Genomic DNA, 228,225 nt, shown 5'->3' on the forward strand with positions numbered 1-228,225 from the left:
GAGTACGAATCCGGACAGCAGGCGGACCGTTTCTCCGAGCCGGTCGACGAGGTCGGTGATCTGGCGCGGATCGCGGACCCGGATGAAGAGCAGGGGGATGTCGGTGGCGGTGTCCGTGGCGGTGTCGGCGTCCGTCACGGCCCCGGCGGCGAGGTCGGCGAACTGGCGGACGAGGTTGTCCTCACCCGCCTCGACGTCGGCGTCACTGATGGAGTCCTCCAGGCAGAGCACCATGGAGACCACTCCACGGGCCGCCTGCTTGCGCACGTCGTCGGCGAGCCGCGGCCGGGTGGCCGGGCTGTAGAGCGTGGCACCCAGGGCCACCGCGAGCGTGCGCGCGGGCGAATCTGCCGTGAACGCGGCCGGTTCCCGGTGGAAGAGACCGGCTCGTGTCGCGGACGGGATGTGCCCGAAATGACGCATATAAGTCCCCCGTCTACCTCTCTGGACCCTGACGACATGTGGCCGGTAATAGTACGTAGGTGCGGGTGTCCGCAGTTCCCTTCGCGTATGAAATCCAGGTAACTCGTCAGCATCTGTCGTCTCGGCCCGGTATCGGTAATGCCCCCGCGTTGTCCGCGGGTCGACCGGGAGGGCAGGATTGCGGTCATGACGCACGCGATGCTGAAGGGCTCCAACGTCCCTCTCGACACCGCGGCCGTACGGGCCGTGCTCCGCTGGACCCCGGGCTCCGGGGTCCCTGACGTGGATGCCTCGGCCCTGTTGCTCGGGCCCTCCGGCCGGGTGCGGTCCGACGAGGACTTCGTCTTCTACAACCAGCCGCGCCACCCTTCGGGCCTGGTGCGACGGCTGCCGAAGAAGCGTGACTCCAAGGGTCTCACGGACACCGTGGAAGCCGACCTCGGCAGCCTCGACCCCTCCGTCGACCGGGTGGTGATCGCGGCCTCCTCCGACGGCGGCACCTTCCGCTCCGTCTCCGACCTGCGGATCCTGCTGTACGACGCGACGGCCGGGCCCGAGGCCGAGGCGCTGGCCCTGTTCTCCGTGACGGCGGAGACGGGCGAGGAGACGGCGGTCATCTGCGGCGAGCTGTACCGCCGCGGGGACGCCTGGAAGTTCCGCGCGGTGGGCCAGGGCTATCCCACCGGCCTGATCGGCCTCGCCACCGACTTCGGCATCTCCGTCGACGAGGACGCGCAGGACGCGGGACAGGACGCCGCGGGACAGGGCACGGCGGCGGGTGCGGCCCAGGGTGCACAGGAGGCCCAGGACGGCCTCCAGGAGGCGCAGGGCGGCTTCCGCGAGGCCCCGGGCGGCCCGGGTGCCGGAGGGGCGGCCCAGGGGGCCACGGCGGCCGTCGTACGCGCCCCCGTCACCCCTGGCCCCGACCTCGACCTGACCGTCGCCCACAGCCCCGTACCGCCGCAGCCGACCATGCCCCCGCCCATGCCCGAGCGGGCGCCCGCGTACGGCTATCCGCAGCCGGTGACCGCCCCCGAGCAGAACCCGGCACCGGAGTTCCGGATGCCGCCCATGGGCCCCCAGTTCGTCCGGTCCTGAGGGTCCTGAGGGTCCTGAGGGTCCCGAGGGTCCCGAGGGTCCCGAGGGTCCTGAGGGTCCTAAGGGTCTTGGCGGCCCTAAGGGCCCAATCGGCCCCGAGGGCCCTGACAGTCCCGAGTGGCCTGCCGGTCCTGCCAGTCCCGAGTGTCCCGAGGGCCTGGGCAACGGCTACGCCTTGGTCTTGTAGCCGCGTCCCCACTGGAGACCCCAGCCGTACAGCCGGTCCAGTTCGGCCTGGAAGCCGTATACGAAGCGCACCTCGCGGCGGACCGTCAGCTCGCCCTTGGCGTTCTCCACGGAGAAGACCGCGCAGGAGCGGGCCTGCGGGGCGCGCTCGTCCAGCTCGATCTCGATCCGCGGGCCGTTGCTCGGGTAGAGCGTGATCTTGGCGTGCGTGCGGTCGAAGGCCGGCGTCTGGTCGTAGATGTACACGAAGAACAGCAGGCGCTTGATCTCGTCCTTGTGGTCCAGGTTGACGAAGATCGTCTCCCCGGACGAGCCGCCGAAGCGGTCGTCGCCGCTGAGCTTTACGTACGGGGCGCCGTTCAGGTCGCCGAAGAAGCCGCCGAGCGGCTGCACGACGCCCTTGCTGCCGTCGGTGAGCTCGTAGAGGCAGCCCAGGTCCAGGTCGACGTTGACCATGCCCTGGGTGTGCGCCTGCACGACCTCGGGCTTGAAGAGCTGGGAGGGGTTGCGGAGCAGTCGGCCGCTCTGGCGGGAGCGTCCTTCGAGGTCGGAGGTCCGCATCCGCCAGGAGAGGTTCACCCGGAGGTTGCCGGTGGCGGCGCCCTGCTTGGTGAGCGAGACGGACGGGCGCCGTTTCGTCAGGTCGATCGTGTTCGACGCGGCGCTGCCCGAGTCGAACTGCGTCGCCGCCCTTCCCGGAAACAGGTTGTCCCAGAAGGCCATGTCGCCTTCACCCCCCACTGATCGCAACCCCACTGATCGCCGGCACCTGGTCGCCGGCCCCGCGCACATGCCTGCGGGGCGGCCGGGTGCACCGGCCGCCCCGCAGAGAAGCGTTCCTCATTGCCGGGGGTGTCACACCCCGGACGACACCTCGGTCTTGTCCCCCGAGGAACCGGACCCGCCCTCGGCCTCCGCGATCGCCTTGTTCCGGCGGACGGAGGACCAGAAGGACCAGGCGATGAGGGTGACACCGATGAGACCGGTGACGACCTCGGGGATCTCGTACCGGATGGTGACCATGAGGAGCACGGCCAGCGCGCCGATCGCGTAGTGCGCGCCGTGCTCCAGGTAGACGTAGTCGTCGAGGGTGCCCTGACGGACCAGGTAGACCGTGAGCGAACGGACGTACATGGCGCCGACGCCGAGGCCGAGCGCCATCAGGACGATGTCGTTGGTGATGGCGAAGGCGCCGATGACACCGTCGAAGGAGAAGGAGGCGTCGAGGACCTCCAGGTAGAGGAACATGAAGAAGGCGGCCTTGCCGGCCAGCTCCACGACACCGACCTTCTTGCCGCTGCGCTTGGCCTCTTCCTCGGCCTCCTGCTCGCGCTCCTCCTCCTCTTCGAGCTTGTTCTCGAAGTAGCCCGAGAGGCCGCCGACGATGAGGTACGTGATGAGGCCGAAGACGCCCGAGAGCAGGACGGTCGCCGACTTGTCGACGTGCATGCCGCCGTGCTGGTGGGCCTGGGTCGCGAAGGTCATGGCGCTGGCCGCCAGGACGATCAGGGCGATGCAGACCGACAGCATGTCGACCTTGCCGAGCTTGGCCAGCGGGCGCTCCAGCCAGCCGAGCCACTTGATGTCACGGTCCTCGAAGATGAAGTCGAGGAAGATCATCAGGAGGAACATGCCACCGAAGGCCGCGATCGACGGGTGGGCGTCGGTCACGAGCTGCTCGTAGCGCTCGGCGTCGTTGAGGGCGAGATCGACGGCCTCGATCGGGCCGATCTTGGCACTGATCGCCACGATCACGACGGGGAAGACCAGACGCATGCCGAAGACGGCGATGAGCACACCGACGGTGAGGAAGATCTTCTGCCAGAAGGCATTCATCTTCTTCAGGATTCCGGCGTTGACCACTGCGTTGTCGAAGGACAGCGAGATCTCGAGGATGCACAGGATCGCGACGATCCCGAACGCTTCCCACCCCCCGTAGAGCACCGCTGCGACCAGACCGAGCGCCGTGATGGCGAACGACCAGCCGAAGGTTTTCAGAACCACTGTCTACCCCATCGTGAAATTACATGGCTTTACGAAACGTTGACCCCGAAGTCTAGAGCGATGCCCCGCAGCCCCGACGCGTACCCCTGGCCGACGGCGCGGAACTTCCATTCGCCGTTGTATCGGTAGAGCTCGCCGAAGATCATCGCCGTCTCGCTGGAGGCGTCCTCGGAGAGGTCGTAGCGCGCGAGTTCCTGGCCGTCCATCTGGTTCACCACGCGGATGAACGCATTGCTGACCTGGCCGAAGCTCTGACCCCGGTTGTCGGCGTCATGGATCGATACCGGGAAGACGATCTTGTCGCAGTGGGCGGGCACCTTGGAGAGGTCCACGATCAGGGACTCGTCGTCCCCGTCACCCTCGCCGGTGAGGTTGTCGCCGGTGTGCTCGACGGAGCCCTCGGGGCTGCGCAGCTGGTTGTAGAAGACGAAGTACTCGTCCCCGAGGACCCGTCCGGCCTGGCACAGCAGCGCGCTGGCGTCGAGGTCGAAGGGGGCTCCGGTGGTGGAGCGCGCGTCCCAGCCGAGCCCGACGAGGACCTGGGTGAGGTTGGGTGCGGCCTTGGAGAGGGAGACATTGCCTCCCTTGGCGAGCGTGACGCCCATGATTCGTTTCCTCCCCGGTGGTGATGAGGCACGTCCGGCGCCGCACGGGATGTGTGCGGCGCCGGACGGTTGGAACGGTTCGGCTCAGACTTGGACGCCGAAGTCCTGCGCGATACCGCGCAGGCCCGAGGCGTAGCCCTGGCCGACGGCGCGGAACTTCCACTCGGCGCCGTTGCGGTACAGCTCGCCGAAGACCATGGCGGTCTCGGTCGAGGCGTCCTCCGAGAGGTCGTACCGCGCGATCTCGGCGCCGCCGGCCTGGTTCACGACGCGGATGAACGCGTTGCGCACCTGGCCGAAGGACTGCTGGCGGTTCTCGGCGTCGTAGATCGACACCGGGAAGACGATCTTGGTGACATCGGCCGGCACGGTGGCCAGGCTGACCTTGACCTGCTCGTCGTCGCCCTCGCCCTCGCCGGTGAGGTTGTCACCGGTGTGCTCGACGGAGCCGTCGGCGCTCTTCAGGTTGTTGAAGAAGACGAAGTCCTGGTCGTTGCGGACCTTGCCCTCCGCGTTCACCAGGATGGCGCTGGCGTCGAGGTCGAAGTCCGTACCGGTGGTGGTGCGGACGTCCCAGCCCAGACCGACGGTCACGGCGGTGAGGCCAGGGGCCTCCTTGGTCAGCGAGACGTTGCCGCCCTTGCTGAGGCTGACTCCCACGAGTCCCTCCATGTGGTTTCCAGGGGCAGCGCCCCCAGTCGTGCGTTGGCATCGGATCAACGAGTGGATCCTAGTGACGGGTTCCCGCTCGAAACAGTCGATTCGCCCGGTGAATCCGGGTGTCGGGTCAGATCGAGGCCTGGACCGCGGGTCGGACCGGGGATCGGATCGCGTCGAGGGCCTTGAGGTACTCGCCGAGGTCACGGGCGTCCGGCAGGGCGTTCACGACGGTCCAGCGGACGACACCCTCCTTGTCGATGATGAAGGTGCCGCGCACCGCGCAGCCCTTCTCCTCGTCGAAGACACCGTAGGCACGGGAGGCCTCGCCGTGCTTCCAGAAGTCGGAGAGCAGCGGGAACTCCAGGGATTCCTGTTCGGCGAAGACGCGCAGGGTGTGGATGGAGTCGTTGGAGACGGCGAGGAGCTGGGTGTCGTCGTCGACGAATTCCGGAAGGTTGTCGCGCAGCTCGCGGAGCTCACCCGTGCAGACGCCGGTGAAGGCGAAGGGGTAGAAGAGCAGCACCACGTTCTTCTCGCCGCGGAAGTCGGAGAGCCGCACGGTGCGCCCGTGGTTGTCCTTGAGCTCGAATTCCGGGGCCTCGGCGCCGACCTCGATCGCCATCGCGTACGCATCCCTTCGGCGGGGCCCTGACCTTGGGCCGAATCGGTGAACCCCACCCTACGGCCTGTGCGCACAGGCCCCCGCGAGGCCCGGCGGGCCGGCGCGCACGAAAGCCCCCGTCGGCGGACCGGCGGGGGCTACTCGCAGCGTGGTGATCAGCGCTTGGGGGCGGTCAGGCGGGTGCCCGTCCAGTCCTTGGCGACGCTGATGCTCTTGGTCTGGGAGAGACCAGCTGTCTGCGCGGCATCGTTGATGTCGCTCGGCTCGATGTAGCCGTCGCGGCCGGTCTTCGGCGTCAGCAGCCAGATGGTGCCGCCGTCTTCCAGAAGACCGATGGCGTCCACCAGGGCGTCGGTGAGATCGCCGTCCTCGTCGCGGAACCACAGCACCACGGCGTCTGCGACGTCGTCGTACTCCTCGTCCACGAGCTCGGCCCCGATGATGGACTCGATACCTTCACGGAGATCGTGGTCGACGTCGTCGTCGTAGCCGATCTCCTGGACCACCTGTCCGGGCTCGAACCCCAGCCTGACGGCCGGGTTGGTCCGCTCCTCCGCGTGGTCCGCGGTCGCGCTCACGGCTTGCCTCCTGCTCATTCGGTAAATGCTTGGGCCGCACGTGGGCGCGCGGCGCTGGCCGTAGTCCACACGTGCCGGGGTGGATCGCGCAAGTACCCGGCCGTGGAGACCGCCGAAACGGTGACGTTTGGGGCCGTCTCGCCGCAACTTCCGGCACCGTAGGGACCCCGCTCCGTGATCAGGCACACATGATTCATCCCGGTTTACGGACTTCTGAGGTTTCAGTCTGCCGAACGCCCGGACGAAACGCATGCGCGGGTTGAGCGTAAGGTTGCGATTTGACCCACCCAGACACGTGGAGGACACCGCTGGGGGTTACCCCTCGGTAAATGTGACGTCTGGCGCAGACGGGGTACACGATGGACATCCCGACCACTTCGTGTGGCCCCGTGGGCACCACCGAACAGCGAAGGAAGAGCGTGGCTCCCGGATCCGATCGCAACCCGATCATCATTGGCGGCCTTCCCAGCCAGGTCCCGGATTTCGACCCGGAAGAGACCCAGGAATGGCTCGACTCCCTCGACGCGGCCGTCGACGAGCGGGGCCGTGAGCGCGCCCGCTACCTCATGCTCCGGCTGATCGAGCGGGCCCGCGAGAAGCGCGTGGCCGTGCCCGAGATGCGCAGCTCGGACTACGTCAACACGATCGCCACCAGGGACGAGCCCTTCTTCCCCGGCAACGAGGAGATCGAGCGCAAGGTCCTGAACGCCACCCGGTGGAACGCGGCCGTGATGGTCTCGCGCGCCCAGCGTCCCGGGATCGGCGTCGGCGGTCACATCGCGACCTTCGCCTCCTCCGCCTCGCTGTACGACGTCGGCTTCAACCACTTCTTCCGCGGCAAGGACGAGGGCGACGGCGGCGACCAGATCTTCTTCCAGGGGCACGCCTCCCCCGGCATCTACGCCCGCGCGTACCTCCTGGACCGGCTGGACGACACGCAGCTCGACGGCTTCCGCCAGGAGAAGTCGAAGTTCCCGAACGGGCTCTCGTCGTACCCGCACCCGCGCCTGATGCCGGACTTCTGGGAGTTCCCGACGGTGTCGATGGGCCTCGGCCCGCTCGGCGCGATCTACCAGGCCCGGATGAACCGGTACATGGAGGCGCGCGGGATCGCCGACACCTCCAAGTCGCACGTCTGGGCGTTCCTCGGCGACGGCGAGATGGACGAGGTCGAGTCGCTCGGCCAGCTCTCCATCGCCGCCCGGGAGGGCCTCGACAACCTCACCTTCGTCGTCAACTGCAACCTCCAGCGGCTCGACGGCCCGGTGCGCGGCAACGGCAAGATCATCCAGGAGCTGGAGTCGATCTTCCGGGGCAACGGCTGGAACGTCATCAAGCTGATCTGGGACCGCTCCTGGGACCCGCTGCTGGCGCAGGACCGTGACGGCATCCTGGTCAACAAGCTGAACACCACCCCGGACGGCCAGTTCCAGACGTACGCCACGGAGACCGGCGGCTACATCCGCGACCACTTCTTCGGCGACGACCACCGACTGCGGGCGATGGTCGAGGGCATGACGGACCAGCAGGTCCTGCACCTGGGCCGCGGCGGTCACGACCACAAGAAGATCTACGCGGCCTACGCGGCGGCGAAGGCGCACGCCGGCCAGCCGACGGTGATCCTCGCCCAGACCGTCAAGGGCTGGACGCTGGGCCCGAACTTCGAGGGCCGCAACGCGACGCACCAGATGAAGAAGCTGACGGTCGACGACCTGAAGCGCTTCCGCGACCGGCTGCACATCCCGGTGACCGACCGGCAGTTGGAGGACGGCCTGCCGCCGTACTACCACCCGGGCAGGAACTCCGAGGAGATCCAGTACATGCACGACCGCCGCAAGGCGCTGGGCGGGTACGTCCCCACCCGGGTCGTGCGGGCGAAGCCGCTGATCCTCCCCGACGACAAGACCTACGCGGCCGCCAAGAAGGGCTCCGGGCAGCAGTCGATCGCCACCACCATGGCCTTCGTCCGCATCCTGAAGGACCTCATGCGGGACAAGGAGATCGGCAAGCGCTTCGTGCTGATCGCCCCCGACGAGTACCGCACCTTCGGCATGGACGCGTTCTTCCCGAGCGCCAAGATCTACAACCCGCTGGGCCAGCAGTACGAGGCGGTGGACCGTGAACTCCTCCTCGCCTACAAGGAGTCGCCGACCGGCCAGATGCTGCACGACGGCATCTCCGAGGCCGGCTGCACGGCCTCGCTGATCGCCGCGGGTTCGGCGTACGCCACGCACGGCGAGCCGCTGATCCCGGTGTACGTCTTCTACTCGATGTTCGGTTTCCAGCGGACCGGCGACCAGTTCTGGCAGATGGCCGACCAGCTGGCCCGCGGCTTCGTGCTCGGCGCCACCGCCGGCCGTACGACCCTGACGGGCGAGGGCCTCCAGCACGCGGACGGCCACTCGCACCTGCTCGCCTCGACCAACCCGGCCTGTATCGCCTACGACCCGGCGTACGGCTTCGAGATCGCGCACATCGTCAAGGACGGTCTGCGCCGGATGTACGGCTCCGAGGCCGAGGACGTCTTCTACTACCTGACCGTCTACAACGAGCCGATCCAGCACCCGGCCGAGCCGGCGGACGTGGACGTGGAGGGCATCCTCCAGGGCATCCACCGCTTCAAGCCGGCCGAGGCGGGCACCATCCCGGCGCAGATCATGGCCTCCGGCGTCGCCGTGCCGTGGGCGATCGAGGCGCAGCGGATCCTCGCCGAGGAGTGGAACGTACGGGCCGACGTCTGGTCAGCGACCTCCTGGACCGAGCTGCGCCGCGAGGCCGTGGCCGTCGAGGAGCACAATCTGCTCCACCCGGACGAGGAGCAGCGCGTCCCGTACGTGACGCGCAAGCTCCAGGGCTCCGAGGGCCCGTTCGTGGCGGTCTCGGACTGGATGCGGGCGGTGCCGGACCAGATCTCCCGCTGGGTGCCGGGCACGTACGGCTCGCTGGGCGCGGACGGCTTCGGCTTCGCGGACACGCGGGGCGCGGCCCGTCGCTACTTCCACATCGACGCCCCGTCGATCGTGCTGGCCGTGCTGACCGAGCTGGCTCGCGAGGGCAAGATCGAGCGCTCGGCCCTGAAGCAGGCGGTGGACCGCTACCAGCTGCTCGACGTGGCGGCCGCCGACCCGGGCCCCGCGGGCGGCGACGCCTGATCCGGTAGCCCTCGGGCGGTTGCCCGGTAGCACGGCGCACCTGGTGAGGGGCGGTGGGACCTCGGTCTCGCCGCCCTTCGTCGTTCTCTACGATTCCCCGCATGAAGGATCGCTGGGAAGAACGCACGCAGGCACCGCTGCTCGTGCTGGCCGTGGCGTTCGGTGTCGCCTACGCCGTGCCGATCGTGGCTCCCGGCGCCGCACCCTGGGTGCACCGGCTGTGCACCCATGTCGAGTGGGCGGTCTGGGCGGCCTTCGCCCTCGACTACGTGGTCCGGCTGGCGATCGCCCCGGCCCGCTGGGCCTTCGTCCGCTCCCATCCCCTCGATCTGCTCGCGGTCCTGCTGCCGATGGTGCAGCCGCTGCGGCTGCTGCGGGTCGTCTCCACACTCCTCCTCGTCGGCCGGCGGGCTCGGATGGCCCCGCAGATAACACTCACCACCTATGTGGCGGGGGCGGTCGTCGGACTGATGATGTTCGGCTCGCTGGCCGTGCTGCACGTCGAGCGGGATGCCCCGAACGGCAACATCAAGACGCTGGGAGACGCCGTCTGGTGGTCGTTCACCACGATGACCACGGTCGGCTACGGCGACCACGCCCCCACCACGGGTCTGGGCCGGGTCCTCGCGGTGGGCCTGATGCTCTCGGGCATCGCCCTGCTCGGTGTCGTCACCGCCAACATCGCGGCCTGGTTCATCTCCCGCTTCGACCGCGACGACGCGGTGGAGCGCCGGCAGACCGAGCTTCTGGAGGCGCTGACCCACGAGGTCCGCGAACTGCGCGCCGAGGTCGCCCGGCTGTCGGGCCCGGCGGAGGCAGCCCCTTCCCCGGACGTGCCCGCTCCGACCGCCGCCCCGGCCGCCCCTCCGGCCGGCGCACCGACCGCGCATCCGGCCATCGCCCCTACCGCTCCCACAGCTTGAACGCTCTGACCTCGTAGGGCGCCTGCGGCACCCAGGTCCCGCGCCCCGGGTAGGTCTCGAACTCCCCCGTCTCCGCGCACTCGGCGGACTGGTACGTGGTGACCGGCCGCCCGGTGCGGTTGGCGAGGGACTGGGCCGAGGTGCCCGGCGGCAGTGCGACACAGCTCTCGATGTCGGTCGTGGCCAGCTCGTGGCTCTGCGCCCTGCCCTTGAAGTCGGGCTTGGACCACAGGCAGAGCCGCCCCGGACCGCAGGCCCCGAGAGCGGTCCCGGACGGCACGGCTGCCGCCGGGGCCGCCGGGAGCGCGGTCAGGAGTGCGGTCAGGACGGCCGCGACGGCGAGCGTGGTCTTCGTACACATGCTGACGTACATGCTGATCAACCCCCGTTTGATTACTCTCTGTAATCAAAGCATGGCGGGGGCCACCCGACGACGGAAGAGGGGCCGCCCCCGTTCACGCGAACGGGTGACGGCCCCTTACGGGAACCCCGACGGACGTCAGATGTGACCGCCCATGCCGCCCGCCTCCGCGTTCTCGCCGCGCTTGGTGAGCGTGGCGACGAGGGCGGCCACGACGGCGACGGCACCGGCGACGGTGAAGGCCAGGCCCATGCCGTCGAGGAAGGTGTCGTGGATGACGCCGGTGATCCGCTGGAGGAGATCGGGGGTCATCCCCGGCGCCGCGGCCAGCTCCGGCGGGGCCATGCCGAACTCGGCGGCCTGCTCCAGCTGCGGGTTGACCGGGGCCGGGATCCCGGCCTCCTTCCAGTTGCCCTCGAAGGCACCGGCGACCTTGGAGGACATGACGGCGCCGAGCACCGCCGTACCGAGCGCGCCGCCGACCTGCATCGCGGCCTGCTGCAGACCGCCGGCCACGCCGGACAGTTCGAGCGGCGCGTTGCCGACGATGACCTCGGTGGCGCCGACCATGACCGGGGCGAGCCCGAGGCCGAGCAGCGCGAACCAGAGCGACATCACGAAGGTGCCGGTGCCGGCGGAGAGCGTGATCATGCCGAACATGGCGACGGCCGTGCAGACCATGCCGCCGACCAGCGGCACCCGCGGGCCGAACTTGGTGATCAGCGCGCCGGCCAGCGGGGAGGAGACGATCATCATCGCGGTCAGCGGCAGCAGGTGCAGACCGCTGTCGACGGGGCTGAGCCCCTTTACGCCCTGGAGGTAGAAGGTCACGAAGAACAGGCCGCCCATGAAGGCGAAGGCCATCAGGACCATGAGGACCACACCGGCCGAGAGCGGCACGGAGCGGAACATGGCCAGCGGGATCAGCGGCTCCTTGACCTTGGTCTCCCAGAGGGCGAAGACCGCGAAGAGCAGCACGGCGCCGAGCAGGCCGCCCCAGGTCTTGCCGCTCGACCAGCCCCAGGACTCGCCGGCCTTGATGAGGCTCCAGACGAGGGAGGCCATGGCGCCGGAGAGCAGCAGGATGCCGAGGATGTCGAAGGAGCGCGGCGCGTTCTCCGCGCGGTGGTCCTTGAGGATGACCAGGCCGAGGACGAGCGCGACGACGCCCACCGGCACGTTGATGAAGAAGACGGACTGCCAGCTGACGTGCTCGACGAGCAGGCCGCCCACGATCGGGCCGCCCGCGGTGGACGCGCCGATGACCATGCCCCAGATGCCGATGGCCATGTTGAGCTTCTCGGCGGGGAAGGTGGCGCGCAGCAGGCCGAGCGCGGCCGGCATGAGCAGGGCGCCGAAGAGGCCCTGCAGGATGCGGAAGACGATCACGGCCCCGATGGAGTCGGAGAGGCCGATGGCGCCGGAGGCGAGGGCGAAGCCGGCGATGCCGATGAGGAAGGTCTGCCGGTGGCCGAAGCGGTCACCGAGCTTGCCGGCGGTGATCAGGGCGACGGCGAGCGCGAGCAGATAGCCGTTGGTGATCCACTGGACCTGGGCGAGGGAGGCGCCGAGGTCGGTCTTGATGGCCGGGTTGGCGATGGCGACGATCGTGCCGTCGAGCGCGACCATCATCACGCCCACGGCCACGCCGAACAGGGTCAGCCAGGGGTGGCCGCGCAGTCCCTTCGCCGGGACCGGTACGGGTTCCCGGGCGTCCCCCTGACCCTGCGGGGCCTTTTCCACGGTGGTCTGACTAGTCATACGAAAGAGGCTAGTGACAGTCACTGACAATTGACAAAGCGATTCACACGTCGGTAACTGTCACGTAGCTCACAGGTACGCTGAGCTGGACGAAATGCGCGAAAAGAGGACCCCGACGTGACCCTGCCCGGCCTGCGTGAGCGGAAGAAGCAACGCACGCGCGACGCGCTGACCCGGGTGGCCCTGGAGCTCTTCACCGCCCAGGGGTACGAGGGGACGACCGTCGACGAGATCGTCGACGCGGTCGAGGTCTCCCAGCGCACCTTCTTCCGGTACTTCTCCTCCAAGGAGGAGGTCGCCTTCGCCGTCCAGCAGATGGTGGAGGAGCGCTTCGTCGAGGCCCTCGGGCAGCGGCCGCCCGGAGAGGGCCCTCTCGACGCGATGCGCAACGCCGTGCTCTGCGCCTGGGACACCATCGGCGACGCCATCACCGAGGTCGTACCGGTCGAGCTGTACCTGCGCAGCTACCAGATGATCGAGTCGACGCCCGCGCTGCTCGCCGTCCATCTGCGCCGCTCCACCGAGATGGAGGAGACCATCGCCCGGATCATCGCCGAACGCGAGGGCCTCGACGTCGACCGGGACCCGCGCCCCCGGATCGCGGTGGCGGCGTTCAGCGGTGTGATGCGGGTCACCGGCCAGCTGTGGGGCCGGGGTACGGATCAGAGCCTGGAGGCCATCCGCGACCTCACCGAGGAGTACCTCGACCACCTCGGCCCGGCCCTCACCCCGCACTGGCGGAACCGCCCGGACGAGCGGGAAAACGGGGCCCGGTAGAGCCGGATCCGCGAGGTCGCGGCGCTGCCCGCGGGAGTGGATCCGCGAGGTCACGGGACCGCCCCGCGAAAGCCGATCCGCTGGGGGCACCGGGCCGGGCCGGCCAAACCTGATCCACGAAAGTTCACCCCCGCACCGTAGGGTGGCCGCCCGTGACCCCAGTCGAAGCCGCCTCCCCCACGCTGGTCGTCGTGCGCACCCTGCTCGCGCTCGCCGTCGTGTTCGTGCTGCTCGCGACCACCGGGTGGACGACGATCAAGCACCGTCCCGTGCCCGGCCCGTCCCGTGAGGCCGCGCTCGCGGCCTGGGCGCGCGACCGACTCGACCAGCGTCCGCTGCCGGGCCCGGACACCCCCGCCCGGGGCATCGCCGCGTTCTTCGCCGGGCTCGGCCAGGCGCGCGCGGCCGGGCTCGCCGAGCGGCATCCGCTCGTCGTCGGCAATCTCGACGGCGCCCCCGTCGCCCTGCGCTACCGCGCCAACCGGATCACCCTCGGCCGCGCGCTCTCCTCCGAACGGGGCAGGGTCCACGACACGAGGCTCTCCGCCGAGGGCCGGCACGAGGCGCAGCGCCGGCTCGACCGATTCCGCTCGCTGCTGCGGCCCGGCCGGCAGATCCTCGCCTTCGACCCGACGGGTACGGGGCGGACGGCCGAGGTCCTCGGGGACCTGGAGCGGGCCCGGCGCGTCTCGGTGATCGTGCCCGGCGTCGACACCAATCTCCTCACCTTCCAGAAGACCCACGGCCGGTACGGAGCTCCCGCGGGCATGGCCGAGGCGCTCTACGGCGCCGAGCGGCGGGCCTCCCCCGGCGCCCGGGTCGCCGTGATCGCCTGGGCCGACTACACGACGCCCGTCGGGGTCGGTGTCGACGCGATGACCGGCCGGCTCGCCGAGGGTGGCGCCGAACGCCTGGTGAGACTGACCGAGGCACTGCCCGGGGACGCACGCGTGGCGCTGTTCTGCCACAGCTACGGCTCCGTGCTCTGCGGGGTCGCGGCGCCCCGGCTGCCCGCCCGGGTGACGGATCTGGCCGTGGCCGGAAGCCCGGGGATGCGGGTGGAACGGGCGGCGGAACTCGACACCCGCGCGCGCGTGTGGGCGATGCGGGACGCCGACGACTGGATCGCGGACGTGCCGCACCTGGAGGTGGGCGGTGTCGGGCACGGCGCCGACCCGGTGGCCCCGGAGTTCGGCGCCCGGCTGCTCTCGGCGCGGGGGGCAATCGGCCACAGCGGCTATTTCGAGCCGGGCACCGAGAGCCTCGGCAACTTCGCCGCGATAGGCGCCGGCTCCTACGGGAACCTGGTGTGCGCACGTGCCGACAGCGCTTGCCACGACGGAATATCCGGCACGGAAGGGCGCTGACGCGCGTAGATCACGTAATTTCGGGACCTATCACGGGGGCGACGCGCGGGCACACGCCGCTTACGATGAGGCGTATGGGTGATGTGCTGGCCGGAATTCATGCCACCTGGGAGTTCGAGAGTGACGCCCTCGTCATCCGCTTCGACCGGGGGAACCGTGCGCCAAGGCTGTTCAACGCGCTGCGCGAACGACGAGTACCGCACGAGGCGCTGGCGTCGGTGACGCTCTCGCCCGGCAAGCGGGGCACCGTCGTGCTGCACGCCGTGCCGAGACCGGGCGCCGATCCGCTGATGGAGGCGGCCGCAGGGCAGCTCGCGGAGAACTGCGATCCGTACCGCCTGGTGCTCCCGGCGGACCACGAGACGCTCGCCGAGTACTACCGGGACGAGCTGCGTGCGGGCGTCGCACGGCGGAGCCCGTACGCCGAGGAGCCGTCGGGCGACCCCGACCTCCCGGGCGCCGCCGAGGTGACGCCCGCCGACCGTTTCCTCGTGGCGCCGCCGCAGGGTCCGCAGTCCTTCAAGGCGTACGACGGGAAGGCGAGCTTCGACGGGCAGTCGGAGGTCACGTTCCGCTGGTCCTGGACGGGGGCGTCCTCGGAGAAGTGGAAGGCGGGTGACCAGTTCTTCCACGTACGGGATCTGTGCGGGGTCGAGTGGCGCTCGCCGGACGTCCTCGACGGGCATCTGCGTCTGGTGCCGCGGGGCGGCGAACCCCGGGCGTCCCAGGCCGACCGGGACCCCGCCTCCGTCGTCTTCGGCCTCGGCTACGGGCCGGTGCACCTGTCGCTCCCCTTCGCGGCGGCGGTCCTCGCGGCGATCAGGACCTCGGACCGCGTGCCCGCGCGTGTCGCCGCTCCCGGGGCCGTCGCCGAAAGGATTCGGCACCTGGGTGAACTGCACCAGGCGGGACTGGTGACGGACGAGGAGTTCTCGGCGAAGAAAGCGGAACTCCTCGCGGAGCTGTAGCCGGACGGTGCGCGACCGCGCCCCGGCGTCATACCCGGGTATCAGGTCGGAGCCCGGTCCCCGGTATGACGTCGGGGGCCCGGCCCGCTGCCTACCCTGAGCTGGTCATGCCTACCGAACCGCGGCACGAGCTGCCGCCCACCCTCCGACAGCTCAGCACCCGGACACGCGAGACGTTCCAGGGGCTCGGGATTTCGCTCACCACCCCCACCACACCGGGGGCGCCCCTCTTCGCCGACGCCTCCTCACGGTGGGTGCGGCTGCTCCCGTACGTCGTCGCCCTCGCCTTCGTCGCCTCGCTCCTCCCCAGCACGGTCCTGCTGCTCGCCGGGGACTACGGCGTCAACGGCGGCCTCGCGGGGGCCATCGCCACCGCGCAGACCGCGCCGCTGCTGCTCGCCGTCGCCCGTCCCCTGCAGGCCTGGTGGGTCATCTTCGCCGCCGATGTCCTCGGCGCCGTCGTGCTGCTCGCCGCGGACGGCCCGCGCGCCGAGTTCTGGCCCTGGACCCCGCCGATCGTCATCGGCTACTGCGCGCTGATGATCGCGCTCGGGCTGCGCGAGTCCCGCCGGGCGCTGTTCGGCGTCTGGCTGGCGACCGGCGCCGCCGGGTACGTCCTGGAGGTCTTCAAGCCGTCCGGGTACACCAGCCTCCACACCCTGCTGCTGGTCCTCAGCGGGGTGCTGCTCCTCTTCACCTCGGCGGTACGCGCGCGTGGCGACGCCCAGCGGCGGCTCGTCGAGCAGGAGACCATCAGCGAGGCGGAACGCTCCCGCCGCACCCTCCTGGAGGAGCGGGCCAGGATCGCGCGCGAGCTGCACGACGTCGTGGCCCACCACATGTCCGTGATCACCGTGCAGGCCGATTCGGCCCCGTACCGCATCCCCGACCTCCCCGACGCGGCCCGCGAGGAGTTCACCTCGATCGCGGCGAGCGCGCGCGAGTCGCTGGCCGAGATGCGACGGCTGCTCTCGGTGCTGCGCAGTGACGGCAGCGAGGGCGAGCGGGCCCCGCAGCCGGGCCTGGACCGGGTCCAGCAGCTGGTCGAGGCGACCGTACGGGCCGGGGTGCCGGCCGAGCTGCGGCTGGCCGCCGACCTCGGTGACGTACCGCAGGCGGTGGACCTGTCGGCGTACCGGATCGTGCAGGAGGCCCTCGCGAACATCGTCCGGCACGCGCCGGGGGCGTCGACCCGGGTGTCGATCCGGGCGGACGAGGGATGGCTGACGGTCCTCGTCGTCAACGGGCCCTCCACGGAGGCGGATTCCGCGGTCGAGCGCGGCGCGTCCGGCACCGGGCACGGGCTCGTCGGCATGCGGGAGCGCGTACGGTTGACGGGCGGCTCGCTCGACACCGGGCCGCTGCCCGACGGCGGCTTCCGGGTCGCCGCGCGGCTGCCGCTGACCCCGGACCCGATGCCCTCGGCAGCGGCGAACCCCTCAGCGGCGACGAACCCGACCCCGACCGCCAAGGACTCCGAGTGACCATCCGCGTGATCATCGTCGACGACCAGGCCATGGTGCGGGCCGGTTTCGCCGCGCTGCTCGCCGCGCAGCCCGACATCGACGTCGTGGGCGAGGCCCCGGACGGGCGGCAGGGCGTCGACGTGGCACGCTCGACGCACCCGGACGTGGTCCTCATGGACGTGCGGATGCCGGAGCTGGACGGGCTCGCCGCCGCCCGGGAGATCCTCCACCCGCCGGTCGGGGTCACCCACCGGCCGAAGGTGCTGATGCTGACCACGTTCGACGTGGACGACTACGTGTACGAGGCGCTGCGCGCCGGCGCGTCCGGCTTCCTCCTGAAGGACGCGCCGCCGGCGGACCTGATCGCGGCGGTGCGGGTGGTGGCGGCGGGCGAGGCGCTGCTCGCCCCGTCCGTGACCCGGCGGCTGATCGCCGACTTCGCCGCCTCCCGGCCCGCCCCGCGCAAGGACACCACGGCGCTGCGCCTGAACGGTCTCACCCCGCGCGAGACCGAGGTCCTGGAGCTCATCGCCCGCGGCCTGTCGAACCAGGAGATCGCGGACCATCTCGTCCTCGCCGAGCAGACGGTGAAGACCCACATCGGCCGCGTCCTCGCCAAGCTGGACCTGCGCGACCGGGCGCAGGCGGTGGTCTTCGCGTACGAGTCGGGCCTCGTGACCCCGGGCACGTCCTGACGGCCGGCACCTGGCCGTGCCCGCCCACGCGCGCGCGTAGGCCGCGCCCCCACCTGCGGGAACGGTCCCCCGCACCCGCTACCCCCCGGGGGGAAACCCCACCCCCCGCCTGATGTTGTCCGCTCCTCCACCCCCTACCCCGGTATCGGACCGGAGTTGGCTCCCCGGTGTGACGTGCCGTCACCCGTCGTCTTCCTACCTTCCTCTCGCCAGCGAACGAGCGAGTACCGGAGAGGGAGGGCGACCCCATGCGCCGCATTTCGAGGACCCTGATCACCGCGGCCCTGGTGACCGCCGTGATCGGCGGGACGGCCGGCTGGGCGTCCGGTGACAGCCAGGAGGCCGTGACCGGGGCGCCGGCCGGGACGGCGGAGTGGCGGGCGGCGGGGCTGCCGGACCCCGAGCGGATGGACCCGGCCGGGGTGGCGCGGTTCTTCGCCGGGCTGAGCCCGGCACGGCAGCGGGAGCTGGCCTGGACCCACCCGACGGTCGTCGGGAACCTCGACGGGGCGCCCCTGGAGCTGCGGTACGAGGCCAACGCCCGGGCCACGCACGGGGCGTTCGGCGAGGCGCGGGTCCTCGCCCACGACGCCCGCGGCCGGGGTCAGGTGGCCCTGGTGTACGGGGACCTGGCGCGGGCCGAGCACGTGGCGGTGGTCGTGCCCGGATCCGACATCGACGCGGATCACCTGCGGCCGCTCACGGACATGGCGGCCTCCCTGCGCCGGGCGACCGACGGCCGTACGGCGGTCGTCGCCTGGGCCGGGTACACGACCCCGGTCGGCGTCGGTCTGGACGCGGCCACCGGCCGGCTCGCCGAGGTGGGCGCGGACCGGCTCACCCGGTTCACGGACGGTCTCGCGGCCGTCGGGGCGGCCGAGCCGGCCGTGTTCTGCCACAGCTACGGCTCCGTGGTCTGCGGCCTCGCCGCCCGCGATCTGAAGGCCAAGGACCTGGTGGTCTTCGGCTCCCCCGGAATGCGCGCCGAGAACGTCGACGAGCTCGGCACCTCCGCCCGCGTCTGGGCGGCGAAGGATCCCACCGACTGGATCGACCGGGTCCCGAACGTCGAGGTCGGGGACCTCGGACACGGCGCCGACCCCGCCGACCCGGCCTTCGGGGCCCTCCGGATCGCGGCCGACGACGCGGCCGGCCACGGCGGCTACTTCGCGCCCGGCACCGCCTCCCTGCGCGCCTTCGCCGCGATCGCCGAGGGAGATGTCCGATGAGCACCCTCACGACCATGGCTCGCCGCACGGCCCGGAAGATCGAGTCGGGCACCCCCGCCCACCGTGACCGGGCGATCGACGGGCTGCGCGCCCTGGCCCTGCTCGCCGTGCCCACCGGGCACTGGCTGCTCGGCGGCTTCACGCTCTCCTCGGACGGCGCGATCCACAACGCCAGTCCCCTGGGTACGTTCGCGGGTCTCGCGCCGGTCAGCTGGGTCCTGCAGATGCTGGGGATCTTCTTCCTCGTCGGCGGCTACGCCTCGGTGCTCTCCTACCGGCGCAGGAAGGGCTCCACGGGTGAGTGGCTCAAGGGCCGCGTCGCCCGGCTCGGCCGCCCCGTGCTCGGTGTCACCGCGGTCTGGGCGGCGCTCCTCCCCGTGCTGCACTTCGGGGTCGGGGTGCCCGTCGACAGCCTGCGGACGGCGTCCACGCTCGTGATCCAGCCGCTCTGGTTCGTCGGGGTGTACACGGTGGTCACCGCGCTGACCCCGCTGTGTGTACGGGCGGCCCGCCGCCTCGGGGTGTGGGCCGCGGCCCCGCTGCTCGGCTCGGTCGCCGTCGTCGACTTCCTGCGGTACGGGCCGTACGCCGACGCCGTACCGTCCTGGCTGAGCCTCCTGAACATCCTGCCCGGCTGGCTCTTCGCGTATCAGCTCGGTGTCTCGTGGGGTGAGGGCCGGGTCACCAGGCGGCACGCCTGGGCGCTGCTGGTCGGCGGGGCCGCGCTCTTCGCCGCCCTCCTGCTCGCCTTCGGCTACCCGGCGTCGATGGTCGGCGTCCCCGGCGAGGCCCGCACCAACTCGCACCCGCCGTCGCTGCTCGTGCTCGCCCTCGCCGCCGCGCAGAGCGGCGCGGCGATCCTGCTCAGGGACCGCCTCGGCAGGCTCCTGAAGCGGCCCGCGCTGTGGGCGCCCGTCGTGGTCGTCAACCTCTCGGCGATGACGATCCTGTGCTGGCACCAGACGGCGATGCTCACCGCGGCGATCCCCGCCTCGTACCTCGGGGAGATCCCGGGCCTGGTCGGGGCGCCCGATTCGGTCGGCTGGATCCTCGCCCGGCTGGCGTGGATGCTGGTGTTCGCGGGACTGCTCGTCCTGATCGGGCGGTACGCGCGCGGGTTCGAGTCCCCGTGGGCGAAGACCGGCCCGGGCCGCCGCACCCTGGCGGGGCTGCTGGCGGCGGGGTTCGCGGTCTTCGCCCTGGGCCTCGCGTGACCCGTGGGACCGGTGGCTCAGGCCTCGCGCGACGCCGACGTGAAGCGCATGTCCGGGTAGCGGTCGCCCGCCACCAGGCCGGCGATCGGCTCCAGCTCCGCCAGTTCGGCGGCGGTGAGGGTGATGCGGGTGGCGGCCGCGTTCTCCTCCAGGCGGGAGCGCTTGCGGGTGCCGGGGATCGGGACGACGGTCAGGCCGTGCACGGAGGCCCGCTGCTGCACCCAGGCGAGGGCGATCTGCGCCGGGGTCGCGCCGTGCGCGGCGGCGATCTTCCGGACCGGGTCGAGCAGGGCGGCGTTCCGCTCCGCGTTCTCGCCGGTGAACCGGGGCTGGTACTGGCGGAAGTCGCCTCCCGACAGGTCCTTCGCGGCGTCCGCGAACGCCCCCGTGAGGAAGCCGCGGCCGAGCGGCGAGTACGGCACGAAGGTCACGCCGAGTTCGGCGGCGGCGCCGACGGCGCTGCGCTCCACGTCCCGGGAGAAGAGCGACCACTCCGACTGGAGGGCGGCGATCGGGTGGACGGCGTGGGCCTCGCGGAGTTCGGGCCCGGTGACCTCGCTCAGGCCCAGGTACCGGACCTTGCCCTCCCGGACGAGTTCGGCCATGGCGCCGACGGACTCGGCGAAGGGGATCTCCGGGTCGCGGCGGTGCATGTAGTAGAGGTCGATGGTCTCGATGCCGAGCCGGCGCAGACTGTCCTCGGCGGACTTCCTGATGTAGGCCGGGTCGTTGCGGACGGCCCGGTAGGTGGGGTCGTCGGCGCGCCGCTCTATGGCGAACTTGGTGGCGAGGGTGACCTCGTCGCGGTGGGCGGCGAGGAACGGGGCGAGGAACTCCTCGTTGGCGCCGCTGCCGTAGACGTCGGCGGTGTCGATCAGGGTGACGCCGGCCTCCAGGGCCGCGTCGAGGGTGTCGCGGGCGGCGGCCTCGTCGGTGTCGCCGTAGAACTCGCTGATGCCCATGGCGCCGAAGCCCTGGACGCCGATCTCGGGTCCGTCCTGGCCGCCGAGGCGTACGGTGTCGATCCTGCTCACGCTGGTCATGAAGGCGTTCCTCCGCTTGCGGTCCCGTAGTGGCTGATCTTGATGTCGAGCACGGCGAGCGTGTCCTGGAGTTCGGTGATCCGGGAGAGCACGTCCCGCCTGGTGGTCTCCAGGAGTTCCCGTCGTTCGTCGCGGGTGTGGTCACCCTCGCGGACGAGTTTGGCGTACCGGACCATGTCGGCGACCGGCATTCCGGTCAGCCGCAGCTTGCCGACGAAGGCGAGCCAGCCCAGGTCCCGCTCGGTGAAGCGGCGCTGGCCGGTGTGCGAACGGTCGACGTGCGACATGAGGCCGATCCGCTCGTACCAGCGCAGGGTATGGGCCGAAAGGCCGGTCAGGGCGGCGACCTCGCTGATCGTGTAGTGCGTCCGGGGGATCCGGGTGCCGCTCGTGCCTGTGCTCGTACTCGTGCTCGCCATCACGCTCATGCCCCCACGCTAAAACGTTTGAGTGCACTCGAAGCAAGTAGGCTCGGCCCCATGCAGAGCAGCGTGCCGAGCCTGGCGTCGATCGAGAACTGGCCCGTCCCCACCGCGGCTGCCGCCGTGGTCCTCGCGGACGGCACCCTGGCCGGGTCCCACGGCCCCACGGGGCGGCGTTTCCCGCTCGCCTCGGTCACCAAGCCGCTCGCGGCGTACGCCGTCCTCGTCGCGTACGAGGAGGGGGCGATCGACCTCGACGAGCCGGCCGGGCCCGAGGGCTCGACCGTGCGCCATCTCCTCGCGCACACCTCGGGGCTCGCCTTCGACGAGAACCGGGTCATGGCCGCGCCGGGCACCCGCAGGATCTACTCCAACACCGGCTTCGAGGCGCTCGGCGACCACCTCGCCAAGGCGACGGACATCCCCTTCGCCGAGTATCTGCACCAGGCGGTCCTGGAGCCGCTCGGCATGACGTCGACGACCCTGGAGGGTTCACCCGCGAAGGACGGCGTGTCGACCGTGGACGATCTGGTGCGGTTCGCCGCCGAGGTGCAGGCGCCGCGGCTGCTCGACCCGCGCACCGTCCTGGAGGTGATGAGCGTGGCGTACCCCGGTCTGACCGGAATTCTGCCCGGTTACGGGCACCAGCGGCCCAACGACTGGGGTCTGGGCTTCGAGATCCGCGACGGCAAGTCCCCGCACTGGACGGGCGCCACGTCCTCGCCGCGCGCCTTCGGGCACTTCGGGCAGTCCGGCACGTTCCTGTGGGTCGACCCGGACGCGCGGGCCGCCTGCGTGACGCTCACCGACCGGCCCTTCGGGCCGTGGGCGGTCGAGGCCTGGCCGCCGTTCACCGACGCGGTCCTCGCCGATCTGCGTACCGCCTGAGACGCGGCTACCCGTCGCAGCGGGCGGTGGGCAGGATGCCGTCCGGGCCGCTGAGCGACACCTCGACCAGGCCCGCCGGGTCCTCCGCGTAGGCGGTCGTACAGACCAGCTGGTGGACGCCCGCCTCCGACAGCTTCTTGACGGGGAAGGGCGTCCGCACCCAGATCAGCCGACGCGCCGGGTTCCCCGCCGAGGCGCTCCCCTTCGAGGTCTGCAGCACGGTCGGGGCATCCCCCTCCACCCCGGGCAGGGCGGTGGTGATGCCCGCCGCGGTCTCGTTCGCCCTGGGGCCGGCGAGGAGCATGGCGAGGATCTTGTCCGTGACGATCTTGCCGTGGCGCAGCTCGTCGCGGGACACCTCGTAGTCCGGACCGAACACGTCCGACGGGACGGGGCCTTCCGAGCCCTCCGGCGGGGAGGTGATCACCGGGGCGGATTGCTCGACATCGCGGGCCACCGGCATCGACCGGCCGTCGGGGCCGACGAAGTAGAGCACGATCCGGTTGTCGAGTATCGGCTGGACGTGGAGGGTCGCCGCCCCGCCCGCCTCCACGACGTCGCTCTTCTGTATGCCGCAGCCGGCCAGCGCGGGCGGCGTCAGCAGGGCGAGCAGGGCGGCGGCGACCTTGGTGCGGCGCTTCGCGGCTCCCCCCGCCCGGCGGCGGGGTACGGCAGTGGCCCTCCCGCCGTTCACAGCGGCATCCGAACGGTGAAGACCGCTCCGCCCTCGGGGTCGTTGGCGGCCGTGACGGTGCCTCCGTGGAGCCGTACGTTCTCCTGGGTGATCGCGAGCCCGAGGCCGCTGCCCGCCGAGCGCGTACGGGCCTTGTCCGCCTTGTAGAAGCGGTCGAAGACGTGCGGCAGGACGTCCGGGTGGATGCCGGGCCCCCGGTCGGCGACCTCCGTCACCAGCTGCTCCCCCTCCGCCCACAGCCGGACCGTCACCGGCGCCCCGCCGTGCCGCAGGGCGTTCCCGACGAGGTTGGCGACGACGACGTCGAAGCGGCGCGGGTCGAGCCTGGCCCTGATCCCCTCGGCGAGGTACGGGACGACCTGGGTCGAGTCCGTCCAGTGCCGGTGCTGGAGGGTCTTGCGGACGCAGTCGGCGGCGTCGACCTCGTCCGTGTGGAGCTCGGCGGCGCGCGCGTCGAATCGGGATATCTCCATGAGGTCTTCGACGAGCACGGCGAGCTTGCCGGTTTCGGCACTGATCAGCCGGACGGCGCGGGCGGTGTCGCTGTCGAGGCCTTCGGCGTCCTCGTCGAGGACCTCGGTGACGGCGAGCATCCCGGCGAGCGGGGTGCGGAGTTCGTGCGAGACGTCGGAGGCGAAGCGGCGGGCACGTGCCTCGGCGTTGCGGAGTTCCGCGACGGAACGTTCCAGCTCGGCGGCGGACTCGTTGAACGTGCGGGCGAGATCGGCGAGTTCGTCGCTGCCCTTGGCGTGGATACGGGTGTCGAGCCGGCCGCGCCCCATGCTGTGGGCCGCGTGGCGGAGCTCCCGTACGGGCCGGAGCACTCCGCGCGCGGCGATCAGCGCGGGGATCAGGGCGATCGCGAGCGCCGGCAGGGCGCCGTCGCGGGCGGCCGTGACCATCGCCTCCACGTTCGCCTCCTCCTCGGAGAGTTCCATGACGGCATAGAACACGAGACCGGTGCGCTGGGGCGGTCCCTCGGCCGAACGGGCCAGGAAGACGGCGGGAACGGCGATCGTGAGGTACGGGGTGCCGTTCTTGACCACCCGCTGGAAACTGCCGTGCGGGACGGCCTCGTCGTCCGCGGCGCGGGCCCGCAGCTCCGGGGTGATGACGGAGGAGGTGGGCCGGTCCGTGGAGGAGACGCGGAGGGTGCCGTACTCGGCGTAGACGCGCCAGGCACGGGGCTTGCCCTGGCGGGCGATCCGCATGAGCGAGTCCCGCAGCATCGCCGGTTCGACGGGCAGAGCGGTACCGAGGGCGTCGACCTGCTCGCGGAAGGCGGAGACGGCGGTGTCCTGGGTCTGCTCCAGGATGGCGTTGCGGGCGGCCCGGTAGGTGAGGGCGGCGGTGGTGCCGCAGCCGACGGCGGCGACGAGCAGGAAGGCGAGGACGAGACGGGTGCGCAGGCCGAAGGGGTGCGGACGCAGCCGCGGGCTCCGGGCCCTGCGCCGGGCCGCGCGGCCGCGCACCCCCGTGCCGTGGGACTCGTGCCCCTCGTGCCCGGTGTCCTCGTCCGCCTCCGGGGTGACGCAGGCCTTCACATCGGGCCCAGCGGGCCGAAGCGGTAGCCGAAGCCGCGCAGGGTCTGGATGTAGCGGGGGTCGCCCGGAGTGTCCTCGATCTTGTTCCGCAGCCGGCGGACACAGGCGTCGACCAGCCGGGCGTCCCCGTGGTAGCTGTGCTCCCAGACGTGTTCGAGGAGCTGCTGGCGGCTGAAGACCTGCTCGGGCGCGGCCGTGAGATGGAGCAGCAGCTTCAGCTCGGAGGGGGCGAGGCCGATCCGCTCGCCCGACTTGGCGACCGTGAGCCCGGCCCGGTCGATGGCCAGCTCCCCGTGGAACTCGACGGCGGCCTTGGCTCCCCCCGGCTCCTCGATGCGCCGGAGCACGGCTCGTATCCGGGCCTCGATGACCTCGGTTCGGGCGGGCTTGACGATGTAGTCGTCGGCTCCGGCCTCCAGGCCTATGACGACGTCGAAGTCGTCGCCGCGGGCGGTCAGCATGATGATCGGCAGCTGGCTGGTCTCGCGCACCCGGCGGCAGACCTGGACGCCGTTCATGCCGGGCAGCATGAGGTCGAGCAGCAGCAGGTCCGGCCGGAACTCCCCGAGCGCGTCGAGCCCGGCCTCCCCGGTGGCGGCGGTGCGCACCTCGTGCCCGCGGCGCCGGAGCCCGAGCTCGACGCCTTCGCGGACGGAGGGGTCGTCTTCAATCAGGAGCACGCGGGGCATCTGTGGAGTATCCCAAGGTCGACGGGCCCCTCTCGCGGAGGGGCGGTGGTTCAGGTACGGCGGGCCAGGCCGCGCAGTCGGCCGCTCCCGGCCGCGAGGAGGGTCTGGACCCCGGTGAGGCGGAGGGGCTGGGCGAGGACGGCGAAGACGGTGAGGACGGTCAGCGCGCCGGCGAGCCCGGAGGGTACGGCTCCGGCGGGACCGGTGAGGTCGGTGACGAGGAGCCCGTAACCGGCGGCGGGCACGGCGGCGGACATCAGCCGCACGAGCGCGGAGACGGAGCCGCCGGAGCCGGCGCCCTCGTCCTTCGCGCCGTCTCCCTTGAGCCGCCTCCCGAGCACGTACGCCGTGAGTCCCCAGCCCGCCCAGAGCGCGAGCGAGTATCCGGCGGCCATGCCGGCGACGGCCCAGCGCGTGGGCAGGTAGTGGTAGGCGGCGAACGACAGCGCGGCGTTGAGCCCGGCGATCACCAGGTTGAGCAGGAACGGGGTGCGGGTGTCCCGCAGCGCGTAGAACGCGCGCGTGCACACGTACTGCCCGGAGAGGGCGACGAGGCCGGGCGCGAAGGCCATCAGGATCCAGGACATGGCGCGGATGTCGTCGCCGCTGGTCGCCCCGTACCGGAAGACGACCGTCATCAGCGGGACGGCGAGCGCGAGGAGGGCGCAGGCCGCCGGGACGACGGCGGCCTGGCTGGTCCGCAGGGCGTACGAGACGTCCCGCCGGACCCCCGCGAGATCGCCGTCGGCGGCCGCGCCGCTCATCCGGGGCAGCAGCGCGGTGACGAGGGAGACCGTGATGATGCCGTGCGGGACGCTCCACAGCAGATAGGCGTTGTTGTACGCGGCGAGACCGCCGCCGCTGACCGTGTCGCCCGCCGAGGTGGCGAGCAGGGTGGTCACCCAGTACGCGCCCTGGTTGGTGAGGACGAGGAGCACCAGCCAGCCGGCCGAGCGGAGCGGTTGGGCGAGGCCGCTGCCGCGCCAGTCGAAGCGGGGCCGCCAGCGGAAGCGGGCGGCGCGCAGCGAGGGGACGAGGGCGAGGGCCTGGAGCACGATGCCGGCGGTGGTGCCCCAGCCGAGGAGGGCGGTCTCCCCGGGGGTGAGGGCGCCGCCGTCACCGACCACGAGGAAGAGGGCGAAGACGGAGACGACGACCACGTTGTTGAGGACGGGGGTCCACATCATGGCGCCGAAGCGGCCTCGGGCGTTGAGGACCTGTCCGAGCAGGGTGAAGAGGCCGAGGAAGAAGATCTGCGGCAGGCACGCGCGCGCGAAGGCGATCGTCATCTCCCGCTGATCGCCGACGTAGTCGGTGTAGGTGTCGACGATCAGCGGCGCTGCGAACACCGCGCCGGCCGTGAGGGCGACGAGGGCGAGCGCGCACAGGGTGAGCAGTCGGTCGGTGTAGGCGACTCCGCCGTCCTCGTGCTCCTTGGCGGCCTTGACCAGCTCGGGGACGAAGACGGCGTTGAGGGCGCCGCCGAGGAGGAGGGTGTAGATGATCGTGGGGACGGTGTTGCCGACCGCGTAGCCGTCGGCGACGGATGCGGCGCCGAGCGCCGCGGCGACGACGGAGGCGCGGACGAAACCGGTGGCGCGCGAGACGAGCGACCCGGCGGCCATGAGCGCACCGCTGCGCAGCGCGGACGGCTTGGCCTTCGCCCGGCCCCTGCCGGGCCTTTCGGCGGTGAGCGTGGCCGTCATCGGCGGGCCAGATACGCCTGGAAGGCGCGGAACAGCGCGTGGTTGGTCGTGCCTTGCATCGGTGTCTCCCACTCCCCCAGCGTCTCGACGACCTGTCCGCCCGTGCCGAGCTTCCAGCGGAGCAGCCCGTGGGCGCGGTCGCCCGGATCGAGGGTGGAGGGTACCCCGCGCAGGTCGTAGACGGCGGCGCCGAGGGCGTGGGCGTCGAGCAGCATGCGCCACTGGAGGGCGTTGGAGGGGCGGACCTCGCGGCGGTGATCGGCGGAGGCGCCGGTCTGGTACCAGACGCGTCCGCCGACGGTGACCATGGTGTGGGCGGCGAGGATCTCGCCCTCGTGGCGGGCGAGGTAGAGCTTCATGCGGCCGGGGTGTTCGGCGTTGAGGACGGCGTACTGCCGCTCGTAGTACGCGAGGGAGCGGCCGAGGCGGAACCCGTCGCGCTCCTCGGTGATGCGGAGCAGCCGGTAGAACTCGGGCAGGTCGGCGGCGGATCCGACGGTGATCTCCACGCCGGACTTGCGGGCCTTGCGGACGTTGCGCCGCCACTCCTGGTTGAGGCCGTTCCACAGGTCGTCGGGGGTGCGCCCGGTGAGCGGCACCTGGAAGACGTGCCGGGGCTGGGCGTCGGCGCCGTCCTCCGACTCCCCGCCGCAGCGCCGCCAGCCCCGCGCCCGGAGGCGTTCGGCGACGGCGGTACCCAGCGGGTCGACCTCGTCGGCGAGGACGTCGGAGAGCCGACGACCGGGCCCGGTGGCGGCCTTGACGGTGGCGGCGTTCCACCGACGGTAGGCGGGCCCGGGGCCTATGCGTACGGCGAAGGCGCCGCAGGAGCGCAGATGCCCGAGCAGCGGGGCGAGCCAGCTGTCGACGTCGGGATCGGACCAGTCGGCGACGGGCCCTTCGGGGAGGTAGGCGAAGTACTTGCGGGTGCCGGGAAAGGGCCGCATGAGGACGAGGGCGACTCCGGTCAGCTCGCCGGACTCGGGCCCCCAGCCGACCAGTTGGTGCTGCCAGCCGTCCTTCACCTGGGCCCAGGCGGGGACTTGGAGGAAGCTGGGCCCGTCCGCACCGGAGCGGGACGCGAGGAAGGCACGGTAGACCTCGGGGGTCACTTGGCCGAGCCGCAGGGAGCGGCGCTCAGTGGGTGCGGCCGTCACGAGCAGGGCTGACACAACGGGAGCCTCCTTGTTCCGCCCCTCGGTGGTGGGGCGCACAGCAGGCTCACAGCCGAATTCGACCGAGTCGCGCGGCGAATGTGACCGGACGATGACCGTTTTGCCGCAGCCCTTGTCACATGGGCCTCCGGCCGACTCGGGGCGCCGGGAGCGACCTACAGTCCGAAACATCCCACTCGCCACTCCCTCACTCTGCGGAGGTCTTCCGTGCTGCGCATACGCACATCCCGTCCCGTTCTCGCGGCCGTAGCGCTGAGCGTCTCCCTCACGGCCTGCACGGCACAGGCCGCGAGTGGTCCCGGAGGGACCGAGGCCCCGGCGTCGAACGCGTCGAAGGGTCAGCCGGCGAAGGTGACGGTCGTGGACCCGGCGGCCGGTCTCCCGGTGACGGTGACCGCGACGGGCGGCACGATCGCCGAGGTGAAGGTCGTGGACGCGGACGGCGGTTCGCTCGCCGGGCGCGCGGGCGCGGGCGGCACCCGCTGGGTCTCCGACCGCAAGGCCGCGCCGGGGACCGCGTACACCGTGGAGGTCACCTCCCGGGGCGCCGACGGCAAGGAGTCGACGACCAAGTCCTCCTTCGAGACGGCCGAGGCGGACAAGGTCAACAAGCTCACCCTCGCCCCCGGCAAGAACACCACCGTCGGCATCGCCCACCCCCTCTCGATCGTCTTCGACCTCCCGGTCACGAAGAAGGCGGACGTGGAGAAGCAGCTCAAGGTGACCACCTCGAACGCGACCGAGGGTTCCTGGGGCTGGGTCAAGGACTACTCGGGCCGGGACAGGGCGGACTGGCGCCCCCGTACGTACTGGAAGCCCGGCACGAAGGTCACCCTGCAAGCCGACCTGAACGGCACGGACTCGGGCGGCGGCTGGTTCGTACGGGATTACCGGACCGGCTTCACCATCGGCGCGGCGCAGATCGTCAAGGTCGACCTCGACCGGCACAAGCTCACCGTGAACAAGGACGGCCGCACGGTCCGCACGATCCCGGTCTCCGGCGGCACACCGGGCGGCGACAAGCGGTCCTGGCGGGGCACGGCCGTGCTGATGGCGAAGGAGGGCACCATCAACATGAACTCGGAGACCGTCGGGCTCGGGGACGCGTACGACAAGGACGTCGACTACTCGATGCGGCTGACCTGGTCGGGCATGTACGCGCACGCGGCCCCGTGGAACGCGGCGTACTTCGGCAACGCCAACAAGAGCTCGGGCTGCATCGGCATGAGCGACGAGAACGCCGCGTCCTTCTACGCCGCCGTGAACGTCGGCGACCCCTTCGAGATCACCGGCAAGGACACCAAGGGCACCGTCGCCGAGGGCAACGGCTACGGGGCGTGGAACCTGAGCTGGGAGCAGTGGAAGACGAAGAGCGCGCTCGCCTGAAGCGCCGGCCCGGGGCTGCTCAGGCGAGCGCCGGCCCTTCGGCCGGGTCCTCTCGGCCCAGGGCCTTGCGCCAGTCCCGCATCTCCCAGATCAGGACCTCCGCATCGGTCGTGGCGACGAGCGTGTGTCCCCCGGCGTCCGTGATCCGGGCCGCGTCGCCGGAGGACAGCGGCTCCCCGTCGAGCCCGACCGTGCCGCGGACGACATGGACGTACGCGAAATCGGCGTCCGGTACGGCGACCCTCTCGCCCTCCGCCGGCCGGCGGACGTGCAGCCGCGCGTCCGCCGCCGGGAGGTCGTACGGCTCCGCGAGCCCGCGCACCACCTCGTACGAGGGCTCCCCGCCCGGCGACAGCGGTGCGAGCCACATCTGCACGAAGACCAGCGGCACCTCGGCGTCGTTGCGCTCCACATGTCGGACTCCCCCCGCGGAGCCGAGCCGCTGGAGGTCGCCGGGGCGGACGACCGTGGTGTGGCCGGCGGTGTCGTGGTGGGTGAGTTCCCCCTCGACGACCCAGGTGACGATCTCGGTGTGACTGTGCGGATGCTCGTCGAAGCCCGCGCCGGGCGCGAGCCGCTCCTCGTTGCAGGCGAGGAGCGCGCCGAAGCGGAGGTTGTCGGGGTCGTAGTGCGGCCCGAAGGACAGGGCGTGCCGGGTCTCGATCCCGGCGCCCGGGTCACCCCCGGGGTACCGCTCCGCCGCGCGCTGGATGCGTATCACGGCCCCTACGGTAGTGCGGCCTCCCCGCGTGCGCCGGGCGCCGACGCGAGGCGCGGCCGGCAACGGCCCGAGGGTGCGGCCGGACCACGGCGCGAGGGCGGACCGGGACCCCGCCGGAGGCGAACCCGCCCCGACCCCGCACACTGCCGTCCCGATAAGGCAGTCTTGTCCACGTGCCAGAACCCACGAACGCCCCTCACCCGCACGCCGCGACCCTGAAGCGCCTCGAACAGTCCTCCGGGCGGCTCGCCGCCAACGCCATTGCCCGCATGGACGAGACGCTGCCCTGGTACCGGGCGATGCCGCCCGAGAACCGGTCGTGGATCGGTCTGGTCGCCCAGGCCGGTATCGCCGCGTTCACCGAGTGGTTCCGGCACCCGGAGACCCCGCAGGCCATCTCGACGGACGTCTTCGGCACCGCGCCCCGCGAGCTGACCCGCGCGATCACCCTGCGCCAGACCGTGGAGATGGTGCGCACCACCATCGAGGTCATGGAGACGGCGATCGAGGAGGTCGCCGCCCCCGGCGACGAGTCCATCCTCCGCGAGGCGCTCCTCGTCTACGCCCGGGAGATCGCCTTCGCGACGGCCCAGGTGTACGCGCAGGCCGCCGAGGCGCGGGGCGCCTGGGACGCCCGCCTGGAATCGCTCGTGGTGAACGCGGTCCTCTCCGGCGAGGCCGACGAGGGCGCGGTCTCGCGCGCGGCGGCGCTCGGCTGGAACTCCCCGGACCATGTGTGCGTGATCCTCGGTACGGCCCCCGACGGCGACAGCGAGCTCACCGTGGAGGCGATCCGCCGCGCGGCCCGCCACGCCAAGCTCCAGGTCCTCACCGGTGTCCTCGGCAACCGTCTGGTCGTCATCGCCGGCGGCAACGACAATCCGCTGGCCGTGGCCAAGGCCCTGATCGGCCCGTATGCCGCGGGCCCGGTCGTCGCGGGCCCCGTCGTCCCCGACCTGCTGGCCGCGACCCGCTCCGCGCAGGCCGCCGCGGCGGGCCTGAAGGCCTGCTCGGCCTGGCAGGACGCTCCCCGCCCGGTCCTCGCGGACGATCTCCTGCCGGAGCGCGCCATCGCCTCCGACCCTTCGGCGCGCGAGCAGCTGGTGGAGGAGATCTACAGACCGCTGGAGGAAGCGGGCTCGGCGCTCCTTGAAACTCTCAGTGTCTATCTGGAGCAGGCCAGCAGCCTGGAAGGCGCGGCCCGGATGTTGTTCGTGCACCCCAACACCGTGCGCTACCGGCTTCGACGTGTGACCGACGTCACCGGCTGGTCACCCTCCGATGTACGTTCCGCGTTCACGCTGCGGATCGCGCTCATTCTGGGGCGCTTGGCCGACGGAGATCAGCAGTCCTAGACTTTTGTCGAACACCAACAATTCCCCCGACGGTTCTTCGTCCCTGTCCCCACGGGCGCTCGGAGCCGTCCCCAAGAGAGAGTGTGAGGGTGCTCGTACTCGTCGCTCCCGGCCAAGGCGCTCAGACGCCCGGCTTCCTGACTCCCTGGCTCGAACTCCCCGGCGCCGCCGACCGCATCGCGGCCTGGTCGGACGCCATCGGGCTCGACCTCGCCCACTACGGCACGAAGGCGGACGCGGACGAGATCCGTGACACCGCCGTGGCCCAGCCGCTCCTCGTCGCCGCCGGCCTGCTGTCCGCCGCCGCGCTCGGCGACGGGTCCTCCGCCGCGAAGGCGGCGGGCGTCGCCGGCGTCGTCGCCGGTCACAGCGTCGGTGAGTTCACCGCCGCCGTGTTCGCGGGCGTCCTCGACGACACCGCCGCGCTGCGTCTCGTCCGGACCCGCGGTCTCGCGATGGCCGAGGCCGCCGCGATCACCGAGACCGGCATGTCGGCGCTGCTCGGCGGCGACCCCGAGGTGTCCGTCGCGCATCTCAAGAAGCTCGGCCTGACCCCGGCCAACGTGAACGGCGCGGGCCAGATCGTGGCCGCCGGCACCATGGAGCAGCTGGCCGCCCTGGAGGCGGACAAGCCCGAGGGTGTCCGCCGGGTCGTCGCGCTCAAGGTCGCCGGTGCCTTCCACACCCACCACATGGCCCCGGCCGTGGCGAAGCTGGAAGCGGCGGCGAAGGAGCTGTCCCCGGCCGCCCCGACCGTCCGCTACGTGTCCAACAAGGACGGGCAGGTCGTCACCGACGGCGCCGAGGTCGTGGCCCGTCTCGTCGGCCAGGTCGCGAACCCGGTCCGCTGGGACCTGTGCATGGAGACCTTCCAGGCGCTCGGCGCGACCGCGCTGATCGAGGTGTGCCCCGGCGGCACCCTGACCGGCATCGCCAAGCGCGCCCTGCCGGGCGTGGCCACGGTCGCTCTCAAGACTCCCGACGACCTCGACGCGGCCCGTACGCTCATCTCTGAGCACGCGGCCGTCTGACAAGGAGTGTCGAGAAGCATGTCGAAGATCAAGCCCAGCAAGGGCGCCCCGTACGCACGGATCCTCGGTGTCGGCGGCTACCGCCCCACCCGGGTCGTGCCGAACGAGGTGATCCTCGAGACGATCGACTCGTCCGACGAGTGGATCCGCTCGCGCTCCGGCATCTCCACCCGCCACTGGGCCTCCCCGGAGGAGACCGTCACCGCCATGTCGGTGGAGGCCTCCGGCAAGGCCATCGCCGACGCCGGGATCACCCCGGAGCAGATCGGCGCCGTGGTCGTCTCCACGGTCTCGCACTTCAAGCAGACCCCGGCCGTCGCCACCGAGATCGCCGACAAGATCGGCGCCGGGAAGCCGGCCGCGTTCGACATCTCCGCCGGTTGCGCGGGCTTCGGCTACGGCCTGACGCTCGCCAAGGGCATGATCGTCGAGGGGTCCGCGGAGTACGTCCTCGTCATCGGTGTCGAGCGGCTCAGCGACCTGACGGATCTGGAGGACCGCGCGACGGCCTTCCTGTTCGGCGACGGCGCCGGCGCCGTGGTCGTCGGTCCCTCGGACGAGCCGCACATCGGCCCCACCGTCTGGGGTTCCGAGGGCGACAAGTCCGAGACGATCAAGCAGACCGTGCCGTGGAACGAGTTCCACGGCGGCGACGTCTCGAAGCTGCCGCTCAACGAAGCGGGCGAGATCAAGTTCCCCGCGATCACGCAGGAGGGTCAGGCGGTCTTCCGCTGGGCCGTCTTCGAGATGGCGAAGATCGCCCAGCAGGCCCTGGACGCCGCCGGCATCTCGGCGGACGACCTGGACGTCTTCATCCCGCACCAGGCGAACATGCGGATCATCGATTCGATGGTGAAGACGCTGAAGCTGCCGGAGCACGTCACGGTCGCCCGTGACGTCGAGACCACCGGCAACACGTCGGCCGCCTCGATTCCGCTCGCCATGGAGCGACTCCTCGCCACCGGCAAGGCGAAGAGCGGCGACACGGCGCTCATCATCGGCTTCGGGGCGGGTCTCGTCTTCGCCGCGACGGTCGTTACCCTCCCCTAGGCACTCCGGTTCTTCCGGAAGCCTTTTCCCAAGTAATCACAAGAAGGAGCGCCACCATGGCCGCCACCCAGGACCAGATCGTCGAAGGCCTCGCCGAGATCGTCAACGAGATCGCCGGCATCCCGGTCGAGGACGTCCAGCTGGACAAGTCCTTCACCGACGACCTGGACGTCGACTCGCTCTCCATGGTCGAGGTCGTCGTCGCCGCCGAAGAGCGCTTCGACGTCAAGATCCCGGACGAGGACGTCAAGAACCTCAAGACGGTTGGCGACGCTGCCGACTACATCCTGAAGCACCAGGCCTGATTCGGCCCTCGCTGACTCGGTCCGCCACCCGGCGGTGGCGCCGTATTCCGACCATCACACACATGGAGAACGAATTCCTGTGAGCTCGACCAATCGCACCGTGGTCGTCACCGGTATCGGCGCAACCACACCGCTGGGTGGCGACTCCGCGTCGACCTGGGAAGGTCTTCTCGCGGGGCGCTCCGGCGTCAAGCCCCTGGAGGGCGAGCGCTTCGCCGAACTGCCCGTGCAGATCGCCGCGACCGCCGCCGTCGACCCCGGTGACGTCCTGCCCCGCCCGCTCGCCCGCAAGCTGGACCGCTCGGCGCAGTTCGCGCTGATCGCGGCCCGTGAGGCCTGGGCCGACGCGGGCTACACCGCCCCCGCCGGCGAGGACGAGAAGATCGTGCCCGAGCGGCTCGGTTCCGTCATCGCCTCCGGCATCGGCGGCGTCACGACTCTGCTCGACCAGTACGACGTGCTGAAGGAGAAGGGCGTTCGCCGCGTCTCCCCGCACACCGTGCCCATGCTCATGCCGAACAGCCCCTCCGCCAACGTGGGCCTTGAGGTGAACGCCCGGGCGGGCGTCCACACCCCGGTCTCCGCGTGTGCGTCGGGCGCCGAGGCGATCGGCTACGCCGTCGAGATGATCCGCACCGGCCGTGCCGACGTGGTCGTCGCCGGCGGTACCGAGGCCGCGATCCACCCGCTGCCGATCGCCGCCTTCGCCAACATGATGGCGATGTCCAAGAACAACGACGAGCCGACGAAGGCCTCGCGTCCCTACGACACCGGCCGCGACGGCTTCGTGCTCGGCGAGGGCGCGGGCGTCGTGATCCTGGAGTCCGAGGAGCACGCGAAGGCGCGCGGCGCGCGCATCTACTGCGAGGTCCTCGGCCAGGGCCTGTCGGCCGACAGCCACCACATCGCGCAGCCCGAGCCGACCGGCCGGGGCATCGCCGCCGCGATGCAGAACCTGCTCGACGCGACGGACCTCAAGCCGTCCGAGGTCGTCCACCTGAACGCCCACGCCACGTCGACGCCGCAGGGTGACGTCGCCGAGATCAAGGCACTGCGGAAGGTGCTGGGCGACGACCTGGACCACGTCGCGATCTCCGCGACGAAGTCGATGACCGGCCACCTCCTGGGCGGCGCGGGCGGCATCGAGACCGTCGCGACGGTCCTGGCCCTCCACCACCGCCTGGCCCCGCCGACGATCAACATCGACGAGCTGGACCCGGACGTCGTCGCGGACATCGTCCGCGACGAGCCCCGCGAACTCCCGCAGGGCACGATCGCCGCGATCAACAACAGCTTCGGCTTCGGCGGCCACAACGTGGTGCTGGCGTTCCGCACGATCTGACCTCGCGCCTGACGCACGACGGAGGCCCACCCCCTTCCCGGGGGTGGGCCTCCGTCGTGTTCCGAGGTGTCAGCGCATGGCGAAGGCCGAGGGTTCCGCCTGCATCAGGAGGTGGTTGACGACGATGTGCCGGCCGCCGGGGGCGACGAGGAGTTCCGGCTCGATGGAGACACGCATGGTCGGGTCGTCCGGGGCGATCACCCTGCCCGCCTTGCCCGTGGCGGGGTCGAGGAGCACGACCCTCGCCGACGTGGAGTCCTCCAGGACGGCGATCCGGCCGTCCTGCTCGGTCGTCAGGGCCGCCGCCCAGCCCTCCGAGGCGTACTGCCATGCCTTCCGGCCGTCCGTGAGGGAGTACGCGACGATCCGGTCGGGCACGAGGGAGGTCCGCTCGGCCAGGGTGATCAGGCGGCCGTCGCGGACGACGATCCGGGCGGTGCGTCCGTCGCCGATGTCCCCGGGGGCCGAGAGCTGTCCTTCGGGTCCGGAGAGCGGGATCGTCACCGTCGGCGTGCCCTTGTCGTCGAAGCCCAGGAAGGCACGGGTGCCGCGCTTGTCGTCCTCGTGGACGGCGAGGACGACCGGGGTGACGGAGACCACCGCCGCCACGGCGCGCGACTCGACGGGCAGTTCCCTGAGCCACTGCTGTGCGCCGGTACGGGTGTCCAGGGCGACGAGCCGTGCGCCCTCGCCGCACTGTTCGACGACGAGGGTACGGGTGGCGTCGGCGTCCACCGCGAGGACCGAGCAACCCTTCGCGAGCGTCCGCTGCCAGCGCTGGTCGCCGGTCTCGGAGGACCGGCCCCGTACGACCCCGTCCTCGGCGGTGACGGCGGTGCCGCCGCCCAGGGCGAGGCCCCGTTCGAGGAGGCCCTTCCCTGTGAGGGTCTTGCGCCACATGACCTTGCCGTCGGAGACCCGGACGGCGAGGAGGTTCGCGCAGGACTTCTCGTGCCGGCCGTGGGCGATCAGGCCGATGCCCTGTTCGGTGTCGCCGGACATTCCGCAGAGGGCTTCGCGGGCCGGGGCGGAAACGTTCCAGCGGACGGCGCCGGTCGCGGAGTCGTACGCGAAGAGTCCGTCGAGCCGCCCCTGCGCGACGGACTCGTCGAGAGCCCAGGCGCCGACTCCTTCGTCGTGCTTCGCGCCGACGGCCGGCACCGACCAGGCGATCGCGGCCTTCGGCGGGGCCGTCGAGGCGGAGGCGGTCGCGGCGGGTTTCCCGGCGGCCCGGCCCTCCTCGTCGTCATCGTCGTCGCCCGCCGCCATCAGGCCCCAGGATCCGGCGGCCGCGAGCGCCAGCAGCCAGACGACTCCGGCCACCAGCGCCGGAGACCGGCCGGGGGCCGTCCTCCCATCGGCCTTGGCGAGGTCCGGGCCCGGCACCGCGTCCCGGGGTTCCGCGGACGCACGGCTCCGTCGGCTCACCACCAGCCCCGTCACCCCCGCCGCGACCAGGGCCAGCGCGCACCCCAGCGCCGCCCAGCCGCTCGGCCAGGAACCCGCGACGACGCCCGCCCCCAGGAAGGCCGCCGCGGCGCCGAACGCGGCGCCCGACAGCAGAACCGCGGCCGTGAGTGGCGCCGTACCTTCTCGCGTCACTTCTCTCCCACCCGGCGTGCCCCCTGCACGCCCGGGCGGAATCTACCGCGCGTCGGTGACGGCCCTTCAGACGACCTGGTGCAGCCAGCGCACCGGGGCTCCCTCGCCCGCGTACCGGAAGGGCTCCAGTTCGTCGTCCCAGGGCTTTCCGAGGAGCTTGGCGATCTCGGCCTCCAGCTGCGTCTCGCCCTGCGCGGAGCGCGCGAGGGCGGCCCGCAGCCGGTCCTCGGGGACCAGGATGTCCCCGTGCATGCCGGTGACGGCGTGAAAGATGCCCAGGTCGGGGGTGGCGCTGTAGCGCTCGCCCTCGGCTGTGGGGCAGGGCTCCGCGGTGACCTCGAAGCGGAGCATCTGCCAGCCGCGCAGCGCGGAGGCGAGTTCGGAGGCGGTGCCGGTACGGCCCTGCCAGGAGAACTCGGCTCTCCAGGTGCCGGGGGACGCCGGCTGGCGGATCCAGTCGAGCTGGACCCTCGCACCGAGGACACCCGCGACCGCCCATTCGACGTGCGGGCACAGCGCGCGCGGTGCGGAGTGAACGTACAGGACTCCACGTGTCGTCACCGGGACCTCCAGTGTGGGACGAGGTTCGCCTTTCCCAGCGGCCTCAGTAAACAGCATCAGGAGCAAAACGTCACAAACCATCAAAAAGGGGACAGGATGTGACGTGATGTAATTTACCGGAGCCGGTCGGCAAAGGTGCCTCTGGTTCGACGGGGGAAAAGCTACCGTGCCGCACCGTCATCGGTGTGACGTACGGTCGGTCCGGGGGCGGGTGAACACGAAGCTTTCACCCGCCAGGACGCCGAAGGAGGGGCCGGGGATGCGCGGCCGAAGCAGATTTCGTACCGCTGCCGCCGCCGCGACGGCGGCGCTGCTGTGCGCGGGGGCCCTGTCCGGCTGCACCGCCGGGGAGCCCGCGGCGAACGGCAGGGCGGCGAGCTCGACGTCGAAGCCGACTCCGAAACCGACGTCGAAGCCGACCCCGCCGTGGGACGTCTCCCCCGCTTCCGTCGCGGCCGTCGGCGACTCCGTCACCCGCGCCTTCGACGCCTGTTCGGTCCTGACGGACTGCCCCGAGGTGTCGTGGGCGACCGGCACGGACACCACTGTGAACAGCCTCGCGCTGCGCCTCCTCGGCCCGGAGAAGGTGGCCACCCGCAGCTGGAACCTGGCGCGGACGGGCGCGCGGATGGCGGAGCTTCCGGAGCAGATGGCCGGGGCGGCGGCCGAACGGCCCGAGCTGGTCACGGTGATGATGGGCGCCAACGACGCCTGCCGTCCCACCCCGGACCTGATGACGCCGGTCGCCGACTTCCGGACCTCCTTCGAGACGGCCCTCGCCCGGCTGCGGAAGGGCGCTCCGAAGGCGCAGGTGTACGTGGCGAGCGTCCCGTCACTGATGCACCTGTGGTCGACGGGGCGGGTCAGCCCGATGGGGCTTGAGGTGTGGAAGCTGGGGATCTGCGGCGCGATGCTGACGGACGCCGAGGACCTGAGTGCCGCGGCGGACCGGCGGCGCGCCGAGGTGCAGGACCGGGTGGTGGCGTACAACCGGGTGCTCTCGGAGGTGTGCGCGAAGGACGAGCTCTGCCGTTACGACGGCGGGGCGGTCTTCGGTTTCCGTTTCGACGACGGCCAGTTGAGCCCCTGGGACTTCTTCCATCCCAGCAGGGACGGGCAGGCGCGGCTCGCGGAGCTCGCGTACCGGCGGATCACGAAGGAGTGAGGGACCCCGGGGCGGTTGTCAGGTGCCGCCCCGGGGCCGTTCATGGGGCCCTCGCGGGTCAGATCTCCACGGTGGCGGTCAGCCGGGCGTCCGTGAGGGAGTGCGCGGCCAGGACCTCGTAGCCGCCGGTGACGAGGGTCCAGTCGCTCTGCTGCTCGTCCCAGATCTCGAAGGCGCGGCGGGGCAGCGCGATCTCGGTCTCGACGGTCTCGCCGGGGCCCGCCGCGACGCTCGCGAAGCCGGCCAGCCAGCGGGCCGGGCGCTCGGCGGAGTCGTTCACGGGCGCCAGGTAGATCTGGACGACCTCGCGGCCCGGGCGGGTGCCGGTGTTGGTGAGCCGGACCTTCGCCGTCGCCGGGTCGGCCTCCAGGGAGTCGTACGACCAGGTCGTGTAGCCGAGGCCGTGGCCGAAGGCGTACGCGGGGACGGCGCCGGCCTTGTCCCAGGCGCGGTAGCCGATGAACACGCCCTCGGCGTAGTCGAGTTCACCGTCGGTGGGAGTGACCTCGGTGACGGGGACGTCGGCGAGGGCGGCGGGCCAGGTGGTGGGGAGGCGGCCGCCGGGCTCCTCGGCGCCGGTGAGGACGTCGGCGAGCGCGTCGCCGCCCTCCTGACCGGGGAACCAGCTGAGCAGGATCGCCGCCACGTCCTCGCGCCAGGGCAGCTCGACCGGGGAGCCGGCGTTGACCACGACGACGGTGTTCGGGTTGACGGCGGCGACGGCCCGTACGAGGTCGTCCTGGTGGCCGGGGAGGGCGAGGTCCTTGCGGTCGAAGCCCTCGGACTCGACGCGTTCGGTGGTGGCGACGACCACGACGGCGGTGTCGGCGGCGCGGGCCGCCTCGACGGCCTCGGCGATCAGTTCGTCGGGGTCACGGCGCGGACCGAGGTGGACGAAGGAGAACATGACGGCCGGCAGCGGGGCCGCGAACTCCTTGTCGAGGGTGTGGAGCAGGGACACCTCGACGGTCTCGCCGGCGGTGAGCGCGACCTTGGCGCGCTCGACCGGGGAGCCGAAGAAGGCCTCGAAGGGGTCGCTCTCGGGGCCCATCTCCTGGACGCCCTCGAAGAGGGTCTCGCCGGCGACGGTGAGGGTGTAGGCGCCGAGGCCGCGGGTGCCGAAGGAGTGCTCGCCGGACTCGCGCGGGGTGAAGGCGCCGACGACCTCGATGGAGGCGAGGGTCTCGTGGGTGACGCCGGCCGGGAGGTCGTCGCCGATCCACTGGACCTGCCCGTTGGGCAGGGAGCCCTCGCCGAGGAGGCGGCCCTCGGCGTCGCGGCAGCGGGCGCGGAGGGTGAATCCCTGGTCGGCGGGGACGAGTTCGTCGCTGGGGTCGGCTCCGACGGTGAAGGTGAGCGCACCCCCTTCGGGACCGGCCGCGAGGGCGGCGGTGAGACCGTCGAGCGGCGAGACGACGTGGTCGGGGAAGACCTGGGCGGAGCCGCCGCCGAGGACGCGGGCGTCGCGGGCGGCCGCGCCGGAGAGGGCGACGGTCCCGGGCCGCAGCGGGAGGACCTCGTTCTCGTTGCGTACGAGGACGAAGCCGCGGCGGGCGATCTCGCGGGCGAGGGCGTCGCCGTCGAGGGCGGCCGGGGGCTCGGCGACGACCGGCGGGGCGCCTTCGAGGGCGCCGACGCGGGCGGCGAGCCGCAGGACGTTGCGTACGGCGGCGTCGACGGTGGACTCCTCGACCTCGCCGGCACGGACGGCGGCGGCGAGGGACTCGCCGTAGACGGTGGCCGGGCCGGGCATGGCGACGTCGAGGCCGCCCTCGATGTCGCCGGTGGTGGAGCGGGCGGCCATCCAGTCGGAGACGTTGTAGCCGTCGAAGCCCCACTCGCCGCGCAGGACCTCGTTGACCAGGTGGCGGTGCTCGGTCATGGTCACGCCGTTGACCTGGTTGTAGGCGGTCATGATGCCCCAGGGGTGGGCGTTCTTGACGATGGCTTCGAAGGGGGCGAGGTAGAGCTCGCGGAGGGGGCGCGGGGCGATCCTGTTGTCGACGGTGAAGCGGTCGGTCTCGGCGTCGTTGGCGACGAAGTGCTTGACGGTGGTGCCGACGCCGCCGTCCTGGACGCCCTGGACGTAGCCGGTACCGATGGCGCCGGTGAGGTACGGGTCCTCGCTGTAGGCCTCGAAGTGGCGGCCGCCGAGCGGGGTGCGGTGCAGGTTGACGGTCGGTGCGAGCAACACGTGGACGCCCTTGCGGCGGGCCTCCTGGGCGAGGAGGCGGCCGGCGCGGCGGGCGAGGTCGGGGTCCCAGGCGGCGGCGAGCGCGGTCGGAGACGGCAGGGCGACGGACGGGTCGTCGGCGGTCCAGCGGACACCGCGGACGCCGATGGGGCCGTCGGACATGACCAGGGACCGCAGGCCGATCTCCGGCAGCGCGGGCAGGGACCACATGTCCTGGCCGCCGAGCAGCCGGGTCTTGGCGTCCAGGTCGAGCTTGGCGAGCGCCGCCTCGACGGCCTCCTCCCGTGCCGTGTCCGCCTCTGCCCGTGCCGTGTCCGCGCCGGTCTCCGTCATGGCCGTACCTCCTTGTTGACGTACTGATGACCCCGATGCCCCCATCGTGCACCCACCTACCTGTAGATCGGTAGGTGAAGTTATCTGTTTGTTATTTCATGGAGGGGGTACGGTCCTGTCGGAAGCGACGACCTGAGAGGGGGCCACGGCGATGGTGCGGGCCAGGAGCGAGGAACGGCGGGCGGACATCCTCCGCGCCGCCCTCGAAGTGATCGCCGAGCGCGGCTACCGGGGCGCGACCCTCGGCTCCGTCGCCGAACGGGTCGGCCTCACGCAGCAGGGACTGCTGCACTACTTCCCGACCAAGGAGGCGCTGCTCGTCGCCGTCCTGGAGGAGCGCGACCGCTGGGACACGAGCGGCGGCCGGGACCGTGAGGGCTGGCGGCTCGACCTGCTCGAATCGCTCGTCGAGTACAACGCGATGCGGCCCGGGATCGTGCAGACCTTCTCCGCGCTGCTCGGCGAGAGCGTCACGGACGAGCACCCGGCGCGCGCCTTCTTCACCGAGCGCTACACGCAGGTGCGGGCGAACATGGCACAGGTGCTGCGCCTGGAGTTCGGCGACCGGCTGCCGAGCGGACTGAGCCCGGAGCGGGCGGCGCCGCTCCTGACGGCGGTGATGGACGGGCTGCAGTACCAGTGGCTCCTGGACCCCTCGGCGGTGGACATGCCGGCCGCCTTCCGGGACTTCCTGCGCCTGCTGCACGGGGGCGAGGAGCGGCCCTAGGGGGTGTCTTGCCGCCGACTCGGGCGCCACGGGACGGAGTTCGGGTGTGGGGCCGACGGGATTCGAACCCGCGGGGTCCGGCCGCCAGGTCCGGCGACCGGCCGCTCGCCCCGGGCACGGGGAACCTCCGCCGCCCGGATTCGCAATCGACCGTGCTCTGCCACGGCCCCACACCCTGCGGCACCGCGCGCGACGCCGCTGGGCGGAGTCTAGGGGGTGTCCGCCGGTGGGCCGCTAGCGAATAACGGCCGCCAGGTCCTCGCCGAGCAGGGACGGGTCCTCGGTGAGGGCGCGGTGGACGGACTCCAGGACGGGGAGCTTCGCCGCCGCCGTCGCCAGGGCCACGTCCTTGGCCGCGAGGGCGACCGGGAAGTACGAGCCGGTGGCGGTGGCGCGGGCCACGGCGCCGGAGAGGGGCCCCTGGGCGAGGGTCCGCAGGGCGAGTTCGCGGGGCAGGCCGAGCGCTCCGGCGAGCGCGAGGGCCTCGCCGATCAGCGCGACCCCACCGATGGCGGCGTTGATGAGGACGAGCTTGAGGGCGGCCCCGCCACCGGGTCCGCCGCACGGCGTGACCGCGCCCAGACGGTCGAGGACGGCGGCGACGGGTGCGGTGTCACCGCCCGCGAGGATCAGCAGCTCGCCCGTGGCGGCCCGGTCCACGCTGCCCATGACGGGCGCGTCGATCAGGGTGACCCCGTCGGGAAGTCGGGCGGCCAGGACGCCGACGGTGTCGGGGCCGACGGTCGAGGTGTCGATCCAGTGGGTGCCGGGACGCAGTGCCGGAACGATGGCGTCGGCGACGGCGAGGGCGGCGGCCGGGTCCGCCAGCATGGTGATGACGACATCGGCCTCCCGGACCGCGTCGGCGGGGCTCGCGGCGCGGACGGCGCCGTCCGCGACCAGCGCGTCGGCCTTGGCGGCCGTGCGGTTCCAGACGGTCAACGGGTGTCCGGCGTCCAGGAGTCGGCGGGCCATCGGGAGACCCATGGAACCGAGGCCGAGGAAGGCGATCCTCTGTCGCGTGCCGTCCGCGCTGTCTGCGGCGGCCAGGCTGTCCGTGCTGTCCGTGGTGTCCGTGGTGTTCATGAGGACGACGTTAGGCATGGCCACCCCATGCGACAAGCGAATGTCTAGCATGGCACCCATGCCGAACGGTCATGTCCTGTACGAGGTCTTCCTCGCCGTCGCCCGCGAGGGGTCCTTCACCGCCGCCGCCCGCACCCTCGGGTACACCCAGTCCGCCGTCTCGCGCCAGGTCCAGGCCCTGGAGGACGAGACGGGCGCGGTGCTGTTCGAGCGGCTGCCGCGCGGGGTGCGGCCCACCGAGGCGGGCCGGGTGCTGCTGCCGCACGCCGAGGCCGTACGGGACCGGCTGCTCGCGGCCCGGGCCGACCTTGAGGCGCTGCGCACCCTGGAGGGCGGGCTGCTCCGGCTCGGCTCGTTCTCCAGCGCCAACGCGGCGCTCGTCCCCCGTACGCAGGCCGTGTTCCGCACCCGGCATCCGGGGGTGACCGTCACCCGCACCGAGGGCCCGTCCGTGAAGCATCTGGCGCAGCTCGCCGCCGGGGAGCAGGACCTCGCGGTGGTCGCCCCGGCCCCGGCCGCTCCCCCGCCGGAGGGCGTGACGCTCCACCACCTCCTGGACGAGCCGATGCTGGTGGCCCTGGAGCGGGGCCATCCGCAGGCGGGCCGGCGGGCGGTTCGGCTGGCCGAGCTGGTCGACGAGGAGTGGATCGTGGGCGCCGAGCGGCTGGAGGACACCCTGTTCCGCCCGGCCGTCGCCGCCGGGTTCCGGCCTCGTACCGGGCTGCTCGCGCACGACTGGATCGCCAAGCTCGGGGCGGTCGCCGCCGGTCTCGGCATCACTCTCGTACCGGCGCTCGCGGCGGCGTCCGTCCCCCGGGAGGTCGCGCTCGTCACGATCCACCCGGACGACGTCCCGTACCGCCGGGTCTGCGCGGCGACCCCGCCGACGCCGAGCGTGGCGGCGACCGCCTTCCTGGGGCTGCTGCGGGAGACGGCGGGGGCGGCGGTCTCGCGGCCGGACGGGATGATGGGCGCATGATCGTCGCAGCCACCCAGTTCGCCCCGGTCGCCGGGGACATCGCCGCCAACGTCCGAACCGTCGCCGGTCTGGTCAGGGCCGCCGGGGCGGAGGGCGCCCGTGTGGTCGTCTTCGCCGAGCTCTGCCTCAGCGGGTACGAGCCGTCCCTGATCCGGGACACCCCCGGTCTGGTCCTCACCGAGGACGACCCTCGCCTGGAACCCGTGCGGGAGGCCTGCCGCGAGGTCTCGGCGGCCGCCGTCGTCAACGGGCCGGTACGGACGCCGGACGGCCGGACGGCCGTCACCTCGCTGGTGATCGGCCCGGACGGAGAACTCCTCGCCCGCTACGACAAGCAGCACCTGTACGGGATCGAGAAGGAGGTCTTCGCGCCGGGCACGACCGACGGCCGGTTCGCGCTCGACGGGGTCCGGTTCGCGACGGCCACCTGCTACGACAACCGTTTCCCCGAGCTGGCCGAGCGCGCCGCCGCCGACAACTGCACGGCGTATCTGGCGAGTTCGGTGCTCACCGCCGACAACGACTCGTTCGAGACGGTGTATCCGGTACGGGCCCGGGACTTCGGTCTGTACGTGGTGCTCGGCAATGTCCTCGGGGTCAACGAGGACGGCGTGGGCGGCGGCGCCGCCGGGGTCTGGGGCCCGGACGGCGGGCGGATCGCCGACGCGGGCCCGGAGAAGCAGGGGTTCGTGCTCGCCGAGATCGGCTGAGCCGGGGTACGGAGAAGAGCCGGGCGGCCGAGGGACATTCGGCCGCCCGACTCCGGGACCGCCCCCACGGAACCCCCGGTCCGTGACGGCGTGCCCCGCCCCTCGTTACGGGGCGCTCAGGCCCAGCGTGTACGCGCCGGAGCCGTCGTACGCGTGGACCAGGTACCGGTAGTAGCCCGCGGTGCCGTAGTAGCTGGTGTCCTCATCGGCCGTCTCGGTGCCGCCGACGGCCACGTCCACCCAGCCCGAACCGTTCCACTTCTGCAGGTACAGGTCGAAGTCGGTGCCGGCCGGGCCGCGCAGGCAGCCCACGTGGGTGCCGGAGGTCGCCGAGTAGTAGTACGAGCCGTCCGGCTGGACCCCGGCCTGGCCGGAGGTCAGGCTGCCCTGGTAGCTGTACTCGGTGTTGTCACAGCCGGTGGGCGGGGTCGTGGTGCCGACCGACAGCTGGTAGGTGACGGTGTGGGTGGCCGAGCCCGTACCGGTGACGGTGATCGGGTAGGTGCCGTTGGCCGTGCCCGCCGCGACCTGCACGGTCATCGTGGACGAGTTGCCGGAGGTCACCGACGCCGGGCTGAAGGAGACCGTGACACCGCTCGGGGCGCCGCTCGCGGAGAGCTGGACGGTCTGCGCGCTGCCGCCGGTGGTGCTGGTGTTCACCGTGGAGGTGACGGAGGCACCGGCCTGGACCGAGCCCGAGGACGGGTTCAGGGCGAGCGAGAAGTCCGGGGTGGTGGTGCCGCCGCAGTCGGTCTCACCGGACTGGGCGGGGACGCCGATCGCGTTCCAGGCCGCCTTCACCGCGTTGCACTCGACGCTGCCGTAGGTGTTCTTGGCGCTGGTCAGGGTCGCCTTGCGGGCGGCGAGGTGGTTCCAGGAGGAGGTCTTCATCAGCAGGGCGCCCATGAAGACCTTGCCGGCCTTCTGGATGCCGATGCCGGTCACGGAGGACGGACCACCGGAACATATGGGGCTGTTGGGCTTGCCACCGCCCGGGTTGGAGCCCTCGGCGAGCAGGTAGAACCAGTGGTTCTGCGGTCCGGCCGCCGCGTGCACCTCGGTGCCCGAGCTCAACTGGGGGTAGCAGTTGGGGTCGTTGCCGACGAGTGAGGGGTTGTACATGTTCCGGATCGGCTTGCCGTCGCCGAAGAAGTTGACCTTCTCGCCGACCGTGTAGTCCGGGGTGTCGTTCGGGTTGTTGGCGTAGTGCTCGGTGAGCGCCCCGAAGATGTCGCCGGTGGACTCGTTGAGCCCGCCGTTCTCGTTGGAGGAGCCCGAGCTGCCCGGGGTCCGGTCGAAGATCTCGTGGCCGTACTCGTGCGCCACGACGTCGATGCCGGTGAGCTGGTTCGAGCCGGTCTGGGCCCGCCCGTAGGTCGTCTTCGTGCCGTCGTAGTACGCGTTGACCTCGGAGAGTCCGGCGCGGGCCGGGACCATGCCGCCCTGACCGTTCTGGCCGTTGTAGCCGAACCACTCCTTGAGCATGGAGTGTTCCTTCTGCGCCGCGTACATGATGTCGACGCAGGCGGTCACCAGGTCGTTGGCGCCGTTGTTGCCCCAGGGCGAGGAGCCCGTGTACGCGCTGCCGTTCTGGCCGCCGCACTTGAAGCCGCCGCGGCTGGTGTCGGTCATGGAGCTCGCGGCGGTGTCGATGGTGACGTTGCCGTTGTGGTAGCCACGGCCGTCGGCGTGCAGGATCTTGTCGGTGGCCCGGGCCACCGATCCGGTGCGTGCGTCGACGTAGGTGTCGAGGGAGCTCGGAGCGTCCTGCGCGGTCCGGCCGATGACCAGGGTGTGCCAGGTCAGGACGGCCTTGCCGCCCTTGAGGAGCACGGTCAGCTCGGGGGCGCTCGCGCTCTCGACCGAGGCCAGCTGCTTGCGGGCGGTGGCGAGCGCCGAGGCGGCGGCCACCTTGGCCTTGGTGGAGATCCTGATGGCGGGCGCCGGGGCGCCGGTGACCTCACGGACCTTGCCGGAGCTGTCGGAGACCACGACGGCGTCGCCGCCGACGACCGGCAGGCCGCGGTAGGTGCGCTCGTAGGAGGCGTAGTACAGGCCGTTCGTCCAGGGGGTGACGGACGTCCGGACGAGGTCCTCGTCGGCGCCGTGCCGCAGCTCGTCGAGGCCGCTGGCCGCGGCGCCGTCGGCGGCGGCGAGCGCGAGGGACTTGCCGTGGCCCGGGGGTACGGGCTGTGCCTGCGGGGCCGCGGTGGCGGTACCGGCGAGGGCGGTCGCGAGGCTCGCCGAGAGCGCCAGGGCGGCCACGGCCGCCGTGATTCTGCTGGGGTGCAACGTCTGCTCCGATCGGGGTGGGATCGTCGTGGGGGAGACGGATCGTCGCGCCGAGTATGGGCGTGGACATGGCCAGTTCGGGACATCTCATCCGGCATAAGACGCGGGTTATGGTGCGGCCGCGCGGTGCTGCGTACGCTGCTGAAATGCAGCTGGAGTTGAGGCATCTCGAAGCCGTCTGCCGGATAGCGGAAGCGGGCAGTCTGGGGCGCGCGGCCGGGCGGCTCGGGGTCTCGCAACCGGCGCTCTCCGCGCAGCTCCGGCGCATCGAACGGGTCGCCGGCGGGGAGCTGTTCACCCGTGGCCGACGCGGTGTGGAGCCCACTCCGCTGGGCGAGTTCGTGCTCTCCAAGGCCCGGCTCGTGCTCGGCGAGATGGACGCCCTCTCCGCCGGGGCGCGGGCCGTCGCCCCCGGCTCCCCGCTGCGCCTCGGCTGCATCCTGCTCGTCCTGGTCGACGGGCTGCTCGGGCAGCTGGAGCGGGTGATGGCGGGTCAGGACATCTCGGTGACCGTGGAGCACTCGGCGACCACGCTGACCCGGCAACTCGGCGCGGGACGGTACGACGCCGTGCTGTACGGGGAGGTCAACGAGCACGAGGTGGCCCTGCCGGAGGGCACCACCGCCAGGACCCTGGTCCCCAAGGAGCCCTTCTGCGTGCGCCTTTCCGCCGCGCACCCGCTCGCCGGGAAGGAGCGGATCGCCCTGGCCGAGCTGGCCGGCGAGTCCTGGATGACGCTGGTGGAGGACGACGACGGCGGGCCCGAGGCGCTGGTCGCCGCCTGCGCGAAGGCCGGGTTCACGCCCTCGCTGCGGCATCGGGTGGCCGACCGGAAGATGCACTACGACCTGATCGCCTCGGGCCGGGCGATCTCCATGAGCCAGCCGACGGCCCCGTACGCGGAAGGCACGGTGCTCCGTCCCCTGGAGGGCGACCCGGTCCTGGGGCGGATCCGGCTCGCCTGGAACAGGGCGGCGGTCCCCGCCCGGCAGGCGGAGCTGCTGTACCGGGCGGCGGTCCACGCCTATCTGGCGAACATCGACAACAACGCCTTCTACCGGGCGTGGTGGGACGCGCGGCCGGAGCTGCACCCGGTCCTCGACGTCTGAACCGACGGCGACGACCGGGTGCCCCGCCGGGTCAGTCGTAGGAGAGGTCCCCGGCGGAGTAGCGGCAGGTGGTGCCGTCCGCTCCGGTGCCGATCTCCTTGGGCTCCTTGCCGGTGTTGTTGCCGGTGAAGCGGGTGCACGGCTTGATCTTCTTCTTGGTGTCGCCGTGGACCCGGACGTTCCGCAGGGTGGCGGTGTCGCCGTAGTTGGCGTTGACGCCGACGATCGACTTGCCCGGGGTGGTGACGTCGACGTCGTTGATCAGGATCGTGCGCGCGTACTGCTTCTTGCAGTTGCCGCAGGAGCGGACGAGCTTGCCGAAGTCGGAGACCTGGAACTTGGTCACGACCAGCTTGCCCGCGCCGTTGAACTGGAAGACCTTGTCGGACGCACTCTTCGCGCCGCCGCCGTAGACCGCGTACACGGAGGACGTCGAGGTGCCCTTGAAGGTGGCGGCGTCCTCGCCGACGTTCTCCCACCAGACGTTCTGCAGGGTGCAGCTGCCGAGACAGTGGACCCCGTCGGCGGCCGGGGAGCCGATGATCACGTTCTTGAGCGTCGCGCCGTCCTTGAGGACGAAGACCGGCTTCTGACTCTCGTCCTGGCCGTCCGAGCCGAGCTCACCGGTGCCGTAGAAACGCTGGAGCTTGCCGTCGTAGGTGCCGGAGACCTCGATCGACGCGGGGACCGGCTTACTGCCCTTCGCCTGGGGCCAGGCGGGCAGGGCGCTCGCGGCGCCCGCCGGGGCGAGCAGGGTCGTGGTCACGATCGCCGCCCCGGTGACTCCGAGGGCGCTCAGGCCGCCGATGATCGCCCGTCGACGGCCTGTCTTCCGCTTGTGTGACGCTGACGTCATGATGCTTCTTCCTTCAGTGGGGGAGGTGGTGCACCCCCTGGTCGCCACCGGAGGAAGGAAGGTTGCCGCGCGAGTGATCGTTTTCCCGGGAGTCCTCGTCCCGGTCGTCACCGCCGGTCTCGCCGCCCAGTTCGCGGGCCATCAGGGTCGCCCCGGCGACGGCTCCCGGCATCAGGAAGACGGCGACGAAGGGCACGATGAAGGCGAGGGTGAGCGGAACGCCGAAGCCGAGGACGGCCAAGCGGCGCCCGCGAAGCAGCTGGAGCCGCTCCTTGAGCTCGACGCCCCGGCGCTGGAACGCGACGGCCGTCAGCTCCTCGGCGAGGAAGAAGCCGGAGACGCAGAAGCCGATGACGGGGACGACGGTCTGGCCGATCACCGGGATGAAACCGCAGGCGAAGAGCAGGATGCCGTAGAACGCGACCCGCAGCAGGATCCGCAGGCTGTCACGGGCCGAGATCCACAGCTCGCGCCAGAGCGGAAGCCCGGATTCGGGCACCTCGCCGCCCTCGCTGCGGTCGACCTCCTCGGAGAGCGACTCGTAGAAGGGCTGGCCGACGAGCAGGGTCACGGCGGTGAAGGTGATGACCGCGAGGAACAGTCCGAGGGCGACGACCAGCGCGGTCAGGGTGCCGCGGAATATCTCGATCCAGGGAGACGTCCAGTCGTCGGCGAAGGGCGTCACCCAGGCGACCAGGTCGTCGGCGCCGTAGCCGAGACCGACGAGCGCGCCCGCGTAGAGCACGAGGGTCACGAGGCCGGGCAGCAGCCCGAAGCCGAACCACCGCCCGTGCTGTCCGACCCACTTCTGGCCCTGTACCAGGTACTTGAAACCCACCCCGAGATCGCGCATGGGGGTCACTTTATCGGTGGGGTCCCGGTCAGCCGCGGGGCGTCCCACCGGGCATACCGCCGGACGTACGGAAGGAGTCGAGCGCCGCGTCGAGATGGGCGCGGGCCTCGGCCGCCCGGCCCACCGGGGCCGACGCCCACACGTCGTACAGCGTCCCCGCCTGCTCCCAGCAGAGGTCGACGGTGCGCCGGGGGCCCTCGGCGGCGGTGAAGCCGTTCCAGGTGAACTCCCAGCGGGCGGCGGGCAGCCCCTTGTGCCGGGTCTCCCCCACCTCGCTGTCCCGGTATCCCGGGTTGTTGCGCGGGCCGCTCGCGTCGGCGGTGCGCATCGCCCCGATGGCCCCGTCGGCGGGGATCGCCCGGATCCTGATCCCGACCCAGACGGCCCCGTCGGCCGTCGTGTAGAAGACCCGCTCGCCGTCGGTCGAGCGGGTCGCCCCGGTCGGCACGGCCAGGGTGAAGCCGCGCTCGTCGGCGACCGCCGTGTACCCGGCGGGCAGGGGCCCGGCGGCGGGGGCGGTCGTACCCGTGGGGCCTGCGGGTCCGGCCTCCGGCGTCCGGCCGTCGCGGACGGCGAGCAGCACGGCGACCGTCACGGCGGCGACACAGGCGGCGACGACCGCCGCGACGACGGGCAGCGCGAGGGCACCCCGGCGGCCCGCGGCGGCCTCGCCCGGGGGCCGACCGGGGGCACCGGCCAGGTCCCCTACCGCCGGGGTGTCGAGGCGGGGGGTGTCGACCCGGGGAACGTCGGGCCGAGGGGTGTCGCCCTGGACAGCGTCAAGCCAGGGGGTGCCGACCCGGGGAGCGTCAAGCCGGGGGGTGTCGGCCCGGGGAGTGTCGGGCTCGGAGGCATCGGCGGTTTCGCCGTCCAGGCAGGCGGTGAGCAGCCGGCGGGCCTCCGCGGCGTCCAGGCGCCGGTCCGGGTCGCGCTCCAGGAGGCCGTGGACGACCGGCAGGAGGGGGCCGAGGCGCTCGGACGGCCTGATCTCCCCGTACACGACCGCGTGCAGCACGGCCCCGATCGAGTCCCGGCGGAACGGCGAGGTGCCCGTCGCCGCCGCGCACAGCAGTGCGCCGAGCGACCACAGGTCGGCGGCCGGTCCCGCCTCCTCGCCCCGCATGCGCTCCGGCGCGGTGTACTCGGGGGTGCCGACGAAGACTCCGGTGCCGCTGAGGGTGGTGGCCCCGGGGAGGCTGGCGATGCCGAAGTCGGTGAGGACCGCCCGGCCGGTGCCCTTCTCCAGGAGGACGTTGGCGGGCTTCACGTCCCGGTGCAGTACGTCATGTGCGTGGGCCGCGGACAGCGCGTCGAGCAGGGCGAGGCCGAGACGGGCGGTCTCCCGTACGGACAGGGCCCCGTCCGGCGCCGCGAGGCGGTCGGCGAGCGAGCCTCCGTCGACCAGTTCCATGACCAGGGCGGGGCGGCCGTGGTGCTCGACGACGTCGTGGACGACGATCACATGGGGGTGGCGGATGCGGGCGACGACCCGGGCCTCCCGGAGGGCGCCCGCCGGGTCCGCGTCCGTGTCGAAGGTGAGGGTCTTGACCGCGACCGGGCGGCCGAGGAGCTCGTCGGTGGCCCGCCGGACGACTCCGGTCCCGCCCTGGCCGAGCCGCTCGCCCAGACGGTAGCGACCGCCGATCAGCTCCTGGCCGGCCTGCCCCGACCCGTCGTACGCCACCATCGGCTCCCCCTGTCCCCCGGACACCGCCATGATGCCGCAAGCGGTGCCGTACACAGCGAGGACCGCACCCCCGGGAGGGGTGCGGTCCTCGTTCGGTGCTGTCGGTGCAGCGCGCCAGGACTCAGACGGCGAGCTCGACCGTGATGTTGCCACGGGTCGCCTTCGAGTACGGGCAGACCTGGTGGGCCTTCTCGATCAGGCTCTTGGCCGTCTCGACGTCCACGTTCGGGATGGTCGCCGAGATCTTGACGATGATGCCGAAGCCGTCGTCGTTCTTGCCGATGCCGACCTCGGCGGTGACCGTCGAGCCGGAGATGTCGGCGTTCTCGTTACGGGCGACGACGCCGAGCGCGCCCTGGAAGCAGGCGCTGTAGCCCGCCGCGAAGAGCTGCTCGGGGTTGGTGCCCGCGCCGGAGCCGCCCATGGCCTTGGGCGGGTTCACGACGACGTCGAGCTGGCCGTCGTCGGTGGCGACACGGCCGTCACGCCCGTTCTCGGCGGTGGCGACGGCGGTGTAGAGGACGTCGGAGTGCTGGATCGACATGCGAGGTACTTCCTTCATGGGTTCGCCGCGACTCGCGCCCACGATCGCGACGGCTGAGGGAAGACTAACGGGTCACCGAGACGATCATCTTTCCGGTGTTGTCGCCGCGGAGCAGTCCGAGGAAGGCGTCCACGCCGCTCTCGATGCCCTCGACGAAGGTCTCCCGGTGCTTGAGCTCGCCGGACGCGAGCCAGCCGCCGACCTCCTGGACGAACTGCTGCTGCAGCCCGTAGTGGTCGCCGACGAGGACTCCCTGGAGGCGCAGCCGCTTGCCGATGATCATCGCCATGTTGCGCGGGCCGGGCACCGGCTCGGTGTCGTTGTACTGGGCGATCATGCCGCAGATGGTGGCGCGGCCGTGCACGTTGAGCGAGGAGATCGCGGCTTCGAGGTGCTCGCCGCCGACGTTGTCGAAGTAGACGTCGATGCCGTCCGGGGCGGCCTCGCGGAGCTGGTCCTTGACCGGGCCGTTCTTGTAGTTGAAGGCGGCGTCGAAGCCGAGCTCCTCGACGAGGAACTTGACCTTCTCGTCGGAGCCGGCCGAGCCGATCACTCGGGAGGCGCCCTTGAGGCGCGCCATCTGGCCGACCTGGCTGCCGACGGCCCCGGCGGCGCCGGAGACGAAGACCGCGTCGCCCTCCTTGAAGGAGGCGACGTCGAAGAGGCCGGCGTAGGCGGTGAGGCCGGTCATGCCGAGGACGCCGAGGTAGGCGGAGAGGGGGGCGAGCGCCGGGTCGACCTTGGTGGCGTGCTGGGCCGGGACCTCGGCGTACTCTCGCCAGCCGAGGCCGTGCAGGACGTGGTCGCCGACGGCGAAGCCCTCGGCGTTGGAGGCGATGACCTCGCCGACCGCGCCGCCGTCCATGGGGTGGTCGAGCTTGAACGGCGGGATGTAGGACTTCACGTCATTCATGCGGCCACGCATGTAGGGGTCTACGGAGAAGTGCTGGTTGCGCACCAGGATGCGGCCCTCGGCCGGCTCGGTGACCGGGGTCTCGCGCAGGGCGAAGTCCGCGGCGGTGGGCCAGCCGTGCGGCCGGGCGACGAGGTGCCACTCACGGCTGGACGCGGGAAGAACGGACATGAGCACGGCCTCCAGGCAAAATCGGAAAACTCAGGAGAAGCTTCAGATCGCAAAAGTTTCACTGACTGAAACAACCATGCGCCTAGATATTTTATGTTGTCAAGTATCTGGGTAGGATGGAGGGCATGGCCACCTCACGCACGGACCCCCTGACCCTCGAAGTCGTCGAGCTGATCGGCACGGTCGTGGCGCGCTACTACGAGGAGTACGAGCAGGCGGCCGCGCAGCACGCGCTGACCGGCGCCCAGGCCCGCGTCCTCGGCCTGCTCTCCCTCGACCCGCTGCCGATGCGGCGCATCGCCCAGAAGCTGAAGTGCGAGCCGTCCAACATCACCGGGATCGTGGACCGCCTGGAGGCCCGCGGCCTGGTGGAACGCCACCCGGACCCGGCGGACCGCCGCGTCAAGCTGGCCGTCCCCACGGAAGCTGGCCGCACCACGGCCCGCGACCTCCGCGAGTCCCTGGACTTCGCGAGGGAGCCGCTGGGAGAGCTGACGGAGGCCGAGCGCACGCTGCTGCGGGACCTGCTGAAGAGGATGCTGGGCGTCTAGGGCCGGTCCGGCGGATCAAGGCCGAACCGGCCCTGAGGGCATACCGGCGGATCACGGTCGGCCAGGCCCTGGGGGCAGGTGGGTGGATCAGGCGGCCGGGACGGACTCCCGGTCGTCGGAGCCGTCGAAGGGTGGATAGGTCTCCGCGCCCGTGCGCGCCGCCGCGTCGATGTAGACGGCGAGAGCGTCGCGGGAGCGGGCGAGCCGCTCCATCTGGTCGTCGAGGCGCCGCATCCGCGACCGCATCGCGGCCAGCAGCTCCGGGCACCCCGCCAGCTCCGGGACCTCGCCTTTCGCACAGGGCAGCAGGTACGCGATGTCCTCGGAGGACAGGCCGGCACCGAGCAGGTGCCGGATCTGCCTCACCCGCAGCACAGCGCTCTCGTCGTACTCGCGGTACCCGTTGGTACCGCGCTCCGCCTCAAGGAGGCCCTGGGCCTCGTAGTACCGCAACTGATGCGTGTGGACGCCGGTCCGGCGGCTCAACTCCCCGATCCGCATGGCAACCTCGCTTGACCTTCACACCGGTATGAACGTTCACGATGCTGCCATGACCGACAGAACAGCCGCACCCGTGACAGTCATCGGACTCGGCCTGATGGGCCGGGCCCTCGCCGCCGCCTTCCTCAAGGCCGGACATCCCACCACCGTGTGGAACCGCACGAGTTCCAAGGCCACCGAACTGGTGGCCGGCGGCGCGCACCTGGCGCCGACCATCGGCGACGCGCTCGCCGCGAGCCCCCTGACGATCGTCTGCCTCACCGACTACCGGGCCGTGCGCGAGCTGCTCGACGCGAGCGACGTCGAACTCGACGGCACGACCCTGATCAACCTGACCTCGGGCGACTCGGCCCAGGCCAGGGAAGCCGCCCGCTGGGCCGAGCAGCGCGGCGCCCGCTACCTGGACGGCGCGATCATGGCCGTCCCCCCGGTGATCGGCACCGCCGAGGCGATGATCCTGCACAGCGGGGCGCAGACGGACTTCGAGGCGCACCGGCCCACCCTCGAAGCGCTCGGCACGGTCACCCACCTCGGCGAGGACCACGGTCTCGCGTCCCTGTACGACGTGGCGGGCCTGGCCATGATGTGGAGCGTCCTGAACGCCTGGCTCCAGGGCACGGCCATGCTGAGGACGGCCGGTGTCGACGCGGCGACCTACGCGCCGTTCGCACGGCAGATGGCCGCCGGAGTGGCCGAATGGCTGCCGGGGTACGCCGAGCAGATCGACAGCGGCTCGTTCCCGGCCGAGGTGGCGGCCCTGGAGACCGACGCGAGGGCGATGGCCCACCTCGTCGAGGAGAGCGAGGCACTCGGCGTCAACGCCGAACTCCCCAAGCTGTTCAAGGCGATGGCCGACCGCGCGATCGCCGCCGGCCACGGCGGGGAGCAGTACCCGGTACTGATCGAGGAGTTCACCAGGCCGGCCGCCGACTGAGGGCCGGCCCCCAGGCCCGCACCGGACACCACCCCCTAGGGGGTGTCTTGTCGATCAGGCCGGGCTCGCCAAGACACCCCCTAGACGCACCACCAGAGGAAGGGGGTGCACGGGCTCTCGGTCGGTGTCGGGGTCGGGGTGGCGCTGGGTGTGGGAGCGGTGGAGGAGGAAGGGGTGGGGCCGGTGGGGCTCGTCGTGGCGGACGGGGACGTGTCGGCCCTCGTGGCGGACGGGGACGCCGTGGGGGTGGAGGGCCGGGTCACCGGGTCGGTGGGCGTCGGGGGGTCCTGAGGGGTGCCGCCGTCGCCGTTGCCCGTACCGGGGCCCGTGCCCGGCCCCGTGCCGGAACCCGAACCGGACCCTGAACCCGACCCCGAGCCACTGTCCGAGCCGGAACCCGAGCCCGTGCCCTTGCTCGTGTCCGCGCTCACCTGGCGGGCGCGCGTCGGGGTCGCCGAGACCGGGGACGGGGCCCCGCCGTCCGGAAGGGCGGTGGTCTCGACGGGCTCCGGGGGCAGGGGGGACTCCGTGACCTCCTGCTCCTCCACCACCGTGGCGGCGCCCAGGGTCTCCGGATCCTCCATGGCGAGCCGCGCCAGGCTCAGCGAACCGGCCGCGATCACCAGGCCGAGGGTGCCGACCAGGACCGTACGGCCCCGGCGGCTCCGCCCTCGTCTGCCCTTGCGGGCGGCGACGCGGCCCCGGTCGGCGGACCGGCCCTGCGCGGCGACGCGGGCGGCACGGCGACCACCGGGAGCCGGACGGGACGGTTCGAGGACGTCAAGTTCGTAGACGTGCTCGGGCGCGGGCCCGGGCTCCGCCTCCTGCTCCGGCTCCGGCTCCGGCTCCGGCTCCGGCCCGTACTCGGACACTCGGCCGTACGCGGGCGCCTGGCCGTATCCGGTCGCCTGGCCGAACCCGGCCGTCTGCCCGTACTCGGCCGTCTGCCCGTACTCGGGCCCCAGTGCGGCGGGCGCGCCCGAGTGGACCGGCCGGGTCGGCTCGGCCGGCCGGGGTATGTGGGGGGTCTCGTACCGCAGTTCCTCGACGGGAGTCCCGCACCCGGCACAGGCGAGGGCCCCGTTGAGATGCCTCCGGCACGCGTGGCAGTAGTCCATGGGGCCCGCAGGCTATGCGGCCCGGTACGGCCACAGGTAGACACGGAAGTGAGGATCCTGTGTGGAAACCGCAGGTGGGCGGCGGTGCGTCGTGATTCTCCCGCTTCGGTACGTCCTGCCGGGCCCGCGCGGCCGGGCCCCGGGCGGCTCATCCCAGCGCGCGCCGGGCCCCATTCGGCCGGACGATGCCATCAGGACCGCGAAACGCGAACCGCCTCGCCCGTGCCAGCACCGCACTCCGGAGGATCCGCCGTGACCGTCAGCCTTGAGCAGCTGCGTCGTTGCCATGTCGCCGTCGACCTGGGTGCCGCCCGCACCCGGGTCTTCGTCAAGGGCGCCGGACTCGTCGTCGACGAGCCGAGCGTCGCCGCCGTCAACACCCGGACCGGAGCGCTGATCGCCGTCGGCGCGCTGGCCGAGAAGATGACCGGCCGTACCCCCGACTACATCCGGGTCGTCCGCCCCGTCTCGGGCGGCACGGTCGTCGACATCGAGATGGCGCAGCGCATGCTCCGTCATCTCCTCGGCGAGAAGCTGCGCCGTCAGCTCCGCCGCAAGCCCCGGCTGCGCGCCGCCGCCTGCACCCCGCACGACAGCGACCCGCTCGCCCAGCGCGCCGCCGTGGAGACCCTCGTCGGTCTCGGGGCCCGCCGCGTCGAGCTCGTCGACACGCTGATCGCGGCCGCCGTCGGCTGCGGCCTTCCGGTCGAACAGCCCACCGCCACCATGATCCTGGTGTGCGGGGCGGCGACCACGCAGGTCGCGGTGCTCTCGCTCGGCTCGATCGTCACGGCGGAGCGGATGCCGGTCGGCGGCGACGCCATCGACCACGCCGTCATCCAGCACCTGCGCCACCACCACGAGCTGATGCTGCCGAGCCAGTCGGTACGCCCGCTGCAACTGGCGCTCAGCGGCAACGGCCTGACGCCCCACGGCCCGGCCTGGACCGAGATCCACGGGCGTGACGTCGCCACGGGCCTGGCCCGTTCGGTGACCGTCGACACCGCCGCCGTACGGGAGGCGATCCACACCCCGCTGACGGCCGTCCTCGACGGCATCGGGAAGGTGCTGCGGGACTGCCCGCCGGACCTGGTGGCCGACCTCGCGGACCGCGGGATCATGATGGTCGGCGGCAGCGCCCTGCTGCCGGGGCTCGACCAGATGCTGCGCGAGGCGACCGGCATGCCGGTCCACATCGCCGAACGGCCGGACGTCTGCGCGGTCCTGGGCCTCGGCGCGATGTTGGAGGGCAAGGTCCAGCCGATGGTCCTCGACCCGCTGGCGGTGCGCGACCCGCTCGCCGACGAGGACTGAGTCACCGTCGGACACAATCCCGCGAAAACGAACGATTCGTACGACAATGAGACCATGACGATCATGGACGAGGACAGGGGCGAGGGCACGGACGAGGACGTACCCCGCCTGCCCATGCTGCTCGAAGCGGTCCTCAGCGTCGGGACGGACCTCGAACTCCGCTCCACCCTCCAGCACATCGTGGACTCCGCGACCGAACTGACCGGCGCCCGCTACGGCGCGCTCGGGGTCGTCGACCCCGAGCGCGGCCGCATCACCGAGCTCTTCACCTCCGGCCTGACGGACGAGGAGCGGCTGCGCGTCGGCCGTCTCCCCGACGGCCACACCGGCTTGCTCGGCGTCCTCGTCCAGGACCCGCAGCGGCTGCGGCTCGACGACCTGGCGGCCGATCCGCGCTCCTCCGGCGTGCCGGCGGGACACCCGGAGATGCACACCTTCCTCGGCGTCCCCATCCGGGTCCACACCGAGGTCTTCGGCAATCTGTACCTCGCCGAGAAGCGCCACGGCACCTTCACCGAGGAGGACCTCTCCCTGCTCCGGGTGCTCGCCTCGCAGGCCGGCATCGCCATCGGCAACGCCCGGCTGTACGAGACCGCCCGGCAGCGGGAACGCTGGATCGAGGGCGCGGCGGCCGTGACCACGGCACTGCTGACCGGCGCGTCCGCCGAGAACGCCCTGACGACCGTCGCCGAGCGGGCCCGCATCCTCGCGGGCGCCTCGGCGGGCGTGGTCCTCCAGCCCACCACGGAGGGCGGGATGGAGATCGTCGCCGCCTCGACCACGCACGACCCGGGCGATCTGGTCGGTACGACGATCGCGCCCGGCTCCCCCGTGCTCGTCCAGCTGCTCGGCGGGGAACCGGTGTTCATCGAGGACTCGGCGACGGACCCCCGGATGACCACCCCTGTCCGGTCCCGTTTCGGCCCGTCGATGATGCTGCCGCTGCAGAGCGGCGGGAAGCTCATCGGCACCCTCGCCCTCCCCCGGCGGCGCGGCGACGCCCCGTACACGGCGGTCGACCGGCTCCTCGCCTCGCAGTTCGCCTCGCAGGCGGCGCTCGCGCTGGTCCTCGCGGACGCGCGGCACGACCGGGAGCGGCTCGCGGTGTACGAGGACCGGGACCGGATCGCCCGCGATCTGCACGACCTGGTCGTGCAGCGCCTGTTCGCCACGGAGATGATGCTGGAGTCGACCCGGCGGCGGGCGGCCGGTTCCTCCGACGAGAACGCGCTGCTCGGGCGGGCGGTGGACGAACTGGACTCGACGATCCAGGAGGTGCGTACCACCATCTTCGCGCTCCAGCAGCCGCCGGCGGACGCGCCGACCTCCTTCCGGGGGAAGGTGCTGCGGGAGACGGGCGGGGCGGCGGTCCTGCTCGGTTTCCAGCCGTCCGTCCACTTCACCGGCGCCGTCGACACCCTGATCGACGAGGAGACGGCGGGGAAGGTCCTGGCCGCCCTGCGCGGGGCGCTCGCGGCGGCGCACCGGCGGTCGGGGGTCGGCGCGATCACGGTCGAGGTGTCGGTCGGAGACGAGGGGGCCCGGCTCCGGGTCACGGACGACAACACTCCGCCGACGACGGTGACCTGGCCGTAGGCGCCTTTACGGGGACACCCGTACGGGACGCTCGTGCGGACTTCGTACGGGACGCTCGACCGGACTTCGTACGGGACACTCGTCCGGAGCAGCCCGGCGCGCCGCCCACCCCGCCCCGATCTTGACTGGAGGCGTGGACACCGAGACCAAGCCCCCGACAGCGGCGGCCTACCGCAACCTGGTGACGGCCACCATCGGCTTCACGCTCACCTTCTGGGCGTGGGACCTGATCGCGCCCCTCGCCAGCTGGTACGGCGACCGGCTCGAACTCAGCTCCTTCGAGCAGTCGCTGCTCGTCGCGGTCCCCGTCCTCGTGGGGTCGCTCGGCCGCATCCCGGCCGGGGCACTGACCGACCGGTACGGCGCGAAACTGATGTTCCCGCTGGTCTCGGCGCTGACGATCATCCCCGTGCTGCTGCTCATCGTCGCCAAGGACAGCTACGGCCTGATGCTGGTCGTCGGCTTCCTCCTCGGCCTCGGCGGTACGACGTTCGCGATCGGCATCCCGCTGGTCAACTCCTGGTTCCCGCCCGAGAAACGCGGTCTCGCGCTCGGCGTGTTCGGCATGGGCATGGGCGGTGTGGCGCTGTCCGGCTACTTCACCCCGCGCATCGCCAAGCACGGCGAGAACCTGCCGTTCATCGTGGTGGCGATCGCGCTCGCCGCGTACGCGGTGCTCGCCACGTTCCTCATCACCGACCGGCCCGACCGCCCCGTGCCCACCGCCTCCCTGGCGACCCGGCTCGCCGCGGCGGGGCGGCTGCGGGTGACGTGGGAGCTGTCGGCGCTGTACGCGATCGGGTTCGGCGGCATCGTCGCGTTCGGCGTCTACCTGCCGACGTATCTGAAGACCTGGTACGAGCTCGACCCGACGGACGCGGGCACCAAGGCGGCCGGATTCGCCCTGGTGACCGTCGTCTTCCGGCCGATCGGCGGCTGGCTCTCGGACCGGATCCACCCGGCGCTCGTCACGGCCGCCGCGCTCGCCGTGGTCGCCCTGCTCGCGATCGTCCAGGCCTTCGACCCGCCGCTGAACCCCGGCGGCACGATCGCCCTGCTGATCATGGCGGCGGGTCTGGGCACGGCGAGCGGTTCGGTGTTCGCGCTGGTCTCGCAGGTGACCCCGCAGGCGAAGGTCGGCAGTGTGACGGGCATCGTCGGTGCGATGGGCGGGTTGGGCGGGTTCCTGCCGCCGCTGGTGATGGGCGCGATCTACAGCGCGAAGGGGTCGTACTCGATCGGCTTCATGCTGCTGTCGGATCTGGCGCTGGCGGGCTGTGTGTACGCGTGGGGCCGGATGCGCGGAATCCGCCCGGAGGGCGAGAACCCGACCCCCCAAAGGTCCCCACTCACAGCGACCCGCCCCTGACACTCCTCAGCCGGCCGCCGGCCACCACCGGTGTGGGCCACGCCCGCGCGGGCCGGCCCGCAGTGGGGGCGGCCGGGCGGGGCGGCAGAATGTGTGTCGGTAGCCATCGCCCTCGACGACACGAGGAGTACGACCGGTGAGTGCGCTCTTTCCGGCCCTTGCGGCCCCTTCCCCCCGGCCCGCCCTGCGCTGCGGCGCGTACGCCCTGACCTACGAGGAGCTGGCGCGGGCCGCCGGGGCCCTGGCGGCGCGGATCGGGGGCGGCGAGCGGGTCGCCGTCTGGGCCACGCCGACCGCGCAGACGGCCGTCGCCGTCGTCGGGGCCCTGCTCGCAGGCGTGCCGGCCGTACCGCTCAATCCGCGGACCGGGGAGCGCGAGCTGGCGCACATCCTGGACGACAGCAAGCCCACCGCGGTGCTCGCGGGTCCCGAGGACGTGCTGCCCGCCGGGCTCGCCGGGCTTCCCCGGATCGACGTGGACCTCACGGCGGCCGGCGCGCCGGTCACGGAGTCCGCCGACGCCGAGTCCCCCGCCCTGATCGTCTACACCTCCGGCACCACCGGACCCCCGAAGGGCGTCCTGCTCTCCCGGCGGGCGATCGCCGCCTCGCTCGACGCGCTCGCCGAGGCCTGGTCCTGGACGGCGGACGACGTCCTCGTGCACGCGCTGCCGCTGTTCCACGTGCACGGGCTGATCCTCGGCGTCCTGGGGCCGCTGCGCCGGGGCGGCGAGGTCCGGCACCTGGGCGCGTTCTCGGCGGCGGGCGTCGCGCGGGAGCTGGGCGGCGCGGGCGGCGGCACGATGCTGTTCGGCGTACCGACCATGTACCACCGGCTCGCGGACGCGCTCGCCGAGGACGCCGAGCTGGTCCGGGCGATGGCCGGGGCGCGGCTACTCGTCTCGGGTTCGGCGGCGCTGCCGGTCCACGACCACGAGCGGATCGCGGCGGCCACGGGCCGGACGGTCGTGGAGCGGTACGGGATGACCGAGACGCTCATGAACACCAGCGTCCTGCCGGGCGCCGGGCCGCGCCCCGGGACCGTCGGGGTGCCGCTCGCGGGCGTGGAGCTGCGGCTCGTCGACGAGGACGGCTCCGTGCTGAAGGAGCTCGACGGGGAGACGGTCGGCGAGGTGCAGGTGCGCGGCCCGAACCTCTTCTCCGGCTACCTCAACCGGCCCGACGCGACGGCCGCCGCCTTCGACGGCGACTGGTTCCGCACCGGCGACATGGCGGTCCGGGAGGCGGACGGCGCGGTGCGGCTCGTGGGCCGCAAGGCGACCGACCTGATCAAGAGCGGCGGCTACAAGATCGGGGCGGGCGAGATCGAGAACGCTCTCCTCGACCACCCCGGGGTCCGGGAGGCCGCCGTCACCGGCGAGCCCGACCCCGACCTGGGCGAGCGGATCGTGGCCTGGGTGGTGCCGGCGGACGCTTCGACGCCCCCGGCGGAGGCGGAGCTCGCCGACCATGTGGCGCGGCTGCTCGCCCCGCACAAGCGGCCCCGGGTGGTGCGCTACCTCGACGCGCTCCCCCGTAACGACATGGGCAAGATCCTCAAGAAGGCCTTGGGAGACGGCGATTGAGCAGACCGAGCCGGGCCCCCTCCCGCTACGAGCAGGAGGGGGCCCGGCCGTCCGCAGCGGACCGGTGGCTACTTCACGCCCACCGCACGGATCAGTTCCTGCGTGACCGAGCCGCCCCGGTCGTCGCTCGCCCCGGCCCGCAGCGAGACGGAGCCCGCGCCGGTCGGGACGCGCAGCTCGCCGTCCCAGGCGGCGCCGTGGCGCGCCTTCTTGAGGGTGACCTTCGTCCAGGTCTTGCCCTCGTCGTAGGAGACCTCCAGGGTGCCGGCGCCGATGGTGCCAGTGCCGGTGGCGCCCTTCACGTACTCGGCGGAGATCCCGACGGGCAGCTTGCTCCCGGCGCGGACGTCACCGTTGAGGTCGGTGTCCACGTCGAAGCCGAGGTTGAGCATCGGCAGGTAGGTGATCCGGTCGCCGGGGGTCTCGGCGGAGCGGAAGGTCCACTCGCTGTGGCCCTTTCCGGCGAGCCGCCAGCGCGCCGGGTCGAGCGCGGTGTCGGTGACGACCTTGTAGGTGGCCTCCTCCGCCGGGGCGTCCCAGGCGTAGGCGCCGGAGCTCATCTTGCGGTCGACGCGGGTCCCGTTGACGTACACCTCGGTGTACTGCGTCATCGAGTCGTCGTTCCACACGTTGCCGAAGCCGGTGTGGTCGGTGCCGGAGTCGCCCCAGCCGGGAGTGTTGAACCGAAGGTCGTTGCCGGTGCGCTGCTGGCCCCAGCCGAGGCCGGTGCCCAGCCAGGGGTGCCAGACGGGGCCGAACCAGTCGAGCTTCACGGTGCTGCCGCCGCGGTAGACGGACCGGCCACCGCGCTCTTCGAGGGAGTCGCCGAGGTCGACGGACTCGTGCCAGCGCTGGCCGGTGCCGGTGGAGACGTACTCGGTGCGCTCGGTCGGGAAGCCGATCCACTCCTTGAAGCCGAAGCCGATCGGGAAGGTGTCGGTGATCGAGTAGCGGAACTCGCCGCCCAGCTCCTTGCGCTTGGTCGGCGCGTAGAAGGTGGAGTGGATGGTGGCCAGTTCGTCCTCGTCGGGACGGAAGACCAGGTCCTTGCCGATGGCACCGGGGTGGCCCTCGGAGAGGTCGTACGTGAACGGGGTGAAGCGGGTGCCGGTCAGCTCGACGCGCTTGCCGCGGGCCGCGCCGGCGGCGAGGCGCTGTGCGTCGGCGGTGTTGACGGTGGCGACGGAGAGCGGCCGGTCCTGGTAGTCGGCGGTGCCGAACCACTTCATGAGGCGGCCGGGCTGGTCGTCGGTGACGAACAGGGCCTTGGCGCCCGCGTCCTGGGCGGTCTGGGCGAGCTGCGTCGGGTCGGCGCCCTCGGTGAGCCGCACGAGGACGGCCTTGCCGGCGGCGTTCTTGCCCGTGTACTCGGCGGGGGTGCCGGTGCCCGCGTCGACGAGCCCGAGACGGTGGCCGCCCTCCAGGAGGGTGGCGCCGGCCTGCGGGGTGGCGCCGGCGAGGCGGGTGCCGTCGACGGTCGCCTCCAGCGTCGGCTTGCCGAGGCGCCAGACGGTCCGGTACTCGAAGGTGCCGGTGGCGGGCTTGCGGGTGGGCGCCGCGAAGACCGAGTCGTACCGCGGCGGGACCTGGACGGCTCCGCCGTAGGAGGCGCCGTTGGCGTCGCGGTCGAACTCCATCAGGAGCTGCCGGGTCTCGGTGCGCTTCTCGACCTCGGCGCGGATCTCGCGGAGCTGCCGCCCGTCGAGGGTGATCTCGCGGTCACGGTCGAGGGTGATCTCCGGCTCGGTGAGGAAGCCGAGGCCGAGGGAGTCCTCGCCGTGGGAGCCGCGCACGTCGAGGAAGGTGTCGACGGTGTACGTGCCGGGCTTGAGGCGCAGTTCGAGGGTGCCGGACTCGCCGACCGTGGCCGGGAAGGGGTCCACGCCCTGGGTCAGCTGCTGCACGCCGAGGTAGGCGGGGGTCGCGGCGCCGTCACGGTCCTTGACGTGGACGGTGAGGGTGTAGCGCTCCTCCTCCTTCACCAGGCCGAGCGCGGTGTGCGCGACGGCGGTGCCGGCGGCGCTGGCGGTGACCCGGCCGGAGGACTGGCCGACGGGGGCCTTGGCGCCGTCACCGGTGATCGTGGTGCTCGCGGTCCCGTGGGCGGGGACGGTGAGGGTGGTGTCGGCGAGGGTGGCGACACCGGCCGGCATCCCCTCGACGGCCAGGTTCAACTCGACCGCGCTGTCGGAGGAGTTGGCGTACGTGACGGTCTTCGTGACCGGCTTGTTCGTCTCGTACGGCCAGGCGACGAAGCCGAGGTCGGCGGAGCCGGTCGCGGTGATGTTCGCGGCGATCGCGGCGGCCACGTCGACCCGGCCGGAGCCGAGCGCGTACGAGGAGGCGTCGAGGGTCTTCGACGAGGACATCAGCGCGTCCTTGAGCTGGGCGCCGGTCCAGTCGGGGTGCCGCTCGGCGAGCAGGGCGGCGACACCGGCGACGTGCGGGGTCGCCATCGACGTACCGCTCATCGAGGTGTAGAGGCCGCTGCCGGAGACGAGCTGGGAGCGGGCGGCGAGGATGTTCACACCGGGTGCCGACAGGTCGGGCTTGAGGGCCTGGTCGCCGTAGCGGGGGCCCTGGCTCGTGAAGTAGGCGGCCTCGTCGGCGGAGTCGACGGCGCCGATGGTGAGCGCGGAGTCGGCGGCGCCGGGCGAGCCGATGGAACCGGGGTAGCCGGAGTTTCCGGCGGCGATGACGAAGAGGGCGCCGGTCTCGGCGGAGAGCGTGTTGACGGCCTGGGCCATCGGGTCGGTGCCGTCGCTGGGTTCGCTGGAGCCGAGGCTCATCGAGACGATCTTCGCGTCGATGTCCTTGGCGGCCCACTCCATGCCGGCGATGATCTCCGACTCGGAGCCGGAGCCCGCGTCGCTGAGGACCTTGCCGACGGCGAGGGTGGCGCCGGGGGCGACGCCCTTCTCCTTGCCGTCGGAGCCGGCGCCGCTGCCGCCGACGGTGGAGGAGACGTGCGTGCCGTGGCCGTTGCGGTCGGCGACCTCCTGGCCCGCGATGAAGGACTTGGACTCGGTGATCCGGCCCGCGAGGTCGGGGTGGGCGAGGTCGGCGCCGGTGTCGAGGACGGCAACCTTCACGCCCTTGCCGGTGAGCCCGGCCTCCCAGGCCTTCGGGGTGCCGATCTGGGCGTTGGAGTCGGCCATGGCGGCCTTGACGCGGCCGTCGAGCCAGACCTTGGCGGGGGCGGCGGACCGCGCGTTCGGAGCGGCGGTGAAGCCCTGCCAGAAGGCGGCGGGGTCGGTGGCGGTGACGGCGGCGCCGCCGACACTGGGCAGCGGGCGGACGGTCTCGGCACCGCGCGGGGTCGCCGCGGCGGTACGGGCGCCCTTGCCGCCGTACGTGACGATCAGCGGCAGGTCGCCGGTGATGCCCTGCTCGACGAGGCCGGTGACGTCGAAGAGGCGCGGGTCGAGCGCGCCGGAGGCCAGGTAGGGGCGGGCCTCGTCGGGAATGACCGTGATCCGGCCGTTGGAGGTCTGGCTGCGTATCGCGCCGGTGGCGCCCTTGGCCCGGTCGACGGTGACGGTCTGCTGACCGCCGCCGAGGTCGGTGAGGGTGACGCGGTCGCCGGTGACGAGGGTGACGGTGGTGCTCGCCGCCGCCCCCTTGAAGGTGTCCGGTACGGCGGAGGCGGTGGTCCCGGCGGCGGCGGTCTGCCCGGCCGAGAGCATCACGAGGGAGATGCCCGCGGCGATCAGCGCGGCCCTCCCTCTGTCGAAGGGTGCGTTCCTCGACGTCATCGTTCGAACTCCTCGCGGACCCGGGGTCGGGGGTGTTTCCGGGTGCCGCGAGGAGTCTTGGCCCTGGGAGGGGGAGTTGACTCCGCTTGATCCTGGCGGTTATGTGCCGTGGCGGCCAACCGCCAGAACAGGACGTACCGTTCGGGGAGAATTGCTCACGGAGTCGGGTCGAGCGCGTCGTACCGGCGGAAACCGCGCCCGTACAGGGCGAGGACACCGATCGCGAGGACGCAGGCGATTCCGCCGCCGGTGACGGCGACGGCGGGCGAGGTCAGATCGGCCACCGAGCCGGCGAGGAAGTCCCCGAGTCGGGGCCCGCCCGCGACCACCACGATGAACACGCCCTGGAGCCGACCGCGCATCTCGTCCGGCGCCGCGACCTGCATCATCGTGTTCCGGAAGATCATCGAGACGGTGTCGGAGTAGCCGGCGAGAGCGAGCAGGAACAGCCCCAGCCAGAGGTTCCGGGTGAGCCCGAAGACGGCGACGGCGGTGCCCCAGCAGGCGACGGCGACGAAGATCGCCTGCCCGTGATGCCGGATGCGGCCCTGCCAGCCGGAGAGCACCCCGCCGAGGAGCGCCCCGAACGCGGGCGCGGCGACGAGGAGTCCGGCGGTCTTGGCGTCGCCGCCGTACCAGAGGACGGCGATGGCGGGGAACAGCGCGCGCGGATGGGCGAGGATCATGGCGCAGAAGTCCGAGAAGAACGTCATGCGCAGATTGGGCCGGGTGGCGAGGAATCGCAGCCCGTCGAGGACGGAGGCCCTCTTGCTGCCGGCCCGCTCCGGAAGCATGGCGGGCAGCCGCCACATGGCGTAGAGGCTCGCGGAGAAGGCGACGGCATCGACGAGGTACGCGGTCTGGTAACCGGCGAACCCGACGATCAGGCCGCCTAGGCTCGGCCCGACGAGCATGCCGAAGGTGGTGACCATCGAGTTCAGCGCGTTGGCGGCGCGCAGCTGCTCGGGCGGCAGCAGCCGGGGGATCATCGAGGACCGCGCGGGCGAGTTGAGCGCGGCGCACACGGCCTGCAGGGCGACGATCCCGTACAGGAACCAGACCCGGTGGAAACCGGCGAACGCGGCGGTGGCGAGCGCGATCGACAGCACGGCGGAACCACAGGCGCTGTAGAGCCCGAGCTTGCGGCGGTCGACGGTGTCGGCGATGGCCCCGCCGTACAGCCCGAAGACGACGAGCGGTACGAGCGAGAACAGTCCGACGAGCCCGACGGAGAAGGGCGAGCGGGTGATGTCGTAGACCTGAAGAGAGACGGCGAGGGACGTCATGCCCTGCCCGACCCAGGAGACGGTGCTGCCGAACCAGAGACGGCGGTAGTGGGCGGAGGTCCGCAGCGGGGTGAGGTCGGCGAAGAGCCGGCGGCGCTCGGGGGCCGGGGGCTGTGCGTCGGGCTCGGGCTGGGGTCGCGACTGCGGCGACGGCTGGGTGGCGGTCACGCGAGGTCGTACCGGAGCTCGGGGCGGTCCCAGTGGATGTGTCCGGAGGGCGGGACGGTGCCGGTCCGGACGGCGCCGGTCCGCAGATAGAACTCCTCGGCGGGCGGATGCGCGACGACCCGCACGGTCGTGAGCCCGGCGGCCCTGGCCTGCCCGGCCATGTGCTCCATGAGCAGCCGCCCGATGCCGAGCCCCTGCGCGCTGTCGGCGACGAAGGCGAGGTCGAGTTCGGCGTCTTCGACGAGCAGCGCGTAGAAGCCGAGCACACGGTCGCTCGCGTCGACGGCGACGAACACGGGATGGTGCTCGATGTACGCGCCTCCCACCTGGTACCCCGCGACCATGCCGGCGTAGTCCCCCCGATAGGCACGAGAGGTCCGGACGAGCCGGGTGAGCCGCTTGGAATCGTCGGCGGTGGCACGCCGGATGGTGAACTCGGACATGGGGCGAGTATAGGGGCGTTGCTGGATATTGATCCTTACGTTTTGGCAAACGGCGAGGTCGGAGCCGGGCGGTAGGTATGAGTGACGGAGGCGGACACGACCTAGCGGCCCGCCTCCGTCACCGCCGACGCGTGGGGCAGGGTCGTCCCCTGGGTGAAGGCCGTCGTGAAGGCGGCCGGACCCAGGGTGGTGCGGGTCGTCTCCTCGACCCGGTCGACGTCCAGCCGTTCCGCCGGGGGCAGGGGTGCGCCCGTCGAGGCGCGCAGGGCCGACGCCGCGCCCAGGAGGAGTGCGGCCCCCCGGGCCCGGCCCGCGCCCGCGTGTGCCGAGGCCAGGCCCTCCAGGGCGAGCGCCACCGCGCGCGGGTCGCCGGAGGTCAGGGCGGTGCCGTAGCCCTCCTCCTGGAGTCTCAGCGCCCCCACCGCATCGCCGCGCGCCAGCGCCGAGAAGCCCAGCTCGGCCAGGATCAGCGCGTTGGCGGAGTCGAGACCGACCGACCGGTGCCAGTCGAGGACCTCCCGCATGTGCCCCTCGGCCTCCTCGACCAGGCCCTCGCGCCGGGCCCCCAGGCCGAGCCCGAGGACCGCGTTGATCTCACCCGCGCGGAACCCGACCTCGACCGCCCGCTCCCGCGCCGCCCCGTGGTACGCCCGCGCCTCGGCGAGGTCGCCCCTCAGCAGGGCCGTACGCCCGATCCCGGCCAGCAGGTCCGGCACCTCGGTCGTCAGGCCGAGGCCCTCCGCCGTCGCGAGCCCGGCCCGCTTGAGCCGGTCGGCCCGCTCGTACTCCCCGTGGATCTCGGCGACCGTCGCCAGCGGATACACCGACCACAGCCGTGAGCACGCGTCGCCGACCTCCGCGAACAACGCGTCCGACCGCGCCGCGTCCGTCTCCGCGCCCGTCACGTCGCCGCCCAGCAGCCGCTGCACCGAGCGGTCCGCGAGCGCCGCCGCCTCGACCCAGCGGTCCCCGTGCGCCCGGGCGCCGTCGAGCGCCTCCCCCGTCAGGTCACCGCCCTCGCTCCGGCTGCCCGTCCCGCAGAGCGCGTGGGAAAGGAACCAGCGCGCCCAGGACCGGTCCGAGGGGTGCGGCGGCTCGGACTCGTCGTACCCGGCGAGCGCCCGCGCGATCCGCCGCTGCCGGTCCGTGCCGTCGCCGCCCATGACGGCGAGGCCGGTGCGCCAGACCTCCACGCGGGCGCGGAGCGCGGCCGGTTCGGTCCGCGCCGCGTTCTCCCCCACCGGGCCCAGCGCCGCCGTCGCCGAGCGGAGCGCCTCACCGAGACGCCCCCGCATGACCCAGTACCAGGCGAGCGCGTCGACGAGCCGGAGTGCCGTCTCGGCGTTCCGGCCGGTTCCGGGTTCGGCGACCGCCCGGTCCAGGGCCGCCCGCAGGTTCGGCGTCTCGGCGTCGAGGTGGGCGAGGCGGCGGCGCTGGTCCGGCCCGCGCAGCGCGGGCCCGGCGTCCTCGGCGAGCCGCAGGTAGTGGGTCAGATGCCGTTCCCGTACGACCTCCGTCTCGCCCGCGTCCCGCAGCCGTTCCAGGCAGTACGCGGCGACGGACTCCAGGAGCCGGTACCGGGGCCCGTCCGGCCCGTCGACGGCGACGACGAGCGAACGGTCGACGAGACGCGCGAGCAGACCGAAGACGTCCCCGGCGGCCACCGCCCCGGAGGGCACTCCCCCGGCGGCCATCTCTTCCGCTCCTCCGGGCACCACTCCGCCCGCGCACACCTCCTCCGCCGCCGTCAGCGAGCAGCCCTCCGCGTGAACCGCGAGGCGTCGCAGCACCGTTCGTTCCTGCTCGCCCAGCAGTTCCCAGCTCCAGTCGATGACCGCCCGCAGGGTCTGCTGCCGGGCCGGCGCCCCGCGCAGCCCCGCGTCGAGGAGCCGGAAGCGGTCGTCGAGCCGCGCCAGGAGCCCGTGCACACCGAGGGCCCGGACGCGGGTCGCGGCCAGTTCCAGAGCGAGCGGGATGCCGTCGAGGCGGCGGCAGATGGCCCGTACCGTCTCCTGGGTGGCGGGGTCGAGGGCGGCGCCCGTACCGAACCCGGGGGCGGAGGCCGCCGCCCGCGCCGAGAACAGTTCGACCGCGCCGTCCCCGTCCAGCGGCTCCACCGCCCACAGCGTCTCGCCCGCCAGGGCGAGGGGTTCCTGGCTGGTCGTCAGGACGACGAGACCGGGCGCGGTGCGCAGCAGCAGCTCGGTGAGCGAGGCCGCCTCGTCGACGACGTGTTCGCAGTTGTCGAGGACGAGCAGCGTGCGTTTGCCGCGCAGGACCTCCGCGAGCCGCTCCGCCGCGGTGAGCGCCCGCTCGCCCTCGGGCCGCAGCCCCCACACCCCGTCGTCACGGAGTTCGAGCGCGGCGGCGACGACCTCGGCGAGTTCCCCGCGCGCGCCGGCGAACTCGACGAGCCACACCCCGTCGGCGAACTCCTCGCGCAGCTGCCCGGCCGCCTCGACGGCGAGCCGGGTCTTCCCGACCCCGCCGGGCCCGGTGAGCGTGACGAGCCGCCGTTCGGTGAGCAGCCCCCGCACCTCGGCGACGGCAGCGTCCCGTCCGACGATCCCGGCGAGCGGCGCGAAGAGATTGCCCCGGACCGGGCTGCTGCCGGTCACCACCGGGACGGAGGGAGGAGCGGTCGCGGGCACGGGCGCCGAGAGCGACGCGTCCTGCCGGAGCATCGCCGTGTGGAGCGCGGCCAGTTCGGGGCTCGGATCGATCCCCAGCTCGTCGGCGAGGAGGGCGCGCAGCTCCTCGTACCCGGCGAGCGCCTCGCTCTGCCGACCCGCCCGGTAGAGGGCCCGCAGCTGCACCGCCCGCAGGCGTTCGCGCAGCGGATGAAGGGCTACGAGCTCCGCCAACTCACCCGTCAGTACGTCCTGTTCGCCCGCTTCGAGCCGGGCCTCGGCCAGTGTCTCGCGGACGACGAGCCGCTCCTCCTCCAGGCGGTCCGCCGCGGCCCGCGCGAAGGGCTCCTCCGCGAAGCCGGCGAACGCCGGTCCCCGCCACAGGTCGAGCGCCTCGCCGAGCAGCACGGCTCGGGCGCGCGGATCGGCCGTCTCCCGGGCCCGGGCGGCGAGCCGGGTGAACTCGTGCGCGTCCAGGGCCCCTTCGGGTACGGCGAGGAGGTATCCGGGTGCCTGCGTGACGACGAGGTCGCGCCCGCCGGGCTCGGCCTCGTCCAGGGCGCGGCGCAGCTGGGAGACCTTGGCCTGGAGCGCCCGCAGCGGGTTGCCGGGCGGTTCGTCGCCCCAGAGGTCGTCGACGAGCCGGAACGCCGCGACCGGCCGGCCCGCGTCGACAAGGAGCGCGGCGAGCAGGGCCCGCACCTTGAGCTCAGGGACCCGGACGGGCGTGCCGTCCTCGGTCCGTACGGCCGTCTCCCCCAGCACCGCGAATCGCATGCGGCCACCGTAACCCGGCCCGAACAAGCCCTGGTCCGGGCCCGAACCAGGCCCGAACAGAACCCGAGCCGTACCCGAACAGCCCCCCGGCAGAGTCGTCCCCGTCAGCAGGAAGCGACACGGAAACCACCAAGGAGCAGGACATGAGCAGCAACAAGCCCCTCGCCGGCAAGACCGCCCTCGTCACCGGCGCCAGCCGCGGCATCGGCCGGGCGATCGCCCTCCGCCTCGCCGCCGACGGCGCCCGGGTCGGCGTCCACTACGCCGGCAACGAGACGGCCGCGAAGGAGACGGTCACCGCGATCGAGGCCGCCGGCGGCTCCGCCTTCGCGCTCCGCACCGAGCTGGGCGTCCCCGGCGACGCCGACGCCCTGTGGGCCGCCTTCGACGAGCGGACGGAGGGCGACCACGGTCTCGACATCCTGGTGAACAACGCCGGGATCGCCGGCCCCGGCCTGATCCACGAGGTCGAGGAGGCGGACTACGACCGGGTGTTCGCGGTCAACGCCAAGGCGCCGTTCTTCATCATCCAGAAGGGCCTCGACCGGCTCCGCGACGGCGGCAGGATCGTCAACATCTCCTCCGGGGTCACCAAGGTCGCCTTCCCGGGCATGACCTCGTACGCCGCCTCCAAGGGCGCCGTCGAGGTGCTGACCCTCACCCTCGCCCAGACCCTCGGCTCCCGGGGCATCACCGTCAACGCGGTCTCGCCGGGAACGATCGAGACCGACATCCACCCGTGGATGGCCGACCCGGCCGCCAAGGCGCACGCCGCCGGGTTCTCGGTCTTCGACCGGGTGGGGCAGCCGGGCGACGTGGCCGATGTCGTCGGCTTCCTCGCCTCCGACGACGCCCGCTGGATCACCGGCCAGAACATCGACGCGAGCGGCGGCTCCGGCCTCGGCCTCTGACCGCCCGGATGCCGGCCACCCATGGGCGGGCCCGCGACCACCCCGGGCCCGCCCCCGCCCCCTCCTCCGTATCTCCCGAACCCACGCGAAGGGCCCCCGACCATGACCCGCCGTACGCTCCTCGTCCACGCCCACCCCCGTACCGACTCCCTCACCGCCCAGGTCGCCGACCGGCTGCACGCCCGCCTCAAGGACGAGGGCGGCACCGTGGACGTACTCGACCTGTACGCCGAGGGGTTCGACCCGGCGCTCCGCCCGGAGGACGAGCCGGACTGGGAGAACCGCGAGAAGGTCTACTCCCCCGAGGTCCGCGCCCATATGGACCGCGTCCTGGCCGCCGACGACATCGTGGTCGTCTTCCCGGTCTGGTGGTTCACCCCGCCGGCCATCCTCAAGGGCTGGATCGACCGGGTCTGGAACTACGGCTTCGCGTACGGCCGGAGCCGCCCCCGGCTCGCGGGGAAGCGGCTGCTCTGGCTGGCCCTGATGGGCGGCACGCCCGAGGAGATCGAGCGGCTCGGCATGACGGACGCCCTCGGCCTGATGCTCGTCACCGGCATCTCCGCCTTCTGCGGACTCCCGGACGCCTCCCTCCGCGTCCTGCACGGCACCGAACTCTCGGGTGTCCCGAAGGAGTTGCGCCCGGGCCGGGTCGCCGACCTGCTCACGGAGGCCGAACGGACCCTGACCGAGGAACTGCTCACCACGGCCACAGCCACGGCCACGGCCACGACGACCACCGCCACCGCCACCGCCACCGAGAAGACCGTCGAGAACACCGTGAACGAGGAGCCGGCACGATGACCACCACCCTCGCGGAGAACACCGCGACACCGCCCCGGGCCGGAGCCCGCCAGTGGCTCGGCCTCGCCGTCCTCCTCCTCCCCGTCACCCTGATGACCGCCGACCTCGGTGTGCTGTGGCTCGCCACCCCGTACCTCTCGGCCGATCTGCGGCCCAGCGGCGCCCAGTTGCTCTGGATCACCGACATCTACGGCTTCCTCACCGCCGCCACGCTCGTGATCATGGGCACGCTCGGTGACCGGCTCGGCCGCCGCAAGCTCCTGATGGCCGGTTCGGCGGGCTTCCTGCTCGCCTCCGTCCTCGCCGCTTACGCCCCGAACTCCGGGACGCTGATCGCGGCCCGCGCCCTCCTCGGCATCGCGGGGGCGGCGGTCCTGCCCTCCACGCTCGCCCTGATCAGCCACATGTTCACGGACGCCCGCCAGCGGGCCACCGCCATCGCGATGTGGGTGACCGCGCTGTCGGTGGGGCTCGCGATCGGACCGGTGATCGGCGGCGTACTGCTCGCCTCCTGGTGGTGGGGCTCGGTCTTCCTGATGGGCCTGCCGGTCATGCTGATCGCCCTGGTCACCGCGCCGCTGCTGCTCCCCGAGTACCGCGACCCGAACCCCGGCCGGCTCGACCCCGCGAGCGTGCTGCTCTTCCTCCTCGCGGTCCTGCCGCTGGTGTACGGCGTGAAGTCGCTGGCCGCGCACGGTCCGACGGCCGAGGCGGCCGTCGCCTTCGCCCTGGGCCTGACCTTCACCACCCTCTTCGTCCGCCGCCAGAACCGCCTGGAGTCCCCGCTCCTGGACCTGCGGCTCTTCAAGAACCGGGCGTTCACCGGCGCCCTGCTCACCCTGCTCCTGGGGATGACCGCGCTCAACGGCGTCGAGTACCTGGTCCCGCAGTACCTCCAGGCGGTCGCCGGGCTGCCGCCGCTCGAAGCGGGGCTGTGGCTGCTGCCCGGAGCGGCCGGTCTGATCGCCGGTTCTCAGCTGACGCCCTTCGCGGCACGGAAGGTCCGCCCGGCGTACGTGCTGGCCGGCGGGCTCCTCGTCTCCCTCGCCGGGTACGCGGTGATCGCCCTGGGCGAAGGGGTGACCGTGGCCGCCCTGGCCCTCGCGGTCATCATGTTCGGCGCGGCTCCGATCAGCGTCCTCGGAACGGCCCTCGCGGTCGGCTCCGCCCCGGCCGAGAAGGCGGGCGCGGCGGCCGCGACCGGTCAGACGGCCTACGACCTGGGGCTCGCCCTGGGCATCGCGGTCACCGGCAGTGTGGCGGTCGCCGTCTACCGGGGCGGTATCCCGGCCGACGCCCCGGCCGCGGCCCACGAGAGCGTGGGCGCGGCGCTCGCCCTGAAGGACGAGGGGCTGCGGGAGCAGGCCCGGGAGGCGTTCACGACGGCCCTGCACTCGGCCTCGGCACTGAGCGCGGTGTTCGCCCTGGTGACGGCGGCCGTGGTCCTGACCCTGCTCCGCAAGGTCCCCCGCACCTGACCCCCGGGAACCCAGCTGCTCGCCGTGCCTACCGCGCGGCGAGCAGCATGCGGGATGGCTCACGACATGGACGGTGCGGGGACCATCCGTACGCGGACGACGTCGCCGTACGCGGGGAGGGCGTCGAGGAAGTCCAGCGGACGCGCGACGAGATACGGCAGGTGCCCGAGGAGCGGCCAGGCCCCGGGCGCGATGCCGTGCCCCGGAGCCGGTCCCGGTCCCGCTTGCCGCTCCGGTTCCGCCGCCGGTGCCGCTTCCCGCTCCGGTTCCGCCGCCGGTGCCGCTTCCCGCTCCGGTTCCACCCCTGGTGCCGCTTGCTGCTCCGGTTCCGCCCCCGGTGCCGCATCCCCCGTCACGGCGCCGCCACCGCGCCCGCGAACGCGCCTTCCCCGGCGGACCGTTCGTGCTCCGTCAGGGCCGCGAGCCACGCCCCCGGCAGCCGGTCCGCGCCCGCGAGCGCGCGGTCGGCGAGGAAGGTGACATGGAGGCGCCGCCGGTGGACGACCCAGGCGACGAACAGCGGCTGGCCCGGGACCATGACCGGCAGCGCGTACACCCCGGAGGCGGGGACGCCGCCGAAGCCCAGCGGCCGCCGCACCCGCAGGTCGGCGACGCTCAGCGGGGTACAGCGGGCGTCGACGCTCCGCGCGAGCGCCAGCTTGCCGATCCTGTACGGGAGTCTCCGCAGGACGACCCGGTGCGCGTCGGCGAGGCGGGCGAGCCGGTTCGGGTCGAGGTCGCGGCCGAGGCGGTCGAGCCGCCGGGCCGGGTCGGGTTCGCCGCAGGGGAGGTCGATCCCGGCGACGGCCACCCGGTTGCCGAGGAGGGGGCGGGGGTCCTCGGGGTCGCGGACACTGATCCCGAGGTTGGTACGGAGGCCCCGGCCGTGCCCCGGGCCGCCGGGGTCCCAGTCGTGGGGGTGCCAGGCGCGCAGGGCCTCGGTCGTCAGGGCCAGGCACAGCTGCGGGACGGTCGCCCCGGTCAGGCGCCCGAGCGCGTGGAGCCGGGCCGTGTCGACATCGGCGAACGTGGCGGCGTACGTCAGGGAGGGCCGGGTGCCGAGGGCCGACCACCAGCCGACCGGCCGGGGCGGCCGGAACTCGGGCAGCACGTGGGCCCAGGCCACGGGCCGGGGCGGCCGGAAGGTGAGGACCCGGGGGCGCGGCAACTCCTCCGGCCCGAGCAGGTGTTCCAGGGTGGCGACGGCGGCGGCCCCGTCCTGGAAGGCGTGATGGGCCCGGTAGCAGAGCCCGTATCCACCGCCCGCCCGGTGGACGAGCCAGAGGCCCCACAAGGGGCGGTGCCGCGGCAGGGGTTGCCGTGACAGCTCGGCGGTGACCGCCGACAGGTCCGTGGCGCCGGGTAGCTCGTACAGGTGACGGTCGGGGTCGAAGCGGGGGTCCGGCTCCCAGTGCGGGCGCCCGGTGCTCCCCGCCAGTCGGTGGCCGAGCTCCGGGAGCAGGTCGAGCCGGCGCCTCAGATGGTCCAACACCCGGGCGCGGGAGGGTGGTTCTCCGTCGATGACGACCAGGCCGCCGAGGTGGAGCGCGGAGTCCGTCGCGTGCAGTGCCGCCACGTCGAGGGAGAGCCGGTCGAGGACCGAGAGGGGTACGGCACCGGAAGATCGAACTGGACCTGAAGATCGCACAGGGCACTACGATACGTCATCATGCAATCGCAATGCGTGACGGATGGCATGCTCCCCGACTTCCTCGACGACGACGCCGTGACGGCCTGGACCGCCTCCGGAGCACCCCTCGTCGACCTGCTGCGCCAGGCCCACACGCCGGGTCGGCTCACCGGTTTCCGCCGGGGCGGCCGCGCGGCGGTCCTGATCACGGAACCGAAGCACGTGCACCAGGTGCTCGGCGTCGGCGGCGACCGGTTCGTCAAACGCTCGCACCGGGCGAAGCCCCTGCTCGGCGACGGGATGCTGTCCGCCACGGGTGAGGCCTGGCGGTCCCAACGGCGGTTGCTCCAGGCGATGTTCACCGGACGCGGCATCCAGCGCTGGGAGCACCACATCGCCGGCGCGACGGCGTCCGTGGTCGACCGCTGGGCCGATCGGGCCCGTCGCGGCGAGCCGACGGACATCGCCGAGGACGTGCAGTTCTTCACCGTCGACACGATCTGGCGCTCGCTGACCGACCATCCCCTCGACGGCGAGACGTACGTCGACCTGGCGGCCGTCCAGGACATCGTGGCCGCGCTCCCCGCCGACGTGGGCGGCGCGGCCACGCTCCCGCCGGAGGTGGAGGCCGCGCTGGCCGCCCTGGACGACCGGGTGCTGCGGGCCCTGGCCGAGGCCCGGACCCGGCACCGCGCGGGCGTCGAGGGGCCGAGCGTGCTGCACCGGCTGCTCGACGCGGCCGAGACGGACCCGGCGTACACGGACCGGCTGATCCGGGACGAGCTGGTGACCCTGCTCGTCGCCGGGTACGAGAGCAGTGCCCGCACACTGACCTGGGCGTTCGTGCTGCTCGACCGGCATCCGGCGATCATGGACCGGGCGGGCGGTGCCGCGGCGGACGGCGATGCCACCGCCGTCGAGGCGGTGCTCTCCGAGACGCTGCGGCTCTATCCGACGGGCTGGCTGCTGCCCCGCCACAGCCCGGCCGACGAGTTCGTCGACGGCTGGCGGATCCCCGCCGGTACGGACCTCCTCGTCTGCCCGTACCTCACCCATCGCGACCCGCACGTGTGGCCCGAGCCCGAGACGTTCGCCCCGGACCGCTTCCCCGCCCCTTCGCCGCTGCCGCCGGGCGCGTACCTCCCGTTCGGCATCGGTCCGCGCGCGTGCCTCGGCACCCGCTTCGCGATGCGGGAGATGGAGTCGCTGCTCGGCGCGCTCCTCGCCCGGTTCACCGTCGAGACGACCGCCCCGGCCGGGGAACCCGTCTTCGGCATCAACCTGCGCCCGGCGGGCCCGCTGCCCGCGCGCGTCCGCGAGCGGACGTGAACGCCCACCCCTCCGAGCGCGTCGACTACGTCGACCCCGGCGACCGGGTGGTCACCCAGGGCGGCCGGGCGGCCGGACCGCCCGCCGGCCTGCTCCGCCGGTACGCCGCCACCGTCTGCACCGACCACGCCGGCCGGGTCCTCCTGTACCGGCGGACCGCCACGGCCCCGGCCTATCCGGACCACTACGACGTCCTGGTGGGCGGGGCGGTGCGGACCGGTGAGGAGTACCGCACCGCCGCGGTACGGGAGCTCGGCGAGGAGCTGGGCTGGACGACGGTGACCGGCCTCACCGAGGCGTACCGGATCCGCGTCGACGATCCCCATGGCGACTGCTTCCTCACGGTCCACCGCTGGGTGGCGGACCGCCCGCCCCGGCCCGATCCCCGGGAGATCGCCTGGTGCGGCTTCATCGCACCGCTCGCGGTCATGACGGGCGGCTACACCCCGCTGGTCCCGGCGGGCGCGGAGGCCGTACGGCGCCTCTTCCCCCTCTGACCGGCGCCCCTTTCCCGCCCCCACGGCTTCCCTCCCCCACGTTCACTCCCCACGGCTTCTCTGCCCCGCGTCTCCTCTCCCCGCATCGACGAAGGACCCCCCACCATGACGTACTGCGCGCTGCCCTTAACCGGTGCCTCGCTCGCCGTCCCGGGCCCCGCGTTGGGCCCCGCACCAGGCCTTCCCTCCGCCACCGACCGGCTCGACCGTGCACGGGCCCGGCTCGCCACCCGCCTGGTGGCGGCCGCCGGACCGGACGGGCTGCTCCGCGCCCCCTGCGACAGCCGGATCCTGGAGTCCGCCCTCGCGCTGCGGCTGCTCACGGTGACCGGCGTCGACCCGGACGCCCAGGAACGGCTGATGCGGCGCCTGAAGACCGCCCTGGACGAGGGCGCCCCCGACCCCGTGCAGGAGGCCGCGGCCCGCGCGGCGCTCGGCGAGTACGTGGACGGGCCGGCCGCGCTGACCCGGCTGCTCGGCGGCTTCGACCACTTCACCGCCGGGCGCAAACGGCTGATGTTCCAGACGGTGCTCGCCGAGCTGGGCGCCCACACCTTCCCCGAACTCCCCTCTCCGGAGAGCGTCTTCGAGGCCAGGGGCCAGCAGCGATGGCTGGTCACGGAGATGGCCGCCCTGAAGGTCCTGCACTCCTTCGGTACCGGCTCGCCGCGGCTCGTCACCGAGGACGACTGGCGCACGCTCGCACCCTGCGCGCTGCCCGGCCCGCCCCCGTACGGCAACCATCTCGCCCGGATCCTCGCCCTGCTCGCGCTCCGGCACCGGGCCCGGTACGCGGCGGCCGTGGACGCGCGGGCGCGGGAGCTGCGCGGGCAGCTCCGTGCGGACGGCGGGCTGCCGTTCATCACCGGCATGGACGTGTTCGCGACGGCGACCGGCGGTCTCGCCCTGGCCGGCGCGGGAGCCCCCACGCACACCCTGCGGGCCCTCGCCACCGCGCTGACGGAGCGACAGAATCCCGACGGGGGCTGGGGCTTCGATCGTGCGGTCGCCCAGAGCGACGTCGACGACACCTCGTACTGCATGGAGTTCCTGCGTGCGACGGCCCCGGAGCGGTTCGGCGCCGAGGTGGCGGCCGGCGAGCGGTATCTGCTGGCCCGGCGGGGCGAGGACGGCGGCTTCCCGACCTTCGAGCCCGGCACGGCCTCCGAGGTGGCGATAACGGCGGCGGCGGTGAACGCGCTCGCCCCGAGCCCGGCCCACCGGCCCGTCGTGGAGGCCGCGGTCCGGTTCATGGCGGCCCGGCAGGAGACCGCGGGGCCCTTCGAGCGCAGCTGGAGCCTCAACGAGAGCAACGCCCTGTTCCGTACGGTCCTGGCGTACGACTCATTCCACGCCGTGGCGCCCGGCCGGCCGGAGGAGAGCGGGCGAGCGGCGGCGATCGAGGTCGCGCGGGCCCGGGCGCGGGCCGTGGCCCGGCTGGTCGACACCCAGAACCCGGACGGCGGCTGGGGGCACGTGCCGTCCGATCCGAGCGACCCGATCAGCACCGCGTACGCGCTGATCGCCGTGGCTCGTACGCCGGCCGTGCCGTCCGCCGTCGGCGCGACGGAGCGCGCGGTGCGCCACCTGCTCGAACGGCAGCGCCCGGACGGGGGCTTCGTCTCCCGCCCCGACCAGGCGGGGCCGAGGCCGCTCGCCTACCACGTACCGCTCCTGACGGACGTGTGCGTGCTGCTCGGCCTGAACCACGCGCGCGCGGCGGCCGCGCGCGACCCCCGCCTCACGCCCACTCCAACCCCTCCGACCGCCCCGACCGGCAAGGAAGCCGTATGACCTTCGACGAACTGAAGAACCTGCTCGTCTCGCTCGGGCTCGACCCGGAGGACGTCACACCGGAGGCGACCCGCGAGGAGGCCGGGCTCGACTCGCTCCTGCTGACCGAGCTCGCGCTGGTCCTGCGCAAGGAGCGGGGCGTCCCGGTGCCCGAGGAGGAGCTGTACGCGGCGACGACCGTCTCCGCGATCGAGCGACTTGTCTCCGCCCACGCGGGGGTGGCCTGATGCGCGGCGGCAGGCCGGGACCCGGCTGCGGGGCGGCCGTCACGGGTGTCGGCCTGTTCACCCCGGCGGGTGCGGACCGGGCCACGACCTGGGAGACCGTGCGCGTCGGGAAGCCCACCGCCGCGCTGGAGGAGCGCGACGGGCTCACCTACCTCGCCTGCCGGGCGCCCGGGCTCCCCGAGGACTTCGGCCGGGCGGCGGCGGCGCGGCGGCCCGACCGCAGCGCCGCCCTCGCCCTGTGCGCGGCCCGGGAGGCGCTCGCCGACGCCGGTCTGGACCCGGGCGGCTGGGACGGGGCGCGGGTCGCGGTGGTCGCCGGAATCGGGGCGGGCGGTGTCCTCACGTACGAGGCGCAGCGCGGGGTGCTGGGGACGGACGGCCCCGGGGACATGTCGCCGTTCGCGGTACCGGGCGCCCTGCCGAACGCGGTCGCGGCGCAGCTGGCGGTGGAGTTCGGCGTCCGGGGCCCGTCGATGGCGGTGACCACGGCCTGCGCGGCGGGGGCGACGGCGATCGGTGTGGGGCTGGACCTGCTGGCCCTCGGACGCTGCGACCTGGTCCTCGTGGGCGGGGCCGAGGCCTCGCTCAGCCCCTTCTACATCGCGGGATTCGACCGGCTCCGCGCGCTGTCCCGCCGCTTCCACGACCCGGCGGGCGGCCTCCGGCCGTTCGACGTGGATCGGTCGGGCTTCGTGATGGCGGAGGGCGCGGGGTTCCTGGTTCTGGAGCGGCCGGCGGACGCGGCGGCTCGCGGGGTCCGCCCCAGGGCGCTGATCAGCGGTTACGGGGCGACGTCCGACGCGCACCACGTGGTGGCGCCCCGGCCGGACGGCTCGGGTCTCACGGCGGCGGTCCGGGGCGCGCTCGCCGAGGCGGGTGCGGCGCCGGGCGATGTGGACCTGGTCAACGCGCACGGGACGGGCACGCCGCGCGGTGACGCCGTGGAGGCGGCGGCCCTGGCGGCCCTGCTTCCGCACCGGCCGCCGGTGACGTCGACGAAGGGCGTGACCGGGCATCTGCTGGGTGCGGCGGGCGCGGTGGAGGCGGCGCTCACGGTGCTGTCGATCGCGGAGGGCACGGTGCCTCCGACGGCCAATTTCACGGAGCCGGGCGAGGGCATCGACCTCGACGTCCCCACGACGGCCCGCAGTGCCCTGCTGCGCCTGGCCGTGTCCACCTCGGTGGGCTTCGGCGGCCACAACGCGGCCCTGGTGATCACCGCGCCGTGACGGCCCTCCGACCGTAGACGTCAGCGGGAGACGTCAGCGGCAGACGTTCAGGTCGTCCGGGTCGACGCCGTCGAGCCGGACGGCCAGCGCGTCGAGGCGTTCCCGCAGGTCGCGGATGTCGGCGAGGTCGAGGCCCGTCGCGGCGGCGATCCGGCGCGGTACCCCGCGGGCCTTCTCCTTCAGCGCGGTTCCCTCGGCGGTGGTCCGTACGGTGACGGACCTCTCGTCCTCGGGGCTGCGGCGCCGCTCGACGTACCCGGCCGCCTCCAGCCGCTTGAGCAGCGGTGACAGGGTGCCGGAGTCGAGCCGGAGGCGCTCGCCGATGCCCTTCACGGGCAGCTCGCCGTGCTCCCAGAGCACCAGCATCACGAGGTACTGGGGGTAGGTGAGCCCCAGCTCCTTGAGCGCCTCGCGGTAGACGCCGTTGAAGGCGCGGGTCGCCGCGTGCAGCGAGAAGCAGATCTGGTGGTCGAGCCGGAGGAAGTCCTCGTCCGGGACGGTGTCGAGCGTCTCCATGGCTCCAGGATACGCGAGGACAACTCACACGCGATTGAGTTGTGCACAACTAAATAGTGCGCTATCAATAGAGAGCCACCGCAGCACACCGCCTCCCGAGGACAGGAACGGAAACCATGGACGCGATCTACACCGCCGTCGCCACCGCCAACGGCCGCGAGGGCCGCGCCGTCAGCTCCGACGGCCACATCGACCTCCCCCTCGCCCACCCCCAGGCCCTCGGCGGCAACGGTCAGGGCACCAACCCCGAGCAGCTCTTCGCCGCCGGGTACGCGGCCTGCTTCGCCAGCGCGATGAACCTGGTCGCCCGCCAGGAGAAGATCGACATCTCCGACGCCTCGATCACCGCCGAGGTCTCCATCGGCAAGGACCCCGCGGACGGCGGCTTCGGCCTCGCGGTGATCATGCGCGCCGAGTTCCCGGACCACCTGCAGGGCGAGGCGGGCAAGTCCCTCCTGGAGAAGACCCACGCGTTCTGCCCGTACTCCAAGGCGACCCGCGGCAACATCAAGGTCGACCTCGTCGTCGAGTAGTTTTCTGTCGGTTCGCGTACGCCCCCGGTGGTCATCGACCCACCGGGGGCGTTCGCTTGTGGGTTTTTCCGTTCGGGCACGGGGGATTCGCCTGCCGTACGACGGGCAGTCATGGAACGGCCGCCGGGCGGTGGTTCACGGGCGCTCTCCTTGGGGCGCCCGTCGGCCGTCCACCCGGCCGCCGCACGCGCACCCCCACCCGTGCCCGTATCGACCCGGAGGAGAACTCCCCCATGGCCGACCTCGACCGTCGCCGGTTCCTTCAACTCGCCGGCGGCACCGCCGCGTTCACCATGCTGTCGGAGAGCATCGCGCGCGCCGCCGCCATTCCGGCGCAAGGCTCAAGCGGCACGATCCAGGACATCGAGCACATCGTCGTCCTGATGCAGGAGAATCGTTCCTTCGACCACTATTTCGGGTCGATGAAGGGTGTACGAGGCTTCGGCGACCCCCGCCCCGTCACCCTGCCCAGCGGAAAGTCGGTCTGGAACCAGGCGAGCGGCGGCAAGGTCACGCTGCCCTTCCGGCCGGAGAGCGCGAAGCTCGGCATGGAGTTCCTCCAAGGCCTCAACCACGACTGGGCGGGCGGCCAGAGCGCCTTCAACAAGGGCAAGTACGACAACTGGATCCCGGCCAAGACCCCGGCCACGATGGCGTACCTCACCCGTGAGGACATCCCCTTCCACTACGCGCTCGCCGACGCGTTCACGGTGTGCGACGCCTACCACTGTTCGTTCATCGGCTCGACCGACCCGAACCGCTACTACCTGTGGACCGGCCACACCGGCAACGACGGCACGGGCGGCGGCCCGGTCCTCAACAACGCCGAGGCGGGCTACGGCTGGAAGACGTACCCCGAGCGGCTCGAAGCGGCGGGGGTCTCCTGGAAGGTCTACCAGGACGTCGGCGACGGGCTGAACGCCGCCGGTTCCTGGGGCTGGATCAACGACGCCTACCGCGGCAACTACGGCGACAACTCCCTCCTCTACTTCAACACGTACCGCAACGCCCAGCCGGGCAACCCGCTGTACGACAAGGCCCGCACGGGCACGGACGCCAAGGCCGGCGAGGGCTTCTTCGACCGGCTGCGCGCCGACGTCCAGGGCGGGCGGCTGCCGCAGATCTCCTGGATAGCCGCCCCGGAGGCCTTCTCCGAGCACGCCAACTGGCCGGCGAACTACGGCGCCTGGTACATCTCGCAGGTCCTGGACGCGCTGACCTCGAACCCGGACGTGTGGGCCCGTACGGCCCTGTTCATCACCTACGACGAGAACGACGGCTTCTTCGACCACGTCGTCCCGCCGTACGTCCCCGGCTCCGCCGCGCAGGGTCTGTCCACCGTCGCGACCGGACTCGACCACTTCCCGGGGAAGACCGGCTACGTGGCCGGCCCGTACGGCCTCGGCCCGCGCGTCCCCATGATCGTCGTCTCGCCCTGGTCCACCGGCGGCTACACCTGCTCCGAGACCTTCGACCACACCTCGGTCATCCGCTTCATGGAGCAGCGTTTCGGCGTGCAGGAGCCCCAGATCTCGCCCTGGCGGCGGGCCGTCTGCGGCGACCTGACCTCCGCCTTCGACTTCACGCGGACGGACACCTCGGCGGCCGCCCTGCCGCCGACCGGCGGCTACTTCCCGCCGGACAGGAACCGTCACCCCGACTTCCCCGCCACCGCCCCGGCCACCGGCACGATGCCCCGCCAGGAGCGCGGCGCCAAGCCCACCCGCCCGCTGAAGTACGTCCCGTTCGTGGACGGCGCCGCCGACACCGCGGCGGGCAAGTTCCGCCTCACGTTCGGCGGCGGGCCTTCGGCGGGCGCGCAGTTCTACGTGACCTCGGCGAACCGCACGGACGCCCCGTGGACGTACACGACGGAGTCCGGCAAGTCGATCGCGGACACCTGGAACACCCAGTACTCCAAGGGCGTCACCGACCTCACGGTCCACGGCCCCAACGGCTTCGTCCGCCGCTTCCGCTCCCCCGGCAAGACGGCCGTCCCCGAGGTCGCGGCCCGCCACAACGCCACCACGGGCCGGCTGGACCTCACCTTCACCAACGCGGGCACGACCGCGACGGTGACCCTGACCAACGCCTACGGCGGCACCCCGACGACGCTCTCGGTCCCGAAGGGCGCCACGGTCACCCACACCGTCGACGTCGCCGCCGCCCACCACTGGTACGACGTCACCGTCACGTCCTCCGCGAGCACGGACTACGTCCGCCGTCTCGCGGGCCACGTGGAAACGGGCACGGCGAGCGTCACGGACCCGGCCATCCTGACGTACTGACCCTTCGCCGCCCCGCCCACCCGTCGAACGGGAGGGCGGGGCGGGCACGGGCATGGGTGGGACGGAGGCGGGGGCGGCCCCGCCCGTGCCCGCCTCCGCCGAGCACGCCGCCCCGGTGACCGTGATACTCGAAGGTGGGCACCTTGGCCCGGCATCCCGAGGAGGCACCAGCAGACCGACGGCCCCAAGGGACGCCCGACGAGGGATCGCACACTGCGAGGTGACTGTCATGAGCCAGCACACACCCACCGGAGGACAGGGGACCGCCGGCGCCGCGCCAGGGAAGGCGCACCGGTCCGGAGGCGGCGGCATCGCCGGCGGAGGCACCGTCTTCGCCGCGGTACTGATGTCGATTTCGGGCGTCCTGGCCATCCTCCAGGGCATCGCCGCCATCGCCGAGGACGACGTGTACGCCCGCGTCGGCAGTTACGTCTTCGAGTTCGACCTGACGAGCTGGGGCTGGATCCATCTCGTCCTCGGGATCGTCGTCACGCTGACCGGCGTGGGCCTCTTCATGCACGCCAACTGGGCGAGGGCGGTGGGCATCGGCGTGGCCGGACTCAGCATGATCGCCAACTTCCTCTGGCTGCCCTACCAGCCGTGGTGGGCGCTCACCCTCCTGGCGATCAACGTGTTCATCATCTGGGCGCTGTGCACCAGCTGGTCGCACACCACCGACTGACCCGGCGATCGACCCGGCGGTCGACCTGACCCTCAGATCGACCCGCCGATCGACCCGGACCTCACGCAGGCGTTCCGACGGCCGCTGCAAGGGCCAGACAGGAGGGCTCTCGATGCCCCGGAAGGCGACCACGGCGATGCGCGCGGCACGCCACGCCACCCCACAGGAACGCGCGGCGCTCGGCAAGAAGGCCCGGCGCCGCTCGCCGCGGTCGGGCCACGCCGTGTACCGTCCGTCCGGCGACCGGCCGGACCCGCTGACTATCCTGGAGGCGCAGTCGTCGACACGGGTCCCCGAGCTCGTCCCGATCCGCTACGGCCGCATGACGGAATCCCCGTTCCGCTTCTACCGCGGCGCTGCCGCGATCATGGCGTCCGACCTGGCCGGCACCCCCCGCTCGGGACTCACGGCCCAGCTGTGCGGGGACGCCCACATGCTGAACTTCCGCCTGCTCGCCTCACCGGAGCGACAGTTGATGTTCGACATCAACGACTTCGACGAGACGCTCCCGGGCCCGTGGGAGTGGGACGTCAAACGGCTGTCGGCGAGTTTCGTCATCGCCGCCCGGGCGAACGGTTTCGACGACGCGGAGCGCGCCCGCATCGTCAGGCGAACGGTCCGTGCCTACCGCGAGGCGATGATCCGCTTCGCGGGCATGCGGACCATCGACGTCTGGTACGCGAAGATCGACTCGGACCGCCTTGAGTCCCTGGTCACGGACGGGCTCCACAAGCGCGGGCGGAAGAGGCTGAGCCGCGCCTTGGCCAAGGCCCGCACCCGCGACAGCCTGCAGGCGTTCGACAGGCTCACCGAGACGGTCGACGGGCGGCCCGTGATCGCGGCGGATCCCCCGCTGCTCGTTCGGGCGGCCGACCTGATGCCCGACGTCGAGCGCAACGGCCTCGAAAAGCAGTTCCGCCGCCTGATCGAGCGGTACGGCGCCACCCTGCCGTCCGACCGGCGCACCCTCCTGGAGGACTACCGTCTGACGGACGTCGCCCGCAAGGTGGTCGGCGTCGGCAGCGTCGGAACCCGCTGCTGGATCTTCCTGCTCCTCGGCCGGGACGACCAGGACCCGCTCTTCCTCCAGGCCAAGGAGGCGGACACCTCGGTGCTCGCCCCGTACGTCGGCGCCAGCGCGTACCGCAATCAGGGCGAGCGCGTCGTCTCCGGCCAACGGCTGATGCAGGCGACCAGCGACATCCTCCTCGGCTGGGAACGCGTGGACGGGATCGACGGCAGGCGGCGCGACTTCTACGTGCGCCAGTTGCGCGACTGGAAGGGCATCGCCATGCCGGAGCAGATGCGCCCCCAGGACATGGAGGCCTTCGGCGACCTGTGCGGGCTCACACTGGCACGCGCGCACGCCCGGTCCGGCGACCGGATCGCGATCGCCGCGTACCTGGGCGGCGGCGACTCCTTCGACCGCGCGCTCGCGACCTTCGCGGAGCTCTACGCCGACCAGAACGAGCGCGACCACCAGGCCCTGGTCGACGCCGTGTCCGCGGGCCGGCTGCCCGCGGAGGAGCTGCCGTCGGCCTGACGGGAGCCGCCGGCCGGGTCAGGGCGTGAAGGGTGGACCGCCCTGCTCATCGCCCTCGGTCTCCAGGCTCCGCAGGCGCCTGCCCTCCTGGACGGCCCCCAGCAGGAACCGGGCCGCCACGCCGATCAGCAGGAAGTTGGCCGTCATCTGCCCCGTCGTCAGCAGCCGGGCGAGTTCGGTGCGCGGGCTGATGTCGCCGAAGCCGACCGTGCTGAACACGGTCATCGTGAAGTAGAGGGCATCGGTCCGGGACAGCGTCTCGGTGAAACTCTCGGGTGCGCTGCGCCCCAGCAGGTAGTAGGTCGCGGCGAAGAGCAGCACGAAGAACGGCAGCGCCGTCGCCACCGCCGCGATGGCCCGGAGTCCCGGGCGTGCGGAGCGCATGACCGTGCGCACCTGCCAGGCGATGAGCAGGGCCACCAGCAGGACGCCGCCGACGAGCACCGCCACGGTGCCCGCGCTGAAGGACGAGTCCAACGGCAACAGGTAGTAGGCGGCCAGAACGGCCGTCAGCGACAGGATCGCACGCACCGCGGTGAGCAGGGCCGACCGGCGGACCCCCGGATTCCCGTCCACGTTTCCCCTCTCGCTCGCACGCAGGGGCGTGACCGTGCCACGTCCCTGCCGGCGGGCGGTCACGGTCCCAGTCGGCCCCGGCACCGTGCGGCAGGCGCACCGGGAGGACACCGGTCCGGCGCAACCCGTAGTCCGCCGAGCGGGTGACCTGCCCGGTCCGGTTCCCGCCCGGAGTGCGGTGAGCGCTGCCGCGGCGCACGCTGGAGGCAATTCGTCTCGCCGGACCGCGGCTTTCCGAACGGCGGCCGCGGCCCGTCACGACCGGCAGGAGATCGGCGATGAAGGACTCGATGGTGAACCTGGCGGTGGACTACCCGCTGCTGAACATGTTCTGGACCATGCTGATGATCTTCCTGTGGATCCTCTGGTTCATGCTGCTGTTCCGCATCATCGGCGACATCTTCCGCGACGACGAGCTCGGCGGCTGGGGCAAGGCGGGGTGGACCGCCTTCGTCATCCTGCTGCCGTTCCTGGGCGTGTTCGTCTACCTGATCGCCCGCGGACGCTCCATGGGCGAGCGCGAGCTGAACCGAGTCCGCCAGAACGAGGAGCAGTTCCGCACCTACGTGCGCGACACCGCCGGGAGCGGCGGCAGCCAGGCGGACGAACTGGCCCGGCTCGCCGAGCTCAAGAACAGCGGTGCGATCACGGAGGCGGAGTTCGCGCAGGCCAAGGCCAAGGTCCTCGCGAGCTGACCGGGTCCGGCCGGAGCACCGAAGCACGACACAGGCGCGGGGTGCGCGCCCGTGATCCTCGACCTGCTCCTCACCGGCCTGGCGATCACGCTCTACCCCTTGCCGGTCATGGCGTTCGTGCTGGTCGTGTCCGCGCCCCGCGGGGTGTACAAGGGGCTGGCCTTCATCGTCGCCTGGCTCGCCTGCCTGGTGGCCGTGATCGCCATGGTCCTGGTCTTCACGGGCGGGAATCCGCCCGCGCCCCGCTCCGCGCCCTCGCTCGCGGCGCTCGTGGCCACGCTGGTCATCGGCGTGAGCCTGATCCTCTACAGCGAGCACAGGCGTCGCCGAAGCCGCGGTGACATGGCCCTCTCCCCCCTCTCCCTCCCGCTCCACCTCCTCTCCCTCGTCCTCGTCGGCCGAGGGTGAGGAGCGGTCCACCGGTTCCGGGCGCCAGGGGCAGTTCACCTCCGCCATGGGATGTCGGATCCACCATCCGGGATCAGAATGGGCGATACGTGACATTCATCCCGAATCGGAGACACCCCATGAAGGATCTCAAGTTCGAGCAGAAGCGCTCGATGTCGCGCCTCGAAGCGGCCGACCAGCTCACGGCGCTCGCGGCGGCACTGAGGGAAGGCGGGGAGGTCGACCTGGAATTCGGCCTCGGGACGCTGACCCTGAACATTCCCGAGGACCTCCGCACCGAGTTCGAGGTCGAGGTCGGCAGCGGGGAGATCGAGCTGGAGATCGAGTTCAAGTGGCCGACCGCACGGAGCCGGAAGGCCCGGGAGGCGGAACCGGAGAGGAAGTCCGCACCGGCCGAGAAGGCTCCGGCCGCGGAACCGGCGAAGGCCGCGCCGAGGAGGAAGAGCGCGCCCACGAGGGCCGGTCGTACCGGCGCCGGTACGAAGAAGAGCAGCGCCGGTACGAAGAAGAGCACGAGCGCCAGGCCGCCCGCCGCGAAGAAGGCCTGAGCGAAGCCGAGGGAGGGCCGTCCATGGCGGAGACCGACGCCCGACCCGTGGAGTCCGACAGCGGGGAGCAGCCCCTGGAGGCGGACCGGCTGCGCGATCTGCTCCTCGCTCCCGGCTATCTCAAGATCCTCGCCTTCTCCGCCGTCGTCGGCGTCCCGGTCTCGCTCGTCGCGTTCTGGTTCCTCGCCGGACTGCACAAGCTCGAACACCTCGTGTGGGCGGACCTGCCGCACGGGCTGGGCTGGGACGCCCCGCCGTGGTGGTGGCCGCTCCCCCTGCTCCTGGTCGCGGGAGTGGTCGTCGGACTGGTCGCCGCCCGACTGCCCGGTGGCGGCGGGCAGGTCCCCGCGTCCGGCCTCCACGCCGGCGGGGCCGCGCCGGTCACGCTGCCGGGTGTCCTGATCGCCGCCACCGCGAGCCTGCCGCTGGGCGCCGTGCTGGGGCCGGAGGCACCGCTGATCGCCCTGGGCGGCGGCCTGGCCCTGCTCTTCCGCGACCTCACACGGGGTCCGGCGACCCCGCGGACCACGGCGCTGCTGGGCGCGGCCGGAGCCGCGGCCGCCATCGCGGCGATCTTCGGCAACCCGCTGATCGCCGCGGTGCTCCTGATGGAGGTGGCCGGGGCCGGCGGGCCACAGCTGTTCGCGGTCATGCTTCCCGCCCTGCTGTCCAGCGGCGTCGGGGCCCTCGTCTTCACCGGCTTCGGGAACTGGACGGGTCTGGAGACGGGCAGCCTCAGCCTCCACCTGCCCATGCCCTTCCCCCGTTTGGACGCGGGGGACGTGCTCTGGACGATTCCGCTCGCCGTCGCCGTCGCCGTCCTCCTGCACCCGGTCCTGGCGGTCGCCCGGCGGATCGCCGCCCTCGTCTCCAAGGGAGTGATCGGCCGCACCACGCTGTGCGCCGTCGCGGCGGCGGCCTGCGCGGCCCTCTACGCCCTGATCACCGGCCGCACCCCGACGGACGTCGCCCTGTCGGGCCAGGCCACCCTGGGCGAGCTGGCCGCCGACCCACACGCCTGGGGGGTGGGGGCGCTGGTCGCCGTCCTGCTCTTCAAGGGGACCGCGTACGCCCTCTGCCTGGGCAGCCTGCGCGGCGGCCTGGTCTTCCCCGCCCTCTTCCTGGGAGCCGCCGCCGGGGTCCTCCTGGCCCCGCTGCCCGGCCTGGGCCTGGTCCCGGCCCTGGCGGGCGGGATGGCGGCCGCCACGGCAGCCACCCTGCGACTGCCGGTCAGCAGCGTGGTCCTGGTCGCCCTCCTGCTGGGCGGCACGGCGATGATGCCCGTCGTGATCCTCGCGGCGGTGATCGCCTTCGTCATCACGGAACTGCTGCCGAGGGATGCTGCATCCGCATGACGTGAGCCTTCGGACCGGAACCGCTACGTGCCGGGCACCCGGTACTGGACTCGTTCGACTTGACGCATGCCAACTCGACCTAGCACATGGGATGTCCGAGGCTCACGGGGACGCTCGTCCACAGCTACGGAACCACGGTCGGAAACGTTGCTCGGTCGCCTTGCGGGGCCGTGACGCGCACACCCAGGTCACCGACCTGCGCAATCGGCTCAAGGCCATCCGCGACGACGCCGTCAAGGAATTCGGCATGGTGTGCGGCGTGTCACATACAGGGCCCCTGGGATCCCCGTGGGATCATCGTCGTGGTTTCACCCCCCGTCCCCTCTGAAACCCCAGGTCAAGCAGGTTCAGGCCCGGTGAGGCAGACCAAGGGCACCCGCCTCGCTGCGGGGAGGCGAGCGCCACACGCGGAACCACCCCTTCAGGGGCGTTTCCGCAGGTCAGAACGTTTTTCTTCGGTGGGGCGGGTGGGACTCGAACCCACGGCCGACGGATTATGAGTCCGCTGCTCTAACCGGCTGAGCTACCGCCCCGTACGGTGAGGCGCGTACATGTGTGCGCGCCGTCTGCCGCAGCATAGCCGCTCATACGATCTCCTGCTCCGGAAGATCGGCTCTGCTCGACCATGAAGACCGCGCCGCGCGCCGCATGGTTCCCCGAGACGCGAAAAAGGACCCCGAAGGGTCCTCTTTCGTTCCGCTCCCCCGACTGGACTCGAACCAGTAACCCTCCGGTTAACAGCCGAATGCTCTGCCAATTGAGCTACAGGGGATCGCGCTCCCCCGACTGGACTCGAACCAGTAACCTGCCGGTTAACAGCCGGCTGCTCTGCCAATTGAGCTACAGGGGATTGCTGCGTTGCACCGAACGTACCCAGTCCGGCTGAACCGGGAGGGCGCTCGCTCGCTGCGAGACATACATTAGCGCAAGCAGGGGGGTGCTCCGCCAATCGGTATCGCCGCGGGCACCGCCTGGGCATCGCGGTGCATCAGGGAAGCTCTCCAGGGAAGGTGGTGGCCATGCGATACAAGCTGACGTTCGTCGTAGGACTCGCCCTCGGTTACGTGGTCGGCACGCGAGCCGGACGCGAGCGCTACGAGCAGATGAAGAAGTCCGCGAGGGAGTTCGCGCAGAACCCGGCCGTGCGCAACGCCGCCGAGTCCGCCGCCCAGACCGGGCGGCAGGTCGCGGGCAAGGCCGCGCACGCCGTGGGCGACAAGGTGGGCGACCGGCTGCCGTCCTCCGTGACCGACCGGTTCCAGGCGCTGCGCGGGCGCGGCGCGGCCAACGGGAAGGTCGAGGAAGACGAGTGGGGCACCAGCAACACCTGAACCGCCCCGCGTGCGGCAGAATCATGTGTCATGGGGATAGTCGCAGGACTCGACAGCTCAGCGGAGTTCACACGCATCGTCGTCTGTGACACGGACACGGGTGCCGTACTGCGGCAGGGATACGCCCCTCACCCGGGCGAACCCAAGGCCGTGGACGTCGACCCGCAGACCTGGCTGCTCTCGCTCGGGGAGGCCGCCACCGGCGGGCTCCTGGAGGGCGTGCAGGCCATCGGCGTGTCCGCGCAGCAGCACGGACTCGTACCGCTCGACGCGCAGGGCGGCCTGGTGCGGCCCGCGCTCGTCCGCAACGACAAGCGGGCCCAGGTCGCCGCCGCCGACCTCGTCGAATCCCTCGGCGGACGTCAGGCCTGGGCCGAGGCCGTCGGCTCCGTGCCCGGAGCCGGGCAGCCGGTCGCCAAGCTGCGCTGGCTGGCCCGTACCGAACCCGAGCACGCCCGGCGGATCGCGATGGTCCTCCAGCCGCACGACTGGCTGGTGTGGCAGCTCCTCGGCCGTCCCGCCCGGCGCACCACCGACCGCGGCGCCGCCTCCGGCACCGGCTACTGGTCGGCCCGCACCGGCACGTACCGCCCCGACCTCGTCGAGCTGGCCCTCGGCCACCAGGCCGTGCTGCCCGAGGTCCTCGGCCCGGCCGACGCGGCCGGCACCACGCCCGAGGGGCTCCTCATCTCCGCCGGTACGGGCGAGACGATGGCCGCCGCGCTGGGCCTCGGGCTCGGCCCCGGCGACGCGGTGGTCTCGCTCGGCGCCTCCGGCTCCGTGATGGCCGTCCACCACGAGGCCCTCGCCGATCCCGGCGGCATGATCACCTCCTTCGCCGACGCCACCGGCATGCACCTGCCCGTCGTCCACACCTCCAACGCGGTACGGGCGCTGCGCGGCACCGCCGAGATGTTGGGCGTCGACTCCCTCGAAGAGCTGTCCGCGCTGGCCCTGAAGTCGACGCCGGGAGCCTCCGGGCTCGTCCTGCTGCCCTATCTGGAGGGCGAGCGGACCCCGAACCTGCCGCACACCGCGGGCACGCTCAGCGGGCTGCGGCGCGAGTCGATGAAGCCCGAGCACCTGGCGCGGGCGGCGTTCGAGGGCATGCTCTGCGCGCTCACCGACGCCATGGACGTGCTGCGCGGGCGGGGCGTCGAGGTGCGCCGGGTCTTCCTGCTCGGCGCCGCGGCGGCCCTTCCGGCGGTGCAGGCGCTCGCGCCCGCGCTGTTCGGCGCGCAGGTCGTCGTCCCCCAGCCGGCCGATTACGCGGCGCTCGGTGCGGCGCGGCAGGCCGCCTGGGCGCTCGGGGTGGCGCGGGGCACGCTGTCGCCTTCGACTCCCCCGGCCTGGCAGGGCGCGGCCGCGCAGATCCTGGAGCCGGGCGAGGACCTGTCCGCGGGCCAAGCGGTCCGGCAGCAGTACGCGGCGACCCGGGACCAGCTCCACCCGGGTGCGTTCGGTTCGTGACCCCGCCCCGGCCCCGGCCCCGTACGTCGGGCGTCCGTTCGTAAAGTCTTCCCCAGGCCTCGTCCCGCACCCCAAAACCGAGTCGTAACGTCCTGGGCGTGCGGGCGATAGTGGAGCCGTGCTCATAAGACTTCTCCGAACCCACCTCGGGCCCTATCGAAAACCCATCGCACTGCTCGTGCTGCTGCAGTTCCTGCAGACCTGCGCGAGCCTCTACCTGCCGACCCTGAACGCGGACATCATCGACAACGGTGTCGTCGACGGGGACACCGGATACATCCTGCGCTTCGGCGCCCTGATGGTCGGCGTCTCCGTCGTCCAGGTCGTCTGCAACATCGGGGCCGTGTTCTACGGCGCCCGCACCGCGTCCGCGCTCGGCCGGGACGTGCGTGCCGCGGTCTTCGACCGGGTGCAGTCGTTCTCCGCGCGGGAGCTGGGGCACTTCGGCGCGCCCTCGCTGATCACCCGCACGACCAATGACGTGCAGCAGGTCCAGATGCTGGTCCTGATGGCGTTCACCCTGATGGTCTCCGCGCCCATCATGTGTGTCGGCGGCATCGTGATGGCCCTCGGCCAGGACGTGCCGCTCTCGGGCGTGCTGCTCGCCGTGGTGCCGGTCCTCGCGATCTCGGTCTCCCTGATCGTCCGGAAGATGCGGCCGCTCTTCCGGACGATGCAGGAGCGGCTGGACACGGTGAACCGGGTGCTGCGCGAGCAGATCACCGGCAACCGGGTGATCCGGGCGTTCGTGAAGGACGAGTACGAGGAGGAGCGGTTCCGCGGCGCCAACGCGGAGCTGACCGATGTGTCGATGGCGACCGGCCGGCTGATGGCGCTGATGTTCCCGGTCGTGATGACCGTCGTGAACATCTCCAGCGTGGCGGTCGTCTGGTTCGGCGCGCACCGCATCGACAGCGGTGGGATGCAGATCGGCGCGCTGACCGCGTTCCTCGCCTATCTGATGCAGATCGTGATGGCGGTCATGATGGCCACCTTCATGTTCATGATGGTGCCGCGGGCCGAGGTCTGCGCCGAGCGCATCGAGGAGGTCCTCGCGACCGAGTCCAGCGTGGTGCCGCCGGTGAAGCCGGTGACCGAGCTCGACCGGCGGGGGCATCTGGAGGTCCGGAGCGCGGACTTCCGGTACCCGGGCGCGGAGGAGTCCGTCCTCAAGGAGGTCGGGCTGGTCGCCCGGCCCGGTGAGACGACCGCGATCATCGGCTCGACCGGCAGCGGCAAGTCGACCCTGCTCGGCCTCGTGCCCCGGCTCTTCGACGCGACCGGTGGTGAGGTGCTCGTCGACGGCGTCGACGTGCGTGAGCTCGACCCGACGCTGATGGCGAAGACCGTGGGACTCGTGCCCCAGAAGCCGTACCTCTTCTCGGGGACGGTGGCGACGAACCTCCGGTACGGAAAGCCCGACGCGACCGACGAAGAGCTCTGGCACGCCCTTGAGGTCGCCCAGGCCACCGACTTCGTCCGCGGGCTCGAAGCCGGCCTGAACGCGCCCATCGCACAGGGCGGCACCAACGTCTCCGGCGGGCAGCGGCAGCGGCTCGCCATCGCGCGGACCCTGGTGCAGCGCCCGGAGATCTATCTCTTCGACGACTCGTTCTCCGCGCTCGACTACGAGACGGACGCCCTGCTCCGGGCGGCACTCGCCCGGGAGACGGCGGACTCGACGGTCGTGATCGTCGCCCAGCGGGTCTCCACCATCCGGGAGGCCGACCGGATCGTCGTCCTCGACGAGGGCCGTGTCGTCGGCACCGGACGGCACCAGGAGCTGATGGCGGACAACGAGACGTACCGGGAGATCGTCCTCTCCCAGCTCACCGAGGCGGAGGCAGCCTGATGGCCGGTCCTGGCGGACGCATGATGGCCGGTGGCGGCCCCGACCAGCGGTCGATGGACTTCAAGGGCTCGGGCAAGCGGCTGCTGAAGCAGCTGGCGCCCGAGCGCGGTGCGCTCTGGGTGATGCTGATCGCCGGTGTGCTGTCGGTGGCGGCCTCCGTGGTCGGCCCGAAGATCCTCGGCAAGGCGACCGACCTCGTCTTCGCGGGCGTCATCGGGCACCAGTTCGAGAGCGGCACGAAGGCGGAGGCGATCGAGCAGGTGCGGGCCGGGGGTGACTCCGGCATGGCGGACATGCTGACCGGGGTCGACTTCACGCCGGGGCAGGGGATCGACTTCTCCGCCGTCGGCGACGTGCTGCTCGTTGTCCTCGGCGTGTACGTGGCGGCGGGCCTGCTGATGCTGGTCTCCACCCGGATGTCGATCAAGGTGATCAACCGGACGGTCTACCGGATGCGGGAGGACGTCCAGACGAAGCTGGCGCGGCTCCCCCTGTCCTACTTCGACAAGGCCAAGCGCGGCGAGGTGCTGTCGCGGGCGACCAACGACATCGACAACATCTCGCAGACCCTCCAGCAGTCGATGGGCCAGCTGATCAACTCGCTGCTCACCATCGTCGGCGTGCTCGCGATGATGTTCTGGATCTCCCCGCTGCTCGCGCTCGTGGCGCTGGTGACGGTGCCGGTCTCGGTCTTCGTCGCGGCGAAGATCGGCAAGCGCTCGCAGCCGCACTTCGTGCAGCAGTGGAAGTCCACGGGCACGCTCAACGCGCACGTGGAGGAGATGTACAGCGGGCACAACCTGGTGAAGGTCTTCGGCCGGCAGGAGGAGTCCGCGAAGGACTTCCGCGAGCAGAACGAGGCGCTGTACGAGGCCGGGTTCAAGGCCCAGTTCAACAGCGGCGTGATGCAGCCGGTGATGTTCTTCCTCTCGAACATAAATTACGTCCTGGTGGCCGTGGTCGGCGGTCTGCGGGTGGCGAGCGGCACGCTCTCCATCGGTGACGTCCAGGCTTTCATCCAGTACTCGCGCCAGTTCTCGATGCCGCTGACGCAGGTCGCGTCGATGGCCAACCTGGTGCAGTCGGGCGTCGCCTCGGCCGAGCGGATCTTCGAGCTGCTCGACGCCGAGGAGCAGGAGCCGGACGCACCGGCCGACGAGCTGGGGGCATCCCCGGCCGACGGCTGGCGGACGGCCGACCTCAAGGGGAAGGTCGCCCTGGAGGGCGTCTCCTTCCGCTACGAGGCCGACAAGCCGCTCATCGAGGACCTGTCGCTCACGGTGGAGCCGGGCCAGACGGTCGCGATCGTCGGCCCGACGGGCGCCGGCAAGACGACCCTGGTGAACCTGCTCATGCGGTTCTACGAGGTGACGGGCGGCCGGATCACCCTCGACGGGGCGGACATCGCCAAGATGTCCCGGGAGCAGCTGCGGACCGGGATCGGCATGGTCCTCCAGGACACCTGGCTGTTCGGCGGCACCATCGCGGACAACATCGCGTACGGCGCCACGCGCGCGGTGACCCGGGCGGAGATCGAGGAGGCGGCGCGGGCCGCCCACGCCGACCGGTTCGTCCGCACCCTGCCCGACGGCTACGACACGGTCATCGACGACGACGGGGCGGGGGTCAGCGCGGGCGAGAAGCAGCTGATCACCATCGCGCGGGCGTTCCTGTCCGACCCGGTGATCCTCGTCCTCGACGAGGCCACCAGCTCGGTCGACACCCGTACCGAGGTCCTCATCCAGAAGGCGATGGCCCGACTGGCCCACGGGCGTACGTCGTTCGTGATCGCGCACCGGCTCTCCACGATCCGGGACGCGGACGTGATCCTGGTGATGGAGAACGGCTCGATCGTCGAACAGGGCACGCACGAGGAGCTGTTGTCGTCCGGCGGGGCCTACGCCCGTTTGTACGCGGCACAGTTCGCGCAGGCGGTCGCGGAGGTCGACTGAACGGGCATGTGACCCATGCCGCATGATGTGCGGCATGGGTCACACAACCGAGAGTTCCTGGGTGCCGTCGGTACCCCTGCGGGTGGACGTCGAGGGTACGGAGCTGGCGGCTCTGCTGCTGGGTGCGGACGGCCGGGTCCGGGGCGACGCGGACATGGTCTTCGAGGGTCAGCCGGTCCATCCCTCCGGCGCGGTCCGGCACGAACCGGCTTCGCTGGTCATCGAGTTGGGCGCGGTGGAGGCGACCGTCGAACGGATCGTCGTCGCCGGGTCGGCGGGCGCCGGTGTCCTGTCGGCGATCGCGCCGAACGGGGATGCGGTGGCCTCGTGCACGGTGACGGGCGCGCCGGACGCGGCGGCCGTCGCCTTCGCCGAGTTCTTCCGGGAGTCGGGCGGCTGGAAGTTCACACGGATCGGCCAGGGGTACGCCTCCGGGCTCGCCGGGCTCGTCACGGAGTACGGCGTCGAGGTGGAGGGCTACGAGCCGGAGACGGCCGTCGCCGGTCCCGTACCGCTGACCGGGGTGGCGAAGGTGCCGGGCCAGGCGCCGCCCAGGGAGGGCGCGCCCGCCGTCGGGGAACCGGTCGGGGCGCCCGCCGCCGCGGGCCCGGTCGGGGCGCCCGCCGCCGCGAGGCCGTTCCCGCCGGCCGACCGGCCGTACGAGCTCGTCGAGGGCTGGGAGTTCGGCCCCGTCTTCGAACCTCTCGTCGCCGAGGGCTTCGGCAATGACGTGATCGCCCTCGACGACCGGGTCGGGGACGGCCCCGTCCTCGTCGAGGTCGCGCAGGAGGGCCGAGGGTACCTGGGCCTCTTCACACTCGACCGGCGCAACAAGGACGAGAGCGACTTCCTCCTCAACGACCTCCTGCCCGAGTTCCGGGGCAGCACGTTCGCCCAGGTTCCCAAGGGCAGGCCGCTGCGCATGCGGCTCGACGCCGAGAACCGCTGGATCCTGCGGGTGAAGCCCCTCGCCGCCGCCCGCCGTCTTGAGGGAACGCTGCACGGCTACGGCCCCGAGCTGCTTCTCTACCTCGGCAATGGGGCGGACCTCCGGGTGGACGTCCAGGGCAGCCCTGAGGACGGCCGCGGCTATGCCGGCATCCAGAGCTACGAGGTCGAGGGCCGCACCGGTGGAGGTCTGCCCCACATGGACCTGCTCCTCAACGAGATCGGGCCGCTCCGGCAGACCGTCCCGGTCCCGCGGGGGCCGCAGCTGCTGCACCTGCGCGCCGAGGGATCGTGGACGTTCACCGTCAAGGAGCTGGACTAGTCCAGATAGCCCCGCAGTTGGTCCGCGTACGCGTGGTCCCGGAGTTTGCTGAGGGTCTTGGACTCGATCTGGCGGATGCGTTCGCGGGTCACGCCGAAGAGGCGTCCTATCTCCTCCAGGGTGCGGGGCCTGCCGTCGTCGAGGCCGTAGCGGAGCTGGACGACCTTGCGTTCGCGTTCGCCGAGGGTGGAGAGGACGTCCTCCAGGTGGCGTCGGAGCAGCAGGAAGGCGGCGGACTCGACGGGTGAGGCGGCGTCGCCGTCCTCGATGAGGTCGCCGAGGGCGACGTCGTCCTCTTCGCCGACGGGGGCGTGCAGGGAGACCGGTTCCTGGGCGAGGCGGAGGACCTCGCCGACCCGCTCGGGGGCCAGGTCCAGCTGGGCGGCGACTTCGTCGGCGGTGGGTTCGTAGCCGCGTTCCTGGAGCATGCGGCGCTGGACGCGGATGACCCGGTTGATGAGTTCGACGACGTGCACGGGGACGCGGATGGTCCGGGCCTGGTCGGCGAGGGCCCGGGACATCGCCTGGCGGATCCACCAGGTGGCGTACGTGGAGAACTTGTAGCCGCGCGCGTAGTCGAACTTCTCGACGGCCCTGATGAGGCCGAGGTTGCCCTCCTGGACGAGGTCCAGCATGGTCAGGCCGCGGCCCACGTACCGTTTGGCGACGGAGACGACGAGGCGGAGGTTGGCCTCGATCAGCTTGCGCTTGGCGATCCGTCCCAGGACGACGAGCCGGTCCAGGTCGCCCGCCAGCCGGGAGTCCAGGTCGGGGGTGTTGGCGAGTTTCTCCTCGGCGAACAGGCCCGCCTCGACGCGGCGGGCGAGTTCGACCTCCTCCTCGGCGGTGAGCAGCGGGATGCGGCCGATCTCGCGGAGGTACTGGCGGAAGAGGTCGGACGAGGGGCCGTTGCCGCCTGGATCGGGGCGTCGGCGCTGGGGCGGGACCACTGTCTCCTCCGCGGCCTCGGCGGGTTCTGCCTGGTCCTGCGACACGGTCTGGGTCTGCACGGCGGGCGACCTCCAGGGGGGTGATCGCTGCCGGTCCGGGGGCGTAGGGCAGCGGGACGACACCGCTACCCAGTGTGGGGTACGACACAGTGCACCCACGAGGGGCGTGCGGTGACTTTTTGAGACCGGGGCGTGACTGACCGTGCGTCAGAGGGCGGCGGCGCCGTTGTTCCGCAGGGACTGGCCGTACTGGGTGAGGACCCAGAGTTCGTTCTGGACGGCGGCGGCCTGTTCGGGGTCGCCCTGGGCGCCGAGGCGGGCCAGGGTGCCCTGGACGTCGCGGATGCGGCGGTCGACGGCGCGGAGGCGGACGGTGACGAGCTGGTCGCCGGCGTAGGCCTCATCGACGTTCTTGGCGAAGATCGTCTCGACGGCGAGTTCGGTGACGAGGGCGCGCACGGTGTCGTTGGGCGCGGCCTCGCGGACGGTGTCGAGGTAGTCGGAGGGGGCTCCGGTGGCGCCGCCGGCATCGTGGACGCACTGGCGGACGGCCGCGTACGGCGGGGCGGTGAACTCGTCCGCGCCGTAGGCGTCGAAGGCCGGGGAGACGAGTTCGGGGCGCTGGAGGGCGAGCTTGAGGAGTTCGCGCTCGGTGCGGTGGGCGGGGCTGCGCAGGTTGAGCGCGGGCCCGGAGGACGCCGTGGCCGGGGCTCCGGTGTCGTAGCCGCGCTGCGGGGTCTGCTGCTGCGCGGGGCCCTTGCCGCCGCGGTCGCGGGCCCAGCGGGCGAGCTGGGCGACCCGCTTGACGACGAACTGGGTGTCGAGGATGCCGAGCATGCCGGCGAGTTGGACGGCGACCTCGTGCTGCGCGCCGATGTTCTTGATGCGGGCGACGACGGGGGCGGCCTCGTCGAGGGCGGCGGCGCGCCCGGCCGGGGTCTCCAGGTCGTAGCGCTTCACGATCTGGCGGAGGGCGAACTCGAAGAGCGGGGTGCGGGGCTCGGCCAGTTCCGCGACGGCCGCGTCGCCCTTGGCGAGCCGCAGGTCGCAGGGGTCCATGCCGTCGGGGGCGATGGCGATGTACGTCTCGGCGGCGAACTTCTGGTCGTCCTCGAAGGCGCGCAGGGCGGCCTTCTGGCCGGCGGCGTCGCCGTCGAAGGTGAAGATGACCCGGGCCGAGCCGTTGTCCATGAGGAGCCGACGGAGGATCTTGATGTGGTCGCCGCCGAAGGCGGTGCCGCAGGTGGCGATGGCGGTGGTGACCCCGGCGAGGTGGCAGGCCATGACGTCGGTGTAGCCCTCGACGACGACGGCCCGGCTGACCTTGGCGATGTCCTTCTTGGCCAGGTCGATGCCGTAGAGCACCTGGGACTTCTTGTAGATCGGGGTCTCGGGGGTGTTGAGGTACTTGGGCCCGTTGTCGTCGTCGCGGAGCTTGCGCGCGCCGAAGCCGACGATCTCGCCGCCGACATCCTTGATCGGCCACATGAGGCGGCCGCGGAAGCGGTCGATGGGGCCGCGGCGGCCGTCCTGGGAGAGCCCGGAGAGGATCAGTTCCTTGTCGGAGAAGCCCTTGCCGCGCAGGAAGCGGGTGAGGTGGTCCCAGCCGGCCGGGGAGTAGCCGACGCCGAAGTGCGCGGCGGCGGCCTGGTCGAAGCCGCGCTCGGCGAGGAACTTGCGGCCGATCTCGGCCTCGGGCGAGTCGAGTTGGTCGATGTAGAACTGGGCGGCGACCTTGTGGGCCTCGACCAGGCGGATGCGCTCTCCGCGCTGGTGGCCGGGGTTGTAGCCGCCCTCCTCGTACCGCAGGGTGATGCCCGCCTTGGCGGCGAGGCGCTCGACCGTCTCCGAGAAGGAGAGGTGGTCGATCTTCATCACGAAGGCGATGGTGTCGCCGCCCTCCTGGCAGCCGAAGCAGTGGAAGAGTCCCTTGCTGGGGCTGACCTGGAAGGAGGGCGACTTCTCGTCGTGGAAGGGGCAGAGACCCTTGAGGTTTCCGCCGCCCGCGTTGCGGAGCTGGAGGTACTCGGACACGACGGCGTCGATCGGGACCGCGTCCCGGACCGCCTTCACGTCGTCATCGTTGATCCTGCCTGCCACGCATGAAGTCTACGGGTGACTCACCCCGATCAGATCAGGCTCTCCAGGGGCACGGAGGCGTCGGCGAGGGCGTCCGGGTCCACGGCCGTACGGGCCCGGATGAGCTGCTGGATGGGATCTGTGACGTCCCACACATTCACGTTCATCCCGGCGAGGACCCGGCCGTCCTTGAGCCAGAAGGCGATGAACTCGCGCTTGCCGGTGTCGCCGCGGACCACGACCTGGTCGTACGTGCCGGGGGGCGCCCAGCCGGAGTACTCCATGCCCAGGTCGTACTGGTCGGAGAAGAAGTAGGGGACGCGGTCGTAGGAGACGTGCTGCCCGAGCATGGCGCGGGCGGCGGCCGGGCCGCCGTTGAGGGCGTTGGCCCAGTGCTCGACGCGGAGCCTGGTGCGCAGCAGCGGGTGGTGGGCGGCCGCCACGTCGCCGGCGGCGTAGACGTCGGGGTCGGAGGTGCGCAGGGACTCGTCGACGGCGATGCCGCCGCCGTCGGCCCGGTCGACGAGGGCGAGCCCGGAGTTCTCGGCGAGGGCGGTGCGGGGGGCGGCGCCGATCGCGGCGAGCACGGCGTGCGCCGGGTGTTCCTCGCCGTCGTCGGTGCGGACGGCGAGGACCATGCCGTCCTGGCCGACGATCTCGGTGAGGCGGGCGCCGAAGTGGAAGCGGACGCCGTGGTCGGTGTGGAGGTCGGCGAAGAGCTGGCCGAGCTCGGGGCCGAGGACCCGGTGGAGCGGGGTGGGGTCGGCCTCGACGACGGTGACCTCGGCGCCGTAGCCGCGGGCGGCGGCGGCTACCTCCAGGCCGATCCAGCCGCCGCCGGCGATCACCAGGTGGCCGTTGTCCCGGCCGAGGGAGGCGAGGACCTGGCGGAGCCGGTCGGCGTGGGCGAGCCGGCGCAGATGGTGGACGCCGGCCAGCTCGGTGCCCGGGACGTCGAGGCGGCGCGGTTCGGCGCCGGTGGCGAGGAGCAGCTTGTCGTAGCGGATGACGGTGCCGTCGCCGAGGCGCACGGTGCGGGCCTCGCGGTCGACGGCGGTGACGGACTGCCCGAGGTGCAGCTCGATGTCGTGGCCCGCGTACCAGGCCGCCTCGTGGACGAAGACGCTGTCGCGTTCCTTGGCGCCGGTGAGGTAGCCCTTGGAGAGGGGTGGGCGCTCGTAGGGGTGGTCGCGTTCGTCGCCGATGAGGATCACCCTGCCGTTGAACCCCTCTGCGCGCAGGGTCTCCGCCGCTTTGGCCCCTGCCAGGCCCCCGCCGACGATGACAAAGGTCTGATCTGCGTCGACCACGTCGTTTCCTCCTCTTTGCGACCGCTTCCAACCTACGCCCCCGGGCGTTCGTCGGACCGTTCCGCCTCGGGGCGTGCATGCGAGCGTCCCGCACGGACGGTGGTGACGGAAGAGGGCGACTCGGGAGTGGTCAGGAGTGGTGGGGGCGGAGGCCGGCGTGGAGGGCGCGGGCGGAGGCGTCGGTGAGGGAGGCGATCTGGTCGACGATGACGCGCTTGCGGGCCCGGTCGTCGCGGGCCTGGTCGAACAGGGAGCGGAACTGGGGTTCGAGTCCGTCGGGGGCGCGGGCGACGAGGGCCTCGGCGAGTTCGGCGACGACGATGCGCTGGTCGGCGCGGAGGGCCTCCTGCTGGGGGCGCTGCATCACGTACCGGTCGGCGACGGCCTTGAGGACCGCGCACTCGTTACGGGTCTCCCGGGGGACGACGAGTTCGGCGCCGTAGCGGGTGAGGCGGCCCGATCCGTACGCCTGGCGGGTGGCGCCCTCGGCGGCGAGGCAGAAGCGGCCGATGAGCTGGCTGGTGGCGTCCTTGAGGCGGGCCTGTGCGACGGCCGAGCCGTCGTAGCCGTGCGGCCACCACTCCTGGTCGACGAGCCGGTCGAGGGCCTCGGCGAGCTCCTGCGGGTCGGTGTCCTCGGGGACGTAGCGGCCGATGGCGACGGCCGCGATGTCGGCGCGCTCGGGCTCGGCGAGGAGGAGGTTGGGGTCGATGTGCCCGGCGTGCAGGCCGTCCTCGAAGTCGTGGACCGAGTAGGCCACGTCGTCGGACCAGTCCATGACCTGGGCTTCGAAACACTTGCGGTCGGCGGGGGCGCCGCGCCTGATCCATTCGAAGACGGGCAGGTCGTCCTCGTACACGCCGAACTTGGACGAGCCGGGGTCCTCGGGGTGTCCGCCGCGCGGCCACGGGTACTTGGTGGCGGCGTCGAGGGTGGCGCGGGTGAGGTTGAGCCCGACGCTGACGAGGTCGCCGTCGGCGTCCTTCACGAAGCGCTTGGGCTCGATGCGGGTGAGGAGGCGGAGCGACTGGGCGTTCCCCTCGAAGCCGCCGCAGTCCTTGGCGACGTCGTTGAGCGCCTGCTCGCCGTTGTGCCCGAAGGGCGGGTGGCCCATGTCGTGGGAGAGGCAGGCGGCCTCGACGAGGTCCGGGTCGCAGCCGAGTGCGGCGCCGAGCTCCCGGCCGACCTGGGCGCACTCCAGGGAGTGGGTGAGCCGCGTGCGAGGGCTGGCGTCCCAGGCGTGGCCCCGGGTGCCGGGGGTGACGACCTGGGTCTTGCCGGCGAGCCTGCGGAGGGCGGCGGAGTGCAGCACGCGGGCGCGGTCGCGCTGGAAGGCGGTGCGTCCGGGGCGTTTGTCGGGCTCGGCGGCCCAGCGGTCGGTCGCGGCGGAGTCGTAGCCGGGGGTGTCGGTGGCGTCGGCGATCTCGGTGATGTCGGTGATGTCCGGGCTGCCCTTGGTGTCTGCGCTGTCTGCGATGCCTTCCATGCACCGAAGGTAACCGGAGGGACCGACAGAAGCGCTCAGACGGCGGCGAGTTCCCGCGCGCGGGTGGTCGTCCGGAGAGCCGTGTCGTAGCGGTGCAGGACCAGGCGGGCGAGGGCCGGGTGGGCGCCGAGGGGGGCGGAGGCGATCCAGGGGGCGTGGGCGGCGGCGCGGGTGGCGAAGAGGCCGGGGGCGGTGAAGCAGGAGGCGACGGCGACCCGGTGGCGTCCCCGGGCGGCGAGGGCGCGGACGGCCTCGGACACGGTGGGGGCGGCGGCGGAGGCGTACGCGGGGACGACGGGGACTCCGCCGAGCCGCTCGCCGAGCAGGGCCGCGATGCGGCGGAGCTCGGCGCCGGAGCGGGGGTCGCGGGACCCGGCGGAGGCCAGGACGACCCCGGCGGCGCCGGAGGTCCCGTCCTCGGGGGTCCAGCCGGCGTCCGCGAGCCGGTCGGCGAGGGCCTCGACGAGCAGCGGGTGCGCACCGAGTGGCTCGGCCACGCGGGCGCGGAGTCCGGGCACGGCGGCGAGGGCGGCGGGCAGGTCGTGGGTGACGTGGTGCCCGGGGGCGAAGAGCAGGGGGACGAGCAGGGCGTCGCGGCCCTCGGCGGCGAGCTCGGTGAGGGTGGCGTCGAGCAGCGGGGCGTTCAGCTCGATGTGCGCGAGCCGTACGTCGAGCCCGGGCCGCAGTTCGCGGACGCGTTCGAGGAGGCGGCCGAGGGTGGCGCGGGCGCGGAGGTCCCGGCTGCCGTGGCCGACGGCGACGAGGGTGGGTGCGGTCATGGGCGGTCTCGGCGGCGGGAGGTGGCCGAGCTGCTCACCGAGCTGCTCGGTGATCCTGCCGAGCAGCCCGGCGGCGGTGGCGTACGTGCTGTCCGGCTCCGTCATGCACCGATCCTGCGGGTCGCAGGTTGCCTGCCCGTTGCGCGGGGGTCACGACTGTTTTCCGTGCCCTCACGTGGGTGTTTCCGTGACCTCACGCGCGTGCCCCGCCGGATGTCAGGCATCCGGCGGGGCACGCGGTGTCAGGCGTCGAGCCAGACGCGGAGCGGGCCGGCCTCCTGGAATCCGGCGGCGAGGGCGGCGGTCAGGTCGTCTCCGGACTCGTAGCCGACGACCGGGCGGTCGTCGGGGACGGCGGCGAGGACGCCCGCCCACACGAAGGACTGGGGGGTGTCACCGGTGGTGAAGACGTTGGAGACGCCGGTGACGCGGGCGCTCGCGCTGAGGACGGCCCCGCCCAGGATCGTGCCGTCGGCCGCCCGGCCCACGAGCACGGTGGTCGCGGGGTCGTCGAGGAGTTCGGGGCGGAAGAGGGCCGCTTCGTCGGCGTCGCCGTCGCTCCAGGCGAGGGCCCAGGCGGCGAGCTCCTCCGGGGTGCGGACGGCGCTGTGTCCCGCGGTGACCGGGAGGCCCGGGAGGCCCGCCGGGCGGTGGATCCAGCTGGCCTCGAAGAGGAGACGGAAGCCCTCGGCCGCGAGGTCGAGGCGGGCGTAGCTGTCCTTCACCGAGGCACCGGGGGTGGTGCGGTCGATGCCGTTCAGGACGTCCTTGACGTCCGCGTCCTCGGTCAGCGTCACCGCGTCCGGGTAGTAGAGCGGGGTGCGGCGGGTGCTGGTCCAGGCGCGGGGGCCGAAGGTGCCGGGGTGGCCGTGGGCGGCACACATGGCCTGGCACCACTCGGCGTTGTTGCGGACGGCATCGATGATCATGCGCGGATCGTACGGGCGGTTCTTCTTTTCCTCTCCTCATTTCTTCCACTCTTCCGCTTCACGGAATATCTTTTCCGTTATGAGAATGCCCCCGCCCGCGCTCCCCCGGCGCGTCGCCGCCGAGTTCATCGGAACCGGCTCCCTCGTCGCCGTCATCGTCGGCTCCGGCATCCGCGCCGACTCCCTGAGCCAGGACATCGGCGTCCGGCTGCTCGCCAACGCCGCCGCCTCCGCCATCGGTCTCGGGCTGCTCATCGCCCTCATCGGCCCGCTCTCCGGCGCCCACTTCAACCCCGTCGTGACCCTCTCCGAGTGGTGGACCCGGCGCCCCGAGCGCGGGGGACGCGAGGCACTCGCCTACATCGGCGCCCAGCTCGCCGGAGCCGTCGCGGGCGCCCTGCTCGCCGAGGCGATGTTCGGGCGGGCGCCCGGTGCCTGGGCCACCGAGTCGCGTTCGGCGCTCCACCTCCTGCTCGGCGAGGCCGTCGCCACCGCCGGACTCGTCCTCGTCGTCCAGGGCCTGCGCCACATCGGCCGTCCCGGCCTCGCCCCCGTCGCGGTCGCGGGCTACATCGGCGCGGCGATCTGGTTCACCTCCTCCGGCGCCTTCGCCAACCCGGCCGCCACCGTCGGCCGCTCCCTCTCCGACTCCTTCACCGGCATCGCCCCCGCCTCCGTGCCCGCCTTCGCCGCCGCCCAGATGCTCGGCATGCTGCTCGGGATGGCCCTGGCCGGTGTGTTGTACGGAACACGCGGGGCGTCCGGTGAACCGAATCCCGCCGATGCGCGTCGGACGAGGTGACAGACCGACACCCGCCCGCACTCCCCGGAGGTTCCCGCATGCCGGCACGGCTCACCCGGCTGATCCCCCGCACCACCCGGGCCCGCCGCCGTACCGTCCAGGCCGTGATGCTGGGCGCCGTCCTCGCGCTCACCCCCGTCACCTGGATGCACACCGCCGCCGCCGGGAAGCTCCGTACCACCGCCGACGTGCCCGCCCGGGACGTCGCCGTCGTCTTCGGCGCCGGACTGTGGAAGGGGCGCCCCACCCCGTACCTCGCGCACCGGCTCGACACGGCCGCCGAGCTGTACCGGACGGGCAAGGTCCGGGTCCTGCTCGTCACCGGCGACAACAGCAGGACCGCATACGACGAACCCAGCGCCATGCGCACGTACCTCACCGCGCGCGGGGTGCCGGACGGGCGGATCGTCAGCGACTACGCGGGCTTCGACACCTGGGACTCCTGCGTCCGGGCCAAGAAGGTCTTCGGCGTCGACCGGGCCGTCCTCGTCACCCAGGACTTCCACATCAAGCGGGCCGTGGCCCTGTGCGGGCGGGCGGGCGTCGACTCGTACGGCGTCGGGGTCCCCGAACCCCACGACCGCACCTGGTACTACGGCACCACCCGCGAACTGTTCGCCGCCGGCAAGGCCTCCCTCGACGCCGCCCTGCGGCCCGATCCGCAGTTCCTCGGCCCGGAGGAGAAGGGCGTCACCGAGGCTCTGGCCTCACCTCGGAGGCCGTAGCGAACGGAGGGCATGGCACCGCGCCCGTAATGAGCGGTGCCGCCCCGCGTAACACGGCCGACGCACGCTGACCGTATGTCCGAGGTCACCGCCGTACCCACCCACTGCCCCTACTGCGCCCTGCAGTGCGGCATGTCGCTCCGCCCCACCGGCGTCCCGGAGCTGCCCGCCGAGGTGGTCGACCGGACCGACTTCCCCGTCAACCGGGGCGCGCTGTGCGGCAAGGGCCGCACCGCCCCCTCCGTACTCTCCTCCCGGGTCCGGCTCACCGAGCCCCTGGTCCGATGCCCTGACACGGGGGTCCTGACGCCCGCGTCCTGGGAGGAGGCACTCGCCGCCGTCGCCGACGGGCTGCGCCGGACCCGCGCCGACCACGGTCCCGATGCCGTGGGGGTCTTCGGCGGCGGCGGCCTCACCAACGAGAAGGCGTACACGCTGGGGAAGTTCGCCCGGCTCGTCCTCGGCACCTCGCAGATCGACTACAACGGCCGCTTCTGCATGTCGTCGGCGGCCGCCGCGCACGGCAGGGCCTTCGGTCTCGACCGGGGACTCCCCTTCCCCCTGGAGGACATCCCGAAGACCGGCTGCGTGATCCTCGTCGGCTCCAACCTGGCCGAGACCATGCCGCCCGCGCTGCGCTACCTCACCGAGCTGAAGGAGAACGGCGGAAAGCTGATCGTCATCGATCCGCGCCGCACCCGGACCGCCGAACAGGCCGACCTCCACCTCGCGCCGCGCCCCGGCACCGACCTGGCGCTCGCCCTCGGCATGCTGCACCTCGTCGTCGCCGAGGGGCGCGTCGACGAGGAGTTCGTCGCGACCCGCACCTCCGGCTGGGAGGCCGCGCGCGCCGGGGCCATGTCCCACTGGCCCGAGCAGGTCGAGCGCATCACCGGCGTGTCGGTGCCCCTGCTCCGGGAGGCCGTCGGCCTGTTCTCCGACGCCGACACCGGCATGGTGCTGACCGCGCGCGGCCCCGAGCAGCAGTCCAAGGGCACCGACACCGTCGGCGCCTGGATCAACCTCTGCCTGGCCACCGGCAAGGCGGGCCGGCCGCTCAGCGGCTACGGCTGCCTCACCGGCCAGGGCAACGGCCAGGGCGGCCGCGAGCACGGCCAGAAGGCCGACCAGCTCCCCGGCTACCGCAAGCTCGACGACCCGGCCGCACGCGCGCACGTGGCCGGGGTCTGGGGCGTGCCCCCCGAGTCGCTGCCCGGTCCCGGGCGGAGCGCGTACGAGCTCCTCGACGCGCTCGGCGGCGACGTGAAGTCCCTGCTCCTCATGGGCTCCAACCCGGTCGTCTCGGCGCCCCGCGCCGCGCACATCGAGGGACGGCTGCGCTCGCTCGACTTCCTCGCCGTCGCGGACGTGGTGCTCTCCGAGACCGCCGCGCTCGCCGATGTCGTCCTGCCCGTCACCCAGTGGGCGGAGGAGACCGGCACCATGACCAACCTGGAGGGCCGGGTACTGCTCCGCCGACGTGCCCTCACCCCGCCCGCCGGGGTCCGCAGCGACCTGGAGGTACTGCACGCGCTCGCCGGACTCCTCGGCTGGGAGAAGGGTTTCCCCGCCGAGCCGGAGGAGGTCTTCGACGAGCTGCGCCGGGCCTCGGCCGGCGGTCCCGCCGACTACTCGGGCATCGACTACCGGCGGATCGAGGACGAGCAGGGAGTCTTCTGGCCCTGCCCCGAGACCCCGGAGGGCACCGAGTCCCACCCGGGGACGCCCCGGCTGTTCCTGGACCGGTTCGCGACCCCCGACGGGCGGGCCCGGTTCGTGCCGGTGGTGCACCGGGCGGCGGCCGAGGAGACGGACGCCGAGTACCCCGTCGTCCTCACCACCGGCCGGGTCGTGTCCCAGTACCAGTCGGGCGCCCAGACCCGGCGGGTCGACGAGCTGAACGCGGCGGCCCCCGGCCCCTTCGTGGAGCTCCACCCCCGGGTCGCCGAGCGGCTCGGAGTGGCCGAGGGCGAGCGGATCGCGGTGGTCTCGCGGCGCGGCCGGGCCGTCGCACCGGCCCGGATCACCACCGCCATCCGGCCGGACACCGTCTTCATGCCGTTCCACTGGGCGGGCGAGGGCCGGGCCAACACCCTGGTGAACCCGGCGCTCGACCCGATCTCCCGGATGCCCGAGTTCAAGGTGTGCGCGGTGCGCCTGGAGCGCGCGGGCAACGACGCCTAGGCCGCGTTCGGAGAGCCGCGCCCGGCCCGCGGGCCGGGCGCGGCTCTCCGGACGTGGTGTACGCGCCCGTACTCCCCCGGGAGTAATCGCCACGGCGCACCGCCCCCGGCAGTACCCCCCACCTCGGCCGTCAGCGCGACGTATCGCCCTCCGCGCGGCGGGAATCTGGGATCGACCCGAAGAGGATCGATGAAGGGGGACCCGATGGAGGGCCGTAGGAGAATCGTCGGCTGGGGGGTGCTGGCCCTGTGGGTGATCGTGATCGCCCTGGCCGCACCGCTCGCCGGAAAGCTCGGCGACGTACAGCGCGACCGCGCCGTCGACTACCTGCCCGCGAGCGCCGACTCGACGCAGGTCGCGAACATCATGGAGCAGATGCCCGGTGGCGGCTCCACCGACCTCGTGCTCGTCTACCACCGTGACGGCGGACTGACCGCCGCGGACAAGGCCACCGCCGCCCGGGAAGTGCGGCAGGTCGCCGCCGACCACCCGCTCGCCTCGCCGCCGCGGCCCGTCCCTTCCGAGGACGGCACCACCCTCCTGTACGCCGTGTCGAGCACGGAGCCCGGTACGGACGAGGTGGCCAGAGACGCCTTCGTCCACGACGTCCGCGAGACCGTGAGCGGCGAGGTCGGCGGCCCCGGCGCGCTCGCCACCGACGCGAGCGAGGTCTACAACTCCCTCGACGGCCCGCTGCTCTACACGACCGTCGCCGTCGTCGCGATCCTCCTGATCGTCATCTACCGCAGCCCCTTCCTCTGGCTCGTCCCGCTGGCCGTCGCGGGCGTCGCCGACTTCCTCTCCATGGCCGTCACCTACGCCCTGCACCAGGGCTTCGACATCAGCGTCTCCGGCCAGAGCACGGGCGTCATGACGATCCTCGTCTTCGGCGCGGGCACCGACTACGCACTGCTCCTCGTCTCCCGCTACCGCGAGGAGCTGCGCCGCGTCCCCCGCCCGTACGACGCCATGGCCGCCGCGCTGCGCGGCTGCGGCCCCGCCGTCCTCGCGTCCTCGGGAACCGTCGCCCTCGGCATGGTCTGTCTGCTCGCCGCCGACATGAACAGCAGCCGGGGCATGGGACCCACGGCCGCCGTCGGTGTCCTCTGCGCGCTCATCGCGATGATGACGCTGCTCCCCGCCCTGCTCGTCGTCCTCGGGCGCCGGGTGTTCTGGCCCCTGATCCCGGCGTACGGAAGCGAGCCGAAGGCCGCGCGCCGTTCGCTCTTCGCCGCCATGGGCTCCTCCGCCGGACGGCGCCCCCTCGCCGTCCTCCTCGCGGGCGCCGCCGCCCTGGCCGCCCTGGCGCTCGGTGCGCTGAACCTGCCCGGAGCCCTCAAGCAGGAGGACTCCTTCAGCTCCACCCCGGAGGCGGTCGCCGCGATGAAGACGCTGGCCGCCGCGTACCCGGAGCTGGGAACCCAGCCCGTCACCGTGGTCGCCCCGACGGACCGGGTCCCCCAGGCGCTGCGGACCGCGCTCGCGACCGACGGCGTCGCGAAGGCCGAACGCGGCCGCAGCGGCGACGGCTGGACGGAGATCTCCGTCATCGCCGCGCACCCGCCGCAGTCCGCGGCCGAGACCGCGACCATCGAGGCGCTGCGGACCGCGCTCGGCGACGGGGTGTACGTCGGCGGGCCCAGCGCGGAACAGCTCGACATGAGCGACACCAGCGCACGCGACCGGAACATCGTCGTCCCGCTCGTCATCGTCGTCGTCCTGATCGTGCTGGTCGTGCTGCTGCGCAGCCTCGTCGCACCGCTGGTCCTGGTCGCCGCCGTGGTCGCCGTCTGGGGCGCGGCCCTCGGCATCGGCGGTCTCGTGTTCGAGGGCCTCTTCGGCTTCGGGGGCACCGACCCGGGCCTCGCCCTGCTCTCCTTCGTCTTCCTCGTCGCCCTCGGCGTCGACTACGGCATCTTCCTGATGCACCGGATGCGTGAGGAGTGCCTGAACGGTGCGGAGCCGGGTGCCGCGGCCCTCACGGCCCTGCGGACGACCGGCAGGGTGATCGCCTCGGCGGGACTCGTCCTCGCCGCGACCTTCGCGGTGCTCGTCAACATGCCGATGGTGCAACTGGCCGAGCTCGGCTTCGTGATCGCGGTCGGTGTCCTGCTCGACACCTTCCTCGTCCGCACCTATCTCGTCACGAGCGCGAGCGTGCTGCTCGGCCGGAAGGTGTGGTGGCCGGGCCCACTGGCCAAGAAGCCTGCGTCAACGGCCGGTTCAGGGTCCGAGCGCCGGCCCGTACGGGTGTGATCAGGGGCGGGTGGGGGCTCCACGCACTGTCAGGAGCCCTTTCCCGCAGGGAGGATGGACACCATGGACTTCGCAGCGGCCTTCACCCGCGACCCTCAGGCGGCGCCGTACCCGGTGCGGTGCGACGCGACGGCCGCCGCGGTGTTCGCGGTGCTCGCCACGGTGCTCGCGCTCGGCGTCGACGACGGCCGCCGTCCGGACGCCCTCGGCTGGGCGCTGTTGCTCGCCGCGCACGTCCCGCTGGCCTGGCGGCGCAAGGCGCCCATGCCGGTACTGCTCGCCGTGGTGGCCTGCGTCGCCCCCTACCACGCGCTCGACTACATGCATCTGGCGCCCATACCGGCCTCGATGACCGCGCTCTACACCGTCGCCTCCACCGGCCGGCCGGTGCGCACGGTGATCGTGGGGCTCTCGGTCACCTCCGTCACCCTCACCATCCAGCTCCTCGTCAACCCGCACGAGATCGTGGAACTGCTGCGGGTCTCCGGCTGGGTGATCGCGATGCTGGTCTTCGGCACGAGCATCCGGCTCTACCGGCAGCTGGTGGCGGGCGTGGTGGAGCGGGCCGAGCGCGAGGCCGAGCGGAAGGTCTCCGAGGAACGGCTGCGCATCGCCAGGGACCTGCACGACCTCCTCGCCCACTCGATCACCCTCATCGGCGTGCAGACGTCGGTCGCCGCGCACGTCCTGGTCGCCGACCCCGGCCGGCTCGACCGGGAGGCGCTCGTCCAGGCGCTCGACGGCATAGCCGAGACCTGCCGGGAGGCCCGGACCGAGGTGCGCACGACGCTGGACGTGCTGCGGGCCGCACCGGAGGGCCCGCTGCCCGACCTGGCCTCGCTGCCCGACCTCGTACGGTCCTCGGGCGCGGAGCTGTCGGTACGGACGGCGGCGGCGAAGATCCCGGCGGCCGTGGGCGCGGCGGCGTACCGGATCGTGCAGGAGTCCTTGACCAACGCCGTGCGGCACGGCGGTCCGGGCGCGGACGTGCGGGTCGATGTCGGTCTCGATAAGGAGGTGTTGACGGTACGGGTGACCAACGGCGGCGCCGCTCGCGGAGGAACGAGCGGCTCCGGCTACGGGATCCTGGGGATGCGGGAGCGGGCGAGGAGCGTGGGCGGCACACTGGTCGCGGGCCCGCGCGACGGCGGGGGCTTCGAGGTCGAGGCGGCGCTGCCGCTCTCGGTGAGAGAGGTGACGGTGTGATCCGGGTGCTGCTCGCGGACGATCAGACGCTCGTCCGGGCGTCGTTCGCGATGCTGGTCGAATCGGCGCCGGACATGGAGGTCGTGGGCCAGGCGGCCAACGGCCGGGAGGCGGTCGAGCTGGCTCGTTCGTCGCGGGCCGACCTGGTGGTCATGGACGTCCGGATGCCCGAGCTCGACGGGATCGGCGCGACCCGGCTGATCGCCGCCGACGAGGACCTGGCCGGGGTCAAGGTGCTGGTCCTCACCACGTACGACACCGACGAGCACGTCATGCAGGCGCTGCGGGCGGGCGCGTCGGGCTTCGTCGTCAAGGACATCCACCCGGCGGAACTCCTCGCCGCGATCCGTACGGTCGCGGCGGGCGAGGCCCTGCTGTCGCCGGGCCCGACGTCCCGGTTGATCGCCCGGGCGCTGGCCATGCCGGAAACCCCGGCGACGGCCGGCCCGGAGGGCCTCTCGGACCGTGAGCGCCAGGTACTGACGCTGACGGGCCGGGGCCTCAACAACACCGAGATCGCGGAGACGCTGGGACTCTCGCCCCTCACGGCGAAGACCCATGTCAGCCGGATCATGGGAAAGCTGTCCGCACGGGACCGGGCCCAGCTGGTCATCATCGCCTACGAGTCGGGCCTGGTGAGCCCGGGCCACTGATCCGCCGGAGCCGCCGGAGCCGCCGGACACGGCCTACGGCCGGCTGAACCAGTCGCCGCTCTCGATGACCGCGCCGAGGGGCGCGTCCGGGGCCGCCAGGAACACCCAGGCGGACACCCGCGCCCCGTCCCCCGTCCGGACGACGTCCATCGCCACCCGCTCGTATCCGACGGGCAGCTCAAGGCGGTCGAGCAGGCCGAACAGCTCGCCGTAGGAGCCGGACGCGGGTGTCAGCAGAGTGCCGACCACCCGGCCCTCCTCCGCCGGGACGACGTACGGATAGCCGGGCCCGTCGTGCAGGACCGCACCGTGCAGCACGGCGTCCGCCTCGGTGCCGATCCGGCCGGCGAGGAACCGGTCGTGGTTGTACGCGCCCGGGCGCAGCGTCCCGTACACGAAGAACGGCCGCTCGTCGTTCGCCGGGCCCTCGATCACCCGGGCCGTCGCGGTCTCGTCCTCGACCCAGCGGGCGTACCCCTCGCTGACCCGGGTCACCCGGGTGGCGAGGATCTCGGGCGTCTCGTAGTCGTGGGCGGCGAGGAGATACATCTCAAGGGCCGGGTAGCGGGCCTCGGTGGTCTTGAACACCACCTCCCACTCCTCGGTGGTCTCGATCGCGCCCTGCCAGTGGTACATGGAGGTGACGGGCCCCGAGATCTGCGCGCAGGCGACCAGCCGGGCCTCGACGGCGCCGCGCGCCAGGTCCTGGGCCTTGGCGCGCGCGTCGGTGGTGGTGCGGACGGTGACGATCACGTCTCCACCGTACGGGCGAACTGGGCCGCGTGCAGCCGGGCGTACGCTCCCCCGGCGGCGAGGAGTTCCTCGTGGCTGCCCTGCTCGGCGATCGAGCCGCTGTCCATCACCAGGATGGTGTCGGCGTCCCGGATCGTGGAGAGCCGGTGGGCGACGACGAAGCTGGTGCGGCCGGCGCGGAGGGAGGACATCGCCTGCTGGACCAGGACTTCGGTACGGGTGTCGACGGAGCTGGTGGCCTCGTCGAGGACGAGGATCACCGGGTCCGAGAGGAAGGCGCGGGCGAGGGTGATCAGCTGCTTCTCGCCGGCGCTGAGGCCGCCTCCGTCCTCGTCGAGGACGGTGTCGTACCCGGCGGGAAGGGTGCGGACGAACCGGTCGGCGTGCGCGGCCCTGGCCGCTTCGACGATCCGCTCGCGGGAGACCTCGCCGGGCACCCCGTACGCGATGTTGTCGGCGATGGTGCCGCCGAAGAGCCAGGTGTCCTGGAGGACCATGCCGATGCCGGAGCGCAGCTCCTCCCGGGTCATCGCGGCCGTGTCGACGCCGTCGAGGGTGATCCGGCCGCCGGTCACCTCGTGGAAGCGCAGGAGCAGGTTGACCAGGGTCGTCTTGCCCGCGCCGGTGGGGCCGACGATGGCGACGGTCCGGCCCGGCTCCACGGTGAGCGACAGGTCCTCGATGAGCGGCTTGCCCTGCTCGTAGCGGAAGGCGACCTTCTCGAAGGAGACCTTGCCCCGGAGCTTTTCCGGACGCTGCGGCCGCGCCGGGTCCGGGTCCTCCTCCTCGGCGTCGAGGAGGTCGAAGACCCGCTCGGCGGAGGCCACTCCGGACTGGAGGAGGTTGGCCATGGCGGCGACCTGGGTGATGGGGCCGTTGAATTCGTACGAGTACTGGATGAAGGCCTGGACGTCGCCGACGGAGAGCGTGCCGCTCGCTACCCGCAGTCCGCCGACCACGGCGATGGCGACGTAGTTCAGATTGCCGACGAAGGCCAGGGCGGGCTGGATGAACCCGGACACGAACTGGGCGCGGAAGCTCGCCCGGTACAGCTCCTCGCCCAGCTCGTCGAAGCGGCGGACGGCCTCGGCGCGCCGGCCGAAGGCGACGACCTCGGTGTGGCCGGTGATCATCTCCTCGACGTGGCTGCCGAGCTGGCCGGTGACCGCCCACTGCTTCACGAACTGCGGCTGGGCGCGGCGGCCGACGAAGGCGGCGACGGCGACCGAGACGGGCACGGTGGCGAGGGCGACGAGGGCGAGCACCGGGGAGATCCAGAACATCATCGCGAGGACGCCGACCAGGGTGAGGAGGGCGCGGGCCATCTGGCTGAAGGCCTGCTGGAGGGTCTGGGTGATGTTGTCGATGTCGTTGGTGGTGCGGGAGAGGACCTCGCCGCGCGACTGCCGGTCGAGGTAGCCGAGGGGCAGCTTCGCGAGCTTGTGCTGGGCCTGTTCGCGGAGGCGGTGGCCGGCCCGTTGGGCGACGGTGGTGGCGATCCGCAGCTGGACCCAGGTGAAGAGGGACGCGCCGGCGACGACCACGACGGAGAGGGCGAGGACCCGGCCGACGGCCGCGAAGTCGACCCCGGCCGGGTCGGTGGCGCCGGTGACGACGAGGTCGGTGGCACGGCCGAGCAAGAGCGGGCCGAGGACGGAGAGGGAGACCGCCGTGGCACCGGCGGCGAGGACGCCGAGGAGCCGGGCCCGGTCGGGGGCGAGGGTGCGGAGCAGCCGGAGGCCGGAGGCGCGGAAGGAGAGGGAGCGTTCGAGGGCGGGGGTGGGGAGGCCGGGGCCGCGCTGCGGGGAGGAGGGGCCGGTGCGGGCGGGGACGGATCTCGTGGTGGTGTCCTTCGTGGCGCGGCTCGCCGTGGCCGTACTCATGCGGCTTCCTCCTCGGTGAGCTGGGAGAGGACGATCTCCCGGTAGGTGGGGTTGTCCTGCATCAGGGACGTGTGGGTGCCGGTGCCGACGTTCCGGCCCCGGTCGAGGACGACGATCCGGTCGGCCTGCCGGATGGTGGAGACCCGCTGGGCGACGATCACGACGGCCGCGTCGGCGGTCTCCTCGTGGAGGGCGGCGCGGAGCCGGGCGTCGGTCCGTGGGTCGAGGGCGGAGAAGGAGTCGTCGAAGAGGTAGAGGCGGGGGCGGGCGACGAGGACCCGGGCGATGGCGAGGCGCTGCCGCTGGCCGCCGGAGAAGTTGGTGCCGCCCTGGGAGACGGGTGCGTCGAGGCCTTCGTCGAGTCCGCGGACGAAGTCGGTGGCCTGGGCGACCTCAAGGGCGTGCCAGAGCTCTTCGTCGGTCGCGTCGGGCTTCCCGTACCGGAGGTTCGTCGCCACCGTCCCCGAGAAGAGGTACGGCTTCTGGGGCACGAGTCCCACGGTCTTCGCCATCAGCTCGGGGTCGAGGTCGCGTACGTCGACGCCGTCGACGAGGACCTCACCGCCCGTGGTGTCGAAGAGCCGGGGCACGAGGCCGAGCAGGGTCGACTTGCCGCTGCCGGTCGAGCCGATGATCGCGGTCGTCTCACCGGGCCGGGCGACCAGCGCCACGTCCTTGAGGACGGACTCCTCCGCGCCCGGGTACCGGAAGTCCGCGCTCCTGACCTCCAGATGACCTCGGCTGACCGGGGGCCGGACCGGATCGGCCGGCGGGACGACGGACGAGCGGGTGTCGAGCACCTCGCGGACGCGCTCGGCGCCCGCCTCGGCCCGGGGCATGTGCATGAGGAGGAAGAGGACCATCATCACGGACATCGAGGTCTGGAGCAGATAGCCGAGGAAGGCGACGAGCTCGCCCGGCCGGAGGGCGCCGGATTCGATGCGGTGGGCGCCGACGTAGACGAGCGCGACGGTCGTCAGCTCCCAGACGATGAGCACCGTGGGGAACATCAGGGCCTGGAGCCGGCCGGCCCGGAGGCCGACGGAGAGGAGTTCGTCGTTGGCGGCGGCGAACCGTTCCCGCTCGTGCCGGTCGCGGACGAAGGCGCGGACCACCCGGGCACCGGTGATCTGCTCGCGCAGTATGCGGTTGGCGCGGTCGACGCGCTCCTGCATGCCCTTGAAGAGCGGCCGCATCCGCAGGACGACGGTGCCGACGGCGCCGGTCATCACCGGCACGAAGAGGAACAGCACCAGGGCGAGCGGCACGTCCTGCCGCAGGGCCATGGCGATGCCGCCGAAGCAGAGGAGCGGCGCGGCGACCAGCATGGTCAGGACGAGGACGGTGAACGTCTGGATCTGCTGGACGTCGTTGGTCGTACGGGTGATGAGGGAGGCGGCGCCGAAGCGGCCCCGCTCCTGGGCGGAGAACTCCTGGACGCGGCGGAAGACTTCGGAGCGCAGATCGCGGGCGACGCCCATGGCGATCCGGGCGCCGGTGTAGGTGGCGGCGGCCGCGGCCGCCGCCTGGAGGAGGGTGACGGCGACCATCTCGGCGCCACCGGAGAGGACGCGGTCGGTGTCGCCGCGCAGGACGCCCTGGTCGATGACGCCGGCGTTGAGGGCGGGCAGGGCGAGGGAGGCGAGGGACTGGACGAGCTGGAGGGCCACGAGGAGGACGAGGAGGGCCCGGTACGGCCTGAGGCGGGGCGCGAGGAGTCGCAGCAGCATGATGACGATGCCTCACTCGCCGTACGGGCGGACGGACTTGGCGCCCTTGAGTGCGCGGCCCCACCAGGCGAGCTGGTCGAGGAGCGCCTTGGCCGCGCCCTCGGCGCCGGCGGGGTCCTTGTGGCGCCCGTCCTCGTCGAACAGCCCGTGGGCGTTGTGGAAGGAGACGGTGTCGCGGACGGTGACGGCGTGCATCTCGGCGTAGACCTGGCGGAGTTGCTCGACGGCCCGCAGGCCGCCGGAGATGCCGCCGTAGGAGACGAAGCCGACCGGCTTGGCCTGCCATTCGGTGTAGTGCCGGTCGATCAGGTTCTTGAGGGAGGCGGGGAAGGAGTGGTTGTACTCGGGGGTGACGACGACGAAGGCGTCGGCGGCCTCCAGGACCGGGGTGACCTTGGCGAGTTCGGCGAGGACGGCCGGGGACGGGCGGTAGGAGAGGGAGGTGGGGAGGTCGACCTCGGCGAGGTCGACGACGGTGACGGTGAAGTCCTCGCGCTCGGCGAGGCGGGAGCGGAACCAGTCGGTGATGACGGGGGCGAAGCGGCCTTCGCGGTCGCTGGCGACGACGAGGGCGAGGGTGAGGGGCGCGGGGCCGGAGGAGGTGGAGGAGGAAAGGGAGGGGGAAACAGTCGCCGTGATGGCGTTCGTGGTGTCCATGCCGAGGATCGTGGTACCTCAAGTTTGGTTGAGGTCAAGCGGCGTTCTGCGGCTCTTTCCCCAGGCCGTTTCCCGGGACGTACGGTGAGTACATGACGACTCCGCCCGCACACATCGAGATCGACGGCGTCCCCGCGGCCGACCCGGGACTGCTCGCCGCCCTCATGACCGGCTTCGGCCACTTCACGGCGATGCAGGTACGTGACGGGCGCGTGAAGGGCCTCGACCTGCACCTCGACCGCCTCGACCGCGCGACCCGCGAGCTCTTCGGGCAGGAGCTCGACGGCAAGCGGATCCGCGCCCTGCTCACCGGAGCCCTGGAGGCGTCCGGGCGGCGGAACGCCTCGGCGCGGGTGTACGTGTACCCGGACGTCCGCATCGTCGTGACCGTCGCCGAACCCGCCCCGGACGGCCTCGGCGACCCGCAGCGCCTGACGACCGCCGAGTACTGGCGCCCCGCGCCGCACATCAAGCACCTGGGCGGCTTCGGCCAGGCCTACCACCGCGAGGCGGCCCAGCGCGCGGGCTACGACGAGGCCGTGCTGACCTCCCCGTACGGGGAGATCGCCGAGGGCGCCATCACCAACATCGCGTTCTGGGACGGAACTTCGGTGGTCTGGCCGTCGGCGCCCTGCCTCCGGGGGATCGCCATGTCGCTCCTGGAGCCCCGCCTGGAGTCGGTCCGGCGCCCGGTCACCCTGGCCGACCTGTCGGGCTACCGGGCCGCCTTCGTCACCAACTCCCGTTCCATCGCGCCCGTCACGGCGATCGACGAAGTCGCGTTCGCGGTGGACGAGGAGCTGATGCGGCGGGTGTACTCGGCATACGACTCGGTGGAGTGGGACGAACTTTAGGGCGACACAGGGGGAGTCATCGCAATGGTCGCGAGATACGTCGTCTCGCCGCGCGGCGGTCGCCGCGCCCACCCGGACATCACGTCGGCGCTCCGGGCGGCGGCCGCACGGGGCCGGGCGGCACTCATCGAGATCGCGCCCGGCCGGTACGAGGAGACGCTCGTCGTCCGGGGCGACGTGCAGCTGGTCGCGGTCGAGGGCCCCGGCTCCGTCATGGTCGGCCGACCCCGCGGCACCGTCCTCGACGCCTCCGGATCGGTCCGGGTCCACGGCCTCACCCTGGTCGGCCGCGAGGCGGACGTCGTCGCCTGCCACACGGGCACGCTCACCCTCGAACACACGGAGATCCGGGCACACAGCGGTGTCGCCGTACACGCCCGGCCGCACACCACGGTCAACCTGCGGGACAGTGTGGTCACGCACGGCCGGGCGCTCTTCACCGGAGGCGCGGCACTCGTCGAGCGGTGCCGGTTCACCGACGCCGCCGACAACGCGATCGCCGTACTGGAAGGGGCACGCGTCTCCGTCCGGGGCAGCCGGATCGAGGGCAGCCGCATCCACGGTCTACGCGTCAGCGACGCGCACGCCGAGGTCGTCGGCTGCGAGCTGACCGGCACCGGGCAGGCGGCCCTCACGGCGGACGCCCGGGCGCGGCTCGTCGTCGCGGACTGCGTGATCAGCGCCGTGCACGGGGAGGGGATCATGTTCACCGAGCAGTCCCGGGGCTCCGTCGACAACACCCGGGTCACCGGCGCCCGGCACGGCATCGGCGCGGCGAGCGGCGCGGACCCGGTGGTCCGCGGCTGCGTCCTCACCGACTGCCGTGACACCGGCATCAACGTCCAGACGGAGGCCAGGGGCCGGTTCGAGGACTGCCAGGTGCTGAACTCGGGGAACATCGCCGTGTTCTCGACCAGGGGCGGCGCGCCGGAGGTGCACGGCGGCCGCATCGCCGGCGGCAACGTCGGGATCGCGGTCAGCGAGGGCGGCAGCGGCCGCTTCGGGCACCTCCGGGTCGAGGACCTGACGAGTGTCGCGCTGCGGGTCTGGAGCGGATCCGCCGCCGCGTTCGATCACGTCCGGGTCGAGCGGTGCCCCTCCGGCCTGGAGACCCAGGGCGACAGCGGCACCACGGCCGACCTCACCGACACCCTGTTCCGTGACTTCACCCTGCCCGCCGTGACCGCGGCCGGCCAGTCCAGAGCCACCCTGAGGCGGGTCACGGCGGAGCGCGGGACGGTGGGCTTCGGCGTCACCGAGGACGCCCAACTGTTCCTGCACGACTGCGAGGTGAGCACCGTGAGCAGCGGCGGCGCCATCGGGATGGGCAACGGCAGACTCTTCGCCAGGAACCTGACCGTCACCGACTCGGAAGGGATCGGACTCTGCGGCAGGGACGCCTCCTACGTGGACGTCGCGCACAGCACGTTCGCGGACTGCGCGGTCGCGGGGGCGGTCTTCGACCACGGGTGCAGCGGTCGCCTGGTGGACTGCTCGGTGAGCGGCACGAAGGGCAAAGCGGTCCAGCACAACGGCAACGTCGAACTGGTCTCGCTCCGCACGTCTCTCCCCGTGGTCCGGAAGAGCGCTCCACCGGCCGAGCCCCCACCGACGATCATCAACCACGGACCGGTCATCCACGGCGATGTCCATGGTTCCCGGTTCGCCTGGAACAACGACGTGGTCACCCAGAACCAGCAGCCATCCGAAGGAGACGGTTCCAACTCATGAACGAGCAGCGGAACACATCCGGCAACGACGGCCCGGTCTTCAACGGCGACGTCTCCCACTCCCAGTTCGCCTGGGGCAACGAGAACGTCACCCAGAACCAGCAGAGCGACAACACGGTCGCGCCGGGGTACGAGGCACTCGCCGAGCGGGTGAACGAGCTCCTCCGGCAGCTCCCCCGGGCCGGCCTCGCCGAGCGGGACCGGCAGGACACCCAGGACGCGGCCGAGGAGGTCCTGGCCGAGATCACCCGCGCCGAGCCCGTCGAGGAGACCAGGCTGCGCCGCGCGCTCGCCACGCTCCGGGGCGCCCTCGCCCCCGTCGCGACGGGGGTCGTGGCCGGTACGACGGTGGGGGCGCAGGAGTGGGCCCTGGCGGCGATCACAGGCCTGACGGGCGTCTGACCGGCGGGTGACCCGGTCCGTCGGCGGTCGGCCCGCGGACTCCGGTCACCCGTTCGGCACGGGGCGTCAGCTGACACAACGAAACCTGCCCTGACCTGCGTAAACGTTGGAAATCCAGGCGACACACCGTATCGGACGGCCCAATCCTGATGCCTCATCAGCAGGCGAGGGGCGCGCGGCGGCTCTTATCTCGGTCACAGAAGGCCGTTCCGGGAAGTCCCTCCCGGGAGGACCGCCCCGCTCGACCGCTCGCGCGCCCCGGAGGCCCCCCATGCGCACCACTGTCCGCCTGTTCACCGGTACCGCGCTGACGGTCGCCGCGATCGGAGTCCTCGCCGCCCCCTCGGCGTTCGCCAACGACTCCGAGTGGCTCGAAATCTTCCCCTCCGATGCCGAACCCGGCACCACCGTCACTGTCAACACGCTCGCCTGCGGCAAGCACGGTCACGGTGTCGGCGACGCGAACTCGCTCGGCGCGGGCGAGTTCCAGCTGAACCCGAGCACGCACAAGGAAGTCGTGGTCGGACAGTTCCGCGTACCGGAGCACGCCAAGGCCGGCACGTACGGCATCAGCGTGGCCTGCGACAACGGAAAGACGGCCCGGGGCGACCTGACCGTCAAGCACCGGCGTCCCAGCGGCCACGTCCAGACCGGTGTCGGGGGCAGTGTGGGCCCCGACACCGCCCAGATCACGGCAGGCGCGGCGGTGCTGGCCGCAGCTGCCGTGGGCGGGGTCTGGCTCCTGCGTCGCCGGGCGAGCGGCGCGCAGGGCCACTGAGACCATCCGCCTGTCCTGCCCCCGCCGGAGCGCCCGAACACGGCCCGGCGGGGGCAGGGCCACACCTCCCGAGGGAATCCAGGTGAGCAACAGGACCAAGGGCTGGGGCATAGCCGTGGCCGTCTGCGTCGGGCTCTGGCTCGTCCAGAACGGCTCGGAGCAGGTCACCCCGCCCGTACCGTCGGCCGCGCAGGCCTTCGCCGCCGGGCCGAGCGTGCACACCGACGCCGCCGCCGACCCGCTGCCGCCCTCGGCGCCGGTCCGGCTGCGCATCCCCGAGACCGATGTGGACACCCCGATGATGCGGCTCGGTCTGGCCCCGGACGGTTCGCTCGACGTACCGCCGGCCGGGAACCGGAACATGGCCGGCTGGTACGAGAACGGGACCCCGCCCGGAGCCAAGGGCACGGCGATCGTCGCGGGCCATGTCGACAACGCCGACGGACCCGCCGTCTTCTACACGCTCGGCGCGCTGAAGAAGGGCCACCGGATCGAGGTGGACCGGCAGGACGGGCGGACCGCGGTGTTCACGGTCGACGCGGTCGAGGTCTACGAGAACAAGGAGTTCCCGGACCGGAAGGTGTACGGCGAGACGGACCGCGCGGAGATCAGGGTGATCACCTGCGGCGGCGGCTTCTCGAAGAAGAACGGCTACCAGGGGAACGTGGTCGCGTACGGCCACCTCATCGGGGTGCGCTAGCCTCCGCCCGCGTCAGGCCCACTGGTCGAACGCGAGCTTCGCGACCAGCGAGAGCACCACGACGAGCAGCACCCCGCGCACGAACTCGGCGCCCTTGCTCAGCGCCATCCGCGCCCCGACCGTCCCGCCGATCAGGTTGAAGACCGCCATGACGCCCGCGAGCTGCCAGTACACGCTTCCCTGGTACGCGAACATCGCGAGCGCGCCCGCGTTGGTGCAGACGTTGACGATCTTCGCGGTGGCGGAGGCCGTCACCAGGTCGAGGTGGAGCACCGCGGTCAGGGCGAGGACCAGGAAGGTGCCGGTGCCCGGCCCGAACAGACCGTCGTAGAAGCCGATCCCGCCGCCGACCACGACGATCGCGGTCACGATCCGGGCCCGGGTCAGCGGCGCCCGCTCCTCCCCCTCGGCCTTCGCTCCGAACGAGGGCCGCAGCATCACGAAGGCCGCCACGGCGAGCAGGACGACCATGATGACCGGACGCAGGACCTCGCTGCTGATGCCGGCCGCGAAGAACGCGCCGGCCATCGAGCCCGTGAGGGCGGCGAGCCCGATGCGCACCGCCGTCCAGACCTGCACCGGCGCCTTGCGGACATAGGTGATCGCGGCCCCGGTGGTGCCGACGATGGCGACGGCCTTGTTGGTGCCGAGGATGTGGGCGGCCTGGACGTTCGGCAGCCCGAGCAGCAGGGCGGGCAGCAGGAGCAGCCCGCCGCCGCCGACCACGGCGTCGATCCAGCCCGCCACGAGCGCGGCGAGGCACAGCAGGACAAGCGTGGTCAGCGAGATCTCGGGCATGCCCGTGAGCCTAGGGAGACGATCGTTGCCCCGTCCATCAATCTCTGGAGAGTTGAGCTACGTCTGAGCTTGCGGCGCCCGGTTCCCGGTCGGGGGCGGGCGGCGCGGCCGGGGAGACCGAGGCCGTGAGGAGGGTCGCGGCGAGCGCGCCGGCACCGAGGAGGGCGGCGGCGAGCCGGCGGCGAGCCTGCTCGACGGCGGGGACGCGTGGGGCACCGTGTCTAGGCATGGTCGAAGTCCTCGCTGTGGATGCGGGAGGCCGGAACCCCGGCCCGGATCAGGTTGGCGGTGGCGGCGCGCGCCATCGCGGGCGGCCCGCACAGGTACACGTCGTGGACGGCGAGGTCCGGCACCAGGTGGCGCAGGGCGCGCGGGGCGAGGGGGTCGAAGGAGTCGTCCGAGCGACCGAGGAGGAAGTGGAGGGCGGCGTGCCGTTCGCGGGCGATGGCCTCCAGCTCCTCGCGCAGGACGAGACCGGCCGCGTCCGAGGCCCGGTAGAGCAGGGTCACGTCGCCGGGCCCGCCGGGCAGCGTCTCGAAGAGGGCGCGCAGTGGGGTGATGCCGACGCCTCCGGCGAGCAGCAGGACCTTGCGGCGGGTGCGGCGGTGGGCGGTGAGCGCGCCGAAGGGTCCGGAGGCGAGGACCCGGACGCCGGGGCGGAGGCGCCGGATGCGGCGGGTGTGGTCGCCGAGGGCCTTGACGGTGATCCGGAGGGTGTCGTCGCGGACGGGCGCCGAGAGGGAGAAGGGCAGGGCGGTCGCCCAGAGCCCGCGCCGCAGGAAGCGCCAGCGGAAGAACTGGCCGGGTTCGGCCCGCAGCCGGGCCACTCCCCTGCCCCGGACGAGGACCGAGACGACCCCGGGTCCCTCGTCGCGGACCTCGACGACCCGCAGCTCGTGGCGGAGGGCGGCGCGGACGGGGACGACGAGCCGGTACCAGACGAGGAGGACGGCGACGGTGCCGTGGGCCATCGACCAGAGCCAGCGGACGAGGAGGCTGTCGGCGATGTCGGGTCCGGCGAGCTGGTGGACGAAGCCGAGGGCGGCGGCGAGGAGCCCGCCGAGGTGGATCGCCCGCCAGGTCTCGTGGCGGACCCGGTTCCGTACGGCCCGGGCGGAGGTGATGCCGACGGCGACGAAGAGGGCGGTGCCGGCGGTGGCGGCGGCGATCGCCCCGTACGCGAGGAGGTCCCCGGTGGCGGTGACCAGGTCGGTGCGGGTGTGCACGGCGTAACCGCAGAGGGCGAGGAGCGCGTGGGCGCCGATCAGACCGAGGACGTACCGGCCGCCGAGCGCGTGCCAGCGGGCGAGCCGGTCGGCGCCGACGCCGTGCTCGACGGCCGGGACGCGGGCCATGAGCAGCAGCAGGACGAGGACGCCGTAGCCGGCGAGGAGGCCGGTGAGGTGGGCGCCGGACGCGAAGAAGGCGTCCAGGCGGGCGGAGGGCCGGGCCTGGACACCCCACAGGAGGGCCACCGCCCCGGCGCCGGCGAGGATCGCGGTCCGCAGACGCTCGGGAGCGAGCCTCAGGGCGGGAGCGGGCGGGGCCGGTATCGGGGGTGCGGGGGCCGGGGCGTGCACCGGCTGACTGGGGAGGGGTACGTAAAGAGGGTGGCTGGCCTCGGTGGTCACACCCGGCACAGTAGGTCCGCCCGTATACGGGAATCCCCAGCTCAGCTCCGTCCCCGCGATCCTTAAGCCTGGCTTGAGCCGAGCCTGACCACGGGTTAATCCTGACGGCCGCCCCGCCCGGCCTCACAGCGGTCGGGGCGGGGGACGGAGATCAGCGTTCCGTACGGGAAACAGTCGGGATGCCGTCGGGTAACACCGGCCGCGCACGCTTCCCGGTATGAGTACACGGATCGTGGTGGTCGGGGGCGGAACGGCGGGCGCCCGGCTCGCCCAGCGCCTGCCCGTCACCCTCCTCGGCGAGGAGCCGCACGCCCCCTACAACAGGGTGCTGCTCGCCGACGTCCTCGCCGGGCGGTACGCCCCCGAGGTCATCGCACTGCCCGGAACCCGCGAGCCGGCACGGCTCGGGGTGCGGGCGGTGCGGATCGACCGGGCGGCGCGGACGGTGGAGTGCGCGGACGGCTCGCTCGTCGGCTACGACCGACTGGTCCTGGCCACGGGCTCCAACCCGGTCCTTCCGCCGCTGCGCGGACTGCGCGGGGCGGAGCTGCCGGAGGGCGTCCACGCCTTCCGTACGCTCGACGACTGCCTGGCGCTGCGCGACCGGGTACGGCCCGGGACGCGGGCGGTGGTCATCGGCGGCGGACTCCTCGGGGTCTCGGCGGCGCGGGCCCTGGCGGCGCTCGGCGCGGAGGTGGTCCTGACCCAGCAGGGCGAACGCCTGATGGAACGCCAACTGGACGCGCAGGCCTCGGCCTTGCTCCACGAACACGTCGAGTCCCTCGGGGTCGAGGTGCACACCGAGTGCCGGGTGAGCGGCCTGCGGCAGCGGGACGGCGAGGTGACGGCGGTCGAACTGGCCGACGGCTTCGTCCTCGACGCGCAGATCGTGGTCCTGGCCTGCGGGGTCCGCCCGCGAGTGGCCCTGGCGAGGGAGGCGGGTCTCACGGTGTCCACCGGCATCGTGGTCGACGACGAACTCCGCACCTCGGACCCGTACATCCACGCGGTGGGCGACTGCGCGGAGCACGCGGGCCGCGTCTACGGCCTGGCGGGCCCAGCGCTGGAACAGGCCGACGCGCTGGTGAACCTGCTGCCGGCGGAATCGACGCCCGCCGCCCACCCCCGTGCGGGCACGCCCGAGGCCGGGCGATACACCGGCACCCGTGCCCTCACCCGCCTCACCCTCGGCGGCCCCGCCCCCCTCGACCTCGCCGCGTTCGGCGAGGCCACCCCGCAACCCGGCGACGACGTCGTCCAGCTCACCGACGCCACCCGCCGCGCCTACCGCAAGGTCGTCGTCCGCGGAGACCGCCTCGTCGGTGGCGTCCTCCTCGGCGACCTGGCCGCCGTCGGCACGCTCGCCCGGGCCTGGGAGGGCGACGAAGCCCTGCCCGACGAGGCCCCCCTGCTGCACCTGCTCACCCACGACGGAGGCTCCTCATGACCACCCCCACCATCGTCCTGGTCGGCCACGGAATGGTCGGCCAGCGGTTCCTGGAGTCGCTCGCCGACCGCGGTGTCACCGAGCGGGCCAGGATCGTCGTCCTCTGCGAGGAGCCGCGCCCCGCCTACGACCGCGTCCAGCTGACCTCGTACTTCTCCGGCAAGACCCCGGACGACCTCTCGATGGTCGAGGCGGGCTTCATGGAGAAGCACGGCATCGAGCTGTACGTGGGCGATCCGGCGGAGTCGGTGGACCGGGAGGCCCGTACGGTCACCGCCCGCTCCGGGCGGGTCTTCGTGTACGACTCGCTCGTCCTCGCCACCGGCTCGTACCCCTTCGTCCCGCCGGTGCCCGGCAAGGACGCCCGCGGCTGTTTCGTCTACCGGACGATCGAGGACCTGCTCGCGATCGAGGAGTACGCGAAGACGGCGACGACCGGCGCGGTCGTCGGCGGCGGTCTGCTCGGCCTTGAGGCGGCCGGCGCGCTGAAGGGCCTCGGACTCGACACCCACGTCGTGGAGTTCGCGCCGCGGCTGATGCCGGTGCAGGTCGACGAGGGCGGCGGCGCCGCGCTGCTGCGCACGATCGAACGGATGGGTCTGACCGTCCACACCGGGACGGGCACGCAGGAGGTCGTGACGGCGGACGGCGCCGTGACGGGCATGAAGCTCTCGGACGGCTCCGAAGTGGCCACGGACATGGTCGTGTTCTCGGCCGGTGTACGGCCCAGGGACCAGCTGGCCCGCGACTGCGGACTGACCGTCGGGGAGCGCGGCGGCATCGCGGTCGACGAGCAGTGCCGCACCTCCGACCCGGCGGTCTTCGCGATCGGCGAGTGCGCGCTGGCGACCGACGGGCGGGTGTACGGCCTGGTGGCGCCGGGCTACGAGATGGCGCAGACGGTGGCCGCGACCCTGGCGGACGAGGCCGGGGACGGCTTCACCGGCGCCGACATGTCGACGAAGCTGAAGCTGCTCGGCGTGGACGTGGCCTCGTTCGGCGACGCGCACGGCACGACCGAGGGCTGCCTCGACGTCGTGTACTCCGACTCCCGCTCGGGCGTCTACAAGAAGCTGGTCATCAGCGGCGAGGGCGTCCTCCTCGGCGGTGTCCTGGTCGGCGACGCCGAGCAGTACGGCCTGCTCCGCCCGCTCACCGGCACCGTGCCGCCGGTCTCCCCCGAGCAGCTGGTCCTTCCGGCGGGCGCGGGCGCGCCGGTGGCGCTCGGCCCTTCGGCGCTGCCGGACGACGCGGTGATCTGCTCCTGCCACAACGTGACGAAGCACGCGATCGGCGAGTGCTCCTCGCTCGCCGAGGTGAAGAAGTGCACCAAGGCCGGTACGGGCTGCGGCAGTTGCGTGAAGGTCATCGAGAAGCTGCTGCCGGCGCCGGCCGACAAGGGGCTCTGCGGCTGCTTCTCGTACAACCGGAGCGAGCTGTACGAGATCGCCCGCACCCTGCGGATCGCCTCCTTCGCCGCGATGCTCGACTCGCACGGCCGGGAGGAGGCGCGGGGCGGTGAGGGCTGCGAGGTCTGCAAGCCGACCGTCGGCTCGATCCTCGCCTCCCTCAACAACGGCTACATCCTGGACGGCGAGCAGGCCTCGCTCCAGGACACCAACGACCACTTCCTCGCCAACATGCAGCGCAACGGCTCCTACTCGGTCGTGCCGCGCATCCCCGGCGGTGAGATCACCCCGGACAAGCTGATCGTGATCGGCGAGGTGGCCCGCGACTTCGGCCTCTACACGAAGATCACCGGCGGCCAGCGGATCGACCTCTTCGGCGCCCGGGTGGACCAGCTGCCGGCGATCTGGACGCGCCTGGTCGACGCGGGCTTCGAGTCGGGGCACGCGTACGGCAAGGCGCTGCGCACGATCAAGTCCTGCGTCGGGCAGACCTGGTGCCGGTACGGCGTCCAGGACTCGGTGAAGATGGCCATCCAGCTGGAGCTGCGCTACCGGGGCCTGCGCGCCCCGCACAAGCTCAAGTCGGCGGTCTCCGGCTGCGCCCGCGAATGCGCCGAGGCGCAGTCGAAGGACTTCGGGATCATCGCGACGGCCAACGGCTGGAACCTGTACGTCGGCGGGAACGGCGGCGCGACCCCGCGCCACGCGGACCTGCTCGCGCAGGACCTGTCGGACGCCGAACTGGTGCGCCTGATCGACCGGTTCCTGATGTTCTACATCCGGACGGCGGACCGGCTTGAGCGGACGTCGACCTGGCTGGAGCGCCTGGAGGGCGGGCTCGACCACCTCAAGGACGTGGTGGTGCACGACTCGCTCGGACTCTGCGACGAGCTGGAGGCGCTGATGGCGGCGCACGTCGCCGACTACCAGGACGAGTGGGCGCAGACCCTGGACGACCCGGAGCGGCTGCGGCGCTTCGTCTCCTTCGTGAACGCGCCGGAGGCACCGGACCCCTCGGTCCGCTTCGTGCCGGAGCGCGACCAGATCAAGCCGGACCTGACGATCCTGACGCTCGGCAGGACGAACAGCACGCTGGAAGGGGCTTCCTCCCGATGACGACTCTCACGACCACGACTCTCACGACGACGCTCGAAATCTCCCCCTCCCCCGACTCCTGGGTGGCGGTCTGCGAGGAGGCCCGGCTGACCCCGGGCCGGGGCGTGGCGGCACTGCTGCCGGACGGCCGGCAGGTGGCGGTCTTCCGGGACCGGTCGGGCCGCGTGTACGCGATCGACAACCGCGACCCGTTCTCGGGGGCTCAGGTGCTCTCCCGGGGGCTGGTCGGCTCGGCGGACGGGCGGCCGTTCGTGGCCTCGCCGCTCCTGAAGCAGCGCTTCGACCTGGAGACGGGCCGGTGCCTGGACGACGACGAGGTCACGGTGACGGTGTTCCCGGTACGCCTGAACTAACTTGACCGATCGTTCCAGACAGTCGTACGGTCTCCTTGTGGCCAGGACCAAGGAATTCGATCCCGACGCCGCGCTCCAGGCCGCGCTCGAGCTGTTCTGGGCGCGCGGCTACGAGGCGACGACGATGTCGGACCTCGTGGAGCGCCTCGGCATCGGCCGGGCCAGCATCTACGCGACCTTCGGGAACAAGCACGAGCTGTATCTGAAGGCGATGGACCGCTACCTGGAGACCCGCGACCCGCGGCTCGTCGAGGAACTGTCCGCGCCGGGCCCGGCCCTGCCGGCCGTCCGCACGCTCGTCCGGCGCTTCGCCGCCGAGGCGTCGGCCGACGGGGAGCGCCTGAACGGCTGTTTCGTCACCAACTCGGCGGCGGAGCTGGGTCCGCACGACACGGCGGTGGCCCGCCGGGTCGAGCTCAGCTGGGAGCAGGTCGAAACCCTCCTGTACGCGGCGCTCACCCGGGCCCGCGCCGGGGGCGAGCTCCCGGCCGACCGGGACCCGCGGGCCCTGGCGCGGATGCTCCTGGTCCTGCTCCAGGGGATCCGGGTGGTCGGCAAGGCGTCGAGCGACCCGGCCAGGGTCAGGGACGCGGCGGAACAGGCCCTGGGCCTGCTGGACTGAGGGAAACCGCGAACCGCGGAAAGGGCGCCCACGGGGGGCGCCCTTTCTTCGGCGGCTGTTATGGAATGTACGGTCAAGTACAGGGGGGATGGATCGTGGGGACACTTCACGTGACAGAGGCGGTCGCCGAGCGACCGGTGGAGACGGGGCAGCAATCCCGGCGCGGCTTCGTACTCCTCGGGGCCGTACAGATGACGCTCATCTTCACGCTCGCCTCCCTCGCCGTGCCCCTCCCCCGCATCGGCGCCGAATTCCGGCTCGACCGCCCCCAGTTGATACTGCTGAGCGCCGCCTACGGGCTGACCTTCGCCGGGCTGCTGCTCTTCGGCGGGCGCCTCGCCGACCGCTTCGGCGGGCGCCGGATCCTCACCGCCGGGCTGCTGCTCTTCGGCGCCGCCTCCGCCCTCGCGCCGCTCACGACCGGGTACGAGACGCTGCTCGCCGCCCGGTTCGGACAGGGCGTGGGCGCGGCGCTCGTCGCCCCGGCGGCGATGGCGCTGCTCCGGTCCCTGTTCCCCGAACCGGCCGCGTACGGCAGGGCGATGGCCACCTGGGGCGGGCTCTCCGTGCTCGGCGCGACGGCGGGGAACCTGCTCTCGGGGGTGATCTCGGGGGCCACGTCCTGGCGCGGCACGTTCGCGGTCCCGGTGGTGGTGACCCTCGTGGCCCTGCTCCTCGCGCCGCGCGTGCTGCCCGGAGCCGAACCCGGCGGGCCGACCGGGAGGACCGCGAAGAGCCGGTCCCTCGACCTCCCCGGCGCTCTGCTCGCCACCGGAGGGATCACGCTTGCCAGTTATGGGCTCGTCCTCACCGACGCCCACCCCTGGGGCTCCGCCCCGGTCCTCGCGCCCCTCCTCGTCGGCCTCGTCCTCCTGGCCGCGTTCGGGGCCGTGGAGCGACGCACCGCCGACCCGCTCCTGCCGCCGGACTTCCTGCGCGACGGCCGGCGGGCCCTGGGCCTCACGGCGATCGGCCTCACGGCGGCCGGCACGGCCACCGTCTTCGTGCTGCTCTCGCTCTCCTTCCAGCAACAGCGCGGCTGGAACGAAATGGCGACCTCCGCCGTGTTCGTGCCCTTCGCGGTCGCCCTGCTCGGCTCGGGACGGCTCGCGGGCCCGCTGATCGGGCGGTACGGCCCCGGGCGCGTGACCGCGGCCGGGCTCGCGACGACGGCGGCCGGGCTCGGACTGCTCGCCGCGACCGGCTTCGACACCTCCGTCCCGTACGCGTACGGGCTGCTTCCCGGCCTGCTCCTGCTGCCGGCCGGCGGCGCGCTGTCCTTCGCGGCCGCCGCCGTCCTGGCCACCGAGGGCGTCCCGGCGCACCGGGCGGGCCTGGCGGGCGGCGTCCTGAACACGGCGATGGAGCTCGGCCCGACCGTGGTCTTCGCCGCGCTTCTCACCCTCGGCGGGGACGCGGTGTCGCTCGCGGCGGCCGCCGCCCTGTTCGCGGCACTCGCCGCCACCACGATCCGCACCAGGCAAGCCCAGCGAGCACAGCAAGCGCAGTAAGCGCAGTAAGTCAAGTCAAAGCGAACACACGGGAGTTGACCGACATGACCGCACGCTTCACCGACCGCGTCGTCCTCGTCACCGGGGCCGGTTCCGGGCTCGGCCGGGCCATCGCGCTCGCCTTCGCCGCCGAGGGCGCGAAGGTCGTCGCCGCCGGCCGCACCGCCGAGCCCCTCGCGGGGACGGTCGGCCTGATCGAGGCCGCCGGGGGCACCGCCGCGGCCGTCACCGCCGACGTCGCCAGCGCCGCGTCCGTACGGGAGCTGGTCCGGCGTACGGTCGAGGTCTTCGGCGGTCTCGACGTGGCGGTGAACAACGCGGGGGTCTTCCGGGGCGGCCACAGCGCCGCCGACTTCCCCCTGGACGACTGGCAGACGCTGCTCGACATCAACGTCACGGGGGTGCTGCACGCCCTGCAGGCCGAGGTGGCGCACATGCGGGCGCACGGCGGCGGGGCGATCGTGAACATCGCGTCGAACCTGGGCCCGCACGTCCGGATCCCCGGAGTCTTCGGCTACCAGGTCTCGAAGGCGGCCGTCTCTGCGCTGACCAGGGCCGCGGCCCTCGACCACATCGCCGACGGGGTCCGGATCAACGCGGTCAGCCCCGGCGCGTCGGAGTCGTCGATGTCGCTGCGGCCCGGCGAGACGGAGGCCGATCGGGAGGTCCGGATGAAGCAGGAGTCTCCGCTGGGCCGGATCTCCTCCGCCGCCGAGGTGGCGGCGGCCGTGCTGTACCTCGCGTCGGACGCGGCCGGCTCCGCCGTCGGCACGGACCTGGTGATCGACGGCGGCGTCTCCGCCTGACGCTTGGCGCGCCGGTCTTAGCCCTGGGCGGCCGCCGGGTCCATCCAGAAGATCTCCCAGTGGTGGCCGTCCAGGTCGGCGAAGGAGCGGCCGTACATGAAGCCGAGGTTCATCGGCTCCTTGGCCGGGGTGCCACCGGCGGCGAGGGCGGCGTCGGCCAGCTCGTCGCACTTCTCACGGCTCTCGGCGCTGAGGGTGACCAGGACCTCGGTGGTCTTGGTCGCGTCGGCGATCTCCTTGCCGGGCGCCATGAACGATGTGAACTTGGGCTCTTCGAGCAGCATCGCGAAGATCGTGTCGCTGAAGACCACACAGGCGGTGGTCTCGTCGCTGAACTGCGGATTGCTGGAGAACCCGAGCTTCTCGAAGAAGGCCCTGCTGGCGTCGACACTCTTGACGGGCAGGTTCACGAAGATCATCTGCGGGGCCATGATGCGCTCTCTTCCTTCGGCCGGCCGGCCCGCTGGGTGCGTTCCGGCGCTTTCGAGAGGTAAGACGGGCGTCCCGCCCGTAACTCATCGCTCTCCCGAAGATTTTTCGCGCTCAGGCCACCGACCGCAGCTCAAGGGCCGCCAACGGTACGAACCCACCGCCGGAGCCCGCCGTGTCCGCCCCGGGCCCGGCGAGCCGGCGCAGCAGCGCGAGCGCGATCCGCTCGCCCTGCGCCTTGGCCCGCTCGGCCAGCGGCCCGGTGTGGAGGCCGTCGACGGTGGCGTGCCAGAGCTGCACCCAGCGTCCGAAGTGGGCGGCGGTGAGGGGCCGGGCGGAGTGGAGCGCGGCATGCGGGGCGAAGGCGTCGCGCCCGTAGTCTGCGGTACGGAGGAGGGCGCGCTCCCAGAAGTCGGTGATGCGCGGCAGATGGACCTCCAGGTCGGTCCCGGCGATCTCGGTGAAGAAGGGCCCGATGAGCGGGTCGGCGAAGGCGGCGGAGTAGAAACGGCGCAGCAGCACGTCGAGGTCGTCACGATCACGGATGTCCCGGCTGGCGCTCATGGGTCCAGTGTCCCGCCCCGGCGGCCGACGCCCAAGTGCCGAAGGTCCCCGCCTCCGACCGCCGACCGCCGGGCAGCCGGGTAGCCAGAGCCGGGCCGCCGTACCGGGTCGAGCAGGTGTACGGGGATCGACATGGCCCGAAGTCAGCCCCCGGGACCGGCCTCGACGCCCCGCCGGGTAGCCGCCGCTTCCCCTTCACCGCTTGTTGATGCACAGTCAATTCCGTACTCCTAGGTTCCGGAAGCGCGCGACCCCGTCGCCCGACCGGCGTGGCGGGGCGGTTCACCACCCTTCTCAGGAGTGAGACGTGGAGCGACGCAGTTTCCTGCGCGGAGCGGTCATCGGCACGTCGGCCGCCGCCTTCGGCGGCAGCCTGTGGCACGGCGCGGCCTTCGCCGCCCCCGCCCAGCCGGGCGCGGGCCCGTACGGAGCACTCGGCGCGGCGGACGCCAACGGCATCCTGCTGCCCGCCGGGTTCACCAGCCGGGTGATCGCCCGGTCCGGCCAGTCGGTCCCGGGCACCTCGTACACCTGGCACAGCGCCCCCGACGGCGGCGCCTGCTTCGTCGACGGCACGGGCTGGATCTACGTGTCGAACTCGGAGATCAACCCGAGCGGCGGCGCGAGCGCGGTGAAGTTCGATTCGTCCGGCACCATCACCGGCGCGTACCGCATCCTCTCCGGCACCCGGCAGAACTGTGCCGGCGGCGCCACCCCGTGGAACACCTGGCTCTCCTGCGAGGAGGTGTCCCTCGGCTACGTCTACGAGTCGAACCCGTGGGGCGGCACCGCCTCCCGCCGGGACGCCATGGGCCGCTTCAAGCACGAGGCCGCCGCCGCCGACCCGGTCCGCAAGGTGATCTACCTGACCGAGGACGAGACGGACGGCTGCTTCTACCGCTTCATCCCCACCACCTGGGGCAACCTCTCCTCGGGCACCCTCCAGGTCTTCAAGGCCTCCACCGCCACCTCCGGCACCTTCACCTGGCAGAACGTGCCGGACCCGGACGGCTCCCCGACCACCACCCGCAACCAGGTCTCCGGCGCCAAGCGCTTCACCGGCGGCGAGGGCTGCTACTACGCGAACGACACCGTGTGGTTCACCACCAAGGGCGACAACCGCGTCTGGCAGGTCAACCTGGCCTCCGGCACGTACGAGCTGGCCTACGACGACTCGCTCGTCGTCGGCGGCGGCGCCCCGCTCACGGGTGTCGACAACGTCACCGGCACCTCCTCCGGCGACCTGTTCGTCGCCGAGGACGGCGGCAACCTGGAGATCTGCGTGATCACCCCGGACGACGTCGTCGCCCCGTTCCTGCGGGTCAGCGGTCAGTCCTCCTCGGAGATCACCGGTCCCGCCTTCTCCCCCGACGGCACGCGGCTGTACTTCTCCAGCCAGCGGGGCACCAGCGGCAGTTCCTCCGGCGGCATCACCTACGAGGTGACGGGCCCGTTCCGCACCTGACGGCCGCACGGCGAGGGGCCCGTTCCGCGTGTGACACCCACGGCGCGGCGCGGGCCCGTTTCGCGCGGGACCTACGACGCGGCGGGCCCGTTTCGCGCGTAGACCCGCAGATCCACCGTCCGTTGGGCGCCGCCGAGCAGGGCGGCGCCCAACGGCGTCAGTGTGTGCAGGACCGCGTTGCCGTGGCGCAGGGTCGCGATGAGCCCGGCCTCGCGCAGGACGCCCGCGTGCTGGCTCGCCGAGGCGAGCGACACCCCGGCCCGGCGGGCGAGTTCGCTCGTCGTGCCGCCGTCGCCGATGGCGTGCAGGACGGCCGAGCGGGTCTGGCCGACCAGCTTGGCGAGCGAGGAGCCGCCGGGCGCGCGGACGGTCGGCGCCTCGCCGTGGGTGACCGGGTAGACGAGGACCGGCGGCAGCGCGGGGTCGCGCAGCACGACGGGGGTCCCCCGGCAGAAGTACGAGGGCTGCAGCAGCAGTCCCCGCCCGTCGAGGTGGACGTCCCGGTCGACCGGGTAGTCGGCCTCCAGGACGGGCGCGCGCCAGCGCAGCATCGGCGGCAGCGAGGCGAGGAGTTCGTCGGCGCCGCCGTCCAGGAGCGCCCGGCCGCGGCGGGCCCGGTCGGCCTCGACGCGGGCCCGGATGTGCGGCCAGTACGGCTCCACGGCGGCCCGGTGATAGCTCCGCAGCGCCCCCAGGAGCCGGTCGAAGGGCTCCGCGCCGCCGTCGGCGAGGGCACGCAGCGAATGGGGTACGGTCCGCCCGCCGGACCGGTCGGCGGCGAGCAGCGAGAGCTCGCCGCGCAGCCGGCCGGCGTCGGTGGCGCGGATCGCCTGGAGGCCCTCGTCGAGCCCGTGGACGCCCTCCGGAGGCGTCAGGAAGTCGGGAAAATAGCCGCGGCTGGGGACGAGAGCCGCGAGGAGACGGGTCTCACCACCGAGCCGCATCCGGGTTTCGGAGCGCCATTCCCCGAAGACGACGGGGCCGCGCCGGTCCCTTAAACGGTGAAAACTCAGAATCGTTTCCCACAGAACATCGGGCCGGGCGGCGGTCCGCACCCCCGCCAAGTCGTTTCCGGTGAAATGAATCCGCAGCATGACGTCCCCACCTGTGCACTCGCAACCACCCCCGACGACGAGTATGCACAGCATCACAGCACGTTACCAGGGTGTTTCAGCCACAGTTGAAAAGCATCGCGGCAATCGGGGCGGAACCGAAAAGCTGTACGGGTCGGGCAGGAAACCTTCAGGACCGAGGTGACGTGGTGAAGACCGTGGGGGGCTTTGCCCGTCTGGCGGCGGTCGGCGAGGTTGCGGCTCACCTGCCCGGCATCGGTAAAGGGCGCGGCCTCCGGGTGGGGATCCGGAGGCCGCGCCCGCACCATTCTTTGCGGTGAGGAAGCGAAGAAGTTCAATGGCCAATAATTCAATCAGGCGCAATTGAACAACTACTCACATCCGCTCAACAAACAAACGACGGGACGGACACCTCCGCACAAAGGTGTCCGTCCCGTCTCTGTGTTTCCGGAGCCGCCGCCCGTCGGTGAGGGTGGAGAGATGACCGACGGCGACCCCGGTGGTACCGGGGCGGTTCCGTGATTCCCGCTGCTGAACGGGGGTTCAGGAGGGCCCGACCGCCGCTCCTGACCCCCCGTTCAGCAGGACTCAGCGGCTGTCGCTGCCCTTGGACTCGGCCGCCGCGCGGCCGGCCTCCAGACGCGCCACCGGGATCCGGAAGGGCGAGCAGGAGACGTAGTCGAGACCGACCTCGTGGAAGAAGTGCACCGACTCCGGGTCGCCGCCGTGCTCGCCACAGACACCGAGCTTGATGTCGGGGCGGGTGGCGCGGCCGGCCTGGACGGCGCTGCGCACGAGGGCGCCGACACCGTCCTTGTCGATGGTCTCGAAGGGGCTGACGCCGAAGATGCCCTTCTCCAGGTACGCGGTGAAGAACGAGGCCTCCACGTCGTCGCGGGAGAAGCCCCACACCGTCTGGGTCAGGTCGTTGGTGCCGAAGGAGAAGAACTCGGCGGCCTCGGCGATCTGACCGGCGGTCACGGCGGCGCGCGGCAGCTCGATCATGGTGCCGAGCGCGAGCTTCAGCTCGACGCCGGTCCGGGCCTGGACCTCGGCGATGACCGTCTCGGCCTCCTCGCGGACGATCTCCAGCTCCTGGACGGTGCCGACGAGCGGGATCATGATCTCGACGCGCGGGTCGCCCTTGGCGTCGATGCGCTGGGCCGCGGCCTCGGCGATCGCGCGGACCTGCATGGTGAACAGGCCGGGGATGACCAGGCCGAGGCGGACACCGCGCAGACCCAGCATCGGGTTCTGCTCGTGCAGCCGGTGCACGGCCTGCAGCAGGCGCAGGTCGTTCTCGTGCGGCTCCTTGCGGGACTCGGCGAGGGCGACGCGCACCGACAGCTCGGTGATGTCGGGCAGGAACTCGTGCAGCGGCGGGTCGAGCAGCCGGACCGTGACGGGCAGCCCGTCCATGGCCTCGAAGAGCTCGACGAAGTCGGTCTTCTGCAGCGGCAGGAGGGCTTCCAGGGCGTCGTCGCGCTCGACGTCGGTGTCGGCCAGGATCAGCCGCTCGACGAACTGGCGGCGCTCGCCGAGGAACATGTGCTCGGTGCGGCAGAGGCCGATGCCCTGGGCGCCGAAGCGGCGGGCGCGGTTGGCGTCCTCCGCGTTGTCGGCGTTGGCGCGGACGCGCAGCCGGCGGACGCGGTCGGCGTAGGCCATGATCCGGTGCACGGCGGCGACGAGCTCGTCGGCGTCGTCGGCGCCGGCGTGCATGCGGCCCTCGAAGTACTCGACGACCGGGGACGGTACGACGGGTACCTCACCGAGGTAGACCTTGCCGGTGGAGCCGTCGATGGAGACGACGTCACCCTCCTCGACGACCTGACCGTCGGAGGTGGTCATCCGGCGGCGCTTGGTGTCGACCTCGAGCTCCTCGGCGCCGCAGACACAGGTCTTGCCCATGCCGCGGGCGACGACGGCGGCGTGCGAGGTCTTGCCACCGCGGGAGGTGAGGATGCCCTCGGCGGCGATCATGCCGTCCAGGTCGTCCGGGTTGGTCTCGCGGCGGATCAGGATGACCTTCTCGCCCGAGCGGGACCACTTGACGGCGGTGTACGAGTCGAAGACGGCCTTGCCGACGGCCGCGCCCGGGGAGGCGGCGATGCCGCGCCCGATCTGGTCGACCTTCGCGTCCTCGTCGAACTTGGGGAACATCAGCTGGGCGAGCTGCGCGCCGGTGACGCGCTGGAGCGCCTCGGCCTCGTCGATCAGGCCCTGGTCCACGAGCTGCGTGGCGATGCGGAAGGCGGCACCGGCGGTGCGCTTGCCGACGCGGGTCTGGAGCATCCAGAGCTGGCCGCGCTCGATGGTGAACTCGATGTCGCAGAGATCCTTGTAGTGGGTCTCCAGCGTGTTCATGATGTGCATGAGCTGGTCGTACGACGTCTTGTCGATCGACTCGAGGTCGGCCAGTGGCACGGTGTTGCGGATACCGGCGACGACGTCCTCGCCCTGCGCGTTCTGCAGGTAGTCGCCGTAGACACCGGCGTGGCCCGAGGCGGGGTCGCGGGTGAAGGCGACGCCGGTGCCGGAGTCCGGGCCGAGGTTGCCGAAGACCATCGAGCAGACGTTGACGGCGGTGCCGAGGTCGCCCGGGATGCGCTCCTGGCGGCGGTACAGCTTCGCGCGGTCGGTGTTCCAGGAGTTGAAGACGGCCTCGATGGCGAGGTCCATCTGCTCACGCGGGTCCTGGGGGAAGTCGCGGCCGGTCTCGGCCTTCACGATCTTCTTGAAGTGCTGGACGACCTTCTTCAGGTCGGCGGCGTCGAGGTCGGTGTCGCTCGCGACCTTCTTCGAGGCCTTCGCCTCGTCCAGCGCGTCCTCGAAGAGCTCGCCCTCGACGCCGAGGACGGTCTTGCCGAACATCTGGATGAGACGGCGGTACGAGTCCCACGCGAAGCGCTCGTTGTCGGCCTGGCGGGCGAGGCCGACGACGGACTCGTCGGAGAGGCCGATGTTGAGGACCGTGTCCATCATGCCCGGCATGGAGAACTTCGCTCCGGAGCGGACGGAGACGAGCAGCGGGTCGTCCGCCTGCCCGAGCTTCTTGCCCATCTGCTGCTCAAGGGCGTCGAGGTGAGCGCTCACCTCGTCGCGGAGCTCGACCGGCTCCGAGCCGCTCTCGAGGTAGACCTTGCACGCTTCGGTGGTGATCGTGAAGCCGGGAGGGACCGGGAGGCCGAGGTTGGTCATCTCGGCGAGGTTCGCGCCCTTGCCACCGAGCAGGTCCTTCAGGTCCCTGTTGCCCTCGGTGAAGTCGTACACGAACTTCTGATCATTGTTTTCCGACACGGGTCCCGACTCCTCGATGACTCGGTTGGCTGCCCTGACGGCGAGGAACATACCCAGATCGAAGGCTTCTGGGGAGGTACGCCTAGCGGTCACGTGGCCTTAACCACCCGTCCGCCAGCACTTCGAAAGTAACCGAGAAGTAGCTTCCGGTTTCAGACCCCGAAGACGACATGACCGAAACCAGAGGGAAGTCGCTCAGATGAGCGCGCATACGAGCACTTGCGTTCAAGACTTGAACGCAAAAAGGGTGGCACCCCGTGCCACCCTTCAGGCGATGCAGCCGTTTGTAACCTGCTCATCTGAGCACCACCCCCCTCAAGGGTGGCGAGGATCACTCCCCCGGAAAGGCCGAATCGAGGCCCAATCTCAGCCGCCGGACGTGTCCAGCTCGGCTTCCTCGCTCACGCCGGAGCAGTCGTACGGGTCCTTCAACCACCCGTCCGGCAGGACAACTCGGTTGTTTCCGGACGTACGACCCCGAGGACCGTCCGCACCGACCGGCCACGACTGGTCCAGGTCCAGCTCGCTCAACTGAGCGCTCAGTTCGTCGAGGGACGAGGTGATCGCCAGCTTCTTACGCATCTCGGAACCCACCGAGAAGCCCTTCAGGTACCAGGCCACATGCTTGCGGAAGTCGATGACACCGCGTGCCTCGTCGCCGAGCCACTCCCCGAGCAGCCGCGCGTGCCGCACCATCGCGTCCGCGACCACCCGCAACCCGGGAGCCGCGTAGGCCCCCGTGCCCTCGAAGCCCGCCACCAGGTCCGCGAAGAGCCACGGCCGCCCCAGGCAGCCGCGCCCGACGACCACGCCGTCGCAGCCCGTCTCCCGCATCATCCGCAGGGCGTCGTCGGCGGACCAGATGTCACCGTTGCCGAGGACCGGGATCTCCGGCACGTGCTCCTTGAGGCGCGCGATCGCGTCCCAGTCCGCCGTACCGCCGTAGTGCTGGGCCGCCGTCCGCCCGTGCAGGGCGATCGCCGTGACGCCCTCCTCCACCGCGATCCGGCCCGCGTCCAGATACGTGATGTGGTCGTCGTCGATGCCCTTGCGCATCTTCATCGTGACCGGCAGGTCGCCCGCGTTGGTCACGGCCTCGTTCAGGATCGCGCGCAGCAGCGGCCGCTTGTAGGGCAGGGCCGAGCCGCCGCCCTTCCGGGTCACCTTGGGGACCGGGCAGCCGAAGTTCAGGTCGATGTGGTCGGCGAGGTCCTCGTCGACGATCATCCGCACGGCCTTGCCGACCGTCACCGGGTCCACCCCGTACAGCTGGATCGAGCGCGGCTGCTCGGTCGCGTCGAAGCGGATGAGCTGCATCGTCTTCTCGTTGCGCTCGACCAGGGCGCGTGTCGTGATCATCTCGCTCACGAACAGCCCCTTGCCGCCGCTGAACTCGCGACAGAGGGTACGGAAGGGGGCGTTGGTGATGCCGGCCATCGGGGCGAGCACCACCGGGGGCTGCACGATGTGCGGCCCGATGGCGAGAGGGGAGAACGCGGTCATTGGGCCATTGTCGCGCACTGCGACGGTCATTAGTTAGCCGTACTATCCGAACATGCCAGAGCTCACACGGTCACAGCTCCCCCGGGGCCGGCAGCTCGTCGTCCTGGCGATCTGCTGCATGAGTCTGCTGATCGTCAGCCTGGACAACACCGCCCTGAACGTCGCCCTGCCCTCCCTGCGGCGCGACCTCGGCGCCTCCGTCTCCGGTCTGCAGTGGGTCATCGACGCGTACACCCTCGTCCTGGCCTCGCTGCTCATGCTGGCCGGCTCCACCGCCGACCGCATCGGCCGCCGCAAGGTCTTCGTCACCGGCCTCGTCGTCTTCGCGCTCGGCTCGCTGCTCTGCTCCCTCGCCCCGAACCTGGAGGCGCTGATCGCCTTCCGCGCCGTACAGGCGGTGGGCGGCTCGATGCTCAACCCGGTCGCCATGTCGATCATCACCAACACCTTCACCGAACCCGCCGCACGCGCGCGTGCCATCGGCGTCTGGGGCGCGGTCGTCGGCATCTCGCTGGCCCTGGGGCCGCTGGTGGGCGGTGTGCTCGTCGAGTCGGTCGGCTGGCGGGCGATCTTCTGGGTCAACCTGCCGGTCGCCCTCCTCGCCCTGCTCCTCACCCTGCGGTACGTCCCCGAGTCCCGCGCCCCCCGCCCCCGGCGCCCGGACCCCGTCGGGCAGCTCCTGGTGGCGGCCCTCCTCGGCTCGCTGACGTACGCGATCATCGAGACCGACCCGCTCTTCGCGGGGATCGCGGCCGGGGCGCTCGTCGGACTGCTCGTGTACGAGCCGAGGCGCCGCGAGCCCCTCATCGACCTGCGGTTCTTCCGCAGCGCGCCGTTCAGCGGGGCCACCGTCGTCGCGGTCTGCGCCTTCGCGGGGTTCGGCGGCTTCCTGTTCCTGAACACCCTGTACCTCCAGGAGGTGCGCGGCCTCTCCCCCATGGACGCCGGCCTGTACATGCTGCCGATGGCGGGCATGACCTTCGTCTTCGCACCGCTGTCGGGGCGGCTCACGGGCGCGCGTGGACCCCGTCTGCCGCTGCTCCTCGCGGGCACGGCGATGGCGGCGGGGGCGCTGCTCTTCGCCGCCTTCGGGGCGGAGACCCACGATCCGCTGCTCTTCACCGGCTACGTGGCCTTCGGCATCGGCTTCGGCCTGGTGAACGCCCCCATCACCAACACCGCCGTCTCCGGGATGCCCCGCGCGCAGGCCGGGGTCGCGGCGGCGGTGGCCTCGACGAGCCGCCAGGTCGGCCAGACCCTCGGGGTGGCGGTCGTCGGCGCGGTGCTCGCGGCGGGCGTGGGCGCCGGGATGTCCCCCGACGACTACGTGGCGGCGGCGAGGCCGGCGTACTGGGTCGTGACGGCCTGCGGCCTCGCCGTCCTCGCGGTCGGCGCGCTGACCAGCGGAAAGTGGGCCCGGCGCACGGCGGAACGGACGGCACGGTGCCTGGAGACGGAGGACGCGCCTCAGGTGGAGGCGGGGGCGGGCACGGGTCTCAGGCGGCGGTGAGGGCCTCGTCGTCCCGACGGAGCTCCTGTTCGCGTACGACGAAGTCCAGGAGCCGTTCGACTCCGGCGCGGGTCGCGTCGTCGACGGGGACGTAGGTGACGAGGTGCGGCCCGGCGGTCGGGCCGAGCCAGAGGTTGGTGTGCTCGAACTTGAGCACGCCCACGTGCGCGTTGTGGATGACCTTGGTGCGACCGCCCGGTGCGACCACGTCGTGCCGCGCCCAGATCTCCCGGAACTCCGGCGAGGCCGCTTCGAGCCGCTGGACCAGCGCCTTCCAGGCGGGCTCGGCCAGGTGCTCGGCCATGGAGGCGCGCAGCTTGCCGGCGAGGATGGGCAGGAGGTCCGGAAGGTCGGTGGCCGCGGCCCGGAAGTCGTCGTTGGTGAAGGCGAGCCAGAGGGAGTTGCGGTCCTCGCGGGGCAGCGCGTCCAGGTCGCAGAAGAGCCGCCCGAAGGTCCGGTTGTGGGCGAGGAAGTCGAAGCGGCTGTTCTGGACGGCGGCCGGGACGGGCTCCAACTGCTCCAGGAGCGCGCGCAGTGCGGGCGTCACGGCCGGGCAGGGTGCGCCGGGGTGCGGGTCGGCCTGCCCGGCGAGGGCGAAGAGGTGGCTCCGCTCGGTCGGGTCGAGGAGCAGCGCGGCGGCGAGCGCGTCCAGGACCTGCGGGGAGACCTGGATGTCACGGGCCTGCTCCAGCCAGGTGTACCAGGTGACGCCGACGGCGGAGAGGTGGGCGACCTCCTCGCGGCGCAGGCCGGGGGTGCGGCGGCGGCGCCCCCGGGGCAGGCCGACCTGCTCGGGGGTGATGCGCTCGCGGCGGCTGCGCAGGAAGGCGGCGAGTTCGTGTCGTCGCGTACCGGGTCCGGCCGTCGTCATGGTCGTCACGCTCCCAGGGTGCCGGGGCGGTCAGCCCGTTGCCAGGTACTGCTTGTACCAGGATAAAGACACTCTGGTACCAGGCTGAGGGGCGGCGGATCGTCGGATGCGTGACTTCGACCTCCGTTTCTCCCAGAGCCGGCACCCCGGCCGTCCCCGACAGCCGTCGCGCGCTCGGCGCCCTCGGCCTGTTCACCGTCCTCCTCGGGGCCGCCCTGCCCCTGATCGACTTCTTCATCGTCAACGTCGCCCTGCCGTCCATCGACCACGACCTGGCGGCGGGCCCGGCGCTCCTCGAACTGATCGTGGCCGGTTACGGACTGTCGTACGCCGTCCTGCTCGTCCTGGGCGGGCGGCTCGGCGACCTCTTCGGGCGCCGCCGGCTCTTCCTCGCGGGCATGGCGGCCTTCGGCCTCACCTCGCTCGCCTGCGGTCTCGCCCCGGACGCCTGGACGCTGGTCGGGGCGCGGGTGGCGCAGGGCGCGGCGGCGGCGCTGATGCTGCCGCAGGTCCTCGCGACCATCCACTCCTCGACGGAGGGCGCCCGGCGGGCCAAGGCGCTGAGCCTGTACGGGGCGACCGCGGGGCTCTCCATGGTGACGGGGCAGATCCTGGGCGGGGTGCTCGTGGCGGCCGACCTCGCGGGCTCCGGCTGGCGTGCGGTGTTCCTGGTGAACGTGCCGGTGGCGGTGGTGGGCCTCGTCCTGGCCGTCCGTACGGTCCCGGAGACCCGATCGGACCGCCCGGCGCCGGTGGACGTGGCGGGAACGTTGCTGCTCGCCCTCGCGCTGATCACCCTGCTCGCACCGCTGACGGAGGGCCGGGCCGCGGGCTGGCCGCTGTGGACCTGGGTCTCCCTCGCGGTGTCACCGTTCGCCGCGGCGGCCTTCTGGTGGGTGGAGCGGCGGGCGGACCGCCGGGGCCGCACCCCGCTGGTCCCGCCGAGCCTGCTCGACCTGGTCTCGCTGCGGCGCGGACTGCTCCTCGTCCTGCCGCTGTCGGCCGGCTTCGGCGGCTTCATGTTCGTGATCGCGGTGGCTCTCCAGCAGGGTCTGGGCCTGGGCGCGGTCGCCTCCGGCCTGGCTCTCGTCCCGATGGCGGTGGCCTTCTTCGGGACCTCGCTCGCGGGTCCCCGCCTGGTCCGGCGCTGGGGCACGCGCGTGGTGGTGGCGGGCGCCCTGCTCCAGGCCCTCGGCCTCGGACTGATCGCCCTGACCGCCTGGCGCTCCTGGCCGGACATGTCGGTGCTCAGCCTGCTTCCCGGCATGGCGATCGCGGGCATCGGGCAGGGCCTCCAGCTCCCGGTGCTCTTCCGGGTGGTGCTCTCCGAGGTACCGGCGGAACGGGCGGGCGTGGGCAGCGGCGTGATGGTGACCACCCAGCAGACGGCGCTGACCCTGGGTGTCGCCACCCTGGGCACCCTCTACCTCAGCCTCACCGCCGCCGCCCCTGCCGACTCGGGCACTCCCCTGACGGTGACGGTCCTCCTCCAGCTGGCGATGGCGCTGCTCACGGCCCTGCTGGCACTGCGCCTGCCGAGGACGGTGCGGTAGCGGACAGGGAGGTCGAGACGGGCGAAGGGCCCGGGGCGGCGAACGCCTCGGGCCCTTCGCCACGCGGTGACTGCGGCTACTCCTGGCCGGTGCCGGTGGTGTCGGCACCGGCCGCGGTCCCGGTGGTGTCGGCACCGGCCGTGGTCCCGGTGGCGTCGGCGCTCTGGGTGCGCTCGCGCATCTTCTTCAGGAGGTCCTGCTTGCGGTCGTCGGCGGAACGCTGGGCCGCCGTGCGGGTCTGACCGCTGCCGTGCTGGTCGGCGCGGGACAGCTTCTTGCGCTGTCCTCCTACGCCGAGGAGGTTGTTGCGGCTCTTGGACATGGTGTTCTCCCGTCGCTGAGGTGGGCTGTGGTCGAGCTGGATCTGCCGGCGACGGCTCTCACTCGTAGATCTGGAAGAACGAGTACATGCCGGTGACGCTACCCGGGCCCCAGGGCGGGGGCACTCGATTTTCCCCGCACCACTCGAAGGAATGACAGATATTGAAATCTGTCATCGGTCATGTCATGGTTGTTCTGTCGCACTGTTCCACCCCTCTCACCACTTCCGAGGAGACAGCCATGACCACCACGCGCCGCCCCGTCCCCACCCGTCCGCTCGGCACCACCGGTCCGCGGGTCTCCGCTCTCGGCCTCGGCTGCATGGGCATGTCCGCGCTGTACGGCGAGAGCGACCGCGCCGAGTCGATCGCGACGATCCACGCCGCCCTGGACGCGGGGGTGACCCTGCTCGACACGGGCGACTTCTACGGGATGGGGCACAACGAACTGCTGATCGCCGAGGCGCTGCGGAGCGCGCCCGCCGCCGTCCGCGAGCAGGCACTGACCAGCGTGAAGTTCGGCGCGCTCCGCACGGTCGAAGGCGGCTTCACCGGGTACGACGGGCGGCCCGCCGCCGTGAAGAACTTCGCGGCCTACTCGCTCCAGCGCCTCGGCACCGACCACATCGACATCTACCGGATCGCCCGCGTCGACCCGGACGTGCCGATCGAGGAGACCGTCGGCGCCATCGCCGAGCTGGTCGAGGCGGGGCACGTGCGGCACATCGGGCTCTCCGAGGTCGGCGCGGACACCCTGCGCCGGGCGGCGGCCGTGGCCCCGATCGCGGACCTCCAGATCGAGTACTCGCTGATCTCCCGCTCCATCGAGGAGAAGATCCTGCCGACCGCGCGTGAGCTCGGCATAGGCATCACGGCGTACGGGGTGCTGTCGCGCGGACTGATCAGCGGCCACTTCACCCGGGACCGGGAGCTGGCGGCGAACGACTTCCGGGGCATGAGCCCGCGCTTCCAGGGCGAGAACCTCCAGCGGAACCTGGACCTGGTGGACCGGCTGCGGGCGCTCGCCGAGGCCAAGGGCGTGACGGTCGCGCAGACCGCGATCGCCTGGGTCCTCGCCCAGGCCGGGCGACAGGGCGCGGACATCGTCCCGCTGGTGGGCGCCCGCCGCCGGGACCGGCTCGCGGAAGCCCTCGGCGCCCTGGACATCACGCTCGACACCGCCGATCTGGCCGCGATCGAGGAGGCCGTGCCGGCGGGCGCGGCGGTCGGCGAGCGGTACCCGGCGGCACAGATGGCACACCTCGACAGCGAGCACTGACCGACCCCCCCCCGGGACAGCAGCGACTGACAGGTAGTGTCATTCCATGGCCGCCACCGAGACCCTGACCGCAGAGCGCATCCTCGAAGCCACCGAGGAGGTGCTGCGGCGCTACGGGCCGGCGAAGGCGACCGTCGTGGACGTGGCCCGGGTTCTCGGCGTGAGCCACGGCAGCGTCTACCGCCACTTCCGCACCAAGGCGGCGCTGCGTGAGGCGGTGACCGAGCGGTGGCTCGAGCGGACGATCGTCGCGCTCCGGCCGTACACCGAGGCGTCGGGGTCAGCCGACGAGCGGCTGACCGGCTGGCTGACCGAGCTCTTCACCCTGAAGCGCCGCAAGGCGGGCGGCGACCCGGAGCTGATGGCCACCTTCCAGGTGCTGATCGGCGAGAACAGCGCGGTGGTCCACCGGCACGAGGAGCACCTGGTGGAGCAGATCGCCCGCATCGTGGAGGACGGCCACCACGAGGGTGTGTTCGCCGCACCGGAGCGGGACTACGCGACGACGGCGCGGGCGGTCTTCGACGCCACCGACCGTTTCCACGACCCCGCGCACGCCGCCGACTGGTCGACCACGGATATCGAGGACGCGTTCGCGGCGGTCATCTCCCTGACCCAGCGCGCGCTGCGAGCCTGACCCGCACCCTTTTTGAAGATCATTTGGCTCGGACTTTTCCGTTCCCTGTCCGGATCCTGACTAGCGTCCTACAGACCGCACCAGAAGACGCTCCCAGGGGGAACCATGTCCGCGCACGAGCGGCCACCGGCCGTACCGGCCACAGCTACCGAGGAACGACCGGGGCCGCCGGCCCGATCCGGGGCCGCCTCGGCGATCGGCTGGGCCCTGACCATCGGGCTCAATATCGTCGCGCCGATCCTCACGTACAACACCCTGACTCAGGACCACGGTTGGTCCGAGTTCGCCGCCCTGCTCGCCGGCAGCGCCTGGCCGGTCCTGGACAGCGTGATCATGGTTGCCTGGCGGCGCAAGATCGACGAGGTCGCCGTCGTGACCCTGGTGTTCCTGGTGATCACGGCCCTCGTCTCCCTGCTCGGCGCGCACACCGGCCGCGCGTTGCTGATCAAGGACTCGGGCGTGACGGGCCTGTTCGGGCTGCTCTGCCTGGCCACGCTGTTCGCGCCGCGGCCGCTGATGTTCTACTTCGGCCGCAAGTTCGCCACCGACGACACCCCGGCGAGCACCGCCTGGTGGAACGGCATGTGGCAGTACGAGGGCTTCCGCTCCACCATGCGCACGATGACGCTGGTGTGGGGCGTGGTCTACGTGGTCGAGGCGGCCGTTCGCATCGCCCTCGCGTACGCGCTGCCGACGAAGACCATGGTCACGCTGAGCCCGGTCATGATCTACGGGGTGCTCGGCGTCCTGGGCGCGTGGACGGCCTGGTTCGGCAAGCGTCGCGCGGCCGAGGGCGCGCGGCGCCAGGCCGAGGCTCAGGCGGCCGCGGCGGCGGCCGCCTGACGGCAAGGGAAAGCCCCCGGTTCCGAGTCGGAACCGGGGGCTTTCCCGTACGTACGAACAGACTCAGCAGCCGAGCAGGCGGCTGCCCAGGTAGCTCTGGATCTGGTCGAGGGAGACGCGCTCCTGCTTCATGGTGTCGCGCTCGCGCACGGTCACCGCGTTGTCGTCGAGGGTGTCGAAGTCGACGGTCACGCAGAACGGGGTGCCGATCTCGTCCTGGCGACGGTAGCGGCGGCCGATGGCGCCGGCGTCGTCGAACTCGATGTTCCAGTTCTGGCGCAGGTCGGCCGCAAGGCCCTTGGCCTTCGGCGAGAGCTGCGGGTTACGGGAGAGCGGCAGGACGGCGACCTTGACCGGCGCCAGGCGCGGGTCCAGACGCAGGACGACGCGCTTCTCCATGACGCCCTTGGCGTTGGGGGCCTCGTCCTCGTTGTACGCGTCGAGGAGGAAGGCCAGCATCGCGCGGCCGACACCGGCGGCAGGCTCGATGACGTACGGCGTGTAGCGCTCGCCGCTCTCCTGGTCCAGGTAGGTCAGGTTGGCGCCGGAGGCCTTGGAGTGGGCGTTCAGGTCGTAGTCGGTGCGGTTGGCGACGCCCTCCAGCTCGCCCCACTCGCTGCCGCCGAACTGGAAGCGGTACTCGATGTCGGCGGTGCGCTTCGAGTAGTGGGAGAGCTTCTCCTTCGGGTGCTCGAACCAGCGCATGTTCTCCTCACGGAGACCCAGGCCCGTGTACCAGTTCCAGCGCTGCTCCATCCAGTACTCCTGCCACTGCTCGTCCTCGCCCGGCTTGACGAAGAACTCCATCTCCATCTGCTCGAACTCGCGGGTGCGGAAGATGAAGTTGCCCGGAGTGATCTCGTTCCGGAAGGACTTGCCCATCTGCCCGATGCCGAACGGGGGCTTCTTGCGCGAGGTCTGCTGCACCTGACCGAAGTTGGTGAAGATGCCCTGCGCGGTCTCGGGACGCAGGTACGCGACGGAGCCGGTGTCCTGGGTCGGGCCGAGGTGGGTGGAGAGGAGGCCGGAGAACTGCTTGGGCTCGGTGAAGGTGCCCTTGTTGCCGCAGTTGGGGCAGTTGAGGTCGGCGAAGCCGTTCTCGGGGAGACGGCCGTGCTTCTCCTCGTACGCCTCCTCCAGGTGGTCCGCGCGGTAGCGCTTGTGGCAGGAGGTGCACTCGGTGAGCGGGTCGGTGAAGGTGGCGACGTGGCCGGAGGCCTCCCAGACCTCGGTGGCCAGGATGACCGACGAGTCGATGCCGACGACGTCCTCGCGCGAGGTGACCATGTAACGCCACCACTGGCGCTTCAGGTTCTCCTTGAGTTCGACACCCAGCGGTCCGTAGTCCCAGGCGGCCTTCTGGCCGCCGTAGATCTCACTGCACGGGTAGACGAAGCCACGGCGCTTGCTCAGGCTGACGATGGTGTCGATCTTGTCGGCGGCCACGGTGCTCTCTTCATTACGACGACGAAGTGCGAATGCCTCAGGTTACCGGCGCCCGCACCCCCCGTATCAAATCGGTTCGGTACGCGGATCCTCCGAGGGGGCTCGTGGGCGGGGCCACACGTACGACAATTGACAATCGTTTCCAGTTTTGTTGAAAATGAGTGTCATGAACGTACGCCGCCTGATACCCACCACCGCCGTCGCCGGAGCCGTCGCGCTCGGGCTCGTGACCCTCTCCGCCTGCGGCGGCAGCTCCGACGCGGCCGACAAGGGCAACGACGGCAAGCTGGACGTGGTGGCGTCGTTCTACCCCATGCAGTACCTGGCCGAGCAGATAGGCGGCGGCCACGTCGCCGTCGAGACGCTCACCAAGCCCGGCGTCGAACCCCACGACCTGGAGCTCAAGCCGAGGCAGATCGGCGAGCTCGGCGAGGCCGACGTCGTCCTCTACCTCAAGGGCATCCAGCCCGCCGTCGACGACGCGATCGCCCAGGCCGGCGTCGAGAACACCGTCGACGCCGCCACCCTCACCAAACTCGAAGCCCACGGCACCGAGGTCGGCCACGCGGGCCACGACCACGCCGAAGGGGAGCACGCGGAAGAGGAAGCCGGTCACGACCACGGCTCCGAGGCCGGCGCCGACCCGCACATCTGGCTCGACCCGGTGAAGTACGCCGAGGTCGCCAAGGGCGTCGGCACCGCCCTGGAGAAGGCCGACCCGGCGAACGCCGCCGACTACAAGAAGAACACCGAAGCGCTGGTCAAGAAGCTCGGCGACCTGAACACCGACTTCGCGACCGGTCTGAAGAACACCACGACGAAGACCTTCATCACCACCCACTCCGCCTTCGGCTACCTCGCCGAGCGGTACGGCCTGGACCAGGAGGGCATCTCCGGCATCGACCCCGAGTCCGAGCCGAGCCCCGCCCGGATCAAGGAACTCCAGGACGTCGCGAAGAAGGACAAGGTCACCACCGTCTTCTTCGAGACCCTCGCGAGCGACAAGACCGCCAAGACCCTCGCGGGCGACGCCGGCCTCAAGACCGACGTGCTCGACCCGCTGGAGGGAATCACGGAGACCTCCAAGGGCGATGACTACATCGAGGTCATGCGGTCCAACCTCGCCGCGCTGCAGAAGGCTCTCGGCGCCAAGTGATCACAGCACAGCAGGAGGTACGAGCCATGGCAGCCCCCGAAGCGGAACCCGTCATCTCCGTCCGCGGAGCCACGGCGGCCCTCGGCGCCCGGCCCGTCCTCCGGGGCGTCGACCTCACCGTCCGTCGCGGTGAGGTCGTCGCGCTGCTCGGCGCCAACGGCTCCGGCAAGTCCACCGCGGTCCGCTCCGTCATCGGCCAGGTGCCGCTGACCGGCGGCACGATCGAGCTTTTCGGCACGGAGCGGAAGCGGTTCCGCGACTGGGCCCGGGTCGGCTACGTGCCCCAGCGCACCACCGCGGCGAGCGGCGTCCCCGCCACCATCCGCGAGGTCGTCGCCTCCGGCCGGCTCTCCCGCCGCAGGTTCGGCTGGCTGACCAAGGACGACAAGGCCGCCGTCGAGCGGGCCATCGGCCTCGTCGGTCTCGCCGACCGTGCCAAGGACTCCGTCTCCGCCCTCTCCGGCGGCCAGCACCAGCGGGTCCTGATCGCCCGCGCACTCGCCTCCGAGCCCGAGCTCCTGATCATGGACGAGCCGATGGCCGGGGTCGACCTGGCCAGCCAGGAGATCCTCGCCTCGACCCTGCGCGAGCAGGTCGCCGGCGGCACCTCCGTCCTCCTCGTCCTGCACGAGCTGGGCCCCCTGGAGCCCCTGATCGACCGCGCGGTCGTGCTCCGCGACGGCTGTGTCGTCCACGACGGCCCGCCGCCCGAGGCGCTCGGCCAGCACGCGCTGCCGGGCCACGACCACGTCCATCCGCACGCGGCCGGGGAGCCGCTCCGTACGGGTCTGCTGACCTGAGGAAGCTGACCTGATCATGGAAATCCTCCAGCTCGCCTTCATGCAGCGCGCGCTCCTCGCGGCCGTGCTCGTCGGCATCACCGCGCCCGCCGTGGGCATCTACCTGGTCCAGCGCCGTCAGGCGCTGATGGGCGACGGCATCGGCCATGTCGCCATGACCGGTGTCGGCCTCGGCTTCCTCCTGAACTCCAGCCCGGTCTGGATGGCGACCGCGGTCGCCGTCGTCGGCTCGGTCGCCATGGAGCTGATCCGGGCGTACGGGAAGACCCGCGGCGACCTCGCGCTCGCGCTGCTCTTCTACGGCGGCATGGCCGGCGGCGTCCTGCTGATCAACCTCTCGCCGACCGGTTCCAACGCCAACCTCAGCTCGTACCTCTTCGGCTCGCTCTCCACGGTCTCCACCGAGGACATCACCGCCATCGCGATCCTGGCCGCCTTCGTGGTCCTGGTCACGGTCGGTCTGCGCCGGCAGCTCTTCGCGGTCAGCCAGGACGAGGAGTTCGCCCGCGTCACCGGCCTCCCGGTGCGGGCCCTGAACCTGCTGATCGCGGTGACGGCCGCGGTGACCGTCACGGTCGCCATGCGGGTCGTCGGCCTGCTCCTGGTCAGCGCGCTCATGGTGGTGCCGGTCGCGGCGGCCCAGCAGCTGTCGAAGTCCTTCCGTGCGACCTTCGTCCTCGCGGTGGTGACGGGCATCACCGTCACCCTGGCGGGCACGGTCACCTCGTACTACCAGGACGTGCCGCCCGGCGCGACGATCGTCCTGTACGCGATCGGGGTGTTCGTCCTGCTCACCCTGCTCGCCACACCGCTCGCGAAACGGCGGGCGCGGGCGGCCGAGGTGGGTGCGGAGAGCTGTGACGCACCGGTTCCGGCCACCCGGCGGCCCTCGGACGACGTGAAGGTCTGATCCGGCCCGGACTCAGGTGCGTGGGGGGCTGGCAGAATGGCGGGGGCAGACAAGCATTCAAGGAGGCCCCCGTGGTGACGGCAGGACCCCCCGTACGAGGCCGCTCGACCAAGCAGCGTGCCGCCGTCTCCGCGGCGCTGAACGAGGTGGACGAGTTCCGCAGCGCCCAGGAGCTGCACGACATGCTCAAGCACCGCGGCGACTCGGTCGGCCTCACCACCGTCTACCGCACGCTGCAGTCCCTCGCGGACGCGGGCGAGGTGGACGCGCTGCGCACGAGCGAGGGCGAGACGGTGTACCGCCGCTGCTCGACCGGCGACCACCACCACCACCTGGTGTGCCGTCTCTGCGGCAAGGCCGTGGAGGTGGAGGGCCCGATGGTGGAGCAGTGGGCCGAGACGATCGCCTCGGAGCACGGCTTCGTGAACGTGGCGCACACGGTGGAGATCTTCGGCACGTGCGCGGACTGCGCCGGGAAGTGACCTGACAGGCGACGGCGAAGCGGCCCGTACCGGAGATCCGGTACGGGCCGCTTCGTTCGGTCATTTCCTGGTGATGTTCCGGTCGAGGACCGCCCGCAGCCGGTCGGCGTCGGCCGGGTCGGCGAACCCGCTCTTGGGCAGGTACGCGAAGCCGGTGCCGGTCCGCCGGGCGGTGAGCAGGACGAAGAGCCGGGGTGTCTCGACGTACTGGGGCAGCATGGCCCAGCGGATCACGACGTCGGTGTCCCGGGTGATCCACCGCCCGCCGTCCTCGTCCACGAGGGCCCTCGCCTCGCCCTGCGACCGGATCATCAGGAAGAGGCTGCGGGCGGTCGCCCAGGGCAGCACCTCCGCGGCGGACACGGCCACGAGGCCGAGCAGGATCATCACCACCGCCGCCCCCGGATCCGGGTCGCGCACGACCAGCAGCTCCAGGGCCGCGACGGCGAGGGCGAGCAGACAGCCGCCACGGGCCGTCCACCGCAGGACCCGCCACCATCGGGTGGCCCGCAGCCGGACCCGTACCGCCTCGCTCACGTCCGTGAAAACCGGGGGGTAGACGAGTTCGAGCCCGTCCCGGGTGCCGTTCTCCATCGCTTCGTTCACGGCGGTGATCGTAGCCGTACGGGCAACCGGGCCCCGTTCCGGTTTCGTCCGGCTCAGCCCTTTTCGAGGACGGCCATGTCGGCCGGGTCGACGCCGCCGAAGCGCCGGTCGCGCTGGGCGTACTCGACACAGGCCCGCCAGAGGTCGCGGCGGTCGAAGTCGGGCCACAGCACGTCCTGGAAGACCATCTCGGCGTACGCGCTCTGCCAGATCAGGTAGTTGGAGGTGCGCTGCTCGCCGCTGGGTCGCAGGAACAGGTCCACGTCCGGCATGTCCGGGTAGTAGAGGTACTTCTGGATGGTCTTCTCGGTGATCTTCGCCGGGTCGAGGCGGCCCGCCTTCACGTCCTCGCCCATCGCCTGCGCCGCGTCCGTGAGCTCCGCGCGGCCGCCGTAGTTCATGCAGAAGTACAGCGTGAGCTTGGTGTTGTCCTTGGTCTGCTCCTGCGCGACCTGGAGCTCCTTGGCCACCGACTTCCACAGCTTGGGCATCCGGCCGACCCAGCGCACCCGCACACCGAGCGAGTCGAGCTGGTCGCGGGACTTGCGGATGAAGTCGCGGTTGAAGTTCATCAGGAAGCGCACCTCCTCGGGCGAGCGCTTCCAGTTCTCGGTGGAGAAGGCGTACAGCGAGATCGACCCCACGCCCATCTCGATCGCGCCCTGGAGCACGTCGAGCACCTGCTCGGCGCCGACCTTGTGGCCCTCGGTGCGGGGCAGGCCGCGCTCCTTGGCCCAGCGGCCGTTGCCGTCCATGACGATCGCGACGTGCTCGGGGACCAGCTCGGACTGGAGCTTCGGCGGGCGGGCTCCGGAGGGGTGCGGCTCGGGGGGGCTGTACTCCCGGCGCTGGCGACCGAGCAGTCGTGCGATGGCCATGACGTGGTCTCTCCTACCTAGCTTTTCTCTACGTACCGCAGCGAGCGCAGGCCGCGCTCCAGGTGCCAGTGCAGATAGGCGGACACGAGTCCGCTGCCCTCCCTGACGTGACGCGGCTCGCACGCGTCCGCCGTCGCCCAGTCGCCGGTGAGCAGCGCGCTGAGCAGGCCGATGGCCTCCGCAGAGGGTACGACGCTTCCGGCCGGCCGGCAGTCGCCGCATATGACACCGCCCGCCGCGACCGAAAAGAACCGGTTGGGGCCGTGAAGGCCGCATTTGGCGCAGTCGTCGAAGCTGGGCGCGTAGCCGTTCACGGCGAGCGAGCGGAGGAGGAAGGCGTCCAGGATGAGGTGGGGTGCGTGCTCGCCCCGGGCGAGGGTCCGCAGGCCGCCCACGAGCAGCAGGTACTGCTGCACGGCGGGCTCGCCCTCGTGGTCGGTGAACCGTTCCGCCGTTTCCAGCATGGCGGTGCCGGCGGTGTAGCGGGCGTAGTCGGTGACGATGCCGCTGCCGTAGGCGGCGATGGTCTCGCTCTGAGTGCAGAGCGGCAGGCCGCGCCCGATCAGCTCACTCCCCCGGGCGAAGAACTGCACGTCCACGTGCGAGAACGGTTCGAGTCGCGCGCCGAACTTCGACTTGGTCCGCCGGACCCCGCGCGCGACGGCGCGTACGCGCCCGTGACCGCGCGTGAGGAGTGTGATGATGCGGTCCGCTTCACCCAGCTTCTGGGTGCGCAGCACGATGCCGTCGTCGCGGAACAGACTCATGCGCCCATTCTCGCGTACGGGAGGCAGCCTCCGGACCGGTACGGGAAGACGGCGGCTCGGCGCCCGGGGATCAGCCCTCGACGGCGGCGGCGATCAGCGTCTGGAGCTGTTCGGCCGTGCGGTCGAGGGGCCGGGTCGAGCGCTTGGCGCGGCACAGGGTGTCGGGGGTCTCGTCGGCCGGGGGTTCCTCGATGGAGACGGCGCCGGCCCGGGGCCCGCGTCCCGGCCGTCGCCCGTGGCTGCATCGGCCTGTACGCCTGCAGGTCGTCTCCCACGTCCTCGACGGGGAACAGCTGCCGGAGAAGCACCTCAAGCCCGTGTTCGTACGCGACCTCCCGCCGCGCTGGCCCGGGCACCCCCCGTACGACGAACGCCCGGCCGGAGTTCCCTCCCGGCCGGGCGTCCCTCGTTCCGCACGATGCGGAGTCAGGGCACCTCGCCGCGGCTCCGCGCGTTCACGTGCGCCGTGGCCGCGCTCAGCCGCTCGGCCGAGGTGGCCTCTCGTACCCCGTCGGGCTCCACGTCCCATTCCCGTCCGCCACCCAGCGGCCGGACCTGGACGTAGGGCCCCTCGTGCCCCATGACCCTCCCGACCCGCCCGGTGCGGATCTCGACGACGTACGACCCGATGGGCAGTGTCATGACCGGTCCTCCTCCCCCGGCAGGACGGCGGCGGCGAGGAGCCGGGCCGTTTCCACCGTGCAGCATCCCAATTCGACGAGCGGCCTCGGAGGATCGGCGGCGAGGGTGACGACGTCGAGCCCGAGCGAGGGAAGCCGGATTCCGGTCCTCGCGAGCGCCTCACGCAATTCCGTCACTGCCTCTTGTGCGGCTTCGATGGCCCCCGTGGTCGTCTTCATGATGTCTTCCTTCACCAACGTATGCCTTTCTGAATCCATTTCCTGCTTCGCCTCACCAGGGTGGGGCCGGATCCGTAGAATCGGCAGATGCGCAGGTCGTACAACTACGGCGTAGGCCTGGGGAGTTAGTCCATGGCCAAAGGCGCGCAGCAGGAGCTCGCCCATGCGGAACCGGGCGCACGGGTGTTCGTCTCGGCGGCATGCATCTGTTTGTTCGAGCAGGGAATTCGAAAGCCGCAGCGGGATGCGGCGACGAGAATCGACCGGGTCCTACAAACCGGCGGTATTTCGAACGAACGTGTCGCGAACTCATTGAGAAGTCGTCGTTCGCCCTCCCGCCGAACCGGAGCACACGCGTTCATGACCGGCATGCTCAAGCTCATGGAGTTCACGCACCCAGCCACCAGCCGCCTATACGGAGACGGGCTTTTCAGGGACTCTCATCGACGATCCGCCCGTGGTGTGCGATGCCCGGCGTGCCTACGATCTCCTCCGGGTCGCCGCCCTGCCGCCGGTGGAGTCCCTGACGATGATCGAGTCGGCCGTGAAGGACTGGGGACGATGCGCGAGTACGAACCGAGCAGTACCTCTTGGCGCAGGAGCCCCGCCCTCCGCGCCCCCGCCGCCGCATGGACCGCGTTCGTCGACGGCATCAAGAGATGACGACGCCGCTCGTGCTGCGCGGCGGCAGCGACGCCACCCTCCGGTTCGAGGGCGGGGCCGTGAACCTCCGCCAGGCGGACGGGGAGCACCACATACCCCTGGCAGCCGTCGCGCGCGTCCGCGCCGGAGACGGGGTCGTCGAGATCGAGCTGACCGCGCTCGACGAGGACGAGGCGGTCACGTACCGCGTCGAGACCGCGAGCGCGGCGGACGCCACCGCCTTCGCCGAGGCCGTCACCGCCGCCCTCCCCGAGCACGAAACGGTGAGCGACGGCTCCGAGAACGTCGTCAGCCGGCTCACGCCCGTCCCGCTCCCGCGGCGGATCGCGGAGTGGGGCGGGGCCGCGCTATGCGCACTCGTGATGCTGGGCCTGCTCTACCGCGACGTGCGGCGGTCGGCCGACCGTGGCGAGTACGGCTGGGCCCTCGTTTTCGCCGGTCCGGTCGCCTTCGTGGGAGCCGCCCTCGCCTTGAACGCCGGCCATGCGCTCCACCGGCGGTGGTCCTACCGGCGGGACGGCATCACGGCGACGGCGGAGTTCTCCCACCACGCGGACGACAGGAAGGCCCGTCGGGTGTACCGGTACACGGACACGACCGGGCGGAGCCACACGTACACCTCGAAGAGCGGCGGCGGCGAGGTCCGGGTGAGTTACCTGCCGCACGCCCCGCACCGTGCCGTCACCGCCGCGACGCCCGGGCGACTGGTCGGCCTGGTGGCACTGCTCCTGGTCGGAGCGGCCGTCTGCGTGGGCGGGATCTTCGGTGTCGTGCTGTCGCTCGGCGACTGAGCATCCCGGTGGACCGCGTCGAGCAGTTCCACGCTCTCGCCGACGCGTTCAGGCCTGACCGAGTACGGATCATCACGCGCACGACATCCCCGTCCCCTCGCCTGCACCATTTCGCCGGACAGCATGTCTTTCAGTGACATGACGTCAAGCGAATGCGGTGAATCCTGGGGACCGGAGGGGTTCAGCCGTGCGTGATCACGCCCTACGCTCTCCGTCATGCCCATCACCCCGTCCACCCCCGTCATCCAGGGGAGCAGGAAGACCTGCCTCCAACTCGACGGCGACGCACTGCTCCTGAGCCGACCGCACGAGGAGGCGCTCATCCCGCTGGCGGCGATCGAGCAGATCACGGCCGCAGGGCGGACGGTCACCGTCGAGCTGACGGCTCCGGCGGGAGCCACGCGGTACGTGCACCGGATCGACGGGGTGAGCGAGGCGGCGGCCACCATGTTCGCCGCGACCGTGAACGCCGCGCTGCCCGGGACGGCCGGTCGGGACACGACGGCCGACGGGACCGCCCTCGTCGAGACGCACCCCCTCCGCCTGACCCGGCGGGCGAGGAAGCTGCGCCGCATCATGTGGGGGTCGGCCGGCGCCCTCGGACTGCTCGCCGCCCTGTGCGTACTCGTCGCCGTCGCCGGGCAGCCGATCCTCCTGCTCAGCCTCATACCCGGAGGCCTCGTCTCGACGGCGATCCTCGCCATCGGCGCGAACGCGCTGGCCAACTGGTACCGCGAGTGGCGTCTGACCCGGCACGGCATCACGACCTTCGCGGCCGAGGTCCCGGAGAGGCCGGGGATGTACCTCTACACGGACCCGGCCGGGCTGATCCGCCACGTGTCCACCTGGGCGGGCGGCATGGCCGTCAAGGTCAGCTACGACCCCGCCGACCCGGGAAACGTCGCCCTCCCGAGGGCCGCCCTGTTCCGCCGCGGGGAGCTCTGCCTCGGACTGTTCTTCACCCTCTTCGGGCTCGCCGCGTTCGTCGGCATGATCGCACTGACCGTCATGGCGTTCGTGGACCCCGGGTCGATCTCCGGCACCACGTAGCACCACTTATGGAAGTCATAAGTCCATCTTATGAGCCCATAGACCGGGGGCGGGTACCGCTCCGCTCCCGGGATTATTTAGGGTGACCTAAGTGTCGGCGGCTTCGCCGCCACGTCGCTTGCGAAGGGAACCCAGTCATGCCCCGCCCCCTCCGGGTCGCGATCGTCGGCGCCGGCCCCGCCGGAATCTACGCCGCCGATGCGCTGCTGAAGTCCGAGGCCGCCGCCGAGCCGGGTGTGTCCATCGACCTCTTCGAGCGGATGCCCGCCCCCTTCGGCCTCATCCGTTACGGCGTCGCCCCCGACCACCCGCGCATCAAGGGCATCGTCAACGCCCTCCACCAGGTCCTCGACAAGCCGCAGGTCCGCCTCTTCGGCAACATCGACTACGGCACCGACATCCACCTCGACGACCTGCGCGCCTTCTACGACGCCGTGATCTTCTCGACCGGCGCCATGGCCGACCGCCCGCTGAGCATCCCCGGCGTCGAGCTGGACGGCTCGTACGGCGCCGCCGACTTCGCCTCCTGGTACGACGGCCACCCGGACGTCCCGCGCACCTGGCCGCTCGAAGCGGAGAAGGTCGCCGTCCTCGGCGTCGGCAACGTGGCCCTCGACATCGCCCGCATCCTCGCCAAGACCGGCGACGAGCTGCTGCCGACCGAGATCCCGGCGAACGTCCACGACGGCCTCAAGGCCAACAAGGCCGTCGAGATCCACGTCTTCGGACGCCGCGGCCCGGCCCAGGCCAAGTTCAGCCCCATGGAGCTGCGCGAGCTGGACCACTCGCCCACCATCGAGGTCATCGTCAACCCCGAGGACATCGACTACGACGACGGCTCGATCGCCGAGCGGCGCAAGAACAAGCAGACCGACATGGTCGCCAAGACCCTGGAGAACTGGGCGATCCGCGACGTCGGCGACCGCCCGCACAAGCTCTTCCTGCACTTCTTCGAGTCGCCCGTCGAGATCCTCGGCGAGGACGGCCAGGTCGTCGGCCTGCGCACCGAGCGCACCGAGCTGGACGGCACGGGCAACGTCAAGGGCACCGGCCAGACCACCGACTGGGACGTCCAGGCCGTCTACCGCGCCGTCGGCTACCTCTCCGACGAGCTGCCCAAGCTGCCCTGGGACGCCGTCAGCGGCACCGTCCCGGACGAGGGCGGCCGGGTCGTCGAGGAGACCGGCGAGCACATGGCCTCCACGTACTGCACCGGCTGGATCCGCCGCGGCCCCGTCGGCCTCATCGGCCACACCAAGGGCGACGCCAACGAGACCGTGGCGAACCTCCTGGACGACTTCGCCAACGGGCGCCTGCTCACCCCCGACACCCCGGAGACGGACGCGGTCGTGTCCTTCCTGGAGGGCAAGGGCCTCACGTACACCACGTGGGAGGGCTGGTACGCGCTGGACGCCGCCGAGAAGGCGCTCGGCGAGCCGCAGGGCCGCGAGCGCGTGAAGATCGTCGAGCGCGAGGACATGCTGCGCGCGAGCGGCGCCATCGAGTAAGCCCTTCGCCTTCGCGAGCCCTCGCCCCTTCCCGGTCCTACCCTGAAAGGACCGGGAAGGGGCGAGAGCCATGTCCGCACCCACCACGACCGACGCGGTCGAACGCGCCAGGGACGCCGCCGCCCGCGAGTCCTGGGCAGAGGCGTACGAGCTGCTGCACGACCACGACCGGCACCCCTCGCGCGGCCTGACCGCCGACGACCTCACCGTCCTCGCCGACTCCGCCTGGTGGTCCGGGCACGTCGACGAGTCCGTCACCGCCCGGCTCCGCGCGCACGCCGCCTATCTCGCGGCCGACGACCACCGGGGCGCCGGACTCACCTCCTGGTGGCTGCACTACGAGTACGCGAGCCTCGGGCGGCCCGCGGCGGCGGCCGGCTGGCTCCACCGCGCCCGGCACCACCTGGAGGACTTCCCGGACTGCCCGGAGCAGTGCTTCCTGGCCTGGACGACGTCCGAGGAGGCCGAGGCGCACGGCGACCACGAGGCCGCCCTCGCCGCGACCCGCCGCATGACCGCCCTCGCCCTCGCCTCCGGCAGCCCCGACCTCCTCGCCCTCAGCCGCCAGGCCGAGTCCCATGTGCTCCTCGCGGCCGGCCGCAGGACCGAGGGCCTCGCCCTCCTCGACGACGCCATGTGCGCGGTGGTCGCGGGCGAACTGAGCGGCATGGTCACCGGCTGGCTGTACTGCCTGGCCCTGACCCAGTGCATGGAGGCCGCCGACCTCTCCCGGGCCGTGGAGTGGACGAACGCGGCGATGGAGTGGTGCGCCCCGCCCTGGTCGGGGCACCCGCCGGCCGACGACACGGCGGCCCCCGCCCGTACCCCCGGCCCGCTCCCCATGACCGTCCCCTCCGGCGAGAACCCCTTCCGGGGCGTCTGCCGGGCCCACCGCGTCGAGGTCCTCGACCTCCTCGGGGCCTGGGCACTCGCCGAGGCGGAGGCCCGGCAGGCCTGCCGCGAGGTGCCGGTGGACTGTCTGGAGTCGGCCGCCGCCGCGTACTACGCCGCCGGGGACGTCCAGCGGCGCCAGGGCCGCCTGGAAGCGGCCGCCGTCTCGTACGGGCACGCCCACGAACTGGGCCGGATCCCGCAGCCGGGCCTCGCCCTCCTCCGCCTCGCGCAGGGCCGGGCCGAGGCGGCCGTGGCGGGCGTCGACCTCGCCCTGGCCTGCCGGAACGATCCCGACCACGACGTCCTGGGCCGGGCCCGGCTGCTCGCCGCCCGTACGGAGGTGGCCCTCGCCGTCCGTGACGTGGCCGGGGCGGCGCGCGCCGCCGCGGAGCTGGACGCACTCGCCGGGGACGGAGACGGAGACGTACCGCTGCTGCGTGCCCTGGCCGACACGGCCCTCGGCTCGGTGGCCCTCGCCGAGAAGGGACCCGACGCCCTGCTCCCGCTGCGCCGGGCGCTCGCCGGGTGGCTGGAACTGCGCGTGCCGTACGAGGCCGCACAAGTGCGGATGCTGCTCGCGGCGGCCGACCGGGCCGCCGGCGACGAGGAGGCGGCCCGCCTGGAGCTGGGCACCGCGCGGGCCGTCTTCGAACGGCTCGGGGCCGTACCGGACGCCCGGCGCGCGGCGGCGCTGGTCAGCGGCGGGTCACGACGGCGGCTGCCGGGCGGGCTCACCGCGCGGGAGGCGCAGGTGCTGCGTCTCGTCGCCTCGGGCGGGACGAACAAGGACATCGCCCGTGAGCTGGTGATCAGCGAGCACACGGTCGCCCGGCACCTGAACAACATCTTCGCCAAGCTGGGCGTCGGCTCCCGCGCCTCGGCCACGGCGTACGCGTACGCGCACTCCCTCCTGTGACGCGGCATGGTCCGAACGGCCCATGGGGACCCACCGCCGGGACATGGGTGGTTCCGGCGATGCGCCCCGGGCGGCCACCGGGCTAGACCGGAGACATGACCACCACGACCAACCCCCTGGACACGCTCCGCGGTGCCGTGCGCGGCACCGTCGTGACCCGCGGCGACCCGTCGTACGACGAGTCCCGCCGGGTCTACAACGCCCTGCACGACCGCCGCCCCGCCGTCGTCGTCCACGCCGTGGACGCCGGCGACGTGATGGCTGCGGTGCGGTACGCCCGGGAGCACGAGCTCCCGCTGGCGGTGCGCGGCGGCTCCCACTCGGTCGCCGGATTCGGCACCGTGGACGACGGCCTCGTCGTCGACCTGTCCCGGATGCGGGGGGTCAGGGTCGACCCGGCGGCCCGCACGGCACGGGCCGAGGGCGGCGCCACCTGGGGCGACTTCAACCACGCCACCCACGCCTTCGGGCTCGCCACCACCGGCGGGGTGGTCTCCACGACCGGAATCGGCGGCCTCACGCTCGGCGGCGGCATGGGCCACCTGGCCCGCCGCTACGGACTGAGCTGCGACAACCTGATCGCGGCGGACGTGGTGACCGCCGAGGGCGCGCTGGTCTCCTGTGACACCGAGCGGAACCCGGACCTGTTCTGGGCGCTGCGCGGCGGCGGCGGGAACTTCGGGGTCGCCGTCTCCCTCGCCTACCGGCTGCACCCGGTGACGGACGTCTTCGGCGGTCTGAGCTGCTACCCGCTCGACGGGGGCGTGGCCCGGGCCTGGCAGGAGATGATCACGGTGGCGCCCTGGGAGCTGAACTCGATCCTCGTCCTCGCGCTCGGCCCGGAGGAACCGTTCCTTCCCGAACGCTGGCACGGCCGCCCGCTCTGCGCCGCGTTCACCTGCTTCAGCGGCCCGGAGGCGGAGGACGAGAAGGTCCTCGCCCGCCTGGACGGGCTGGGTCCGGTCATCGGCCGGTTCATGCAGCGGATGCCGTACCCGGTGATCAACACCCTCTTCGACGAGCAGCTGCCGCCGGGGCTCTACCACTACTGGAAGGGCAACTTCAGCCGCGGACTCTCCGACGGCGCCATCGCGGCCCACACGGAGTACGGCGCCACGATGCCGTCCCTCGAATCGGACACGGCGATCTTCCCGATCGACGGCGCCTGCCATCGCATGGGCCCGGAGGACACCGCGTTCGCCTACCGCGACGCCGACTTCTCCCACTCCTTCGGCGGCACCTGGACCGACCCGGCGGACTCGGACGACAACATCGCCTGGACCCGCGCCTACGACACGGCGCTGCGCCCGCACACCCAGGAGGGTGGGTACGTCAACTTCATGGACACCGACGACCAGGACCGGGTGCGGGTCAACTACCGCCAGAACTACGACCGGCTGCGGACGGTGAAGCGCGCGTACGACCCCGACAACGTGTTCCGGCTGAACCAGAACATCGAGCCGTAGCGGATCGTCCTACGCCACGGTCCTGGCCGAGGCGAGCAGCCGGACGACATCGTCCGGAGCGAGCGCGAGCGCGTTCCCGACCGTCCCCAGGACCTCCCGCTCGGCCGGGCTGTAGACCCCGTCGGCGAGGGCGATCCGGGCGGCCTGGAGCAGGATCGACTCCCGCCCGGAGGGTGCCAGGTGCGGGGTCAGCGGCTCCAGGGCCTCGTGCAGCTCGATCGCGAGGAGCGCCCCCTCGGGGTTCACCTCGGGCATGAAGCGCCCGGTGTCGGCCTCCAGGGCCTCGACGAGGTCGACGAGCTGGACGGCCGTGCACTCGGCGAAGCCGGCGGACCGCACCGCGCTCACGGCCCGGTCGAGGACCGCGCGCGAGTCGGTGCCGCCGGCCGCGAGCACGGCAAGCGCGACGGTGTGCACGGCGTCCCGCAGCATCGCCGAGAAACGGCCGGTCGTCGGGTGGTCGAGCACCTCCGTGCCGAAGTGCGTGTGACAGGCCGCGCACTCGACGACGGGGCCCGTACAGCCCCGGGGCAGGACCGGGACGCCCAGGACGGCGAATCTGCGGCGGCCGGTGCGGCGCCGGTAGTTGCGGTCGCCGCCGCACTCCTCGCAGAAGAACTCGCCGTCTCCGACCGTGTTCCAGGAGGTGCGGATTCCGCAGACGCCCACTTTCCCACCACGTGAATTCCGGGCAGACCGCACACGCACCTCCTCAACGGCCCGGCTGCACTGCCGGCGTTGGCGTGATGTTAGCCACATCCTTGATGTGGCGTCAGCACCCCGTCAGGACTTCACCGTGGAGATGGCCGAGACACGTCACCGTTCAGGAGGCGCGGCGACGGCGCTTTGCGAAGGCCAGGAAGCCTCCGCCGACGAGGACGGCGGCCACGGCGGCGCCGATCGCACCGGGTCCGATGGCCGAACCGGTCGTCGCGAGATCACCCTCCGGGGTGGCGGACGGCGCCGGGGTCGGCGTGCCCCCAGGGGCGGTGGTGGCCTCCCCCGGGGTGGCGGGGGAGGACGGGGAGGCCGACCCGCCGGGGGGCGTCGCCGTCGCCGTGGGCGTCGAGCCGCCCTCGCTGGGGGTGGCCTCGGGGGTGCCGGGGGTGTCGGGGGTGGCCGACGGGGTGGGGACGGTGGTCTCGGTCGGCGTCGGGGGCTCCGGGGTGACGACCGGGCCCGGCGTGGTCTGCTTCGGGAGGCAGCCGGTGAAGTTCATCTGGTGGGTCTCGGCGCCGGGGACGGTGTCGAGCGACTCGGCGATGACGGAGCCGTTGACGTGGCCGGGGCCGTAGGTCGCGCTGCCCATGGAGACGGCGGCGTTGGGGGCCAGGATGGTGCCCGGCCAGGAGGAGTAGTTCTTCTTGACCGTCTCGGCCTGCGGGAAGTTCCACAGCAGCCGGGAGCGGACCTGCTTGAAGGCGTCGCTGCCGGAGGCGTAGTCGTCCTGGACGAAGCCGTTGGTCCGCTCGTCCCAGATCCACACGCCGTAGGTCGGCTTCGCGTGCATGTCGTACGAGCCGCCGAGGACGTTCACGAGGGTGGAGGAGCCGGCCGGGACCTTGAGCGATATCGCGCCGGCCTTCTCCAGGTCGGAGGCGTTCACGGCGAAGACGTTCAGCTTCGCGTCGGTGCCGGTGAGGAAGACGCCCTGCCCGCTCGGGTCCGCGGAGACCGTGCCGTTGGGCTTGACGCCCGCCCAGCCGGTGGACAGCGCGCGCAGCTCGGCGAACTCCTTGCCGAAGTCGACCGGGGAGGCGCCCGTCGCGACCTTGTCGCCGTCGACGCCGAAGCCCGCGCCCGGGGTGGAGCGGTCGACGACCTTGCCCGCGATGCCCGTGCCGTTGTCGAGGACGACCTGGTTCGCGTAGAGCGTGCCGCCGACGACGAGGCTGTGGCCGCCGGGAAGCTTGGCGAGGTCGGCGCCGGTGAGCTTGTGACCGATGGAGAAGCCGGAGGGCTGCTTCGGGTCGCCGAAGGTGGCGTCACCGCCGACCGCGACCGCGCCCTCGGAGTCCGAGTGGCGGGTGGAGTTCTTCTCGACGAACTCGGCGTAGAGACCGGCCGTGCCGAGCGGCTGCGTCACGCACTCGGTGGTGGTGGCGGACTCGGCGGCGGAGGCGACGGGGGCCCAGCCGATGGCGGCACCGGTCACCGCGAGAACGGCGGCCACGGCAGCGGTCGTGCGCATGCGAAACTCCAGGTCAGGGAGGTGACGAAGGGGGCGCGTGGGGGGTGTCCGAGGGGACGAGTGGACCATCCGCCATTCCCCGATGTGCCGTCAACTCACCTGATATGACACTCATTCCGACATTGCGGGATGATCTTCCTTAAGCGAACCTGAAGCCATCCTGAGCCGTGACGCAGCTCACACGCGAGACCGCCCCGCCCCCTCGGAAGGGGGCGGGGCGGTCCGGTGCGGAGCGGGTCAGCGGGCGGAGCGGTTGACCGCCGAGATGACCGCCTTCAGGGAGGCGCGGGTCGTGTTGGCGTCGATGCCGATGCCCCACAGGACCTGGCCGTCGATGGCGCACTCGATGTACGAGGCGGCCTGCGCGGAGGCGCCCTCGCTCATCGTGTGCTCCTGGTAGTCCAGCAGGCGGGCGTCCACACCGACGCCCTGCAGCGCGGCGAAGAAGGCGGAGATCGGGCCGTTGCCGGAGCCGGACAGCACGGTCTCGGCGCCGTCCACGACCGCCTCGACGGTCAGCGTGTCCGTGCCGTCCGTGTCGGAGGTGGTCTGGCCGGAGCGCAGCTGGATGCGTCCCCAGGCATTGTCCGGGTTGGGCAGGTACTCGTCCTGGAAGACGGCCCAGATCGCGGCCGGGGTGACCTCGCCGCCCTCGGTGTCCGTCTTCTGCTGGATGATCTTCGAGAACTCGATCTGCATCCGGCGGGGCAGGTCCAGCTTGTGGTCGTTCTTCAGGACGTACGCGATGCCGCCCTTGCCGGACTGCGAGTTGACCCGGATGACGGCCTCGTAGGAACGGCCGACGTCCTTCGGGTCGATCGGCAGGTACGGCACCGCCCACTCGATGTCATCGACGGTCTTGCCCTGGGCGGCCGCGTCGGCCTCCATGGCGTCGAAGCCCTTCTTGATGGCGTCCTGGTGGGAGCCGGAGAAGGCGGTGTAGACCAGGTCGCCCGCGTAGGGGTGGCGCGGGTGGACCTCCATCTGGTTGCAGTACTCGGAGGTGCGGCGGATCTCGTCGATCTGCGAGAAGTCGATCTGCGGGTCGACGCCCTGGCTGAACAGGTTCATGCCCAGGGTGACCAGGTCGACGTTGCCGGTGCGCTCGCCCTGCCCGAACAGGCAGCCCTCGATGCGGTCGGCGCCGGCCATGATCGCCAGCTCGGCCGCCGCCACGGCCGTGCCGCGGTCGTTGTGCGGGTGGACCGATACGCAGATGTGCTCGCGGCGGGTCAGGTTCCGGGACATCCACTCGAAGCGGTCCGCGTGCGTGGACGGCGTCGAGCGCTCCACGGTGGCGGGCAGGTTCAGGATGATCTCGCGGCCCGGGCCCGGCTGCCAGACGTCACAGACCGCCTCGCAGACCTCCAGGGCGAAGTCCAGCTCGGTGTCGGTGAAGATCTCGGGGCTGTACTGGTAGCCGAAGACGGTGCGCTCGTCGAGCAGCTTCTCCGCGTACTCCATGACCAGGCGGGTGCCGTCCACGGCGATCTGCTTGATCTCCTCCTTCGAGCCGCGGAAGACGACCCGGCGGAAGGTGGGCGCGGTGGCGTTGTACAGGTGGACGGTGGCGCGCTTCGCGCCGACCACGGACTCCACGGTCCGCTCGATCAGGTCCTCGCGGGCCTGCGTCAGTACGGAGATGGTGACGTCGTCCGGGATCGCGCCCTCTTCGATGATGGAGCGCACGAACGCGAAGTCGGTCTCGCCGGAGGACGGGAAGCCGACCTCGATCTCCTTGTAGCCCATGCGCACCAGCAGGTCGAACATCTCGCGCTTGCGGGCCGGGGACATCGGGTCGATCAGGGCCTGGTTGCCGTCGCGCAGGTCGGTGGACAGCCAGCGCGGGGCCTTGGTGATCCGCTGCTCGGGCCAGGTGCGGTCGGGGATCCGTACCTGCTCGTACCGGCCGTACTTGTGGATCGGCATCCCGGACGGCTTCTGCAGCTGCGTCGCGTTGGTGATCGGCGTGGGGCGGCTGACGAACGGAGACTGGGACATGTGCGTTGGGCTCCTCGGGTCCTACGGGAGGGACGGCCGACTGTCGAACGCAACACCAGGTCCCGCGGGGAGGGGGTCGGCCTACGACTACAGGCCCTCGCCGCGGCAGCTAAGGAGAAGCAGCCCGAAACGCATGATGTGCCGCAGCCTAGCCCAGGGACGTCGGAGACGGACGTCCTGTATCAGTATGCGGGACGGCGCCCGCGTCAAGGCCGAACAGTGACGCATCACTCCATTTCGCCAATCCTCGTCTCATCCCGTGACAGTGGGCTCACGCAGTGCCACATTGCGAGGATGACTCCCCAGACGCCTGCCTTCTGCTCGATCGTCCCCCCGCACCTCCTGGAGCACCTGGCGCACTCCTCGAACCCGGCCGTCGCCGCCGCCGCGCGCCGCACCCTCGTCGCGGACGCCTCGGCCCGCACGTTCCGGATCCTGCCGCTGCCCGGCACCGCCCCCACGCTCGGCCCCGCCGAGGCCGGCAAGCCGCACCGCACGATCTACGACTGCGAGCGCGGCACCGGCCTGCCCGGCGCCAAGGTCCGCGGCGAGGGCGACGCGGCGACCGGGGACGCCACCGTCAACCGGGCGTACGCCGGTCTGGGCGCCACCTTCGACCTCTTCCTGAACGCCTTCGGGCACAACTCGATCGACGGTGCCGGGCTGCCGCTGCTCGCCTCCGTCCACTACGACGAGAACTACGGCAACGCCTTCTGGAACGGCGAGCAGATGGTGTTCGGCGACGGCGACGACGAGATCTTCCTCGACTTCACCCTCCCCGTGGACGTCATCGGCCACGAGCTCGCACACGGCTTCACCCAGTACTCGGCGAACCTGGAGTACTTCAGCCAGTCCGGCGCCCTCAACGAGTCCGTCTCCGACGTCTTCGGCTCCCTCGTGAAGCAGTACGCGCTCGGCCAGTCCGCCGACGCCGCCGACTGGCTCATCGGCGAGGGCCTCTTCCACCCGAACGTGGAGGGGACGGCGCTGCGCTCCATGAAGGCCCCGGGCACCGCGTACGACGACGACGTCCTCGGCAAGGACCCGCAGCCCGGCCACATGGACGACTACGTCCGCACCGGCCGCGACAACGGCGGCGTCCACATCAACTCCGGCATCCCCAACCACGCCTTCTATCTGGCCGCGACCGAACTCGGCGGGAACGCCTGGGAGCGGGCCGGGCAGATCTGGTACGACGTGATGACCGGCGGGACGCTCACCCCCGAGGCCCGCTTCTCCGAGTTCGCGGCGGCCACGGTGGCGGCGGCGCGGTCGCGGTACGGCGACGGGGAGGAGATCCAGGCCGTCCTGAAGGCCTGGTCGGCGGTGGGCGTACCGACCGACTGACCCGGCTGGTACACAGGTCCCATGCGGATTCGAGTGCGGCGCACGGGCGGTTTCGCGGGCATCGAGCGGTCGGCGGAGGTGGAGGTCTCGGACCCCGAGTGGGAGTCCCTGGCCACCACCGTCCTCGACGAGGGCGACGGTGACGTCCGGGGCGTGCCGGACGGCTTCTCGTACGAGATCACCGTCGACGGCCGCACGGTCCGCTGTTGCGACCCGCGCCTCACGGACGCGCAGAGGACCCTCGTGACGAGGGTCCTCAAGGAGGGCGCGTAGCGGGCCCTACCGGGTGCGGCGCCAGAAGCGCCCGGACCGGCGCCCGTCGTCCCGGGCGGGCCCGACGTCGAGGGTCCAGTCGCCCTCGGCGCTCCGGACCGCCACCAGCAGTGGCCCTTCGGGGAGCGGGCGCGAGGACTTCGGTCGCCTGCTCGCCTCGTTCACCAGCAGGTGATCGCTTCCGTCCGGCTCGTAGCCGCGGGCGTAGAAGTACGCGTGGTTGTCGCGCGGGCGCAGCCGGGCGGCGAGCTCGCCGGCCGGCCCCGTGTGAAGCAGGACGTCGGCGCCCCGTCCTGTGGCGCCTTCGCCGAGTGACCGCACGGCGCTGATGGGCCGGACCACGATCTTCCAGTCCTCCTCGCTGTGGGAGCCGACGCGGAGGCGCAGCGGGTTCCGGCCCTCGTGGCGCAGCAGCATCCGGCCCTCGTAGTCCTGCAGGGTGGTGTTCGCGAGGAGCTTCTCGCCCTTGCCTGTCTTGCCGACCGCTTCGAGCAGGAAGTAGCCGTCACCCCACCGGTAGGAGTCGACCAGCAGGAACCCGGCCGGCAGGGGAACGTCGACGGTGATGTCGGTCCTGCCGGTGCCGGTGCACACGAACTCGGGAAAGTCCTCGCCGAAGAGACCGGCGGGTGAGGCCGCCGGGGAGACCGGTGACCACGGCGACGGGGGCTCGGCCTGGGCCGGGATGCCCGGGGCGGGAGCCGCGACCGGGGCAGCGCCCTGAGGCTGGGCATCGACCGGGGAAGCTGCCTGAGCCGGGGTACCGACCGGGGAAGCTGTAGGAGCCGGTGGGGTGTCGACCGGGTCCGTCGTCTTGGTGACGGTGAGAGGCTGCGGCTCCGCGGGCGCGGGCCCGACGGGGTCCCGGCCCTCGATGCCGAAGTCCTCGGCCAGTCCGACGAGCCCGGAGTCGTACCCCTGCCCCACGGCGCGGAACTTCCACGCGCCGTCGCGCCGGTAGAACTCGCCGAGGACGAACGCCGTCTCGGTCGTCGCGTCGTCGACCTCGTACAGCGCCAGCTGCTCGCCGCTTCCGGCGCTCACCGTCCGCACGTACATCCCCGGCACCTGCCCGAACATCCCGCCCTCGCTGGAGGCGGTGATCACCACCCGCTGGACGGCCGGCTCGACGCGGGCGGTGTCGATCTCCAGCCAGTCGGCGACCTGGTCGTCCTCGATGCTCACCCGGCCCAGCAGGCGGACCGCCCCCGACGCGTGGATGAGCTGGTTGTAGAAGACCAGGTCACCATCGCCCCTGACCCTGCCGGCGGCGTCCAGCAGCAGCGCCGAGGTGTCGACCTCCGGCACCTCGCCACCGGCCGCCCGCCGGACGACCGCGATCCGCCACACCTGCCCGGGGACCGGCAGGTTTCCCCCCTTGACGATCTTTGTCACCGCGCCATGCTGGCACGCGGTGACCGGGAAGTCGACGGGTCAGAAGCCGAGCTTGCGCAGCTGCTTCGGGTCGCGCTGCCAGTCCTTCGCGACCTTGACGTGGAGGTCGAGGAAGACCGGCGTGCCGAGGAGGGCCTCGATGTGCTTGCGGGACTTCATGCCGACCTCCTTGAGGCGGCTGCCCTTCGGGCCGATGATGATGCCCTTCTGGCTGGGGCGCTCGATGTACACGTTGGCGTGGATGTCGAGCAGAGGCCGGTCCGCCGGGCGGTTCTCGCGCGGGATCATCTCCTCGACGACCACCGCGATCGAGTGCGGCAGCTCGTCCCGTACGCCTTCGAGTGCGGCCTCGCGGATCAGCTCCGCGACCATGACCTGCTCCGGCTCGTCCGTGAGGTCGCCCTCCGGGTAGAGCGGCGGGGACTCGGGGAGCAGCGGGATCAGCAGGTCGGCGACGAGCTGGACCTGCTTGTTGCCGACGGCCGAGACCGGCACGATCTGCGCCCACTCGAAGCCCAGCTCCTTGCCGAGCTGGTCGACGGCGATCAGCTGCTCGGCGAGGGTCTTGGAGTCGACCAGGTCGGTCTTGGTGATGATGGCGACCTTGGGGGTCTTCTTGATCCCGGCGAGTTCCTTGGCGATGAACTTGTCGCCGGGGCCGAGCTTCTGGTCGGCGGGCAGGCAGAAACCGATCACGTCGACCTCGGCCCACGTGGTGCGCACGACGTCGTTGAGCCGCTCACCGAGGAGGGTGCGCGGCTTGTGGAGGCCGGGGGTGTCCACCAGGATCAGCTGCGCCTCGGGGCGGTGCACGATGCCACGGACGGTGTGCCGGGTGGTCTGCGGCCGGTTCGAGGTGATGGCCACCTTCTGGCCGACCAGAGCGTTCGTAAGGGTGGACTTGCCCGCGTTGGGGCGGCCGACGAAGCAGGCGAAGCCGGCCCGGTGGACGGCTTCGGTTTCTTGGTTGCGAGCGCTCATGGGGGCCATTGTCCCCGATGAGCGCCCGCCTCACGTACTCACGTGCGCACTCGGCTCCGTACGGACCGTCCGGCGCCTGCGTATCCGCAGGCCGAAAAGGCCCGCGGCACCCCCCACGACCAGGGTCGCGGCGGCGAGCCAGGGCAGGGCGAGGAAGGACACCGTGCCGGTCTCCCGGACGTCCTTCGCGGTGGCGGTGAGGGTGACGTCACCCCAGTCGAGCTGCGGGGAGCCGGTCCAGCGCTCGGTGAGCCGGATCTTCTGCCGGGGCAGCAGCTCGGAGGGCACCTTGGCCAGGTCGCGGTCGAGGAGGGTGCGGCCGAAGAGGCCCTCCGCGCGGAGGACGACCTTGGGGTTGAGGGTCACGTTGCCCCGGTTGTGCAGCGTGTACGAGACGACCGCGCTGCTCGAACCGGCGCCGGGGACCAGCGGCCGGTCCTGGTCGAGCGTGACGTCCTCGACGGCGAGGGCGGGGACGGTCGGCCCGTTGACCCGCAGGTAGAGGCGGGCGGCGACGGCGCGCTGGATGCCCATGGCGACGGAGCCCTTCCCGCCGGGGCTGATCCGCTCGTCGAGGGCGACGAGGGCCCCGGGGTGGTCGCCGGGATCGGCGTCGGCGGGGACGGCCAGCGTGTACCGGACGGTGACGGCGGAGCGGGCCGGGACGGTGATCCGGGTCCGCTCGGGCTTGATCCAGGCACCGGCGCCGGTCTGCTTCTCGCGCTGGGTGCGGACGGCGAAGCCGCCGTCCCGGTCGGTGTTGTAGGCGTCGGCGCCGTAGAGCCGGAAGGTCAGTGGGGCGGCCGTCTTGTTGGCGACGGTGACCCGGTCGGTGACCGTGGAGCCGGGGTCGGCGGTGAGGAAGAAGTAGGGGCGGCTGCCCAGCTGGGCGGCGGCCGGATAGACGGCCCACTCGCCGTTCTCGGCGGCCTGGGCGTGCGGGGCGAGGCCCAGGAGCAGGAGCAGGGCGCTCAGGAGGAGTACGTACAGCGTGCGCACGAGTCGGAACCCCCGGGGTGCGGAGCGGGCCGGCCGGGTGCGCGCCCGGCCCGCACGGTGGTCAGGACAGGGTGAGCGTCAGCACGCCCGCGTACGAGCCCGGCGCCGTGAAGGCCGGGACGTCGAGGGAGAGCCCCGCGTCGATCGTGAACTCGCCGCCCGTGAGGGCGCCGTTCGGCGTGGAGGCGAGGGTCGCGCCGCCGCTGCCGACCGGACCGGACGAGCCGGCCGCGCAGGCGCTGGGGCTGCCGGCCTTGGCGGTGCAGGCCGGGGTCCAGTTGAGGTTCCCGGCGCCGATGGAGCCGCCGGTGCCGGTGAAGTCGGTGACCTTGCCGGTGAGGGACCAGCCCGCGGGGCCGCCGCGGAAGTCCTTGACCGTCACCGTCTTGAGGGCGCCGGTCGCCGCGCCGCCCTGACCGAAGTCGACGGACGACAGCTCGACGGCGTCCCCGGCCTGGGTCATGGACAGCTCACCGGCGGTGACGGCCGCGGTGATCGTCTGGCTGTTCGGCGGGGCCGGTACGACGACCTTGTACGCGGCGGGTCCGGCGCCCTTGTCGGGGTCCCAGGCCGCGCCCTCGTAGGCCACGATCCCGGTGGTCGCCACGTCGTTGACCTTCAGACGGGCGGCGAAGGAGCCGTCGCTGTCGGTCGTGACGGTCATCTTGTCGGCGGTCTCCGCCGCCCCGGCGCGGCCGACGACGGTGACGTCGGTGAGCGGGGTGAACTTGGAGCCGTTGACGGTCACCCGGACGCCCGGGTCACCGGACGCGGTGTCGAGCGACAGCGCGCGGGTGTTGGGGTTGGTCACGGGGCTCGCGACGACCGTCTCGGAGACCGGGGCGGGCGGGTTGAGCACCGTACAGGGGGTGTCCAGCTCCATGAGGTAGCTGGTGTGGATGTTGTAGTCGCCGGGCGAGAGGGTGATCGACCCGGCCTGGGTGACGGTGAAGGTGCCGGTCATCGAGAAGGCCGGGAAGGATCCCTTGCCGGGGACCGGCGGGTTCTTCTTGGGGCCGTTGACGGTGACCGCGCCGCTCTGGGCGCCGCCGAGGGTGACCTTGCCGCTGGGCGTCATGATGTCGGCCGGGAGCGCGAGGTCGACCGGGTTGGACGCGGCGGGCTTGGTGATCGTGTACGTCACCGTGACCGTGTCGCCGACCTTGGGGCTGGCCTTGTCGACGGTGATCTCGGCGGTGGTGGTGCCCGTGATGGGCGGGATGCCGGCGATCGGCGGCGGGACGCAGCGGGTCTGGAATTCCACCGGCTGGGAGGTGGTCGTCGCGCCGGCCGGGGCCGCGAGCGCGCCTCCTGCGACCGCGAGGGCGGTGGCGCCGAGGACGGCGGTCCAGCGCCGTCTTCGGGCCGCCGCCCGGGATCGGGTGAGTGCCATGGGTGTGCCCCCTCCTGAGGGATGAGTGGGCGCCATTGACGGCCGCGGGCGGAGAGAAGTCAATGCAAGCGAAAGACATCGACTGATGACCCATCAGATACTGTCAAGATCCTCGCATGCGAGGCGTTTTCCCAGGTCAGCCACCCCTTCCAGGTGCCGGAACACGACGGAGACCGGTGCCGCCCAGGGCGACACCGGTCCGGTTGGTGCGGGGCTCAGCTGAAGACGAACGGGCCCGGCGACTGCGAGGTCAACGCGTCACAGTTCACCGTGACCCCGAAGATCACCATCTTCAGGGCGACACCCGCGAAGTACGAGTTGAGGCTGTCACCGGAGGCCACGGTCCCGCTGAGGGGGCCGATGGTCACGGGACCCACGGGGAGCGCCGGGTTCTTCTTGCCGCTGAAGACCCGTGTACCGCCACCGGCCTTGGCCAGCGTCAGCGTGGCGTTGATCTGGTCGGCGCCGACCGGGATCGGTGTCGTCACGGACGAGGTGAGGGTGATGGTCGCGGCCGTGCCGTTCTGCGTCGCGACGAGGGTGGCGCTGCCGCCGCCCCACGAACCGCAGTCGTACGTCGCCGTGGCCGACCCCGGCGAGACGGCGGCGGCCGTCGGCGCGAAGGCGAGCGAGGCGGCGGCGAGTCCTCCGGCGATGACCGCGACGGTCCCTAAGGTGCTTCTGCTTCTCATGGCGAGTTCGAACCCCTTCCGATGGCGAACGCAGGGGTGCGGACACTGCGCGAATGGTGGAGATCTGACGGTCCGTCGGGCGAACCGCTGTTCATTGAGACGCAGACCGCATGGGAAGGCAAGAGAAGATGCGGTGATCCTTCACAAACACACAAACACCGCGACGCGCTAGGGCCCGGCGCGCGTACGCCACGCCGGGCCCTCGATGTCCCGTTCTCGCCGCTCGCCCGTGCGGCGGCCGAGTCGCTCAGCCCGCCGTGACCGCCACGCGCAGCTGCCCGTCCGGGCCGGCCAGCAGGACCGGGGTCTCCGGGCCGCCGAGGTCCCGTACCGCCGCGCGGTCCTCGTCCGAGGCGGACTCGGCGCTCGACACGACGGCCGCCGCCTCCAGGGACTGGGCGCCACTGGCCACGGCCATCGCGACCGCGGTCCGCAGCGCGCTCAGCTTGAGCGACTCCAGCTCCACGGTCCCCGCCACGTACGTACGACCGGTCTCGTCCCGTACGGCGGCCCCCTCGGGCACACCGTTACGGGCGCGGGCGCTGCGCGCCAGAGTGATGATCTTGAGGTCCTCGGCGCCGAGGTCGCCGTGCTCGCTGCTGAGTGTCATGCCCCTGAGCATAGGTCCGCCCCGGGACTCGGCCCGCGACCGGCCCCGGGCCGGGGCCACCACGGTCCGGGGGCTCAGCCCGCGACCGGGTACATCGCCCCGCGGCGGCCCTCCGGCGACACCAGCCACTCCAGCTTCTCCGCCGTGCCGGCCTCCGGCAGCGGGGTGTGGAGCACGATCACCAGGTCCGGGCGGGCCGGGACCCTGAGCTGGGTCGCCTCGACGTACAGCGTGCCGACCAGCGGGTGCTCCAGCTCCTTGCGGTTCTGGCCGCCGGGGATCACGTCCCGCCGCTCCCACAGCTCCGCGAACTCCGGGCTCAGCTCCTTGACCTCCTCGATGACCTGCCGGAAACCCTCGTCGTCGGGGCTCTCCGAGCACGCCGAACGGAACTGGGCGACGACCCGGGGCGCGATCTCCTCCCAGTGGCTCATGCGGGTGCGGTACAGCGGGTCGGTGAAGAAGGTGACCAGGCAGTTGCTCGCGATGTCGGGGCCCATCCCGAGCACGATCGCCGCCGCGTCGTTGTACAGGACGGTGTTCCAGTACGCGTCCATGATGTGCGCGGGAAACGGCATCCACGCGTCGATGAGCCGCCGCAGCCCGTCGCACATGTCCCGGTCCTCCGGAGCCGTCTCCGGCGCCGGCGGGTTCAGCGCCGCCAGGACGTACAGATGACGCCGCTCCGCGGGGCTCAGCCGCAGCACCCGCGCCACCGAGTCGAGCACCTGCGGCGAGACCGTGATGTCCCGGCCCTGCTCCAGCCACTGGTACCAGGAGACGCCGACGCCCGCGAGGACCGCGACCTCCTCCCGGCGCAGCCCCGGCGTCCGGCGGCGCGCGCCACCGTCCGGAAGGCCCGCCTCCGCGGGGCTCACCCGGGCCCGACGGCTCATCAGGAACTCGCGCAGCTCGCCCAGTCGGTGCTGCTTCATCGTGGTGCTCTCGAGAGCGGTGGCCACGTGTGCTTCCTCCCCCTGGATGCGTGGTGGTGCCTGGTGGTACGACCAACAGGATAAGTACCCGCTCCCCACCCTTGTTCCCGGACGCCGAAGGTGGGGACATGGCAACCCTGACCTCTCCGCCCACGGACGAACTCGCCCCCGCCGCTCCCCCGACGCTCACCGGCCGCACCCGGCTCATCCTCTTCGTGCTGTGCGCCGCCCAGTTCATGGTCGCGCTCGACTTCTCCGTGCTGAACGTGGCGCTGCCCGTCCTCGGCGCCGACCTCGGCCTCGGCCAGTCCGCCCTCCAGTGGGCCGTCACCGCCTTCGCCCTGCCTTCCGGCGGCTTCCTGCTCCTCTTCGGCCGCGTCGGCGACCTCTACGGACGCAAGAAGCTGTTCCTCGCCGGACTCGCCCTCTTCGGCCTGGCCTCGCTGCTCGCCACCTTCGCCTGGAACCCGGCCGCCTTCCTCACCGGGCGCGCCCTCCAGGGCATCGGCGCCGCCGCGATCGTGCCCACCGGCATGTCCCTGCTGACGACGACGTTCCCCGAGGGGCCGCTGCGCGACAAGGCGCTCGGCATCTCCGGCACCCTGCTCTCGCTCGGCTTCACCGTCGGCATGCTCCTCGGCGGTGTCATGACGGACACCCTGGGCTGGCGCTCCACCATGGGCCTGCTCACCCTGTTCGCCGTGATCGTGCTGCCGCTGGCCCCCGGCCTGCTCCCCGAGTCCCGCACCCCCGAGCGGCCCCGGCTCGACGTGCCCGGCGCGGTGACCGTCACCGGTGGTCTGCTCGCCCTGATCTACTCCCTGTCGACGGCGGCCGAGCGCGGCTTCGGCGGCACGGACGTGCTGGTCACCCTGGTCGCGGGCATCGTGCTGCTCGCGGTGTTCGTGCGGGTCGAGTCCCGGCACCCGGCCCCGCTGGTCTCGCTGCCGATGCTGCGTCGCCGCACGGTCGCCTTCGGCAACCTGGGCGGTCTGATCACCTTCTCGATGATGTCGACCGTCGTCTTCGTCCTCACCCTGTACCTGCAGGAGACGCTGGACCTGTCGGCCTTCGCGACCGGACTGGTCTTCGGTGTACAGGGCGTGATGTCGGTCGTGGCCGGCCTGCTCGCACCGAAGGTGATCGGCCGGATCGGCGCCCGCGCCACCCTGGTCGGCTCGCTGGCCGGACAGGGCGTGCTGACGGCCGCGCTGCTCGGTCTGGGCGAGGAGTCGGGCGTGGTCCTGGCGACCGTCGCGGTCTCGCTGGCCTCGATGTGCCACCTCGGCGCGATCATCTCGTACGGGCTGACCGTCACCTCCGGTGTCCCGGACGAGGAGCAGGGCCTGGCGACCGGCCTGGTCACCACCACCCAGCAGGTCGGCCTCACCATCGGCATCCCGCTGCTCGGCGTGCTCGCCACCACGGGCGGTGATCTGTTCGGGGGCGTCCGCACGGTCCTGGTCCTGGACGCGGCGATCGTCCTCGGCACGGCGGTCCTGGTCGCCCTCGGCCTCCGGCGCCGGTCCTGAACCAGGCCGCGGGGAGAGCGGTGGAGAGCTACGGCCTGTCGAGGCGGAGCCGTACGGCCTTCGGCAGACCCGCGACCACCAGGTCGTACGAGTCCTCGACGAGCTCCCGGACCATCCGGTCCGGGAGCTCTCCCACGGTCACCGTGTTCCAGTGCCGCTTGTTCATGTGATAGCCGGGGGCGACCGCCGGATGCTCCTCGCGGAGCCGTACCGCCTCGTCCGGATCACACTTGAGGTTGACCCGCAGCGGCTCGGATTCGAGCCACGAGAGCGCGAACAGCTTCCCGGCGACCTTGAAGACGGAGACGTCCGGGCCGAACGGGAACTCCTCCGTCGCGTCGTTGAAGTCCAGGCAGAAGGCGCGCAGCTCGTCGGGGGTCATTCCGTGCTCTCCTCCGGTTCCAGCGGTTCCACGAGAACAGTGACGATCTTGTTCCGCCGGCCGGCCGGGGACTCGGCCGTCAGCCGCAGTGAACGCCCGTCCGGCAGCTGCACGACCGCCTTCGCGCCCGCGATCGGAACCCTGCCGAGCGCCTTCGCGAGCAGACCGCCGACGGTCTCCACGTCCTCGTCGTCGTACTCGTCGGGCCCCAGACCGTACAGCTCGCCGAGGTCGCCGATGTCGAGGCGCGCGGTGACCCGGTGGCTGCCCTCGCCGAGGTCCTGGACCGGCGGAAGCTCCCGGTCGTACTCGTCGGTGATCTCGCCGACGATCTCCTCCAGGATGTCCTCGATGGTGACGATGCCGGCCGTGCCGCCGTACTCGTCGATGACGACGGCGACGTGGTTGCGCTCCTGCTGCATCTCGCGCAGCAGGTCACCGGCGTTCTTGGTGTCGGGCACGAAGGCGGCGGCCCGCATCGCGGTCGACACGAGGTCCGACTCGGACTCGCGGTTGATGTGCGTCTTGCGGACGAGGTCCTTCAGATACACGATGCCGACGATGTCGTCCTCGTTCTCCCCGGTGACGGGGATCCGGGAGAAGCCGGAGCGCAGGGCGAGGGTGAGGGCCTGACGGATCGTCTTGTACCGCTCGATGCAGACGAGGTCGGTGCGGGGCACCATGACCTCCCGTACGAGCGTGTCGCCCAGCTCGAAGACGGAGTGCACCATCCGGCGCTCGTCGTCCTCGATCAGCGACTCCTGCTCGGCGAGGTCCACCATGGCCCGCAGCTCCGCCTCGGAGGCGAACGGGCCCTTGCGGAAGCCCTTGCCGGGCGTCAGCGCGTTGCCGATGAGGATGAGCAGCTGCGGGATCGGCCCCATGATGCGGGCCAACGGCAGCAGTACGTACGCGGCGGCCGTCGCCGTGTTCAGCGGGTGCTGGCGGCCGATCGTGCGCGGCGAGACGCCGACGGCCACGTACGAGACGAGGACCATCACGGCGATGGCGACGAGCAGCGCCTCCCAGGTCTCCGGGAAGGCTTCGAGGCAGGCGTACGTGACGAGGACGCCGGCCGCCATCTCGCAGGCGACGCGGACGAGCAGTGCCACGTTGAGATAGCGGGTGGGGTCGGAGGCGATCTGGGCGAGCTTCTCGGCCCCGCGCCGGCCGGACCGTACGGCCTCGGCGGCGCGGAAGCTGGAGACGCGCGCGAGACCGGCCTCGGCGCAGGCGGCGAGCCAGGCCACGACGACCAGGGCCACCGCGCCGAGGATCAGCGAAACGTCCATCGGGGTCAGGAGACGGTCGGCGCCGGGGACGGGCCGGTGAGGCCCTTCTCCTCGCGCCAGCCGTCGACGATCGCCGCCTGGAGGCCGAACATCTCGGCCTTCTCGTCGGGCTCCTCGTGGTCGTACCCGAGGAGGTGGAGCACGCCGTGGACGGTGAGCAGCTGGAGCTCCTCGTCCATGGAGTGCTCCGTCGGCGCGTCCTTGCCCTGCTGGGTGGCGACCTCGGGGCAGAGCACGATGTCGCCGAGGAGCCCCTGCGGGGGCTCCGCGTCGTCCTTCGCCGGCGGGCGCAGCTCGTCCATCGGGAAAGACATGACGTCCGTCGGGCCCGGCAGGTCCATCCACTGGATGTGGAGCTGCTCCATCGCCTCCGCGTCCACGACGATCACCGAGAGCTCGGAGAGCGGGTGGATGCGCATGCGCGCGAGCGCGTAGCGGGCGATGTCGAGGATCGCCTGCTCGTCGACCTCGGTACCGGACTCGTTGTTGACGTCGATCGACATGTGTTCTGCGTTCTACTTCCCGTAACGGCCGCGGCGATGATCACCGCGACTGTCGTCGCGGCCCTCGTTGCGGATTTCGTACTGCTCGTACGCGTCGACGATACGGCCGACGAGCTTGTGCCGGACGACATCCTGCGACGTGAGCATCGAGAAGTGGACGTCCTGGACCCCGTCCAGGATGTCGCGGACCTGTCGCAGACCGCTCTTCGTCCCGTTCGGCAGGTCGACCTGGGTGACGTCACCGGTGATGACGATCTTCGAGTCGAAGCCGAGGCGGGTGAGGAACATCTTCATCTGCTCGGGGTTCGTGTTCTGCGCCTCGTCCAGGATGATGAACGCGTCATTGAGCGTCCTTCCCCGCATGTACGCCAGTGGCGCGACCTCGATCGTCCCGCTCGCCATGAGCTTCGGGATCGAGTCGGGGTCGAGCATGTCGTGCAGGGCGTCGTAGAGCGGGCGCAGGTAGGGGTCGATCTTCTCGTAGAGGGTGCCGGGCAGGAAGCCGAGGCGCTCGCCGGCCTCGACGGCCGGGCGGGTCAGGATGATCCGGGTGACCTGCTTGGACTGCAGGGCCTGAACCGCCTTGGCCATGGCCAGGTAGGTCTTTCCGGTGCCCGCGGGACCGATGCCGAAGACGATCGTGTGCTTGTCGATCGCGTCGACGTACCGCTTCTGGTTGAGCGTCTTGGGACGGATCGTGCGGCCGCGGTTGGAGAGGATGTTCTGCGTGAGCACCTCGGCGGGAGTCTCCTCGCCGCCCTCCGAACCGTTCTCGCTCGCTCTGAGCATGGCGATCGAGCGTTCCACCGCGTCCTCCGTCATCGGCTGACCGGTGCGGAGCACCAGCATCATCTCGTCGAACAGGCGCTGGATCAGTACGACGTCCGTCGCATCGCCGACCGCGCTGACCTGGTTGCCCCGGACATGGATGTCGACCTGGGGAAACGACCGCTCGATCACGCGGAGCAGGGCGTCACCGGAGCCGAGCAGACTGACCATCGGGTGCTTGGCGGGGACGCTGAACTGGGCGCGGGCCTGGCCGGGCGTCCCGTCCTGGGGCGATCCGTTCTGGGCTGTTGGTGTCTGAGTCATGGGCCGGCACTGAGGCCTGCGCATACCTCCCACTGAAGGGCTGTCGCCGCTCGACAGCCTCTCGGCTCCCAAGCCTACGACCTGGCGGTGACAGGCCGAAGGGATTTACGAGGCGGCCGCACGGAAGCCGATCGTGGGCACCGCCCGGCGCGGCGGCCACGCGCGCGCGGGGGCCGGCAGGAGCCGCTCCAGGAAGGCGTAGCGGGCGCGCAGCGCCTCGGGGTCCTGGCAGGCGTGGCCCTGGACGTGCTGCCACCAGGCGGCGATCTCGCCCCAGGTGGGGGCGGACAGGGAGCCGCCGAACTCCTGGACGGAGAGGGCGGCGGTGAGCCCGGCGAAGGCGAGCCGGTCGGCGAGCGGCCAGTCGGCGAGGGTGCCGGTGACGAAACCGGCGACGAAGACGTCCCCGGCGCCGGTCGGGTCGAGGGCGGAGACCTGGATGGCGGGGACCTCGGCGGTCTCGCCGGTGGCGCCGTCGACGGCGTAGGCGCCCTCGGAACCGAGGGTGACGACGGCATAGCGGACCTTGTCGGCGAGGGCGCGGGCGGCGGCCCGGGGGCAGTCGGTGCGGGTGTAGCGCATCGCCTCGGCGGCGTTGGGCAGGAAGGCCTCGCAGTGCGCGAGGTCGGTGAGGCCCGCCAGGTCCCAGCGGCCGGTGTCGTCCCAGCCGACGTCGGCGAAGACCTTGGCGCCGCCTCCGGCGGCCTGGGCGACCCAGTCCTCGCTGCGGCCGGGGACGAGGGAGGCGACGGCCGCGCGCGCGTGCGGCGGGTAGGCGGGCAGCGCGCCGTCGAGCGGCGGGGCCTCGTGGCCGTGGGAGACCATCGTGCGCTCGCCCTCGTAGGCCATGGAGACCGTGACCGGGGAGTGCCAGCCGGGAACGGTGCGGGAGAGCGACAGATCGATCCCCTCGCCCTGTTCGAGGGCGTCCCAGCAGTACTCGCCGTAGTGGTCGTCGCCGAAGGCGGCGGCGAGGGAGGTGCGGAGCCCCAGCCGGGCGAGGGCGGTGGCCATGTTGGCGACGCCGCCGGGGCTGGAGCCCATGCCGCGGGCCCAGGACTCGGTGCCCCGGACGGGGGCGCTGTCGAGGCCGGTGAAGATGATGTCGAGGAAGACCGTGCCGGTCAGGAAGACGTCGCAGGCGGGGTCGGTGGGCTCGCGCAGGCACACCAACGGGTCGACCCCGGCGTCCTGTTGCGACTGGTCTCCCCTTGCTGTGGTCACGGCGGACTCCCCGGTCGTGGTGCGGGTGGATCGGCACCGAGGTGCCGATCTGGACAGTGTGCCCGATGGGGCTCGGGAGACGGCGGTGACGCAACACGCACGTCGCGCGATACCCAGTCCACCCGACCCCAAACTGATTGTGACCCATATCACAGGCTGAATCGGGGGATACCGCCTTCTCCGCTCACTCGGATGCTTGATACACATGGTGCCGCGACCCGTGGATCACCGGGCGCCCATCTCATTTCCCTGTTCAGTCCCTGGAACGCCCATGTCGTCGCGCCCGCGCGTCCCGGGGGGCCTCGTCGCCCTCGTCGCCCTCTTCACGGCCGGTTACCTCGCCCCGTACCTGCTGCCGACCGTCGTCGGTCGACTGTCCGCCGGGCTCGGTCTCACCCCCGCGCAGGCGGGCCTCGTCGGCTCCGTCCTGCTGCTCGGCTCCTCCTCCGCGGGCTTCACGCTCGCCGCCCGCGGGGAGCGGATCGGCCCGCGCCGGGCGGCCCGCGCGGGACTGCTCGCCATGACGGTCGGATACGGCTCCGCCGCCGCGACCGGCATCGTGCCCCTGGTCGTCGCGGGCGCGGTCCTCGGCGGCGTCGGCTCGGGCACGGCGACGGCGGTGGCCGCGGCGGGGATCGCCGGCCGGCGCGACCCGCACCGGGCCTCCACCCTCGGCCTGCTCTCGGTCTCTGCCACCGCGGGCGCCCTCTACCTGACCCTCCCGCACCTGGCCGGCGGCCACGCCCCGCCGCTGCTCGCGATCGCCTGCGCGGCGGCCCTCGTGTGGCCGCTGACGGCCCGGCTGCCGGGCACGAACCGCGAGCCCCGTGAACCCGCACCGACCGGCCCGCTCCCCCACCGCCGCGCAGGAGCCGTGCTCGCGGCCGGAATCCTCCTCTGGTCCCTCTCGCAGAACGCGCTGTGGGGCGTGAGCGGCCGCATCGGCCTGACGCAGGCCGGACTCTCCGAGGTCACCGTCGGCGCGGTCTTCGCGGCGGCGCTCGGCGCGGGACTCGCCGGGGTCACGGCGGCGGGCGCGCTCGGCTCCCGCCTGGGCCGGGCGGTACCGATCGGCGGGGGCACCGTCCTCATCGCGGGCTGCGTCCTGCTCAGCTCGGCCGCCGACGACCTGACGCGGTTCGCCACCGGCGAGATCCTGTGGAACGCCCTCTACCCGGTGGTCCTCTCCTACCTCCTGGGCCTGGCCGCCTCCCTCGACCCCCGCGGCCGCTGGGCGGTCCTGGTCGGCGCGGCATCCTCCCTGGGCGTGGCCTGCGGCCCCCTGACGGGCAGCCTGCTGTCGGAGGGCGCCGGCTACCCGGGAATGGGCCTGACCCTGTGCACCCTGCTTCTGCTGGTCGCGATCCCCATGACGGCGGTGGCCCGCCATGTCTCCGGCCGCCCCCTGGTCCCGGGATCGGTGCGACGCAGGGGCGGGGCGGCGGGAGCGGTCCTGGCGGGCACGGCGGCGGCGACCCCGCCGACGGTTCCGCAGATGGGTGCGGCGGAGCAGGAGATCGCCCCGATCCGGGTCCCGGTCCCGGCGGGCCGCCGGCGCCTGGCGAGGTCGGCGTTCCGGCTGGCGAGGCCGAGCGACCGGGGGTGACCGGGGGGCTGAGATTCAGCCCGCCCGCTACTCCCCGCCGAACTCGTACGCCTCGACCTCGGCCAGGTAACGCTCCCTGCGCGCCTCGTCGTCCTCCAGAAACGACGCCTCGAACGAGTTGCGGGCCAGCTCCCGAAGCTGCTCCGGCGTCAGTCCCAACGCATCCCGCACCCCGTCGAAGTTGTCCCCCACATACCCGCCGAAGTACGCCGGATCATCGGAGTTCACGGTGACGACCAGCCCCGCCGCCATCATCGCCGGCAGCGGATGATCACCCAGCACGTCGATCGCCCGCAGCCGCACGTTGGACAGCGGACACAGCGTGAGCGGCACCCGCTCCCGCACGAGCCGCTCGACCAGCTCCGGGTCCTCCATGCACCGCAGCCCGTGGTCGATCCGCTCCACACCGAGAACGTCCAGGGCCTCGCGGATGTACGCGGCCGGCCCCTCCTCCCCCGCGTGCGCGACCCGCCGCAGCCCGAGCGCCGCGGCAGCCTCGTACACCGCACGGAACTTGGCCGGCGGGTGCCCGACCTCCGCCGAGTCGAGGCCGACTCCGGTGATCCGGTCCAGATGGGGCTTCGCGGCGTCCAGGGTGGCAAGTGCCGACTCCGCCGACTCGTCGCGCAGGAAGCACATGATGAGCCGGGTGGAGATCCCGTACCGCTCCTCGGAGCGTTCGAGGGAGGCGCCGAGGCCCTCGATCACGGTGCCGATCGGGACGCCGCGGGCGGTGTGCGCCTGCGGGTCGAAGAAGATCTCGGCGTGCCGGACGCCCTGGGCGGCGGCCCGTTCCAGATAGGCGTCGGTGAGTTCGGTGAAGTCCTCGGCGGTGCGCAGGACCGCCATCAGGCCGTAGTAGAGGTCCAGGAAGGACTGGAGGTCGCTGAACCGGTACGCCTCGCGCAGCGCGGCGGTGTCCGCGTACGGCAGGGTGACGCCGTTGCGTGCGGCGAGCGCGAAGGCCAGCTCGGGTTCGAGGGTGCCTTCGATGTGGAGGTGCAGTTCGGCCTTGGGAAGGGGCATGGTGTTTCCCGGTCTATCTCTTCGGTACGGGGACCCTCATGAGGTCCTGGGCAATGCTCAGTTCGCCGTCGAACCCGGCCGCCCGCGCCTGGCGCTCGAACTCGGCGGGGTCGGAGTAGCGCTGCGAGAAGTGGGTCAGGACGAGATGCCGTACGCCCGCGTCCCGGGCGACGGCGGCGGCCTGTCCGGCCGTCAGATGGCCGTGGTCGGTGGCGAGGCGGACGTCCTCGTCGAGGAAGGTCGATTCGATGACGAGCATGTCGGCACCTTCGGCGAGCGCGTGCACGCCGTCGCAGAGCCGGGTGTCCATGACGAACGCGAACCGCTGCCCGCGCCGGACCTCGCTGACGTCCTCCACCGTCACCCCGTTCAGCACGCCCTCGCGCTGGATCCGGCCGACGTCGGGCCCCTTGATGCCGTGGGCGGCGAGCCGCTCCGGCAGGATGCGGCGCCCGTCGGGTTCGGTCAGCCGGTAGCCGTACGACTCGACGGGGTGCGAGAGCCTGCACGCGTCGAGGGTGTACGCGTCGGTGACGGCGAGCGGCCCGTCGGCGGCCACCGGCGCCTCGGCCAGCTTCACCGTCTCGCGGTAGGCGGTGGCGTACCGCAGCCGCTCGAAGAAGTGCTGTCCGCTCGCCGGGTAGTGCGCGGTGACCGGGTGCGGGACCTGGTCGAGGTTGATCCGCTGGATCACCCCGGCCAGGCCGAGCGAGTGGTCGCCGTGGAAGTGCGTCACGCAGATCCGGTCGATGTCGTGGGCGGCGACCCCGGCCCGCAGCATCTGCCGCTGGGTGCCCTCACCGGGATCGAAGAGGATGCCCTGTCCGTCCCAGCGCAGCAGATAGCCGTTGTGGTTGCGGTGCCGGGTCGGGACCTGGCTGGCGGTCCCGAGCACGACGAGTTCTCGTACGGACATGTGCGATCCGGTCCGATGCGGGTCTAGCCGGGGGGCCAGTTGAGGCCGCGGCCGCCCAGCACGTGCGCGTGGGCGTGGAAAACGGTCTGGCCCGCGCCCGCGCCGGTGTTGAGGACGATCCTGAAGCCGCTGCCGTCGACCTTCTCCTGGGCGGCGACCTCACCGGCCTCGCGCAGAATGTCGGCGGCGACGGTCGGCGCGGCGGTGGCCAGGGAGGCGGCGTCCGGGTAGTGGAGGCGCGGGATCACCAGGACGTGGGTGGGCGCCTGCGGGTTGATGTCGCGGAAGGCGAGCGTCGTCTCCGTCTCGCGCACGATCGTCGCGGGTACTTCCCCCGCCACGATCTTGCAGAACAGGCAGTCGCTCTGCGGCTCTCCGGCCATGGCCCTGGGCCTCCTCGCCTCGTCGGTCGCTACACGCGCATGCTATCCGCCGCACCAGGCGTCGCCGCGTCCCCGGTCAGTCCTTGGGGGCGCGCCGGTTGAGGGCCGAGCGGCTCACCCAGTACGTGATGATCACGCCCCAGAACAGGGGTGTGCCGAATCCGCTCACCACGCCCGAGTCGAAGGACCACAGGGCGAGCGAGGCGAGCGAGTAGAGGCCGAGGAGTCCGACGGCCCCGGCCATGAACAGCACGGGCCGGCAGTTGCGCGCCACGAGGAGCAGCGGCCGGCGCAGGCGGGGCGGCACCCGGCGGGCCATCCACACCGCCCATCCGGTCCAGGCGCCGAGGATCACGGCCCCGCCGACCAGAAGCGGGACGGCCGCGTCGGCCCAGGTCGCCCTCCCGGGGATCGCGACGATGGCGGCGGCGGAGGCCAGGAAGCCGACGAGCGCCACCCAACGCGCGCCCGCCACGGTGTTCCAGGCCATGGCCTCCAGGTTGTAGCGGGCCTTGCGGTCCTGGAGGTCGAGCGCGGCGGAGGCGACGAAGCCCTCGGCGGCCTGGGTCCAGGCCCCGCGCCGGAACCAGCGGCGCCGCAGCCGCAGCAGCGACAGGTTGTTGTGGGCCTCGCTGCTCTGCGGGTTGAGCCGCAGTGTCGTCTCGTACGCCCGCTGCGCGGTGGCGTGGTCGCCCCGGCGCTGGGCGGTGAGCCCCACCAGGAAGTGGGCGGCATCCTCCTCGGGGGCGAGGCTGACGGCGGCCCGCGCCGCCTCGTACGCCTCGACGGTACGCGCGGGCGTACGCGCGTGCTCCGCGAACTGGGCGAGGGCGGTGCCGAGGGCGTAGTGGGTGCCCCAGTACTGCGGGGCGAGCTGCACGGCGTACCGGGCGGAGGTCTCCGCGTCCTGGAACCGCTGCAGGCCGAGCAGGATCTGGACGCGCATCAGCCATGCCATGAGCAGCTCGGGTTCGGCGCGCAGCGCGCCGTCGACGGCCTCCAGGGCGGCCTGGTGGTCCTCGGCGCGGTGGTGGCAACGGGCGAGCAGGACCAGCGCCTCGGCGTCCTCCGGCTCGCTCGCCAGGTGCTGGGCGACGAGCTGCCCGGCCTGTGCGTACCGCCCGGTGTCGTACAGGGCCTCGGCGCGCAGCAGCGTGGTCGGGGTGGTCACAGCTTGCGCTTCTTCTTGAGGTGGGCGAGGAGGTCGTCGTACAGGCCGCCCTCGTTGGCGAACATGGCGACGTTCCGGGCGGCGGCGAACCACGGCTCGGTGGACGGCTTGATCTGCTTGGCCGCGCCGAGCAGGTCCTTGGTGGTGATGAGGCGTACGGAGCCGCTGCGGGCGGAGTCGAGGAGCGCGGCCTCGGCGGCCGTCTCGCAGACATGCGCGAGGTCGGCGCCGGAGAAGTCCTCGGTGGCCTTGACCAGCTTGCCGAGGTCGACGGCCTCGATGGGACGCTCGCGCAGGTGGTAGCGGAGGATCGACTCGCGCGCGGTGGCGTCCGGCGGCAGCACGAGGAGGGTGCGGTCGAGGCGGCCGGGGCGGCGCAGCGCGATGTCCACGTCCCAGGGCACGTTGGTGGCGGCGAGCACGAAGACGCCTTCGTTGCCGGCGCCGCTCGCGATGCCGTCGAGCTCGGTGAGGAGCTGGTTGACGACATTGCGCAGACCGCTGTGGTGGGTGCGGGATCGCTTGGCGCCGAGGGCGTCCAGCTCGTCGAGGAAGACGACGCAGGGAGCCTGGCGGCGGGCGGTCTCGAAGATGTCGTGGATGTTCTTCTCGGACGCGCCGATCCACATGTCGAGGACGTCGGAGAGCGAGACGGTGAGGAAGTTCGCGCCGAGTTCGCCGGCGACGGCCCTCGCGATGAAGGTCTTGCCGCAGCCGGGCGGGCCGTAGAGGAGCAGGCCGCCGCGCAGCGACTTGCCGTACAGCTTGCGCAGTTCGGGGTTGCGCATGGGAGCGAGGAAGGCGGCTTCGAGCCGGTCCTTGACCTCGTCCATGCCGCCGACGTCGGCGAGGCGTACGGAGCCGGGCGCGTCGACGTCCCAGGCGGCGGTGTCCCCGGTGGCGCCTCCGCCGACGGCCGCCTGCGGATCCTCCAGGAAACGAGGTCCGACGAGGTCCTGGACCTGCTGCTCGGCGGCGTCCCAGTCGAAGCCGGGGGCCTGGCCGACGGGCGCCTCGGGCTTCTCGGGCGCGCTCGCGGCGGGAGCGGGAGCGCTGGCAGGGGCCTGCGGCATCCCCATGGCGCGCACCATCAGGGCGCGGGCCCCGGCGTCCCCCGGCGAATGCTGGAGGGCCACGGCCGCCTCCGCGACGGCCTCGTCGTTCCGTCCCTCGGAGAGGAGGAGTTCGCCGAAGTGAAGACGGAGGGGTACGTCGTCGGGCGCGGCGGCGACCGCTGCGCGCAGACTGCGGATCAGGGGGGACTCGTCGGCCATGCGGTCAGCCTAAGGAGCGCGCGGGGGCGGCTGTCCACCGGGTTCGGTCCGGTGCCCGCTCCGTACACTTCGCCGGATGAGACGGGACCGGGTACCACGCAGGCTGACGGTGGACGACACGGTGTGGCTGTGGACGGTCGGTCACCGGCACGACCCGGACTGTCTGACGTTCCTCACCCTGCGCCGCACCGAGAACCGCCACAGTCAGCTGCGTCTGGTCTTCCGGGACGCCCCGGACCGCATCATCTCCGGCTTTCCCTTCGGCGCCGGGGACATCGCGTCGACGGGCGGCGACATCCTCAACCTGAACGAGCCGGGCGTCGTACGCCGCTTCCTCGACGAGGCCACGGCCCGCGATCTCCTCCCGAGCGCACACGGCATCCGGGACGAGGACGGCTGGCCCCTCTACGACACCCTGACGAAGGCGGACTGGCCCTAGGTCGTGCCCGGCCATGATCCGCCGGAACTGCCTAGCTCCAGCGCCCGGTACGCCCCAGGACGAGCGCCGTCGCCGCCGTGCCCGCCGTCGAGGTGCGCAGCACGCTCCGGCCGAGCCGGTACGGCTTCGCCCCGGCCGCCTCGAACGCGGTGAGCTCCTCCGGGGAGACACCGCCCTCGGGGCCGACGACCAGCACGATCGAGCCCTTCACCGGGAGTTCAGCGGTGGCGAGGGCCCCGCTCGGGTGGTCGCGGTCCTCGTGCAGGACGGCCGCGAAGTCGGCGCCGGCGAGCAGCGCGGCGACCTGCTTGGTCGTCATCAGGTCCGCGACCTCGGGGAACCGGGAGCGGCGCGACTGCTTGCCGGCCTCGCGCGCGGTGGACCGCCACTTGGTGAGCGCCTTGAGGCCCCGGTCGCCCTTCCACTGCGTGATGCAGCGGGAGGCGGCCCACGGCACGACGGCGTCCACCCCGGTCTCCGTCATGGTCTCGACGGCGAGTTCGCCCCGGTCGCCCTTGGGCAGTGCCTGGACGACGGTGATCCGGGGCTCCTCCTCGACGTCATCGTGGACCTCGTCGACCCGCACGGTGAGCTGGTCCTTGCCCTCGGCGGCGAGCACCACGCACGCGGCCCAGCGGCCCCGGCCGTCGGCGAGGACGAGTTCCTCGCCCTCCCGCAGCCGCTTCACGGAGACGGCGTGCCGGCCCTCGGGGCCGTCCAGGAGGAAGCTCCCGGGGCCGGGGACGGCGTCGACGACGAAGACGGGTGCGGTCATGAGTTGCTCCTGTGGGCCGGCTCGGAGAGCGCGGTGTCGAGTTCGGCGGCCAGCACCTCGACCAGCTGCCCGGCGGGGAGTTCACGGGCGAGCCGATGGCCCTGACCGGCCCACAGGGCCATGCCCTGGGCGTCGCCCGCGGTGGCGGCCGCCTTGCGGATCGGGGCGGTGAGGTGGTGGATCTCGGGGTACGCGGAGGGGGCGTACGGCCCGTGCTCGCGCATGAAGCGGTTGACGAGGCCGCGCGCCGAGCGCCCGGAGAAGGCCCGGGTGAAGGCGGTCCGGGTGAACAGCGGGTCGGTCAGGGCCCGCTTGTGCAGCGGGTGGGCGCCCGACTCGGGGCAGCAGAGGAAGGCCGTGCCGAGCTGGGCGGCCTCGGCCCCGGCGGCCAGGACCGCGGCGATCTGGGCGCCGCGCATGATGCCGCCTGCGGCGACGATCGGCAGGGCGACGCTCTCGCGGACCTGGGTGAGGAGGGCGAGCAGTCCGGTGCCCGGGGCGTCGTCGGCGGGGTCGTCACGGAACGTGCCCTGGTGTCCGCCCGCCTCGACGCCCTGGACGCAGACGGCGTCGGCGCCGGCCCGCTCGGCGGCGAGGGCCTCCTCGGCGGAAGTGACGGTCACGATCGTGAACGTACCCACGCGCGCGAAGGAGGCGAGGACCTCGGGCGCGGGGCAGCCGAAGGTGAAGGAGACGACGCGGACCGGGTCCTCCAGGAGGATCGCCAGCTTGGCGTCGTAGGCGTCGTCACGGCAGTCGTCGGTATCGCCGAGCGGGGTGTCGTACCAGGTGGCCTCGCCCGCGAGCTGATGCCGGTAGACCTCGATGGCGGCGGGGTCCGCGGGCCGTCCGGACTCCGGCAGGAAGAGGTTGACGCCGAAGGGGCGTGCGGTGAGCCCGCGCACCTGCTTGATCTCCTGGTAGAGGCCTCCGGCCGTCTTGTACCCGCCGGCCAGGAAGCCGAGCGCCCCGGCCGCGCACACGGCTCCGACCAGCTCGGGACAGGAGCCGCCACCCGCCATGGGGGCCTGCACGATCGGAAACCGAGAGAGATCGTTCAGTGCGGTGGTGGACATACGGGCATCGTGCCATGCCACCGCTTCCGGGCCGAATTCGTACGTCAGGTACGTAATACGTCACGTACGGAATGCGTCACGTACGGAAAGGGCGGCACACGCCCGTTCGCGTGTGCCGCCCTTCCGTACAACGGATACCGCCGCTGTCTACCGCCCGTTGAACGCGTCCTTGAGCCGCGAGAACAGCCCCTGCTGCCCCGGCTGGAACTGCCCCGTGGGCCGCTCCTCGCCGCGCAGCTTGGCCAGTTCGCGCAGGAGGCGCTCCTGCTCCGCGTCGAGCTTGCCCGGCGTCATCACCTCGACGTGCACGATCAGGTCGCCCCGGCCGTTGCCGCGCAGATGGGTGACGCCACGGCCGTGCAGCGGAATCGACTGGCCGGACTGGGTGCCCGGGCGGATGTCGATCTCCTCGACGCCGTCGAGGGTCTGCAGCGGCACCTTGGTGCCGAGCGCGCCCGCGGTCATCGGGATGGTGACCGTGCAGTGCAGGTCGTCGCCGCGCCGCTGGAAGGTGTCGTGCGGGGTCTCGTGGATCTCCACGTACAGGTCGCCGGCGGGGCCGCCGCCGGGGCCGACCTCGCCCTCGCCCGCGAGCTGGATCCGGGTGCCGTTGTCGACACCGGCCGGGATCTTGACGGTGAGGGTGCGGCGGGAGCGGACCCGGCCGTCGCCCGCGCACTCGGGGCACGGGGTCGGGACCACGGTGCCGAAGCCCTGGCACTGCGGGCAGGGGCGCGAGGTCATGACCTGGCCCAGGAAGGACCGGGTGACCTGCGAGACCTCGCCACGGCCGCGGCACATGTCACACGTCTGCGCGGAGGTGCCGGGAGCGGCACCCTCACCCGAGCAGGTCGTACAGACGACCGCCGTGTCGACCTGGATGTCCTTGGTGGTGCCGAAGGCCGCCTCGTTGAGGTCGATCTCCAGACGGATCATGGCGTCCTGGCCGCGACGGGTCCGCGAGCGCGGGCCGCGCTGCGAGGCCGTGCCGAAGAAGGCGTCCATGATGTCGGAGAAGTTGCCGAAGCCACCGGCCCCGAAGCCGCCCGCGCCGCCTCCGCCGGAGGCCGAGAGCGGGTCGCCACCCAGGTCGTAGACCTGCTTCTTCTGCGGGTCCGAGAGGACCTCGTAGGCGGCGTTGATCTCCTTGAAGCGTTCCTGCGTCTTCGGATCGGGATTCACATCCGGGTGCAGCTCGCGCGCGAGCCTCCGGAAGGCCTTCTTGATCTCGTCCTGGGACGCGTCGCGGCGCACGCCGAGTACGGCGTAGTAGTCCGTGGCCACTTACGACTCCGCCAGGATCTGTCCGACGTAACGTGCCACTGCGCGTACCGCTCCCATCGTTCCGGGGTAGTCCATGCGGGTCGGTCCGACCACGCCGAGTTTGGCGACTGCCTCGCCGCCCGAACCGTAGCCGACCGAGACGACGGACGTGGAGCTCAGCCCCTCGTGGGCGTTCTCGTGCCCGATGCGTACGGTCATGCCCGATTCCTTGGCCTCGCCCAGCAGCTTGAGGAGCACGACCTGCTCCTCAAGGGCTTCCAGGACGGGCCTGATCATCAGGGGGAAGTCGTGTCCGAAGCGGGTGAGATTGGCGGTGCCGCCGATCATCAGCCGCTCCTCGTGCTCCTCGACGAGGCTTTCGAGGAGGGTGGCGAGCACGGTCGAGACCGTGGCGCGGTCCTCGACCTCCTCGAAGGACTCGGGGAGGTCCTGCACCAGCTGCGGCACGTCGGCGAACCGGCGGCCGACGACCCGGCTGTTGAGCCGGGCCCGGAGATCGGCGAGCGAGGTCTCGCCGAAGGGTGCGGGGCAGTCGATGAGACGCTGCTCGACGCGGCCGGTGTCCGTGATGAGCACCAGCATCAGGCGGGCGGGGGCCAGCGAGAGCAGCTCCACGTGCCGGACGGTCGAGCGGGTCAGCGAGGGGTACTGGACGACGGCGACCTGGCGGGTCAGCTGGGCGAGCAGCCGGACCGTGCGGCCGACGACGTCGTCCAGGTCCACCGCGCCGTCGAGGAAGTTGTGGATGGCCCGGCGCTCGGGCGTCGACAGCGGCTTGACGCCGGCGAGCCGGTCGACGAAGAGGCGGTAGCCCTTGTCGGTCGGGATGCGGCCGGCACTGGTGTGGGGCTGGGCGATGAAGCCCTCCTCCTCCAGCACGGCCATGTCGTTGCGCACGGTGGCGGGCGAGACGCCGAGCTTGTGGCGCTCGGTGAGTGCCTTGGAGCCGACGGGCTCCTCCGTCCCGACGTAGTCCTGGACGATGGCACGCAGGACCTCGAGTCTGCGTTCGCTGAGCATCGTGCGCACCTCCAGCTGTCGTCGTCGTTCCGGTTGCTCCGCTTTTGGCACTCGCCCTGTCCGAGTGCCAGCGATCCCCCGGCCAGTGTACGGCGGCGGGCGTCGCTCCTGGCAAGGAGGCGACGCCCCCACCGGTTAGCGTCGCCGCATGGACGTGGATTGGGAAGCGTACGGATGGGAGCGGCTCGCCGACGGAGTGGGCCGGCGACGGCTGCCCGGGTGGGACGCCACGGTCGGACTGGTACTGGGTGAACGGGCGGTGCTGCTGTACGACACGGGCTCCTCGCTCGCGGAGGGCGCCGAGCTGCGGAGCCAGATCGAGGGCCTCACGGGCGACCGGAGAGTGACGCACATCGCACTGAGCCATCCCCATTTCGACCACGTTTTCGGCACGGCGGCCTTCTCCGGCGCGGAGGTCTTCGGCGCGGTGGGCTCGGACGAGCTCCTCGGCCGGGTGCGGGACCGGGAGGCGCTGCGCGAGGACGCCGTGCGGCACGGGCTCGACGAGGCGGCCGCGGCGGAGGCCGTGGACGTCCTGGTGGCCCCCCGGCACGTGGTCTCCGGCGAGTGGACGCTCGACCTGGGCGGCCGGCAGGTCCTCCTCGCGAACGTCGGCCCCGGCCACACGGGCCACGACCTGGTGCTCCTGGTGCCGGGCGAGCGGGAGGTGGTCTTCTGCGGCGACCTGGTCGAGGAGTCGGGCGAGCCACAGGCGGGCCCGGACGCGATCCCCTCCCGCTGGCCGGACGCGCTGGACCGGCTCCTCGGGCTCGGCGGCGAGGAGGCGGTGTACGTGCCGGGGCACGGGTCGGTGGTGGACGCCACGTTCGTACGACTCCAGCGGGAGGAACTGGCACACCGCTTCCAGGTGGCCTAACGTCACCGAAATGCGCAGCTACAACCCGGATCTGACACCCCCTTGGAAGAAGTCGGCGCCCGTTCCCGAGGTCCCGGCCGACCGTGACCTCGTCGTCGAGGAGGTCACGACGGGCTTCTGCGGGGCGGTGATCCGCTGCGAGGCGGGCACGGTGACCCTGGAGGACCGCTTCGGCAAGCACCGGGTGTTCCCGCTCGACCCGCGCGGCTTCCTCCTGGAGGGCCGGGTGGTGACCCTGATCCGCCCGTCCGCCGCTCCCACCCGCCCGACCCGCACGGCCTCGGGCTCGGTGGCGGTCCCGGGAGCACGGGCAAGGGTGGCGCGAGCGGGCCGGATCTACGTGGAGGGCCGCCACGACGCGGAACTCGTCGAACGGGTCTGGGGCGACGACCTGCGCATCGAAGGCGTGGTCGTCGAGTACCTGGAAGGGGTCGACGACCTCCCGTCGATCGTCACGGACTTCGCCCCCGCACCGGACGCCCGGCTGGGCGTCCTGGTCGACCACCTGGTCCAGGGTTCGAAGGAGTCGAGAATCGCCGCCCAGGTGACCTCCCCGGACGTCCTGATCGTGGGCCACCCGTACATCGACGTCTGGGAGGCCGTGAAACCGTCGTCGCTGGGCATCAGGGCCTGGCCCCAGGTCCCGAGGGGTCAGGACTGGAAGACGGGCGTGTGCCGGGCGCTGGGCTGGCCGGAGAACACGGGCGCGGCCTGGCAGCACATCCTGTCGAGGGTGACGTCGTACAAGGACCTGGAACCGGAGCTGCTGGGCCGGGTGGAGGAACTGATCGACTTCGTGACGTCCCCGTAGCTCGCAAACCACGACCCTCGGCTCCCAGCACCGGCAGGCCTGCCGGCCCGGAGGCGCATCCGCCGCACCCCATGGCCGGGACGCCTCGTGGCTTGGGACGCCCCCGTCCTAGTCCACCAGGTCCCGCACCACCGCGTCGGCGAGCAGTCGGCCCCGCAGGGTCAGCACCGCGCGCCCGGCCTCGTACGGCCCCGGGGCAAGGAGCCCGTCGGCCAGCGCCTTGGCGGCCGCTGCGAGCCCGGCGGGCTTGAGGAGGGAAAGCTCGACGCCCTCCTTGAGCCGCAGCTCCAGAAGGACCCGCTCCACCCGTCGGTCCTCGTCGGACAGCAGCTCCCGCCCGGCGCCGGGCGACTTCCCGCCGGCCAGCGCCGCCGCGTACGCACCCGGATGCTTCACGTTCCACCAGCGCACCCCGCCCACGTGCGAGTGCGCACCGGGCCCGGCGCCCCACCAGTCTGCGCCACGCCAGTACAGCTCGTTGTGGAGGCAGCGCCCGGCCTCGGAGGTGGCCCAGTTGGAGACCTCGTACCACTCGAATCCGGCCTGGGAGAAGACGTCCTCGGCGATCAGGTACCGGTCGGCGTGGACGTCGTCGTCGGTCATGGGGACCTCGCCGCGCCGGATGCGCCGCGCGAGCTGCGTACCCTCCTCGACGATCAGCGCGTAGGCACTGACGTGGTCGGGCCCGGCGCCGATGGCCGCGTCGAGCGAGGCCCGCCAGTCGTCGTCGGTCTCGCCGGGGGTGCCGTAGATCAGGTCCAGGTTGACGTGCTCGAATCCGGCGGCCCGCGCCTCGGCGACGCACGCCTCGGGGCGTCCGGGCGTGTGGGTGCGGTCGAGGATCTTCAGGACGTGCTGCCTGGCACTCTGCATGCCGAAGGAGATCCGGTTGAAACCACCCTCCCGCAGCTCGGCCAGGTACGCGGGGTCGACGGACTCCGGATTGGCCTCGGTGGTCACCTCGGCGTCGTCGGCGAGCCCGAACTCCTCGCGGACGGCCCCCAGCATCCGTACGAGATCACCGGCGGCGAGCAGCGTGGGCGTGCCGCCACCCACGAAGACGGTCCGCACCGGCCGGGGATCGTCGCCGAGCACCTTCCGTGCGAGCCGGATCTCCTCGGCGACCTGATCGGCGTAGTTGTCCCGGGAGGCGAGCACGCCTCCGGTCCCCCGCAGCTCACTGGCCGTGTAGGTGTTGAAGTCGCAGTAGCCGCAGCGCGTCGCGCAGTACGGCACGTGCAGATAGAACCCGAGCGGCCGCTCCCCCGCCCCTTCGAGGGCGTGCGGGGGCAGCGCCCCGTCGTCGGGAACGGTCTCACCATCGGGCAGTACGGAAGGCATGAGCCCCATTGTCCCGTACTGCCCGAGGTGAACGCCGTGCCTGTGGACAACGAGGTCCTCAGGGGGAGGTCAGGACTCCCGGGACCCCGCGTACATCTCCTCGATGAGCGCCTTGTACTCGCGCTCCACGACCGGTCGCTTCAGCTTCAGGGAGGGGGTCAGCTCGCCGTGCTCGATGTCGAGGTCGCGCGGCAGCAGGCGGAACTTCTTGATCGTCTGCCAGCGCTGGAGGCCCTCGTTGAGGCGGTCGACGTAGCCCTGGACCATCGCGACGGTCTTCGGGTCGGCGACGACGTCGGCGTAGGACTTGCCCGCGAGGTCGTGGTCGGCGGCCCAGCCGAGGACGGTGGGCTCGTCGAGGGCGATCAGGGCGGTGCAGAAGTTCCGGTCGGCGCCGTGGACGAGGATGTTCGAGACGAACGGGCAGACGGCCTTGAACTGGCCCTCGACCTCGGCCGGCGCGATGTACTTGCCGCCGGACGTCTTGATCAGGTCCTTCTTGCGGTCGGTGATCCGCAGGTAGCCGTCGGCGGACAGCTCGCCGATGTCGCCGGTGTGGAACCAGCCGTCGGACTCCAGGACCTCGGTCGTCTTCTCCGGCAGGCCGTGGTAGCCCTCCATGACGCCGGGGCCGCGCAGCAGGATCTCGCCGTCGTCGGCGATCCGGACCTCGGTGCCGGGGAGCGGCTTGCCGACGGTGCCGGTGCGGTAGGCCTCGCCCGGGTTGACGAAGGAGGCGGCGGAGGTCTCGGTGAGGCCGTAGCCCTCCAGGATGTGGATGCCGGCGCCGGCGAAGAAGTAGCCGATCTCGGGGGCGAGTGCGGCGGATCCGGAGATGCAGGCGCGCAGGTTGCCGCCGAAGGCCTCACGGATCTTGGCGTAGACGAGGGCGTCGGCGACCTTGTGCTTGGCGGTGAGGCCGAAGGGTGCGGAGGCGGTCCCGGTGCGGCGGAAGTTGTCCTGGGTGGCCTTGGCGTACTCGCGGGAGATGTCGGCCGCCCACTGGAAGATCTTGTACTTGGCTCCGCCGGCGGCGCGGGCCTTGGCGGCGACGCCGTTGTAGACCTTCTCGAAGATGCGGGGCACGGCCGCCATGTAGGTCGGCTGGACGACCGGCAGGTTCTCGATGATCTTGTCGACGCGGCCGTCGACGGCGGTGACGTGCCCGACCTCGATCTGGCCGGAGGTGAGGACCTTGCCGAAGACGTGCGCGAGCGGCAGCCACAGGTACTGGACGTCGGCCTGGGTGACGAGGCCGGTGGCGGCGATGGCCTTGGCCATGTACGACCAGTTGTCGTGCGGCAGGCGGACGCCCTTGGGGCGGCCCGTGGTGCCCGAGGTGTAGATGAGGGTGGCGAGCTGCGTGGCGGTGATCGCCGCGACCCGCTCCTTGACGGCCTCGGGGTGCTTCTCCAGGTAGCCCTTGCCGCGCGCCTCCAGCTCGGCGAGCGTGAGGACGAACTCGCCGTCGCTCTCCACCCCGGTGGCGTCGATGACGACGACGTGGCGGAGGTTCGGCAGGTCGGCGCGGCGCTCGACGGCCTTGGCGAGCTGGGCGGCGTCCTCGGCGATGAGGACCCGGGACTCGGAGTCGGAGAGGATGAACGCCGACTCCTCGGCGTTGGTCTGCGGGTAGACCGTGGTCGTCGCGGCGCCCGCGCACATCACGCCGAGGTCGGCGAGGATCCACTCGACCCGGGTGGCGGAGGCGAGGGCGACCCGCTCCTCGGACTGCAGGCCGAGGTCGACGAGGCCGGCGGCGATCGCGTAGACCCGCTCGGCGGCCTGTCCCCAGCTGAGCGACTTCCAGTCGTCCGGGCCGGTACCGGAGGCGGCGGGCACCGGATAGCGGTAGGCCTCCGCATCCGGAGTCCGCTCGACGCGCTCAAGGAAGAGGGACGCCACGGAGGGCGGCCGATTCTCGATCTGGGTCTGTGTGTCGCTCACGACGTCCTCCGGGCGGCGGCGGTGCCTTCTGGTGGTTCGTAACTAACTGGCGAGTAACCTTCGATTCGGGATCAGAGTAAAGGCCTGAGGACCGGCGCGTAAGGGGCTACAGGGCGTCGCTTCATAACGAACGGGCCCACGCGCGCATGGCACGTGGACCCGTTGTTTGCACAGGACAGCTACTTGGGGCGGCCTGGGCTACTTCTTCTTGCCGGAGGACTCGTCGCTCGACAGAACGGCGATGAAGGCCTCCTGCGGCACCTCCACCGAGCCGACCATCTTCATGCGCTTCTTGCCTTCCTTCTGCTTCTCCAGCAGCTTCCGCTTACGGGAGATGTCACCGCCGTAGCACTTGGCGAGGACGTCCTTGCGGATGGCTCGAATCGTCTCGCGGGCGATCACCCGGGAGCCGATCGCGGCCTGGATCGGCACCTCGAAGGCCTGCCGCGGGATGAGCTCGCGCAGCTTGGCGACCAGCCGCACACCGTAGGCGTACGCGGCGTCCTTGTGGGTGACGGCGGAGAACGCGTCGACCTTGTCGCCGTGCAGCAGGATGTCGACCTTGACCAGGCTGGAGGCCTGCTCGCCGGTGGGCTCGTAGTCGAGGGACGCGTAACCGCGCGTCTTGGACTTCAGCTGGTCGAAGAAGTCGAAGACGATCTCGGCGAGGGGCAGGGTGTAGCGGATCTCGACCCGGTCCTCGGAGAGGTAGTCCATGCCGATCAGGGTGCCGCGACGGGTCTGGCACAGCTCCATGATCGCGCCGATGAACTCGCTGGGGGCGAGGATCGTGGCGCGTACGACGGGCTCGTACACGTCGTCGATCTTGCCCTCGGGGAACTCGCTCGGGTTGGTGACCGTGTGCTCGCTGCCGTCCTCCATGACCACGCGGTAGACCACGTTGGGGGCGGTGGCGATCAGGTCGAGCCCGAACTCGCGCTCCAGCCGCTCACGGATCACGTCGAGGTGGAGCAGGCCCAGGAACCCGACGCGGAAGCCGAAGCCGAGGGCCGCGGAGGTCTCCGGCTCGTAGACCAGCGCGGCGTCGTTGAGCTGCAGCTTGTCCAGGGCCTCGCGGAGGTCCGGGTACTCCGAGCCGTCCAGCGGGTAGAGGCCCGAGAAGACCATCGGCTTCGGGTCCTTGTAACCGCCGAGGGCCTCGGTGGCGCCCTTGTGCAGGGAGGTGATCGTGTCACCGACCTTGGACTGGCGGACGTCCTTCACGCCGGTGATGAGGTAACCCACCTCGCCGACGCCGAGACCGTCGGACGGCGTCATCTCCGGGGAGGAGACACCGATCTCCAGGAGCTCGTGGGTGGCGCCGGTCGACATCATCTTGATGCGCTCGCGCTTGTTGAGCTGCCCGTCGATCACTCGGACGTACGTCACGACGCCCCGGTACGAGTCGTACACGGAGTCGAAGATCATCGCGCGCGGGGGCGCGTCGGCGACACCGACCGGGGCGGGAACGTCACGGACGACCCGGTCGAGCAGCGCGTCGACACCGACACCGGTCTTCGCGGAGACCTTGAGGACGTCCTCCGGCTGGCAGCCGATGAGGTTGGCCAGCTCCTCGGAGAACTTCTCCGGCTGGGCGGCCGGCAGGTCGATCTTGTTCAGCACCGGAACGATGGTGAGGTCGTTCTCCATCGCCAGGTAGAGGTTGGCGAGCGTCTGCGCCTCGATGCCCTGGGCCGCGTCGACCAGCAGGACCGTGCCCTCACAGGCCGCGAGCGAACGCGAGACCTCGTACGTGAAGTCGACGTGCCCGGGAGTGTCGATCATGTTCAGGATGTGCGTGTCGCCCTGACCCGGCCCCTCGGTCGGCGCCCACGGCAGCCGGACCGCCTGGGACTTGATCGTGATGCCGCGCTCCCGCTCGATATCCATGCGGTCGAGGTACTGGGCACGCATCTGCCGCTGGTCGACCACACCGGTCAGCTGGAGCATCCGGTCGGCGAGCGTGGACTTGCCGTGGTCGATGTGCGCGATGATGCAGAAGTTGCGGATCAGAGCCGGGTCGGTACGGCTCGGCTCGGGCACGTTGGTAGGAGTCGCGGGCACGCAGGGTCTCGTCTCGGGGCGATGTCGGATCGATACGTAGGCTCCATGGTCCCATGCCCGTCGCCCTGTGCCCGGTTTGGGCGGGCACGAGAGTGGCTGATAGTGTGGACAGCTGTGTCTCGTGTGCCCTCTCAGCCTGCGAGGCGCATCCAGAAGGAACATCGAACCTGTAAAGGCTCTTTTCGTGGCGAACATCAAGTCCCAGATCAAGCGGAACAAGACGAACGAGAAGGCGCGCCTGCGCAACAAGGCCGTCAAGTCCTCGCTCAAGACCGCGATCCGCAAGGCCCGCGAGGCCGTCGCCGCGGGTGACGTCGAGAAGGCCACCGTGGCTTCTCGCGCCGCCTCCCGCGCGCTCGACAAGGCTGTCTCGAAGGGCGTCATCCACAAGAACGCCGCCGCCAACAAGAAGTCGGCGCTGGCCACCAAGGTTGCCGCTCTCCAGGGCTGAGCTCTGATGTAACCGGCCGCAAGGGACCCAGCGGGCCCTCTCTCCCGCTCCCACCCGGCCACCCAGGACTCGCACGCGGACGCGTTCGCCACGCGGGTGCGAGCCCACCCTCTTGAACACCGAAGGCCCCACCACCTCCTTCCCCAGGAGGGGTGGGGCCTTCGGCGTATGGGATGGCGGGGCTTGGGGGACTGCGAGGAGCACGCGGCGGGGGCAGGACGCATGTGTCGGGGGGCCGGGGGCGTGACCCCCAGGCGGGAGGGGGCGCATGTCTCGGGGGCCAGGGGCGCGGCCCCTAGGCGGGGCCGGGGTCCAAGCCTCCAGGGTCCAGGGACACGGCCCGAGGCGGGGCCGGGGTCCATGCCCTCGGGGTCCGAGGCATGACTCCAGGCGAGGGCGGGGCGCAGCCCCAATGAGTGGCGGGGCCCCCTGAGGGAGATCCGGGGCGCAGCCCCGAACGGGGTCGAGGGGCTCAGCCCCAGGCTGGTTCGGGGCGCAGCCCAGCGGGATCCGAGGCGCAGCCCCAAGCCGGTCCAGGGGCTCAGCCCCCAGCGGGGTCCAGGGGCGCAGCCCCGAAAACGGGGGTTCGGGGGCGGCGCCCCCGGGAGCTCTCCTCAGCCCCCACCAGCCCCCGGCAGGGTTTCGGGAAGGGGTGGGGTGGGGAATCCGCCCCGGCACCAGCCATCAACCGGCCCGCACCACTCCACACAACCCCGGCCCGCCTCGGCCCACGCGCAGGCCCACCCCGGGCACGGGCGCGACACGGGCACGAGCTGAGGCGCGGGCGCGCCACAGGCCAGCCACCCGCAACCGGCTACCCGCCCCGCCGCATCCTCGCCGCCCGAGCCACCGCGACCACCGCCTTCTCCAGGGCGTACTCCGGGTCGTCCCCGCCGCCCTTCACCCCCGCGTCCGCCTCCGCGATCGCCCGCAGCGCCACCGACACCCCGTCCGGGGTCCAGCCCCGCATCTGCTGCCGCACGCGGTCGATCTTCCAGGGCGGCATGCCCAGCTCCCGCGCGAGGTCCGCCGGACGGCCCCCCCGCGCGGACGACAGCTTGCCGATCGCCCGTACGCCCTGCGCGAGCGCGCTGGTGACGAGCACCGGCGCGACCCCGGTCGAGAGCGACCAGCGCAGCGCCTCAAGCGCCTCCGCCGCCCGCCCCTCGACCGCGCGGTCCGCGATGTTGAAGGAGGAGGCCTCGGCGCGACCCGTGTAGTACCGACCGACGACGGCCTCGTCGATCGTCCCGTCGACGTCGGACGTGAGCTGCGCGACCGCGGACGCGAGCTCCCGCAGGTCGCTGCCGATCGAGTCGACGAGCGCCTGGCAGGCCTCGGGGGTGGCCGAACGCCCCAGCGTCCGGAACTCCTGCCGTACGAACGTCAGCCGCTCCGCAGGCTTCGTGGTCTTCGGGCAGGCCACCTCCCGCGCCCCCGCCTTGCGCGCCGCGTCGAGCAGGCCCTTGCCTTTGGCGCCGCCGGCGTGGAGCAGGACGAGCGAGATGTCCTCGATCGGGTCGTCGAGATAGGCCTTGACGTCCTTGATCGTGTCGGCGGACAGATCGTGGGCGTTCCGCACGACCAGCACCTTGCGCTCGGCGAAGAGCGACGGACTGGTCAGTTCCGCGAGCGAGCCGGGCTGGAGCTGCTCGGGCGCGAGGTCGCGCACGTCCGTGTCGGCGTCGGCGGCGCGGGCGGCCGCGACGACCGCCTGGACGACGCGGTCGAGGAGCAGGTCCTCCTGCCCCACGGCGAGCGTCACGGGGCCGAGGAGATCGTCGGGGGAAGTCTTTCTGGTGGCCATCGCGGTCCAGCATCCCACGGACCACTGACAGCACGGCGATGCCCGAGAATGACGGGGTGAGTGAACGACACGTACTGGTACTCCCCGACCGCGACGCCGCCGAGGAGGTCGCCGGAGAACTCCCCGACCGTTTCGGCGTCGCCGAGGAACCGCAGCTCGTACGGGACTCCCTGGCCGGGGAGGACGACGCCGAGGACGCGCAGTGGCTGGTGGTGGTCGAGGACCCGGACGGCCGGCTCGACCCGGCGGCTCTGGACGACCTGGCCGCCGAGTACGAGGGCTGGCTGGAAGCCCCGTAACCGGCGACGCCCGCCAGCCCCACCTGGTATCCGCCGGCCCCACGCGGTATCCGTAGCCCCGCACGCCAGACCTCAGCCCCGCACGGCAACCTTCGGCACGATCTGAATGTCGAGGTCGATGCTGATGCTCGACCCCACGGCGGCGATCCCCCGGGCGAGCAGCGTCTGCCAGGTGAGGGTGAAGTCCTCCCGGTGCAGCTCGGTGGAGGCCCGGCAGGCGCACCGGGTCTCGCCTTCCAGGCCGCTGCCGAGGCCCAGGTACTGGGTGTCGAGGGTCACCGTGCGGCTCACTCCGTGGAGGGTGAGCGCCCCGGTGACGGCCCACCGGCTGCCGCCCCTGTGTGTGAAGCGCTCGCTGAAGAACTCCAGCGTCGGATACGCCCCGACGTCGAGGAAGTCACCGGACCGCAGATGGTCGTCGCGCATCTGCACCCCGGTGTCGATGGAGGCCGCGTCGATGACGACGTGCATCGCCGAGTCCTCCATGCGGTCACCGATCCGCACCGCCCCGGCGAAGCCGTTGAACCGGCCGTGGATCCGGGCGAGCCCGATGTGCCGGGCCGTGAATCCGATCTGCGAATGCGTCGGGTCGATCTCCCAGTCGCCGGGTTCGGGGAGTTGGGGCTGCGGGGCGATCTGGAGCAGCACGTCGTCGAGGCCCGTGTGGCCGCCCTCGGCGACAACGACCCTGCCGTGGTGCGGTGTGTAGCCCTCGGCGGTGACCGCGAGCCGGTACTCCCCCGACGGCACGGTCGCGAGCAACGTGCCATACGGGTCGGTCTCCCCGGCGAGCACCTTGCGCCCGGCGGCGTCACTGAGGACGAACTCGGCCTGCCGGACCGGTTCGTGCACGGGGTCGAGCACCCGGCAGGTCAGCACCCCCGCCGAGGCGGGGACGGTGAGACCGGCGAGCGGGCCGCCTCGCGCGGCGCCCGCCGCACGCTTCCCGAAGAGACGATCGAACATTCTTCACGCACCCCCGTGCGACTCGTTCACTGTGCAACGAAGTCGCATTCGATCACCGTTGGGGCGTTCGACGCAAACCGGGCAACTACCAGCAAGCGTTACCGAGGGTTCGAATCGGAAATTCCGCCGCGTACGACCGGCAGCGCGTCGAGCTCGATCCCGAACAGGTCCCGGTAGGCACCCCGCACCTCGTCCTCGCTCCCCAGGGTCCGCTCGTCCCGCTCGCCCCGGGCGCGGGTGATCAGTTTCCGGTCGCTGAGGGTGATCCGGCCCTCCTCGGTGAGCAGGGAGCAGACGAGACTGCGCGGGAAGTGCGAGTCGGGCGAGGTCTGGTGGTACCAGGCGCCTGCCGTGAAGTCGGCGAGCCGACGCGGCCGCACCTCCAGCCGGTACTGCGGCTTCCCGTCCCGCAGCACGTCCACGTCGCCCTCGGAGGTGTCCACGAGCCGGAAGACACCGCCCGGGTCCTGCTGGTCGTCGCGGTCCTCGAAGGACAGCGGGAAGTGGCTGTGGTCACCGAAGCCGACGTCGGCGAGCCGCCGCTCCCCGTCCGCCGTCTCCACGAGCAGCGCCATGTGGTCGTACGGGATGCCCGGCGTCCCGTCCGGCCCGAAGACCCGCGCCTGGAGCAGCGATACGCGGTAGCCGAGCCCCCGCAGCAGTACGGCGAACGCGGTGTTGACCTCGTAGCAGAAGCCGCCCCTGTGCGCCCCGACCACCTTGTCGAGCAGCGCCTTCTCGTCCAGGACGATGTCCTCGCCGAGATGGATGGAGAGGTTCTCGAAGGGAACGGTCAGCAGGTGTCGCAGCTGCAGGTCGCGCAGGGCGTCGGTGTCCGCGCGGTCCGGCCGCTCGGCGCCGATGCGCCGCAGATAGGCCCGGACGTCCCCCGGCGTGGGGGTGAAGGGCTCAGAGGGAACGGGGGCGGTCGGTCGCGTAGTCATTCCGCCAGTCTGCCCGGTCGGCCTTTCCCTCCACCCGGCTATCCGACCGGTGCCGACTCCTCTTTCGGAGAGGGCAGTTCCCGCATCCGGGGCAGCGGCGAGGGCAACACCCACAGCACGGCGAAGACGGCCCCGACGGTGGCGATCCACAGTGTCGGACGCAGCCCGATCACGGTGCCGAGGAAGCCGCCGGCAAGCGCGCCGAGCGGGCGGACCCCGTGGTTGAGCGTCCGGTAGGCGCCCATGACCCTGGCCCGTACGGCGTCGGGTATCAGCGCCATCTGGAGCGATCCCGCGGCGATGTCGACGATCATGACGCCGACACAGGAGAGGAACTCCGCGACGAACAGCACGAACACCACGAGCGGAAGAGGACCGTCGGCCAGGGGTATCAGGACCAGGGGCAGGGTGAATCCGAGGAAGCCGGCGACGAGCGAGCCTCCGATGCCGATCCGCCGGACGACCGCCCCGCTGCAGACCGCCCCGAGAAGACCGCCCACGGCCCCCGCCCCGAGCACCAGGCCGAGCAGACCGGCGCCGATGCCGAGTTCGGTGGTCGCGTAGATCACGAAGAGGGTGTGGAACATGTAGTTGAAGAACTGCACGGTGCCGGAGGCGGCGAGCAGCGCGCGCATCGAACGCTCCCGGACCACCCAGCGCAGCCCCTCGGTGAAGTGCCCCTCGGCCACCGGAGCCGGCGCGGGTTCGACCGGTTCGATCCGGGCCAGGTACCCGGCCGACACCAGATAGGTCAGGGCGTCCGCGACCAGTGCGAAGGGCGCGGTGAGGAACTGCACGAGGAGCCCGCCGACCCCCGGCCCCGCCAGCCAGGCCGTCGAACGGCTGCCGTTGACCAGGGAGTTCGCCTGCACATAGCGCTCGGTAGGTACGAGCGCCACGAAGAGCGTGGCGTTGCAGACCTCGAAGAGCACGGTGAGCGCGCCGAGCCCGAAGGCCACCACGTACAGCTGGGTGAGCGTCAGCATGTCGAGCAGATGGGCCACGGGGAGGGTCAGGACCAGCGCCGCCCGCCCGATGTCGGCAGCGATCATCGTGCGTCTGCGGCTGGTCTGCCGGTCGGCCCAGGCCCCGAAGGGCAGGTTGAGCAGGAGCGCGGGCAGGAGTTCGGCGGCCTTGAGCCAGCCCATCGCCGCGGCGTCGGCGCCCAGGATCAGGACGGCGGCGAGCGGGATCGCCATGAGCGATATCTGGTCCCCGGCGAGCGAGATGGTCTGCCCGGTCCAGTAGCGACGGAAGGTCCGCTCACGCAGCAGCGCCGGTACGCGTTCCATCAGGGCCATCTGGGTCACTCCTCTTCGCTCTCGGGGATCTCCTGGTCGAGGTGGGCGATCAGGAGGACGCTGACGGGGCGTGCGCCCTCCGGCCGCAGGGACGGGTCGGACCCGCGTGCCTCGAAGGGCCGGAGCAGCTCGCCGAACCGCGCCCCGAGGTCGGTCAGTTCCTCGGGGGTGAGGTGGAGCAGGGAATCGCCGAAGTGCTCGGCCTCCCGCCACTCCTTCGGCAACGTGTGCCGGTTCCCCATCGCCCGGGTGACCCGCTCGAAGTACCGCTCTGCGATCGCGATGCTCAGCGCGTCGGCCGCCTCCGCGACGGCCGCGTCCTCGCTGTGATCGGGCCACTCCGTGTACCGGGCCGTAGCCCGCCAGGGCTTCTCCCGCCCCCGGCCGCCCGGCGCCTCCTCCACGAGCCCGTACTTGGCGAGTATCCGCAGGTGGTAGGAGCAGCTGGCCACGGATTCCCCGGTCAGCTCGGCGGCCCTGGTGGCGGTGAAGGGCCCGCTGCTGCGCAGCAGTCCCACCAGGGACATCCGCAGGGGGTGGGCGTAGGCCCGCAGGGCTCGCGGGTCGGTGAGCCGGATACTGCGGGGCTGCTCACCCTCGGGCTGTGGATCACTCGTCTCCTCCGACATGATGAAAAGATATCTTTAGAAAGACTTCTTTACAAGCATTTCTCTACTTCGGCGGGTCACCTCCCCTCGGTACGGCCACGAGCCCGGGCCCCGCCCCCACGACCGCGATCGCCCCGTCCCGATCCGTCCGCAGCACTCGCGCCCCACCGGTCCGCAACGACTCCACCGTCCGGGGCGACGGATGCCCGTACGGGTTGTCGCGCCCCGTCGACACCAGCGCGAGCCTCGGCCGTACGGCCCGTATCAACCCCGGGTCCTGATGCGCGGAGCCGTGGTGGGCCACCTTGAGCACGTCCACCGGCGCGAGGCCGGGATGCGCCCGCAGCAACGCCCGCTGGGCCGGCGGTTCAAGATCCCCGAGAAGGAGCAGAGTCAGCCCACCCGCGGCTCGGACGAGCAGCGTGACACTGGCATCGTTCGCCCCGCCCGAAGCCTCCCCGGAGCCGGCCGTCGGCCAGAGCACGCTCCACTCCAGCGCCCCGGCCCTCCGCCGCTCCCCCGGCCCCGCACGGATCAACGGCACACGCGCGGCCGCCGCCGTCCGCCGTACGAACGCCGCCTGGGCCGGCGGCTCCTCAAGCCCCGTCGTCTGGATCGCCCCCACCGACCGGCCCCGCAGCACCCCCGGCAAGCCGGCCACATGGTCCGCGTGGAAATGCGTCAGCACCAGCAACGGCACTCTCCGCACGCCGAGTTCACGCAGACACCGATCGACCGGTACGGGGTCGGGCCCGGCGTCCACCACGACGGCCGCGTCCCCACCCGCCGCGAGGACCGTCGCGTCCCCCTGCCCCACCTGACACATCGCGAACACCCAGCCCGGCGGGGGCCACCCGGTGACCCACCGGGTCACCGGCACCGGACGCACCACCACCAGCAGAAGCAGAAGGGCGACAAGTACGGTGACCGGCCCCCGGTACGGCAGCTTGCGCGCCCCGAGCACCACCAGAGCGGTCACCAGCGCGAGAGCGAGCCCGCCCCACCATCCGCCGGGCCAGGTCAGCTCCGCCCCCGGCAGGCCCGCGCCCGTCCGGGCCACCCGTGCGATCCACCCGGCCGGCCATCCCGCCACCCATGCCAGGCCCTCCGCGGCCGGAGTCCAGACCGCCGCCACGGCGAGCGTGGCGAAGCCGAACACCGTCGCGGGCGCCACCGCGAGCTCGGCGAACAGGTTCGCCGGGATCGCGACCAGGCTCACCCGGGCGGCGAAGACCACCACCACCGGAGCGCACACCGCCTGCGCGGCCAGGGACGCCGCCAACGCCTCCGCGAGGCGGCCGGGCACCCCGCGCCGCCGCAGCGCCTCGCTCCATCGCGGAGCCACCGTCAGAAGGGCCCCGGTGGCGAGCACCGAGAGCAGGAAGCCGTAACTGCGCGCGAGCCAGGGGTCGTAGAGCACCAGAACGAGCACGGCGGCGGCCAGCGCGGGAATCAGCGATCTCCGCCGCCCGGTGCCGATGGCGAGCAGGACGACCAGTCCGCAGGCCGCGGCACGCAGCACGCTGGGGTCGGGCCGGCAGACGACCACGAAGGCGAGGGTCAGCGCTCCCCCGGCCACCGAGGTGACCCGCAGCGACATCCCCAGCCGGGGAGCGAGCCCGCCGCGCTCCACCTGATGCGCCCGCCCGGGACGGCCGACCAGCAGCAGCAGGACGATGGACAAGTTGCTTCCCGAGACCGCCAGCAAGTGCGTGAGATCGGTCGCCTCGAAGGCGTCCCGCAGCTCCGGCCCGATCCGCGAGGTGTCCCCGACGACCAGGCCGGGCAACAGGGCCCGCGCGTCCGGTTCGAGGCCGTCGGTCGCCCGCCGCAGACCGGCGCGCAGCTCCCCCGCCGTCCGCTGCAGCGCGCTCGGTGGGCCGATGATCCGAGGCGGTCCCGCCCCGCTCACCTTGAGCACCGCCGCGAAGGGATCGCCGGGACGTGAGGGCGGCGCCACCCGGGCACCGACCTTCAGCCGGGTGGAAGGCAGGAGCCGCAGCCACTCCGTCCGCTCCTCCCCCGGCGGCACGATCACCAGCACCGGCGCCCGGGTCCGGTGGACCGTCCCGTCCGACCGCTCGACCCGGGTCACCTCGCCGTCCAGGACCACGGAGACGGGTACCGACTCGCTGCCCCGCACACGGGGACGGGTGAGCCGAGGATCGGAGGTCACCGTCACCTCCAGCTGCGCCCGTGCGTACTCCCGTGCCAGGGCGGGTACGGGCCCGCGCCGCAGATCCGCCGTGTGCAGCCCCGCGGAGGCGGCCCCGGTGGCGGCACACAGCAGGGCCCCGGCGTACGCGGTCGCCCGTAACCGCCACCCCGGCGTGCCCCGCCGCCCCCGCCCGTCGTCCGCGGCGAGCCCCTCACCGGGCCAGGCGGTCCCGCCGAGCCACCGAGCCGCCACGGGAGTCAACAGGAGAGCGGCTCCCAGCAGACAGACCACGACCCCGGCCACCGTCCACCACCCGGCGACCCCCACCGCACAGGCCGCCGCCACCCAGGCCGCCACCGCGAGCAGAACGAGCCGAAGATCGACAGGCCCCTCCTCCTGTGCGGCCTGCCGGCTCGTCGGCTCCTCGGCCACCGCACCGCCGCGGTTCACGGCCGCACCAGCCGTTCGAGTTCGGCGAACCTGCGCTCACCGATGCCGTTGACCTCCCGCAGATCCCCGACCGACCGGAACCCTCCGTGCTCCGCGCGATGGTCGACGATGTGCCGGGCCAGGACCGGGCCGACACCCGGGAGCGTGTCGAGCTGCTCGACCGTGGCCGTGTTGAGGCTCAACGGCACCCCCTGCCCGCCACCACCGGGGCCGCTCCCGGAACCCGGGCCCGAGCCGGAACCCGAGCCGCCGGCCGGCGTCCCCGGCAGGCCGACGAGAACCTGCTCACCGTCGAACAGGACACGGGCCCGGTTGAGCCCGGTGAGATCGGCGTCCGGCTTCGCCCCACCCGCGGCGCGCAGGGCGTCCGCCACACGCGAGCCCGCAGGCAGGGTCAGCACCCCGGGCCTGCGCACCTTGCCCCCGACGTCGACGATCACCCGCGCCCCGCCCGCCGCGGACCCCGGCCCTGCCGGCGCCCCGGGCCCGGCCCGCGTGGCGGGCGCGTCGGGTACGGCAGCGGCAGGGGCCGCGCGGACGAGCTCCGGGGCACGCACCGGCTCCGGCCGCCCCGTCCAGAAGTAACCGCCCGCAAGACCGGCGGCCACGATCAGGACCACGGTCAGCGCGGCCAGCGTCCTCGGTTCGAGCCCGCACCGCGTCTGCACCCACATCGGGGTCCGCTCACGCAGCACCGCCCGCAGCCGCTCCCGCGCCGCGCCGGGCGGAGAGCCACGTTCCTGTGCCCCGTCCCGGGATCCACGCTCCTCCGCTTCCGGGTCCGCGGCCGCCTCCGCCTGCGCCTGCGCGGCCGCCGGGAACAGCGCGTCCCCCCGCCGCCGTACGACGGCCTCGGGAACCGCGCCGACCCGCCTCACCCGGGTCCGCCTCCTGGCCCGCCCCGGAGCCGCGCCGCGCGCTCCGGGGCGGCCCCGCCCGTCGGAACCCGGCGCCCTGCCGGGACCGCTGGTCGGAGCGCCCGCCGTGCTCGAAACGCCGGGAGTGGTCGATGCGATGCGTGTACGAAGAGTCATGCAAGTGACCGTAGGAATCACCGCCGTGCTGTGCGGAGATCACCCACGTTCCGTGGACAGCGCCCCCACTGTGGACAACTCCGTCACTCCCACGAGGGACGGCCCGATGTGGAGAGCCCCGCGACGGAGGGCCCGGCGACAGCCGGACTCAGCGTGGCGACACGACGACCGCGAGGAGCCCGGGCCCCGTGTGCGCGCCGATGACCGCTCCCACCTCGCTGACGTGCAGCTCCACCATGCCCGGCACCCGCTCCTTGAGCCGGTCCGCGAGGGCGGCTGCCCGCTCGGGCGCGGAGAGGTGGTGGACGGCGATGTCGACGGCGCCGGACCCGGCGCGCTCCACGGCGATCTCCTCCAGCCGGGCGATGGCCTTCGAGGCCGTCCGCACCTTCTCCCGCAGCTCGATCCGCCCGCCGTCGAGTTCGAGGAGCGGCTTGACCGCGAGCGCGGAGCCGAGCAGAGCCTGCGCCGCCCCGATACGCCCACCGCGGCGCAGATAGTCCAGGGTGTCGACGTAGAAGTAGGCGGAGGTCCCCGCGGCGCGCTTCTCGGCGGCCGCGACAGCTTCGTCGAGCGATCCGCCGGCCTCGGCGACCTGGGCCGCGGCGAGCGCGCAGAAGCCCACTGCCATGCCCATCATGCGGGTGTCCACCACGCGCACGGGAACGGGGGCGTCCTTCGCGGCGAGCACGGCCGCGTCGTAGGTCCCGGAGACCTCGGCGGACAGATGGAGGGAGACGATGCCCTGCGCCCCGGCCTCGGCGGCCTCGCGGTACGCCTCGGCGAAGACCTCGGGGCTCGGCCGCGAGGTGGTGACGGCCCGCTTCTTCTGCAAGGCCTCGACGAGCGCCCTGGCCGAGACCTCGGTGCCCTCCTCAAAGGCGCGGTCGCCGATGACGACGGTCAGCGGGACCGTGGTGACGGCGTGCCGCTCCCTCGTCTGGCGTGACAGGTAGGCCGTGGAATCGGTGACGATCGCGACATGCCGGGACATGAGCGGGAGGTTACCCGCCGAGACCGGCGTACGGCAGCCCGGCCCCCACCGTGAACGCGCGAACACCCCCGCGCGCCCGTCCGGCCTCGGCGCCCGGCAGGGCCTACCGGTCCGCCGTTCTGTCAGGTGGTGGTCTCCGGGCGGGCCGACTTCTCCCAGGGGTAGGCGGTCCGCCGGGGGTCGGGGGCCGTGATCGCGGACGGCTCACCGCCGGGACCCGGACCCGCGTTCCCGGCGCCGGCTCGCGGACCCGTGGTCCCGGAAGCGGCACCGGGCGCCGTGGTCCCGGTCGTCGCCCCCGGCACGGTCCCGGACGCGGTCTCCGGATCGGTCCAGTGCCGCAGCGCACCCGCCTCGACGTCGATCTGGGCGCTGAGCGCCGACAGGTCGTCCTCGGCGAACTTCAGGGCCCGGTCCCGGGCGGCGCGGCGCAGTGCGTCGGCCGAGCCGGTGATCCGCTCGGTCCGCGCAGTGAGTTCGGAGAGCTGCCCGGCGACCCATGCCCGGTCGGGCTCCCGCTCAAGACGCTTGAGGTCCCCGTCCAGTTCGAGCCCGTGCGCGCTGAGCCGGTGAAACAGGTCGAGCGACTCCTTCAGCGAGGCGTCCTCGCCGACCCCGGCCTGCAGCGCCTCCTGGGTGGCCCGCATCGAGGTGCGCAGCGAGAGCCGCAGCCTGGCCAGCTCGCCCGCGGCCCCGGTCTGGCCGAAGCTCTTGGCCCGCAGCGTGGTGTCCTCGACCGTGCGCCGGGCCTGGTCCAGGGTGCGGTCCACCCCGCGCTTGGCGGCCTTGACCGCCTTCACCGTGACGAAGACCCCCAGCGCCACGAAGGACAAGAAGAGCAGCGCCATGATCGTGATAATCGCGGCTTCCATGTGCGCCCCTCCGGCGTCCGTCCGGTTCCCACGGATGTGGTCCCTCCACGGTAAACGGAACGGGCAGGCCAGGGGTTCCATCGGAACCCCCAACCTGCCCGTAGGGGAAACCCCCTATGTGTCCTCGGACGAGCCCGTGCGCCGACCGGCGCACGGGCCGTCAGGGGACCGCGCCCCCGGCGCGCGTGCCGTCAGGCGACGATGTTGACCAGCTTCGGCGCCCGGACGATCACCTTGCGGATCTCCGCGCCGCCCAGCGCCGCGACCACGTGCGGGTCGGCCAGCGCCAGCGTCTCGAGGTCCGCGTCGGTGATCGACGGGGAGACCTCCAGGCGGGCCTTGACCTTGCCCTTGATCTGCACGACGCAGGTCACGGTCTCGTCGACGACGTACGCCGGGTCGGCGACCGGGAAGCCCTGGTGGACGACCGACTCGCCGTGGCCCAGCTTGCGCCACAGCTCCTCGGAGATGTGCGGGGCCAGCGGGGCGACCAGCAGCACCAGCTGCTCGGCGACCGGCCGGGAGAGCGCACCGCCGGACTTCGTCAGGTGGTTGTTCAGCTCGGTGATCTTGGCGATGGCGGTGTTGAAGCGCATCGCGACCATGTCCTGGCCGACACCGTCGATCGCCTTGTGCAGGGCACGCAGCGTGTCCTCGTCGGGCGCGGTGTCGACGACGGTGACCTCACCGGTCGACTCGTCGACGATGTTGCGCCACAGTCGCTGCAGCAGCCGGTACTGGCCGATCACCGCGCGCGTGTCCCAGGGGCGGGAGACGTCCAGCGGGCCCATCGCCATCTCGTACAGGCGCAGGGTGTCGGCACCGTACTCGGAGCAGATCTCGTCCGGCGTCACGGCGTTCTTCAGGGACTTGCCCATCTTGCCCAGGACGCGGCTGACCTTCTCGCCCTCGTACCAGAAGCCGCCGTCCCGCTCCTCGACCTCGGCCGCCGGCACGGCGATCCCGCGCGCGTCCCGGTAGACGAAGGCCTGGATCATGCCCTGGTTGTACAGCTTGTGGAACGGCTCGGCCGAGGAGATGTGGCCCAGGTCGAACAGCATCTTGGACCAGAAGCGCGCGTACAGCAGGTGCAGCACGGCGTGCTCGGCGCCGCCGACGTACAGGTCGACGCCACCGGTGGGCATGCCCTCGCGGGGGCCCATCCAGTACTGCTCGACGGCCGGGTCGACCAGCTTCTCGGAGTTGCGCGGGTCCAGGTAGCGCAGCTCGTACCAACAGGAACCGGCCCAGTTGGGCATGGTGTTGGTCTCGCGGCGGTAGCGGCGCGGACCAGCGCCGTCACCCAGATCCAGGGTGACGTGGACCCAGTCCCCGTTCCGGGACAGCGGGGTCTCCGGCTGGGTGTCCGCGTCGTTCGGGTCGAAGGTGCGCGGCGAGTAGTCCTCGACCTCCGGCAGCTCCAGCGGCAGCATCGACTCGGGCAGCGAGTGGGCGACGCCGTCCTCGTCGTAGACGATCGGGAAGGGCTCGCCCCAGTACCGCTGGCGGCTGAACAGCCAGTCGCGCAGACGGAAGTTGACGGTGCCCTCGCCGATGCCGCGGTCGGCCAGCCAGGCGGTGATCTTCGCCTTGGCGTCGACGACGCCCAGGCCGTCCAGGGCGATGTCCTCGTTCGAGGAGTTGACCAGCTTGGCCTCGTACGAGGAGAAGGCCTCGTCCCAGGTCGACGGGTCGGTGCCGCGGTCGTCGCTCGGCTCCACGACGCAGCGCATCGGCAGCTCGAAGGCGCGCGCGAAGGCGAAGTCGCGGCTGTCGTGCGCGGGGACGGCCATGATGGCGCCGGTGCCGTAGCCCATCAGGACGTAGTCGGCGATGAAGACCGGGACCTGCTCGCCGCTGACCGGGTTGGTCGCGTACGCGCCGGTGAAGACGCCGGTCTTCTCCTTGGCGTCGGCCTGCCGCTCGACGTCGGACTTGGAGGCGGCCTGCTTGCGGTAGGCGTCGACGGCCTCGGACGGGGTGGCGTGTCCGCCGGTCCACACGTCGTGGGTGCCCTCGGGCCAGGTGGCCGGAACGATCTTCTCGACCAGGTCGTGCTCGGGCGCCAGGACCATGTACGTGGCGCCGAACAGAGTGTCCTGGCGGGTGGTGAAGACGGTGATCGCACCGGTGTCGCCGACCTGGAAGTCGACGCGGGCGCCCTCGGAGCGGCCGATCCAGTTCCGCTGCTGCAGCTTGATGGCCTCGGGCCAGTCCAGCGCGTCCAGGTCGTCCAGCAGGCGGTCCGCGTAAGCGGTGATCCGCATGTTCCACTGGCGCAGCTTGGACTTGAAGACGGGGAAGTTGCCGCGCTCGGAGCGGCCGTCGGCGGTGACCTCCTCGTTGGCCAGGACCGTGCCCAGGCCGGGGCACCAGTTGACGGGCGCGTCGGAGGCGTACGCCAGGCGGTACTCGCCCAGGACGTCGGAGCGCTCGGCGGCGCTCAGCTCGCTCCACGCGCGCGTGGTGCCGGGAACCTCACGTGTGCCGTTCTCGAACTGCTCGATCAGCTCGGCGATCGGACGGGCCTTGGCGGCCTCGCCGTCGTACCAGGAGTTGAAGATCTGCAGGAAGATCCACTGGGTCCACTTGTAGTACTCGGGGTCGATCGTGGCGAACGACCGGCGCTTGTCGTGGCCCAGGCCCAGCCGGCGCAGCTGGACCTTCATGTTCTCCATGTTGGCCTCGGTGGACACGCGCGGGTGCGTGCCCGTCTGCACGGCGTACTGCTCGGCCGGCAGGCCGAAGGCGTCGAAGCCCAGGGTGTGCAGCACGTTGTGGCCGGTCATGCGCGCGTGGCGGGCGAAGACGTCCGTGGCGATGTAGCCGAGCGGGTGGCCGACGTGCAGGCCCGCACCCGAGGGGTACGGGAACATGTCCATGATGAACTTCTTGGGCAGGGAGGCGACCGCGGGGTCGCCCGCCAGGTCACCGGTGGGGTTCGGGGCCTCGTACGTGCCCTCGGCGTCCCAGAAGTCCTGCCAGCGTGCCTCGATGTCGGCGGCCATGGCCGCCGTGTAGCGATGCGGGGCCGCCGTCTCGGCGGCCGTATTGATCTCGGTCATGGTCCTTGAAGCTCCATCGATCGTCTCTGCCCACTGCCACGGACTGCCGTGAAATGAAAAATCCCCTCGCACAGGAGGGGACGCCGCGCCGACTCCGACAGATGTCTGTCATCCGTCGGGACTGATCAGCGCGGCTCGGTAAGCAGAAGGCGTACGGCACGCATGGCGTCAGGGTACCGCAGGGCCCGAGCGGGCCGCACCGACGTTTCGCGGAGCGGAGCGGCGCAGGGTGAGGCCTCGGCGGCCGGGAGCCGAACACGAAGAAGCGGGCCACCCGATCCGGGTGACCCGCTTCTTTTCTGTGGAGCTAAGGAGAATTGAACTCCTGACCTCCTGCATGCCATGCAGGCGCTCTACCAACTGAGCTATAGCCCCTTGCTTTCTTCCGTCTCCGTTTCGGTTTCCCTCGCGGCGACAGACAGAACATTAACCGGCTCCCCGGCAGATCTCCAAATCGATTCTCCGGGCCCCTCTGACCTGCCGGGTAGGGTCGCCGACTGTGTCCGTCTCCGTGCTCTCCAAGACCCGCGCCCGGCCCTGGCCCCTGGCCACCGCCGCGGCGATCTGCCTGCTCTCCTTCGCGGCCTTCTGGGTGGCGCAACGCCTCGCCCACGTGAACATGCTCGACGTGATGGTCTACCGGGCGGAGGGCGAGACGGTCCGGGCCGGCGGGGACCTGTACGCGATGCGCGCCACCTCCGCGAACCTCGGCATGACCTACCCGCCGTTCGCGGCGCTGCTGTTCGTCCCGCTGACCCTGGTGAGCGTGCCGCTGATGCGGACGCTCACCACGGCGGGGAACCTGCTCCTGGTGGTGGCGCTGGTCCAGCTGTCGATCCAGCTGGTCCGCCCGTCGCTGTCCCGTACGGACCTATGGCGTACGACGCTGTGGGTCGCCGCGGTCGTGGTCTGGTGCGAGCCGGTCTGGACGACCCTGCGGTACGGCCAGATCAACCTGCTCATAGCGGTGGCGGTGCTCTGGGACCTCACCCGGCGCCAGGGCAGCCGTTGGGCCGGTCTGGGCATCGGCCTGGCGACCGCGGTGAAGCTCACACCAGGGCTCTTCGTGGTCCTGCTGCTCGTCGTGGGCGTGCTCCTGTGGCGCCGGGACCGGACCTGGAACACCTGGCTGCGCACCGCGGTGACGGCGACCGGGGTGTTCCTCGGGACGACGCTGGCCGTCGCGCTCGTCCTGCCGGCGGACTCGAAGCGGTTCTGGACGGAGACGCTGTTCGAGACCGGCCGGGTGGGCTTCGCGGAGGAGACCGCCAACCAGTCGATCCGCGGGGTCCTGGCCCGGATGATGCACACCGACGACCCGGGCATGTGGTGGGCGGTGACCGCGGCCGTCCTGGGCGGAGTGGCGATGGTGCTCGCGGTGCGGGCCGCGCTGCGCGGCGACAAGGCGGTGGCGGTGGTCGTCTGCGCGTTCACGGCACTGATGATCAGCCCGATCTCCTGGTCCCACCACTGGGTCTGGTGTGTGCCGCTGCTGATCCTGCTCGCGGACCGCGCCACGCGCGTGTGGCCGGTGACGGGGGCGGTGGGCCTGGCGTTCGCGTCCTTCGCGCTGTGGTGGGTTCCGCACGACCCGGGTCGGCCCGAACTGGACCAGAACGTGGGCCAGATGGTGCTGTCCGCCGTCTATCCGCTGACGACGACGGCGCTGCTCGTGGGGTACGTGCTGACGCTGCGGCGTCAGGCCGTGGCGAAGGAGTAGAACCGCTTGAGGGTGCAGTGCTCGTCGAGGAGCCGGCCGTAGATCGGCTCCCCCTCCAGCTCGCGGTACGTCTCGATGGGGTCGCCTTTTATGATCAGCGCCCGTGCGCACTCCTCGCACCAGTACTGGAACCCCGGGTTGACGGGGTCCATGTCGCGCACGATGGGCGTGCCGCTGCCGCACCAGTCGCACTTCCGCCTGTGTGCACCCATCAGTCAGCTCCAGCTGTGGCCGCAGGCCGTGCACCCATAGGACACCCCGCCGTTGTCGCCGAGCACTTGGGCCACCCTCCCGTCCGGATCCTCGTCCCCCTCCGGCCGTCCGATTCTGCCATGGCCTCGCAAGAGGGTCAGCGTGCTCGGCGCCACGGTCCGGCCGCCGCGCCGACAGCGGCGGCGACGGCCAGGGCGATCATGGTCGCCCACAGCGCGTCGGCGGAGTTCCGCGCCCCGGATCCGGCCGTCGCACCGAGGAAAAGCGTCCCGAACGCGGCGACCCCGATGAGCTGACCGAGCTGGGTGACGGTCGCGAGCAGCCCGCTCGCGTCGGCCGCGTCCTCCGGTCGTACGGTGGCCAGCGCGCCGGTCAGGGCCGGGCTGAAGGCCAGTGAGACACCCGCGCCGAACGCGCCCAGGGCCGGGTAGAGCCCCCAGCCGCCCGTGCCGCCGTCCGCGAGCAGCCCGCCGACGGCGAGGGCTCCCGCGGCGGCCAGCAGGAAGCCGCCCGGGACCAGCGCACGGTGCAGCCGGGCCGGCCAGCGCCGCCAGGTCAGCCCGATGGCCCCGAAGACGACGGCGGCGGGACCGAAGGTGAGTCCGGCGCGCAGGGCGCTGTGTCCGAGCCCGCCCTGCAGATGCAGGGTGAGGGTGAACAGGAAGCCGGCGTTGACTCCCATCGAGACGGTGATCCAGAGGACGGCCCGTCCCATCCCGGGGAGCCGCAGCACGCGCGGGGCGATGAGCGGGGCGCCGCCCCGCCGGGCGAGCCGCGACTCGTACACGCCGAAGAGGGCGAGGAGGACCAGGGAGGCGCCGAGCGAGAGCCAGGACCACAGCGGCCAGTCCTGCTCCTGGCCGAGGACCAGGGGGACGGTCAGCAGGGACACGGCGGCGGCGAGCAGGACGAGGCCCGGCAGATCGAGGGCACGCGCCCGCGTGGGTGCCGTCCGGGTGTCGCGGGGCAGGACCCGGGCGCCGAGGACGAGCAGGGCGACGCCGATCGGCACGTTGACGAGGAAGACGGGCCGCCAGCCGGTGCCGAAGAGGTCGGCGCTCACCAGGACGCCGCCGACCACCTGCCCAGCGGCGGCGCCGGTGGCCAGGACCGCGGAGTAGGCGCTGAGGGCCCGGACCCGGCGCTCGCCGGTGAAGTTGCGCTGGATGAGGCTCAGCACCTGAGGGATCATCAGGGCCGATCCCACGCCCTGCGCGAACCGGAAGGCGATCAACTGCCCCGTGTCGGCGGCGAGTCCGCAGGCGAGGGAGGCCGCGGTGAAGAGGGCGAGGCCGCCGAGGTACATCCGGCGGTGTCCGACGAGGTCGCCGAGGCGGGCACCGGTGATCAGCAACACCGCGTAGGCGATGGTGTAGCCGGCGACGACGAGTTGGAGCGCGGCTCCGGAGGCGGAGAGCTCGGCACGGATCGTGGGGGCGGCGACGTTGACGATGAAGACGTCGAGGAGCGCCATGAACTGGGCGGCGAGAACCACCCCGAGCAGCAGTCCGGGGCGGTTGTCGGTGCCACCGTCTTTACTGAGTACGGGACGTGTTGTGGTCGAGGTCATGCGTCGAGCGTGACCGCGATCGGATACGGGTAACGAGAGCCCGCTGATGCTGGTACTGACACCACCTGGCAGCGGCGGCACGGGGACTCGACCATGGGGGTGTGACGATCGTGGCAGCAGTACCGACACAGCGACGCCGACGGCCGGAGCTGGCCGCGTTCCTGCGCAGCCGCCGGGCCAGGGTGACACCGGAGGACGTGGGGATGCCTCCGGGACTCCGCCGCCGCACGCCGGGGCTGCGCCGCGAGGAGGTCGCCCAGCTCTCCGGGGTCGGCGTCACCTGGTACACCTGGCTGGAGCAGGGGCGCCCGATCAACGCCTCGGCTCAGGTGCTCGACGCGGTCGCCAGGACGCTCCGGCTCGACCGGCCCGAGCGCGAGCACCTCTACCACCTGGCCGAGGTGCCGTACGCGCCGGAGCGGTCGGCCTCGGACGTCGAGGTGGTCAGCCCGGAGATCCAGGGCATCCTCGACGCCCTCGACCCGCACCCGGCGGTGCTCTACAACGCGCGGTACGACGTGCTCGCGACCAACTCCATGTACGAGCGGCTCTTCTTCCAGGAGGGGCGGGACGACCTGGACACCGGCCCGTTCGGCATACGCAACGTGCTGTGGGCGCTGTTCAGCGTGCCCGGGCCCACCTGCCCGGTGGTCGACCGGAAGCGGGAGCTGCCGCTGATGGTGGCCCAGCTGCGGGGCGCGTACGGACGCCATGTCGGCGAGCCGGCCTGGGAGGAGTACGTGCGGGCCCTCGCGGAGGCCAGCCCGGAGTTCGCCCGACTGTGGCGCAGCGGCGATGTGGTCCCGCCGGGCACCCGGGTGAAGGTCTTCCGTCACGCGCTGATGGGCGAGGTCCGGTTGACCTCGGTCTCCCTCTCGGTGAACGGGATGCCGGAGTGCCGGATCGTGGCCTACACGCCGAACGACGAGGAGAGCCGCCACGGGCTCGCGTCCCTGCGAAAGGTGACGGAACGACGAATCCCGCCCCCTGCTGGGGACGGGATCCGGTGATTGTGGAGCTAAGGAGAATTGAACTCCTGACCTCCTGCATGCCATGCAGGCGCTCTACCAACTGAGCTATAGCCCCTCGTGTTCTTCGCGCTCTGCGCTGCGAACAAGAAGAACTTTAGCCTGTGACCTGCCGGAAAGTGAAATCCGGGTCCGGCAGGCCGGTCGCGGGGCTCAGTCGTCGTCGCCGAGGACCGGCTCGGGCAGCGTGCCCGCGTTGTGCTCCATCAGACGCCAGCCGCGGGCGCCCTCGCCGAGGACGGACCAGCAGCAGTTCGAGAGGCCACCCAGGCTCTCCCAGTGCTGGGACTCCAGGCCGAGGAGCCGCCCGATCGTGGTGCGGATCGTGCCGCCGTGGCTGACCACGACGAGCGTGCCGTCCTCGGGCAGCTTGTCGGCGTGCTCCAGAACCACCGGGGCGGCCCGGTCGGCCACCTCGGTCTCCAGCTCGCCGCCGCCCCGGCGCACGGGCTCGCCGCGCTTCCAGGCGGCGTACTGCTCGCCGTACCGCCCCACGATCTCGTCGTGGGTCAGCCCCTGCCACTCCCCCGCGTACGTCTCGCGCAGCGCGGAGTCGTGGTCGACGGTGTGACCGGTGAGCACGGCCAACTCGGCGGCGGTGGCCGCCGCCCGCTTCAGGTCCGAGGCGACGATGGCGTCCGGCTTCAGCGCGGCGAGCAGCCGGGCGGCCCGGCGCGCCTGGGCGACACCGGCCTCCGTCAGCTCGATGTCGGTCGATCCCTGGAAGCGGCGCTCCAGGTTCCATGAGGTCTGGCCGTGACGCCAGAGGACGATGCGGCGGCCGGTGCCGCCCTTGGTGGTGCTCAGCTCAGCTCACCGTCCGGTCCGTCGGGCAGCCCGGCGGCGTGCTCGGAGAGGTCGACACCGGTCAGCTCGGCGTGCTCGGCACCCTTGCCGCGGGTCTTCACCGCGTCCTCGGGGAGCGCGAGCTCGGGGCAGTCCTTCCACAGGCGCTCGAGCGCGTAGAAGACGCGCTCCTCGCTGTGCTGGACGTGGACGACGATGTCGACGTAGTCCAGGAGGATCCAGCGGGCGTCGCGGTCGCCCTCACGGCGGACCGGCTTGGCGCCGAGGTCCTTGTTGAGGCGCTCCTCGATCTCGTCGACGATCGACTTGACCTGGCGGTCGTTGGGCGCGGAGGCGAGCAGGAAGGCGTCGGTGATCGACAGCACATCGCTGACGTCGTACGCGATGATGTCGTGCGCGAGCCGGTCGGCGGCCGCCTGAGCGGCGGCGTTGACGAGTTCGATGGAGCGGTCCGTGGCGGTCACATGCAGGCTTTCGTCGGCGGTCCAGTACCCCTCCAGGGTCTCACGGACCGCCGACGGCCCCGCCAACGTTTTCCGGAGCGCCGTTACCGGGCCCCCGGCACCTCGTAGTCCTTGCCCAGGATCACGGTCACCGCGGCCGCGCCCGAGGGCTTGCCCTTGGTGACCGAGCCGGCCGGCAGACCCAGTGTCTTGGCCACCTCGGCCGCCGTCGGCTTCTGGGCGTCGTCACCGTAGACGACCTGCGACTTCTCCTGGGTGTCCGCCTCGGTGCCGCCCATGAAGGAGTAGCCGCCGTTGATCAGGACGACCCTGGCCGCCTCGGTCGCCTTCTTGCCGGAACCGTCCCGCAGCGAGACCCGGGTCACGTCGCCCGCCTCGGGCGCGGTGACCTTTCCGCCCAGGATGTCCTTCACCACACTGTCGCTCGCGCCCTCGGTCAGCGCGCCGTCCTGTCCCACCGGGAGCAAAGCCGTCTTGTAGTCGCCGACCTTGGCGTGCTCGGCGAGCTTGGCGAGGGAGGCACCGAGGTCCTTCTCGGAGAGCGAGGGGTCGAAGATCTGGGTGAGGCTCTCCACGGTCATCGTGGCGGACTCGGGATTGTCCGAGATCTTGCGCAGCACGGCGTACATGACCTGGCCGAAGCGCTGGAGCTGCTTGGTCTCGGCCTCGCCGGGTGCCCGGTAGGTCGCGTAGGCGACGGCGGCGCGGCCGTTCAGGGACTGCTTCTCGCCCTTCCTGACCAGCGGATCGGCGCCCTTCTTCGTGTCGGGCACCTCCGTGTCGGTGTCCATCTCGATCCCGCTGACGAGGTCGACGAGGGTGTCCAGGTACGGGGTGTCCAGGCGCCAGGTGCCGGCGATCGGGGCGCCGAGGAGGTTGCCGATCGCCTCGCGGGTGCCGCTGGAGCCGTCGTCCTCGACCGACTTGCCCAGGGTGGTCGCGGCGCCCTCGCCGTCGGCGACGACGACGGAGTTGGGCAGCAGGACCGTGGTGCCCTGACGGGTGGTGCTGTTGTTCACGAGCAGGGCGGTGGAGGTTCCGCCGCCCGTGGTGTTGTGGAGGTGTACGACGATCGTGTCGCGCTTCTGCGGACCGGTCGCGGTGTTCTCCTTCTGCTCCCCGTCCGACGACCCGGGGAGCATTCCCGCGGACCAGAGGTAGCCGACGCCGCCCACGGCGGCGAGGACGAGGACGACGACGAGCGCGATGATCCGGACGCGGCCCCGGCGCCTGGCCTCCTCGCGCCGCTCCGAGCGGCTCTCGGTGAACTTCAGCCAGTCGATGACGTCCTCGGAGTCCTCGTCCGGCTCCTCGATGAACGAGAACTGCTCGGTGCGGTAGTCACGGTCGTCGTCGGTGCCGGCCTGCCGGGCCGGAGCGGACCGCTCGGACGCGGGGCGCTGACCGGGAACGCCGGGCGGGGTCGCGACGGGCGCGGCCGACGGGGCCTGCACAGGGGCCTGAGCGGGGGCAGGGGCCTGAGCGGCGGACGGGTCCGCCTGGACGGACCACTGCTGTCCCGTGTCGTAGGAGGGGTAGGCGTAGCCCTGCTGCCCGTACGGGTCGTACTGCGGCTCCTGGGGCTGCTCGGGTGCCTGAGGCTGCTGGTGCGCCTGTGGCTGCTGCGCCTGGTACTGCTGCTGGGCGTAAGAGTCGTAGCCGTACCCCTGCTGCGGCTGGGACTGCTGCTGCTGACCGCCGTACGGGTCGTAGTGCTGTCCCTGACCCTGCTGGGACGCCTGTGGCTGCTGGTACACCGGCTGCCCGTACTCGTCGTAGCCGATGATCTGCGGCTGCGGATAGTACGGGTCGTACGGATGCTGCTGATCGTTCACCGGTGCCCCTCCCCGAAGCTCACTCGCCGCGGTACAACTGGCGCTTGTCGATGTAGCGCACCACGCCGTCCGGGACCAGGTACCAGACGGGATCGCCCTGTGCGACCCTCGCCCGGCAGTCGGTGGAGGAGATGGCGAGCGCGGGCACCTCGACGAGCGAGACGCCGCCCTTGGGCAGTCCGTCGTCGGTGAGGTCGTGGCCCGGCCGGGTGACGCCGATGAAGTGCGCGAGCGAGAAGAGTTCCTCGGCGTCGCGCCAGGTGAGGATCTGCGACAGCGCGTCCGCCCCGGTGATGAAAAAAAGGTCCGAGTCGCTGTTGAGGGAGCGCAGGTCCCGCAGGGTGTCGATGGTGTACGTCGCACCGCCGCGGTCGATGTCGATCCGGCTGACCGAGAACTGCGGGTTGGACGCCGTCGCGATGACCGTCATCAGATAACGGTCCTCGGCCGCCGACACGGTCTTGTCGCTCTTCTGCCACGGCTGCCCGGTCGGTACGAACACGACCTCGTCCAGGTGGAACAGGGCGGCGACCTCGCTGGCCGCCACCAGGTGTCCGTGGTGGATCGGGTCGAAGGTTCCGCCCATCACCCCGAGTCGGCGCTTCCCGCGCCCGCCAGTAGGCATTTCCTGCTCTCCCATGCGTGCAGAGCCTACTGGCACGGCAGCGGACGCCTGATCAGGGGCGGTGGTTCAGCGGTCGCGGTTGAAGCGGGTGGTGATCCACAGCAGCAGAAGCAGGGCGCCGAAGGCGCCGAAGCCGGTGAGGTAGGGGCTGAGGCTTTCGTGGTTGCCGCCGCCGTGCTCGGAGCCCTCGGCAAGGGAAACCAGGTTGGCGGCGGTGCTGTGGAGGCTCATCTTCGACAGACCTATCGATCGGGGATGGGAGCGGAGACTTCGCGCACATCGTATGCGGGCGGTCCGGGCAGGCTCACGCCGACTCAGGCGTTGGCGTCACGGTCCGTGGTGACATCCGTGCTGGCGTCCGTGCCGCGGCGGGCCGCGTCGCCGGTGCCGCCGCCGGTGCTGTCGTCCCCGGTGTCGTCGGAGCGATAGCCGCGGAGCAGGAACCAGGCGAGCAGGGCGCCGCCGACCATCGAGACGAGCAGCACGATGCGGAGCGTGTCGCCCGGTCCCTCCTGCGCGGCGGCGGCGAGCAGGGCGGCAGCGGTGTCGACGGTGTCCGGCATGTCGATCGTGCTCCTCGGTCGTCCTCGGTGCCCGAGTTATCCACAGGCCCCGGCACACCGTAGCGCCAACGCCTACGCTGGGGTTCGTCAGGGGGACGAGCACCGACTCGTACGAACAGGGGGCATCCATGACCGAGAACGACCAGGGGAACGTGCCGAGCAGGCAGCGGAAGCGGTTCCCCGGTATCTCCTCGCGGGCCTACGAGCATCCGGCCGACCGCTCGGCGCTGGTGGCGCTGCGCAAGCTCAGCGGCTTCGACACGGTCTTCAAGGCGCTCAGCGGGCTTCTGCCGGAGCGCAGCCTGCGACTCCTCTTCCTCTCGGACTCCGTCCGGGTGAGCGACGCGCAGTTCAGCCATCTCAACGACATGCTGCGGGACGCCTGTTACATCCTGGACCTGGAGAAGGTCCCGCCGATGTACGTGACGCAGGACCCGAAGCCCAACGCGATGTGCATCGGCCTGGACGAGCCGATCATCGTCGTCACCACCGGTCTGGTGGAGCTCCTCGACGAGGAGGAGATGCGGGCGGTCGTCGGCCATGAGGTCGGACACGCCCTCTCCGGACACTCCGTGTACCGCACGGTCCTGCTCTTCCTCACCAGCCTCGCGCTCAAGATCGCCTGGATTCCGCTGGGGAACGTCGCGATCATGGCGATCGTCACGGCGCTGCGCGAGTGGTTCCGCAAGTCGGAGCTCTCCGCCGACCGGGCCGGGCTCCTCGTCGGCCAGGACGTGCAGGCCTCGATGCGCGGCCTGATGAAGGTCGCCGGCGGCAACCACCTCCACGAGATGAACGTGGACGCGTTCCTCGCCCAGGCCGACGAGTACGAGAAGGCCGGGGACCTGCGGGACTCGGTCCTCAAGATCCTCAACGTACTGCCGCGTACGCACCCCTTCACCACCGTCCGGGCGGCGGAGCTGAAGAAGTGGTCGGAGAACCGCGACTTCCAGCGGATCATGGACGGCCACTACCCGAAGCGCTCGGAGGACAAGGACGCCTCGGTCACGGACTCCTTCCGCGAGTCGGCGGGGCACTACGCCGACACCGTGCGGACCAGCAAGGATCCGCTGATGAAGCTGGTCGGCGACATAGCCGGGGGCGCCGGCGACCTGGCGGGCGACCTGGGCGGGAAGCTGCGCAACGCCTTCGGCGGCGGCCAGGGCCCGAGGAAGCCGGACGCCGACGGGACCGAAGGGGACGGCAGGAGCGGCCCGGACGGCGACACCGGCGGCGCTCAGAGCGAGGCCTGAGCGGAACCGGCCGGGCGGAACCGGACCGGCGGAACCGGACCGGCGGAACCGTCAGAGCGAGGGCTGAGCGCTCGGCGCCAGCGCTCCGCACAGCGAGGGGGCGGCGGGCCGACCCGTGGCGTACGGGTCGGTGACCACCGGTCCGCCGTCCGCCTCGGGGGCCCGCGCTCCGGCCAGGAGCGGCTTCAGGGAGCCCGTGACGTCCGCGCCGCACGCCTGCGGGCCCGCCTCCACGGTGCTGGTCACCAGCTCGGCCCGGTGCATGCGCAGGTCCTCGCGGTCGAAGCGGAAGTGCACCTCGCGGTGGACGGTGAAGAGGGACGCCTGCCCGACCGGTCCCGCGCCCTGTGCGGCCGGGCGGAGAGCGTAGGTGTACGTGTGGTCCGCGGTGACGTCCAGTGTGTCGGGGCTGGTCTCCTCGTAGCGGAGGGTGCCCTGGACGCGGGCCGAGGGGTCCGCGAGGACGGCCTGCCGCGGGTCGAAGCGGACGAGCCAGCCGGCGAGGGCGTGTCGGCCGTCGTCGGCCGGTGCCTCGACGCTCCGGTCGAACTGTTCGAGCTGGTCGGGGTCGAGCAGCAGGCGCGCGGGCCGCACGGTCACCCCGGACAGGACGTCGGGCTCCAGGGAAGAGGCCACCAGATAGTCCTTGGCGATGCTGAGGGCGGAGACGACCTGGCTCTCGGCGAAGTGGGTGGTGCGTCCGGCGACGGGCAGGTTGATGCCCGCGGCCCCGGTGCGGTACTCGGCGACCGGGCTGTGGTCGAAGAGCCGGTCGGGCACACCGCCGACGACGGGGCCCTGCGGGGCGAGCGGGACCACGGTGGTCCGCAGGGGTTCGGCCCGCTGGTCGACCGGGGGCTGGTACGGGTTGCGGACGCCGAGATAGATGGCGGTGCCGAAGGCGAGGAGGATCAGCAGGACCAGCAGGATGGCCTGGCGGGAGCCGCTGCGGCCCTCCCAGGAGGACGGGCGGCTGCGGACGGCCTGGGAGTGCTCACCCATCCGTTCCTGGGCCGAGAACTCCTGGAGATGGGCAGCGCGGACGAACGCCTCGTCGAAGACGACGGATCGGTATTCGTCCTCACCGCCGGGGAGGCCCTCGGGCGTCCCCTCAGGCGGGTCGCCACGCCCTGCCATACCTTCAGGGTAGGTCCGCGAGGGCTTCGGTAAACGCCGAGGTACACGACAAGTTCGGAAGAATTCCGCCGTCAGGGTGTGCGGGTGCCGCCAGGGAGCCGAACGGCTCGGCCACTCGGAGGACGCGGACCGCTACCGACACGGACACGGCCCACCGCAGACGCGGACGCGGAGCGCTGCCCACGCGGACACGGACCGCTTCCGACGCGGACGCGGACGGCTATTCGGGGGACGCGGAGCGTGCCGCGGGGGCGTGGGCGGCGGGCGGTGCCGGGTTCGGGTTGGGCGTGTCCACGCCGGTCGTGGCGGGCGGGGGGACCTGGTCCTGGCGGTTGGCGGCCGCGCCCCGGTAGACGGCGCTGAAGGCCAGGGCGACCATGCCGACCCCCATGACGAGGGCGAGGAGCCAGGCGACGGGCCGGTGCCAGCGGGCGCTGCCCCGGTAGGGGCGCAGGGCGCCGCCGTGGCGGCCGTACGGGCTGGCGTCGTCGCCGACGTCGTCCGGCTCGTAGGTGAGGCCGGAGGGGTCGTGGAACTCCTCGTAGAGGTCGTCGTCGGCCGATCCGCCCCCGGCTCGGGCGCGGGCCGCCTCGGCCTCGGCACGGGCCTGGGCGGCGGCGAGGAGCCGCTCGACCGCGGTCGGCTCGTGAATGGTCGCGGCCCGTACGAAGTCCTCGTCGAACACCACGTCGGCGTAGACCTCGTCGGCGCCTCCGCGGTCGACAGAGTCCTCAGGGTCCCCGCCGTTCTGGAACGGCGTGCCCCCCACGTCGTCCGGCACGGCTTCAGAGTAGACCCGGAAGGTGGTTTTGGGCAGGGAGAGTGCGAACCCTCCCCGCCCGTACCGAAAGGAGCGGTTACCGCACGTGACCGTCACCGGTGACGATGTACTTGGTCGAGGTCAGCTCCGGAAGGCCCATGGGGCCCCGGGCGTGCAGCTTCTGGGTGGAGATGCCGATCTCGGCGCCGAAGCCGAACTGTCCTCCGTCCGTGAACCGGGTGGAGGCGTTCACGGCGACCGTGGTGGAGTCGACCAGCTGGGTGAAGCGGCGCGCCGCGGCCTGCGAGGTGGTGACGATCGCCTCGGTGTGACCGGAGGACCAGGTCCGGATGTGCTCGACGGCCCTGTCGAGGGAGTCGACGACGGCGGCGGCGATGTCGTACGAGAGGTACTCGGTCTCCCAGTCCTCGGGGGTGGCCGGGACGACGGTGGCCTTGGAGCCCGCGGCGAACGCGAGGACCCGCTCGTCGGCGTGGACGGTGACGCCGGCCTCCGCGAGGGCGTCGAGGGCCCTGGGGAGGAAGGCCGCGGCGACGTCCTGGTGGACGAGGAGGGTCTCGGCCGCGTTGCAGACGCTGACCCGGTGCGCCTTGGAGTTGATCAGGATCTCGACGGCCATGTCGAGGTCGGTCTGCGCGTCGACGTAGACGTGGCAGTTGCCGGTGCCGGTCTCGATGACCGGGACGGTGGACTCCTCTACGACCGTCCGGATCAGGGAGGCGCCGCCGCGCGGGATGAGGACGTCGACGAGGCCGCGGGCGCGCATCAGCTCGCGGACCGATTCGCGGGACTCGCCGGGGACGAGCTGGATGGCGTCGGCGGGCAGTCCGGCGCCGCCGATGGCGTCGCGCAGGACCTTCACCAGGGCGCTGTTGGAGGCGTACGCGGAGGACGAGCCGCGGAGCAGGACGGCGTTGCCGGACTTCAGGCAGAGGGCGGCCGCGTCGACGGTGACGTTGGGGCGGGCCTCGTAGATGATGCCGACGACGCCGAGCGGCACGCGGACCTGGCGCAGGTCGATGCCGTTGGGGAGGGTCGAGCCGCGGACGACCTCGCCGACGGGGTCGGGCAGCGCGGCGACGTCACGGACGTCGGCGGCGATGGCCCGGACGCGCTCGGGGGTGAGGGTGAGCCGGTCGATGATCGCTTCGCTGGTCCCGGCTTCGCGGGCCTTGGCGATGT

General features: G+C 72.0%; 206 protein-coding genes and 5 tRNA genes (2 of these 211 cut by a window edge). 93 read left to right on the forward strand and 118 right to left on the reverse strand.

Going from position 1 to position 228,225, the window contains the following annotated elements; all coding sequences use genetic code 11:
* Positions 1-423, reverse strand: partial view of an HpcH/HpaI aldolase/citrate lyase family protein gene (locus OG514_RS05540; protein ID WP_266891435.1) — the 5' portion only. Its footprint begins 774 nt before the window's first position; only the first 423 of its 1,197 coding nucleotides appear in the window; its start codon is at positions 421-423; the stop codon falls past the left edge of the window.
* 177 nt (positions 424-600) lie between these two features.
* Here OG514_RS05540 and OG514_RS05545 point away from each other — a divergent pair, with 177 nt between their 5' ends.
* Positions 601-1,521, forward strand: a complete 921-nt coding sequence (locus OG514_RS05545; protein ID WP_266900758.1) for a TerD family protein — start codon at positions 601-603, stop codon at positions 1,519-1,521.
* 168 nt (positions 1,522-1,689) lie between these two features.
* On the opposite strand, the gene OG514_RS05550 is transcribed toward OG514_RS05545, so the two are convergent.
* From OG514_RS05550 to OG514_RS05575, 6 genes are all read right to left on the reverse strand, one after another.
* Complete coding sequence (locus tag OG514_RS05550) at positions 1,690-2,430, reverse strand: Tellurium resistance (RefSeq protein ID WP_266891437.1); 741 nt, start codon at positions 2,428-2,430, stop codon at positions 1,690-1,692.
* Between the two features lie 132 nt (positions 2,431-2,562).
* Positions 2,563-3,711 (reverse strand): DUF475 domain-containing protein, encoded by a 1,149-nt coding sequence (locus OG514_RS05555; protein ID WP_266891439.1) that lies wholly within the window; start codon positions 3,709-3,711, stop codon positions 2,563-2,565.
* Positions 3,712-3,740: 29 nt separating this feature from the next.
* On the reverse strand, positions 3,741-4,316 hold the full coding sequence (locus OG514_RS05560; RefSeq protein WP_266891441.1) for a TerD family protein: 576 nt from the start codon (positions 4,314-4,316) through the stop codon (positions 3,741-3,743).
* 84 nt (positions 4,317-4,400) lie between these two features.
* Positions 4,401-4,976: a TerD family protein gene (locus OG514_RS05565; protein WP_266891443.1), complete on the reverse strand. Its 576-nt coding sequence runs from the start codon at positions 4,974-4,976 to the stop codon at positions 4,401-4,403.
* Positions 4,977-5,103: 127 nt separating this feature from the next.
* Entirely contained in the window at positions 5,104-5,598 is a 495-nt protein-coding gene (locus OG514_RS05570; protein WP_266891445.1) for a peroxiredoxin, read from the reverse strand.
* Between the two features lie 155 nt (positions 5,599-5,753).
* Positions 5,754-6,176: a DUF3052 domain-containing protein gene (locus OG514_RS05575; protein WP_266891447.1), complete on the reverse strand. Its 423-nt coding sequence runs from the start codon at positions 6,174-6,176 to the stop codon at positions 5,754-5,756.
* Positions 6,177-6,595: 419 nt separating this feature from the next.
* Here OG514_RS05575 and aceE point away from each other — a divergent pair, with 419 nt between their 5' ends.
* Both aceE and OG514_RS05585 read left to right on the forward strand, forming a co-directional pair.
* The gene (gene aceE, locus OG514_RS05580) at positions 6,596-9,328 is read left to right on the forward strand and encodes a pyruvate dehydrogenase (acetyl-transferring), homodimeric type (RefSeq protein WP_266891448.1); all 2,733 of its coding nucleotides are present in this window, start codon (positions 6,596-6,598) and stop codon (positions 9,326-9,328) included.
* A gap of 101 nt (positions 9,329-9,429) precedes the next feature.
* The gene (locus OG514_RS05585; protein WP_266891450.1) at positions 9,430-10,251 is read left to right on the forward strand and encodes a potassium channel family protein; all 822 of its coding nucleotides are present in this window, start codon (positions 9,430-9,432) and stop codon (positions 10,249-10,251) included.
* On the opposite strand, the gene OG514_RS05590 is transcribed toward OG514_RS05585, so the two are convergent.
* Together OG514_RS05590 and OG514_RS05595 are read right to left on the reverse strand one after the other, a co-directional pair.
* Positions 10,232-10,624: a peptidase inhibitor family I36 protein gene (locus OG514_RS05590; protein ID WP_266891452.1), complete on the reverse strand. Its 393-nt coding sequence runs from the start codon at positions 10,622-10,624 to the stop codon at positions 10,232-10,234. The two genes, OG514_RS05585 and OG514_RS05590, sit on opposite strands and share 20 nt — an antisense overlap.
* Positions 10,625-10,750: 126 nt before the next feature.
* Positions 10,751-12,373, reverse strand: a complete 1,623-nt coding sequence (locus tag OG514_RS05595; RefSeq protein ID WP_266891454.1) for an MFS transporter — start codon at positions 12,371-12,373, stop codon at positions 10,751-10,753.
* Positions 12,374-12,490: 117 nt separating this feature from the next.
* Here OG514_RS05595 and OG514_RS05600 point away from each other — a divergent pair, with 117 nt between their 5' ends.
* From OG514_RS05600 to OG514_RS05630, 7 genes are all read left to right on the forward strand, one after another.
* A complete protein-coding gene (locus tag OG514_RS05600; RefSeq protein WP_266891456.1) occupies positions 12,491-13,150 on the forward strand; it encodes a TetR/AcrR family transcriptional regulator in 660 nt (219 codons plus the stop codon).
* A 152-nt stretch (positions 13,151-13,302) separates the two neighbouring features.
* Positions 13,303-14,517 (forward strand): alpha/beta hydrolase, encoded by a 1,215-nt coding sequence (locus OG514_RS05605; protein WP_266891458.1) that lies wholly within the window; start codon positions 13,303-13,305, stop codon positions 14,515-14,517.
* Positions 14,518-14,591: 74 nt separating this feature from the next.
* Positions 14,592-15,485: a DUF4429 domain-containing protein gene (locus tag OG514_RS05610; protein ID WP_266891460.1), complete on the forward strand. Its 894-nt coding sequence runs from the start codon at positions 14,592-14,594 to the stop codon at positions 15,483-15,485.
* 107 nt (positions 15,486-15,592) lie between these two features.
* The gene (locus OG514_RS05615) at positions 15,593-16,969 is read left to right on the forward strand and encodes a sensor histidine kinase (protein WP_266891462.1); all 1,377 of its coding nucleotides are present in this window, start codon (positions 15,593-15,595) and stop codon (positions 16,967-16,969) included.
* Positions 16,966-17,646, forward strand: a complete 681-nt coding sequence (locus OG514_RS05620) for a response regulator transcription factor (protein ID WP_266891464.1) — start codon at positions 16,966-16,968, stop codon at positions 17,644-17,646. The genes OG514_RS05615 and OG514_RS05620 overlap by 4 nt, the downstream gene beginning before the upstream one ends.
* 248 nt (positions 17,647-17,894) lie before the next feature.
* A complete protein-coding gene (locus tag OG514_RS05625) occupies positions 17,895-18,875 on the forward strand; it encodes an alpha/beta hydrolase (protein ID WP_266891466.1) in 981 nt (326 codons plus the stop codon).
* A complete protein-coding gene (locus tag OG514_RS05630; protein ID WP_266891468.1) occupies positions 18,872-20,089 on the forward strand; it encodes an acyltransferase in 1,218 nt (405 codons plus the stop codon). The genes OG514_RS05625 and OG514_RS05630 overlap by 4 nt, the downstream gene beginning before the upstream one ends.
* Before the next feature lie 17 nt (positions 20,090-20,106).
* Here OG514_RS05630 and OG514_RS05635 read toward each other — a convergent pair whose 3' ends face one another.
* Together OG514_RS05635 and OG514_RS05640 are read right to left on the reverse strand one after the other, a co-directional pair.
* Positions 20,107-21,132 carry an aldo/keto reductase gene (locus tag OG514_RS05635; RefSeq protein WP_266891470.1) on the reverse strand — a complete coding sequence of 342 codons (1,026 nt, stop codon included), beginning with the start codon at positions 21,130-21,132 and terminating at the stop codon, positions 20,107-20,109.
* The gene (locus OG514_RS05640; protein ID WP_266900759.1) at positions 21,129-21,551 is read right to left on the reverse strand and encodes a MerR family transcriptional regulator; all 423 of its coding nucleotides are present in this window, start codon (positions 21,549-21,551) and stop codon (positions 21,129-21,131) included. The genes OG514_RS05635 and OG514_RS05640 overlap by 4 nt, the downstream gene beginning before the upstream one ends.
* A gap of 60 nt (positions 21,552-21,611) precedes the next feature.
* Here OG514_RS05640 and OG514_RS05645 point away from each other — a divergent pair, with 60 nt between their 5' ends.
* Entirely contained in the window at positions 21,612-22,442 is an 831-nt protein-coding gene (locus tag OG514_RS05645; protein ID WP_266891472.1) for a serine hydrolase, read from the forward strand.
* Positions 22,443-22,449: 7 nt separating this feature from the next.
* On the opposite strand, the gene OG514_RS05650 is transcribed toward OG514_RS05645, so the two are convergent.
* The 5 genes from OG514_RS05650 to OG514_RS05670 form a co-directional block, all read right to left on the reverse strand.
* The gene (locus tag OG514_RS05650; RefSeq protein WP_266891474.1) at positions 22,450-23,136 is read right to left on the reverse strand and encodes a hypothetical protein; all 687 of its coding nucleotides are present in this window, start codon (positions 23,134-23,136) and stop codon (positions 22,450-22,452) included.
* The gene (locus OG514_RS05655; RefSeq protein ID WP_266900760.1) at positions 23,133-24,608 is read right to left on the reverse strand and encodes a HAMP domain-containing sensor histidine kinase; all 1,476 of its coding nucleotides are present in this window, start codon (positions 24,606-24,608) and stop codon (positions 23,133-23,135) included. Before OG514_RS05655 ends, OG514_RS05650 begins: the two co-directional genes overlap by 4 nt.
* A gap of 68 nt (positions 24,609-24,676) precedes the next feature.
* Entirely contained in the window at positions 24,677-25,369 is a 693-nt protein-coding gene (locus tag OG514_RS05660) for a response regulator transcription factor (protein ID WP_266891476.1), read from the reverse strand.
* A gap of 50 nt (positions 25,370-25,419) precedes the next feature.
* Complete coding sequence (gene murJ, locus OG514_RS05665) at positions 25,420-27,075, reverse strand: murein biosynthesis integral membrane protein MurJ (RefSeq protein ID WP_266891478.1); 1,656 nt, start codon at positions 27,073-27,075, stop codon at positions 25,420-25,422.
* Positions 27,072-28,247, reverse strand: a complete 1,176-nt coding sequence (locus tag OG514_RS05670; RefSeq protein ID WP_266891480.1) for a peptidoglycan bridge formation glycyltransferase FemA/FemB family protein — start codon at positions 28,245-28,247, stop codon at positions 27,072-27,074. The genes murJ and OG514_RS05670 overlap by 4 nt, the downstream gene beginning before the upstream one ends.
* A 210-nt stretch (positions 28,248-28,457) precedes the next feature.
* On the opposite strand from OG514_RS05670, the gene OG514_RS05675 reads away from it, so the two are divergent.
* Positions 28,458-29,636 carry an Ig-like domain-containing protein gene (locus OG514_RS05675; protein ID WP_266891482.1) on the forward strand — a complete coding sequence of 393 codons (1,179 nt, stop codon included), beginning with the start codon at positions 28,458-28,460 and terminating at the stop codon, positions 29,634-29,636.
* Positions 29,637-29,655: 19 nt separating this feature from the next.
* Here OG514_RS05675 and OG514_RS05680 read toward each other — a convergent pair whose 3' ends face one another.
* Positions 29,656-30,357: a pirin family protein gene (locus tag OG514_RS05680; protein WP_266891506.1), complete on the reverse strand. Its 702-nt coding sequence runs from the start codon at positions 30,355-30,357 to the stop codon at positions 29,656-29,658.
* Between the two features lie 173 nt (positions 30,358-30,530).
* Between OG514_RS05680 and OG514_RS05685 the strand changes: the two genes are divergently transcribed.
* From OG514_RS05685 to fabF, 5 genes are all read left to right on the forward strand, one after another.
* Positions 30,531-31,712 carry a CdaR family transcriptional regulator gene (locus OG514_RS05685; protein WP_030321855.1) on the forward strand — a complete coding sequence of 394 codons (1,182 nt, stop codon included), beginning with the start codon at positions 30,531-30,533 and terminating at the stop codon, positions 31,710-31,712.
* Positions 31,713-31,801: 89 nt separating this feature from the next.
* Positions 31,802-32,743: an ACP S-malonyltransferase gene (locus OG514_RS05690; protein WP_266891511.1), complete on the forward strand. Its 942-nt coding sequence runs from the start codon at positions 31,802-31,804 to the stop codon at positions 32,741-32,743.
* Between the two features lie 18 nt (positions 32,744-32,761).
* A complete protein-coding gene (locus OG514_RS05695) occupies positions 32,762-33,793 on the forward strand; it encodes a ketoacyl-ACP synthase III (protein WP_266891512.1) in 1,032 nt (343 codons plus the stop codon).
* A 56-nt stretch (positions 33,794-33,849) separates the two neighbouring features.
* Positions 33,850-34,098 carry an acyl carrier protein gene (locus tag OG514_RS05700; RefSeq protein ID WP_015033413.1) on the forward strand — a complete coding sequence of 83 codons (249 nt, stop codon included), beginning with the start codon at positions 33,850-33,852 and terminating at the stop codon, positions 34,096-34,098.
* A gap of 79 nt (positions 34,099-34,177) precedes the next feature.
* Positions 34,178-35,440, forward strand: coding sequence for a beta-ketoacyl-ACP synthase II (gene fabF / locus OG514_RS05705; RefSeq protein WP_266891516.1), 1,263 nt, complete (start codon positions 34,178-34,180; stop codon positions 35,438-35,440).
* Between the two features lie 69 nt (positions 35,441-35,509).
* Here fabF and OG514_RS05710 read toward each other — a convergent pair whose 3' ends face one another.
* Both OG514_RS05710 and OG514_RS05715 read right to left on the reverse strand, forming a co-directional pair.
* Positions 35,510-37,042, reverse strand: a complete 1,533-nt coding sequence (locus tag OG514_RS05710) for a PQQ-binding-like beta-propeller repeat protein (protein ID WP_266891518.1) — start codon at positions 37,040-37,042, stop codon at positions 35,510-35,512.
* Positions 37,043-37,108: 66 nt separating this feature from the next.
* The gene (locus OG514_RS05715) at positions 37,109-37,603 is read right to left on the reverse strand and encodes a DUF3145 domain-containing protein (protein WP_266891520.1); all 495 of its coding nucleotides are present in this window, start codon (positions 37,601-37,603) and stop codon (positions 37,109-37,111) included.
* Positions 37,604-37,862: 259 nt separating this feature from the next.
* On the opposite strand from OG514_RS05715, the gene OG514_RS05720 reads away from it, so the two are divergent.
* Positions 37,863-38,768: an SGNH/GDSL hydrolase family protein gene (locus OG514_RS05720; protein WP_266891522.1), complete on the forward strand. Its 906-nt coding sequence runs from the start codon at positions 37,863-37,865 to the stop codon at positions 38,766-38,768.
* A gap of 58 nt (positions 38,769-38,826) precedes the next feature.
* Here the strand turns inward: OG514_RS05720 and OG514_RS05725 are convergent, their stop codons facing one another.
* Positions 38,827-41,295: a beta-glucosidase gene (locus OG514_RS05725; protein WP_266891524.1), complete on the reverse strand. Its 2,469-nt coding sequence runs from the start codon at positions 41,293-41,295 to the stop codon at positions 38,827-38,829.
* 151 nt (positions 41,296-41,446) lie between these two features.
* On the opposite strand from OG514_RS05725, the gene OG514_RS05730 reads away from it, so the two are divergent.
* Positions 41,447-42,022, forward strand: a complete 576-nt coding sequence (locus OG514_RS05730) for a TetR/AcrR family transcriptional regulator (protein ID WP_266891526.1) — start codon at positions 41,447-41,449, stop codon at positions 42,020-42,022.
* A 234-nt stretch (positions 42,023-42,256) separates the two neighbouring features.
* Here the strand turns inward: OG514_RS05730 and OG514_RS05735 are convergent, their stop codons facing one another.
* Entirely contained in the window at positions 42,257-43,108 is an 852-nt protein-coding gene (locus OG514_RS05735; protein WP_266891528.1) for an NAD(P)-dependent oxidoreductase, read from the reverse strand.
* A gap of 58 nt (positions 43,109-43,166) precedes the next feature.
* Here OG514_RS05735 and OG514_RS05740 point away from each other — a divergent pair, with 58 nt between their 5' ends.
* The gene (locus OG514_RS05740) at positions 43,167-44,087 is read left to right on the forward strand and encodes a LysR family transcriptional regulator (protein ID WP_266891530.1); all 921 of its coding nucleotides are present in this window, start codon (positions 43,167-43,169) and stop codon (positions 44,085-44,087) included.
* Entirely contained in the window at positions 44,084-44,797 is a 714-nt protein-coding gene (locus tag OG514_RS05745; RefSeq protein WP_266891532.1) for a carbon-nitrogen hydrolase family protein, read from the forward strand. The genes OG514_RS05740 and OG514_RS05745 overlap by 4 nt, the downstream gene beginning before the upstream one ends.
* A 105-nt stretch (positions 44,798-44,902) precedes the next feature.
* Here OG514_RS05745 and OG514_RS05750 read toward each other — a convergent pair whose 3' ends face one another.
* Positions 44,903-47,089, reverse strand: a complete 2,187-nt coding sequence (locus OG514_RS05750; protein WP_266891534.1) for a M4 family metallopeptidase — start codon at positions 47,087-47,089, stop codon at positions 44,903-44,905.
* 146 nt (positions 47,090-47,235) lie between these two features.
* Between OG514_RS05750 and OG514_RS05755 the strand changes: the two genes are divergently transcribed.
* A complete protein-coding gene (locus OG514_RS05755; RefSeq protein WP_266891536.1) occupies positions 47,236-48,198 on the forward strand; it encodes a LysR family transcriptional regulator in 963 nt (320 codons plus the stop codon).
* A gap of 31 nt (positions 48,199-48,229) precedes the next feature.
* On the opposite strand, the gene OG514_RS05760 is transcribed toward OG514_RS05755, so the two are convergent.
* From OG514_RS05760 to OG514_RS05780, 5 genes are all read right to left on the reverse strand, one after another.
* Entirely contained in the window at positions 48,230-49,054 is an 825-nt protein-coding gene (locus OG514_RS05760; RefSeq protein ID WP_266891538.1) for a pectate lyase, read from the reverse strand.
* Between the two features lie 13 nt (positions 49,055-49,067).
* A complete protein-coding gene (locus OG514_RS05765) occupies positions 49,068-49,907 on the reverse strand; it encodes an EI24 domain-containing protein (RefSeq protein ID WP_266891539.1) in 840 nt (279 codons plus the stop codon).
* A gap of 28 nt (positions 49,908-49,935) precedes the next feature.
* A complete protein-coding gene (locus tag OG514_RS05770) occupies positions 49,936-51,594 on the reverse strand; it encodes a serine/threonine protein kinase (RefSeq protein ID WP_266900761.1) in 1,659 nt (552 codons plus the stop codon).
* 121 nt (positions 51,595-51,715) lie between these two features.
* Positions 51,716-52,138, reverse strand: coding sequence for an organic hydroperoxide resistance protein (locus OG514_RS05775; RefSeq protein WP_266891541.1), 423 nt, complete (start codon positions 52,136-52,138; stop codon positions 51,716-51,718).
* A gap of 64 nt (positions 52,139-52,202) precedes the next feature.
* Entirely contained in the window at positions 52,203-53,222 is a 1,020-nt protein-coding gene (locus tag OG514_RS05780; protein WP_266891543.1) for an NADP-dependent oxidoreductase, read from the reverse strand.
* Positions 53,223-53,347: 125 nt separating this feature from the next.
* On the opposite strand from OG514_RS05780, the gene OG514_RS05785 reads away from it, so the two are divergent.
* Entirely contained in the window at positions 53,348-53,773 is a 426-nt protein-coding gene (locus OG514_RS05785) for a MarR family winged helix-turn-helix transcriptional regulator (RefSeq protein ID WP_266891545.1), read from the forward strand.
* Positions 53,774-53,860: 87 nt separating this feature from the next.
* Here the strand turns inward: OG514_RS05785 and OG514_RS05790 are convergent, their stop codons facing one another.
* Complete coding sequence (locus tag OG514_RS05790; protein WP_266891547.1) at positions 53,861-54,274, reverse strand: MerR family transcriptional regulator; 414 nt, start codon at positions 54,272-54,274, stop codon at positions 53,861-53,863.
* Between the two features lie 49 nt (positions 54,275-54,323).
* On the opposite strand from OG514_RS05790, the gene OG514_RS05795 reads away from it, so the two are divergent.
* On the forward strand, positions 54,324-55,208 hold the full coding sequence (locus tag OG514_RS05795) for an NAD(P)-dependent oxidoreductase (RefSeq protein ID WP_266891548.1): 885 nt from the start codon (positions 54,324-54,326) through the stop codon (positions 55,206-55,208).
* Positions 55,209-55,288: 80 nt separating this feature from the next.
* Here the strand turns inward: OG514_RS05795 and OG514_RS05800 are convergent, their stop codons facing one another.
* On the reverse strand, positions 55,289-56,326 hold the full coding sequence (locus OG514_RS05800; protein WP_266891550.1) for a hypothetical protein: 1,038 nt from the start codon (positions 56,324-56,326) through the stop codon (positions 55,289-55,291).
* A gap of 252 nt (positions 56,327-56,578) precedes the next feature.
* Here OG514_RS05800 and OG514_RS05805 point away from each other — a divergent pair, with 252 nt between their 5' ends.
* The 4 genes from OG514_RS05805 to OG514_RS05820 all read left to right on the forward strand — a co-directional run bounded on the left by OG514_RS05805 (position 56,579) and on the right by OG514_RS05820 (position 62,190).
* Complete coding sequence (locus OG514_RS05805; RefSeq protein WP_266891552.1) at positions 56,579-57,640, forward strand: rod shape-determining protein; 1,062 nt, start codon at positions 56,579-56,581, stop codon at positions 57,638-57,640.
* A 54-nt stretch (positions 57,641-57,694) separates the two neighbouring features.
* Positions 57,695-59,236 (forward strand): GAF domain-containing protein, encoded by a 1,542-nt coding sequence (locus OG514_RS05810; protein WP_266891554.1) that lies wholly within the window; start codon positions 57,695-57,697, stop codon positions 59,234-59,236.
* 133 nt (positions 59,237-59,369) lie between these two features.
* A complete protein-coding gene (locus tag OG514_RS05815; RefSeq protein WP_266891556.1) occupies positions 59,370-60,605 on the forward strand; it encodes a nitrate/nitrite transporter in 1,236 nt (411 codons plus the stop codon).
* Between the two features lie 136 nt (positions 60,606-60,741).
* Positions 60,742-62,190 (forward strand): acyl-CoA synthetase, encoded by a 1,449-nt coding sequence (locus tag OG514_RS05820; RefSeq protein ID WP_266891558.1) that lies wholly within the window; start codon positions 60,742-60,744, stop codon positions 62,188-62,190.
* A 68-nt stretch (positions 62,191-62,258) separates the two neighbouring features.
* Here OG514_RS05820 and OG514_RS05825 read toward each other — a convergent pair whose 3' ends face one another.
* The 4 genes from OG514_RS05825 to OG514_RS05840 all read right to left on the reverse strand — a co-directional run bounded on the left by OG514_RS05825 (position 62,259) and on the right by OG514_RS05840 (position 71,249).
* Entirely contained in the window at positions 62,259-65,945 is a 3,687-nt protein-coding gene (locus OG514_RS05825) for a S8 family serine peptidase (RefSeq protein ID WP_266891559.1), read from the reverse strand.
* A 155-nt stretch (positions 65,946-66,100) separates the two neighbouring features.
* The gene (locus OG514_RS05830) at positions 66,101-67,399 is read right to left on the reverse strand and encodes an MFS transporter (protein ID WP_266891560.1); all 1,299 of its coding nucleotides are present in this window, start codon (positions 67,397-67,399) and stop codon (positions 66,101-66,103) included.
* Positions 67,396-67,842: a GNAT family N-acetyltransferase gene (locus OG514_RS05835; RefSeq protein ID WP_266891561.1), complete on the reverse strand. Its 447-nt coding sequence runs from the start codon at positions 67,840-67,842 to the stop codon at positions 67,396-67,398. Before OG514_RS05835 ends, OG514_RS05830 begins: the two co-directional genes overlap by 4 nt.
* Before the next feature lie 101 nt (positions 67,843-67,943).
* A complete protein-coding gene (locus OG514_RS05840; protein WP_266891562.1) occupies positions 67,944-71,249 on the reverse strand; it encodes a BTAD domain-containing putative transcriptional regulator in 3,306 nt (1,101 codons plus the stop codon).
* Positions 71,250-71,392: 143 nt separating this feature from the next.
* Between OG514_RS05840 and OG514_RS05845 the strand changes: the two genes are divergently transcribed.
* The 3 genes from OG514_RS05845 (at position 71,393) to OG514_RS05855 (ending at position 74,442) form a co-directional block, all read left to right on the forward strand.
* On the forward strand, positions 71,393-72,160 hold the full coding sequence (locus tag OG514_RS05845) for an SDR family oxidoreductase (protein WP_266891564.1): 768 nt from the start codon (positions 71,393-71,395) through the stop codon (positions 72,158-72,160).
* Between the two features lie 102 nt (positions 72,161-72,262).
* Positions 72,263-72,964, forward strand: a complete 702-nt coding sequence (locus tag OG514_RS05850) for an NAD(P)H oxidoreductase (protein WP_266891565.1) — start codon at positions 72,263-72,265, stop codon at positions 72,962-72,964.
* Positions 72,961-74,442 (forward strand): MFS transporter, encoded by a 1,482-nt coding sequence (locus OG514_RS05855; protein WP_266891567.1) that lies wholly within the window; start codon positions 72,961-72,963, stop codon positions 74,440-74,442. The genes OG514_RS05850 and OG514_RS05855 overlap by 4 nt, the downstream gene beginning before the upstream one ends.
* Before the next feature lie 59 nt (positions 74,443-74,501).
* Here OG514_RS05855 and OG514_RS05860 read toward each other — a convergent pair whose 3' ends face one another.
* Both OG514_RS05860 and OG514_RS05865 read right to left on the reverse strand, forming a co-directional pair.
* Complete coding sequence (locus OG514_RS05860; RefSeq protein WP_266891569.1) at positions 74,502-74,744, reverse strand: hypothetical protein; 243 nt, start codon at positions 74,742-74,744, stop codon at positions 74,502-74,504.
* Positions 74,745-74,794: 50 nt separating this feature from the next.
* Positions 74,795-76,090, reverse strand: a complete 1,296-nt coding sequence (locus OG514_RS05865) for a wax ester/triacylglycerol synthase domain-containing protein (RefSeq protein ID WP_266891571.1) — start codon at positions 76,088-76,090, stop codon at positions 74,795-74,797.
* A 36-nt stretch (positions 76,091-76,126) separates the two neighbouring features.
* Here OG514_RS05865 and OG514_RS05870 point away from each other — a divergent pair, with 36 nt between their 5' ends.
* The 5 genes from OG514_RS05870 (at position 76,127) to OG514_RS05890 (ending at position 81,148) form a co-directional block, all read left to right on the forward strand.
* On the forward strand, positions 76,127-77,401 hold the full coding sequence (locus tag OG514_RS05870) for a cytochrome P450 (protein WP_266891573.1): 1,275 nt from the start codon (positions 76,127-76,129) through the stop codon (positions 77,399-77,401).
* Positions 77,398-77,898, forward strand: coding sequence for an NUDIX domain-containing protein (locus tag OG514_RS05875; RefSeq protein ID WP_266891574.1), 501 nt, complete (start codon positions 77,398-77,400; stop codon positions 77,896-77,898). Before OG514_RS05870 ends, OG514_RS05875 begins: the two co-directional genes overlap by 4 nt.
* Positions 77,899-78,003: 105 nt before the next feature.
* Positions 78,004-79,692 carry a prenyltransferase/squalene oxidase repeat-containing protein gene (locus OG514_RS05880; protein WP_266891576.1) on the forward strand — a complete coding sequence of 563 codons (1,689 nt, stop codon included), beginning with the start codon at positions 78,004-78,006 and terminating at the stop codon, positions 79,690-79,692.
* Positions 79,689-79,919: an acyl carrier protein gene (locus OG514_RS05885; RefSeq protein WP_266891578.1), complete on the forward strand. Its 231-nt coding sequence runs from the start codon at positions 79,689-79,691 to the stop codon at positions 79,917-79,919. The genes OG514_RS05880 and OG514_RS05885 overlap by 4 nt, the downstream gene beginning before the upstream one ends.
* Positions 79,919-81,148, forward strand: a complete 1,230-nt coding sequence (locus OG514_RS05890) for a beta-ketoacyl synthase (protein ID WP_266891580.1) — start codon at positions 79,919-79,921, stop codon at positions 81,146-81,148. Before OG514_RS05885 ends, OG514_RS05890 begins: the two co-directional genes overlap by 1 nt.
* A 33-nt stretch (positions 81,149-81,181) precedes the next feature.
* Here the strand turns inward: OG514_RS05890 and OG514_RS05895 are convergent, their stop codons facing one another.
* Positions 81,182-81,664 (reverse strand): MarR family winged helix-turn-helix transcriptional regulator, encoded by a 483-nt coding sequence (locus tag OG514_RS05895; RefSeq protein WP_266891582.1) that lies wholly within the window; start codon positions 81,662-81,664, stop codon positions 81,182-81,184.
* A gap of 116 nt (positions 81,665-81,780) precedes the next feature.
* Here OG514_RS05895 and OG514_RS05900 point away from each other — a divergent pair, with 116 nt between their 5' ends.
* The 4 genes from OG514_RS05900 to OG514_RS05915 all read left to right on the forward strand — a co-directional run bounded on the left by OG514_RS05900 (position 81,781) and on the right by OG514_RS05915 (position 86,710).
* Complete coding sequence (locus OG514_RS05900) at positions 81,781-82,197, forward strand: organic hydroperoxide resistance protein (protein ID WP_189829493.1); 417 nt, start codon at positions 81,781-81,783, stop codon at positions 82,195-82,197.
* Between the two features lie 233 nt (positions 82,198-82,430).
* Positions 82,431-84,485, forward strand: coding sequence for a phosphocholine-specific phospholipase C (locus OG514_RS05905; RefSeq protein ID WP_266891586.1), 2,055 nt, complete (start codon positions 82,431-82,433; stop codon positions 84,483-84,485).
* A 229-nt stretch (positions 84,486-84,714) separates the two neighbouring features.
* Complete coding sequence (locus OG514_RS05910; RefSeq protein ID WP_266891588.1) at positions 84,715-85,167, forward strand: hypothetical protein; 453 nt, start codon at positions 84,715-84,717, stop codon at positions 85,165-85,167.
* Between the two features lie 112 nt (positions 85,168-85,279).
* Positions 85,280-86,710: a DUF2252 domain-containing protein gene (locus tag OG514_RS05915; protein ID WP_266891590.1), complete on the forward strand. Its 1,431-nt coding sequence runs from the start codon at positions 85,280-85,282 to the stop codon at positions 86,708-86,710.
* A gap of 18 nt (positions 86,711-86,728) precedes the next feature.
* On the opposite strand, the gene OG514_RS05920 is transcribed toward OG514_RS05915, so the two are convergent.
* The gene (locus OG514_RS05920) at positions 86,729-87,286 is read right to left on the reverse strand and encodes a potassium channel family protein (RefSeq protein ID WP_266891591.1); all 558 of its coding nucleotides are present in this window, start codon (positions 87,284-87,286) and stop codon (positions 86,729-86,731) included.
* 278 nt (positions 87,287-87,564) lie between these two features.
* Between OG514_RS05920 and OG514_RS05925 the strand changes: the two genes are divergently transcribed.
* The 4 genes from OG514_RS05925 to OG514_RS05940 all read left to right on the forward strand — a co-directional run bounded on the left by OG514_RS05925 (position 87,565) and on the right by OG514_RS05940 (position 90,292).
* Positions 87,565-87,981 (forward strand): SHOCT domain-containing protein, encoded by a 417-nt coding sequence (locus OG514_RS05925; RefSeq protein ID WP_266891592.1) that lies wholly within the window; start codon positions 87,565-87,567, stop codon positions 87,979-87,981.
* 51 nt (positions 87,982-88,032) lie between these two features.
* Complete coding sequence (locus tag OG514_RS05930) at positions 88,033-88,389, forward strand: GAP family protein (protein WP_266891593.1); 357 nt, start codon at positions 88,033-88,035, stop codon at positions 88,387-88,389.
* Between the two features lie 119 nt (positions 88,390-88,508).
* The gene (locus OG514_RS05935) at positions 88,509-88,937 is read left to right on the forward strand and encodes an amphi-Trp domain-containing protein (protein ID WP_266891594.1); all 429 of its coding nucleotides are present in this window, start codon (positions 88,509-88,511) and stop codon (positions 88,935-88,937) included.
* Between the two features lie 23 nt (positions 88,938-88,960).
* Complete coding sequence (locus OG514_RS05940; protein WP_266891596.1) at positions 88,961-90,292, forward strand: chloride channel protein; 1,332 nt, start codon at positions 88,961-88,963, stop codon at positions 90,290-90,292.
* Positions 90,293-90,751: 459 nt separating this feature from the next.
* On the opposite strand, the gene OG514_RS05945 is transcribed toward OG514_RS05940, so the two are convergent.
* The 3 genes from OG514_RS05945 to OG514_RS05955 form a co-directional block, all read right to left on the reverse strand.
* A tRNA-Ile gene (locus tag OG514_RS05945) sits at positions 90,752-90,825 on the reverse strand.
* Positions 90,826-90,991: 166 nt separating this feature from the next.
* Positions 90,992-91,064: transfer RNA gene (locus OG514_RS05950), tRNA-Asn, on the reverse strand.
* A 5-nt stretch (positions 91,065-91,069) separates the two neighbouring features.
* Positions 91,070-91,142, reverse strand: a tRNA-Asn gene (locus tag OG514_RS05955).
* A gap of 169 nt (positions 91,143-91,311) precedes the next feature.
* Between OG514_RS05955 and OG514_RS05960 the strand changes: the two genes are divergently transcribed.
* The 5 genes from OG514_RS05960 (at position 91,312) to OG514_RS05980 (ending at position 98,167) form a co-directional block, all read left to right on the forward strand.
* Positions 91,312-91,623 carry a YtxH domain-containing protein gene (locus OG514_RS05960; protein ID WP_266891598.1) on the forward strand — a complete coding sequence of 104 codons (312 nt, stop codon included), beginning with the start codon at positions 91,312-91,314 and terminating at the stop codon, positions 91,621-91,623.
* A gap of 30 nt (positions 91,624-91,653) precedes the next feature.
* The gene (locus OG514_RS05965) at positions 91,654-93,093 is read left to right on the forward strand and encodes an FGGY family carbohydrate kinase (RefSeq protein WP_266891600.1); all 1,440 of its coding nucleotides are present in this window, start codon (positions 91,654-91,656) and stop codon (positions 93,091-93,093) included.
* 118 nt (positions 93,094-93,211) lie between these two features.
* Positions 93,212-94,945, forward strand: coding sequence for an ABC transporter ATP-binding protein (locus OG514_RS05970; protein ID WP_266891601.1), 1,734 nt, complete (start codon positions 93,212-93,214; stop codon positions 94,943-94,945).
* Positions 94,945-96,897: an ABC transporter ATP-binding protein gene (locus OG514_RS05975; RefSeq protein WP_266891602.1), complete on the forward strand. Its 1,953-nt coding sequence runs from the start codon at positions 94,945-94,947 to the stop codon at positions 96,895-96,897. Before OG514_RS05970 ends, OG514_RS05975 begins: the two co-directional genes overlap by 1 nt.
* Positions 96,898-96,931: 34 nt before the next feature.
* On the forward strand, positions 96,932-98,167 hold the full coding sequence (locus OG514_RS05980) for a TerD family protein (RefSeq protein WP_266891604.1): 1,236 nt from the start codon (positions 96,932-96,934) through the stop codon (positions 98,165-98,167).
* On the opposite strand, the gene OG514_RS05985 is transcribed toward OG514_RS05980, so the two are convergent.
* The 6 genes from OG514_RS05985 to OG514_RS06010 all read right to left on the reverse strand — a co-directional run bounded on the left by OG514_RS05985 (position 98,164) and on the right by OG514_RS06010 (position 105,700).
* Entirely contained in the window at positions 98,164-99,117 is a 954-nt protein-coding gene (locus tag OG514_RS05985) for an RNA polymerase sigma factor (protein ID WP_266900762.1), read from the reverse strand. The two genes, OG514_RS05980 and OG514_RS05985, sit on opposite strands and share 4 nt — an antisense overlap.
* A 207-nt stretch (positions 99,118-99,324) precedes the next feature.
* Positions 99,325-101,217 (reverse strand): DNA primase, encoded by a 1,893-nt coding sequence (gene dnaG / locus OG514_RS05990; RefSeq protein WP_266891606.1) that lies wholly within the window; start codon positions 101,215-101,217, stop codon positions 99,325-99,327.
* 29 nt (positions 101,218-101,246) lie between these two features.
* Positions 101,247-102,506, reverse strand: coding sequence for an NAD(P)/FAD-dependent oxidoreductase (locus OG514_RS05995; RefSeq protein ID WP_266891608.1), 1,260 nt, complete (start codon positions 102,504-102,506; stop codon positions 101,247-101,249).
* A gap of 130 nt (positions 102,507-102,636) precedes the next feature.
* Positions 102,637-103,992 (reverse strand): deoxyguanosinetriphosphate triphosphohydrolase, encoded by a 1,356-nt coding sequence (locus OG514_RS06000; RefSeq protein ID WP_266891610.1) that lies wholly within the window; start codon positions 103,990-103,992, stop codon positions 102,637-102,639.
* A 35-nt stretch (positions 103,993-104,027) separates the two neighbouring features.
* On the reverse strand, positions 104,028-104,876 hold the full coding sequence (locus OG514_RS06005; RefSeq protein WP_266891612.1) for a sirohydrochlorin chelatase: 849 nt from the start codon (positions 104,874-104,876) through the stop codon (positions 104,028-104,030).
* A 137-nt stretch (positions 104,877-105,013) separates the two neighbouring features.
* Positions 105,014-105,700, reverse strand: coding sequence for a hypothetical protein (locus tag OG514_RS06010; RefSeq protein ID WP_266891614.1), 687 nt, complete (start codon positions 105,698-105,700; stop codon positions 105,014-105,016).
* 79 nt (positions 105,701-105,779) lie between these two features.
* Here OG514_RS06010 and OG514_RS06015 point away from each other — a divergent pair, with 79 nt between their 5' ends.
* The 6 genes from OG514_RS06015 to OG514_RS06040 all read left to right on the forward strand — a co-directional run bounded on the left by OG514_RS06015 (position 105,780) and on the right by OG514_RS06040 (position 113,526).
* Entirely contained in the window at positions 105,780-106,502 is a 723-nt protein-coding gene (locus tag OG514_RS06015) for an aquaporin (protein WP_266891615.1), read from the forward strand.
* A gap of 38 nt (positions 106,503-106,540) precedes the next feature.
* Complete coding sequence (locus tag OG514_RS06020; protein ID WP_266891616.1) at positions 106,541-107,227, forward strand: vancomycin high temperature exclusion protein; 687 nt, start codon at positions 106,541-106,543, stop codon at positions 107,225-107,227.
* 75 nt (positions 107,228-107,302) lie between these two features.
* Positions 107,303-109,411: a molybdopterin oxidoreductase family protein gene (locus tag OG514_RS06025; protein WP_266891618.1), complete on the forward strand. Its 2,109-nt coding sequence runs from the start codon at positions 107,303-107,305 to the stop codon at positions 109,409-109,411.
* Between the two features lie 189 nt (positions 109,412-109,600).
* Positions 109,601-111,667, forward strand: a complete 2,067-nt coding sequence (locus OG514_RS06030) for an MMPL family transporter (protein ID WP_266891620.1) — start codon at positions 109,601-109,603, stop codon at positions 111,665-111,667.
* 63 nt (positions 111,668-111,730) lie between these two features.
* Positions 111,731-112,873 carry a sensor histidine kinase gene (locus OG514_RS06035; RefSeq protein ID WP_266891622.1) on the forward strand — a complete coding sequence of 381 codons (1,143 nt, stop codon included), beginning with the start codon at positions 111,731-111,733 and terminating at the stop codon, positions 112,871-112,873.
* A complete protein-coding gene (locus tag OG514_RS06040) occupies positions 112,870-113,526 on the forward strand; it encodes a response regulator transcription factor (protein WP_266891624.1) in 657 nt (218 codons plus the stop codon). Before OG514_RS06035 ends, OG514_RS06040 begins: the two co-directional genes overlap by 4 nt.
* 33 nt (positions 113,527-113,559) lie before the next feature.
* On the opposite strand, the gene cutA is transcribed toward OG514_RS06040, so the two are convergent.
* The 4 genes from cutA to OG514_RS06060 are packed head-to-tail and all read right to left on the reverse strand — an operon-like array spanning position 113,560 to position 118,549.
* Positions 113,560-114,279, reverse strand: coding sequence for a divalent cation tolerance protein CutA (gene cutA / locus OG514_RS06045; RefSeq protein ID WP_266891625.1), 720 nt, complete (start codon positions 114,277-114,279; stop codon positions 113,560-113,562).
* Positions 114,276-116,162, reverse strand: a complete 1,887-nt coding sequence (locus tag OG514_RS06050) for an ABC transporter ATP-binding protein (RefSeq protein ID WP_266891626.1) — start codon at positions 116,160-116,162, stop codon at positions 114,276-114,278. Before OG514_RS06050 ends, cutA begins: the two co-directional genes overlap by 4 nt.
* Positions 116,159-117,892 (reverse strand): ABC transporter ATP-binding protein, encoded by a 1,734-nt coding sequence (locus tag OG514_RS06055; protein ID WP_266891628.1) that lies wholly within the window; start codon positions 117,890-117,892, stop codon positions 116,159-116,161. Before OG514_RS06055 ends, OG514_RS06050 begins: the two co-directional genes overlap by 4 nt.
* 12 nt (positions 117,893-117,904) lie before the next feature.
* A complete protein-coding gene (locus OG514_RS06060; RefSeq protein ID WP_266891630.1) occupies positions 117,905-118,549 on the reverse strand; it encodes an NADPH-dependent FMN reductase in 645 nt (214 codons plus the stop codon).
* A gap of 92 nt (positions 118,550-118,641) precedes the next feature.
* On the opposite strand from OG514_RS06060, the gene OG514_RS06065 reads away from it, so the two are divergent.
* The 5 genes from OG514_RS06065 to OG514_RS06085 all read left to right on the forward strand — a co-directional run bounded on the left by OG514_RS06065 (position 118,642) and on the right by OG514_RS06085 (position 123,013).
* The gene (locus tag OG514_RS06065; protein ID WP_266891632.1) at positions 118,642-119,403 is read left to right on the forward strand and encodes an aminotransferase class IV; all 762 of its coding nucleotides are present in this window, start codon (positions 118,642-118,644) and stop codon (positions 119,401-119,403) included.
* Positions 119,404-119,427: 24 nt separating this feature from the next.
* Positions 119,428-121,134 (forward strand): right-handed parallel beta-helix repeat-containing protein, encoded by a 1,707-nt coding sequence (locus tag OG514_RS06070; protein ID WP_266891634.1) that lies wholly within the window; start codon positions 119,428-119,430, stop codon positions 121,132-121,134.
* On the forward strand, positions 121,131-121,535 hold the full coding sequence (locus OG514_RS06075; protein ID WP_266891636.1) for a hypothetical protein: 405 nt from the start codon (positions 121,131-121,133) through the stop codon (positions 121,533-121,535). The genes OG514_RS06070 and OG514_RS06075 overlap by 4 nt, the downstream gene beginning before the upstream one ends.
* 271 nt (positions 121,536-121,806) lie before the next feature.
* On the forward strand, positions 121,807-122,313 hold the full coding sequence (locus tag OG514_RS06080) for a hypothetical protein (protein WP_266891638.1): 507 nt from the start codon (positions 121,807-121,809) through the stop codon (positions 122,311-122,313).
* 82 nt (positions 122,314-122,395) lie between these two features.
* Positions 122,396-123,013 (forward strand): class F sortase, encoded by a 618-nt coding sequence (locus OG514_RS06085; protein WP_266891640.1) that lies wholly within the window; start codon positions 122,396-122,398, stop codon positions 123,011-123,013.
* 12 nt (positions 123,014-123,025) lie between these two features.
* Here OG514_RS06085 and OG514_RS06090 read toward each other — a convergent pair whose 3' ends face one another.
* Genes OG514_RS06090 through OG514_RS06100 form a run of 3 tightly spaced genes read right to left on the reverse strand, consistent with a single transcriptional unit; the run spans position 123,026 to position 125,442 of the window.
* Positions 123,026-123,811 (reverse strand): TSUP family transporter, encoded by a 786-nt coding sequence (locus tag OG514_RS06090; RefSeq protein ID WP_266891642.1) that lies wholly within the window; start codon positions 123,809-123,811, stop codon positions 123,026-123,028.
* A 37-nt stretch (positions 123,812-123,848) separates the two neighbouring features.
* Complete coding sequence (locus tag OG514_RS06095; RefSeq protein WP_266891644.1) at positions 123,849-124,040, reverse strand: hypothetical protein; 192 nt, start codon at positions 124,038-124,040, stop codon at positions 123,849-123,851.
* Complete coding sequence (locus OG514_RS06100; RefSeq protein ID WP_266891646.1) at positions 124,033-125,442, reverse strand: ferric reductase-like transmembrane domain-containing protein; 1,410 nt, start codon at positions 125,440-125,442, stop codon at positions 124,033-124,035. Before OG514_RS06100 ends, OG514_RS06095 begins: the two co-directional genes overlap by 8 nt.
* A 217-nt stretch (positions 125,443-125,659) precedes the next feature.
* Here OG514_RS06100 and OG514_RS06105 point away from each other — a divergent pair, with 217 nt between their 5' ends.
* From OG514_RS06105 to OG514_RS06130, 6 genes are all read left to right on the forward strand, one after another.
* Complete coding sequence (locus OG514_RS06105; RefSeq protein WP_266891648.1) at positions 125,660-126,889, forward strand: NAD(P)/FAD-dependent oxidoreductase; 1,230 nt, start codon at positions 125,660-125,662, stop codon at positions 126,887-126,889.
* Positions 126,886-129,414, forward strand: coding sequence for a nitrite reductase large subunit NirB (gene nirB, locus OG514_RS06110; RefSeq protein WP_266891650.1), 2,529 nt, complete (start codon positions 126,886-126,888; stop codon positions 129,412-129,414). Before OG514_RS06105 ends, nirB begins: the two co-directional genes overlap by 4 nt.
* Entirely contained in the window at positions 129,411-129,767 is a 357-nt protein-coding gene (gene nirD, locus OG514_RS06115) for a nitrite reductase small subunit NirD (protein WP_266891652.1), read from the forward strand. Before nirB ends, nirD begins: the two co-directional genes overlap by 4 nt.
* A 37-nt stretch (positions 129,768-129,804) precedes the next feature.
* The gene (locus tag OG514_RS06120) at positions 129,805-130,389 is read left to right on the forward strand and encodes a TetR/AcrR family transcriptional regulator (RefSeq protein WP_266891654.1); all 585 of its coding nucleotides are present in this window, start codon (positions 129,805-129,807) and stop codon (positions 130,387-130,389) included.
* Positions 130,390-130,499: 110 nt separating this feature from the next.
* Complete coding sequence (locus OG514_RS06125; RefSeq protein WP_266891655.1) at positions 130,500-131,900, forward strand: MFS transporter; 1,401 nt, start codon at positions 130,500-130,502, stop codon at positions 131,898-131,900.
* Positions 131,901-131,944: 44 nt separating this feature from the next.
* Entirely contained in the window at positions 131,945-132,706 is a 762-nt protein-coding gene (locus tag OG514_RS06130; protein ID WP_266891656.1) for an SDR family NAD(P)-dependent oxidoreductase, read from the forward strand.
* A gap of 17 nt (positions 132,707-132,723) precedes the next feature.
* Here OG514_RS06130 and OG514_RS06135 read toward each other — a convergent pair whose 3' ends face one another.
* Together OG514_RS06135 and OG514_RS06140 are read right to left on the reverse strand one after the other, a co-directional pair.
* Positions 132,724-133,137 (reverse strand): VOC family protein, encoded by a 414-nt coding sequence (locus tag OG514_RS06135; protein ID WP_266891657.1) that lies wholly within the window; start codon positions 133,135-133,137, stop codon positions 132,724-132,726.
* 112 nt (positions 133,138-133,249) lie between these two features.
* Positions 133,250-133,699 (reverse strand): group III truncated hemoglobin, encoded by a 450-nt coding sequence (locus OG514_RS06140; protein ID WP_266891659.1) that lies wholly within the window; start codon positions 133,697-133,699, stop codon positions 133,250-133,252.
* Positions 133,700-134,006: 307 nt separating this feature from the next.
* Between OG514_RS06140 and OG514_RS06145 the strand changes: the two genes are divergently transcribed.
* Positions 134,007-135,164 carry an alkaline phosphatase PhoX gene (locus OG514_RS06145; protein ID WP_266891661.1) on the forward strand — a complete coding sequence of 386 codons (1,158 nt, stop codon included), beginning with the start codon at positions 134,007-134,009 and terminating at the stop codon, positions 135,162-135,164.
* Positions 135,165-135,235: 71 nt separating this feature from the next.
* Here the strand turns inward: OG514_RS06145 and OG514_RS06150 are convergent, their stop codons facing one another.
* The 4 genes from OG514_RS06150 to dusB all read right to left on the reverse strand — a co-directional run bounded on the left by OG514_RS06150 (position 135,236) and on the right by dusB (position 141,040).
* Complete coding sequence (locus OG514_RS06150) at positions 135,236-136,258, reverse strand: helix-turn-helix domain-containing protein (protein WP_266891663.1); 1,023 nt, start codon at positions 136,256-136,258, stop codon at positions 135,236-135,238.
* Positions 136,259-136,311: 53 nt separating this feature from the next.
* A complete protein-coding gene (locus tag OG514_RS06155; protein ID WP_266891665.1) occupies positions 136,312-136,575 on the reverse strand; it encodes a hypothetical protein in 264 nt (87 codons plus the stop codon).
* Positions 136,576-136,825: 250 nt separating this feature from the next.
* Positions 136,826-139,537, reverse strand: a complete 2,712-nt coding sequence (gene ppdK / locus OG514_RS06160; RefSeq protein ID WP_266891667.1) for a pyruvate, phosphate dikinase — start codon at positions 139,535-139,537, stop codon at positions 136,826-136,828.
* A 366-nt stretch (positions 139,538-139,903) separates the two neighbouring features.
* Positions 139,904-141,040 (reverse strand): tRNA dihydrouridine synthase DusB, encoded by a 1,137-nt coding sequence (gene dusB, locus OG514_RS06165; protein WP_266891669.1) that lies wholly within the window; start codon positions 141,038-141,040, stop codon positions 139,904-139,906.
* Positions 141,041-141,092: 52 nt separating this feature from the next.
* On the opposite strand from dusB, the gene OG514_RS06170 reads away from it, so the two are divergent.
* Positions 141,093-142,550 (forward strand): MFS transporter, encoded by a 1,458-nt coding sequence (locus OG514_RS06170; protein ID WP_266891671.1) that lies wholly within the window; start codon positions 141,093-141,095, stop codon positions 142,548-142,550.
* Here OG514_RS06170 and OG514_RS06175 read toward each other — a convergent pair.
* Positions 142,537-143,421 carry a helix-turn-helix domain-containing protein gene (locus OG514_RS06175; RefSeq protein ID WP_266900763.1) on the reverse strand — a complete coding sequence of 295 codons (885 nt, stop codon included), beginning with the start codon at positions 143,419-143,421 and terminating at the stop codon, positions 142,537-142,539. The two genes, OG514_RS06170 and OG514_RS06175, sit on opposite strands and share 14 nt — an antisense overlap.
* 110 nt (positions 143,422-143,531) lie before the next feature.
* Between OG514_RS06175 and OG514_RS06180 the strand changes: the two genes are divergently transcribed.
* Entirely contained in the window at positions 143,532-144,974 is a 1,443-nt protein-coding gene (locus OG514_RS06180) for an MFS transporter (RefSeq protein ID WP_266891673.1), read from the forward strand.
* 76 nt (positions 144,975-145,050) lie between these two features.
* Here OG514_RS06180 and OG514_RS06185 read toward each other — a convergent pair whose 3' ends face one another.
* Complete coding sequence (locus tag OG514_RS06185; protein ID WP_266891675.1) at positions 145,051-145,296, reverse strand: DUF6243 family protein; 246 nt, start codon at positions 145,294-145,296, stop codon at positions 145,051-145,053.
* Positions 145,297-145,535: 239 nt separating this feature from the next.
* Between OG514_RS06185 and OG514_RS06190 the strand changes: the two genes are divergently transcribed.
* The 3 genes from OG514_RS06190 to OG514_RS06200 all read left to right on the forward strand — a co-directional run bounded on the left by OG514_RS06190 (position 145,536) and on the right by OG514_RS06200 (position 148,053).
* Positions 145,536-146,573: an aldo/keto reductase gene (locus OG514_RS06190; RefSeq protein ID WP_266891677.1), complete on the forward strand. Its 1,038-nt coding sequence runs from the start codon at positions 145,536-145,538 to the stop codon at positions 146,571-146,573.
* A gap of 46 nt (positions 146,574-146,619) precedes the next feature.
* A complete protein-coding gene (locus OG514_RS06195; protein ID WP_266891679.1) occupies positions 146,620-147,210 on the forward strand; it encodes a TetR/AcrR family transcriptional regulator in 591 nt (196 codons plus the stop codon).
* Positions 147,211-147,315: 105 nt separating this feature from the next.
* On the forward strand, positions 147,316-148,053 hold the full coding sequence (locus OG514_RS06200; RefSeq protein ID WP_266891681.1) for a VC0807 family protein: 738 nt from the start codon (positions 147,316-147,318) through the stop codon (positions 148,051-148,053).
* A gap of 63 nt (positions 148,054-148,116) precedes the next feature.
* Here OG514_RS06200 and OG514_RS06205 read toward each other — a convergent pair whose 3' ends face one another.
* Complete coding sequence (locus tag OG514_RS06205) at positions 148,117-149,499, reverse strand: glycine--tRNA ligase (RefSeq protein WP_266891683.1); 1,383 nt, start codon at positions 149,497-149,499, stop codon at positions 148,117-148,119.
* Between the two features lie 166 nt (positions 149,500-149,665).
* Here OG514_RS06205 and OG514_RS06210 point away from each other — a divergent pair, with 166 nt between their 5' ends.
* The 4 genes from OG514_RS06210 to OG514_RS06225 all read left to right on the forward strand — a co-directional run bounded on the left by OG514_RS06210 (position 149,666) and on the right by OG514_RS06225 (position 152,847).
* Positions 149,666-150,655, forward strand: coding sequence for a metal ABC transporter solute-binding protein, Zn/Mn family (locus OG514_RS06210; RefSeq protein WP_266891685.1), 990 nt, complete (start codon positions 149,666-149,668; stop codon positions 150,653-150,655).
* A 26-nt stretch (positions 150,656-150,681) separates the two neighbouring features.
* Positions 150,682-151,455: a metal ABC transporter ATP-binding protein gene (locus OG514_RS06215; protein WP_266891687.1), complete on the forward strand. Its 774-nt coding sequence runs from the start codon at positions 150,682-150,684 to the stop codon at positions 151,453-151,455.
* 16 nt (positions 151,456-151,471) lie between these two features.
* Entirely contained in the window at positions 151,472-152,365 is an 894-nt protein-coding gene (locus OG514_RS06220) for a metal ABC transporter permease (protein WP_266891689.1), read from the forward strand.
* A 71-nt stretch (positions 152,366-152,436) separates the two neighbouring features.
* Positions 152,437-152,847 carry a Fur family transcriptional regulator gene (locus OG514_RS06225; protein WP_055603560.1) on the forward strand — a complete coding sequence of 137 codons (411 nt, stop codon included), beginning with the start codon at positions 152,437-152,439 and terminating at the stop codon, positions 152,845-152,847.
* 60 nt (positions 152,848-152,907) lie between these two features.
* Here OG514_RS06225 and OG514_RS06230 read toward each other — a convergent pair whose 3' ends face one another.
* The 6 genes from OG514_RS06230 to OG514_RS06255 all read right to left on the reverse strand — a co-directional run bounded on the left by OG514_RS06230 (position 152,908) and on the right by OG514_RS06255 (position 155,958).
* Complete coding sequence (locus OG514_RS06230; RefSeq protein WP_266891694.1) at positions 152,908-153,453, reverse strand: YcxB family protein; 546 nt, start codon at positions 153,451-153,453, stop codon at positions 152,908-152,910.
* Positions 153,454-153,506: 53 nt separating this feature from the next.
* Positions 153,507-154,331: an isoprenyl transferase gene (locus OG514_RS06235; RefSeq protein WP_266891696.1), complete on the reverse strand. Its 825-nt coding sequence runs from the start codon at positions 154,329-154,331 to the stop codon at positions 153,507-153,509.
* Positions 154,332-154,348: 17 nt separating this feature from the next.
* Positions 154,349-155,098 (reverse strand): DNA repair protein RecO, encoded by a 750-nt coding sequence (gene recO / locus OG514_RS06240; RefSeq protein ID WP_266891698.1) that lies wholly within the window; start codon positions 155,096-155,098, stop codon positions 154,349-154,351.
* A gap of 70 nt (positions 155,099-155,168) precedes the next feature.
* A complete protein-coding gene (locus OG514_RS06245; protein ID WP_266891700.1) occupies positions 155,169-155,411 on the reverse strand; it encodes a hypothetical protein in 243 nt (80 codons plus the stop codon).
* Positions 155,412-155,524: 113 nt separating this feature from the next.
* Complete coding sequence (locus OG514_RS06250; protein WP_030317441.1) at positions 155,525-155,740, reverse strand: hypothetical protein; 216 nt, start codon at positions 155,738-155,740, stop codon at positions 155,525-155,527.
* Complete coding sequence (locus OG514_RS06255; protein WP_266891704.1) at positions 155,737-155,958, reverse strand: hypothetical protein; 222 nt, start codon at positions 155,956-155,958, stop codon at positions 155,737-155,739. Before OG514_RS06255 ends, OG514_RS06250 begins: the two co-directional genes overlap by 4 nt.
* A gap of 659 nt (positions 155,959-156,617) precedes the next feature.
* On the opposite strand from OG514_RS06255, the gene OG514_RS06260 reads away from it, so the two are divergent.
* From OG514_RS06260 to OG514_RS06280, 5 genes are all read left to right on the forward strand, one after another.
* Positions 156,618-157,412 carry a DUF3592 domain-containing protein gene (locus OG514_RS06260; RefSeq protein ID WP_266891705.1) on the forward strand — a complete coding sequence of 265 codons (795 nt, stop codon included), beginning with the start codon at positions 156,618-156,620 and terminating at the stop codon, positions 157,410-157,412.
* Positions 157,413-157,628: 216 nt separating this feature from the next.
* Positions 157,629-158,462, forward strand: a complete 834-nt coding sequence (locus tag OG514_RS06265; protein ID WP_266891707.1) for a hypothetical protein — start codon at positions 157,629-157,631, stop codon at positions 158,460-158,462.
* 137 nt (positions 158,463-158,599) lie between these two features.
* Positions 158,600-159,970 (forward strand): FAD-dependent oxidoreductase, encoded by a 1,371-nt coding sequence (locus tag OG514_RS06270; protein ID WP_266891709.1) that lies wholly within the window; start codon positions 158,600-158,602, stop codon positions 159,968-159,970.
* A gap of 70 nt (positions 159,971-160,040) precedes the next feature.
* Positions 160,041-161,780 (forward strand): LuxR family transcriptional regulator, encoded by a 1,740-nt coding sequence (locus tag OG514_RS06275; RefSeq protein WP_266891711.1) that lies wholly within the window; start codon positions 160,041-160,043, stop codon positions 161,778-161,780.
* A gap of 95 nt (positions 161,781-161,875) precedes the next feature.
* Positions 161,876-163,246 carry an FAD-binding oxidoreductase gene (locus tag OG514_RS06280; RefSeq protein WP_266891713.1) on the forward strand — a complete coding sequence of 457 codons (1,371 nt, stop codon included), beginning with the start codon at positions 161,876-161,878 and terminating at the stop codon, positions 163,244-163,246.
* 9 nt (positions 163,247-163,255) lie between these two features.
* On the opposite strand, the gene OG514_RS06285 is transcribed toward OG514_RS06280, so the two are convergent.
* From OG514_RS06285 to leuA, 3 genes are all read right to left on the reverse strand, one after another.
* Entirely contained in the window at positions 163,256-163,948 is a 693-nt protein-coding gene (locus OG514_RS06285) for a TerB family tellurite resistance protein (protein ID WP_266891715.1), read from the reverse strand.
* A gap of 121 nt (positions 163,949-164,069) precedes the next feature.
* Positions 164,070-165,437, reverse strand: a complete 1,368-nt coding sequence (locus OG514_RS06290; protein ID WP_266891717.1) for a choice-of-anchor A family protein — start codon at positions 165,435-165,437, stop codon at positions 164,070-164,072.
* A gap of 237 nt (positions 165,438-165,674) precedes the next feature.
* Positions 165,675-167,438, reverse strand: a complete 1,764-nt coding sequence (gene leuA / locus OG514_RS06295; protein WP_266891719.1) for a 2-isopropylmalate synthase — start codon at positions 167,436-167,438, stop codon at positions 165,675-165,677.
* A gap of 294 nt (positions 167,439-167,732) precedes the next feature.
* On the opposite strand from leuA, the gene OG514_RS06300 reads away from it, so the two are divergent.
* Positions 167,733-168,785: a M4 family metallopeptidase gene (locus OG514_RS06300; protein WP_266891721.1), complete on the forward strand. Its 1,053-nt coding sequence runs from the start codon at positions 167,733-167,735 to the stop codon at positions 168,783-168,785.
* 21 nt (positions 168,786-168,806) lie between these two features.
* Positions 168,807-169,058, forward strand: a complete 252-nt coding sequence (locus OG514_RS06305; protein WP_266891723.1) for a protealysin inhibitor emfourin — start codon at positions 168,807-168,809, stop codon at positions 169,056-169,058.
* Between the two features lie 6 nt (positions 169,059-169,064).
* Here the strand turns inward: OG514_RS06305 and OG514_RS06310 are convergent, their stop codons facing one another.
* From OG514_RS06310 to OG514_RS06340, 7 genes are all read right to left on the reverse strand, one after another.
* The gene (locus OG514_RS06310; RefSeq protein WP_266891725.1) at positions 169,065-170,453 is read right to left on the reverse strand and encodes a TerD family protein; all 1,389 of its coding nucleotides are present in this window, start codon (positions 170,451-170,453) and stop codon (positions 169,065-169,067) included.
* A gap of 39 nt (positions 170,454-170,492) precedes the next feature.
* On the reverse strand, positions 170,493-171,434 hold the full coding sequence (era, locus tag OG514_RS06315) for a GTPase Era (RefSeq protein WP_030317458.1): 942 nt from the start codon (positions 171,432-171,434) through the stop codon (positions 170,493-170,495).
* 30 nt (positions 171,435-171,464) lie between these two features.
* The gene (locus OG514_RS06320) at positions 171,465-172,433 is read right to left on the reverse strand and encodes a DUF916 domain-containing protein (RefSeq protein WP_266891730.1); all 969 of its coding nucleotides are present in this window, start codon (positions 172,431-172,433) and stop codon (positions 171,465-171,467) included.
* Positions 172,434-172,494: 61 nt separating this feature from the next.
* On the reverse strand, positions 172,495-173,826 hold the full coding sequence (locus tag OG514_RS06325) for a beta-xylosidase (protein WP_266891732.1): 1,332 nt from the start codon (positions 173,824-173,826) through the stop codon (positions 172,495-172,497).
* 215 nt (positions 173,827-174,041) lie between these two features.
* Positions 174,042-174,518: a hypothetical protein gene (locus tag OG514_RS06330; RefSeq protein ID WP_266891734.1), complete on the reverse strand. Its 477-nt coding sequence runs from the start codon at positions 174,516-174,518 to the stop codon at positions 174,042-174,044.
* A 247-nt stretch (positions 174,519-174,765) separates the two neighbouring features.
* Entirely contained in the window at positions 174,766-175,128 is a 363-nt protein-coding gene (locus OG514_RS06335) for a cytidine deaminase (protein WP_030317464.1), read from the reverse strand.
* Between the two features lie 74 nt (positions 175,129-175,202).
* Entirely contained in the window at positions 175,203-176,063 is an 861-nt protein-coding gene (locus OG514_RS06340; RefSeq protein WP_266900764.1) for a helix-turn-helix transcriptional regulator, read from the reverse strand.
* A gap of 128 nt (positions 176,064-176,191) precedes the next feature.
* On the opposite strand from OG514_RS06340, the gene OG514_RS06345 reads away from it, so the two are divergent.
* Complete coding sequence (locus OG514_RS06345; RefSeq protein ID WP_266891737.1) at positions 176,192-177,595, forward strand: MFS transporter; 1,404 nt, start codon at positions 176,192-176,194, stop codon at positions 177,593-177,595.
* A gap of 28 nt (positions 177,596-177,623) precedes the next feature.
* Here the strand turns inward: OG514_RS06345 and OG514_RS06350 are convergent, their stop codons facing one another.
* The 5 genes from OG514_RS06350 to OG514_RS06370 all read right to left on the reverse strand — a co-directional run bounded on the left by OG514_RS06350 (position 177,624) and on the right by OG514_RS06370 (position 182,088).
* Positions 177,624-177,977 (reverse strand): MmcQ/YjbR family DNA-binding protein, encoded by a 354-nt coding sequence (locus OG514_RS06350; protein WP_266891739.1) that lies wholly within the window; start codon positions 177,975-177,977, stop codon positions 177,624-177,626.
* Positions 177,974-179,269: a hemolysin family protein gene (locus OG514_RS06355; protein ID WP_266891741.1), complete on the reverse strand. Its 1,296-nt coding sequence runs from the start codon at positions 179,267-179,269 to the stop codon at positions 177,974-177,976. The genes OG514_RS06350 and OG514_RS06355 overlap by 4 nt, the downstream gene beginning before the upstream one ends.
* Before the next feature lie 5 nt (positions 179,270-179,274).
* Entirely contained in the window at positions 179,275-179,772 is a 498-nt protein-coding gene (gene ybeY / locus OG514_RS06360; RefSeq protein WP_148004175.1) for an rRNA maturation RNase YbeY, read from the reverse strand.
* Between the two features lie 12 nt (positions 179,773-179,784).
* On the reverse strand, positions 179,785-180,864 hold the full coding sequence (locus tag OG514_RS06365; protein ID WP_266891747.1) for a PhoH family protein: 1,080 nt from the start codon (positions 180,862-180,864) through the stop codon (positions 179,785-179,787).
* Between the two features lie 105 nt (positions 180,865-180,969).
* Positions 180,970-182,088: a carbohydrate kinase family protein gene (locus OG514_RS06370; protein WP_266891749.1), complete on the reverse strand. Its 1,119-nt coding sequence runs from the start codon at positions 182,086-182,088 to the stop codon at positions 180,970-180,972.
* A gap of 271 nt (positions 182,089-182,359) precedes the next feature.
* Here OG514_RS06370 and OG514_RS06375 point away from each other — a divergent pair, with 271 nt between their 5' ends.
* Positions 182,360-183,694, forward strand: coding sequence for an MFS transporter (locus OG514_RS06375; protein WP_266891751.1), 1,335 nt, complete (start codon positions 182,360-182,362; stop codon positions 183,692-183,694).
* A gap of 27 nt (positions 183,695-183,721) precedes the next feature.
* Here the strand turns inward: OG514_RS06375 and OG514_RS06380 are convergent, their stop codons facing one another.
* The 5 genes from OG514_RS06380 to OG514_RS06400 form a co-directional block, all read right to left on the reverse strand.
* The gene (locus OG514_RS06380) at positions 183,722-184,720 is read right to left on the reverse strand and encodes an adenosine deaminase (RefSeq protein WP_266891753.1); all 999 of its coding nucleotides are present in this window, start codon (positions 184,718-184,720) and stop codon (positions 183,722-183,724) included.
* Positions 184,721-184,733: 13 nt separating this feature from the next.
* Positions 184,734-185,636, reverse strand: a complete 903-nt coding sequence (locus tag OG514_RS06385) for a ribonuclease Z (RefSeq protein ID WP_266891755.1) — start codon at positions 185,634-185,636, stop codon at positions 184,734-184,736.
* A gap of 23 nt (positions 185,637-185,659) precedes the next feature.
* Positions 185,660-186,019: a histidine triad nucleotide-binding protein gene (locus OG514_RS06390; RefSeq protein ID WP_266891757.1), complete on the reverse strand. Its 360-nt coding sequence runs from the start codon at positions 186,017-186,019 to the stop codon at positions 185,660-185,662.
* A gap of 76 nt (positions 186,020-186,095) precedes the next feature.
* On the reverse strand, positions 186,096-187,190 hold the full coding sequence (locus OG514_RS06395; RefSeq protein ID WP_266891759.1) for a tetratricopeptide repeat protein: 1,095 nt from the start codon (positions 187,188-187,190) through the stop codon (positions 186,096-186,098).
* Complete coding sequence (locus tag OG514_RS06400; protein ID WP_266891761.1) at positions 187,187-188,464, reverse strand: 26S protease regulatory subunit; 1,278 nt, start codon at positions 188,462-188,464, stop codon at positions 187,187-187,189. Before OG514_RS06400 ends, OG514_RS06395 begins: the two co-directional genes overlap by 4 nt.
* Before the next feature lie 76 nt (positions 188,465-188,540).
* Here OG514_RS06400 and OG514_RS06405 point away from each other — a divergent pair, with 76 nt between their 5' ends.
* Positions 188,541-188,903, forward strand: coding sequence for a hypothetical protein (locus OG514_RS06405; protein ID WP_266891763.1), 363 nt, complete (start codon positions 188,541-188,543; stop codon positions 188,901-188,903).
* Positions 188,904-188,934: 31 nt separating this feature from the next.
* On the opposite strand, the gene OG514_RS06410 is transcribed toward OG514_RS06405, so the two are convergent.
* The 4 genes from OG514_RS06410 to hrcA all read right to left on the reverse strand — a co-directional run bounded on the left by OG514_RS06410 (position 188,935) and on the right by hrcA (position 193,058).
* On the reverse strand, positions 188,935-189,678 hold the full coding sequence (locus tag OG514_RS06410; protein WP_266891765.1) for a 16S rRNA (uracil(1498)-N(3))-methyltransferase: 744 nt from the start codon (positions 189,676-189,678) through the stop codon (positions 188,935-188,937).
* Positions 189,675-190,754 (reverse strand): nitronate monooxygenase, encoded by a 1,080-nt coding sequence (locus OG514_RS06415; RefSeq protein ID WP_266891767.1) that lies wholly within the window; start codon positions 190,752-190,754, stop codon positions 189,675-189,677. The genes OG514_RS06410 and OG514_RS06415 overlap by 4 nt, the downstream gene beginning before the upstream one ends.
* A gap of 147 nt (positions 190,755-190,901) precedes the next feature.
* On the reverse strand, positions 190,902-192,038 hold the full coding sequence (dnaJ, locus tag OG514_RS06420) for a molecular chaperone DnaJ (RefSeq protein ID WP_266891769.1): 1,137 nt from the start codon (positions 192,036-192,038) through the stop codon (positions 190,902-190,904).
* Positions 192,039-193,058, reverse strand: a complete 1,020-nt coding sequence (gene hrcA / locus OG514_RS06425) for a heat-inducible transcriptional repressor HrcA (protein ID WP_266891771.1) — start codon at positions 193,056-193,058, stop codon at positions 192,039-192,041. It lies immediately after the preceding gene.
* A 148-nt stretch (positions 193,059-193,206) separates the two neighbouring features.
* Between hrcA and OG514_RS06430 the strand changes: the two genes are divergently transcribed.
* A complete protein-coding gene (locus tag OG514_RS06430; RefSeq protein WP_266891773.1) occupies positions 193,207-193,935 on the forward strand; it encodes an MBL fold metallo-hydrolase in 729 nt (242 codons plus the stop codon).
* A gap of 10 nt (positions 193,936-193,945) precedes the next feature.
* Entirely contained in the window at positions 193,946-194,746 is an 801-nt protein-coding gene (locus OG514_RS06435) for a DUF3097 domain-containing protein (RefSeq protein WP_266891774.1), read from the forward strand.
* A gap of 108 nt (positions 194,747-194,854) precedes the next feature.
* On the opposite strand, the gene hemW is transcribed toward OG514_RS06435, so the two are convergent.
* The 3 genes from hemW to lepA all read right to left on the reverse strand — a co-directional run bounded on the left by hemW (position 194,855) and on the right by lepA (position 200,098).
* On the reverse strand, positions 194,855-196,087 hold the full coding sequence (gene hemW / locus OG514_RS06440) for a radical SAM family heme chaperone HemW (protein WP_266891776.1): 1,233 nt from the start codon (positions 196,085-196,087) through the stop codon (positions 194,855-194,857).
* 69 nt (positions 196,088-196,156) lie between these two features.
* A complete protein-coding gene (locus OG514_RS06445; RefSeq protein WP_266891778.1) occupies positions 196,157-198,034 on the reverse strand; it encodes a long-chain fatty acid--CoA ligase in 1,878 nt (625 codons plus the stop codon).
* Positions 198,035-198,232: 198 nt separating this feature from the next.
* Positions 198,233-200,098 carry a translation elongation factor 4 gene (gene lepA / locus OG514_RS06450; RefSeq protein ID WP_266891780.1) on the reverse strand — a complete coding sequence of 622 codons (1,866 nt, stop codon included), beginning with the start codon at positions 200,096-200,098 and terminating at the stop codon, positions 198,233-198,235.
* Positions 200,099-200,282: 184 nt separating this feature from the next.
* On the opposite strand from lepA, the gene rpsT reads away from it, so the two are divergent.
* Positions 200,283-200,549, forward strand: coding sequence for a 30S ribosomal protein S20 (rpsT, locus tag OG514_RS06455; RefSeq protein WP_030317512.1), 267 nt, complete (start codon positions 200,283-200,285; stop codon positions 200,547-200,549).
* 814 nt (positions 200,550-201,363) lie between these two features.
* Here rpsT and holA read toward each other — a convergent pair.
* A complete protein-coding gene (gene holA, locus OG514_RS06460) occupies positions 201,364-202,356 on the reverse strand; it encodes a DNA polymerase III subunit delta (protein ID WP_266891783.1) in 993 nt (330 codons plus the stop codon).
* A gap of 56 nt (positions 202,357-202,412) precedes the next feature.
* Here holA and OG514_RS06465 point away from each other — a divergent pair, with 56 nt between their 5' ends.
* Positions 202,413-202,655, forward strand: coding sequence for a hypothetical protein (locus OG514_RS06465; protein WP_266891785.1), 243 nt, complete (start codon positions 202,413-202,415; stop codon positions 202,653-202,655).
* 72 nt (positions 202,656-202,727) lie between these two features.
* Here OG514_RS06465 and OG514_RS06470 read toward each other — a convergent pair whose 3' ends face one another.
* The 10 genes from OG514_RS06470 to OG514_RS06515 form a co-directional block, all read right to left on the reverse strand.
* On the reverse strand, positions 202,728-203,621 hold the full coding sequence (locus tag OG514_RS06470; protein WP_266891787.1) for a YceI family protein: 894 nt from the start codon (positions 203,619-203,621) through the stop codon (positions 202,728-202,730).
* Between the two features lie 98 nt (positions 203,622-203,719).
* On the reverse strand, positions 203,720-204,565 hold the full coding sequence (locus OG514_RS06475; protein ID WP_266891789.1) for an arylamine N-acetyltransferase: 846 nt from the start codon (positions 204,563-204,565) through the stop codon (positions 203,720-203,722).
* A 38-nt stretch (positions 204,566-204,603) separates the two neighbouring features.
* Positions 204,604-205,866 carry an MFS transporter gene (locus tag OG514_RS06480; RefSeq protein ID WP_266891791.1) on the reverse strand — a complete coding sequence of 421 codons (1,263 nt, stop codon included), beginning with the start codon at positions 205,864-205,866 and terminating at the stop codon, positions 204,604-204,606.
* A 5-nt stretch (positions 205,867-205,871) separates the two neighbouring features.
* On the reverse strand, positions 205,872-206,495 hold the full coding sequence (locus OG514_RS06485) for a helix-turn-helix domain-containing protein (protein ID WP_266891793.1): 624 nt from the start codon (positions 206,493-206,495) through the stop codon (positions 205,872-205,874).
* Positions 206,496-206,538: 43 nt separating this feature from the next.
* Positions 206,539-209,082 (reverse strand): ComEC/Rec2 family competence protein, encoded by a 2,544-nt coding sequence (locus OG514_RS06490; RefSeq protein ID WP_266891795.1) that lies wholly within the window; start codon positions 209,080-209,082, stop codon positions 206,539-206,541.
* Positions 209,079-210,116, reverse strand: a complete 1,038-nt coding sequence (locus tag OG514_RS06495) for a ComEA family DNA-binding protein (protein WP_266891797.1) — start codon at positions 210,114-210,116, stop codon at positions 209,079-209,081. Before OG514_RS06495 ends, OG514_RS06490 begins: the two co-directional genes overlap by 4 nt.
* Positions 210,117-210,264: 148 nt before the next feature.
* A complete protein-coding gene (locus OG514_RS06500) occupies positions 210,265-211,110 on the reverse strand; it encodes a DegV family protein (RefSeq protein WP_266891799.1) in 846 nt (281 codons plus the stop codon).
* Between the two features lie 122 nt (positions 211,111-211,232).
* Positions 211,233-211,982, reverse strand: coding sequence for a hypothetical protein (locus OG514_RS06505; protein ID WP_266891801.1), 750 nt, complete (start codon positions 211,980-211,982; stop codon positions 211,233-211,235).
* A 191-nt stretch (positions 211,983-212,173) separates the two neighbouring features.
* Positions 212,174-215,047, reverse strand: a complete 2,874-nt coding sequence (leuS, locus tag OG514_RS06510) for a leucine--tRNA ligase (protein WP_266891803.1) — start codon at positions 215,045-215,047, stop codon at positions 212,174-212,176.
* 302 nt (positions 215,048-215,349) lie between these two features.
* A tRNA-Ala gene (locus OG514_RS06515) sits at positions 215,350-215,422 on the reverse strand.
* A 124-nt stretch (positions 215,423-215,546) separates the two neighbouring features.
* On the opposite strand from OG514_RS06515, the gene OG514_RS06520 reads away from it, so the two are divergent.
* Positions 215,547-216,767, forward strand: a complete 1,221-nt coding sequence (locus OG514_RS06520; protein ID WP_266891804.1) for a glycosyltransferase 87 family protein — start codon at positions 215,547-215,549, stop codon at positions 216,765-216,767.
* Here OG514_RS06520 and OG514_RS06525 read toward each other — a convergent pair.
* Together OG514_RS06525 and OG514_RS06530 are read right to left on the reverse strand one after the other, a co-directional pair.
* The gene (locus OG514_RS06525; protein ID WP_015033559.1) at positions 216,746-216,979 is read right to left on the reverse strand and encodes a hypothetical protein; all 234 of its coding nucleotides are present in this window, start codon (positions 216,977-216,979) and stop codon (positions 216,746-216,748) included. The genes OG514_RS06520 and OG514_RS06525 overlap by 22 nt on opposite strands.
* Positions 216,980-217,116: 137 nt before the next feature.
* The gene (locus OG514_RS06530) at positions 217,117-218,550 is read right to left on the reverse strand and encodes an MFS transporter (RefSeq protein ID WP_266891808.1); all 1,434 of its coding nucleotides are present in this window, start codon (positions 218,548-218,550) and stop codon (positions 217,117-217,119) included.
* Positions 218,551-218,651: 101 nt separating this feature from the next.
* Here OG514_RS06530 and OG514_RS06535 point away from each other — a divergent pair, with 101 nt between their 5' ends.
* Positions 218,652-219,560: a helix-turn-helix transcriptional regulator gene (locus OG514_RS06535; protein WP_266891810.1), complete on the forward strand. Its 909-nt coding sequence runs from the start codon at positions 218,652-218,654 to the stop codon at positions 219,558-219,560.
* Between the two features lie 3 nt (positions 219,561-219,563).
* On the opposite strand, the gene OG514_RS06540 is transcribed toward OG514_RS06535, so the two are convergent.
* From OG514_RS06540 to OG514_RS06570, 7 genes are all read right to left on the reverse strand, one after another.
* Positions 219,564-219,636, reverse strand: a tRNA-Ala gene (locus OG514_RS06540).
* A gap of 95 nt (positions 219,637-219,731) precedes the next feature.
* Entirely contained in the window at positions 219,732-220,385 is a 654-nt protein-coding gene (locus OG514_RS06545; protein ID WP_266900765.1) for a histidine phosphatase family protein, read from the reverse strand.
* On the reverse strand, positions 220,382-220,849 hold the full coding sequence (gene rsfS / locus OG514_RS06550; RefSeq protein WP_266891812.1) for a ribosome silencing factor: 468 nt from the start codon (positions 220,847-220,849) through the stop codon (positions 220,382-220,384). The genes OG514_RS06545 and rsfS overlap by 4 nt, the downstream gene beginning before the upstream one ends.
* Positions 220,850-220,932: 83 nt before the next feature.
* Positions 220,933-222,684 (reverse strand): LCP family protein, encoded by a 1,752-nt coding sequence (locus OG514_RS06555; RefSeq protein ID WP_266891814.1) that lies wholly within the window; start codon positions 222,682-222,684, stop codon positions 220,933-220,935.
* Positions 222,685-222,703: 19 nt separating this feature from the next.
* Positions 222,704-223,324 carry a nicotinate-nucleotide adenylyltransferase gene (gene nadD, locus OG514_RS06560; protein ID WP_266891816.1) on the reverse strand — a complete coding sequence of 207 codons (621 nt, stop codon included), beginning with the start codon at positions 223,322-223,324 and terminating at the stop codon, positions 222,704-222,706.
* A 51-nt stretch (positions 223,325-223,375) separates the two neighbouring features.
* On the reverse strand, positions 223,376-223,540 hold the full coding sequence (locus OG514_RS06565; RefSeq protein WP_266891817.1) for a hypothetical protein: 165 nt from the start codon (positions 223,538-223,540) through the stop codon (positions 223,376-223,378).
* Between the two features lie 83 nt (positions 223,541-223,623).
* The gene (locus tag OG514_RS06570; protein ID WP_266891819.1) at positions 223,624-223,872 is read right to left on the reverse strand and encodes a hypothetical protein; all 249 of its coding nucleotides are present in this window, start codon (positions 223,870-223,872) and stop codon (positions 223,624-223,626) included.
* A 128-nt stretch (positions 223,873-224,000) separates the two neighbouring features.
* On the opposite strand from OG514_RS06570, the gene OG514_RS06575 reads away from it, so the two are divergent.
* The gene (locus OG514_RS06575; protein WP_266891821.1) at positions 224,001-225,125 is read left to right on the forward strand and encodes a M48 family metallopeptidase; all 1,125 of its coding nucleotides are present in this window, start codon (positions 224,001-224,003) and stop codon (positions 225,123-225,125) included.
* A 51-nt stretch (positions 225,126-225,176) separates the two neighbouring features.
* Here OG514_RS06575 and OG514_RS06580 read toward each other — a convergent pair whose 3' ends face one another.
* The 3 genes from OG514_RS06580 to OG514_RS06590 all read right to left on the reverse strand — a co-directional run.
* On the reverse strand, positions 225,177-226,262 hold the full coding sequence (locus OG514_RS06580) for a hypothetical protein (RefSeq protein ID WP_266891823.1): 1,086 nt from the start codon (positions 226,260-226,262) through the stop codon (positions 225,177-225,179).
* Positions 226,263-226,482: 220 nt separating this feature from the next.
* On the reverse strand, positions 226,483-227,043 hold the full coding sequence (locus tag OG514_RS06585; RefSeq protein ID WP_266891825.1) for a hypothetical protein: 561 nt from the start codon (positions 227,041-227,043) through the stop codon (positions 226,483-226,485).
* 76 nt (positions 227,044-227,119) lie between these two features.
* Positions 227,120-228,225, reverse strand: partial view of a glutamate-5-semialdehyde dehydrogenase gene (locus tag OG514_RS06590; RefSeq protein ID WP_266891827.1) — the 3' portion only. It continues 178 nt past the right edge of the window; the window shows 1,106 of its 1,284 coding nt (coding positions 179-1,284); the start codon falls outside the window, past its right edge; its stop codon occupies positions 227,120-227,122.

Origin of the sequence: Streptomyces sp. NBC_00572 (assembly GCF_026341815.1) — a bacterium.
Taxonomy (GTDB): domain Bacteria; phylum Actinomycetota; class Actinomycetes; order Streptomycetales; family Streptomycetaceae; genus Streptomyces.

Bases quoted from the DNA above. Each gene is read 5' to 3' on its own strand.
- OG514_RS05550 (WP_266891437.1), bottom strand. From the start codon at position 2,430: ATGGCCTTCTGGGACAACCTGTTTCCGGGAAGGGCGGCGACGCAGTTC.
- OG514_RS05560 (WP_266891441.1), bottom strand. From the start codon at position 4,316: ATGGGCGTCACGCTCGCCAAGGGAGGCAATGTCTCCCTCTCCAAGGCC.
- OG514_RS05570 (WP_266891445.1), bottom strand. From the start codon at position 5,598: ATGGCGATCGAGGTCGGCGCCGAGGCCCCGGAATTCGAGCTCAAGGAC.
- OG514_RS05585 (WP_266891450.1), top strand. From the start codon at position 9,430: ATGAAGGATCGCTGGGAAGAACGCACGCAGGCACCGCTGCTCGTGCTG.
- OG514_RS05590 (WP_266891452.1), bottom strand. From the start codon at position 10,624: ATGTACGTCAGCATGTGTACGAAGACCACGCTCGCCGTCGCGGCCGTC.
- OG514_RS05595 (WP_266891454.1), bottom strand. From the start codon at position 12,373: ATGACTAGTCAGACCACCGTGGAAAAGGCCCCGCAGGGTCAGGGGGAC.
- OG514_RS05610 (WP_266891460.1), top strand. From the start codon at position 14,592: ATGGGTGATGTGCTGGCCGGAATTCATGCCACCTGGGAGTTCGAGAGT.
- OG514_RS05615 (WP_266891462.1), top strand. From the start codon at position 15,593: ATGCCTACCGAACCGCGGCACGAGCTGCCGCCCACCCTCCGACAGCTC.
- OG514_RS05625 (WP_266891466.1), top strand. From the start codon at position 17,895: ATGCGCCGCATTTCGAGGACCCTGATCACCGCGGCCCTGGTGACCGCC.
- OG514_RS05630 (WP_266891468.1), top strand. From the start codon at position 18,872: ATGAGCACCCTCACGACCATGGCTCGCCGCACGGCCCGGAAGATCGAG.
- OG514_RS05635 (WP_266891470.1), bottom strand. From the start codon at position 21,132: ATGACCAGCGTGAGCAGGATCGACACCGTACGCCTCGGCGGCCAGGAC.
- OG514_RS05640 (WP_266900759.1), bottom strand. From the start codon at position 21,551: ATGGCGAGCACGAGTACGAGCACAGGCACGAGCGGCACCCGGATCCCC.
- OG514_RS05645 (WP_266891472.1), top strand. From the start codon at position 21,612: ATGCAGAGCAGCGTGCCGAGCCTGGCGTCGATCGAGAACTGGCCCGTC.
- OG514_RS05660 (WP_266891476.1), bottom strand. From the start codon at position 25,369: ATGCCCCGCGTGCTCCTGATTGAAGACGACCCCTCCGTCCGCGAAGGC.
- murJ (WP_266891478.1), bottom strand. From the start codon at position 27,075: ATGACGGCCACGCTCACCGCCGAAAGGCCCGGCAGGGGCCGGGCGAAG.
- OG514_RS05695 (WP_266891512.1), top strand. From the start codon at position 32,762: ATGTCGAAGATCAAGCCCAGCAAGGGCGCCCCGTACGCACGGATCCTC.
- OG514_RS05700 (WP_015033413.1), top strand. From the start codon at position 33,850: ATGGCCGCCACCCAGGACCAGATCGTCGAAGGCCTCGCCGAGATCGTC.
- OG514_RS05720 (WP_266891522.1), top strand. From the start codon at position 37,863: ATGCGCGGCCGAAGCAGATTTCGTACCGCTGCCGCCGCCGCGACGGCG.
- OG514_RS05725 (WP_266891524.1), bottom strand. From the start codon at position 41,295: ATGACGGAGACCGGCGCGGACACGGCACGGGCAGAGGCGGACACGGCA.
- OG514_RS05730 (WP_266891526.1), top strand. From the start codon at position 41,447: ATGGTGCGGGCCAGGAGCGAGGAACGGCGGGCGGACATCCTCCGCGCC.
- OG514_RS05735 (WP_266891528.1), bottom strand. From the start codon at position 43,108: ATGAACACCACGGACACCACGGACAGCACGGACAGCCTGGCCGCCGCA.
- OG514_RS05740 (WP_266891530.1), top strand. From the start codon at position 43,167: ATGCCGAACGGTCATGTCCTGTACGAGGTCTTCCTCGCCGTCGCCCGC.
- OG514_RS05745 (WP_266891532.1), top strand. From the start codon at position 44,084: ATGATCGTCGCAGCCACCCAGTTCGCCCCGGTCGCCGGGGACATCGCC.
- OG514_RS05755 (WP_266891536.1), top strand. From the start codon at position 47,236: ATGCAGCTGGAGTTGAGGCATCTCGAAGCCGTCTGCCGGATAGCGGAA.
- OG514_RS05760 (WP_266891538.1), bottom strand. From the start codon at position 49,054: ATGACGTCAGCGTCACACAAGCGGAAGACAGGCCGTCGACGGGCGATC.
- OG514_RS05765 (WP_266891539.1), bottom strand. From the start codon at position 49,907: ATGCGCGATCTCGGGGTGGGTTTCAAGTACCTGGTACAGGGCCAGAAG.
- OG514_RS05770 (WP_266900761.1), bottom strand. From the start codon at position 51,594: ATGGTGGCGTACGACGGGTCGGGGCAGGCCGGCCAGGAGCTGATCGGC.
- OG514_RS05775 (WP_266891541.1), bottom strand. From the start codon at position 52,138: ATGTCGATCCAGCACTCCGACGTCCTCTACACCGCCGTCGCCACCGCC.
- OG514_RS05780 (WP_266891543.1), bottom strand. From the start codon at position 53,222: ATGTCCGTTCTTCCCGCGTCCAGCCGTGAGTGGCACCTCGTCGCCCGG.
- OG514_RS05785 (WP_266891545.1), top strand. From the start codon at position 53,348: ATGGCCACCTCACGCACGGACCCCCTGACCCTCGAAGTCGTCGAGCTG.
- OG514_RS05790 (WP_266891547.1), bottom strand. From the start codon at position 54,274: ATGCGGATCGGGGAGTTGAGCCGCCGGACCGGCGTCCACACGCATCAG.
- OG514_RS05795 (WP_266891548.1), top strand. From the start codon at position 54,324: ATGACCGACAGAACAGCCGCACCCGTGACAGTCATCGGACTCGGCCTG.
- OG514_RS05800 (WP_266891550.1), bottom strand. From the start codon at position 56,326: ATGGACTACTGCCACGCGTGCCGGAGGCATCTCAACGGGGCCCTCGCC.
- OG514_RS05810 (WP_266891554.1), top strand. From the start codon at position 57,695: ATGACGATCATGGACGAGGACAGGGGCGAGGGCACGGACGAGGACGTA.
- OG514_RS05825 (WP_266891559.1), bottom strand. From the start codon at position 65,945: ATGACGTCGAGGAACGCACCCTTCGACAGAGGGAGGGCCGCGCTGATC.
- OG514_RS05835 (WP_266891561.1), bottom strand. From the start codon at position 67,842: ATGTCCGAGTTCACCATCCGGCGTGCCACCGCCGACGATTCCAAGCGG.
- OG514_RS05840 (WP_266891562.1), bottom strand. From the start codon at position 71,249: ATGCGATTCGCGGTGCTGGGGGAGACGGCCGTACGGACCGAGGACGGC.
- OG514_RS05845 (WP_266891564.1), top strand. From the start codon at position 71,393: ATGAGCAGCAACAAGCCCCTCGCCGGCAAGACCGCCCTCGTCACCGGC.
- OG514_RS05850 (WP_266891565.1), top strand. From the start codon at position 72,263: ATGACCCGCCGTACGCTCCTCGTCCACGCCCACCCCCGTACCGACTCC.
- OG514_RS05855 (WP_266891567.1), top strand. From the start codon at position 72,961: ATGACCACCACCCTCGCGGAGAACACCGCGACACCGCCCCGGGCCGGA.
- OG514_RS05880 (WP_266891576.1), top strand. From the start codon at position 78,004: ATGACGTACTGCGCGCTGCCCTTAACCGGTGCCTCGCTCGCCGTCCCG.
- OG514_RS05885 (WP_266891578.1), top strand. From the start codon at position 79,689: ATGACCTTCGACGAACTGAAGAACCTGCTCGTCTCGCTCGGGCTCGAC.
- OG514_RS05890 (WP_266891580.1), top strand. From the start codon at position 79,919: ATGCGCGGCGGCAGGCCGGGACCCGGCTGCGGGGCGGCCGTCACGGGT.
- OG514_RS05895 (WP_266891582.1), bottom strand. From the start codon at position 81,664: ATGGAGACGCTCGACACCGTCCCGGACGAGGACTTCCTCCGGCTCGAC.
- OG514_RS05900 (WP_189829493.1), top strand. From the start codon at position 81,781: ATGGACGCGATCTACACCGCCGTCGCCACCGCCAACGGCCGCGAGGGC.
- OG514_RS05905 (WP_266891586.1), top strand. From the start codon at position 82,431: ATGGCCGACCTCGACCGTCGCCGGTTCCTTCAACTCGCCGGCGGCACC.
- OG514_RS05910 (WP_266891588.1), top strand. From the start codon at position 84,715: ATGAGCCAGCACACACCCACCGGAGGACAGGGGACCGCCGGCGCCGCG.
- OG514_RS05915 (WP_266891590.1), top strand. From the start codon at position 85,280: ATGCCCCGGAAGGCGACCACGGCGATGCGCGCGGCACGCCACGCCACC.
- OG514_RS05925 (WP_266891592.1), top strand. From the start codon at position 87,565: ATGAAGGACTCGATGGTGAACCTGGCGGTGGACTACCCGCTGCTGAAC.
- OG514_RS05935 (WP_266891594.1), top strand. From the start codon at position 88,509: ATGAAGGATCTCAAGTTCGAGCAGAAGCGCTCGATGTCGCGCCTCGAA.
- OG514_RS05940 (WP_266891596.1), top strand. From the start codon at position 88,961: ATGGCGGAGACCGACGCCCGACCCGTGGAGTCCGACAGCGGGGAGCAG.
- OG514_RS05960 (WP_266891598.1), top strand. From the start codon at position 91,312: ATGCGATACAAGCTGACGTTCGTCGTAGGACTCGCCCTCGGTTACGTG.
- OG514_RS05965 (WP_266891600.1), top strand. From the start codon at position 91,654: ATGGGGATAGTCGCAGGACTCGACAGCTCAGCGGAGTTCACACGCATC.
- OG514_RS05975 (WP_266891602.1), top strand. From the start codon at position 94,945: ATGGCCGGTCCTGGCGGACGCATGATGGCCGGTGGCGGCCCCGACCAG.
- OG514_RS05980 (WP_266891604.1), top strand. From the start codon at position 96,932: ATGGGTCACACAACCGAGAGTTCCTGGGTGCCGTCGGTACCCCTGCGG.
- OG514_RS06000 (WP_266891610.1), bottom strand. From the start codon at position 103,992: ATGGAAGGCATCGCAGACAGCGCAGACACCAAGGGCAGCCCGGACATC.
- OG514_RS06005 (WP_266891612.1), bottom strand. From the start codon at position 104,876: ATGACGGAGCCGGACAGCACGTACGCCACCGCCGCCGGGCTGCTCGGC.
- OG514_RS06010 (WP_266891614.1), bottom strand. From the start codon at position 105,700: ATGATCATCGATGCCGTCCGCAACAACGCCGAGTGGTGCCAGGCCATG.
- OG514_RS06015 (WP_266891615.1), top strand. From the start codon at position 105,780: ATGAGAATGCCCCCGCCCGCGCTCCCCCGGCGCGTCGCCGCCGAGTTC.
- OG514_RS06020 (WP_266891616.1), top strand. From the start codon at position 106,541: ATGCCGGCACGGCTCACCCGGCTGATCCCCCGCACCACCCGGGCCCGC.
- OG514_RS06025 (WP_266891618.1), top strand. From the start codon at position 107,303: ATGTCCGAGGTCACCGCCGTACCCACCCACTGCCCCTACTGCGCCCTG.
- OG514_RS06030 (WP_266891620.1), top strand. From the start codon at position 109,601: ATGAAGGGGGACCCGATGGAGGGCCGTAGGAGAATCGTCGGCTGGGGG.
- OG514_RS06035 (WP_266891622.1), top strand. From the start codon at position 111,731: ATGGACTTCGCAGCGGCCTTCACCCGCGACCCTCAGGCGGCGCCGTAC.
- OG514_RS06050 (WP_266891626.1), bottom strand. From the start codon at position 116,162: ATGAGTACGGCCACGGCGAGCCGCGCCACGAAGGACACCACCACGAGA.
- OG514_RS06055 (WP_266891628.1), bottom strand. From the start codon at position 117,892: ATGCTGCTGCGACTCCTCGCGCCCCGCCTCAGGCCGTACCGGGCCCTC.
- OG514_RS06060 (WP_266891630.1), bottom strand. From the start codon at position 118,549: ATGGACACCACGAACGCCATCACGGCGACTGTTTCCCCCTCCCTTTCC.
- OG514_RS06065 (WP_266891632.1), top strand. From the start codon at position 118,642: ATGACGACTCCGCCCGCACACATCGAGATCGACGGCGTCCCCGCGGCC.
- OG514_RS06070 (WP_266891634.1), top strand. From the start codon at position 119,428: ATGGTCGCGAGATACGTCGTCTCGCCGCGCGGCGGTCGCCGCGCCCAC.
- OG514_RS06075 (WP_266891636.1), top strand. From the start codon at position 121,131: ATGAACGAGCAGCGGAACACATCCGGCAACGACGGCCCGGTCTTCAAC.
- OG514_RS06080 (WP_266891638.1), top strand. From the start codon at position 121,807: ATGCGCACCACTGTCCGCCTGTTCACCGGTACCGCGCTGACGGTCGCC.
- OG514_RS06090 (WP_266891642.1), bottom strand. From the start codon at position 123,811: ATGCCCGAGATCTCGCTGACCACGCTTGTCCTGCTGTGCCTCGCCGCG.
- OG514_RS06095 (WP_266891644.1), bottom strand. From the start codon at position 124,040: ATGCCTAGACACGGTGCCCCACGCGTCCCCGCCGTCGAGCAGGCTCGC.
- OG514_RS06105 (WP_266891648.1), top strand. From the start codon at position 125,660: ATGAGTACACGGATCGTGGTGGTCGGGGGCGGAACGGCGGGCGCCCGG.
- nirB (WP_266891650.1), top strand. From the start codon at position 126,886: ATGACCACCCCCACCATCGTCCTGGTCGGCCACGGAATGGTCGGCCAG.
- nirD (WP_266891652.1), top strand. From the start codon at position 129,411: ATGACGACTCTCACGACCACGACTCTCACGACGACGCTCGAAATCTCC.
- OG514_RS06130 (WP_266891656.1), top strand. From the start codon at position 131,945: ATGACCGCACGCTTCACCGACCGCGTCGTCCTCGTCACCGGGGCCGGT.
- OG514_RS06135 (WP_266891657.1), bottom strand. From the start codon at position 133,137: ATGGCCCCGCAGATGATCTTCGTGAACCTGCCCGTCAAGAGTGTCGAC.
- OG514_RS06140 (WP_266891659.1), bottom strand. From the start codon at position 133,699: ATGAGCGCCAGCCGGGACATCCGTGATCGTGACGACCTCGACGTGCTG.
- OG514_RS06150 (WP_266891663.1), bottom strand. From the start codon at position 136,258: ATGCTGCGGATTCATTTCACCGGAAACGACTTGGCGGGGGTGCGGACC.
- dusB (WP_266891669.1), bottom strand. From the start codon at position 141,040: ATGACCGCGTTCTCCCCTCTCGCCATCGGGCCGCACATCGTGCAGCCC.
- OG514_RS06170 (WP_266891671.1), top strand. From the start codon at position 141,093: ATGCCAGAGCTCACACGGTCACAGCTCCCCCGGGGCCGGCAGCTCGTC.
- OG514_RS06175 (WP_266900763.1), bottom strand. From the start codon at position 143,421: ATGACGACGGCCGGACCCGGTACGCGACGACACGAACTCGCCGCCTTC.
- OG514_RS06185 (WP_266891675.1), bottom strand. From the start codon at position 145,296: ATGTCCAAGAGCCGCAACAACCTCCTCGGCGTAGGAGGACAGCGCAAG.
- OG514_RS06190 (WP_266891677.1), top strand. From the start codon at position 145,536: ATGACCACCACGCGCCGCCCCGTCCCCACCCGTCCGCTCGGCACCACC.
- OG514_RS06195 (WP_266891679.1), top strand. From the start codon at position 146,620: ATGGCCGCCACCGAGACCCTGACCGCAGAGCGCATCCTCGAAGCCACC.
- OG514_RS06200 (WP_266891681.1), top strand. From the start codon at position 147,316: ATGTCCGCGCACGAGCGGCCACCGGCCGTACCGGCCACAGCTACCGAG.
- OG514_RS06210 (WP_266891685.1), top strand. From the start codon at position 149,666: ATGAACGTACGCCGCCTGATACCCACCACCGCCGTCGCCGGAGCCGTC.
- OG514_RS06215 (WP_266891687.1), top strand. From the start codon at position 150,682: ATGGCAGCCCCCGAAGCGGAACCCGTCATCTCCGTCCGCGGAGCCACG.
- OG514_RS06220 (WP_266891689.1), top strand. From the start codon at position 151,472: ATGGAAATCCTCCAGCTCGCCTTCATGCAGCGCGCGCTCCTCGCGGCC.
- OG514_RS06235 (WP_266891696.1), bottom strand. From the start codon at position 154,331: ATGGCCATCGCACGACTGCTCGGTCGCCAGCGCCGGGAGTACAGCCCC.
- recO (WP_266891698.1), bottom strand. From the start codon at position 155,098: ATGAGTCTGTTCCGCGACGACGGCATCGTGCTGCGCACCCAGAAGCTG.
- OG514_RS06250 (WP_030317441.1), bottom strand. From the start codon at position 155,740: ATGACACTGCCCATCGGGTCGTACGTCGTCGAGATCCGCACCGGGCGG.
- OG514_RS06255 (WP_266891704.1), bottom strand. From the start codon at position 155,958: ATGAAGACGACCACGGGGGCCATCGAAGCCGCACAAGAGGCAGTGACG.
- OG514_RS06260 (WP_266891705.1), top strand. From the start codon at position 156,618: ATGACGACGCCGCTCGTGCTGCGCGGCGGCAGCGACGCCACCCTCCGG.
- OG514_RS06265 (WP_266891707.1), top strand. From the start codon at position 157,629: ATGCCCATCACCCCGTCCACCCCCGTCATCCAGGGGAGCAGGAAGACC.
- OG514_RS06270 (WP_266891709.1), top strand. From the start codon at position 158,600: ATGCCCCGCCCCCTCCGGGTCGCGATCGTCGGCGCCGGCCCCGCCGGA.
- OG514_RS06275 (WP_266891711.1), top strand. From the start codon at position 160,041: ATGTCCGCACCCACCACGACCGACGCGGTCGAACGCGCCAGGGACGCC.
- OG514_RS06280 (WP_266891713.1), top strand. From the start codon at position 161,876: ATGACCACCACGACCAACCCCCTGGACACGCTCCGCGGTGCCGTGCGC.
- OG514_RS06290 (WP_266891717.1), bottom strand. From the start codon at position 165,437: ATGCGCACGACCGCTGCCGTGGCCGCCGTTCTCGCGGTGACCGGTGCC.
- leuA (WP_266891719.1), bottom strand. From the start codon at position 167,438: ATGTCCCAGTCTCCGTTCGTCAGCCGCCCCACGCCGATCACCAACGCG.
- OG514_RS06300 (WP_266891721.1), top strand. From the start codon at position 167,733: ATGACTCCCCAGACGCCTGCCTTCTGCTCGATCGTCCCCCCGCACCTC.
- OG514_RS06305 (WP_266891723.1), top strand. From the start codon at position 168,807: ATGCGGATTCGAGTGCGGCGCACGGGCGGTTTCGCGGGCATCGAGCGG.
- era (WP_030317458.1), bottom strand. From the start codon at position 171,434: ATGAGCGCTCGCAACCAAGAAACCGAAGCCGTCCACCGGGCCGGCTTC.
- OG514_RS06325 (WP_266891732.1), bottom strand. From the start codon at position 173,826: ATGGCACTCACCCGATCCCGGGCGGCGGCCCGAAGACGGCGCTGGACC.
- OG514_RS06330 (WP_266891734.1), bottom strand. From the start codon at position 174,518: ATGAGAAGCAGAAGCACCTTAGGGACCGTCGCGGTCATCGCCGGAGGA.
- OG514_RS06335 (WP_030317464.1), bottom strand. From the start codon at position 175,128: ATGACACTCAGCAGCGAGCACGGCGACCTCGGCGCCGAGGACCTCAAG.
- OG514_RS06340 (WP_266900764.1), bottom strand. From the start codon at position 176,063: ATGAAGCAGCACCGACTGGGCGAGCTGCGCGAGTTCCTGATGAGCCGT.
- OG514_RS06345 (WP_266891737.1), top strand. From the start codon at position 176,192: ATGGCAACCCTGACCTCTCCGCCCACGGACGAACTCGCCCCCGCCGCT.
- OG514_RS06350 (WP_266891739.1), bottom strand. From the start codon at position 177,977: ATGACCCCCGACGAGCTGCGCGCCTTCTGCCTGGACTTCAACGACGCG.
- OG514_RS06355 (WP_266891741.1), bottom strand. From the start codon at position 179,269: ATGGACGTTTCGCTGATCCTCGGCGCGGTGGCCCTGGTCGTCGTGGCC.
- ybeY (WP_148004175.1), bottom strand. From the start codon at position 179,772: ATGTCGATCGACGTCAACAACGAGTCCGGTACCGAGGTCGACGAGCAG.
- OG514_RS06365 (WP_266891747.1), bottom strand. From the start codon at position 180,864: ATGACTCAGACACCAACAGCCCAGAACGGATCGCCCCAGGACGGGACG.
- OG514_RS06375 (WP_266891751.1), top strand. From the start codon at position 182,360: ATGTCGTCGCGCCCGCGCGTCCCGGGGGGCCTCGTCGCCCTCGTCGCC.
- OG514_RS06380 (WP_266891753.1), bottom strand. From the start codon at position 184,720: ATGCCCCTTCCCAAGGCCGAACTGCACCTCCACATCGAAGGCACCCTC.
- OG514_RS06385 (WP_266891755.1), bottom strand. From the start codon at position 185,636: ATGTCCGTACGAGAACTCGTCGTGCTCGGGACCGCCAGCCAGGTCCCG.
- OG514_RS06390 (WP_266891757.1), bottom strand. From the start codon at position 186,019: ATGGCCGGAGAGCCGCAGAGCGACTGCCTGTTCTGCAAGATCGTGGCG.
- OG514_RS06400 (WP_266891761.1), bottom strand. From the start codon at position 188,464: ATGGCCGACGAGTCCCCCCTGATCCGCAGTCTGCGCGCAGCGGTCGCC.
- OG514_RS06405 (WP_266891763.1), top strand. From the start codon at position 188,541: ATGAGACGGGACCGGGTACCACGCAGGCTGACGGTGGACGACACGGTG.
- OG514_RS06410 (WP_266891765.1), bottom strand. From the start codon at position 189,678: ATGACCGCACCCGTCTTCGTCGTCGACGCCGTCCCCGGCCCCGGGAGC.
- OG514_RS06415 (WP_266891767.1), bottom strand. From the start codon at position 190,754: ATGTCCACCACCGCACTGAACGATCTCTCTCGGTTTCCGATCGTGCAG.
- hrcA (WP_266891771.1), bottom strand. From the start codon at position 193,058: ATGCTCAGCGAACGCAGACTCGAGGTCCTGCGTGCCATCGTCCAGGAC.
- OG514_RS06430 (WP_266891773.1), top strand. From the start codon at position 193,207: ATGGACGTGGATTGGGAAGCGTACGGATGGGAGCGGCTCGCCGACGGA.
- OG514_RS06435 (WP_266891774.1), top strand. From the start codon at position 193,946: ATGCGCAGCTACAACCCGGATCTGACACCCCCTTGGAAGAAGTCGGCG.
- hemW (WP_266891776.1), bottom strand. From the start codon at position 196,087: ATGCCTTCCGTACTGCCCGATGGTGAGACCGTTCCCGACGACGGGGCG.
- holA (WP_266891783.1), bottom strand. From the start codon at position 202,356: ATGGCCACCAGAAAGACTTCCCCCGACGATCTCCTCGGCCCCGTGACG.
- OG514_RS06470 (WP_266891787.1), bottom strand. From the start codon at position 203,621: ATGTTCGATCGTCTCTTCGGGAAGCGTGCGGCGGGCGCCGCGCGAGGC.
- OG514_RS06475 (WP_266891789.1), bottom strand. From the start codon at position 204,565: ATGACTACGCGACCGACCGCCCCCGTTCCCTCTGAGCCCTTCACCCCC.
- OG514_RS06480 (WP_266891791.1), bottom strand. From the start codon at position 205,866: ATGGCCCTGATGGAACGCGTACCGGCGCTGCTGCGTGAGCGGACCTTC.
- OG514_RS06485 (WP_266891793.1), bottom strand. From the start codon at position 206,495: ATGTCGGAGGAGACGAGTGATCCACAGCCCGAGGGTGAGCAGCCCCGC.
- OG514_RS06495 (WP_266891797.1), bottom strand. From the start codon at position 210,116: ATGACTCTTCGTACACGCATCGCATCGACCACTCCCGGCGTTTCGAGC.
- OG514_RS06500 (WP_266891799.1), bottom strand. From the start codon at position 211,110: ATGTCCCGGCATGTCGCGATCGTCACCGATTCCACGGCCTACCTGTCA.
- OG514_RS06505 (WP_266891801.1), bottom strand. From the start codon at position 211,982: ATGGAAGCCGCGATTATCACGATCATGGCGCTGCTCTTCTTGTCCTTC.
- leuS (WP_266891803.1), bottom strand. From the start codon at position 215,047: ATGACCGAGATCAATACGGCCGCCGAGACGGCGGCCCCGCATCGCTAC.
- OG514_RS06525 (WP_015033559.1), bottom strand. From the start codon at position 216,979: ATGGGTGCACACAGGCGGAAGTGCGACTGGTGCGGCAGCGGCACGCCC.
- OG514_RS06530 (WP_266891808.1), bottom strand. From the start codon at position 218,550: ATGACCTCGACCACAACACGTCCCGTACTCAGTAAAGACGGTGGCACC.
- nadD (WP_266891816.1), bottom strand. From the start codon at position 223,324: ATGGGAGAGCAGGAAATGCCTACTGGCGGGCGCGGGAAGCGCCGACTC.
- OG514_RS06565 (WP_266891817.1), bottom strand. From the start codon at position 223,540: ATGAGCCTCCACAGCACCGCCGCCAACCTGGTTTCCCTTGCCGAGGGC.
- OG514_RS06570 (WP_266891819.1), bottom strand. From the start codon at position 223,872: ATGCCGGACACCGTCGACACCGCTGCCGCCCTGCTCGCCGCCGCCGCG.
- OG514_RS06575 (WP_266891821.1), top strand. From the start codon at position 224,001: ATGACCGAGAACGACCAGGGGAACGTGCCGAGCAGGCAGCGGAAGCGG.
- OG514_RS06580 (WP_266891823.1), bottom strand. From the start codon at position 226,262: ATGGCAGGGCGTGGCGACCCGCCTGAGGGGACGCCCGAGGGCCTCCCC.